General features: G+C 71.2%; 185 protein-coding genes, 2 rRNA genes, 8 pseudogenes and 1 riboswitch (2 of these 196 only partly in view). Of the genes and pseudogenes, 108 read left to right on the top strand and 87 right to left on the bottom strand.

The features are described from left to right. From OG519_RS02980 to OG519_RS02925, 12 genes are all read left to right on the top strand, one after another. A 23S ribosomal RNA gene (locus OG519_RS02980) occupies positions 1–723 on the top strand; it begins 2,406 nt to the left of the window's first position. Between the two features lie 92 nt (positions 724–815). After that, positions 816–932: ribosomal RNA gene (gene rrf, locus OG519_RS02975) — 5S ribosomal RNA — on the top strand. 124 nt (positions 933–1,056) lie between these two features. Further along, the gene (locus OG519_RS02970; RefSeq protein WP_405578226.1) at positions 1,057–1,665 is read left to right on the top strand and encodes a CDP-alcohol phosphatidyltransferase family protein; all 609 of its coding nucleotides are present in this window, start codon (positions 1,057–1,059) and stop codon (positions 1,663–1,665) included. Positions 1,666–1,688: 23 nt separating this feature from the next. Continuing rightward, entirely contained in the window at positions 1,689–4,184 is a 2,496-nt protein-coding gene (locus tag OG519_RS02965; RefSeq protein WP_405578223.1) for a sugar phosphate nucleotidyltransferase, read from the top strand. Positions 4,185–4,291: 107 nt separating this feature from the next. Next, positions 4,292–5,242, top strand: coding sequence for a DUF881 domain-containing protein (locus OG519_RS02960; RefSeq protein WP_405578220.1), 951 nt, complete (start codon positions 4,292–4,294; stop codon positions 5,240–5,242). Next, the gene (locus OG519_RS02955) at positions 5,239–5,571 is read left to right on the top strand and encodes a small basic family protein (RefSeq protein ID WP_405578218.1); all 333 of its coding nucleotides are present in this window, start codon (positions 5,239–5,241) and stop codon (positions 5,569–5,571) included. Before OG519_RS02960 ends, OG519_RS02955 begins: the two co-directional genes overlap by 4 nt. Positions 5,572–5,578: 7 nt before the next feature. Then, a complete protein-coding gene (locus OG519_RS02950) occupies positions 5,579–6,358 on the top strand; it encodes a DUF881 domain-containing protein (protein WP_405578216.1) in 780 nt (259 codons plus the stop codon). Between the two features lie 106 nt (positions 6,359–6,464). Next, positions 6,465–7,265: an FHA domain-containing protein gene (locus OG519_RS02945; RefSeq protein WP_405578213.1), complete on the top strand. Its 801-nt coding sequence runs from the start codon at positions 6,465–6,467 to the stop codon at positions 7,263–7,265. Between the two features lie 45 nt (positions 7,266–7,310). Then, the gene (locus OG519_RS02940) at positions 7,311–8,045 is read left to right on the top strand and encodes a MerR family transcriptional regulator (RefSeq protein ID WP_405578210.1); all 735 of its coding nucleotides are present in this window, start codon (positions 7,311–7,313) and stop codon (positions 8,043–8,045) included. Between the two features lie 104 nt (positions 8,046–8,149). Further along, on the top strand, positions 8,150–8,623 hold the full coding sequence (locus tag OG519_RS02935; protein ID WP_031518684.1) for a bifunctional nuclease family protein: 474 nt from the start codon (positions 8,150–8,152) through the stop codon (positions 8,621–8,623). A gap of 274 nt (positions 8,624–8,897) precedes the next feature. Further along, the gene (locus OG519_RS02930) at positions 8,898–9,443 is read left to right on the top strand and encodes a MerR family transcriptional regulator (RefSeq protein WP_405592426.1); all 546 of its coding nucleotides are present in this window, start codon (positions 8,898–8,900) and stop codon (positions 9,441–9,443) included. A gap of 60 nt (positions 9,444–9,503) precedes the next feature. Next, a complete protein-coding gene (locus tag OG519_RS02925) occupies positions 9,504–10,832 on the top strand; it encodes a DNA polymerase IV (protein WP_405578207.1) in 1,329 nt (442 codons plus the stop codon). Positions 10,833–10,844: 12 nt separating this feature from the next. Here the strand turns inward: OG519_RS02925 and OG519_RS02920 are convergent, their stop codons facing one another. Next, on the bottom strand, positions 10,845–11,255 hold the full coding sequence (locus OG519_RS02920) for a PRC-barrel domain-containing protein (RefSeq protein WP_405578204.1): 411 nt from the start codon (positions 11,253–11,255) through the stop codon (positions 10,845–10,847). 191 nt (positions 11,256–11,446) lie between these two features. Beyond that, positions 11,447–11,555, top strand: a riboswitch (glycine riboswitch). A gap of 178 nt (positions 11,556–11,733) precedes the next feature. Here OG519_RS02920 and gcvP point away from each other — a divergent pair. Next, positions 11,734–14,715: an aminomethyl-transferring glycine dehydrogenase gene (gcvP, locus tag OG519_RS02915; RefSeq protein ID WP_405578202.1), complete on the top strand. Its 2,982-nt coding sequence runs from the start codon at positions 11,734–11,736 to the stop codon at positions 14,713–14,715. A gap of 214 nt (positions 14,716–14,929) precedes the next feature. Here gcvP and OG519_RS02910 read toward each other — a convergent pair whose 3' ends face one another. Both OG519_RS02910 and OG519_RS02905 read right to left on the bottom strand, forming a co-directional pair. Then, positions 14,930–15,136, bottom strand: coding sequence for a DUF5999 family protein (locus OG519_RS02910; protein ID WP_405592424.1), 207 nt, complete (start codon positions 15,134–15,136; stop codon positions 14,930–14,932). 279 nt (positions 15,137–15,415) lie between these two features. Further along, positions 15,416–16,003 (bottom strand): hypothetical protein, encoded by a 588-nt coding sequence (locus tag OG519_RS02905; RefSeq protein WP_405578199.1) that lies wholly within the window; start codon positions 16,001–16,003, stop codon positions 15,416–15,418. 476 nt (positions 16,004–16,479) lie between these two features. Here OG519_RS02905 and OG519_RS02900 point away from each other — a divergent pair, with 476 nt between their 5' ends. Both OG519_RS02900 and OG519_RS02895 read left to right on the top strand, forming a co-directional pair. After that, positions 16,480–17,970 carry a glutamate--cysteine ligase gene (locus OG519_RS02900; RefSeq protein WP_405578196.1) on the top strand — a complete coding sequence of 497 codons (1,491 nt, stop codon included), beginning with the start codon at positions 16,480–16,482 and terminating at the stop codon, positions 17,968–17,970. A 212-nt stretch (positions 17,971–18,182) separates the two neighbouring features. Continuing rightward, on the top strand, positions 18,183–18,980 hold the full coding sequence (locus OG519_RS02895; protein ID WP_405578193.1) for a CPBP family intramembrane glutamic endopeptidase: 798 nt from the start codon (positions 18,183–18,185) through the stop codon (positions 18,978–18,980). 4 nt (positions 18,981–18,984) lie between these two features. Here the strand turns inward: OG519_RS02895 and OG519_RS02890 are convergent, their stop codons facing one another. After that, positions 18,985–19,806: a PhzF family phenazine biosynthesis protein gene (locus OG519_RS02890; protein WP_405578190.1), complete on the bottom strand. Its 822-nt coding sequence runs from the start codon at positions 19,804–19,806 to the stop codon at positions 18,985–18,987. Between the two features lie 59 nt (positions 19,807–19,865). Further along, positions 19,866–20,555 carry a formylglycine-generating enzyme family protein gene (locus tag OG519_RS02885; protein WP_405578188.1) on the bottom strand — a complete coding sequence of 230 codons (690 nt, stop codon included), beginning with the start codon at positions 20,553–20,555 and terminating at the stop codon, positions 19,866–19,868. Between the two features lie 172 nt (positions 20,556–20,727). Between OG519_RS02885 and OG519_RS02880 the strand changes: the two genes are divergently transcribed. Beyond that, positions 20,728–21,393, top strand: coding sequence for a PadR family transcriptional regulator (locus OG519_RS02880; protein ID WP_405578185.1), 666 nt, complete (start codon positions 20,728–20,730; stop codon positions 21,391–21,393). A 168-nt stretch (positions 21,394–21,561) separates the two neighbouring features. On the opposite strand, the gene OG519_RS02875 is transcribed toward OG519_RS02880, so the two are convergent. Continuing rightward, positions 21,562–22,635, bottom strand: a complete 1,074-nt coding sequence (locus tag OG519_RS02875) for a LacI family DNA-binding transcriptional regulator (protein WP_405578182.1) — start codon at positions 22,633–22,635, stop codon at positions 21,562–21,564. Positions 22,636–22,798: 163 nt separating this feature from the next. Here OG519_RS02875 and OG519_RS02870 point away from each other — a divergent pair, with 163 nt between their 5' ends. From OG519_RS02870 to OG519_RS02860, 3 genes are all read left to right on the top strand, one after another. Continuing rightward, positions 22,799–25,132, top strand: a complete 2,334-nt coding sequence (locus OG519_RS02870) for a glycoside hydrolase family 3 N-terminal domain-containing protein (protein ID WP_405578179.1) — start codon at positions 22,799–22,801, stop codon at positions 25,130–25,132. Positions 25,133–25,358: 226 nt separating this feature from the next. Continuing rightward, positions 25,359–26,066, top strand: a complete 708-nt coding sequence (locus tag OG519_RS02865) for a pyridoxal 5'-phosphate synthase (protein ID WP_405578176.1) — start codon at positions 25,359–25,361, stop codon at positions 26,064–26,066. A gap of 100 nt (positions 26,067–26,166) precedes the next feature. After that, positions 26,167–27,228, top strand: coding sequence for an EamA family transporter (locus OG519_RS02860; RefSeq protein WP_405578167.1), 1,062 nt, complete (start codon positions 26,167–26,169; stop codon positions 27,226–27,228). Here OG519_RS02860 and OG519_RS02855 read toward each other — a convergent pair. After that, positions 27,199–27,927 carry a pyridoxamine 5'-phosphate oxidase family protein gene (locus OG519_RS02855; RefSeq protein ID WP_405578164.1) on the bottom strand — a complete coding sequence of 243 codons (729 nt, stop codon included), beginning with the start codon at positions 27,925–27,927 and terminating at the stop codon, positions 27,199–27,201. The two genes, OG519_RS02860 and OG519_RS02855, sit on opposite strands and share 30 nt — an antisense overlap. 35 nt (positions 27,928–27,962) lie before the next feature. On the opposite strand from OG519_RS02855, the gene OG519_RS02850 reads away from it, so the two are divergent. After that, entirely contained in the window at positions 27,963–29,294 is a 1,332-nt protein-coding gene (locus OG519_RS02850) for an aminotransferase class I/II-fold pyridoxal phosphate-dependent enzyme (protein ID WP_405578161.1), read from the top strand. 79 nt (positions 29,295–29,373) lie between these two features. Here OG519_RS02850 and OG519_RS02845 read toward each other — a convergent pair whose 3' ends face one another. Next, positions 29,374–30,372: a DMT family transporter gene (locus OG519_RS02845; RefSeq protein WP_405578159.1), complete on the bottom strand. Its 999-nt coding sequence runs from the start codon at positions 30,370–30,372 to the stop codon at positions 29,374–29,376. Positions 30,373–30,444: 72 nt separating this feature from the next. Here OG519_RS02845 and OG519_RS02840 point away from each other — a divergent pair, with 72 nt between their 5' ends. Beyond that, positions 30,445–31,350 carry a LysR family transcriptional regulator gene (locus OG519_RS02840; protein WP_405578156.1) on the top strand — a complete coding sequence of 302 codons (906 nt, stop codon included), beginning with the start codon at positions 30,445–30,447 and terminating at the stop codon, positions 31,348–31,350. A gap of 98 nt (positions 31,351–31,448) precedes the next feature. Here the strand turns inward: OG519_RS02840 and OG519_RS02835 are convergent, their stop codons facing one another. Beyond that, positions 31,449–31,934 carry a Rieske (2Fe-2S) protein gene (locus OG519_RS02835; protein WP_405578154.1) on the bottom strand — a complete coding sequence of 162 codons (486 nt, stop codon included), beginning with the start codon at positions 31,932–31,934 and terminating at the stop codon, positions 31,449–31,451. 78 nt (positions 31,935–32,012) lie between these two features. Beyond that, complete coding sequence (locus tag OG519_RS02830; protein WP_405578151.1) at positions 32,013–34,250, bottom strand: prolyl oligopeptidase family serine peptidase; 2,238 nt, start codon at positions 34,248–34,250, stop codon at positions 32,013–32,015. Between the two features lie 31 nt (positions 34,251–34,281). Between OG519_RS02830 and OG519_RS02825 the strand changes: the two genes are divergently transcribed. From OG519_RS02825 to OG519_RS02805, 5 genes are all read left to right on the top strand, one after another. Continuing rightward, entirely contained in the window at positions 34,282–35,100 is an 819-nt protein-coding gene (locus tag OG519_RS02825) for a HipA family kinase (protein WP_405578148.1), read from the top strand. Beyond that, complete coding sequence (locus tag OG519_RS02820; protein ID WP_405578146.1) at positions 35,097–35,480, top strand: DUF3037 domain-containing protein; 384 nt, start codon at positions 35,097–35,099, stop codon at positions 35,478–35,480. Before OG519_RS02825 ends, OG519_RS02820 begins: the two co-directional genes overlap by 4 nt. A 198-nt stretch (positions 35,481–35,678) precedes the next feature. Further along, positions 35,679–36,440, top strand: coding sequence for a 3-oxoacyl-ACP reductase FabG (gene fabG / locus OG519_RS02815; protein WP_405578143.1), 762 nt, complete (start codon positions 35,679–35,681; stop codon positions 36,438–36,440). A gap of 23 nt (positions 36,441–36,463) precedes the next feature. Then, on the top strand, positions 36,464–37,222 hold the full coding sequence (locus tag OG519_RS02810) for an SDR family oxidoreductase (RefSeq protein ID WP_405578141.1): 759 nt from the start codon (positions 36,464–36,466) through the stop codon (positions 37,220–37,222). Positions 37,223–37,297: 75 nt separating this feature from the next. Next, a complete protein-coding gene (locus tag OG519_RS02805) occupies positions 37,298–37,975 on the top strand; it encodes a uracil-DNA glycosylase (protein ID WP_405578138.1) in 678 nt (225 codons plus the stop codon). Between the two features lie 133 nt (positions 37,976–38,108). Here OG519_RS02805 and OG519_RS02800 read toward each other — a convergent pair whose 3' ends face one another. Together OG519_RS02800 and OG519_RS02795 are read right to left on the bottom strand one after the other, a co-directional pair. Beyond that, entirely contained in the window at positions 38,109–38,561 is a 453-nt protein-coding gene (locus OG519_RS02800; RefSeq protein ID WP_405578135.1) for a VOC family protein, read from the bottom strand. Between the two features lie 141 nt (positions 38,562–38,702). Continuing rightward, positions 38,703–38,825, bottom strand: a complete 123-nt coding sequence (locus OG519_RS02795; protein WP_405578133.1) for a hypothetical protein — start codon at positions 38,823–38,825, stop codon at positions 38,703–38,705. A gap of 646 nt (positions 38,826–39,471) precedes the next feature. Between OG519_RS02795 and OG519_RS02790 the strand changes: the two genes are divergently transcribed. Further along, a complete protein-coding gene (locus tag OG519_RS02790; protein ID WP_405592422.1) occupies positions 39,472–40,362 on the top strand; it encodes a Gfo/Idh/MocA family protein in 891 nt (296 codons plus the stop codon). Between the two features lie 7 nt (positions 40,363–40,369). On the opposite strand, the gene lnt is transcribed toward OG519_RS02790, so the two are convergent. Next, positions 40,370–41,914, bottom strand: coding sequence for an apolipoprotein N-acyltransferase (lnt, locus tag OG519_RS02785; protein WP_405578130.1), 1,545 nt, complete (start codon positions 41,912–41,914; stop codon positions 40,370–40,372). A 497-nt stretch (positions 41,915–42,411) separates the two neighbouring features. Beyond that, the gene (locus OG519_RS02780) at positions 42,412–43,008 is read right to left on the bottom strand and encodes a histidine phosphatase family protein (protein ID WP_405578127.1); all 597 of its coding nucleotides are present in this window, start codon (positions 43,006–43,008) and stop codon (positions 42,412–42,414) included. Between the two features lie 331 nt (positions 43,009–43,339). On the opposite strand from OG519_RS02780, the gene OG519_RS02775 reads away from it, so the two are divergent. Further along, entirely contained in the window at positions 43,340–44,770 is a 1,431-nt protein-coding gene (locus OG519_RS02775; protein ID WP_405578124.1) for a dihydrolipoyl dehydrogenase family protein, read from the top strand. Between the two features lie 27 nt (positions 44,771–44,797). On the opposite strand, the gene OG519_RS02770 is transcribed toward OG519_RS02775, so the two are convergent. The 5 genes from OG519_RS02770 to OG519_RS02750 all read right to left on the bottom strand — a co-directional run bounded on the left by OG519_RS02770 (position 44,798) and on the right by OG519_RS02750 (position 50,113). Beyond that, the gene (locus OG519_RS02770) at positions 44,798–46,042 is read right to left on the bottom strand and encodes an LLM class flavin-dependent oxidoreductase (RefSeq protein ID WP_405578122.1); all 1,245 of its coding nucleotides are present in this window, start codon (positions 46,040–46,042) and stop codon (positions 44,798–44,800) included. After that, on the bottom strand, positions 46,039–47,460 hold the full coding sequence (locus OG519_RS02765) for an NtaA/DmoA family FMN-dependent monooxygenase (RefSeq protein ID WP_405578119.1): 1,422 nt from the start codon (positions 47,458–47,460) through the stop codon (positions 46,039–46,041). The genes OG519_RS02770 and OG519_RS02765 overlap by 4 nt, the downstream gene beginning before the upstream one ends. Positions 47,461–47,701: 241 nt before the next feature. Further along, positions 47,702–47,878 carry a putative leader peptide gene (locus OG519_RS02760; protein ID WP_405578116.1) on the bottom strand — a complete coding sequence of 59 codons (177 nt, stop codon included), beginning with the start codon at positions 47,876–47,878 and terminating at the stop codon, positions 47,702–47,704. Positions 47,879–48,058: 180 nt separating this feature from the next. Next, positions 48,059–48,877, bottom strand: coding sequence for a GNAT family N-acetyltransferase (locus OG519_RS02755; RefSeq protein WP_405578113.1), 819 nt, complete (start codon positions 48,875–48,877; stop codon positions 48,059–48,061). A gap of 171 nt (positions 48,878–49,048) precedes the next feature. Further along, positions 49,049–50,113, bottom strand: a complete 1,065-nt coding sequence (locus tag OG519_RS02750) for a Ku protein (protein WP_405578110.1) — start codon at positions 50,111–50,113, stop codon at positions 49,049–49,051. 38 nt (positions 50,114–50,151) lie between these two features. Between OG519_RS02750 and ligD the strand changes: the two genes are divergently transcribed. After that, complete coding sequence (gene ligD, locus OG519_RS02745; RefSeq protein WP_405578107.1) at positions 50,152–51,039, top strand: non-homologous end-joining DNA ligase; 888 nt, start codon at positions 50,152–50,154, stop codon at positions 51,037–51,039. A 40-nt stretch (positions 51,040–51,079) separates the two neighbouring features. On the opposite strand, the gene OG519_RS02740 is transcribed toward ligD, so the two are convergent. Further along, positions 51,080–51,526, bottom strand: a complete 447-nt coding sequence (locus tag OG519_RS02740) for a DUF779 domain-containing protein (RefSeq protein WP_405578104.1) — start codon at positions 51,524–51,526, stop codon at positions 51,080–51,082. A gap of 252 nt (positions 51,527–51,778) precedes the next feature. Between OG519_RS02740 and OG519_RS02735 the strand changes: the two genes are divergently transcribed. The 3 genes from OG519_RS02735 (at position 51,779) to OG519_RS02725 (ending at position 54,430) form a co-directional block, all read left to right on the top strand. Beyond that, positions 51,779–51,937, top strand: coding sequence for a hypothetical protein (locus tag OG519_RS02735; protein WP_405578102.1), 159 nt, complete (start codon positions 51,779–51,781; stop codon positions 51,935–51,937). A 158-nt stretch (positions 51,938–52,095) separates the two neighbouring features. Next, positions 52,096–53,592, top strand: a complete 1,497-nt coding sequence (locus OG519_RS02730) for a dihydrolipoyl dehydrogenase family protein (protein WP_405578099.1) — start codon at positions 52,096–52,098, stop codon at positions 53,590–53,592. Between the two features lie 160 nt (positions 53,593–53,752). Then, a complete protein-coding gene (locus OG519_RS02725) occupies positions 53,753–54,430 on the top strand; it encodes a hypothetical protein (RefSeq protein WP_405578096.1) in 678 nt (225 codons plus the stop codon). A gap of 107 nt (positions 54,431–54,537) precedes the next feature. On the opposite strand, the gene OG519_RS02720 is transcribed toward OG519_RS02725, so the two are convergent. Then, positions 54,538–55,017, bottom strand: a complete 480-nt coding sequence (locus OG519_RS02720; protein WP_405578093.1) for an NUDIX domain-containing protein — start codon at positions 55,015–55,017, stop codon at positions 54,538–54,540. Between the two features lie 315 nt (positions 55,018–55,332). On the opposite strand from OG519_RS02720, the gene OG519_RS02715 reads away from it, so the two are divergent. Next, positions 55,333–56,487, top strand: coding sequence for an ROK family protein (locus tag OG519_RS02715; RefSeq protein ID WP_405578090.1), 1,155 nt, complete (start codon positions 55,333–55,335; stop codon positions 56,485–56,487). A gap of 168 nt (positions 56,488–56,655) precedes the next feature. Here the strand turns inward: OG519_RS02715 and OG519_RS02710 are convergent, their stop codons facing one another. Next, positions 56,656–58,125 (bottom strand): aldehyde dehydrogenase family protein, encoded by a 1,470-nt coding sequence (locus OG519_RS02710; protein WP_405578087.1) that lies wholly within the window; start codon positions 58,123–58,125, stop codon positions 56,656–56,658. A 537-nt stretch (positions 58,126–58,662) separates the two neighbouring features. Next, positions 58,663–59,451: a LysR family transcriptional regulator substrate-binding protein gene (locus OG519_RS02705; RefSeq protein WP_405578084.1), complete on the bottom strand. Its 789-nt coding sequence runs from the start codon at positions 59,449–59,451 to the stop codon at positions 58,663–58,665. A 58-nt stretch (positions 59,452–59,509) separates the two neighbouring features. Between OG519_RS02705 and OG519_RS02700 the strand changes: the two genes are divergently transcribed. The 4 genes from OG519_RS02700 to OG519_RS02685 all read left to right on the top strand — a co-directional run bounded on the left by OG519_RS02700 (position 59,510) and on the right by OG519_RS02685 (position 63,197). Continuing rightward, on the top strand, positions 59,510–59,902 hold the full coding sequence (locus tag OG519_RS02700; RefSeq protein ID WP_405578082.1) for a DUF5997 family protein: 393 nt from the start codon (positions 59,510–59,512) through the stop codon (positions 59,900–59,902). A gap of 369 nt (positions 59,903–60,271) precedes the next feature. Continuing rightward, positions 60,272–61,807: a hopanoid C-3 methylase HpnR gene (hpnR, locus tag OG519_RS02695; protein ID WP_405592420.1), complete on the top strand. Its 1,536-nt coding sequence runs from the start codon at positions 60,272–60,274 to the stop codon at positions 61,805–61,807. A gap of 123 nt (positions 61,808–61,930) precedes the next feature. Continuing rightward, positions 61,931–62,644 carry an SDR family oxidoreductase gene (locus OG519_RS02690; protein ID WP_405578080.1) on the top strand — a complete coding sequence of 238 codons (714 nt, stop codon included), beginning with the start codon at positions 61,931–61,933 and terminating at the stop codon, positions 62,642–62,644. A gap of 46 nt (positions 62,645–62,690) precedes the next feature. Continuing rightward, on the top strand, positions 62,691–63,197 hold the full coding sequence (locus OG519_RS02685) for a DUF6233 domain-containing protein (RefSeq protein ID WP_405578078.1): 507 nt from the start codon (positions 62,691–62,693) through the stop codon (positions 63,195–63,197). Positions 63,198–63,577: 380 nt separating this feature from the next. On the opposite strand, the gene OG519_RS02680 is transcribed toward OG519_RS02685, so the two are convergent. Together OG519_RS02680 and OG519_RS02675 are read right to left on the bottom strand one after the other, a co-directional pair. After that, entirely contained in the window at positions 63,578–65,296 is a 1,719-nt protein-coding gene (locus tag OG519_RS02680) for a SpoIIE family protein phosphatase (RefSeq protein ID WP_405578076.1), read from the bottom strand. Positions 65,297–65,465: 169 nt separating this feature from the next. Beyond that, the gene (locus OG519_RS02675; protein ID WP_405578074.1) at positions 65,466–66,380 is read right to left on the bottom strand and encodes an oxidoreductase; all 915 of its coding nucleotides are present in this window, start codon (positions 66,378–66,380) and stop codon (positions 65,466–65,468) included. Positions 66,381–66,580: 200 nt separating this feature from the next. Here OG519_RS02675 and OG519_RS02670 point away from each other — a divergent pair, with 200 nt between their 5' ends. Beyond that, positions 66,581–67,162 (top strand): TetR family transcriptional regulator, encoded by a 582-nt coding sequence (locus tag OG519_RS02670; RefSeq protein WP_405578072.1) that lies wholly within the window; start codon positions 66,581–66,583, stop codon positions 67,160–67,162. 67 nt (positions 67,163–67,229) lie between these two features. On the opposite strand, the gene OG519_RS02665 is transcribed toward OG519_RS02670, so the two are convergent. Together OG519_RS02665 and OG519_RS02660 are read right to left on the bottom strand one after the other, a co-directional pair. Continuing rightward, the gene (locus tag OG519_RS02665; RefSeq protein WP_405578070.1) at positions 67,230–69,263 is read right to left on the bottom strand and encodes a M13 family metallopeptidase; all 2,034 of its coding nucleotides are present in this window, start codon (positions 69,261–69,263) and stop codon (positions 67,230–67,232) included. A 44-nt stretch (positions 69,264–69,307) separates the two neighbouring features. Beyond that, positions 69,308–69,973 (bottom strand): TMEM175 family protein, encoded by a 666-nt coding sequence (locus OG519_RS02660; RefSeq protein ID WP_405578068.1) that lies wholly within the window; start codon positions 69,971–69,973, stop codon positions 69,308–69,310. Between the two features lie 249 nt (positions 69,974–70,222). Between OG519_RS02660 and OG519_RS02655 the strand changes: the two genes are divergently transcribed. Further along, positions 70,223–72,046, top strand: a complete 1,824-nt coding sequence (locus tag OG519_RS02655; RefSeq protein ID WP_405592418.1) for an adenylyl cyclase — start codon at positions 70,223–70,225, stop codon at positions 72,044–72,046. 312 nt (positions 72,047–72,358) lie between these two features. Here the strand turns inward: OG519_RS02655 and OG519_RS02650 are convergent, their stop codons facing one another. After that, a complete protein-coding gene (locus tag OG519_RS02650) occupies positions 72,359–72,697 on the bottom strand; it encodes a YciI family protein (protein ID WP_405578066.1) in 339 nt (112 codons plus the stop codon). Positions 72,698–74,054: 1,357 nt separating this feature from the next. On the opposite strand from OG519_RS02650, the gene OG519_RS02645 reads away from it, so the two are divergent. The 8 genes and pseudogenes from OG519_RS02645 (at position 74,055) to OG519_RS02610 (ending at position 82,838) form a co-directional block, all read left to right on the top strand. Beyond that, positions 74,055–74,387, top strand: a complete 333-nt coding sequence (locus OG519_RS02645) for a MerR family transcriptional regulator (RefSeq protein ID WP_405578064.1) — start codon at positions 74,055–74,057, stop codon at positions 74,385–74,387. A 61-nt stretch (positions 74,388–74,448) separates the two neighbouring features. After that, positions 74,449–74,913: pseudogene (locus OG519_RS02640) on the top strand (hemolysin III family protein); the annotation flags it as partial. Between the two features lie 200 nt (positions 74,914–75,113). Then, positions 75,114–76,352: a PP2C family protein-serine/threonine phosphatase gene (locus OG519_RS02635; RefSeq protein WP_405592416.1), complete on the top strand. Its 1,239-nt coding sequence runs from the start codon at positions 75,114–75,116 to the stop codon at positions 76,350–76,352. A 531-nt stretch (positions 76,353–76,883) separates the two neighbouring features. Continuing rightward, positions 76,884–77,942 (top strand): LacI family DNA-binding transcriptional regulator, encoded by a 1,059-nt coding sequence (locus OG519_RS02630; protein WP_405578061.1) that lies wholly within the window; start codon positions 76,884–76,886, stop codon positions 77,940–77,942. A gap of 249 nt (positions 77,943–78,191) precedes the next feature. Then, entirely contained in the window at positions 78,192–79,448 is a 1,257-nt protein-coding gene (locus tag OG519_RS02625) for an ABC transporter substrate-binding protein (RefSeq protein ID WP_405578058.1), read from the top strand. A 157-nt stretch (positions 79,449–79,605) separates the two neighbouring features. Continuing rightward, positions 79,606–80,448, top strand: coding sequence for a carbohydrate ABC transporter permease (locus OG519_RS02620; protein WP_405578055.1), 843 nt, complete (start codon positions 79,606–79,608; stop codon positions 80,446–80,448). Next, entirely contained in the window at positions 80,445–81,323 is an 879-nt protein-coding gene (locus OG519_RS02615) for a carbohydrate ABC transporter permease (protein WP_405578052.1), read from the top strand. The genes OG519_RS02620 and OG519_RS02615 overlap by 4 nt, the downstream gene beginning before the upstream one ends. A gap of 45 nt (positions 81,324–81,368) precedes the next feature. Next, a complete protein-coding gene (locus OG519_RS02610) occupies positions 81,369–82,838 on the top strand; it encodes a glycoside hydrolase family 32 protein (protein ID WP_405578049.1) in 1,470 nt (489 codons plus the stop codon). A 472-nt stretch (positions 82,839–83,310) separates the two neighbouring features. On the opposite strand, the gene OG519_RS02605 is transcribed toward OG519_RS02610, so the two are convergent. The 4 genes from OG519_RS02605 to OG519_RS02590 all read right to left on the bottom strand — a co-directional run bounded on the left by OG519_RS02605 (position 83,311) and on the right by OG519_RS02590 (position 87,443). After that, entirely contained in the window at positions 83,311–84,324 is a 1,014-nt protein-coding gene (locus OG519_RS02605; protein WP_405578047.1) for a LacI family DNA-binding transcriptional regulator, read from the bottom strand. Between the two features lie 70 nt (positions 84,325–84,394). After that, a complete protein-coding gene (locus OG519_RS02600; protein WP_405578044.1) occupies positions 84,395–85,189 on the bottom strand; it encodes an ATP-binding cassette domain-containing protein in 795 nt (264 codons plus the stop codon). Positions 85,190–85,287: 98 nt separating this feature from the next. Next, the gene (locus OG519_RS02595) at positions 85,288–86,283 is read right to left on the bottom strand and encodes an ABC transporter permease (protein ID WP_405578041.1); all 996 of its coding nucleotides are present in this window, start codon (positions 86,281–86,283) and stop codon (positions 85,288–85,290) included. Positions 86,284–86,408: 125 nt separating this feature from the next. Beyond that, positions 86,409–87,443 carry a sugar ABC transporter substrate-binding protein gene (locus OG519_RS02590; RefSeq protein WP_405578039.1) on the bottom strand — a complete coding sequence of 345 codons (1,035 nt, stop codon included), beginning with the start codon at positions 87,441–87,443 and terminating at the stop codon, positions 86,409–86,411. 264 nt (positions 87,444–87,707) lie between these two features. On the opposite strand from OG519_RS02590, the gene OG519_RS02585 reads away from it, so the two are divergent. The 3 genes from OG519_RS02585 (at position 87,708) to OG519_RS02575 (ending at position 91,427) form a co-directional block, all read left to right on the top strand. Beyond that, positions 87,708–88,673 carry a carbohydrate kinase gene (locus OG519_RS02585; protein ID WP_405578037.1) on the top strand — a complete coding sequence of 322 codons (966 nt, stop codon included), beginning with the start codon at positions 87,708–87,710 and terminating at the stop codon, positions 88,671–88,673. Positions 88,674–88,801: 128 nt separating this feature from the next. Next, positions 88,802–89,935, top strand: coding sequence for a LacI family DNA-binding transcriptional regulator (locus tag OG519_RS02580; RefSeq protein ID WP_405578034.1), 1,134 nt, complete (start codon positions 88,802–88,804; stop codon positions 89,933–89,935). A gap of 445 nt (positions 89,936–90,380) precedes the next feature. Then, the gene (locus OG519_RS02575) at positions 90,381–91,427 is read left to right on the top strand and encodes a LacI family DNA-binding transcriptional regulator (protein ID WP_405578031.1); all 1,047 of its coding nucleotides are present in this window, start codon (positions 90,381–90,383) and stop codon (positions 91,425–91,427) included. Here OG519_RS02575 and OG519_RS02570 read toward each other — a convergent pair. The 3 genes and pseudogenes from OG519_RS02570 to OG519_RS02560 all read right to left on the bottom strand — a co-directional run bounded on the left by OG519_RS02570 (position 91,420) and on the right by OG519_RS02560 (position 97,274). Then, positions 91,420–93,954, bottom strand: coding sequence for a GH32 C-terminal domain-containing protein (locus tag OG519_RS02570; protein WP_405578028.1), 2,535 nt, complete (start codon positions 93,952–93,954; stop codon positions 91,420–91,422). The genes OG519_RS02575 and OG519_RS02570 overlap by 8 nt on opposite strands. A gap of 646 nt (positions 93,955–94,600) precedes the next feature. Next, positions 94,601–95,415: pseudogene (locus OG519_RS02565) on the bottom strand (IS5 family transposase). 221 nt (positions 95,416–95,636) lie between these two features. After that, positions 95,637–97,274 carry a hypothetical protein gene (locus OG519_RS02560; protein ID WP_405578025.1) on the bottom strand — a complete coding sequence of 546 codons (1,638 nt, stop codon included), beginning with the start codon at positions 97,272–97,274 and terminating at the stop codon, positions 95,637–95,639. Between the two features lie 538 nt (positions 97,275–97,812). Between OG519_RS02560 and OG519_RS02555 the strand changes: the two are divergent. Next, positions 97,813–97,987 (top strand): annotated as a pseudogene (locus OG519_RS02555) (IS5/IS1182 family transposase); the annotation flags it as partial. Between the two features lie 494 nt (positions 97,988–98,481). Here the strand turns inward: OG519_RS02555 and OG519_RS02550 are convergent. From OG519_RS02550 to OG519_RS02540, 3 genes are all read right to left on the bottom strand, one after another. Beyond that, the gene (locus tag OG519_RS02550; protein WP_405578023.1) at positions 98,482–99,213 is read right to left on the bottom strand and encodes a hypothetical protein; all 732 of its coding nucleotides are present in this window, start codon (positions 99,211–99,213) and stop codon (positions 98,482–98,484) included. 460 nt (positions 99,214–99,673) lie between these two features. Next, positions 99,674–100,123 carry a hypothetical protein gene (locus tag OG519_RS02545; protein ID WP_405578020.1) on the bottom strand — a complete coding sequence of 150 codons (450 nt, stop codon included), beginning with the start codon at positions 100,121–100,123 and terminating at the stop codon, positions 99,674–99,676. A 582-nt stretch (positions 100,124–100,705) separates the two neighbouring features. After that, the gene (locus tag OG519_RS02540) at positions 100,706–101,056 is read right to left on the bottom strand and encodes a peptidoglycan-binding protein (RefSeq protein WP_405578017.1); all 351 of its coding nucleotides are present in this window, start codon (positions 101,054–101,056) and stop codon (positions 100,706–100,708) included. A gap of 565 nt (positions 101,057–101,621) precedes the next feature. Between OG519_RS02540 and OG519_RS02535 the strand changes: the two genes are divergently transcribed. Both OG519_RS02535 and OG519_RS02530 read left to right on the top strand, forming a co-directional pair. Then, the gene (locus OG519_RS02535) at positions 101,622–102,455 is read left to right on the top strand and encodes an enoyl-CoA hydratase/isomerase family protein (protein WP_405578015.1); all 834 of its coding nucleotides are present in this window, start codon (positions 101,622–101,624) and stop codon (positions 102,453–102,455) included. A gap of 108 nt (positions 102,456–102,563) precedes the next feature. Further along, a pseudogene (locus OG519_RS02530) lies at positions 102,564–102,677 on the top strand (IS5/IS1182 family transposase); the annotation flags it as partial. Between the two features lie 68 nt (positions 102,678–102,745). On the opposite strand, the gene OG519_RS02525 reads toward OG519_RS02530, so the two are convergent. The 4 genes from OG519_RS02525 to nirB all read right to left on the bottom strand — a co-directional run bounded on the left by OG519_RS02525 (position 102,746) and on the right by nirB (position 108,211). Further along, positions 102,746–103,180 carry a VOC family protein gene (locus tag OG519_RS02525; RefSeq protein ID WP_405578012.1) on the bottom strand — a complete coding sequence of 145 codons (435 nt, stop codon included), beginning with the start codon at positions 103,178–103,180 and terminating at the stop codon, positions 102,746–102,748. Positions 103,181–103,716: 536 nt separating this feature from the next. Continuing rightward, on the bottom strand, positions 103,717–105,066 hold the full coding sequence (locus OG519_RS02520) for an MFS transporter (protein ID WP_405578009.1): 1,350 nt from the start codon (positions 105,064–105,066) through the stop codon (positions 103,717–103,719). Between the two features lie 92 nt (positions 105,067–105,158). Continuing rightward, the gene (gene nirD / locus OG519_RS02515; protein WP_405578007.1) at positions 105,159–105,695 is read right to left on the bottom strand and encodes a nitrite reductase small subunit NirD; all 537 of its coding nucleotides are present in this window, start codon (positions 105,693–105,695) and stop codon (positions 105,159–105,161) included. Then, on the bottom strand, positions 105,692–108,211 hold the full coding sequence (nirB, locus tag OG519_RS02510) for a nitrite reductase large subunit NirB (RefSeq protein WP_405592414.1): 2,520 nt from the start codon (positions 108,209–108,211) through the stop codon (positions 105,692–105,694). The genes nirD and nirB overlap by 4 nt, the downstream gene beginning before the upstream one ends. 252 nt (positions 108,212–108,463) lie before the next feature. Here nirB and OG519_RS02505 point away from each other — a divergent pair, with 252 nt between their 5' ends. Both OG519_RS02505 and OG519_RS02500 read left to right on the top strand, forming a co-directional pair. After that, positions 108,464–109,666 carry a uroporphyrinogen-III synthase gene (locus OG519_RS02505; protein WP_405578004.1) on the top strand — a complete coding sequence of 401 codons (1,203 nt, stop codon included), beginning with the start codon at positions 108,464–108,466 and terminating at the stop codon, positions 109,664–109,666. After that, complete coding sequence (locus OG519_RS02500) at positions 109,663–110,475, top strand: sirohydrochlorin chelatase (RefSeq protein ID WP_405578002.1); 813 nt, start codon at positions 109,663–109,665, stop codon at positions 110,473–110,475. Before OG519_RS02505 ends, OG519_RS02500 begins: the two co-directional genes overlap by 4 nt. Here OG519_RS02500 and OG519_RS02495 read toward each other — a convergent pair. Together OG519_RS02495 and OG519_RS02490 are read right to left on the bottom strand one after the other, a co-directional pair. Continuing rightward, positions 110,454–114,734, bottom strand: a complete 4,281-nt coding sequence (locus tag OG519_RS02495) for a molybdopterin-dependent oxidoreductase (RefSeq protein WP_405577999.1) — start codon at positions 114,732–114,734, stop codon at positions 110,454–110,456. The two genes, OG519_RS02500 and OG519_RS02495, sit on opposite strands and share 22 nt — an antisense overlap. A gap of 745 nt (positions 114,735–115,479) precedes the next feature. Next, a complete protein-coding gene (locus tag OG519_RS02490; protein WP_405577996.1) occupies positions 115,480–115,941 on the bottom strand; it encodes a VOC family protein in 462 nt (153 codons plus the stop codon). Between the two features lie 61 nt (positions 115,942–116,002). Between OG519_RS02490 and OG519_RS02485 the strand changes: the two genes are divergently transcribed. Both OG519_RS02485 and OG519_RS02480 read left to right on the top strand, forming a co-directional pair. Continuing rightward, complete coding sequence (locus OG519_RS02485; RefSeq protein WP_405577993.1) at positions 116,003–117,013, top strand: helix-turn-helix transcriptional regulator; 1,011 nt, start codon at positions 116,003–116,005, stop codon at positions 117,011–117,013. Between the two features lie 40 nt (positions 117,014–117,053). Continuing rightward, positions 117,054–117,212 (top strand): annotated as a pseudogene (locus tag OG519_RS02480) (IS5/IS1182 family transposase); the annotation flags it as partial. A gap of 501 nt (positions 117,213–117,713) precedes the next feature. Here OG519_RS02480 and OG519_RS02475 read toward each other — a convergent pair. Genes OG519_RS02475 through OG519_RS02460 form a run of 4 tightly spaced genes read right to left on the bottom strand, consistent with a single transcriptional unit; the run spans position 117,714 to position 120,926 of the window. Then, positions 117,714–117,995 (bottom strand): hypothetical protein, encoded by a 282-nt coding sequence (locus OG519_RS02475; RefSeq protein ID WP_405577991.1) that lies wholly within the window; start codon positions 117,993–117,995, stop codon positions 117,714–117,716. A 10-nt stretch (positions 117,996–118,005) separates the two neighbouring features. Next, positions 118,006–119,082, bottom strand: coding sequence for a hypothetical protein (locus tag OG519_RS02470; RefSeq protein ID WP_405577990.1), 1,077 nt, complete (start codon positions 119,080–119,082; stop codon positions 118,006–118,008). Further along, positions 119,079–119,927: an NAD(P)H-binding protein gene (locus OG519_RS02465; protein WP_405577988.1), complete on the bottom strand. Its 849-nt coding sequence runs from the start codon at positions 119,925–119,927 to the stop codon at positions 119,079–119,081. Before OG519_RS02465 ends, OG519_RS02470 begins: the two co-directional genes overlap by 4 nt. 3 nt (positions 119,928–119,930) lie before the next feature. Next, positions 119,931–120,926, bottom strand: a complete 996-nt coding sequence (locus tag OG519_RS02460; protein WP_405577986.1) for a zinc-binding dehydrogenase — start codon at positions 120,924–120,926, stop codon at positions 119,931–119,933. 117 nt (positions 120,927–121,043) lie between these two features. Between OG519_RS02460 and OG519_RS02455 the strand changes: the two genes are divergently transcribed. After that, positions 121,044–121,955, top strand: a complete 912-nt coding sequence (locus OG519_RS02455) for a LysR family transcriptional regulator (RefSeq protein WP_405577984.1) — start codon at positions 121,044–121,046, stop codon at positions 121,953–121,955. A gap of 285 nt (positions 121,956–122,240) precedes the next feature. Here OG519_RS02455 and OG519_RS02450 read toward each other — a convergent pair whose 3' ends face one another. The 6 genes from OG519_RS02450 to OG519_RS02425 form a co-directional block, all read right to left on the bottom strand. Continuing rightward, the gene (locus tag OG519_RS02450) at positions 122,241–123,371 is read right to left on the bottom strand and encodes a 3-oxoacyl-ACP synthase III family protein (RefSeq protein ID WP_405577982.1); all 1,131 of its coding nucleotides are present in this window, start codon (positions 123,369–123,371) and stop codon (positions 122,241–122,243) included. After that, on the bottom strand, positions 123,371–124,165 hold the full coding sequence (locus tag OG519_RS02445) for an HAD family hydrolase (RefSeq protein WP_405577980.1): 795 nt from the start codon (positions 124,163–124,165) through the stop codon (positions 123,371–123,373). Before OG519_RS02445 ends, OG519_RS02450 begins: the two co-directional genes overlap by 1 nt. Further along, on the bottom strand, positions 124,162–125,247 hold the full coding sequence (locus OG519_RS02440) for a ScbA/BarX family gamma-butyrolactone biosynthesis protein (RefSeq protein WP_405577978.1): 1,086 nt from the start codon (positions 125,245–125,247) through the stop codon (positions 124,162–124,164). Before OG519_RS02440 ends, OG519_RS02445 begins: the two co-directional genes overlap by 4 nt. A 137-nt stretch (positions 125,248–125,384) precedes the next feature. Next, positions 125,385–126,482, bottom strand: coding sequence for a ketoacyl-ACP synthase III family protein (locus tag OG519_RS02435; RefSeq protein ID WP_405577976.1), 1,098 nt, complete (start codon positions 126,480–126,482; stop codon positions 125,385–125,387). Further along, positions 126,479–128,110, bottom strand: coding sequence for an FAD-dependent monooxygenase (locus tag OG519_RS02430; RefSeq protein ID WP_405577974.1), 1,632 nt, complete (start codon positions 128,108–128,110; stop codon positions 126,479–126,481). Before OG519_RS02430 ends, OG519_RS02435 begins: the two co-directional genes overlap by 4 nt. A 209-nt stretch (positions 128,111–128,319) precedes the next feature. Then, complete coding sequence (locus OG519_RS02425) at positions 128,320–129,870, bottom strand: MFS transporter (RefSeq protein WP_405577972.1); 1,551 nt, start codon at positions 129,868–129,870, stop codon at positions 128,320–128,322. A 218-nt stretch (positions 129,871–130,088) separates the two neighbouring features. Here OG519_RS02425 and OG519_RS02420 point away from each other — a divergent pair, with 218 nt between their 5' ends. Together OG519_RS02420 and OG519_RS02415 are read left to right on the top strand one after the other, a co-directional pair. Then, positions 130,089–130,469: a nuclear transport factor 2 family protein gene (locus OG519_RS02420; protein ID WP_405577970.1), complete on the top strand. Its 381-nt coding sequence runs from the start codon at positions 130,089–130,091 to the stop codon at positions 130,467–130,469. Between the two features lie 53 nt (positions 130,470–130,522). Beyond that, positions 130,523–132,994, top strand: a complete 2,472-nt coding sequence (locus tag OG519_RS02415) for an alpha/beta fold hydrolase (protein ID WP_405577968.1) — start codon at positions 130,523–130,525, stop codon at positions 132,992–132,994. Positions 132,995–133,222: 228 nt separating this feature from the next. Here OG519_RS02415 and OG519_RS02410 read toward each other — a convergent pair whose 3' ends face one another. Further along, positions 133,223–134,080, bottom strand: coding sequence for a helix-turn-helix domain-containing protein (locus OG519_RS02410; RefSeq protein WP_405577966.1), 858 nt, complete (start codon positions 134,078–134,080; stop codon positions 133,223–133,225). Between the two features lie 422 nt (positions 134,081–134,502). Here OG519_RS02410 and OG519_RS02405 point away from each other — a divergent pair, with 422 nt between their 5' ends. Continuing rightward, the gene (locus OG519_RS02405) at positions 134,503–134,835 is read left to right on the top strand and encodes a hypothetical protein (protein ID WP_405577964.1); all 333 of its coding nucleotides are present in this window, start codon (positions 134,503–134,505) and stop codon (positions 134,833–134,835) included. Beyond that, positions 134,750–135,205: pseudogene (locus tag OG519_RS02400) on the top strand (hypothetical protein); the annotation flags it as partial. The gene OG519_RS02405 and the pseudogene OG519_RS02400, both read left to right, overlap by 86 nt. A 318-nt stretch (positions 135,206–135,523) precedes the next feature. Here the strand turns inward: OG519_RS02400 and OG519_RS02395 are convergent. After that, positions 135,524–135,775, bottom strand: a complete 252-nt coding sequence (locus tag OG519_RS02395; protein ID WP_405577962.1) for a hypothetical protein — start codon at positions 135,773–135,775, stop codon at positions 135,524–135,526. A 307-nt stretch (positions 135,776–136,082) separates the two neighbouring features. Here OG519_RS02395 and OG519_RS02390 point away from each other — a divergent pair. The 7 genes and pseudogenes from OG519_RS02390 to rfbB form a co-directional block, all read left to right on the top strand. Then, positions 136,083–136,869: pseudogene (locus OG519_RS02390) on the top strand (ISL3 family transposase); the annotation flags it as partial. Between the two features lie 88 nt (positions 136,870–136,957). Beyond that, positions 136,958–137,919, top strand: a pseudogene (locus OG519_RS02385) (integrase). Further along, positions 137,916–138,425, top strand: a complete 510-nt coding sequence (locus OG519_RS02380; RefSeq protein ID WP_405577959.1) for a hypothetical protein — start codon at positions 137,916–137,918, stop codon at positions 138,423–138,425. Before OG519_RS02385 ends, OG519_RS02380 begins: the two are co-directional and overlap by 4 nt. Positions 138,426–140,122: 1,697 nt before the next feature. Then, positions 140,123–140,944 (top strand): BTAD domain-containing putative transcriptional regulator, encoded by an 822-nt coding sequence (locus OG519_RS02375; protein ID WP_405577957.1) that lies wholly within the window; start codon positions 140,123–140,125, stop codon positions 140,942–140,944. A gap of 296 nt (positions 140,945–141,240) precedes the next feature. Then, the gene (locus tag OG519_RS02370; RefSeq protein WP_405577955.1) at positions 141,241–141,987 is read left to right on the top strand and encodes a thioesterase II family protein; all 747 of its coding nucleotides are present in this window, start codon (positions 141,241–141,243) and stop codon (positions 141,985–141,987) included. Positions 141,988–142,055: 68 nt separating this feature from the next. Continuing rightward, the gene (locus tag OG519_RS02365) at positions 142,056–143,129 is read left to right on the top strand and encodes a glucose-1-phosphate thymidylyltransferase (RefSeq protein WP_405577953.1); all 1,074 of its coding nucleotides are present in this window, start codon (positions 142,056–142,058) and stop codon (positions 143,127–143,129) included. Further along, positions 143,126–144,124: a dTDP-glucose 4,6-dehydratase gene (rfbB, locus tag OG519_RS02360; RefSeq protein WP_405577951.1), complete on the top strand. Its 999-nt coding sequence runs from the start codon at positions 143,126–143,128 to the stop codon at positions 144,122–144,124. Before OG519_RS02365 ends, rfbB begins: the two co-directional genes overlap by 4 nt. On the opposite strand, the gene OG519_RS02355 is transcribed toward rfbB, so the two are convergent. After that, positions 144,090–145,076: a Gfo/Idh/MocA family protein gene (locus OG519_RS02355; RefSeq protein ID WP_405577949.1), complete on the bottom strand. Its 987-nt coding sequence runs from the start codon at positions 145,074–145,076 to the stop codon at positions 144,090–144,092. The two genes, rfbB and OG519_RS02355, sit on opposite strands and share 35 nt — an antisense overlap. 221 nt (positions 145,077–145,297) lie before the next feature. Here OG519_RS02355 and OG519_RS02350 point away from each other — a divergent pair, with 221 nt between their 5' ends. Next, entirely contained in the window at positions 145,298–146,692 is a 1,395-nt protein-coding gene (locus OG519_RS02350; RefSeq protein WP_405577946.1) for an NDP-hexose 2,3-dehydratase family protein, read from the top strand. Between the two features lie 44 nt (positions 146,693–146,736). Here OG519_RS02350 and OG519_RS02345 read toward each other — a convergent pair whose 3' ends face one another. The 3 genes from OG519_RS02345 to OG519_RS02335 are packed head-to-tail and all read right to left on the bottom strand — an operon-like array spanning position 146,737 to position 149,578. Beyond that, positions 146,737–147,699, bottom strand: a complete 963-nt coding sequence (locus OG519_RS02345; protein ID WP_405577944.1) for an NAD-dependent epimerase/dehydratase family protein — start codon at positions 147,697–147,699, stop codon at positions 146,737–146,739. Beyond that, positions 147,696–148,328: a dTDP-4-dehydrorhamnose 3,5-epimerase family protein gene (locus OG519_RS02340; RefSeq protein ID WP_405577943.1), complete on the bottom strand. Its 633-nt coding sequence runs from the start codon at positions 148,326–148,328 to the stop codon at positions 147,696–147,698. The genes OG519_RS02345 and OG519_RS02340 overlap by 4 nt, the downstream gene beginning before the upstream one ends. A 5-nt stretch (positions 148,329–148,333) precedes the next feature. Beyond that, positions 148,334–149,578, bottom strand: coding sequence for a class I SAM-dependent methyltransferase (locus OG519_RS02335; protein WP_405577941.1), 1,245 nt, complete (start codon positions 149,576–149,578; stop codon positions 148,334–148,336). A 166-nt stretch (positions 149,579–149,744) separates the two neighbouring features. Between OG519_RS02335 and OG519_RS02330 the strand changes: the two genes are divergently transcribed. Both OG519_RS02330 and hsaA read left to right on the top strand, forming a co-directional pair. Further along, the gene (locus OG519_RS02330; protein ID WP_405577939.1) at positions 149,745–150,074 is read left to right on the top strand and encodes a DUF6059 family protein; all 330 of its coding nucleotides are present in this window, start codon (positions 149,745–149,747) and stop codon (positions 150,072–150,074) included. Positions 150,075–150,162: 88 nt separating this feature from the next. Further along, positions 150,163–151,353 (top strand): 3-hydroxy-9,10-secoandrosta-1,3,5(10)-triene-9,17-dione monooxygenase oxygenase subunit, encoded by a 1,191-nt coding sequence (gene hsaA / locus OG519_RS02325; RefSeq protein ID WP_405577937.1) that lies wholly within the window; start codon positions 150,163–150,165, stop codon positions 151,351–151,353. A 74-nt stretch (positions 151,354–151,427) separates the two neighbouring features. Here the strand turns inward: hsaA and mca are convergent, their stop codons facing one another. Both mca and OG519_RS02315 read right to left on the bottom strand, forming a co-directional pair. Then, positions 151,428–152,315 (bottom strand): mycothiol conjugate amidase Mca, encoded by an 888-nt coding sequence (gene mca, locus OG519_RS02320; protein WP_405577935.1) that lies wholly within the window; start codon positions 152,313–152,315, stop codon positions 151,428–151,430. Positions 152,316–152,361: 46 nt separating this feature from the next. Beyond that, positions 152,362–153,786 (bottom strand): MDR family MFS transporter, encoded by a 1,425-nt coding sequence (locus OG519_RS02315; RefSeq protein ID WP_405577933.1) that lies wholly within the window; start codon positions 153,784–153,786, stop codon positions 152,362–152,364. 109 nt (positions 153,787–153,895) lie between these two features. Here OG519_RS02315 and OG519_RS02310 point away from each other — a divergent pair, with 109 nt between their 5' ends. Next, a complete protein-coding gene (locus tag OG519_RS02310) occupies positions 153,896–154,540 on the top strand; it encodes a TetR/AcrR family transcriptional regulator (protein ID WP_405577931.1) in 645 nt (214 codons plus the stop codon). On the opposite strand, the gene OG519_RS02305 is transcribed toward OG519_RS02310, so the two are convergent. Continuing rightward, entirely contained in the window at positions 154,519–155,361 is an 843-nt protein-coding gene (locus OG519_RS02305; RefSeq protein WP_405577929.1) for an aromatase/cyclase, read from the bottom strand. The genes OG519_RS02310 and OG519_RS02305 overlap by 22 nt on opposite strands. A 142-nt stretch (positions 155,362–155,503) precedes the next feature. Here OG519_RS02305 and OG519_RS02300 point away from each other — a divergent pair, with 142 nt between their 5' ends. The 3 genes from OG519_RS02300 to OG519_RS02290 all read left to right on the top strand — a co-directional run bounded on the left by OG519_RS02300 (position 155,504) and on the right by OG519_RS02290 (position 159,336). Then, complete coding sequence (locus OG519_RS02300; RefSeq protein ID WP_405577927.1) at positions 155,504–156,556, top strand: methyltransferase domain-containing protein; 1,053 nt, start codon at positions 155,504–155,506, stop codon at positions 156,554–156,556. A 99-nt stretch (positions 156,557–156,655) separates the two neighbouring features. After that, positions 156,656–157,681, top strand: coding sequence for an aldo/keto reductase family protein (locus tag OG519_RS02295; RefSeq protein WP_405577925.1), 1,026 nt, complete (start codon positions 156,656–156,658; stop codon positions 157,679–157,681). A gap of 53 nt (positions 157,682–157,734) precedes the next feature. Further along, a complete protein-coding gene (locus OG519_RS02290; RefSeq protein ID WP_405577923.1) occupies positions 157,735–159,336 on the top strand; it encodes an FAD-dependent monooxygenase in 1,602 nt (533 codons plus the stop codon). A gap of 77 nt (positions 159,337–159,413) precedes the next feature. Here the strand turns inward: OG519_RS02290 and OG519_RS02285 are convergent, their stop codons facing one another. From OG519_RS02285 to OG519_RS02255, 7 genes are all read right to left on the bottom strand, one after another. Next, positions 159,414–160,097 carry a hemerythrin domain-containing protein gene (locus tag OG519_RS02285; protein ID WP_405577921.1) on the bottom strand — a complete coding sequence of 228 codons (684 nt, stop codon included), beginning with the start codon at positions 160,095–160,097 and terminating at the stop codon, positions 159,414–159,416. A 55-nt stretch (positions 160,098–160,152) separates the two neighbouring features. After that, entirely contained in the window at positions 160,153–160,839 is a 687-nt protein-coding gene (locus OG519_RS02280) for a class I SAM-dependent methyltransferase (protein WP_405577919.1), read from the bottom strand. 25 nt (positions 160,840–160,864) lie between these two features. After that, a complete protein-coding gene (locus tag OG519_RS02275; RefSeq protein ID WP_405577917.1) occupies positions 160,865–161,626 on the bottom strand; it encodes an SDR family NAD(P)-dependent oxidoreductase in 762 nt (253 codons plus the stop codon). A gap of 19 nt (positions 161,627–161,645) precedes the next feature. Further along, positions 161,646–163,286, bottom strand: a complete 1,641-nt coding sequence (locus tag OG519_RS02270) for an FAD-dependent oxidoreductase (RefSeq protein WP_405577915.1) — start codon at positions 163,284–163,286, stop codon at positions 161,646–161,648. After that, positions 163,279–163,578, bottom strand: a complete 300-nt coding sequence (locus tag OG519_RS02265) for an antibiotic biosynthesis monooxygenase family protein (RefSeq protein ID WP_405577913.1) — start codon at positions 163,576–163,578, stop codon at positions 163,279–163,281. Before OG519_RS02265 ends, OG519_RS02270 begins: the two co-directional genes overlap by 8 nt. A 123-nt stretch (positions 163,579–163,701) precedes the next feature. Continuing rightward, positions 163,702–165,279 (bottom strand): class I adenylate-forming enzyme family protein, encoded by a 1,578-nt coding sequence (locus OG519_RS02260; RefSeq protein WP_405592412.1) that lies wholly within the window; start codon positions 165,277–165,279, stop codon positions 163,702–163,704. A 1-nt stretch (position 165,280) separates the two neighbouring features. After that, entirely contained in the window at positions 165,281–166,228 is a 948-nt protein-coding gene (locus OG519_RS02255; protein WP_405577911.1) for an aromatase/cyclase, read from the bottom strand. Positions 166,229–166,451: 223 nt separating this feature from the next. Between OG519_RS02255 and OG519_RS02250 the strand changes: the two genes are divergently transcribed. The 15 genes from OG519_RS02250 (at position 166,452) to OG519_RS02180 (ending at position 183,006) form a co-directional block, all read left to right on the top strand. Beyond that, a complete protein-coding gene (locus OG519_RS02250) occupies positions 166,452–166,904 on the top strand; it encodes a nuclear transport factor 2 family protein (protein WP_405577909.1) in 453 nt (150 codons plus the stop codon). Between the two features lie 98 nt (positions 166,905–167,002). Next, a complete protein-coding gene (locus OG519_RS02245) occupies positions 167,003–167,782 on the top strand; it encodes an SDR family NAD(P)-dependent oxidoreductase (protein WP_405577907.1) in 780 nt (259 codons plus the stop codon). 62 nt (positions 167,783–167,844) lie between these two features. Continuing rightward, positions 167,845–169,089, top strand: coding sequence for an acyltransferase family protein (locus OG519_RS02240; protein ID WP_405577905.1), 1,245 nt, complete (start codon positions 167,845–167,847; stop codon positions 169,087–169,089). Between the two features lie 267 nt (positions 169,090–169,356). Continuing rightward, positions 169,357–171,015, top strand: coding sequence for a ribosomal protection-like ABC-F family protein (gene abc-f, locus OG519_RS02235; RefSeq protein WP_405592410.1), 1,659 nt, complete (start codon positions 169,357–169,359; stop codon positions 171,013–171,015). A gap of 144 nt (positions 171,016–171,159) precedes the next feature. After that, on the top strand, positions 171,160–172,137 hold the full coding sequence (locus tag OG519_RS02230; protein WP_405577903.1) for a zinc-binding alcohol dehydrogenase family protein: 978 nt from the start codon (positions 171,160–171,162) through the stop codon (positions 172,135–172,137). A 27-nt stretch (positions 172,138–172,164) separates the two neighbouring features. Then, on the top strand, positions 172,165–173,577 hold the full coding sequence (locus OG519_RS02225) for an MDR family MFS transporter (RefSeq protein ID WP_405577901.1): 1,413 nt from the start codon (positions 172,165–172,167) through the stop codon (positions 173,575–173,577). A 52-nt stretch (positions 173,578–173,629) separates the two neighbouring features. Then, positions 173,630–174,811, top strand: a complete 1,182-nt coding sequence (locus tag OG519_RS02220; protein ID WP_405577899.1) for a nucleotide disphospho-sugar-binding domain-containing protein — start codon at positions 173,630–173,632, stop codon at positions 174,809–174,811. Between the two features lie 67 nt (positions 174,812–174,878). Then, on the top strand, positions 174,879–175,796 hold the full coding sequence (locus OG519_RS02215; RefSeq protein ID WP_405577897.1) for an SAM-dependent methyltransferase: 918 nt from the start codon (positions 174,879–174,881) through the stop codon (positions 175,794–175,796). Between the two features lie 299 nt (positions 175,797–176,095). Continuing rightward, positions 176,096–177,364, top strand: coding sequence for a beta-ketoacyl-[acyl-carrier-protein] synthase family protein (locus OG519_RS02210; protein WP_405577895.1), 1,269 nt, complete (start codon positions 176,096–176,098; stop codon positions 177,362–177,364). Continuing rightward, positions 177,361–178,620, top strand: coding sequence for a ketosynthase chain-length factor (locus OG519_RS02205; RefSeq protein ID WP_405577893.1), 1,260 nt, complete (start codon positions 177,361–177,363; stop codon positions 178,618–178,620). The genes OG519_RS02210 and OG519_RS02205 overlap by 4 nt, the downstream gene beginning before the upstream one ends. Before the next feature lie 41 nt (positions 178,621–178,661). Beyond that, entirely contained in the window at positions 178,662–178,931 is a 270-nt protein-coding gene (locus tag OG519_RS02200) for an acyl carrier protein (protein WP_405577891.1), read from the top strand. Next, positions 178,928–179,719 (top strand): SDR family oxidoreductase, encoded by a 792-nt coding sequence (locus OG519_RS02195; protein ID WP_405577889.1) that lies wholly within the window; start codon positions 178,928–178,930, stop codon positions 179,717–179,719. The genes OG519_RS02200 and OG519_RS02195 overlap by 4 nt, the downstream gene beginning before the upstream one ends. Positions 179,720–179,729: 10 nt before the next feature. Further along, on the top strand, positions 179,730–181,073 hold the full coding sequence (locus OG519_RS02190; protein ID WP_405577887.1) for an FAD-dependent oxidoreductase: 1,344 nt from the start codon (positions 179,730–179,732) through the stop codon (positions 181,071–181,073). 5 nt (positions 181,074–181,078) lie between these two features. Then, positions 181,079–181,852: a cyclase family protein gene (locus tag OG519_RS02185; RefSeq protein ID WP_405577885.1), complete on the top strand. Its 774-nt coding sequence runs from the start codon at positions 181,079–181,081 to the stop codon at positions 181,850–181,852. A gap of 455 nt (positions 181,853–182,307) precedes the next feature. Then, entirely contained in the window at positions 182,308–183,006 is a 699-nt protein-coding gene (locus OG519_RS02180) for a hypothetical protein (RefSeq protein WP_405577883.1), read from the top strand. A 158-nt stretch (positions 183,007–183,164) separates the two neighbouring features. Here the strand turns inward: OG519_RS02180 and OG519_RS02175 are convergent. Further along, positions 183,165–184,045 (bottom strand): IS5 family transposase gene (locus tag OG519_RS02175; protein ID WP_405577881.1). Its coding sequence is split into 2 segments (ribosomal slippage): positions 183,165–183,685 and positions 183,685–184,045, totalling 882 coding nucleotides; the frame shifts between segments, so codons are not numbered across the junction. 245 nt (positions 184,046–184,290) lie between these two features. Between OG519_RS02175 and OG519_RS02170 the strand changes: the two genes are divergently transcribed. Together OG519_RS02170 and OG519_RS02165 are read left to right on the top strand one after the other, a co-directional pair. Beyond that, the gene (locus tag OG519_RS02170; RefSeq protein ID WP_405592408.1) at positions 184,291–184,482 is read left to right on the top strand and encodes a helix-turn-helix transcriptional regulator; all 192 of its coding nucleotides are present in this window, start codon (positions 184,291–184,293) and stop codon (positions 184,480–184,482) included. Continuing rightward, positions 184,482–185,813, top strand: coding sequence for a tyrosine-type recombinase/integrase (locus OG519_RS02165; protein WP_405577879.1), 1,332 nt, complete (start codon positions 184,482–184,484; stop codon positions 185,811–185,813). Before OG519_RS02170 ends, OG519_RS02165 begins: the two co-directional genes overlap by 1 nt. A gap of 216 nt (positions 185,814–186,029) precedes the next feature. Here OG519_RS02165 and adh read toward each other — a convergent pair whose 3' ends face one another. Together adh and OG519_RS02155 are read right to left on the bottom strand one after the other, a co-directional pair. Further along, positions 186,030–187,547 carry an aldehyde dehydrogenase gene (gene adh, locus OG519_RS02160; protein ID WP_405577877.1) on the bottom strand — a complete coding sequence of 506 codons (1,518 nt, stop codon included), beginning with the start codon at positions 187,545–187,547 and terminating at the stop codon, positions 186,030–186,032. 102 nt (positions 187,548–187,649) lie between these two features. Continuing rightward, positions 187,650–188,885: a GAF domain-containing protein gene (locus OG519_RS02155; protein WP_405577875.1), complete on the bottom strand. Its 1,236-nt coding sequence runs from the start codon at positions 188,883–188,885 to the stop codon at positions 187,650–187,652. A 367-nt stretch (positions 188,886–189,252) separates the two neighbouring features. On the opposite strand from OG519_RS02155, the gene kdpF reads away from it, so the two are divergent. Genes kdpF through kdpC form a run of 4 tightly spaced genes read left to right on the top strand, consistent with a single transcriptional unit; the run spans position 189,253 to position 193,806 of the window. Next, entirely contained in the window at positions 189,253–189,342 is a 90-nt protein-coding gene (gene kdpF, locus OG519_RS02150; protein ID WP_386437515.1) for a K(+)-transporting ATPase subunit F, read from the top strand. Further along, a complete protein-coding gene (gene kdpA / locus OG519_RS02145; protein WP_405577872.1) occupies positions 189,342–191,006 on the top strand; it encodes a potassium-transporting ATPase subunit KdpA in 1,665 nt (554 codons plus the stop codon). The genes kdpF and kdpA overlap by 1 nt, the downstream gene beginning before the upstream one ends. After that, entirely contained in the window at positions 191,006–193,147 is a 2,142-nt protein-coding gene (gene kdpB, locus OG519_RS02140; RefSeq protein WP_405577870.1) for a potassium-transporting ATPase subunit KdpB, read from the top strand. Before kdpA ends, kdpB begins: the two co-directional genes overlap by 1 nt. Before the next feature lie 32 nt (positions 193,148–193,179). Further along, positions 193,180–193,806 carry a potassium-transporting ATPase subunit KdpC gene (gene kdpC / locus OG519_RS02135; RefSeq protein ID WP_405577868.1) on the top strand — a complete coding sequence of 209 codons (627 nt, stop codon included), beginning with the start codon at positions 193,180–193,182 and terminating at the stop codon, positions 193,804–193,806. A gap of 129 nt (positions 193,807–193,935) precedes the next feature. Here kdpC and OG519_RS02130 read toward each other — a convergent pair whose 3' ends face one another. After that, positions 193,936–195,090, bottom strand: coding sequence for an ROK family protein (locus OG519_RS02130; RefSeq protein ID WP_405577866.1), 1,155 nt, complete (start codon positions 195,088–195,090; stop codon positions 193,936–193,938). A gap of 380 nt (positions 195,091–195,470) precedes the next feature. Between OG519_RS02130 and OG519_RS02125 the strand changes: the two genes are divergently transcribed. The 4 genes from OG519_RS02125 (at position 195,471) to OG519_RS02110 (ending at position 201,586) form a co-directional block, all read left to right on the top strand. Next, the gene (locus OG519_RS02125) at positions 195,471–197,660 is read left to right on the top strand and encodes a fibronectin type III domain-containing protein (protein WP_405577864.1); all 2,190 of its coding nucleotides are present in this window, start codon (positions 195,471–195,473) and stop codon (positions 197,658–197,660) included. A 261-nt stretch (positions 197,661–197,921) separates the two neighbouring features. Further along, the gene (locus OG519_RS02120) at positions 197,922–200,123 is read left to right on the top strand and encodes an alpha-galactosidase (RefSeq protein WP_405577862.1); all 2,202 of its coding nucleotides are present in this window, start codon (positions 197,922–197,924) and stop codon (positions 200,121–200,123) included. Positions 200,124–200,339: 216 nt separating this feature from the next. Then, on the top strand, positions 200,340–200,576 hold the full coding sequence (locus OG519_RS02115; RefSeq protein WP_405577860.1) for a DUF397 domain-containing protein: 237 nt from the start codon (positions 200,340–200,342) through the stop codon (positions 200,574–200,576). Positions 200,577–200,755: 179 nt separating this feature from the next. Beyond that, positions 200,756–201,586, top strand: coding sequence for a helix-turn-helix domain-containing protein (locus OG519_RS02110; RefSeq protein WP_405577858.1), 831 nt, complete (start codon positions 200,756–200,758; stop codon positions 201,584–201,586). Between the two features lie 95 nt (positions 201,587–201,681). Here the strand turns inward: OG519_RS02110 and OG519_RS02105 are convergent, their stop codons facing one another. The 3 genes from OG519_RS02105 to OG519_RS02095 form a co-directional block, all read right to left on the bottom strand. After that, entirely contained in the window at positions 201,682–202,497 is an 816-nt protein-coding gene (locus OG519_RS02105) for an SAM-dependent methyltransferase (RefSeq protein ID WP_405577856.1), read from the bottom strand. 160 nt (positions 202,498–202,657) lie between these two features. Beyond that, positions 202,658–204,565 (bottom strand): coagulation factor 5/8 type domain-containing protein, encoded by a 1,908-nt coding sequence (locus OG519_RS02100; RefSeq protein ID WP_405577854.1) that lies wholly within the window; start codon positions 204,563–204,565, stop codon positions 202,658–202,660. A gap of 312 nt (positions 204,566–204,877) precedes the next feature. Further along, positions 204,878–205,357, bottom strand: a complete 480-nt coding sequence (locus OG519_RS02095; RefSeq protein WP_405577852.1) for a MarR family winged helix-turn-helix transcriptional regulator — start codon at positions 205,355–205,357, stop codon at positions 204,878–204,880. A gap of 90 nt (positions 205,358–205,447) precedes the next feature. Between OG519_RS02095 and OG519_RS02090 the strand changes: the two genes are divergently transcribed. Next, on the top strand, positions 205,448–206,107 hold the full coding sequence (locus OG519_RS02090) for an NADPH-dependent FMN reductase (protein ID WP_405577850.1): 660 nt from the start codon (positions 205,448–205,450) through the stop codon (positions 206,105–206,107). 84 nt (positions 206,108–206,191) lie between these two features. Here OG519_RS02090 and OG519_RS02085 read toward each other — a convergent pair whose 3' ends face one another. Both OG519_RS02085 and pip read right to left on the bottom strand, forming a co-directional pair. Beyond that, positions 206,192–206,470, bottom strand: a complete 279-nt coding sequence (locus OG519_RS02085; RefSeq protein WP_405577848.1) for a hypothetical protein — start codon at positions 206,468–206,470, stop codon at positions 206,192–206,194. Positions 206,471–206,713: 243 nt separating this feature from the next. Beyond that, positions 206,714–207,673 (bottom strand): prolyl aminopeptidase, encoded by a 960-nt coding sequence (pip, locus tag OG519_RS02080; protein ID WP_405577846.1) that lies wholly within the window; start codon positions 207,671–207,673, stop codon positions 206,714–206,716. A gap of 190 nt (positions 207,674–207,863) precedes the next feature. Here pip and OG519_RS02075 point away from each other — a divergent pair, with 190 nt between their 5' ends. Beyond that, a complete protein-coding gene (locus OG519_RS02075; RefSeq protein ID WP_405577844.1) occupies positions 207,864–208,454 on the top strand; it encodes an NADPH-dependent FMN reductase in 591 nt (196 codons plus the stop codon). Between the two features lie 28 nt (positions 208,455–208,482). Beyond that, a complete protein-coding gene (locus OG519_RS02070; RefSeq protein ID WP_405577842.1) occupies positions 208,483–208,845 on the top strand; it encodes a winged helix-turn-helix transcriptional regulator in 363 nt (120 codons plus the stop codon). A 97-nt stretch (positions 208,846–208,942) separates the two neighbouring features. Here the strand turns inward: OG519_RS02070 and OG519_RS02065 are convergent, their stop codons facing one another. From OG519_RS02065 to OG519_RS02045, 5 genes are all read right to left on the bottom strand, one after another. Then, on the bottom strand, positions 208,943–211,114 hold the full coding sequence (locus OG519_RS02065; protein WP_405577840.1) for an MMPL family transporter: 2,172 nt from the start codon (positions 211,112–211,114) through the stop codon (positions 208,943–208,945). A 217-nt stretch (positions 211,115–211,331) separates the two neighbouring features. Next, a complete protein-coding gene (pntB, locus tag OG519_RS02060; protein ID WP_405577838.1) occupies positions 211,332–212,807 on the bottom strand; it encodes a Re/Si-specific NAD(P)(+) transhydrogenase subunit beta in 1,476 nt (491 codons plus the stop codon). A 9-nt stretch (positions 212,808–212,816) separates the two neighbouring features. Further along, positions 212,817–214,358 carry a Re/Si-specific NAD(P)(+) transhydrogenase subunit alpha gene (locus OG519_RS02055; protein ID WP_405577836.1) on the bottom strand — a complete coding sequence of 514 codons (1,542 nt, stop codon included), beginning with the start codon at positions 214,356–214,358 and terminating at the stop codon, positions 212,817–212,819. Between the two features lie 185 nt (positions 214,359–214,543). Next, complete coding sequence (locus OG519_RS02050; protein WP_405577834.1) at positions 214,544–216,922, bottom strand: phosphoketolase; 2,379 nt, start codon at positions 216,920–216,922, stop codon at positions 214,544–214,546. Positions 216,923–217,091: 169 nt separating this feature from the next. Continuing rightward, positions 217,092–217,901, bottom strand: a complete 810-nt coding sequence (locus tag OG519_RS02045; protein WP_405577832.1) for a DeoR/GlpR family DNA-binding transcription regulator — start codon at positions 217,899–217,901, stop codon at positions 217,092–217,094. 308 nt (positions 217,902–218,209) lie between these two features. Here OG519_RS02045 and OG519_RS02040 point away from each other — a divergent pair, with 308 nt between their 5' ends. Then, complete coding sequence (locus OG519_RS02040; RefSeq protein WP_405577830.1) at positions 218,210–218,782, top strand: hemerythrin domain-containing protein; 573 nt, start codon at positions 218,210–218,212, stop codon at positions 218,780–218,782. A gap of 140 nt (positions 218,783–218,922) precedes the next feature. Here the strand turns inward: OG519_RS02040 and OG519_RS02035 are convergent, their stop codons facing one another. Genes OG519_RS02035 through OG519_RS02025 form a run of 3 tightly spaced genes read right to left on the bottom strand, consistent with a single transcriptional unit; the run spans position 218,923 to position 222,484 of the window. Next, positions 218,923–219,273 (bottom strand): UBP-type zinc finger domain-containing protein, encoded by a 351-nt coding sequence (locus OG519_RS02035; protein WP_405577828.1) that lies wholly within the window; start codon positions 219,271–219,273, stop codon positions 218,923–218,925. Next, the gene (locus OG519_RS02030) at positions 219,270–220,805 is read right to left on the bottom strand and encodes an ATP-binding protein (RefSeq protein ID WP_405577826.1); all 1,536 of its coding nucleotides are present in this window, start codon (positions 220,803–220,805) and stop codon (positions 219,270–219,272) included. Before OG519_RS02030 ends, OG519_RS02035 begins: the two co-directional genes overlap by 4 nt. Then, complete coding sequence (locus OG519_RS02025) at positions 220,802–222,484, bottom strand: FAD-dependent oxidoreductase (RefSeq protein ID WP_405577824.1); 1,683 nt, start codon at positions 222,482–222,484, stop codon at positions 220,802–220,804. Before OG519_RS02025 ends, OG519_RS02030 begins: the two co-directional genes overlap by 4 nt. Before the next feature lie 210 nt (positions 222,485–222,694). On the opposite strand from OG519_RS02025, the gene OG519_RS02020 reads away from it, so the two are divergent. The 3 genes from OG519_RS02020 to OG519_RS02010 form a co-directional block, all read left to right on the top strand. Further along, entirely contained in the window at positions 222,695–223,750 is a 1,056-nt protein-coding gene (locus OG519_RS02020) for a chitinase (protein WP_405577822.1), read from the top strand. 353 nt (positions 223,751–224,103) lie between these two features. Next, positions 224,104–226,101, top strand: coding sequence for a discoidin domain-containing protein (locus tag OG519_RS02015; protein WP_405577820.1), 1,998 nt, complete (start codon positions 224,104–224,106; stop codon positions 226,099–226,101). Between the two features lie 226 nt (positions 226,102–226,327). Next, a protein-coding gene (locus OG519_RS02010) for an aldo/keto reductase (protein ID WP_405592406.1) crosses the window boundary here: on the top strand, positions 226,328–226,562 show its beginning. 698 nt of this gene lie beyond the right edge of the window; the window shows 235 of its 933 coding nt (coding positions 1–235); the start codon lies at positions 226,328–226,330; the stop codon falls past the right edge of the window.

Below are 226,562 nucleotides of genomic sequence, written 5' to 3'. Positions count from 1 at the left end.
TCTGGTCGTGCTGGATGTCTAACCTCGGTCCGTGATCCGGATCAGGGACAGTGTCTGGTGGGTAGTTTAACTGGGGCGGTTGCCTCCTAAAGGGTAACGGAGGCGCCCAAAGGTTCCCTCAGCCTGGTTGGCAATCAGGTGTTGAGTGTAAGTGCACAAGGGAGCTTGACTGTGAGACTGACGGGTCGAGCAGGTACGAAAGTAGGGACTAGTGATCCGGCGGTGGCTTGTGGAAGCGCCGTCGCTCAACGGATAAAAGGTACCCCGGGGATAACAGGCTGATCTTCCCCAAGAGTCCATATCGACGGGATGGTTTGGCACCTCGATGTCGGCTCGTCGCATCCTGGGGCTGGAGTCGGTCCCAAGGGTTGGGCTGTTCGCCCATTAAAGCGGTACGCGAGCTGGGTTTAGAACGTCGTGAGACAGTTCGGTCCCTATCCGCTGCGCGCGTTGGAGTCTTGAGAAGGGCTGTCCCTAGTACGAGAGGACCGGGACGGACGGACCTCTGGTGTGCCAGTTGTTCTGCCAAGGGCATGGCTGGTTGGCTACGTTCGGGAGGGATAACCGCTGAAAGCATCTAAGCGGGAAGCCTGCTTCGAGATGAGGACTCCCACCCACTTGATGGGGTAAGGCTCCCAGTAGACGACTGGGTTGATAGGCCGGATGTGGAAGCCCAGTAATGGGTGGAGCTGACCGGTACTAATAGGCCGAGGGCTTGTCCATGTTTGCTCGCGTCCACTGTGTGGTTCTGAAACAATCAGCCACCACCCCCCTGTGAGGGATTCTCTCCGGGGTTGGTGTGTGTTTCATGGTGTTTCGGTGGTCATAGCGTTAGGGAAACGCCCGGTTACATTCCGAACCCGGAAGCTAAGCCTTTCAGCGCCGATGGTACTGCAGGGGGGACCCTGTGGGAGAGTAGGACACCGCCGAACAATTATTAGAGGCCCGGCCTCGGATCCGAACTCGGATCCGGCGCCGGGCCTTTTTTGTGCCTGCTGTAGAGTCGGCGCGCAACGTCCGCACGTAGATCACGTAGATACCGCAGGAGGGGACCCGGTGGAGGTCCAGGAGACACGGGTGCAAACGGATCGGATCTTCACGATCCCCAACATCCTGAGTATGGCGCGCCTGGTCGGCGTTCCCGTGTTCCTGTGGCTGATTCTGTGGCCGGAGTTCGGCGGCCCCAAGGTCGACGGCTGGGCCCTGCTCGTCCTGGCGTTCAGTGGCATCAGCGACTACCTCGACGGCAAGCTGGCCCGGCGCTGGAATCAGATCAGCAGTCTGGGCCGGCTCCTCGACCCCGCCGCGGACCGGCTGTTTGTCCTGTCCACGCTGGTCGGGCTCACCTGGCGGGACATCATCCCGCTGTGGCTGACGCTGCTGCTGCTGGCCCGTGAGGCGATGATGGCGGTGATGCTGCTGATTCTGCGGAGGCACCACTACGGCCCACCCCAGGTGAACTTCATCGGGAAAGCGGCTACCTTCAACCTCATGTACGCCTTTCCGCTGCTGCTGCTCAGCGACGGAAGTGGATGGCTTGCGACCGCGGCGGCTATTTTCGGCTGGGCGTTCGCAGGTTGGGGTACAACCCTGTACTGGTGGGCAGGGATCCTCTATGTGGTGCAGGTCCGGGGACTTGTCCGGGCGGACGCCATCGCTGACTGAGTCACGAGGAGGATGTTTCCGACATGAAGGCGGTTGTAATGGCCGGCGGGGAAGGTACCCGCCTGCGCCCCATGACCTCGAGCATGCCCAAACCTCTGCTGCCTGTGGTGAATCGACCGATCATGCAGCACGTTCTGACGCTGCTCAAGCGCCATGGCCTCACTGAGACGGTGGTCACAGTCCAGTTCCTGGCGTCCCTGGTGAAGAACTACTTCGGGGACGGCGAAGAGCTTGGAATGGAACTCACCTACGCCCACGAGGAAAAGCCGCTGGGGACGGCCGGAAGCGTCAAGAACGCCGAAGAGGCACTGAAAGACGATTCCTTCCTGGTGATTTCCGGCGATGCCCTCACAGATTTCGATCTGACCGAGCTGATCGAGTTTCACAAGGAAAAGGGCGCCCTCGTCACGGTGTGCCTGACCCGGGTCCCGAACCCGCTGGAATTCGGTATCACGATCGTCGACGACGAGGGTCGGGTCGAGCGCTTCCTGGAGAAACCCACCTGGGGCCAGGTGTTCTCCGACACGGTGAACACCGGTATCTATGTGATGGAACCCGAGGTGTTCAACTACGTCGAATCCGATGTGTCCGTCGACTGGTCGGGCGATGTCTTCCCGCAACTGATGAAGGAAGGCAAGCCGATCTACGGCTTCATCGCCGAAGGCTACTGGGAGGATGTCGGCACCCACGAGAGCTACGTCAAGGCCCAGGCGGACGTCCTGGAGGGCAAGGTCGACGTCGACATCGACGGTTTCGAGATCTCGCCCGGCGTATGGGTGGCGGAAGGCGCCGAAGTACACCCGGACGCCGTACTGCGCGGACCGCTCTACATCGGTGACTACGCGAAGGTCGAGGCCGGCGCCGAGATCCGCGAGCACAGCGTCATCGGCTCGAATGTCGTGGTGAAGACCGGTGCGTTCCTGCACCGAGCGGTCATCGCCGACAATGTGTACATCGGGCAGCACACCAATCTGCGCGGCTGCGTCATCGGCAAGAACACCGATGTCATGCGGGCGGCGCGGATCGACGAGGGCGCTGTCATCGGTGACGAGTGCCTGATCGGCGAGGAATCCATCATCTCCGGAAATGTGCGGGTGTACCCGTTCAAGACCGTTGAGGCCGGTGCCTTCGTCAACACCTCGGTCATCTGGGAATCACGCGGACAGGCGCATCTCTTCGGTGCCCGCGGTGTCTCCGGCATTCTGAACGTCGAGATCACCCCGGAGCTCGCGGTACGCCTGGCCGGCGCGTATGCGACCACGCTGAAGAAGGGCGCGACCGTCACCACGGCCCGCGACCACTCCCGTGGTGCGCGTGCGCTCAAGCGGGCGGTGATCTCCGCGCTCCAGGCCAGCGCCATCGACGTCCGCGACCTGGAGAACGTGCCGATGCCGGTGGCACGTCAGCAGACCGCGCGCGGCAGCGCCGGCGGCATCATGATCCGGACGACGCCGGGGCGGCCGGACTCGCTGGACATCATGTTCTTCGACGAACGGGGAGCCGACCTGTCGGCGGCCGGTCAGCGCAAGCTGGACCGGGTCTTCGCCCGCCAGGAGTACCGCCGGGCGTTCCCCGGCGAGATCGGCGACCTGAACTTCCCGGCCACCGTCTTCGACTCCTACACCGGCGCCCTGCTGCGGGCCGTGGACACCTCGGGCATCGCCGAGTCCGGGCTCAAGGTGGTGGTGGACGCCGCCAACGGCAGCGCCGGCCTGGTGCTGCCGAGCCTGCTCGGCCGGCTCGGGGTGGACGCGCTCACCGTCAACCCCGGTCTGGACGAGGCACGTCCGACCGAGACCGAGGAGAGCCGCAGGGCCGGACTGGTGCGGCTGGGCGAGATGGTCTCCTCGTCCCGTGCCGCTTTCGGGGTGCGCTTCGACCCGGTCGGCGAGCGGATGTCGCTGGTGGACGAGCGGGGCCGGATCGTCGAGGACGACCGGGCGCTGCTGGTGCTGCTCGACCTGGTGGCCGCGGAGCGACGCAGCGGCCGGGTCGCGCTGCCGGTGACCACCACCAGGATCGGCGAGCAGGTGGCGGCGTATCACGGCACCCAGGTCACCTGGACGATGACCTCGCCCGACGACCTGACCCGGGTGACCCGGGAGGAGGGCACGATCTTCGGCGGCGACGGCCGTGGCGGTTTCATCGTGCCGGAGTTCAGCAGCGTCTTCGACGGTTCGGCCGCGTTCGTCCGGCTGATCGGGCTGGTGGCGCGTACTCAGCTCACCCTCAGCCAGATCGACGCCCGTATCCCGCGCGCCCATGTCCTCAAGCGGGACGTGCCGACCCCGTGGGCGGTCAAGGGCTCGGTGATGCGCCGGGTGGTGGAGCAGGCCGGGGACCGGTCGGTGGACACCACCGACGGCGTACGGGTGGTCGAGTCCGACGGCCGCTGGGTGATGGTGCTGCCCGACCCCGCCGAGGCCGTCACCCACCTGTGGGCCGAAGGCCCGGACGACGCGTCCGCGCAGGCCCTGCTCGACGAGTGGTCGGAGGTCGTGGAGAGCGCCGGGCGTTAGTCAAGCGCCCCGGCGACCGCCGCGGCACCAATGCGGCACACCGCGCAAAGCAGGCCCCCGACGGGGCCGTTCGAGGGTGGGCGCTCCGACATGCGACGATGTCCGGCATGCCGCAGCACCCACCCGATCGGAGCAGCCCCGCGCCCGGGGCTGCTCCACGGCGTCCGGACGCCTCCATGTCGCTGCTCACCAACGTCATGGAGCACAGCCTGGACGACGGGTACGCGGAGGCGGCCGCCCGGCGCGGCGAGGTCGGCTCGTCCCGGCTGCCCGGGGCCCTCGGCGGCCGGCTGTGGCTGGCCGGCGGTCTGGTGCTCGCGGCGATCGTGGTCACCCTCGGGGCGGCCCAGGCGCAGGTGTCGGCGCCCACCGAGGCCAAGGAGCGGCAGAAGCTCATCGACCGGATCCAGAGCGAGACCGCGAGCGCCGACCGGCTTCAGCGGGACGTGGACACGCTGCGGGACAGTGTCTCCGCCGAGCAGCGGGCCGCGCTCGACCAGCACGGCGGCGACGGCAACGCGCTCCTCGAGCTGGTGGCCGCGGCGACCCCCGCGCGGGGTCCCGGGGTGCGGCTGGTCGTCGACGACGCCAGGGAGGCGTCGGTGGCGGACAGCGGCGGCCAGCGGTTGAGCAGCGGTTTCACCGACACCGGCCGGGTCCGTGACCGCGACTTGCAGCGGGTGGTGAACGGTCTGTGGGCGGTCGGCGCCGAGGCGATCTCCGTCAACGGGCAGCGCCTCACCGCCCTGTCGGCGATCCGCGCCGCGGGTGAGGCCATACTGGTCGACAACAAGCCGCTGGCACCGCCGTACACGGTGCTGGCGATCGGGGACGGGGAGCGGTTGAGCCAGGCATTCCAGGGGAGCGCGGACGGCCGGTATCTGCGGTCGCTGCGGGACAACTACGGTATCCGCACCAGCGTCTCCATCGAGGACAAGGTACGACTGGCGGCCGCGCCCAGCCTGATCGTGCGGTACGCCTCGCCGGTCCCCGCGCGGCCGGTGTCCGACGGCGGGCGTCAGGCGGGCGGGGCCGGGAGCGGAAAGGGTTCGAAGTGATCGCCGTACTGGGCCTCATAGCCGGGGTCGTGGTCGGACTGGTGCTGCGTCCCGTGGTGCCTTCCGGGGTCGAGCCCTATCTGCCGATCGCCGTGGTGGCCGCGCTCGACGCCGTCTTCGGCGGTCTGCGGGCCATGCTGGACGGGATCTTCGACGACAAGGTCTTCGTCGTTTCCTTCCTGTCGAACGTGGTCGTGGCCGCCCTGATCGTCTTCCTCGGCGACAAACTCGGCGTGGGCTCGCAGCTTTCCACCGGTGTCGTGGTGGTTCTCGGCATCCGGATCTTCTCCAACGCGGCCGCCATCCGCCGCCATGTCTTCCGGGCGTGACGCGGGTATGAGCGAGGAGAGGGACCTGCCGGAGCCCGGGGAGCGGCCCGCGGACACCGTGCCGGGGATCACCGGCCGGCAGCGGCTGGTGGCCGGGCTGTGGCCGCCGCGGCTGTCGCGGGCCCAACTGATCGTCGCGCTGCTGCTGTTCGTGCTGGGGCTCGGTCTGGCCATCCAGGTCCGCTCCACCAGTGACAGCGGTGGCGCGCTGCGCGGCGCGCGCCAGGAGGACCTGGTCCGTATCCTCACCGAACTGGACAACCGCGGCCAGCGGTTGCAGGACGAGAAGCGTGGTCTGGAGAGCCAGCGCGGTGAGTTGGAGACCAGTTCCGACCAGGCCGCGGAAGCGCTCAAGCAGACGCGCCAGAAGGCACAGCAGCTCGGCGTGCTGGCCGGTACGGTGCCGGCCCAGGGGCCGGGGATCACCTTGACCGTCACCGACCCGCATGGCGGGGTGGAGGCGGACTCGCTGCTCGATACGCTCCAGGAGTTGCGGGCGGCGGGCGCCGAGGCGATCCAGATCAACAACGTCCGTGTCGTCGCCGACACTTACTTCACGGACGGCACGAACGGAGTACAGATCGACGGGCATAAGGTGTCGCAGCCGTACGAGTTCAAGGTCATCGGCAATCCGCAGGATCTGGAACCGGCGCTGAACATCCCCGGTGGGGTGGTTCAGACGCTGGAGAAGGAGCAGGCCACAGCGGATGTCGGCAGGTCGCAGAAGATCGTCGTGAATGCCTTGCGGCCGTCGAAGCAGCCTGACTACGCTCGGTCATCCCAGTGAGGCCGGGGGTCGGGGCATCGGTGGGGTGCGGTGTAAGGGAAACTGTGTGCAGCGAGGGTTCGTCCTGCCCCACGGGCGGGTCTGCTTCTTTCAAGGGGAATCGCCCGTGAAGTTGTTTGGGAAGTTGTTCGGCAAGAGCGCGCGCCAGTCGGGTGACCCGGCGACGGCGCGTCACCGTGCGCCACGGCACCTGTCCGAGGAGGGCCAGGACCAGGATCGCCAGCTCTTCAGGGATGAGCCGCACGGCCCGGCGGGAGGCTATTCCGGTGGGCCCGGTGCTCCCGGCGTGGCGTCTGTTGACCCCGCTTCCGCCGCGCGCATAGGTTTCGGGGAACCATCGGCCTCAGCCCCGGGTGGAGGTTCCGGATTGCCGGTATGCGGTAGGTGCGGTCACACCAACGCGGAGGCGAGCCGCTTCTGCAACTACTGCGGCGCGCCGCTGCGCGGTGCGGGCGCTGGTCCGGGTTACGAGCGGGAGTCGGAGACCACCTCCACCATCTCGATCTCCGGTATCGAGGCGTACGAGGCGGAGGCCACCGGGCAGACGATCATGCCGTCGCTGTCCCAGGAGGCGCAGGCCGCCGTCGACGCCCTGCCGATCGGCTCGGCGCTGCTGGTGGTGCGCCGCGGTCCCAACTCGGGCAGCCGCTTCCTGCTGGACAACGAGCTGACCACGGCCGGCCGCCACCCGCAGAGCGACATCTTCCTGGACGACGTCACGGTCTCCCGCCGCCATGTGGAGTTCCGGCGCGGCCAGGACGGCGGGTTCACGGTCTCCGACGTGGGCAGCCTCAACGGCACCTACGTCAACCGTGAGCGGATCGACGCGGTGCCGCTGTCCAACGGGGACGAGGTGCAGATCGGCAAGTACCGGCTGGTCTTCTACGCGAGCCAGCGGGGCGTCTGACTCTTCCCCAGACTCCGTCCGGGGTGATCACCACGGAAGGTGCGCATGCCGATGATGTCGGGCGGTGCCGGAGACGGCACCGCCACCGCGGACGCCGCCGCGCTGAGCATCGGCGCGGTCCTCAGCCGGCTGCGGGACGAGTTTCCCGAGGTGACCATCTCCAAGATCCGCTTCCTGGAGGCGGAGGGGCTGGTCGAGCCGCGGCGCACCCCGGCCGGCTATCGGAAGTTCGGGCCCGCGGACGTGGAGCGGCTCGCCTACGTGCTGCGGGCGCAGCGTGATCACTATCTGCCGCTGCGGGTGATCAGGGAACAGCTCGCCGCCCTGGACCGGGGTGAGCGGCCGGCCCCGCCCCGGCCGGGGGAGCCGGGAGAGCCCCTGGCGGGGGCTGAGGAGCCCGGGCGGCGTCCGGCGCCGCGGATCGGCCGGGCGGAACTGCTGGCCGCCACCGGGGCGGGTGCGGACGAGCTGGCGCAGTGGGAGTCGTTCGGGCTGGTGGAGGCGGGCCGGGACGGCGGCTACGACGCCGAGGCGGTCACGGTGGGACGGCTCATCGCGGAGCTGGGCCGATTCGGCCTGGAACCGCGCCATCTGCGGGCCGTGAAGGCCGCCGCGGACCGGGAGGCGGGCCTGGTGGAGCAGCTGGTGGCGCCGCTGCGGCGGCACCGGAATCCGCAGACCAGGGCACACGCCGAGGCCACCGCCCAGGAGCTGGCCGCGCTCTCCGTACGGCTGCATGCCGCGATGGTGCGCTCCGCGCTTCGGGTACTTCCGCGCTGACCGGGTGTTTCCGGCCGCCGCGGGACCATCCGGAAGGGTTCGGGCGGCGGCGTGGCGGGGTCCCCGACTACCCAAACCCGGCGAGCACGGCCTAGGGTTGCTGTGTGAACGAGCTCGACGTTGTGGGTGTCCGGGTCGAAATGCCCTCCAACCAACCGATCGTGCTCCTGCGTGAAGTGGGAGGCGACCGGTACCTGCCCATCTGGATCGGGCCGGGGGAGGCGACGGCCATCGCTTTCGCGCAGCAGGGCATGACGCCTGCGCGACCGCTGACCCATGACCTCTTCAAGGACGTGCTGGAGGCGGTCGGCCAGACGCTCACCGAGGTGCGCATCACCGACCTGCGCGAGGGTGTCTTCTACGCGGAGCTGGTGTTCGCCAGCGGGGTCGAGGTCAGTGCCCGCCCGTCCGACGCCATAGCGCTCGCCCTGCGGACCGGGACGCCGATCTACGGCAGCGACGGGGTGCTGGACGACGCCGGTATCGCCATCCCGGACGAGCAGGAGGACGAGGTGGAGAAGTTCCGCGAGTTCCTCGACCAGATCTCTCCCGAGGACTTCGGTACCAGCAACCAGTGACCAGGCGCAGCACGGCCGGCGGCAAGGTTGCCGCCGGCGGGCCATTCGAGCGACCGTTCCCGGTTCGCGATCACGCCAAACCACTCCTGGGGCGAATATCACTCGGCGTGCCGAGTGTGGCGATCGTTGACGCACCCCGGGTGACTCCCTACCGTCGGTGGAGAAAGTCCGGTGGCACGTGCGCGCGGCCACAGGACGTGAAGGGACGGAGGGCGGCGTGAGAAGTACCGGCGACGGTCTGGCGACCGGCGGCCCATATCCGCCCAGGGGGGCATTGGCACGCGCCGCGGCCGAGGTGGACGGCGGGCCCGCACCGGACACAGAGGCGGAGCAGGTCGGCTATCGCGGGCCGACGGCCTGCGCGGCGACCGGCATCACCTACCGGCAACTCGACTACTGGGCGCGCACCGGCCTGGTCGAGCCGAGCGTGCGGCCCGCCTACGGGTCGGGCACGCAGCGGCTCTACAGCTTCCGCGACGTGGTGGTGCTGAAGATCGTCAAGAGACTGCTGGACACGGGGGTCTCGCTCCAGAACATCCGCACCGCCGTGCAGCACCTGCGGTCGGTCGGACCGGCCGAACTCGCCAGGATGACCCTGATGAGCGATGGCGCCACCGTCTACGAGTGCACCTCGCCCGACGAGGTGGTGGAGCTTCTCCAGGGCGGCCAGGGCGTCTTCGGTATCGCGGTGGGCGTGGTCTGGCGGGATGTGGAGAGCGCGCTGTCCACCATGCACGGTGAGCGGGTCGACACCGGCGAGACCCTGGTCGGCCACAATCCCGCCGACGAGCTCGCCAAGCGGCGCAACCGGGCGGTCTGAGCGGCGCCGCGCCGTACATGTGTACGGTGCCTGTCGGTGGTGTGCGGCACGATCGACGGTGTGAGAAGTACGCCGACGATCCTGCATCTGGACATGGACGCGTTCTTCGCCGCGGTCGAGCAGGCCTCCAAGCCGAGCCTGCGGGGCAAGCCGGTGGTGGTCGGCGGTCTCGGACCCCGCGGCGTCGTGTCGACCGCGTCCTACGAGGCACGGGTGCACGGCGTCCACTCCGCGATGGCGATGGCCCACGCCCGCCGGCTCAGCCCCAACGCCGCCTATCTCTATCCCCGCTTCCCCCTCTACCGGCGGATCAGTGAGACGGTCATGGCGCTGCTCGCCGAGGAGTCGCCGCTGATAGAGCCGCTCAGTCTCGACGAGGCGTTTCTCGACCTGCTCGCCGCCGAGCGGGACGACGACCCGCGGGAGGTCGCGGTCCGGCTGCGGGCCCGGATCCACGCGGCGACCGGCCTGACCGCCTCGGTCGGTCTGGCCGGCTCCAAGCTGCTGGCGAAGATCGCCTCGGAGCGGGCCAAGCCGGACGGCCTGCTGGTGGTCGAGCCCGGCACCGAGCGCGCCCTGCTCGACCCGCTGCCGGTCCGTACGCTGTGGGGCGTCGGACCGGCCACCGCCGAGCATCTGCGGAGGGCGGGCATCGCGACCGTCGCCGAGATCGCGCAGTCGGGTGAGGCGGAGCTGGTCCGGCTGCTCGGCAAGGCACACGGCGCCTCGCTCTACGCCATGGCGGCCGGCCTCGACAACCGGCCGGTGGTCGCCGACCGGGATGTGAAGTCGATCTCCGTCGAGGACACCTTCGACACCGACCTCACCGACCGCGCCCAGGTGCGGTCGCAGATCGACCGGCTCGCCGACCGCTGCGTCCAGCGGCTGCGCGGCGCCGGCCGTTCCGGCCGGACCGTCGTGGTCAAGGTCCGGCGGTACGACTTCTCCACCCTCACCCGGTCCGAGACGCTGCGCGCCCCCACCGACGATCCGGTGGTCGTACGGGAGACGGCGCGCCGGCTGATCGAGACGGTGGACACCACCGGCGGCGTACGGCTGCTCGGGGTCGGCGTGGCCGGCCTCGCCGACTTCACCCAGGAGGACCTCTTCGCGCAGCACGCCGGGAGCCGGCCGACCGAGGACGACACGCCCGAGGCGACACCCGCACGGCCGGCGCCCTCACCCGAACAGCCCAACCGCTGGCTGCCCGGTCAGGATGTCACCCATGTGGAGTACGGCGCCGGGTGGGTGCAGGGCAGCGGGGTCGGCCGGGTGACGGTCCGTTTCGAGGTGCCCGCCGACACCGCGCCCGGCCGGGTGCGCACCTTCGCGGTGGACGACCCGGCGCTCGCGCACAGCGAGGCGCTTCCACTGGTCGTCACTCCGTAGCCGCTGAGCCGCTCAACTGCGGCCCGACGCCGGTCCGGAGCCCTCCTCGCCGTCGGACAGGCCGCCGCCGAAGTCACGTTCCGGGGGCGGCTGCGGCTCCTCGTCCGACCGGGGCACGTCCATGCCGTAGTGGTGGTAGAGCTGCAACTCCTGCTCGGGCGACAGGTGCCGGCCCACGCCGAAGTCCGGTGCGTCCCTGATCAGCGACTTCTTGAACGGCACCCGCAGTTCCTCGTTCACCAGCTCACTCGGCTCCAGCGGCACGAAGGCGTCCCGGGTGAAGAGCCCGGTGCGCACCGCCGCCCACTCCGGCACTCCCGTCGCGTCGTCGAGATACACCTCGTCCACGGTGCCGATCTTCGAACCGTCACGGTCCAAAGCACGGCGGCCGATCAGGCTGCGCGGATCGATGTCCGTCTGCACGGTCCCTCCAACCAACAACCAACCCAAGAACCAAACAGCGGCCAACCGGTGACCCGCTGACGACGCATGTTGCTGGGTACCACGAAAAGCCACATCGGAGGCGGTGTCGACTCGGGCGCCGGCGTGATGTGCGTCGCGCCGGCGGGCACGGACGCCGGGAAAGGCTCGCTGGTAGGCTGGAGACCGACTGCCGACCCCCTGCGGGAGAGTCTTCCGACCGTACGGTGATGTACGGGACGGAGGCGCCGAAGGAGCAAATCCTCCCCGGAATCTCTCAGGCATCCGTACCGCGTGGGCGAGGTCACTCTGGAAAGCAGGTACGCCCCCGGAACCTCGGGAACGTGTCCTCACCGACGGTGCAAGCCGCTCTCGACCCGGCGGTGAAGCTCTCAGGTTCCGATGACAGAGGGGGAGGCCGTAAGGGTGTCCGCGCCGCGGCACCCCCGAAGGTCGTTGTGACCAAGGAGGGCCTCCGCAGATGACCGATCAGCGTACTCATCGCGATCACCGCGAAACCGGCGATCCCCGCCGCCCGCGCGACCCGCGCGCCGGCCGGGCCTCCCTCGCCGAGTTGGAAGCCGGCACCCCCTTCGCCCAGCGCCACATCGGCCCCGACGCCGGCGCCGAGGCCAAGATGCTCGCCCAGGTGGGGTACGGCTCGCTCGACGAGCTGACCGACGCCGCCGTACCGGACAGCATCAAGAGCTCCGAGGCGCTCCGGCTGCCGCCCGCGCGCACCGAGGCGGAGGTCGTCGCCGAACTGCGCGCGCTGGCCGACCGCAACCAGGTGCTGGCCCCGATGATCGGCCTCGGCTACTACGGCACCTTCACGCCGCCGGTCATCCTGCGCAATGTGATGGAAAACCCCGCCTGGTACACGGCCTACACCCCGTACCAGCCGGAGATCTCGCAGGGCCGTCTCGAGGCGCTGCTCAACTTCCAGACCGTCGTCGCCGACCTCACCGGGCTGCCCACCTCCGGCGCGTCGCTGCTCGACGAGAGCACCGCCGCGGCCGAGGCGATGGCGCTGTCCCGCCGGGTCGGCAAGGTGAAGCAGGGCGTCTTCCTGGTCGACGCCGACACCTTTCCGCAGACGCTCGCGGTGATCAGGACCCGCGCGGAACCCACCGGTGTCGAGGTGGTCACCGCCGACCTCAGCGGCGGGATACCCGCGGACATCGCCGAGCGCGGTGTGTTCGGCGTGCTGCTCCAGTACCCCGGTGCCTCCGGCGCGGTACGGGACCCGCGGCCGGTGATCGAGCGGGCGCACGAGCTGGGCGCGGTCGTCACCGTGGCCGCCGACCTGCTGGCCCTCACCCTGCTCACCTCGCCCGGCGAGCTGGGCGCGGACATCGCGGTCGGCACCACCCAGCGGTTCGGTGTGCCGATGGGCTTCGGCGGCCCGCACGCCGGCTACATAGCGGTCCGCGACAGCTACGCCCGCAACCTGCCGGGCCGGCTCGTCGGCGTCTCGGTCGACGCCGACGGCGACACCGCCTACCGGCTGGCCCTCCAGACGCGCGAGCAGCACATCCGCCGGGAGAAGGCCACCAGCAACATCTGCACCGCCCAGGTGCTGCTCGCCGTGATGGCGGGCATGTACGCGGTCTACCACGGCCCCGAGGGCCTCGCCGCGATCGCCCGCCGCACCCACCGCTACGCGACCGTGCTGGCGGCCGGTCTGCGCGCGGCCGGTGTCACCGTCGAGCACGCCGGCTACTTCGACACCCTGACCGCGCACGTCCCCGGCCGGGCCGCCCAGGTGGTGGCCGCGGCCCGCGACGCGGGGGTCAACCTGCGGCTCACCGACGCCGACCGGGTCGGCATCGCCTGTGACGAGACCACCGACCGGGCCCGGCTGACCGCCGTACTGGCCGCCTTCGGGGCCGACGGCGGCAACGGCGGCGGCACCGGGGAGGACGCCGGGGACCTCGACGCGCTGGACGCCGCCACCGACGACGCGCTGCCCGCGGCCCTGCTGCGCACCGAGCCGTATCTGACCCATCCCGTCTTCCACCAGCACCGCAGCGAGACCGCCATGCTGCGCTACCTGCGGCGCCTGGCCGACCGCGACTACGCGCTGGACCGCGGCATGATCCCGCTCGGCTCGTGCACCATGAAGCTCAACGCCACCACCGAGATGGAGCCGGTCACCTGGCCGGAGTTCGGCGCCCTGCACCCCTTCGCGCCGGCCGAGCAGGCCGAGGGCTACCTCGAGCTGATCCACGGTCTCGAGGACCAGCTCGCCGAGGTGACCGGATACGACAAGGTCAGCCTGCAGCCCAACGCCGGGTCGCAGGGCGAGTTCGCGGGCCTGCTCGCGGTGCGCGCCTACCACCGCGCCAACGGCGACACCGGCCGTACCGTCTGCCTGATCCCGTCCTCCGCGCACGGCACCAACGCGGCCAGCGCGGTGATGGCCGGCCTGCGCGTCGTCGTGGTGAAGACCGGGGAGAACGGCGATGTGGACGTCGCCGATCTGCACGCCAAGATCGAGCAGCACCGCGACCAGCTCGCGGTGCTGATGGTCACCTACCCGTCCACGCACGGCGTCTTCGAGGACAACATCACCGACATCTGCGCGGCCGTGCACGACGCCGGCGGCCAGGTCTACGTGGACGGCGCCAACCTCAACGCCCTGGTGGGCCTGGCCAGGCCCGGCCGGTTCGGCGCGGACGTGTCGCACCTCAACCTGCACAAGACCTTCTGCATCCCGCACGGCGGCGGCGGCCCGGGCATCGGCCCGGTCGCGGTCCGGGCGCACCTCGCGCCCTATCTGCCCAACCATCCGCTCCAGCCCGCCGCGGGCCCGGAGACCGGGGTGGGCCCGGTGTCGGCGGCGCCGTGGGGTTCGGCGGGCATCCTGCCGATCTCCTGGACCTATGTCCGGCTGATGGGCGCCGAGGGCCTCAAGCGCGCCACCCAGATGGCCGTACTCAGCGCCAACTACGTCGCCAAGCGGCTCGAACCGCACTACCCGGTGCTCTACACCGGGCCCGGCGGCCTGGTCGCCCACGAGTGCATCATCGATCTGCGCCCGCTGACCAAGGAGACCGGCGTCAGCGTCGACGACATCGCCAAGCGGCTGATCGACTACGGCTTCCACGCACCGACGATGTCCTTCCCGGTGGCCGGCACGCTGATGATCGAGCCCACCGAGAGCGAGGACCTGGCGGAGCTCGACCGTTTCTGCGACGCGATGATCGCGATCCGCGGCGAGGCCGACCGGGTGACGGCCGGCGAGTGGCCCGCCGACGACAACCCGCTGCGCGGCGCCCCGCACACCGCGGCCGCGCTCGGCGGCGACTGGACGCACGCCTACAGCCGTGCGGAGGCGGTCTTCCCGAGCGGGGTGTCGGCCGCCGACAAGTACTGGCCGCCGGTGCGCCGGATCGACGGCGCGTTCGGCGACCGCAACCTGGTCTGCTCCTGCCCGCCGCTCTCGGAGTACGACCACTGAGCCCGGCCTGACGCCTTCGGGCCGACGTGCCGACCTGCCGACGTGCTCCGACGTGCTCCGACGTACGGTCGCCGACATGGCGAAGCCGGTCCTGCTCCTGACAGCGGGACCGGCTGTGTACGGAATCCCGTCCGGAATCCGGTACGGAGTGTCGTACGGAACGGCGGCGGGCGGCGGGAGGGGACGTGACGAGCCGCCGGGTGTGCCGCGGCGGTCAGGCCGCGGTGGTGATCTGCCCGGCCCCCAGCGGCCGGTGCGGCGCGATGATCTGCCCGTCGGGCAGGATCTCGCCGGTGTCCTCGAAGAGCAGTACCCCGTTGCACAGGAGGCTCCAGCCCTGCTCCGGGTGGTGGGCCACGGTATAGGCGGCGTCACGGTCGGGACCTTCTGCGGTCGGGCATTGCGGCTGGTGCTGGCACATGGTGGCTGCTGTCTTTCGCTGCGAGAAGTGGGCGGCGCTGGTGGCGGTTCCTGCCTCGTGCATGTCGGTCGTCCCCCCGTTCACGGTGCGGGCCGTCCCAGTGTTGCTCTCCCCGGCCCGGTTCCGCAGCCCTTTGGGGCAGGCGGTACGCAATGTGGGAGACGTGTCACTCTCCCGGGCGGTTGCCGTAACGGCGTGTTCATCAGTGCGGACGGAAAGCGGATGAGGTCCCCCCGCCCGGCGGGCGAGGGGACCTCATGGGCGGGTGTCCGGCCGCGTTCAGGCCGGTGTGCCGAGCAGCGGCGGCGGCGCCAGTCGGCGGCGGAGCGCCGGCACCAGGTCCACCAGTCGGTGGACGCGGTGCGAGGTGATGCCGGGCGGGGCCGGCGCCAGCGGGATGAGCAGGTCCGACGGGTCGGGCTGGGCGGTGGCCGCGTCCGCCCGCGGGTCGCTGTGCAGCCACAGCGCCATCATGTACAGGCCGGGGACCGACAGCAGATGCGGCTGGTACGTGGCCGGCAGCGTCTCCGCCTGCCGCAGGGCCCGCTCCGTGGAGACCAGGTAGGGGCCCTCGGAGAAGCGGGAGAACACCCAGCCGTCCGGTGTCGCCACGGTCTCGCCGGCCGCGGCCACCTCAGCGCCCGCCCGGATATGGAACCGCCAGCCGATCAGCCGGGCCTGCGGGAGACCGCCGGGCACCGGCGCCGGCTCGAACACATGGACAGGGAGCGGGTGTTCGGCGTCCAGCGGCCCTTTGGCGTTGCGCAGTGCCGGAGTCCTGGTCTCCAGGACCGCGGTGGGCGAACTGAGCGCGGCCAGCACGCTCATCAGGGCGGGGGCGGGTGCTGGGGGCACAAGCAGCGGCATGGTGTCGCCTCTCACTGGGAGACAAACAGTGGTGCGCGGGCGGGTCCGGACGGCGCAGTCGATGCAGGGCAGGCTCCTGCTCGGGACGTCCGGGGAAGGCAGACTAAGCCTTGGAAGCGAAGTTTATACGACGCGTGTTCACTCCGTGTTTCATCTAGTCGCTGCCCGTATTACGTGCAAGTCCATATTTTGCCGTGTTCCGCGGGGGGCCGCCGCCTCATTCCCGCTGCGTGCGGCGCGCTGGGCGGCTATTCAGGGCCGCCATGGTCGGCCGGAAATCGCCGGTCCCATTCACACGATTTAACCGAATCATACCCGCGATCCCCGGCACTTGAATGTGCCACCGGAACGTGCGGCCTTCACCCTACCGCTAGCCTAGCGTGCCGAACGGGTGGCGTGCTGAGTTATGGATCATTTGGCTGGGCATCCTCTGGTGAGGGCCGGAGCCGGTGCCGTGTGGACGAAGGGATACTTCCATGGGGGAGAAGGTCGTTGCCAGCGAGTTCGACCTGGCCGACCGCCGGCTGTACCGGCGCAAACTTCAGCAGTGCCTGGTGGGGCTCGAGCGGCTGCTGGACGAGAAGCGATTCGACCGGCCGCGTAATCTCATGGGCCTGGAGATCGAATTGAATCTCGCGGATTCCGGCGGACTGCCCCGCATGATGAACGAAGAGGTGCTCGAACGGATCGCCAGCCGGGATTTCCAGACGGAGCTCGCACAGTTCAATATCGAGGTGAACATCGCGCCGCACCAGCTTTCCGGCCGGGTGCTCGACCAGCTGTCCGAGGAACTGCGCAGCGGCCTCGGCTACGCCGACCGGATGGCGTCCGAAGTCGGCGCCCGCATCATCATGGTGGGAATTCTGCCCACCCTGGAGGCGCAGGACATGGTCTCCGCCAACCTGTCCAGGGCCGATCGCTACCAGCTCCTCAACGATCGGATCCTGGCGATGCGCGGGGAGGACATCACCCTGGACATCGAGGGGACGGAGCATCTCGTATACACCTCCGCCTCCATCGCGCCCGAGGCCGCCTGCACGTCCACCCAGATGCACCTGCAGGTGACCCCCGGCCGGTTCGCCGACGTCTGGAACGCGGCGCAGGCGATCTCGGGAGCGCAGGTGGCCGTCGGCGCCAACGCGCCGTTCCTCTTCGGCCGTGAACTGTGGCGCGAGACCCGGCCGATCCTCTTCCAGCAGGCCACCGACACCCGGCCGCAGGAGTTGCGGGTCCAGGGGGTGCGGCCGCTGACCTGGTTCGGCGAACGCTGGATCGACTCGGTCACCGACCTCTTCGCGGAGAACGTGCGGTACTTCCCGCCGCTCCTGCCGATCTGCGACGACGAGGATCCGCTGGCGGTGCTCGACGAGGGGGGAGTGCCGCGGCTGCGCGAGCTGACGCTGCACAACGGCACCATCTACCGCTGGAACCGGCCGGTGTACGAGGTGGTGGACGGCGTACCGCATCTGCGGGTGGAGAACCGGGTGATGCCCGCCGGGCCCACCGTCGAAGACGTGCTGGCCAACGCCGCCTTCTACTACGGCCTGGTGCGGGGGCTGGCGGACGCGCCGCACCCGGTGTGGCAGCGGATGCCGTTCGAGGTCGCCGCCGCCAACTTCGACGTGTCCTGCCGGTACGGCATCGGCGCGACCATGCGGTGGCCGCGCGGCCGGGGCGGGACGCTCGTCGAGATCCCGGCGACCGAGCTGATCCTGGACGAGCTGCTGCCGGCCGCCGCCACCGGTCTCGACGCCTGGGGCATCGACCCGGTCGACCGCGACCACTACCTCGGCATCATCGAAGCGCGCTGCCGACGCCGTACCAACGGCGCGGAATGGCAGGTCGCGGTCTTCCACCGGATGCTGGAGCGCGGTCTCGACCGGCGCGCCGCGCTCGCCGCGATGACCCAGCGGTATCGCGAGTACATGGGGGAGGGCGAGCCGGCGCACACCTGGCCGGTGGACTGAGCGGCACCCGCTCCCCGCTCCGGCTCCGGGTGCGGCTCGGCCACCGGGATACGGCCGCCGGGATACTCGGTCATATGGGGGTGGCTCCTCGGTCCGGCGCCCGATCTCCGTATCTTTTCCCGGAGACACGCTTTTACGGGAGTCCTGGACGTACCGGGAGGCCCTGATCGCGCGGACGGCGCCGGAGCGGGATGACCATATGGGAGGGCCGCGTGCACACACAGTCGACCGAGCAGCCGTACGAGGTGAAGGCGCGCCAGGAACCCCGCGAGCTGCGCAGCGAGACGCTGATCGTACTGGCCCTCTCGCTCGGTGCCAGCGGAGTCTCCGCGCTGATCAGCTTCATCGGCTCGGTCACCCGGCCGGGAGCGCTGAAGAACCAGGCGGCCACCCTGGTCGGCTCGCAGGCTCCCGGCCGCCCCTGGCTCGACCTGGCCTGGCAGCTCTTCGGCATCGCCACCGCGCTCGCCCCGGTGGCGCTGGTGGCGCATCTGCTGGCCAGGGAGCGGGTCGGCATGCCGGCCATCGGCTTCGACCTCACCCGGCCGCGCCGCGATCTGGCCTGGGGCGCCCTGGTGGCCGCGGCCATCGGCGGCACCGGGCTGGCCTTCTACCTCGGTGTCCGGGCGGCCGGATTCAACCTCACGGTGGTGCCGGAGTCGCTGCCCGACGTGTGGTGGAAGATCCCGGTACTGATCGCCGCCGCGGCGCAGAACGCCGTGCTGGAAGAGGTGATCGTGGTCGGCTATCTGCTGCGCCGGCTCGGCCAGCTGGGCTGGTCGCCGAACGCCGCGCTGGCCGCCAGCGCGCTGCTGCGCGGCTCCTACCACCTCTACCAGGGCGTCGGCGGTTTCGTCGGCAACATGGCGATGGGCGTGGTCTTCGTACTGCTCTACCGCCGCTGGGGGCGGGTGGGCCCGCTGGTGGCGGCGCACGCGCTCATCGACACCGTGGCCTTCGTCGGCTACGCGATCCTGGCCGGCAAGGTCGGCTGGCTGCCCACCGGCTGAGCGGTTACGGGACGGCGTGCAGCTCGCCGTCGATGACGGTGACCGCGGCGCCGGTGAGCAGCACGCGGTCGCCGCTCAGCCGGGTGGCGACCAGGCCGGTACGGGCCGAGGCCTGGAGCCCGGTCAGCCGGTCGCGGCCCAGCCGGGCCGACCAGAACGGGGCGAGCGCGGTGTGCGCGCTGCCCGTCACCGGGTCCTCGTCGATTCCCACGGCGGGGAAGAAGCCGCGCGAGACGAAGTCGTAGCCCTGCGCGGGATCGGCGGCCGGGGCGGTGGCGACGATCCCGCGGTCCGCGAGCCGGGCCAGCGCGGCGAAGTCGGGGACCAGCGCGCGCACGGTCGCCTCGTCGGCGACCTCGACCAGCAGATCCCCGCAGTCCGGGCCGGTGTCCAGCACGGTCAGCGGCTGCGCGCCCAGCGCCCGGGCGAGGCCGGCGGGCGCCTCGACCGGGGTCAGCGGCGCCGCCGGGAAGTCCAGGGTGATCGTCCCGTCGCCCTGGGAGGTGGTCGACACCGCCCCGGCCCGGGTCCGGAACCAGACCGTGCCGTGGGCCGCGCCGGTGGTCCGCATCACATGGGCGGTGGCCAGCGTGGCGTGGCCGCACAGGGCCGCCTCGGTGACCGGGGTGAACCAGCGAAGCGCCCAGTCGGCGTCCGGGGCGCCCACCAGCGGGTGCGCGAAAGCGGTCTCGGAGAGGTTCAGTTCCGCCGCCACCCGCTGCATCCAGCCGTCGTCGGGAAACCCGTCCGACCCCAGCAGCACCACCCCCGCGGGGTTGCCGGCGAACGGGCGGTCGGTGAAGGCGTCGACGATTCGGATGCGCATGCGGTGAGACTAGGGGACGCCCGCCTCCCAGGCTCCACCGACGGGGGTCCGGCCGGCCGTCACAGGAGAGAACGCGCGACGCGGAATCCTACGTCGTCGACCTGGAAGGTCGGGTGGCTGCGGCGCCGGGCGGAGGCCCGGCAGCTCCAGTGCTCGTCGAACCAGCCGCCGCCACGGAGCACCCGGTAGGTGCCGTAGACCTCCGCGTCGTAGACGTCCCAGCACCAGTCCCAGACATTGCCGAGCATGTCGTGGAGCCCCCACGCGTTCGGGCGTTTGCCGCCGACGTCGTGGACGCGCTCGTGCGAATTGCCGCGGTACCAGGCGATCTCGTCCAGTTCCCCGTACCGCGGTCCCTCGCTACCGGCACGGCAGGCGTGCTCCCATTCGGCTTCGGTCGGCAGCCGGTATCCGTCGGCGGACGCGTCCCACTCGATCCGCTCGCCCTCGCCCTCGCCCTCGCCTTCGGCACTGACGTCGTACGCGGCGCTGAGTCCGTCGCGCCGGGACAGGGCGTTGCAGAAGCGCGCGGCGTCCCACCAGGAGACGGACTCGACGGGCAACCGGTCACCGAGGGCGGTACTCGGCCGCCGCCCGGTGAGCTGTGCGTACAACGCCTGGGTGACCGGGAATGCCCCGAGCGCGTACGGCGCGACCTCCACCGACCACCTGCGCCGCGTCCGCCGGTCCGACAGCGTCACCCGCCCGGGAGGGACAGCGACCATCTCGTTCCCCGTCATCACGTCCATGCTCCGGAGATCCTAACGAGCCCTTGCAGCGGCCTTGCGGAAACCGCGGCAAGCCGTCAGCGCGGCGCCAGGGGGCGTCAGGAGGGCGCCAGGAGGAAGGGCCTTGCTTTGCGACTACTTCCGATATATCGTTGAAGTGTCGCGAACGATCAACGATGGAAGGAGCGACATCATGCGTTCCCAAGGAAACGAACAAGGACACGGCCACGGGCACTGCGGGCCCGGCCATCGCGGATGGGGCGAGCGGGAGAGCCTGCGGGCCGCCTTCGGGCAGTTCGGCCCGCCCTTCGGTGGGCCCGGCGGGCCTTTCGGACCGAGTGGCCCCTTCGGCCCCGGCGGACCCTTCGGGGGCGGCGGCGGACGCGGGCGCGGTGGACCGCGCGGCCGGGCGCGGCGCGGCGATGTCCGCGCGTCGATCCTGGCGCTGCTCAAGGACCGTCCGATGCACGGCTACGAAATGATCCAGGAGATCGCCGACCGCAGCGGCGGCGCGTGGCGCCCGAGCCCCGGCTCGGTCTACCCCACGCTCCAGCTTCTGGAGGACGAGGGTCTGATCACCAGCGCGAGCGAGGGCGGCAAGAACCTGTTCACGCTGACCGACGCGGGCCGCGCCGAAGCCGACGCGGGCCCCGAGGCCCCGTGGGAGGAGGCCGGCCGCGGCGTCGACTGGGATTCCCTCAACGAGATCAGGAAGGCGGGCGGCGGACTCGTCGAAGCCTTCCGCCAGGTGTGGGCCACCGGCACCCCCGAGCAGCGCGACAAGGCGCTGGTCGTGATAAACGAGGCCCGCAAGAAGCTCTACCTGATCCTCGCCGACGAGGACTCCGACGAGGAGTGAACGTCAGCTATCGGGCACTGACGGGATCAGGCCGGTACATATCGGCACTGACCGGCACTGACCGGCACTGACCGGCACTGACCGGCACTGACCGGCACTGACTGGCACTGAGCCCATCCGCACCGTGCTGAGCAGCACCGCGCGGGCCGGACGAGCCGGTCCGGGACATCACGTCCTGGGCCGGCTCGATCCGCGTATCAGCAACCGGGTCGGTACGATCCGCGGCTCCCCGGTCAGCGCGGGCATCGGGGTCAGCGCGGTCTTCGGGGTGCCCGCGTCCAGCAGGTCGCGCAGCGCCGCCACCGCCGCCTCGCCCAGCGCCCGCTGGTCCTGGGCGACCGTGGTCAGCGCCGGGCGCACCAGCGCCGCCGCGTCGATGTCGTCGAAGCCGACCACGGCCATGTCGCGCGGCACCGTGAGCCCCGCGTCCGCCGCCGCGTGCATCGCGCCGATCGCCATCTGGTCGCCCGCCGCGAAGATCGCGGTCGGCGGCTCCGCGAGCCCCAGCAGCCTGCGCCCCGCCGCCTCCCCGCTGGCCAGGAAGAAGTCACCCTCGGTCACATACTCCGGCGGCACCGCGAGCCCCAGCCGCTCGCAGGCCCGTCGGTAGCCGGCCAGCCGCTCGGCGGCCGGCGGCAGGTGCAGCGGCCCGGTGACGGTGGCGATCCTGCGGTGTCCGAGCGCGTAGAGGTGCTCGACCGCCGCCTCCGCGCCGGCCGCGTTGTCCGAACTGACCCTGACCGTACGGGGACCGGTGAAGCCGGTGTCGATGCCGGCGCACGGCACGGCGGACGCGGCCAGCACCCGCAGACAGCGGTCGTCCGGCGGCGTGGTCAGTACGATCACGCCCTCCAGGTTGTGCCGCCGCACCGCCTGGAGATAGCTGCCGTCGGGATCCTCGGCGGCCGGTGTGGTCAGCAGCATCAGGTGGTATTCGGCCTCCGACAACGCGGTGCGGACCGCGCTCAACAGGCCGAGCAGAAAGGGGTTGTGCAACCCCCTGGCCTCCTGCCCGCTGTCCCAGATCAGCCCGATGGTGTCCGAGCGGCGCCGCACGAGCGTGCGGGCCGGCTCATTGGGCGCGTACCCCAACTCGCTGGCCAGCCGCCTGATCCGCTCGCGGGTGGCGTCGCTCACCTCGGCCCGGTCGTTGAGCGCCCGTGACACGGTGGCGGTCGAAACCCCGCTTCGGCGGGCCAGTTCACGGATGTTCACGAAGTACCCGATCTGCGCGGGGGACATGGCCGACTTGGGTTGACACCTGGTGAACAGGGTCCGGCAAAACGCCTCCTGCGTACAGTCTTGACGATCCGTTGGACCGGACGACAGACTCCCGCCGATCGAAAACGTTTACGGCACCCGGTCCCGATGGCGGGACCCCGAACAGGAACGGGACTCCTGAACGATGCCAGAAAACGAACGACGACGGCGCTTCGCGCGCCCGCCCATCGCCGCACTGATCGCAGCGCCCCGCCTGAGCCGCAAAGGGGTTCTCACCCTGGTCACCGCCGCTGCCTGCGTCGCGGCCGTCGCCTCGGTCCCGGCCCAGGCCGGTGACAATCCGACGTACACCAATCCGAGGGCTCCGATCGATCTGCGGGTCAACGATCTGCTCAAGAGGATGACACTCGCCGAGAAGATCGGCCAGATGGACCAGATATCCGTGGTCAACATGCAGGGCGACTGCCAGTGGAGCGGTGGCGAATTCACCGAATCCTGTCTGAAGAACGTTCTCGTCGACAATGCCGCGGGTTCTGTGCTCTCCGGCGGCGGCGCGGGACCGACGGTCAACACGCCCGAGAACTGGGCGAAGATGGTCAACACCGTGCAGAAGTACGCGGTCGACCACTCCCGGCTGCACATCCCCGTCATCTACGGTGTCGACGCCGTGCACGGCCACAACAACGTCCTGGGCGCCACGATCTTCCCGCAGGAGATCGGGATGGGCTCCTCCTGGGACCCGGCGCTGGTCAAGGACGCCGGGACCGCCACCGCCAAGGCGGTCGCCGCCACCGGCATCGACTGGAACTTCGCGCCGGTCACCGACATCGCCCGCGACCAGCGCTGGGGCCGCTACTACGAGACCTTCGGCGAGGACCCGCTGCTGGCCGGCACGCTGGCCGCCTCCGCGGTCAAGGGCATCCAGGACGCCGGCGGCGCCAAGGACGTGGCCGCCACCGTCAAGCACTTCGGCGGCTACGGCGAACCCGGCAACGGCCACGACCGGGTCCCCGGCGATGTCTCGATCCGCTACCTCCAGGACACCCTGCTGCCCTCGTACAAGCAGGCGGTGGACGCCGGAGCCCAGTCGGTGATGGTCAACTCCGGTGCCATCAACGGCATCCCGGCCACCGCCTCGCACTATCTGCTGACCGATGTGCTGCGCGAGCAGTGGGGCTTCAAGGGCGTCGAGGTGAGCGACTGGCAGGACGTACGGGCGCTCCAGACCTCGTACCACATCGCCGCCGACTACCCCGAGGCCATCGCCAAGGCGGTCAACGCGGGCCTGGACATGGCCATGGAGCCCTACGACGCCCAGGGCTGGAGCGACGGACTGAAGACCGCGGTCCAGCGCGGACTGGTCTCCGAGAAGCGCGTCGACCAGTCGGTCTCCCGCATCCTGCGGATGAAGTTCGAACTCGGCCTGTTCGAACACCCCTATGTGGACGCGTCGAAGGCCGACAGCAGGGTGCTCGGGGCCGACACCGACCTCGCCCGCCGGGCGGCCGACGAATCGCAGGTGCTGCTGCGCAACGACGGCGGTGTGCTGCCGATCTCCGCCGCCGCCAAGAAGATCGTCGTGGCCGGCTCCTACGCCGATGACATCAACGACCAGGTCGGCGGCTGGACGGTGGGCTGGCAGGGGGTGCCCGCCGGGGTGACGCTGCCCGGCACCACGGTCCTCCAGGGCATCCGGAAGGCGGCGCCCGCCGGTACCCAGGTCGTCCAGGCGACGACTCCGGACGACGCGGTGGCCCAGGCCCAGAGCGCCGATCTGACCGTGGTGGTGGTCGGGGAGAAGGCCGCGGCAGAGGGCGCGGCCGACAGTCCGCAGCCGCAACTGAGCGCCGATCAGGTGGCCTTGGTCAAGTCGCTGAAGGCGACCGGCAAGCCGGTGGTCACCGTGGTGCTCGCCGGCCGTCCGCTGGTGCTCGGCGACGCCGACGGCACCCAGGGCCTGCTGATGTCCTGGCTGCCCGGCGGCGAGGGCGGCAACGCGGTCGCCGACGTGCTCTTCGGCAAGGTGAACCCGAGCGGCCGGCTCAACGCCTCCTGGCCCAAGGACGTCGGCAACGAGCCGCTGTACTACCAGCAGTTGCCGGGCACCAACTCCGGCCCCGGCTCCTTCTACGACGCCGCCTACCCCTTCGGGGCCGGCCTGTCGTACACCACGTACTCCGTCGACTCGGTCAAGGCCGGCTCGGCCACCGCGCGCACCAAGGACACCGTCCACCTGAAGGTCGGCGTCTCCAACACCGGTGACCGCGCGGGCGATCTGGTGGTGCCGGTCTACGTGTCGCAGCCCAGCAGCGACGTGCTGTCGCCGTCGAGGAAGCTGGTCGCCTTCACCCGGGTGCACCTCGGCGCCGGGCAGTCCCGCACGGTGGCGCTCGATGTGCCGCCGAGCCGCCTCGCGGTGACCCCGGGCGACATCGACGGCGCCGGCAAGCAGCAGGTCGAGCGCGGGGAGCACGTCTTCACCGCCGGCTCGCAGACGGCGACGGTGACCGTGCGCTGAGCCTGACCGCCCCGGACCGGCCGCGGCGCCGGCCCGCGGCCGGCCGTACGGTTCGCCCGGTACACCACCGGGGCGTGGGCGGGTCCTCCCGTCCGCGCCCCGGCCGGTGCGCTCTGATGGACCCCGACACGATCGGACGGAGACGGGCGGCGACATGGGCGCGGGCACAGGCGGCGGTATGGGAAGCGACGGTACGGGGAGGAGCGGTACGCGAAGGGCGGGCGCGGTGGATTCCGGGCGGGCGGGCGCGGCGGACGACGAGGCACCGGCGGACGACGAGGCGCTGCTGGCCAGGCTGCGCGGCGCGCCCGTACTGGCCGGACCACTGCCGGGGTTCGACCCCGGCGAGGCACCGGAAGCGCCGGGGCCGCTCTTCGCCCGGTGGCTGGACCTGGCGCTCACCGACGGCGTACCCGAACCGCAGATCATGACCCTCAGCACGGCGGGCGCCGACGGCGCGCCGGCCGCCCGGGTGCTGGTGCTGCGCGGTCTGGACACCGCCGACTGCGCCTTCCGCTTCGCGTCGGACTCCCGCAGCCCCAAGGGCCACGACCTCGCGGCCAATCCGCGGGCCGCCCTCACCTGGTACTGGCCCACGCACGGCCGGCAGATCCGGATGGCGGGACCGGTGACCGTACTCGGCGAAGAGGCGACCCGGCAGGACTTCACCGGCCGCGGGAAGACCGCGCGGGCCGCTGGATTCACCGGGGTGATGAGCGCGCCGCTGACCGGCCCCGAGGAGTACGAACAGGCCGGGGAGGCGGCCGGGCGGCTGGTCGCCGCCGAACCCGGCCGGGTACCCGCCACCCACACCGTCTACCAACTGCGGGCGATGGAGGCCGAGTTCTGGCAGGCCGACCCGGCCCGCTTCCATCTGCGGCTCCGCTACGACCGCACCGGGGACGGCTGGACCCGGGGCCTGCTGTGGCCCTGACCCGCTCACCCGGCGCGTTCGGCCGGGGACGGGGGCCGGCCGGCGTGACGTCAGTGGTCAACGGGGTGACGGTCATGTCGTGAGCTGACATCATGACCGGATGCACCCAACTCGGCGCGGAAACGGGGGACTGGGGCTCGCCCTGCTGTCCGCGGTCGCGTTCGGCGGCTCGGGGGTGGCGGCCAAGCCGCTGATCGAGGCGGGCTTCGACCCGCTGCACGTGGTGTGGATGCGGATCGCGGGCGCCGCGCTCGTGCTGCTGCCGGTCGCGCTCGGCCACCGCGGGCTGCCGCGGCGGCGGCCCGGGCTGCTGTTCGGCTTCGGCGTGCTCGGCGTCGTGGGCTGCCAGGCGCTGTACTTCCTGGCCATCTCGCGGATCCCGGTGGGCGTCGCCATCCTGGTCGAGTACCTCGGCCCGGCGATGCTGCTCTGCTGGGTGCGGTTCGTGCAGCGGCGGCCGGTCCGCCGGGCCGCCGTGGCCGGTGTGGTGCTCGCGGTGGGCGGGATGACGTGCGTGGTGGAGGTCTGGTCCGGGCTCGCCTTCGACGCGCTCGGCCTGCTCTGCGCCTTCGGCGCCGCCTGCTGCCAGGTCGCCTACTTCGTGCTCGCCGACCAGGGCGCCCACCAGGACGACGCGCCCGACCCGGTCGCCGTCATCGCCTGGGGCCTGCTGATCGGCACCCTGGTGCTGACCGTCTTCGCCCGGCCCTGGGACATCACCTTCACCGCGCTCGCGCACCAGGCCGCGCTCGGTGACCGCGAGGTGCCCTCCATCCTGCTGCTCGGCTGGATCGTGCTGGTCGCCACGGTCGTCGCCTACCTGGCCGGGGTGCTGGCGGTCCGCCGGCTCAGCCCGCAGGTGGCCGGCGTGGTGGCCTGCGTCGAGGCGGTCGTCGGCACCGTACTGGCGTGGATCCTGCTCGACGAACACCTCGGCGCCGCGCAGGTCGTGGGCGGCACGCTGGTGCTGGTCGGGGCGTTCGTGGCGCAGACCGCGGCGGCCGGCGCGGCCGGCGCTTCTCCGCTGACCCCCGCGGACGCGGATGCCGCTGCGGACCCGGGGACGGCCGGACCGGCGTCGGGCGGGATGAAGGACGGCGGGAGCACCGACGGCGAAGCGGCGCCCGGCCGGTCAGGCGGCGCCGCGCGGGCCGGACGCTGAGAGATAGCCGGGCAGCGCTATCGAGGGATCGAGATCCCCGGCGGGGACCGGGATCCCGTAGCTCCTGGCCACCGGGACCACGCCGGTCCAGTAGGGGAGCGTGAGGTCCTCGGGGTCGTCGTTCGGGCCGCCGCCGCGGACCTTGGCCGAGACCTCGTCGAGGTCGAGCCGGATCACCGCGGTGGCGGCGAGTTCCCTGGGGTTGGCCGGGCGGGAGTCGGCGGCCCGGCCGGGCACCGCCTGGTCCACGATCGTGTCCAGCGCCAGGGCCCGCTCGGCGGCGTCCGTGACCTGGTGCGCGACGCCGTGCACCACCACCGAGCGGTAGTTGATCGAGTGGTGGAAGGCGGACCGGGCGAGCACCAGACCGTCCACATGGGTGACGGTCAGACAGACCGGCAGCCCGGCGCCGGCGCCGCGCAGCGGTCGTGAACCCGTCGAGCCGTGCACGTACAACCGCTCGCCGTGCCGGGCGTAGAGGGTCGGCAGCACCACGGGGGCGCCGTCCCGGACGAATCCGAGATGGCACACGTAACCCTCGTCGAGGATGGCGTGCACCAAGGCCCGGTCGTAGGAGGCCCGTTCGCGCAGCCGGGTCGGGGTGGCGCGCTCGGTGACCGGGTAGGCCGCCCCGAGCGGCTGGGCGTCAGCGAGCGGGTGGTCCGGGTGGTCCGGGATCTCGGCCGGTGCGGAATCCATCGCGGCATCCTTTGCACTAGTGCATACTAGGGTTTGTGCTAGGAGAGTATCGAATCACCGGCAAGGGCGCATCGGGAATCGCCGCCGACATCGAGGGGGCGGTCGGCGCGGGGGCGCTCCACCCCGGCGACAGCCTGCCGCCGCTGCGCGAACTCGCCCGTGAACTGGACGTCAACCCCAACACGGTCGCCGCCGCCTACCGGTTGCTGCGCGACCGCGGCGTGATCGAGACCGGCGGCCGGCGCGGCAGCCGGATCCGCGCCCGCCCCGCGACCGCCCCCCGTGACCAGATCCGGATCGACGTACCGGACGGCGTACGCGACATCTCCACCGGGAACCCCGACACGGCGCTGCTCCCCTCGCTGACCGCCGCCCTCGCCGCCGCCGCCCGTCACCACGCCGGTGCTCCCGCCCTCTACGGCGGCCCGCCGGTCGACGCCGACCTGGCGAGGCTGGCGCGCGCCGGACTCGACACCGACGGCGTGCCCGGCGGCCCGATCGGTGTCACCTCCGGGTCGCTGGACGCCATCGAGCGGGTGCTCGCCGCCCATCTGCGCCCCGGCGACGCGGTCGCGGTCGAGGACCCGGGCTGGGGGAGCCTGCTCGACCTCGTCCCGGCGCTCGGCCTGCGTCCGGTGCCGGTCGCGGTGGACGACGAGGGGCCGGTCGCCGCCGAGGTGGCCCGCGCCCTCCGCGGCGGTGCCCGGGCCCTCGTCGTGACCGATCGCGGCCAGAACCCCACCGGCGCCGCCCTCTCGGCGGCCCGCGCCCGCCAACTGCGGGACCTGCTCGCCGCCCACCGCCAGGTGCTGGTCATCGACGACGACCATGTGCACGGTCTGGTCGACCTGCCGCTGCACTGCCTGTCCGGTGTCACCGACCACTGGGCGCTGGTCCGCTCCACCGCCAAGGCGTACGGCCCCGACCTCCGGCTGGCCGTCTGCACCGGCGACACGGTGACCGTCGACCGGGTGCGCGGCCGGCACCGCCTCGGCGCCGGCTGGGTGAGCCACCTGCTGCAACGGACCGTCGTCCACCTCTGGCAGCACGACGCGGTGGACCCGGTGGCCACCGCCCGCTCCTACGGTGAGCGGCGCGACGCGCTGCTCCTGGCCCTCGCCGAGCGCGGCGTGCCGGCCCACGGGCGCACCGGTATGAACGTCTGGGTCCCCGTTCCCGACGAGACCGGCGCGGTGACCGGGCTGCTGCACCGCGGCTGGGCGGTCTCGCCGGGCGCCCGCTTCCGGGTGCGATCGGCCTCCGGGGTGCGGCTCACCGTCTCCCCGCTCACCCTCGCCGACATCGGACCGCTCGCCGACGCGGTGGCGGCCGTGCTCCACGGCGCCGGAACGGGCCGCTACGGCTGACGGCCCCGACCGCGCCGATCACCCCGAAGTCGCTCGGGAGTCAGTCAGGAGTCGCTCGGAAGGCCGCCCCGGCGGCCACTCAGACGGTCGCCTCCGCGGACCGCGCCGGTCGCTCCGGCGCGGGCGCCGCCGGCCGGGGCCGCCGCTGCGTCAGCGCGGCGCCGGCCAGTATGACCGCCGCGCCCACCGGTTCGTTCCAGCTCAGCGACTCACCGAGCAGCAGCGCCCCGGCCGCGGTGGCCACGATGGGGATCAGATAGGTGACCATCGACCCGATCGTGGGACCCTTCTCGGCCACCAGACCGTACTGGATCAGGAAGGCGAACCCGGTGCCCAGCGCGCCGAGCGCCAGCACGGAGAGCACCGACCTCGCCGGATACCCCTGCGGCATCGAGGTGAAGAACGGGGTGACCAGGAGGAGTTGCCCGGTGCCCAGCGTCAACTGGGCGGCCGACATGGACAGGTGGGAGGCCTCCGGGTGCGGCATCGTCCGCCGTACGTACGCCCAGCCCGCCGCGTAGCTGAACGCGGCCGTCAGCGCCAGCAGGGTGCCCCTGGGATCCTGGCCGGAGAAGCCCTGCCACGCGCCCAGCACGGTGAGGACTCCCGCGAATCCGAGGCCGACCCCGGCGAACCGCTGCCGCGACGGCCGGTCCTCGGAGAGGGCGACCAGCGAGACCAGCATCGAGAAGAGCGGTGTCGCCGCGTTGCAGATCCCGGCGAGCATCGACGGGATCGTCTGCTCGGCGGTGGCGAAGAGCGAGAACGGCAGCGCGTTCAGCAGGAAGGCGGCGACCCCGAGGTGCAGCCAGGTGCGTCCGCCCCGGGGGAGCCGCTCGCGCCGGACCGCCAGCGCCCCGGCGAGCACCGCCGTGCCGAACACCATCCGGCCGAGCGTCACTTGGAGCGGGGCGAACGCCTCATTGCCGACCTTCATGAACATGAAGCTGAAGCCCCAGACCAGGCCGAGCGCGGCGAAGCGGATCCGCCAGTCGAGCAGCCGGCGCACGGCCGGCGCCGGCCGGGTGCGATCCATGGTCACGGCGGACGTCGGGCGGCTCTCGGCGGGTGCGGTCATGGCTCTACGATGGCCCGCCGGACTTCGTAGAACAAGCGAGATTTCGTACAGCGACGACGTAGCATCGCTTACATGTTGAGTCTCGAACGTCTCCGCGTCCTGCACGCGATCGACGCCTACGGTTCGGTGAGCGCCGCAGCCGACGTGCTGGGCGTGACCACGTCCGCCGTGTCGCAGCAGATGGCCAAGCTGGAGCGGGAGACCAACCAGACACTGCTGGCCAAGAGCGGGCGCGGGGTGCGGCTCACCGACGCCGGGCGGCTGCTGTGCGGGCACGCCGGCCGGATACTCTCCCTGGTCGAGCTGGCGCACGCCGATCTGGAGGCCCACCGCGGCGCCGCCGTCGGCGAGTTGCGCGCGGCCGCCTTCCCCACCGCGGTCCGCGGCCTGTTCCCGGCCGCGCTGGGCGCGCTGCGCCGCGACCACCCCGGGCTTCGGACCGTCGTCCACGAACTGGAGCCGAGCGAGTCGCTGGCCCGCCTCACCCGCGGCGACATCGACCTGGCGGTGGCCCTCGACTGGTACAACAAACCGCTGTCACTGCCCGGCGGACTCGCCAAGGCGCCGCTGATCGACGACATCGCCGACGTGGCCCTCCCCGCCGGGCACCGGCTGGAGGACCGGCCCGAGATCGAGCTGGACGAGCTGGCGGACGACGCGTGGATCGCCTGGCCGGACGGCGGCTTCTGCCACGAGTGGCTGCTCTTCACCCTGCGCGGCAAGGGTATCGAGCCGCGGATCGCCCACCACGTCGAGGAGCACGCCACCGTGCTCGCCCTGGTCGCCGCCGGACTCGGGGTGGCGGTGATGCCCCGGCTCGGGCGCGACCCGATGCCGCCGGGCGTCCGCATCATCCCGGTGCGGCACACCATGCGACGGCATGTGTACGCGGTCTGGCGGGAGGACGCCGACCGCCGGCCGGCCATCCGCGTCGCGGTCGAGGCGCTGCGCCGGTCGGCCGGCCACACGGGCGGCTGACCGGTCGGCGGCGTATCCGGTCGGCCGCGTATCCGGCCGGCCGGACCGCCGGATCCATCCGTCCCGGGCCGGAGGGTGTGCCGTGCCCCGGGGCGCGTTCAGGCCAGGGTGACCTCGTCGCCGGAGACGGTGACCTGCTTGGCCGGCAGCGCCTGGGTGGCCGGGCCGTTGGCCACGCTGCCGTCCGCCACGTGGAACTTGCTGCCGTGACAGGGGCAGTTGATGGTGCCGTCGGACACGCTGCTGACCGTGCAGCCCATGTGGGTGCAGACCGCGGAGAAGCACTTGAACTGCCCGGCGGCCGGCTGGGTGACGACGACCTTCTGGTCGGCGAAGATCTTGCCGCCGCCGACCGGGATGTCCGAGGTCTTGGCGAGCGGAGTGCCGCCGCCGGCCGAGCCCGAGCCGCCGGAGGACGGCGCCGCCGAGGGCGTCGCGGCGTCCGACGAGGGGGCGGCGCTGTCCGAGCCGGAGTCCGAGTCCGAACCGCAGGCGGCCAGGACGGCGGCCAGGCCGACGCCGCCCGCCGCGGCGACGACACCCCGACGGGTGGGGGAGACGGTGAATCCGGAGGTTTCGGGCATAAGGTGCATCCTGTCCGCTCGTGAAAGCCGGGCGGCGGCAACATCGCCGCCCGGCAGCGTGCTTTCACGCGTGTCCGTCTATACGGGCGGTCGCGGCGGAACGTTCAATGACCTGCGCAGGAAGTTCACCTGGTGGCGCAGCAGCCCCTCCACCACCGCCGCGTCGGTCGGCGCGTGCGTGGTGTTCGACAGCGGGAGCACCTCGTGCGGGCGCTGGGCCGCGAGCAGCGCCGCCGAGAGCCGCAGGGTGTGGGCGGCCACCACGTTGTCGTCGGCCAGCCCGTGCACCAGCAGCAGCGGCCGGCGCAGCGCCGCCGCCTGGCCGATCGGCGAGCAGCGCTCGTACGCCTCGGGCGCGAGGTCCGGGTGGCCGAGGAAACGCTCGCGCCAGTGGGTGTCGTACAGCCGCTGATCGCTCGGCCCGGCCCCCGAGACCGCCGCGTGGAAGACATCGGGGCGGCGCAGCACCGCGGCCACGGCGAGGGCGCCGCCGAAGGACCAGCCGCGGATGGCGACCCGGCCGAGGTCCAGGTCCCGGCAGTGCGCGGCCGCCGCGTGCAGGGCGGTCACCTGGTCCTCGACCGGCGCGCTCAGCGTGTCCCCGTGCACCGTCTTCTCCCACCGGGGGCCGCGCCCGGGGGTGCCGCGGCCGTCGGCGAGCACCACCGCGAAGCCCTCGTCGGCGAACCACTGCGCCTCGGCCATCGCCCAGCCGTGCGCCCGGGTCACCAACTGCGCGGCGGGGCCGCCGTACGGGGCCATCAGCACCGGCAGCGGTTCGCCGCCCGGCTCGTACCAGGAGGGCAGCAGCAGGGCGGTACGGATCTCCAGCGCGCCCGCCCGCAGCCAGGTCACCCGCGGCGGGGTCACCGGGTCCGCGGCGAGCGAGGCGATGGGGAGGGTGGTGGGCGCGGTGATGGGCCCGGAGGTGGGCGCGGACGTGGGCCCGGACGTGGGCGCGGCGCTCGCCGGGGCGCCGGGTGTGGTGCCGGGCGGGGTCCGGTCGGAGAGCAGCGTGAACTCCCGGCGTCCCTCGCGGTGGGAGGCGAGCAGCAGCGCGCCGCCGGCCCGCTGCCCGGTGTGCGCTCCGGCGCCCGAGCTGAGCCGCCGCAGACCGCCGCGCGGATCGTACGACCAGAGGTGCGGCTCGGTCGGCTCGTCGCTCGCCACGAACAGCACCGACTCGCCGTCGACGGACACGACTTCCCGCAGTTGCAGACCCTCGGGGGTGACCGGTTCGCCGCCGACCGTCAGCCGGCGGGTGGTGCCGGGGGAGTCGGGGCCGCCGCTGTCGGCGTCCGAGCCGTCCGTGAGGTGCACCAGCGTGCCCGCCGCTGTCCTGGCGGGCGCGCCCGGGATCAGTTGGACCCAGGCCGGGTCGCGCTGCTCGTGGAGCAGCCGGGTGGCGCCCGACTCCGGGTCCGCGGCCAGCACGCGCAGCGTCCGCTGGTCGCGGCTCTGCACGCTCAGCAGCGGCCCGTGCGGGTCCCAGGCGACGGTGGCCAGATACTCGTAGGCGGCCCGGTCCCAGCGCACTTCGGTCCGGCTCCCGTCCAGGCCGAGGACGTACAGCGACACGTCGGCGTTGGCGGTGCCGGCGGCCGGATAGCGGATCGGGCGCGGCGCCCTGGCCGGGTCGGCGGGGTCGCCGATCCACCAGCGGAGCACCCCGGCGGTGTCCACCCGGGTGGCGAGCAGCCGCTCGCCGTCGGGGGCCCACCAGTGCCCGCGGTGGCGGTGCATCGACTCGGCCGCCACGTGTTCGGCCAGTCCGTAGCCGATCTCGGCGTTTTCCGGCGCGGCCAGGCACAGGTCGGCGCCGTCCAGCGCCACCACGTGCAGCGCGCCGCCGGTGACGTAGGCGACGCGGCGCCCGGTGGGGTCGAGCCGGGGGTCGACGACCGGTCCCGCGGTGGGGACGGGCCGGGCGGGGCGCCCGTCGTGCGCGTCGACCACCCACAGGGCGCCGTCGAGCGCGAAGGCGACGGTCCGTACGGCGGCGTCCGTGCTGTAGGCGACGACCCCGACCGAGCGTTCCCTGGCCCGCTCCCGGCGGACGAGTTCGGCCTCGGGTACGGGGCCGGAGGCGCCTGCGGAGCCGGCTGAGCCGCTGGAGCTGCCCAGATCCGCCGGGTCGGCCAGCAGCCGCTCACCGGCCGCGTCCCGCAGCCACAGGCAACTGGTGCGGTCCTCCGGGCCCCGGGTGCGCAGGAAGAGCGCGCCGCTCCCGTCGGGCAGCAGCGTGAAGGAGCGGGGGAGACCGAGGGTGAAGCGCTGGGTGCGGGCGAGTTGGCGGGGGAAAGTGATCGTGTCCATAACGGCAGTCTCACCCGTCTAACCTGGGGGGATGTTGAGAGAAGTGACGGGCATCCGCTACGTGACACCGCTGCGTGAGGGCGGCTCGGTGCCCGGTGTGGTCGAGGCGGACGACCTCGGAACCTACGTCGTGAAGTTCGCCGGCGCGGCCCAGGGCCGCAAGGCGCTGATCGCCGAGGTGATCGCGGGCGAGCTGGGCCGGCGTCTGGACTTGCGCGTGCCCGAACTGGTGCGCTTCGACTTCGATCCGGTGATCGCGCTCGGTGAGCCCGACGAGGAGATCCAGGACCTGCTCAAGGCGAGCGGCGGGCTCAACCTGGGGATGGACTTCCTGCCCGGCGCGCTGGGGTTCGATCCCCTGGTCTTCGCGATGGACCCCGAAGAGGCGAGCCGTGTCGTCTGGTTCGACGCGTTGATCGGCAACGTCGACCGGTCCTGGCGTAACCCTAACATGCTGGTCTGGCACCGGAAGGTGTGGCTGATCGACCACGGCGCCTCGCTGATCTGGCACCACAACTGGCGCTCGGCGCAGGCCGCTTCGGCCAAGCCCTACGACGCGTCCGATCACGCGCTGACCCGTTTCTCCCCGGAACCGGGCGCGGTGGCGGCCGAGTTGGCGGCGAAGGTGACCGACGAACTGCTCACCGAGGTGACCGGACTGGTGCCGGACGAGTGGCTGGTGGACGAGCCCGGCTTCGACACGCCCGACGACGTACGCCGGGCCTATCGCGAACTGCTGGGCGCCCGCGCGCTGGACGTCCATGAGCGGATCACCACCGGGCAGCGGCAGGAGAAGCAGGCGCCGCCGGAGTGGCTGCGCCCCTGGGTCGAGGGGAAGAACGCCACGTGAGCGAGCGCGATGTGTTCGAGTACGCGCTGGTGCGCGTGGTGCCGCGGATCGAGCGCGGCGAGCTGATCAACGCGGGTGTGCTGGTCTACTGCCGGGCGCAGAGCTATGTGGGCGCGCGGGTGCACCTGGACGAGCAGAAGCTGCGCTGCCTCGATCCGGAGGTGGACGTGGACGGGGTGCGGGCCGCGCTCCGCGGCTATCAGGCCGTCTGCGACGGCGGTCCTGGGGCCGGCCAGGCCGCGCCGGACGACCCCGGCCGCCGCTTCCGCTGGCTCACCGCGCCGCGCAGCACCATCGTGCAGCCGGGGCCGATCCACACCGGGCTCACCGCCGACGCGGACAAGGAGGCGGACCGGCTGCTGGGGCTGCTCGTCCGCTGAGCGTCCACCGGTCGCCGCCCGGCCGCGACCGGTTCGGGGCGGGCGGCGACCGCGGCGGGGTCCGCTCCCCGGCCGGATCACCGGGGGTTGGCGTTGACACTGGGTCACGGCCCTCCTACGGTTTCGGCTACGGACCTACTAAGCGGTCGCTCATACGTAGGACGTGTGTCGGGCGACCCCCGGGCTGAGGAGACAAAGATGTCCACCACCGAGCAGCGCGTCGCGATCGTCACCGGCGCCGCCCGCGGAATCGGCGCCGCCACGGCGGTGCGGCTGGCCGCCGAGGGCCGCGCGGTCGCCGTACTCGACCTCGACGAGGGCGCCTGCAAGGACACCGTGGAGGCCATCACCGCGGTCGGCGGCAAGGCCCTCGCGGTGGGCGCCGACGTCTCCGACGAGGCGCAGGTCGAGGCCGCCGTCGCCAGGGTCGCCGAGGAACTCGGCGCCCCCACCGTGCTGGTGAACAACGCCGGCGTCCTCCGCGACAACCTGCTGTTCAAGATGAGCACGACCGACTGGGACACCGTCCTCGGAGTGCACCTGCGCGGTGCCTTCCTGATGACCCGCGCCACCCAGAAGCACATGGTGGACGCGATGTTCGGCCGGATCGTCAACCTCTCCTCGTCCTCCGCGCTCGGCAACCGGGGCCAGGTCAACTACGCGGCCGCCAAGGCGGGTCTGCAGGGCTTCACCAAGACCCTCGCCATCGAACTCGGCAAGTTCGGCGTCACCGCCAACGCGGTCGCGCCCGGCTTCATCGTCACCGACATGACCGCCGCCACCGCGGCCCGGGTCGGCATGGGCTTCGAGGACTTCCAGGCCGCCGCCGCCACCCAGATCCCGGTCCAGCGGGTCGGCAGGCCCGAGGACGTCGCCAACGCCATCGCGTTCTTCGCCGGCGACGCCGCCGGATTCATCTCGGGCCAGGTCATGTACGTGGCCGGCGGCCCGCTCAACTGACAAGCGCGAAGGCCTATCCCGACATGACTCAGCTCCCCCAGGAAAGCGGCCGCGCGGCTCTCATCACCGGCGCCAGCCGCGGCATCGGCTACGGCATAGCGGAGGCGCTCGTCGCCCGCGGCGACCGTGTCTGCATCACCGGACGCAACGAGGAGGCCCTGAAGGCGGCCGTCGAGAAACTCGGCGCCGACCGGGTGATCGGCGTAGCCGGCAAGGCCCACGACGAGGCCCACCAGGCGATCGCCGTCGAGCGCGCCATGGAGGCGTTCGGCCGGATCGACTACCTCGCCAACAACGCCGGCACCAACCCCGTCTACGGCCTGCTCGCCGACATCGACCTCGGTGTGGTCCGCAAGGTCTACGAGACCAATGTGATCTCCGCGCTCGGCTTCGCCCAGCAGACCTGGAAGGCCTGGCAGAAGGAGAACGGCGGCGCGATCGTCAATATCGCCTCCGTCACCGGGCTCGCCCCGTCCCCCTTCATCGCCGCCTACGGCATGAGCAAGGCCGCGATGGTGAACCTCACCGTGCAGCTCGCCGCCGAGATGGCGCCCTCGGTACGGGTCAACTCCATCGCCCCCGCCGTGGTCAAGACGAAGTTCGCCGCGGCGCTCTACGAAGGGCGCGAGGAGGAGGCCGCCGCGGCCTATCCGATGGGCCGGCTGGGGATACCCGAGGACATCGGCGCCGCCGCCGCGTTCCTGTTGTCCGAGCAGGCGGGCTGGATCACCGGCCAGAACCTGGTCATCGACGGGGGACTCTTCCTGAAGGCGGGGGGCTGAGGGTCCGGGCCGCGTTGTCAGTGGGGCGCGGTACGTTCTGGGGCAGTAACGGATCGCTTACCGGAGGTTCCTGACGTGCCCAGCATGCTGCCCGACTCCTGGGAGACCGCGCTCGGTGAGGAGTTGGACAAGCCCTACTTCAAGCAGCTCACCGACTTCGTCGAGGAGGAGCGGCGGGAGCACCGGGTCTTCCCGCCGCGGGACGAGGTGTTCGCCGCCCTGGCGGCGACCCCGTTCGACCGGGTGAAGGTGCTGATCCTCGGCCAGGATCCTTACCACGGCGAGGGCCAGGGGCATGGCCTGTGCTTCTCGGTGCGGCCCGGGGTGAAGACCCCGCCGAGCCTGCGGAACATCTTCAAGGAGCTGCGGGACGAACTGGGATACCCGATCCCCGACAACGGCTATCTGATGCCGTGGGCCGAGCAGGGCGTGCTGCTGCTCAACGCGGTGCTCACCGTCCGCGAGGGCGAGGCCAACTCGCACAAGGGCAAGGGCTGGGAGAAGTTCACCGACGCGGTGATCAAGGCGGTCTCCGACCGCCCGGACCCGGCGGTGTTCGTCCTGTGGGGGAACTACGCCAAGAAGAAGGTGCCGCTGATCGACACCGCCCGGCACACCGTCATCCAGGGCGCCCACCCCTCGCCGCTCTCGGCGAAGCTCTTCCTCGGCAGCCGCCCCTTCGGCCAGATCGACGAGGCGGTCAAGCACCAGGGCCACGACCCGATCGACTGGCGCATCCCCGACCTCGGCTGACCGCCCCCTGGCACGGAGTGGGGCGTCCGCGCCGCGTCGCGGGCACCCCACCCGGCCACGGTGCTCGCGGGACACCGTCCGGGCGGACGACGCGATGTCCGCGCCGTCCGGAACACGCCTGGCGTCGCGCGGATCAGTTCGCGCAGAACTCGTTGCCCTCCGGGTCCCGCATCAGCCACCAGTGCCCGGCCGGGCCCTCGTCCACCTCGCGGACCCGGGTGGCACCCAGGGCTTCCAGCCGGTCCACCAGCGCGTCGCGGCCACCCGGCTCGCTGTGCAGGTCCAGGTGCAGACGGTTCTTGACCGTCTTTTCCTCCGGCACCTCCTGGAAGAGCAGCCGTCGGCCGCGGCCGACCCCGCTGACCTCGTCGAACGGATCGTCCGGGTGCCGGACCGCGGCATACCCGCGCAGATTCCGCCGCCCCCGGTGCTCGACCACGGCGTCCGCGCCGATCTGCCCGGCGGCCAGCAGCCGACCGACGAGGACACTCGCGTCCTCCACCTCGTACTCCAGCGCGGCGGCCCAGAAGTCCGCGAGCGCGGCCGCGTTCCTGCTGTCGATGACCAGCTTCCAGTGCAGTGCCATGCCGCCGGTTATATACCGTGGGCCGCGGCGGAGCGGCCGGCGGCCGGGTCGGTGGGGTGTCGGGTCGCGGGTGTCGGGGTGTCGGGGTGTCGGGGCGGCGAGGTACTGGGCTGCCGAGGTGCCGGGGCGCCCGGAAACGCGCTATCCGTAGGCCCGGTGGCAGAGGGTGGCCGCGCTGCTGCCCGTCGACCAGCCGCCGAAGGTCCTGCCCAGCTCGCAGACCGAGCCGCCGCCGGGCCGGGGGAAGCGGGGAACCAGGGGCACGGAGCCGTTGGGCACGCGGGGGACCCGGGCCGAGCCGTGCGGGGACTGGGGACGGGCCGGGCCGTGGGAGGCCGGAGGTGGGAGCGCGGCCGGAGGCGGGGGTGAGGGTGCGGCGTGCCGGGTGGGCCGCGGCACGGTGCCGGCCGGCGCCAGCAACCTGTGGGCCGGCCGCGGCAGCACCGTGACGTCTTCGGGGCCGTGACCCGACACGGCGGCGGACGGCCCCGGGACCGACACGGGCGCCATCGGGGGAGCGGACACAGTGGTGCACCCGGCCGCGGCGCAAGCCGTCAGCAGGAGCAAGGTGATTGAGGCACGAGGCACCTGCGCAATCTTGCCGCAGCACCGGCCGCTCCGGAACTCCCCGCACGAGTGAACGCTCGTTCCGCAAACCATCACGGCTCACTCGTACGGGGAGCGTCGGCGCGACCGGCGACCGGCGACCGTGGCCACGGTGCGAGGGCAAGGACCGTGCGGGCCGGGGAGGCCCGTATGCTGCGGTGACACCGTGCGGCGATCCCGGCCCCGGACGGAACGGGACCACGCCGGAGCATCGGGCCGGACCGGGACCTCGGCGGCGCCGGGCGGATCCGAGGCCGCCGGGTCGAGACGACGAGGAGCACTCATGGCACCGGGCAGCGCACCCCTGAAGATCGGCGTCATCGGTCTCGGTGACATCGCGCGGAAGGCGTACCTCCCGGTCCTCACCGCTCAGCCCGGTATCGAACTGCACCTGCACACCCGCACGCCGGCGACGCTGGAACGGATCGGGGACGCCTTCCGGCTGCCGCACCGGCACACCTCGCTGGACGCGCTGCTCGACCAGGGCCTCGACGCCGCCTTCGTGCACGCGCCCACCGAGCACCATGAGGAGATCGGCGCCCGCCTCATCGAGGCCGGCATCCCGGCCTATGTCGACAAGCCGTTCGGCTACGACCTGGCCGCCGCCCGCCGGCTGGTGGAACTCGCCGCCGAGCGCCGGGTCTCCCTGATGGCCGGCTTCAACCGCCGCTACGCGCCCGGCTACGCCCAATGCCTGGACCACCCGCGCGATCTGATCCTGATGCAGAAGAACCGGATCGGCCTCGCCGACGAGCCGCGCGCGGTGGTCTTCGACGACTTCATCCACGTCGTCGACACCCTGCGGTTCCTGGTCCCGGGCCCGGTGGAACCGGTCCGGGTGTCGGCCCGGGTGCGCGGCGGACTGCTCGAACACGTGGTGCTCCAGTTGGGCGGCGACGGTTTCACCGCCATCGGCTCGATGAACCGGATGAGCGGCTCGACCGAGGAGAGTCTGGACGTCAGCGGCGCCGACACCCGCCGCCAGGTGCTCAACCTCGCCGAGATCGTGGACCACAAGGGCCAGCCGAGCGTGCGGCGGCGCGGCGACTGGGTGCCGGTGGCCCGGCAGCGCGGCATCGAGCAGATCACCCTGGCGTTCCTGGACGCGGTGCGGAGCGGCGAACTGCTCGACGCCCGGGACGCGTTGCGCACCCACGAACTGTGCGAGCGGATCGTCCGGGAGATCACCGGCTGAGCCACCCTCACTTCGCCTGCGCCACACTCCCGGGAAGTGCGGGCGCGGGCCGCCGCACCCGGCTGGTGACCTCGTACGCGACCGCGGACAGCACCAGCAGCAGCGCCAGCCGGGGCACCCAGTCGCCGAACCGTACATAGGGGCTGACCCCGCTCGCCAGCGGCACCTGGAAGACCTCCGTGGTGCTGCCGCTGGTGCCGATCCGGTGGCCGACCTGACGGCCGTCCGCGTCGTAGACCGCGCTGATCCCGGTGAGGGTGGCGTGCACCATCGGCCGCCAGTCCTCGGCGGCCCGCAGCGCCGCCAACGAGGCGTGCTGGGCCGGCGCCCAGCTCCGCTGGAAGGTCGAGGTGGACGACTGGGCGATCAGCAACTGGGCTCCGTCGCCCGCCAGATGTCGGCTCATGTCGGGAAACGCGGACTCGAAGCAGACCAGCGGACCGAACCGCACCTTGCCGGTGTCCATCACCACCTGCCGGGTGCCCGGCATCCGGTCCTCGCCGGCCGCCCGGCCGACCGAGGTGGCCCAGCCGAGCACCGAGCGCAGCGGGATGTACTCGCCGAAGGGCACCAGCCGCATCTTGTCGTACGTCGGCCCGGTGGGGCCGTCCGGGCCGATCAGCATCGAGGTCTTGGAGATACCGGTGTGGTCGGCCCGTTCGGCGTCCACATTGATCAGCAGATCGGCGCCGACCTCACGGGAGAGTTCGGCCAGCCGCGCGGCGGTCTTCGGATGGTCGGTCAGGTCGACGCTGACGCTGCTCTCACCCCACACCACCAGGTCGGGGTGGCTGCCCACGAGCGTGCGGGTGAGCGCCACCTCACGGGCGAACCGGCTGTCACCGGTCGGCAGCACACCGGACTGCACCACGGCGATCCGCGCCGAGCCCGACTGCTGGGCGCGCGGCGCCCACAGCCACACGGCGGTGGTCAGCACACCGGTGACGAGCAGCGCGCTGATCGCGGGCCGGCGCAGCGCGGGCACCGTGATCAGCGCCACCAGGCAGGTGTTGACCAGCACCACCAGAAAGCTGACCAGCCACACTCCGCCGATCGAGGCGAGCCGCAGGGCCGGCGGGACCTGCCACTGGCTGGCCCCGAGCAGCCCCCAGGGGCCGCCCAGATACTGCCAGGAGCGCGCCAGCTCCACCATCAGCCAGGCGGACGGCACCAGCACGGTCGCCACCGCGCTCCGGCCGGGCCCGGCGTCGGGACCCAGCAGCCGGCGTACCGCCCAGCCCCAGGGCGCCCACAGCGCGCCGAGCAGCAGCGCGATCGCCACGATGAACACGCTCAGGCTCGGCAGCAGCCAGTGGTGGACGGCCAGCATGAAGCCCGCGCCGCCGAGCCATCCGTCGACCGCGGCCCGCCGCCCGGTGGGCGCCGACCTCACCAGCAGCATCCACGGCACGAGGGAGACGTAGGCGAGCCACCACAGGGACGGCGCGGGGAACGCCAGCGCGGGCACGGCTCCGGCCAGGGCCACCAGGGCGCCCCGCGACCAGGGCGACGACAACCGTGCCGTGCTGTGCCTCTCGGCCGTCACCGTCATAAGCCGCTCCCTCAAGAGTCCCCGCGTGTCTCCCGGGGCGACCAGTTTCCTGGCTCCGGCCTACCCGCCACCGCGCGCGGCACACTCGGCGTGTCGCGTGGCGGTACCGCCACACCCGATCGTGGCGGACAGCAGTCCCCGCAGTCCCCGTGAAGTCCCCGCGCATTCGCCTCGCGTCGGTGGGCGTGAGCGGGCGTCAGGGCCGACATGCGGCGATCCGACGCCGGCTCAGCTCTTGGCCGTCGGCTCGGTCGTGCGGAGCCCGCGTCTCGGCCGCGGACGACCATGGTGGAGACCGCGGCGCAGAGGTACGAGGGCGGGGCCGCGAGGACGGCGACGGCGTGGCCGTCCAGCCAGTCTCAGAGCCTCCCGGCCCCGCTCGCCCGACCTGGACGGCCGACCGGGTGAACGGCCCGCGGCTCCGGCCCGCCGAGTCACGCCGACCCGGGGCCCGCCACCCCGCCGGCCGCGGGATCACGCCCCAGCAGCCCGCGGGCTCAGGGCATCCGGTTCCAGGCGGTCAGCACGTGCCGTCCGTGTTCCTTGCCGAGCCCGCCGATCGTCCCGGTCTCCAGCAGGAAGAGCGCCCCGTCGGTGGCCGGCAGGCCCAGCCGGCGGGCGGTGAGGATCCGCAGGAAATGCGCGTGCGCGATCAGCACCACATCACCCCCGGCGCCGCTGGCGAAAGCCGCGTCCACCCGGGCCAGTGCCCGGTCCGCCCGCTCGCCGACCTGCTGGACGGTCTCACCCGGATGCCCCTCGGGGCCGGGGATCACCCCGTCGGTCCACAGGTTCCAGCCAGGACGGATCCGGTGGATCTCCTCGGTGGTGATCCCCTCGTAGCCGCCGTAGTCCCACTCCTGGAGGTCCGGGTCGATCCGGGTCTGCTTCAGGCCGGCGAGTTCGGCGGTCTGCCGGGCCCGCTGCCGCGGACTGGTGATCACCGAGGTGATGTCGCGGCCGGCCAGCAGCGGGGTCAGCGAACGGGCCTGTTCCTCGCCGTTTCCGGTGAGGGGCAGGTCGGTGTAGCTGGTGTGCTGCCCGGACACGGTCCACGCCGTCTCACCGTGGCGGATCAGGACAAGTTCACCCATCGAGCACACCTCCCGTGACGCCCCGTGGCGTCGCGATCTTGATCACTTGATCATACGTCGCGTTTTCCGGCACACCACCCGGAGCGCGTGGCCGCTGCCTGTCAACTCCCTTACGCGAGGGGAACGGTAAGGCGTGGGAAAGACTTCCCGCCGGGGCGCCTCGTTACGATGGCGCGGGGTGGCCCCGGTTACGGCATCGGCGTGATCTCGGTGCGATCGTGGGCACGTACCGGGCCGCCACGGGGTGCGTCCCGGATCCGTATCCCGGGACCCAGCTTGCCAGAAGCCCCGCCACCCCGCCCGACAGCGACGCAGCAATACAGGAGCCGGTATGAACGAAGCGCCCCGTACCTACGACGTGGTGGTCATCGGAGCGGGCCCGGTCGGCGAGAACGTGGCCGACCGCACCCAGGCCGCCGGGCTCAGTACGGTGATCGTGGAGAGCGAGCTGGTCGGCGGCGAGTGCTCCTACTGGGCGTGCATGCCGAGCAAGACCCTGCTGCGTCCGGTGCTGGCACGGGCCGACGCCCGGGCGCTGCCCGGTCTGAGCGACGCTGTGGCCGGACCTCTGGACGCGCCCCTGGTGCTGGCGCGCCGGGACGAGTTCACCTCCCACTGGAAGGACGACGGGCAGGTCGGCTGGCTGGACTCGGTCAACGTGGAACTGGTGCGGGGCCACGGCCGGCTCGACGGCCCCCGCAAGGTGACGGTGACCACCCCGGACGGCTCCACCGTCACCCTGCTCGCCCGGCACGCCGTCGCCGTCTGCACCGGTACCACGGCGGCGCTCCCGCCGCTGCCGGGCCTTGAGGACGTCCACCCGTGGACCAGCCGGGAGGCCACCAGCGCCAAGGAGGTCCCGGGGCGGCTCGTCGTGGTCGGCGGCGGGGTGGTGGCGACCGAGATGGCCACCGCCTGGCAGGGACTCGGCTCCCAGGTCACCCTCCTGGTGCGCGGCAGCGGCCTGTTGCCGACCATGGAGCCGTTCGCCGGCGAGCTGGTCACCGACGCCCTGCGCGAGGCCGAGGCCGAGGTGCGGTTCGGCGTGTCCGTGGTGTCGGCGATCCGCGAGGGCGACCAGGTGCGCGTCGGCCTGGACGACGGCGGTGAGCTCACCGCGGACGAGATCCTCTTCGCCACCGGCCGCCGGCCGCACACCGACGACCTGGGCCTCGACACCGTGGGCCTGACCCCGGGCGACTGGCTGACGGTCGACGACACCTGCCGGGTGGCCGATGTCGCCGACGGCTGGCTCTACGCCGTCGGGGACGTCAACCACCGCGCCCTGCTGACCCATCAGGGCAAGTACCAGGCCCGGATGTCCGGCGCCGCGATCGCCGCCCGCGCCAAGGGCGAACCGGTCGACGACACGCCGTGGGGCGCGCATGTCGCGACCGCCGACGCGGCCGCCGTCCCGCAGGTCGTCTTCACCGACCCCGAGGTGGCCGCCGTCGGCCTGACCGCGAAGGAGGCCGAGCGCGTGGGCCGCCGCACCAAGGTGGTGGACTACGAGATCGGCAACGTCTCCGGCGCCGCCGTCTACCGGGAGGGGTACCGCGGCACCGCCCGGATGGTCGTGGACCTCGACCGCGGCCACCTGATCGGCGTCACCTTCGCGGGCCCCGGGGTGAGCGAGCTGCTGCACTCGGCGACCGTCGCGGTCGTGGGCGAGGTCCCGATCGAGCGGCTGTGGCACGCGGTGCCCTCCTACCCCACGATCAGCGAGATCTGGCTGCGCCTGCTGGAGACCTACCGGGGCTGACCCGTCCGCATCGCCCCGCCCGGCCGGCTACGACCACCACGCCTCCGCGAGGAGGTCAAGGGAGCGCACCCGGTCCCGGTGGTCGTGCGTGATGGTGGTGACGAGCAGTTCGTCGGCCCCGGTGGCCTGGCGCAGCACTCTGAGTTTTTCCACCACGGTCCGCGGTGAGCCGGCGAACTGGGTGCGTACCCGGTCGTCGACGAGCGCCCGCTCTTCCGGCGTCCAGACATGGGCGGCGGCCTCGTCGGGCGACGGGAAGGGGATCGCCCCGTTCCCGGAGCGGATGCTGTGCACCCACAGGCCGTAGGGCGAGGCCAGGTGCCGGGCGGCCGCGTCGGTCTCGGCCACCACCACGTCGGCGGAGACCAGGACATGGGGCTTGCTGAGCGTCGGTGAGGGAACGAACGCCTTCCGGTACGCCGCCACCGCCTCCAGGATCGCGGCCGGGCTGACGTGGTAGTTCGCGCCGAAGGGCAGCCCCAGGGCGCCGGCCGTCTCGGCGCTCACCCCGCCGCTGCTGCCGAGGATCCAGAGCTGGAGGTCGGCGCCCTCGCCGGGCAGCGCGCGGGCCGCCAGCCCCTCCGGGGTCCGGTGGTCGCCGCGGATCAGCGCCTGGATCTGCGCCACCTGCTCGCGGTAGTCCGGCAGGTCCGCGCCCGGGAACTGCACCAGGCGGACGTACCGGGTCAGCAGCGGTGAACCGGCCAGCGCGCCGAGGTCGAAGGGCGCGGGGATCAGCAGCCCTTCCGGTGTGACGCGCTCGCCGCCCCTGGGGGCCGGCGGGCGGCTCGGGGCGGCGGCCTCCGCACCGGCCGCGGGCCGCTCGGCCGGGGTTTGCCCGCCCGCGGGTTTCTCATCTGCCGGCCCGTCAGCCGCCGGGCCCGCGCAGGTCGGCGGTTTCGGGAGCCGGAAGCCGGACCGGCCGAGGCCCAGGTCGATCCGGCCGGGAAAGAGCGCGTCGAGCAGCCCGAACTCCTCGACCACCGACAGGGCCGTGCGGTGTCCGAGCTGCACCGCGCCCGCGCCCACCCGGATCCGTTCGGTGGCCGCCGCCACGAGCTGGATCACCAGCGCGGGCGAGACCCCCGCCACACCGGTGGCGAGATGGTGCTCGGCCAGCCAGTACCGGCTGTAGCCGGCCGCCTCGGCCCGCTGGGCGAGGTCCACGGTGTTGCGCAGCGCCTGCGCCGGGGTGGAACCGGAGGAGATCGGCGACAGGTCGAGGATCGACAGCGGTACGGCGGCGGAGCCCGAGGGTGCTGGGGCGCTCATATGACGCCGCCTTCCTGGTGCGTTGGGTCCGCGGTCACGGCTTCGGGCCTCGGTGTCCGCCCGACCGGGCCGGCCGGGCGCGGGGTCCGCAGGCCGAGGTGGTCGCGGAGGGTGGTGCCCTCGTACTCACCGCGGAAGACGCCGCGCTCCTGGAGCAGCGGCACCACCGTGTCGGCGAAGGCGTCGAGACCGCCGGGGGTGATGTGCGGCACCAGGATGAACCCGTCGGCCGCCTCGCTCTGCACGAAGGAGTCGATGGTGTCCGCGACGGTCCGCGGTGAACCGACGAAGGTCTGCGGGGCGCCGGTCCTGATCGCCAGGTCCCGGATCGACAGCCCCTCGGCCTCGGCCAGCTCCCGCCACTCCCGTACGGTGGCCGCCGGATCGCGGTACATCCGTACGCTCGCCCGCCCCTGGGCCAGGGTGTGCTCGCCCGGATCGGGGTCGATGTCCGGCAGCGGACCGTCCGGGTCGTACGCCGACAGGTCCCGGTTCCACACCTGTTCGAGCAGCTTGATCGCGGTCTGCCCGCTGACCTGGCCGCGCCGTACCTCGTGGGCGTTCTCCTGGGCCTCTTTGTCGGTGTCGCCGAGGACGAAGGTGGCGGCGGGCAGGATCAGCAGGTCGTCGCGGGCCCGGCCGTACTTCGCCAGCCGGCCCTTGACGTCCCGGTAGAAGGCCTGGCCCGCCTCCCGTTCGGCGTGCCGGCTGAAGATGGCGTCGGCGGCGGACGCGGCGAACTCCCGGCCCTCCTCGGAGTCGCCGGCCTGGAAGATCACCGGGCGGCCCTGCGGCGAGCGCGGCACATTGAACCGGCCGGCGATGTCGAAGTGCTCGTCCTTGTGCCGGAAGGCGCCGGCCGCCGGATCGGCCAGGAAGCGGCCCGACTCCTGGTCCGCGACGATCTCGTCCCCGCGCCAGGAGTCGAAGAGTTCGCCCGCCGTCTCCAGGAACCGCTGGGCCCGCGTGTAGCGGTCCTCACTGGCCAGGAAGCCGCCGCGGCGGAAGTTCTCGCCGGTGAAGGCGTCCCAGGAGGTGACGACGTTCCAGGCGGCCCGGCCGCCGGACAGGTGGTCGAGGGAGGCGAACTGCCGGGCCACCTCGTAGGGCTCGTTGAAGGTGGAGTTGATGGTGCCCGCCAGCCCGATCCGTTCGGTGACCGCGGCGAGCGCGGCGAGCACGGTGAAGGTGTCCGGCCGGCCCACCACGTCCAAGTCGTAGATTTGACCGCCCTGTTCACGCAGCCGCAGGCCCTCGGCGAGGAAGAGGAAGTCGAACTTCGCGCGTTCCGCGGTGCGGGCGAAGTGGGCGAACGAGCTGAACTCGATATGGCTGCCCGCGGCCGGGTCGCTCCAGACGGTGGTGTTGTTGACGCCGGGGAAGTGGGCGGCGAGATGGATCTGCTTGGGCGTGCTCATGGCGGTGAACGGTCCCTCCGGCTCAGGCACGGGTGGTGGCACGGCGGTTGGCGGGCCTCGGCGGCCCGAGCGGCCCGAGGGGGCCGCTCGGCGTCGGCCGGGCGGACGCGACCGGGCCAGGACCCTGTACGTGCCGGGCGCCGCCCCCGTGGGGTCGCTCGTGGACCGAGAGCCCGCGGGCGGGGAGACGTACGTCGCGGAGGGCGGCGGAAAGGGCCGATCGCGTCGAGGAGTTGACGGATCAGCGGCGACAGAGCGCGCCGGCCACCCGCAGCAGATCGATGTGCTGACGTCCGTAGAGCCGGATCACCGGCCCGCCGGGCAGCAGGACGCGCACGGCGGCGGGCGGAAAGGCGTCGGACCCGGCGGCCAGGGCGTGGCGGGGGGTGCGGACGGTCCGATGGGGCTGGGTCCGCAACTGCCGTCACCTCCTGCCAGGACCGGGGTCCATTGACGCTAACCCCCTCGCGCTCCCGCGCGCAATCCCCTCCGGTCCCGCGCCGTCCCCGCGACCTCCCCGCTCAGGTCCCGTGCCGACCCCGCTCAGGTCCCGCTCAGGTCCCGCTCACATCTCGCCGGGGAAGGGCGGCAGCACACCTCAGCGGCCGGTCAGCGCGTGCTCCGGGACCCGCAGGAAGTGGAAGACGACGGTGCGGCGGAGCGAGAAGCCCAGCGACTCGTAGAGCCGGATGGCACCGGTGTTGACCGCCGCCGCGTGCAGGAAGGGTGTCTCGCCGCGCTCCTGGATGCCCGCCGCGGTGTGGCGGATCAGCCGGCTCGCCAGACCCTGGCCGCGGTACCGCTCATCGGTGCAGACCGCGCTGATCTCGGTCCCGCCGGGCACCCGCAGCCGCTCGCCGGCCATCGCGGCCAGCACGCCCTCCCGGCGGATGCCGTAGTACGCGCCCAGTTCGATGGTGCGCGGCATGAAGGGCCCCGGCTTGGTCCGGCCCACCAGGTCGAGCATCTCGGGCACGTCGGAGGCGCCGAGCCGTACCGCTTCCTCGTCGGCCTCGCCGCGCAGCGAGTCCGCCACCAACTGCACACCCGTCCCTGACTGCCCGATGTCCCAGCCCTCCGGCAGCTTGGGCACCGATGCCAGCGCGAAGGCGTTCCCCGGACCGATCAGGGTGGCCAGGTCGGTCCACTGGCGCGGGTCGTCGCAGTCCGCGAGCGCGGCGAAGGGCGACACGGCCTCGGGGTAGCGGGCGGCGGAACCCTCGGTCTCGGCGAGATGCCGGTGCGGTCCGCTCAAAGCGGTCCAGACGGGATTGTCCAGGAGGGACGCGAAGGGCGGGGCCGACGCATCGGCTACGGCCGGTGTGGCGGACGCGGTGGCATCGGACCCGGACCCGGACTCGGAGCCGGAGCCGTCCGGCGGCACCTGCTCGTGCGACGGCTGAAGACTGGTTGACATCGGTGCCGTTCTCTCCGTTCCGGTGGGGTGCGGCGGAGGCCGCCGGTCACGTATCCCCAACCCGGTCCCCGCACGGAGCATTCCATCCTGCCCGGTATGAATCATTCCACCCCGTTTCACCCGGTGGGCAGCGGGGGTGGCCCGGGGTCCGGTGACCGGCTCCCGTTGGCCTTATCCCGTACGGCGGCGGGGCGCGGCCTTCTTGGCCGGCGCCTTTTTGGCGGCGCTCTTCTTGGCCGCCGTCTTCTTCGAGGCCGCCGCCTTGGAGCCGCTCGTCTTGGCACCCTCCGAGGCGCCGCCGCCCCTCTTCTTCGCGGGTGCCTTCTTGGCCGGGGCCTTCTTCCGTCCGGAGGACTTCAGCTCGTGCACGGTCGCGTCCGCGGACTCCTCTTCCTCTGCGTCTCCGCCGTACGCTTCGTCTCCCTCGCCGCCATCGCCCCCTTCGCCCCTTCCCCTGCCGCCACCGCGCTCACCCCCGCGCGCCTGGTCCACCGACGCCTGGAGCGCCGCCATCAGGTCGACGACCTGGCCGCCGCCCTCGCGCCGCGCGGTGGGCGGTTCCGCGCCCTCCAGCTTCGCGGCGACCAGCGCCTCCACCGCCTGCGCGTACTCGTCGTGGTACTCCTCCAGATCCGCCTCGCCCAGCGCCTCGATCAAGGTGTCGGCCAGCCGCAGCTCGGAGTCGGTGATCTTCACATTGCCCCGGGGCGCGGCCTCGGCGGGGGAGTTCAGCTCGTCCGGCCAGCGCAGCGTCTGGAGCAGCAGGACGTCGTCCCGGGCGAGGACCAGCGCGAGATGCTCGGAGTTGCGCATGGCGAACTTGCCGACGGCCGCCTTCCCGGTCCGCGCCAGCGCGTCGCGCATCAGCACGTACGGCTTGTTGGCGGCGGGCGAGGCCGGTGCGAGGAAGTAGGGCGCGTCGAACTGCATGGTGTCGACCGAACTCAGTTCGAGGAAGCCGCTGACCTCGATGGTCTTCGCGGTGGGCAGCGGCAGTGACTGGAGTTCGGCGTCGGTGACCTCGACCAGTTGGTCGGGGGTCTCGAAGGCGCGGCCGATGTCGGAGGTCGAGAGCACCTGGCCGTCCAGTTCACATGTCTTCTGATAGCGGACCCGGCCGCTGTCGGTGAGATGGATCTGCCGGAAACCGATCTTGTGGCTCGACACCGCTGACCCGAGTTTCACCGGGATGGACACCAGGCCGAAGGCCAGGTTCCCCGACCAGACGCTGCGCATAGCCTGTCCTTTTTGTCGGCATATGGAATCTTTATCGTATGCCGATCACCGAGGTCGAGGGCCGCCGTCTCACGCTCAGCAACCTCGACCGGGTGCTCTGGCCGCGGACCGGCACCACCAAGGGTGAGCTGCTGCACTACTACGCGACCGTCGCCGACGTCCTGCTGCCGTATGTCCGGGGCCGGGCGGCCAGCTTCGTGCGTACCCCAGACGGCGTCGAGGGCCAGCGCTTCTTCCAGAAACGGCCGCCGGCCGGTACGCCCGACTGGGTGACCGTGGCCGAGGAGCTCCGGCACAGCGGTGAGCCGATGGAACAGGTGCAGGTCAACGACCTGGCCACGCTCATCTGGGCCGGCAACCTCGCCTGTGTCGAGATCCATGTCCACCAGTGGCCCGCCGGGGCCCCGGAGCGCGCCGACCGGCTGGTGCTCGACCTCGACCCGGGCGAGGGCCGTACCGTGGTCGACTGCTGCGAGGTCGCCCTCCGGCTGCGGGAGCGGCTGGCCGAGGACGGCATCGAGGTCTGGGCCAAGACCAGCGGCGCCAAGGGCCTGCATCTGCTTGCCGCGGTCCGCCGGGCGACCCCGAAGTCCACCAGCGCCTACGCCAAGCGGGTGGCCCAGGAACTCCAGGCGCGCCACCCCGGCCAGGTCGTGTCGACCATGGCCAAGGCCCACCGGGCGGGCCGCGTCTTCATCGACTGGTCGCAGAACGCGCAGCGCAAGACGACCGCCGCGCCCTACACCGTACGGGCCCAGTCGGCGCCCGGGGTGTCGGCGCCGATCTCCTGGGACGAGGTGGCCGCCGCCCGGGACCCGGCGGAGCTGGCGTTCACCATCCGGGACGTGCCGACGCGCATCGCCGAGCGGGGCGATCTGCTGGCCGGCCTGCTCGACCCCGACCGGGCCGCGACCCTGCCGGGCTGAGGCGCACCGGTCCGGGGCCGCGCGCACGCCGCCGCTCGGGTCAGCGCGTCTCCTGGTGGTCCGCACCGGTCGGCGGGGCCGGCTCCGCTTCGAGAAGGATCAGCTCCTCATCGGTGAGCAGCCGCGACCTGAGCAGGAAGCGCACCCCTTCCGGGGCCTCCAGCGAGAATCCGCTGCCCCGCCCCTTCACCACGTCCACCGTCAGATGGGTGTGCCGCCAGTGCACGTACTGGTTGGCACTCATCCAGAAGGGGGTGTCGCCGGCGACCCGGCCGAGCAGCACATCCGCGCCGCCCACCCGGAACTCGCCGCGCGGATAGCACATTGGTGAGCTGCCGTCGCAGCAGCCGCCGGACTGGTGGAACATCAGTGGGCCGTTGCGCTCGGCGAGTTGCCGGAGCAGCGCCTCGGCGGCCGGGGTCAGCTCCACCCGCCGCAGCGGGCGAACCGCGCTCTCCTGCCCGGCCTGGCTGTCATGTCGGTACACGTGCGGCTCCCTCGTCGCGACCGCCGGAGTCCCCCGTTCAGTGCAGCACGCCCGGACCCCGCTCCGCCACGCTCCGGACGGCAAAGAAGCGGCGGTGCGGGCACGGCGGCGGGGCCGGGGCCGGGGACTCCGGCGTCGCGGGCGCCGGTTCAAGGACTCGTCACCTCGGCGGAAGGGAGCGTATCCTGCCAAATATGGGCATTATGGTCTGTATGGACATATAACGACGTCGCTTTCGGGTTGGAGACCGCTATGACAGAACCCGCTGAGACATGGGCCAAGCAGCTACAGGACCTCACCGGAGACTCCGACGAGAAGAGCGCCGCCGAGTTCGTGCGCGACCTGTACGAGTGCGCCCAGAACGATCTCGACGACCAGCGAGCCCAGGCGGAGTACGAGCGCGAGGAGTAGGCGCGCGCCGCTGCCGAGCGAGGGGCACCGCGGACCCACCCGATCCTTGACGGGATCAGGCGGGCCCGCGCTGGTATGGGCGGCTCCTGGGTCTGTTCCCGTGGTCTTTCGATGTTTGAGTGGTCTTCCGACGCAATCCGACGACGAGGACGTGGCTGATGGCAGCGACAGTGGACCCGGACCGCTCCACCTGGGACGTCATCGTCCTGGGCGCCGCCGCGGCGGGTGAGAACGCGGCGCAGTACTCGACGCAGTTCTCCGGCCTGGACGCCGTGATGGTCGAGGCCGAACTGGTCGGCGGCGAGTGCTCCTACTGGGCCTGCATGCCCAGCAAGTCGCTGCTGCGCCCGGCCGAGGTGATGGACACCGCTCGCCACCTGCCGGGGATGTCCTCCCTGGTCAGCGGCAAGGAGCTGGACGTGTCCGCGGTGCTGGCCCGGCGCGACGTGGTGATCAACAACCTGGACGACACCTCCCAGGTCCGCTGGGCGCTCGACACCGGCATCGATGTCGTCCGGGGGTACGGCCGGCTCGACGGCGAACGCACGGTGCGGGTGGAGATGGCGGCCGGCGGCACCCGTACGCTCACCGCGCGGCACGCGGTGGTGGTCGACACCGGCTCCCGCCCGGCGGTACCGCCGATCCCGGGGATGAGCGAGGCCCTGCCGTGGGTCTCCAGAGACGTCACCCATCTTCAGGAGGTACCGCGCCGGGTCATCATCCTGGGCGGAGGCGTGGTCGCCGCCGAGTCGATGACCTGGCTGAAGGCACTGGGCGTGGCGGAACTGACCGTCGTCAACCGCGACGCGCACCTGCTGCCGCGGGCCGAGCCCTTCGTCGGGCCGATGATCGAGGAGCGGCTGCGCGACGCCGGAGTGCGGCTCCTCCCCGGCCGGTCGATCACCGCCGTACGGCGTGAGGCCCCGCGCGACACCGGCTTCGGCCGCCCGCACGGCGGCGAGGTCACCGTCCGACTGGACGACGGCACCGAACTCACCGCGGACGAGCTGGTCGTCGCCACCGGCCGCACCCCGAACACCGAGGACATCGGGCTGCCGACGGTGGGCCTGCCCGCCGGCGGTTTTCTGGACGTCGACGACGAGCAGGCCGTACGCGCGGTGAGCGGCCACTGGCTCTACGCGGTCGGGGACGTCTGCGGCCGCGCGCTCCTGACCCACATGGGCAAGTACCAGGCGCGGGTGGCCGGCGAGGTGATCGCCGCGCGGGCCACCGGCCGGCCACCGGTCGGCGTCCAGTCCGGCGCGCTGAGCTCCGCCGACGGGCACCGCGGCAACCCCCAGGTGACCTTCACCGACCCCGAGGTCGGCTCCGTCGGCATGACCGAGCAGCAGGCCAGGGCAGCCGGGATCGACGTCGAGACGGTCGAGTACGACATGGCGGGACTCGCCGGCACGTATGTCCTGCGCGAGGACTACGTGGGCCGGGCGAAGCTGGTGGTCGACCGGGTCAGCGACACGGTGGTCGGGGCGACCTTCGTCGGCCTCGGCATCGCCGAACTCGTCCACTCGGCGACCACCGCCGTGGTGGCCCGGATCCCGCTCTCCGTGCTGTGGCACGTGGTGCCCAGCTACCCCACGGCCAGTGAGGTGTGGCTGCGCCTGCTGGAGGGGCTGCGGGCCCAGCGGCGCGGCTGAGCCGGCGGCGCGGCCGCGCGACGAGGGCTGTTCCGGAGCCACGGCTCCGGGGCAGCCCGCTGTTTGGTGTGACCGGTCAGGGGCGGGCGGGGCCGGTCGGTTGACCGCCAGGTCCGGTCAGTGCTGGTGGGAGCCGGTCAGCGCTGGTGGGGGCCGGAGAGTGCTGGTCGGCGCTGGTCGGGGCCGGACCCGAGGTGAGGAGGGTGAGCAGCACCCTGGTCTCCTGATCGGCACCTACAGCCTGCTGGACTTCGACACCTCGACCGGCGCCGTCTACCTGGCCAAGGGCGCTCCGGCCTTCATCTGTCTCGGCGGGGTCACCGTGGCACGGGTCGACCTGGCCGCCCGCACGGTCACCGGCGCCGGCTCCTCCTCCGGATGCAGCCACGGCTTCGCCTCCGACGGCGCCGGCACGCTCTACAACCTGTCGGCCACCGCGATCAGCACGAAGATCGTGCCCAACAGCGTACTGACCGGCTTCGACGAGAAGACCGGCGAGCAGGGCGACCCGATCGGCATCCGGCAGGGCGTGCCGAGCGCCTTGGCGGTCGACGGCACCCACAAGCTCGCGGTCGTCGCGTACGCCTCCCCGGCCGGCACCGCCTACTTCGGCTCCCAGCAGGGTGTGGTGCTCGACAACAACGCGACCGGGCAGCTGGTGCTGATCGACCTCACCTCGGGCACCGTGGTGCGCACGCTGAACGGATTCGCCATCGACGCGCACGGCGGTCCGCTGGTGCACGGCGGACTGATGAACTCCCTCCACCTCGACCCGTCGACCCGCACGGGCTGGACCTACGCGGCGTACGACGGCCAGATCCAGCAGTTCTCCTACTGACCGGCGCACCGTCGGCCGCCTTGCCCCGGGCGGGGCAAGGCGGCGGATGAAGCCGAGGGTGGCCGGGGCGCGTACCCCGGCCACCCCCGGCTGCCGGCCCGCATCCCTCAGGCGGTGACGTCGAGTTCGGCCAGCCGGTCGAGGAACACAAGCTGGCCGGTGAGGATCTTCTCCCGGGCCCGGCGGAGGTCGAGCCAGGCCACCTGGTCGATCTCCGGGAACTCCACCAGTTTCCCCGACCCCTTCGGCCACTCCATCTCGAAGGTGCCGGGGACGACCTGACCGGGATCGAGGTCACCCCGCAGCGCCCACACGGTCACCACCTTGCCGCCGGACAGCCGGGTCTCACCGAGCGGAAGCAGCTCGCCGCCCGGCACCGGCAGGCCGAGTTCCTCCCTGAACTCCCGCCGGGCCGCGTCTTGCGGCGGCTCGTCGGGTCCGTACTCCCCCTTGATGACACTCCAGGCCCCCGCGTCCCGTCGCGCCCAGAACGGCCCACCCATATGGCCGAGGAGCACTTCGAGCGCTCCGTCCACCCCATGACCGCGACGGAAGAGAAGAATCCCCGCACTGCGTTTGTTCGCCACAAGCCCCATTTTGCCCGAATACGGCGGGGGAATCCCGCAGGGGCTTGGCTTCGGGGTGCGGAGCGCTGCGGGTCGGGCGGATCGTGCCCCGTCAGGGGCGCGAGGAACTGCGCGCTCAGCCACGATGGCGCTTTAGACGAGGCACGGACAGGACCCCGCGGGCCCCGGAGACGCCGATGTTCGGCAACCTACCGAACACACGGCGGCCCACCAAGGGCAGATCCGGTAACTTTACTCATCGCGCATCCGGCGCGGCGGGATCCGGAACCGCCGGATCGCTCCCGCCCTGCCGGAGCCCGCCTCACGAGGGACACGATGGACACGACCGTCGGCATCGACCGCTTCGAGCTGCCCGCCAGCGCGCGATCCGTGCTGCGCGCCCTGGCCGTCGACGGCCCGGCGACCCGCCCGCAGCTCAGCACGGTGCTCGCGCTCTCCCGGCCCACGATGTCGGTGGCCATGGCGGAACTCTCCCGGCTTGGCCTGGTGGCCGGCCGGGGCAGTTCGCGGGGGGCCACCGGACGCAGCGCGGTGCTCTATTCGCTCGCCCCCACGGCCGGCCACGTCCTGGGCGTGGAGATCGGCGCGACCGGCGTACGGGCCGCCGCGTTCAGCCTCGACGGCCAGGAGATCGGCGCCGCCGAGGAGCGGCTGCCGGCCGGCCACCCCACCGTCACCCCCGAGGCCGCGACCGCCGCCGCGGGCGTGGTCCGCAGGGTGCGCGACGAGGTCGCGGGACACCACGGCCCGCTGCGCGAGGTGGTGGTGGCCGCCCCGACCCTTCCCAGCACCGAACGCGGCGGCGGTCTGCGGCCGGACGGCACGGTCAGGATCGGCGACACCCTGCCGGTGCCCGACGGTGTGCCGGTGACCGTGGAGAACAACGTCAACTGCGCGGCCGTCGCCGAGCACCGGTTCGGCGTGGCCCGCGACCGGCAGATGTTCGCGTACATCCAGGTGGGCGTGAAGATCGGTGTGGGCATCGTGCTCGACGGCCGGCTGATGCGTGGTGCCAGTGGCGCGGCGGGGGAGGCGGCGATGCTGCCGTTCCCGTGGTCGGCCGCCCAGCGGCCGAGCCGGGCCGGGCTCGAACAGTTCCTCGGCTCGGACGCGTTGATGGAACGCTGCGCGGGCGCCTGGCCGGCCTCGGGGGCCGGGCCGCTGCCGCGCGACGCCAAAGCCCTGTTCGAGGCGGCGGCGGACGGGCACGCCGTCGCCCGCCGGGTGGTGGACCAGCACGCGGCGGACATCGGCCGGCTGGTGGCCGCGGTGGTCGCCCTGGTCGACCCGGGCCTGGTCGTACTGGGCGGCGGGGTGGGCCAGAACCAGCTCGTACTGCCCGAGGTCCGCCGTACGGTCCAGGCGCTGACCTGGGACACCGAGGTGACCGTCGGCGGTCTCGGCGACCGCGCCACCCTGCTCGGCGCGGTGCATCTCGCCGTCACCCGGGCGCTCGACTCGATGGCGTGAGCGGCGGGTTCGTACGCCCTCCATCCGACGACGACGCCGGTGCGGGCGGGACACTCGCGTACGGGGGCGATGGGAACGGCGGTCGGGCGCGGCCCGGAGCCCGCTCGGGCCACCGGACCACCGCCCCACCGGACCGCGCCGGCCGCTCGACCGCCCGCGCCGCGGCCCTCAGTACGGGTACGCCACCGGCTCGTGCTGGACCGTCAGCCACCGCAGCTCGGTGAATTCGTGCAGGTTGGACTCGCCGCCCGAGCGCCCGCCGAGACCTGACGCGCCCCGGCCGCCGAACGGCGCCCGCGCCTCGTCCAGGCAGGTCGTGTCGTTGACGTGCACCATGGCCGAGCCCAGGCGCCGGGCCAGCCGGCGGCCCCGCTCCGGATCGCCGGTCAGGACGGCGTCGACCAGGCCGTACGAGGTCTCGTTGGCCACGGCCAGCGCCTCCTCCTCGCTGTCGACCGCCAGCACCGGCGCGATCGGGGCGAAGATCTCCTCGGTCCACAGGGCCATGTCGCGGGTGACCCCGGTGACCACGGTCGGCCGGTGGAAGAGGCCGTCACCGTCGCCGCCCTCGACGACCGTCGCACCCGCCTCGACCGCTCGCGCCAGCAGGTCCCGGGCCCGTTCGCGCTGCTCGGTGCTGATCATCGGGCCGAGGCCGACCGCGTCCCGCGCCGGGTCGCCGACGGTGATGCGGGCGGCCCGCTCGGCGAGGTCGGCGACATAGCGGTCGAAGACCGGGCGGAGCACGATGTGCCGCCCGGCGGTGATGCAGGTCTGGCCCTGGTAGTGGAAGGCGGACCAGGCGCCGATCTGCCCGGCCTGCGCCAGGTCGGCGTCGTCCAGCACGATCAGGGCGTTGTTGCCGCCCAGTTCGAGCGAGACCTTCTTCAGCCGGCCGCCGGCCTCCCGGGCGATGGTGCGACCGACCGCGCTCGACCCGGTGAAGTGGACCATCGCTATGTCCGGGTGGGCGGTGAGCGCCTCGCCGGTGTCCTGCCCGCCCGGCACCACCTGGAGCACGCCCGCCGGAAGCCCGGCGGCGGCGAAGAGGTCGGCGAGCAGCAGCCCACCGCTCAGCGGGGTGTGCGGCGAGGGCTTGAGCACCACGGCGTTGCCCACCGCGAGCGCCGGGGCCAGCACGCGCATCGCCAGCACCAGCGGGAAGTTCCACGGGGTGATCACCCCGATGACGCCGAGCGGGACCCGCTCGGCGACGCTCTCCCGGCCGGGGGCGCGCGAGGGCAGCGTCTCGGCGCGGACCGAGCCCGCGAGCTCGGCGGCCTGATAGAGCTCGTCGATGGCGCCGGCCACCTCGTACGCGGCCTTGCCCGGGATCGAGCCGGTCTCGCGCACGATGAGGTCGCCGAACTCGGCGGAGCGGGCGCGGAGTCGCTCGGCGACGTCACGCAGCAGGTCCGCCCGGGTGCCGAAGTCGGTCCCGGCCCAGGCCCTTCCGGCGACCGCGGCCTCCCGCGCCGCCCGGTCGAGGTCGCCGGGCGAGGCCCAGCCGGCCGTGCCGAGCGGTTCCTGCCGCGCCTTGTCCAGGACGGCCGAGGTGCGGCCGTCCTCGGCGGGGACGAATTCTCCGCCGATGAAGAGCGCGCCGTCCCAGGGGGACGGCGTGGATGGGGTCGGCATACGGGCCTCCGTTGTGGGCTGGCTGGCTGGCGATGCGGTGTGAGCGCGGGGCGGACCCCGAGCGGGCGCCCGGCCCGCGCTTCCATTGGTTCCGCTCGGCTCGCTCCGAGTTTGTTAACCTTCCGAACTCCGAACATAGCAGCGCGGCCCGTCTTGAGGAACGCCCCTCCCCACCGGGGGTGCGGTGACTGTCTGCCGGTGCGTGCGTGGCTGTGCGCGCAGTTCCCCGCGCCCCTGGGGGTTCTGGCGCGTTTGCTTGGCCGGCGGGCCCGGTCGTGCCTGGCGGGGGCTGGTGGTTGTCTACGGGTGGGTGTGTGGTTGCGCGCGCAGTTCCCCGCGCCCCTTGGGGTTCCGCACGCGCCTCTTTGGGCCGGCGTGCCCCGCTCGGCAGGCACCCGGGGCCTGCGGCGCGGCGCGGCAACCAAGGGGGCGCGGGGAACTGCGCGCTCGGCCACCGCGCGACCGGTGGGTGGTCGCGGTGCTGACGGGGCGGGTGCGGGCCCGGGAGGGCGAGGAAACGCGTCGGGGAGAAGGTCGTCAGGACCGGCGGCGGGGCTTGCCGCGTTTGGCGGGCTTGGGGGAGCCGGCCGCGCTCCGCGCGTTCTTGCCGCCGCCCGACTTTCCCGGCGCCGGCTTGCGCCGTGCCTCGCCGGACCCGCCGCGCTTGTCCTTCGCCGGAGCCTCGGCCGGCGGCTGGGCGGGTGCCGGGCGGCCCCGGGTGCTGTTCACCGTCCGCCCGCGCACGATGCCGATGAACTGCTCGACCAGGTCGGTGGTTTCGTCCTGCGGCCAGGACAGGGCCACGTGCGACTCGGGAGACTCGGCGGACTTGACCAGCGGCCGATAGGTGAGATCCCTGCGGTGGTGCAGCCGGGCGAGCGACTGCGGGACGACGAGCAGCCCCACCCCCGCCGCCACCAGCTCGAATGCGTCGGCCGTCGTAGCCGGCCGCTCCTTGGCGGGCTGTCCCGGCGGCCGCACCCACTCAAGGGTGTCGTCCAGGGGACGCAGCACGATCTCGTCCGCGAGATCCTCGGTGGCCACCTCCTCGACCGCCGCCACCACGTGATCCTTCGGCACCACGACCACGGTGGTCTCGGTGTAGAGGGGGATCGCGCTGAACTCCGTCCGGTCGACCGGCAGCCGCAGCAGCGCCGCGTCGGCGTCGCCGTCCCGCAGCGACTGCGCCACCTCGGCGGCGGGCACGGCGACAAGGGTCAGCGGGACCGCGGGCAACCGCTCCTGCCAGATCCGCACCCACTTGGCCGGCGTCACGCCGGGGACGTACGCGAGCCGGAACGAAGGGGGTACTTCCGCGCCTGTCACTCCGGCAGATTACCGGTCGTGGTCGGCGGCATCGCACAGGGTCGATACCCTGGTCGTCATGACGCCCTCGCAGACCGCCCAGACGATGAAGCCCGCCACGGCGGCGAAGAAGCTGGGCGTATACCTCCAGGCCACCCCCGCCGAGTTCCAGGAGGGCGTGGTCTCGCGTGACGAACTGACCGCGCTGCGGACCGACCCGCCGCAGTGGCTGACCGAGCTGCGGCGCAACGGCCCGCACCCCCGGCCGGTGGTCGCGGCGAAGCTGGGCGTCTCCATCGCGGGGCTGGCCCGTGGCGGCGTCACCGAGGCACTCACCACCGAGCAGATCGAGGCGCTGAAGCGTGATCTCCCGGAGTGGCTGGTGAAGGAACGCGCCACCCAGGCCGACGTGCGCAAGGAGGAGGCCCGCATCAAGGAGAAGCAGCAGGCTCGGGAAGACGCCGCCCGCTGAGCTGCCCTCAGCTCTCGGGCCCGACGACCGGCTGACCCGATGGGCCGCTGACCCGTCGTACCCGCTGGGCCCGCCGGCCCGCACACCGCAACGCGCTCATCGCCTCACCACGTCGCCCTCACGTCCGCCGGGTGAGCACACCCCGGCGGCGGGACGCCCGCGCCGACCCCTGGGGCCCGCCATCAGGCCGCCGCCCCGATCGGCGCGTCCACCGCACCCAGCCGAGTCGGTTCCCGTGTCGCGCCCGCGCGCCCCGCCGCGCTTCGCGGCACAAACGCCACAATGACGGAATAGCTGGATTTATCTCCCATTGTGGCCGTTTCGGGCGCGTGCCCAACGGTGGCCGCTCCGCCGATCGTCGAGGTGACCATGCGTCTGCTGCTCGTCCACCCGAGTGCCCTGATGTACTCGGAGATCTTCCTGCGGCTGGAGCCGCTCGGTCTGGAACGGGTGGCCGGCGCGGCCCGCGACGCCGGGCACGAGGTACGGGTGGTGGACCTCCAGGTGTCGCCGCGGGCCGCACTCGACGCGGAGCTGACCTCCTTCCGTCCCGAGGCTCTCGGCATCTCGCTGAACTACCTGGCCAACATCCCGGAAGCCATCGACATCGCCCGGGAGGCCAAGGTCTCCGTCCCCGGCTGCTTTGTCTTCTTCGGCGGCCACAGCGTCTCCTTCGTGGCCGACGACGTCCTGGAGCAGGCGGAGGGAGCGGTCGACGCGGTGGTCCGCGGCGAGGGCGAACCGGCCGTCGCCCCGCTGCTGGAAGCGGTACGTGACGGCGGCATCGACGGGGTGCCCGGCCTGGTGACCCTGACCGGCCGCGGCCCTGAGCCGCGCATGCTGCACAGCATCGACTCCCCGCTCCCGGCCCGCGATCTCATGCGCAACCGGCGCCGCTACTTCATCGGTGAACTCGACCCGTGCGCGTCGATCGAGTTCACCCGCGGCTGCCCCTGGGACTGCTCCTTCTGCTCCGCCTGGACCTTCTACGGCCGCAGCTACCGCAAGGCGTCCCCGCAGGCGGCGGGCGAGGAGATGGCGAGCATCAGGGAACCCAACGTCTTCATCGTGGACGACGTGGCCTTCATCCGCCCCGAGCACGGCCATGGCATCGCCGCCGAGCTGGAACGCCGGAAGATCCGCAAGCGCTACTACCTGGAGACCCGCAGCGATGTGCTGTTGCGCAACGAGGAGGTCTTCCAGCGCTGGGCGAAGCTGGGCCTGAGCTACATGTTCCTCGGCATGGAGGCCATCGACGCCGAGGGCCTGGACCTCTACCGCAAGCGGGTCAGCCCCGACGACAACTTCCGCGCGCTCGAAGCCGCCCGGAAGCTCGGCATCACGGTGGCGATCAACCTCATCGTGGACCCGGCCTGGGACGAGGAGCGCTTCCGGGTGGTGCGCGAGTTCGCCCTGTCGGTACCGGAAATCGTCCATCTCACCGTGATGACGCCCTACCCGGGAACGGAGATCTGGCACACCGAGGCGCGGCGGCTCACCACCCGGGACTACCGGTTGTTCGACATCCAGCACGCGGTCGTACCGACGGCCCTGCCACTCGACGTCTTCTACCGGGAACTGGTGCGCACCCAGGCGGTGATCAACCGCAAGCACCTGGGACTGCGGACGGCGCTCGGCGCGATGCGGGTGCTCAGCGGCAACCTGCTCCGCGGCCAGACCAACTTCGCCAGGATGCTCTGGAAGTTCAACAGCGTCTACAACCCGGCGCGCCAACTCGCCGACCATCAGCGGCCGGTGCGGTACGAGCTGCCGCTGCCCCACCAGATCGACATCGGCGACCGCCGCCAGCTCTACGTCCACGGCGGCGCCCCGGCGACCGAGCGGGGCAGGAAGCAGAAGCCGGGAAAGGGACCGGAGCCGGTGAAGGAGCCCGAGGCGCCGTAATGATCCGGCCGGTCGGGGGCCGACCCCGCCACCCGACCAAAGTCGCTCCGTAGCGGCACATCATCCCAAAGTGGGTGAAAATGGGCTGACGGATTCGAGCACTGGCGGAGCGGGGAAGCAGACGTGAAAAGCAAGCGCGTTGTCATCATCGGCGGAACCTCGGGCCTTGGGTTCGCCGTGGCCCGGGCGGCGGCCGCCGAAGGGGCGTCGGTCGTGGTGGCCTCCCGTACCCCGGCCGGGGTGCGGCAAGCGGTCTCCGAACTGGGCGCGGACGCCGGCGGCGAGTCGGTGGACGTCGCCGACGAGGCGGACGTGCGCGGCTTCTTCGAGCGGGTCGGCGCCTTCGACCACCTCGTCTACACTGCGGGCGAGCCACTGATCAACGGGTCGCTGGCCGCCACCGACATCGCGGCGGCCCGCCGGTTCTTCGAGATCCGCTACTTCGGCGCCCTGGCGGCGGCCAAGTACGGCGCGCCGCGGATCCGGCCCGGCGGGTCGATCGTGCTGACCAGTGGTATCGCCTCCAACCGGCCGCAGGGCCGTACGGTCGTCGTCTCCAGTGTGCTCAGCGCCATCGAGGGGCTGACCCGCGCGCTCGCGGCCGACCTCGCTCCCATCCGGGTCAACGCGGTGGTCCCGGCGATCATCCGCACCGAGATGTGGCGCGGGCTGGCGGACGCCGCCAGGGAGAGCCTGTACGAGTCGGTGGCGAAGGGCGGCCTGCTCGACCGGGTCGGCGAGCCGGCCGATGTCGCCGAGGCGTTCCTCTACCTCATGCGTAACAAGCACACCACTGGTTCCTCGCTCACCATCGACGCGGGGACCCTGCTGAAGTGAGGTCCGCTGTCGCCGCCCGGGGGAAATTCGAACTAATATCCGAAGTATGACCGGGAACGACAACGCCGACGACCGCCGCCGGGTCCCTGACCTGCCGCGGGCCGACGGACCCCTGGTGCGCGTACGGCTGCCCGACGGCCAGCGCCTCTACGCCGTGGTCAAGGGGCGCCGCAAGGAGGCCGACGGCACCTGGTGGTACGACCTCCAGATCCATCTGCCGGGACAGAGCAGCGAGCCCGGCCGGATCCTGGCCCTGCCCGCCGCCGTCGACTTCCGGGCACCCGCCCAGGTCTGTGAACCGGTGGACGGACAGGAGTACGACGCGGTGCCGACCGTCCGGCACGGCGTCGAAGCGCGGTGGCGGATCGAGGAACCCGTCTACTTCCGGACCGAGAAGGGCCCGGCCCGTATCGTCCACCGCGGCGACTGCCGCGCCGTCCGCGATGTCTCCCGCCCGGTCACCAGCGAGGAGGCGCGGGCGGCGCTGGAGCGGACCGAGGTCGCCCCCTGCCCGGTCTGCCGGCCCGACCGGCCCCTGAGCAGCGCCGCCTAGGGCGTGTTTTAGAAGTCCCTCCCCCAGCTACCGCTGGGAGGTGCCCCCAGTCTCACGGCGCCTGGCACGCACTCCCCCAGCTAACGCTGGGAGGTACCCCCAGCTGCGTTGTCGGGCTCGTCCGAGTAGGCCCACTACGAGGACGACCTCCCCCAGCTACCGCTGGGGGTGCCCCCACCGCCCTTGCGATCTGGGGGTACCCCCGGACGAAGTCTGGGGGAGCACCAGACGCCGTGAGCCCCGCCCTGCGGGCGGACAACGCTACTTCTAAAACACGTCCCAGCACCACGCTCGGGGAGCGTCCGGGGCGATCCGGCCGCGGGACCATCCTCCGGGAGCGTTCCTGGGACCATTCCCCGGGACCGCTCCCCGCGACCCGGTCAGCCCGCCGGACCGTCCTCGGCCGGGGTGCGCAGCGCGAGCAGCGCCACGTCGTCGTCGTTGCCGGTCGGCCGCGCGCGCTCCAGCAGCAGATCGGTGAAGGCGGTCAGCGGGCGGTGGGCCAGTGAGGCGGCGTGCTTGCGCAGCCGCTCCAGACCGTCGTCGATCGGGTGGTCGCGGCTCTCCACCAGACCGTCGGTGTAGAGGACCAGCGTCGAGCGCGGCGGGAGGGTGATGGACGCGTCGCCGCGTACGGAGGTGAGGCCGGTGCTCAGCAGGATTCCGTGCCCCTCGATCAGATAGCGGGCCTGCCCGTCGTGGGTGACCAGCAGCGGCGGCGGATGGCCGGCGTTGGTCCAGGTCAGCGTCCAGGAGCGGTCGGGAGCCCGGGCCACGACGCCGAAGACCAGCGTTGCCATGGGCACCCCCGCGACATGGGTGACCGACTCCTCCAACTGGCGCATGATCACGCTGGGCGGCTCCCGGTTCGCCCAGGCGTAGGCGCGGAGCATGCTGCGGACCTGTGCCATCCCCGCCGCCGCGTCCAGGTCGTGGCCGACCACGTCGCCGATCACCAGTGCCGTCGTGCCGTCGGCCAGGGTGAAGGCGTCGTACCAGTCGCCGCCGACCTGCGAATCGTCCGGCGAGGGCACGTACCGCGCGGTCATCTGGAGCCCCGGCACCGACGGGAGCTGCGGCAGCAGATGGCGCTGCATCGTCTCGGCCACCTTGCGCTGCCGCTGGTAGAGCCGGGCGTTGTCCAGGGCGAGCCCGGTACGGCGGGTGATGTCCTCCAGCAGCGACAGGTCCGCCGGGGTCATCGGGTCGGGGTGTTTGGAGCGGCCCAGCGTCAGCGCGCCCAGCACGTCCCGTACCCCCCGGATCGGGGCGATCGCCGCCGAGTGCATGCCCGTCGCCTCGAAGAGGCGCCGCTGCTCGATGGCGATGCCGGAGTCCGGCGGCCCCTGGTACGTCATGGGCGTCACCAGGGTGGACGCCGCGCCGCGCAGCGCCCGCGACAGCGGCATCGGCGACTCGGCCGGCACCGGCGGCATCGGCCCCTGGAGGTCCTCCCGATGGACGAACACGCCGTCCTCGTGGTGCACCACGATGGTCCGCTCCACCTCGTCGACCTCGGTGATCAGGTCGACCACCGCCCAGTCCGCGAGCCGGGGTATCACCAGGCGGACCAGCCGGCGCAGCGCCTCGTCGCTGTCGAGGGTCGAGGTCAGCTGGGTGGTGGTCTCGGCGAGCAGCGCCAGCCGCTCCAGCTCCGGCAGGGTCGACCTGTCGCCGCGCGGCGGCGGATCGACGGTCCGGGCCAGCGGGTCACCCTCGTAGAAGATCACCGCGGTGTCCTCGCCGGCGCTCATCGCCGAGCACGGCGTGACCAGCCAGCAGAGCTCGGCCAGCGACCCGTCGCCGCGGGCGAACCAGCCGCTGCCGGCCCCCGTGCGGCGGGCCAGGAACGCCTCCACCAGTCGGGACTGCGCCCTGGCCAGCGGCTGGCCGTGCCGGTCGCGGTGCAGCAGGTCATGCGGGTCCCGGCCGACGAGATCGGCGGCGGCCCGCCGGAACAGCCGCTCGGCTTGCGCGTTCACCGCGCTGATGACGCCCCGCTCATCGACCACGCACACCGCCGCCGCGAGCAGATCAGGCAGTCCGATCGGCGAAGACGTGCCGGGCGCGGGTACGTCTCCGACCTCATTGACGGTCATGACCTCAGCACGCCTCCTCCGGACCGGCTCTCTCGTAACGTCAGCCTCTCACGATCGCTGCGGCCTGAGTCAGGTCCGTCGGTCACTGCGCCGAGGCGTCTCGGGTGGTGGACCACGGGCGGCCCGCCTCCTCGGCGTGGCCACGGTCCGACCGGTCCCGCCAGGGGGCTCAGCGGAAGGCGTAGGTGACGTGGGTGAGACGTTCTGACAGCTCCCACAGGGCGCTGCCGACGCTCTCGTCCGCCGCCGTGCGGGGCAGCTTCACCGGGCCCGGTGTGCCGCGGGTCTCCATCCGGCGGGTGGGGGCGATGAACGCGGCGGCCGGGACACCGGGCTTCGTGGCGGCGTAGAGCGTCGGCAGGGCCGCCTGATCGGGGCGCTGCCCGATGACGCGTTCCATGGCCACGCCGACCACGGCCCTGAGCGCCCCGGGCAGGTGGCGCTGGATGCCGGTGCTCGCGGTCCCGGGGTGGACGGCTATGGCGGTGGGGCCCTTGTCGCCGGCCCGGCGGGCGAATTCCTGGGTGAAGACGATGTTGGCGTACTTCGAGAGGGCGTAGGCGCCCATGGGGGTGTAGTGACGCTCGCCGGCGATGTCGTCGAAGGTCAGGCCGCGGCGCCGGGCGATCAGGGCGCTCACCGCGACGACGCGGGGGGCGTCGGCGCGCAGCAGCGCGGGGAGGAGACGGCCGGTGAGGGCGAAGTGGCCGAGGTGGTTGGTGCCGAAGGTCAGCTCGAAGCCGTCCTTCGTGGTGCGGCGCTCGGGGACCGCCATGACCCCGGCGTTGTTCACCAGCAGGTCCAGCGGGCGGTCCAGGGCCAGCACGGCGGCCGCGGCCTCCTCGACCGACGACAGGTCGGCCAGATCGAGCCGGACCGGTACGAGGTCGGTGCCGGGCACCTCGCGGCCGATGGCGGCCTCGGCCTCCTTGAGCGCGGCCGGCGAGCGGCCGAGCAGCGCCACGGTGGCGCCCGCCCGGGCCAGTTCGAGCGCGGTCCAGTAGCCGAGACCGGCGTTGGCGCCGGTGACCAGGGCGAGCCTGCCGCGCTGGGAGGGGATGTCGGCCGTGGTCCACGTGCTCATGGGAACTCCTGGGTGAGGGGCTTGGGACATGCGCTGACTAACCGGTTGGTCAAAGTGAAGTCGAGTTCGGGCCGAGTGTCAACCGTCTGGTTAGTCGAGAGCTGTGAGCTGCCGGTTTCATCGCGACTATCCGGTTAGTCGAAAGCCCGATGAGGTGCCCGCCATGCGTCAACTTTTCGGTTGGTTGATACCCTGGCGGCATGGCAGGAGACGCACAGGCGACCAGGGACCGGCTGATGAAGGCCGCGGCGCAGGAGTTCGCCGAGTACGGGATCGCCGGCGGCCGGGTGGACCGGATCGCCCGGTCCGCCCGGTCCAACAAGGCGCAGATCTATCACTACTTCGGTAGCAAGGAGGCCCTCTTCGACGCGCTGATCGACAGCCTCGTCGTCCGGACCACCACCGAGATCGCGATGGACCCGCTGGATCTGCCGGGCTACGCGGGCCGCCTCTTCGACGGCTACGAGGACCACCCGGAGGTGGCGCGGCTGGCCACCTGGTACCGGCTGGAGCGGGCCGAGCGGCACGATCCCATCCAGTCGATCGTCGACTCCAGCCGCGAGAAGATCGCCGCGATCGACCAGGCCCAGCGGGACGGGTCGGTCCCCGACCACTTCTCGGCGACCGATCTGCTGACGCTGGTGCTCACCCTCGCCGGGCTCTGGACCGCGCAGACGCCCGAGTACCACTCACTGGCCCGCAAGAGCAGCAGGGCCGCCCGGCGGCAGCTGGTCACCGACGCGGTGAAGGCCGTACTGAACCCGCCGCCGGACCAGCAGTAGCGGGATCAGGTGACCGGCCCGAAGGCACGGGCCAGTCAGCTGATCCCCGCGCGCCCGGTCGGGCGGATCACCAGATCCGTACCCGCTCCGCCGGGTCGAGCCACAGCCCGTCGTCCTTGCTCGTGCCGAATGCCTCGTGGAACTCGTCCAGATTGCGCACGATGTTCGCCCGGAACTCGGCCGGCGAGTGCGGGTCGATGGTGAGGAAACGCTGCTGCTCCTCGACGCGGCGCTTGGACCGCCAGCAGTGGGCCCAGTTCATGAAGAGCGTCCGCGCGCCGCTCGGGCCGTCCGCCGCCGAGCCCGCCGGGGCGTCCGCGCCGCCGATCGCGATGAGATAAGCCTTGTACGCGATGGTCAGGCCGCCGAGGTCGCCGATGTTCTCGCCCAGCGTCAGCGCCCCGTTGACGAACTGGCCGGGCAGGTCACGCGGCGAGAAGGCGTTGTACTGCGCGACCAGCGCCTTCGCCTTGACCTCGAAGGCCTCCTTGTCGGCGGCCGCCCACCAGTCGTTGAGGTTGCCCGCGCCGTCGTACTGCGAGCCCTGGTCGTCGAAGCCGTGCCCGATCTCATGGCCGATCACCGCGCCGATGCCGCCGTAGTTCTCCGCGAGGCTTCCCTCGGGGGAGAAGAGGGGCTCCTGGAGGATGCCGGCCGGGAAGCAGATCTCGTTGGTCCCCGGGTTGTAGTACGCGTTCACGGTCTGCGGCAGCATGAACCACTCGTCGCGGTCGACGGGGGAGCCGATCTTGCCCAGCTCCCGGTCCGTCACGAAGGCGGCGGCCGCGCGGGCGTTGCCGAGCAGGTCGTCGGGGCTCACCCGCAGCGCCGAGTAGTCGCGGAAGCGGTCCGGGTAGCCGATCTTGGTACGGAAGGTGGCGAGCTTCTCGTAGGCCCGCTCCTTGGTGGCGTCCGTCATCCAGTCCAGCCGCGAGATCGACTCGCGGTAGGCGGTCAGCAGGTTGCCGACCAGCTCGTCCATCATCGCCTTGGACGCCGGCGGGAAGTGGCGCGCGACGTACTCCCTGCCGATCGCCTCGCCCATCGCGTCCTGCACGAAGGCGACGGCCCGCTTCCAGCGGTCCCGCTGCTCCGGGGTGCCGTTGAGGGTGCGGTCGTAGAACTCGAAGCCGGTACGGACGAAGTCCTCCGGCAGGTACGGCGTGGCCGCGCGCAGCACCCGGGCCGCGGCCCAGTCCCGCCACTGCTCGATCGGCACCTCGGCGAGCCGCGTCGACAGGTGCGCCAGGTAGGACGGCTGCCGGACGAGGGTCTCCGCGATCGTCGCGTCCGTGCCGCCCAGCGCGGCGACATAGCCGTCCCAGTCGAACTCCGGGGCGAGCGTGCGGAGTTCGTCGCGGGGCACGAGGTTGTACGTCTTCTGCACATCGCGGGTCTCGGCCCGCTCCCAGTGGCCGGCGGCCAGCGCGGTCTCGATGCCGAGCACGGTGCGGGCGGCGGCGGCCGGGTCCTTGTGCTCGGCGAGGCCGAACAACTCGGTGAGGTGCGCGACGTACTTCGTCCGTACCTCGGCGAACTTCTCGTCCCGGTAGTACGACTCGTCCGGCAGCCCGAGCCCGCCCTGCACGATGTTGACGAGATAGCGGTCGGCGTCGCGGTCGTCGGTGTTGACGTAGAGCCCGAAGAGCCCTGAGCCGCCGGTGCGTTCGAACCCGCCGAGGAACGCGGCCAGTTCGCGGGTGTCCCGCAGCTCGGCGACGGCGCGCAGTTGCCCCCGTACGGGGTCGAGTCCGCGTTCGGCCACCGCGGACTCGTCCATGAAGGAGGCGTAGAGCGCGGCGACCTTTCGCGCGTCCTCGGCGCCGTCCGCCTGGTCGGTGCGGTCGCCTGGGGCGTCGAGGCCGGTGGTGGCGGGATCGCCGTCTGCCGACACCGCGGGCACACCCGCCGCGAGGTCCTGGATGATCGCCCTGACCTGCTCCTCCGCGGTCTCCACGAGCTGGACGAAGTGTCCCCAGCTCGACCGGTCGGCCGGGATCTCCGCGGTACGGAGCCATCCGTCGTTGACGTGGCCGAACAGGTCGTCCTGCGGTCGGATCCCGGGGTTCATGCCCGCGCGGGCGCTATCGAGAATGCTCACCCGACCAGACTACTGAGGCGGCACTCGGGATGGGGGCGGGGAGCTCAGCCGGCGGCGGCGTCCCGCCCGCCGGGCAGCCCCTCGCTGGTGACGAAGTAGAAGGCCGGCAGCACGAGGAAGCCGACCAGGGCGATCAGCGGGGTGACCAGGTAGCCCACCACCCCGAGCACGGCGTAGACCAGCATGCCGACGCGGGACCTGATCAGCCCGTGCCGTACGTAGTCGGGCTCCACGGAGTCGTCCACGAGTTCGGGGTGCCGGCCGAGGTGGTGGTAGAGCATGGTCCAGCTCAGGCACATCGCCGCCGCGATGCCCGAGTAGAGGGCGACGGCGATCCGGGCGTCGCCGCCGAAGACATCGGCCTTCAGCGCCTCGGCCACCACCGCGGTGGGGAACGGGAGCGCCGCCGTGGTGAACAGCAGGAAGAGATTGGCCGCGTGCAGTCCCCGGTCCATGCTCCGGATCCGTACGAAGGCCTGGTGGTGGTTGAGCCAGATCACCGCGATGTAGCTGAAGGAGGCCACGTAGCCGAGGTAGGAGGGCCACTGCCGGGCGAGCGCGCGCCCGAGGTCGCCCGTCTGATGGGCGGGAGTGGCGAGACCGAGCACCAGGATGGTGACCGCGATCGCGAAGACGCCGTCGCTGAAGGCCTCCGCGCGGGCCGTCTCCGAGCGGGAGAACCGCGGCACGGGCACCCGGGGGTGGGACATCAAGGGCTCCTCACATCGGTGAACACCACCCGCCCAGGATCCCCCCGATCACCCGCCGCGCCCTCCAACGGAGGCGTGCGCCCGGGGGGTGGGATGCCCCGTTGTTGCCGCCGCACTCTTATTGACGCTGTATACCCGCAGTGATTCACTTCGTGCCTGAGAGCGCTCTCTCGCGGCGAGGACAAGCCGCGGTCCCCACATCCACCACGTCCAGGGAGAGCCGTGTCCGTGATTCCCACTCGCCGCACCATGCTCCGCGGGGCGGCCGTCGCCGCCGCGGGGCCGCTGGTCGGCGGCATCGCCGCAGGTTCAGCCGCCGCGTCGTCGGCCCCGAACGCCGCAACAGGTCCGTTCGGTTCGTCCGGTTCATTCGGCTCGTCCGGCCACTGCCACGACACCGCCGGGCTCGGTCCGAACGTCCTCGTCTTCGACCCGTCCATGGCCGACGCCGCGATCCAGGCCCAGGTCGACGCCGTCTTCGCCACCCAGCAGTCCAACCAGTTCGGCACCGAGCGCTTCGCGCTGGCCTTCAAGCCCGGCACCTACACCGTCGACATCAACGTCGGCTTCTACACCCACGTCCTCGGCCTCGGCGACAGCCCCGACGACGTCGTGATCAACGGTCATGTCACGGTCGACGCCCAGTGGCTGGAAGGCAATGGCACGCAGAACTTCTGGCGGGCCGCCGAGAACCTGAGCATCGTCCCGCCGGACGGCCTGGAGCGCTGGGCGGTCGCCCAGGCCGGGCCGATGCGCCGCGTGCACGTCAAGGGCAATATGACCCTGTGGCCGAGCCCGCCCGGCAACCAGTGGTCCAGCGGCGGATTCCTGGCCGACAGTGTGGTGGACGGCCAGGTGGAGTCCGGCTCGCAGCAGCAGTGGCTGTCGCGCAACGACACCTTCGGCAGTTGGACCGGCGCCAACTGGAACATGGTCTTCCTCGGTGTCCAGGGCGCCCCCGCCCAGTCCTTCCCCACGCCCCCGTACACCACGGTCGACCAGACCCCGGTGGTGCGGGAGAAGCCGTTCCTGACCGTGGACCGGCACGGCGCCCAGCATGTCTTCGTGCCCGCGGTCCGCCGGAACAGCACCGGCACCACCTGGGCCCACGGGCGGGCCAAGGGGCAGAGCATCCCGCTCACCTCGTTCCATGTGGCCCGGCCCGGCGACTCGGCCGCGACCCTCAACCAGGCCCTGGCCCGCGGCAAGCACCTCCTGTTCACCCCCGGCATCTACGCCATCTCCTCGCCGCTGCGGGTCGACCGCCCCGGCACCGTCGTGCTCGGCCTCGGCCTGGCCACACTGCAGTCCACCCACGGCAACACCGTCATCGAGGTCGCCGACGTCGACGGCGTCACCATCGCCGGCGTGCTCCTGGAGGCCGCCTCGGCCCACACCCCGGTGCTGCTCCGCGTCGGCCACGGCACCAGCCGGCGCCGGCACTCGGCCGACCCCACCGCGCTCTTCGACGTCTACGCCCGGATCGGCGGCGCGCTGGCCGGCGGCGCGGGCATCAGCGTCCAGGTCGACAGCAACGACGTGATCCTCGACAACCTCTGGCTCTGGCGCGCCGACCACGGCCTGGACAACACCGTCGGCTGGTCGGTCAACCCGGCCGACACCGGCATCCTCGTCAACGGCGACCACGTCACCGCGTACGCGCTGGCCGTCGAGCATTACCAGAAGTACGAGGTGCTGTGGCAGGGCAACCACGGCAGCACGTACTTCTTCCAGAACGAGCACCCCTATGACGTGCCCACCCAGTCCGCCTGGGTGCACGGTGCCACCAAGGGCTACGCCGCCTACAAGGTCGCCGACCGCGTCACCGAGCACCATGCCTGGGGCCTGGGCAGCTACTGCTTCTTCAACCTCAACGCGGACATCTACACCGACCGTGCCTACGAGGTGCCCGACACCCCCGGCGTGGTCTTCACCGACCTGATGACCGTCTGCCTCAACGGCGCGGGCGGCGGCGGCATCCTGCACTGCATCAACAACACCGGCGACCCGGTCCAGAACGGCTTCGGCACCTTCAACATGAAGTCCTACGCCAACGGCGCCGGCACCGTCTGATCGCTTCGGCTGATTTCCGCTTCGCACCGCGATCGGGCCGGGCGGGTTCCTCGGAACCCGCCCGGCCCGATCGGCATTCCGATCTTTGCCGGCGGAGATTCGCGTCCACTCCGGCCCGCCTTTTCACAGATTCACCTGCCGCCACGCGTTTTTACCACCGGGACCGCGAGCGCCGCGGCCGATCTCCGCATATCCCGTACGGCCGCGTCGGTGAACCCGCCCCACGCGTCGAGCGACTGGGGCACCGCGTCAGCTCGTCAGTCGGCTGCGAGAACGGACAGGTGATGGAGCCGGCCAACGGCCCGCGCGCTCTCAGACGGCCGGATCGGGCATGATCTCTCGGACCTCCTGCGCACAGCGGCACGCGGCGGCGAACTTGGCGGCCCACTCCAGCGCGTCCGCCCGCGAGGGCGCATCGATGATCGAGAACCCGCCGAGCACCGCCTTGGTCTCCGGGTACGGGCCGTCGGTGACGGTCCCGTCGACGGCCACGACGCTCGCCCGCTGGCTCTCCAGCCCGCCGCCGAAGACCCACGCACCCGCGTCCTGCGCCTCGCGCACCACCTGGTGCGCGGCCTCGGCCACCTCGGGCAAATCCTCCTCGGAGATGGTCATCGCGCCGTCGTCGAACGAGATCAGGTACCGCGCCATACGCCACTCCCCGGGTCGTGGCCTCCGTCGGCCGCCCCCACCCTATGGCCGACGACCCGGCACCTTCGACGAAGGCGGCGAAGGTGCGCAGGGTGCGTATCTGGTGTCCGGCGGTTCCGGGCATGCACGGCAGGCTGTTCTTGGTGTTCGGGGTCACGACTGCTGCGGAGATGTTGCCGGCCCCGCACAGGAGCACTCGCCGCTGGTCGGGTTCGATGCGGGCCACGGCCACTGCGGCGCCCCGGGTTGCGGGCAGGGCGTGGTCCGGCCACCACGGATTCCGGCAGATCACGGCCAGTCGGGAGGCGGCCAGCCGGGCGCCGGTGAGGTGGTCACGTAAGCAGGCCGCGTCCTCGCTCTCCAGCAGCACAGGGGTCATGGCGTGCGCCTGGTGGCGCATGCCGGGACCGCAGGTCGGTTCGTCGGTACTGCTGCCTTCCATGGCAACCCCCGTGGTGGAACGTTGTGGCGGCGCAGCTCCCGTCGGCGCTGCTGGCGGCAGTCTGCCCCCGACGGGAACCGTCATCGCACGCCGGAGGGAGCGTGCCTCCGGCGACCGGCGACGGTTACCTCTTCCCCGAGCGCTGAAAAATCTGTGATGGCCAGAGTAGACATTGGGCCGCGGTGTGGTTATGGTTTCTCTTGTAGCCGAGATCAGCGAGGCCCGGCAGAGACGAACTGCCGGGCAGCAGTACCCGCAGGTTGCAGTACGCAGGACGGTGCGGTGGTGGAGTTCCGAAGCCAGAGCGGTTGCCTGACGGCGACGGGGCTGACGACCGGACCGGGTGGCCCGCAGTGATCAGGGGCTGCCAGGAGCAGGACCGCAGTTGATGCGGTGGCAGTAAGCAGTAAGTGCAATCGCGGTACCCAGCAGTGGAGTCAGTGAGCAGTACCTCGGTAAAGGCGTCGGCTGCGGGCGCGCGTACCGGGAGGTTCGGCAGTGGGGTTCCAAGCCAGAGCGGACGCAGGACGGGCGACGGGGCTGGCTGCCGAAGAGTGGCGCTGTCGCAGGCCACCAGCAGTTCGCGTCACCGGCAGTAGCAGCAGTACGCAACACGAGCAGCACGCAGTTCACGTTCGGCAGGTAGCTGATCCAGAGGGAAGAACGGAGGAGCCCAAGCGCCATCGGGATCGCCCGGGTGGAATGAACTGGACCCGGGTACCGCAGGACATCGTTAGTGAGGTGGTCTCCGGTCAAGCAACCGCGATCCCCGCACACGCCGGTACCCCCTTCGGCGGTGCGGACACAGTAGGCCGGCGCAGTCTCAGGGCCGGCAGATGGTGTAGCAGTTCCTTCGGGGCCCTGGTGCCACACGGCACCAGGGCCCCTCACACGCGTGTTCCACAGAGAGGTGAGATGACAGCAGACGACTCGTACAACCGGATCGATGACGACGACTACCCCGCCTACACCATGGGCCGGGCCGCCGAACTGCTCGGCACCACCCAGAACTTCCTGCGCGCCATCGGCGAAGCCCGCCTGATCACCCCGCTGCGCTCGGCCGGCGGACACCGCCGCTACTCCCGCTACCAGCTGCGCATAGCCGCCCGCGCCCGCGAACTCGTCGACCGGGGCACGTCGATCGAGGCGGCCTGCCGCATCGTCATCCTCGAAGACCAGCTCGAGGAAGCCCAGCGCATCAATGAGGAACTGCGCGGCTCCGCATCCCACGACCGCGCCACCGCCTGATCCCGGCCCTTCTGCCCTGTCCAGTTGCTAGGGCATGTGCAGTTTTTCATACTATGTACGCATGATCGCCGAAGACGCCCAGCCGCCGGTCCGGGGGCGGGCGCCCCAGTACCGCTCCGCCACCGCGCCCGACGCCTCCCGCGCCCCGGCTGGTGATCCGCCGGCCGGCGCGACCGGTAAGCCGGTCCCCGACCAGGCCGCCACCGGCCCGGAAAGCGGGGCGGCGCGGGCGGTGGCCGTGGTGAAGCCAGGATTGCGCTGCTGGCTGCATGCCGGGATGTTCCCCCTCGCGCTGGCCGGCGGCCTCCTCCTGATCGCGCTTTCGCGTTCGGCGGCGGCGGTCGCGGCCTGTTCGGTGTACGCGGCCTCGGCCTGTCTGCTGTTCGGTACGAGCGCGGTGTCCCACCGCCGCACCTGGGGCCCGCGGGGGGAGGCGGTCCTGCGCCGCCTGGACCATGCGGACATCTTCCTGATCATCGCCGGCACGTACACGCTCCTGGCGACAATGCTGTTGAGCGGCCGCCAGCACGGGCCTTCTCAAGCACTGGGCCCGGATACGGGCCGACGCCTGCGGTACATCATGATGTCCGGCAGCATGACCGGCACAGTGTCGGGGCCCTGAGCATCAACGAGCAGTGGGGAGTCGTCGTGACCGCAGAGGTGCCGAACGAGGACGGCGCGGGGGCCACCCGTCCCGGCGGCCACGGAATACGCCTGGACTCGGCGTTGTCGCTGGCGAGGGTCCTGGGAGCGGCGGAGGCATCGGCGCCGGTGGAGTCCCTCGACGTGGTCGCGCGGATACTCAAGGAGCATCTCGGGGCGGCGTCGGTGTCGTTCCTGATCACCGATTTCACCGGGAGTTCGGTGGTGCGGCTGGGGGCTGCGGGCACTATCGAGACAGGTGAGCCGGCCCGGCGCATCACGCTGCGGGGCACCGTGTACGACGACGTGATCCGCACCCAGAAACCGGCCATCGAGGACAGCAGCCGGGGGACATACACACGCGTCGTGGCCCCGGTGACCAACCGCGGGGACGCCATCGGGCTCCTGGAGCTGTTCCTGCCCGCGGCGCCGGATGCGGAGGTGATGCGGGAGATCGGTGTGAGCGCGCACGCGCTGGCCTACATCGTCATCGCGAACCGGTCCTTCACCGACGTCTACCAGTGGGGCCGGCGCACCAGCCCACTGAGCCTGGCCGCGGAGATCCAGCACCGGCTGCTTCCGGCGTCGCTGGCGTGCGAGGCCGCGCAGTTCGCGGTCGCCGGGGCGCTGGAGCCCGCCGAACTCGTCGGGGGCGACACCTTCGACTACGTCATCGACCGCGACGCCGTCCAACTGTCCGTCACCGACGCCATGGGCCACGACGTCCAGGCATCGCTCCTGGCCACCCTCGTCGTGGGTGCGTTGCGCCGGGCCCGGCGCGCGGGCGGAAGCCTTCTTGAGCAGGCCCGCGAAGCCGACCAGGCGATGCGGGACCACGGCCGCGAAGGCTACGTCACCGGGCAACTGCTCCGCATCAGCCTCCTCGACGGCAGAGCCGAGTTCGTCAACGCCGGGCACCCCTGGCCGCTGCTGCTCCGGGACGGCCAGGTGCGGCAGATCATCCCGGAGGTCGACCTGCCCTTCGGCGTGCAGCCCCCGCATACCTACCGGGTACAGCCGCTGGACCTGCGACCGGGGGACCGACTGGTCATGCTCACGGACGGCATGCTGGAACGCAACGCCAGGAACCTTGGCCTGCCTGAGCTGATCGCCGAAACCCGCGCGCTGCACCCCCGTGAAGCCGCCCGCGCCCTCATCGGGGCGATCGTCAACGCCAGCGGCGGCCACCTGGAGGATGATGCGACCGTCATGTGTCTGGACTGGCACGGCACCGGCCACTCCCAGCGGGACGCCGCCACCGGCGCCGACCTCACCGACGCCTCACAGCCCCTGGACAGAGGGCGGACCGCTCCCGGGCAATGACCCGAGGCCCGCAAGCCAAAGGCGCGTGGGAGCGCGGGCGGTGCGGCCCGACCGCTGAGCGTCCAGACGCACTGGCATGCGGCCAAGATTCTCGAACGGATGAGCCTGGCACGGGCCCTCGCTGCTGAGCCGAGCCCGCCTCGACGAGCCTGCGGACGCGGTGGCAGCACCCAAGAACTTCGACGTCCAGCCGAAATGATCAAAGCCGTGTGCAGGCCCCAGTCCGTGGACCGCGGACGGCGTCCCGACCGCGCGGTGTCTCATCGGCCATCAAACACACCCCGATGGGACAAACATACTTTGTGTCAGGACGGGATGCGCGTTCTAGCGGACTCCTTGGTGTGCGGCTGCACGGGAGGCGCGGCGGCCGTGGCGGCACGTTGATCGTCGGGGCTGACCGGAGGTGACGGGTCATGCCGGCGCCACGAGTTCGTAACGAGCCATTGACAGGAACTTTGGTCAGAGGCAGTCTCTGTGCAAGCAAGTGGCTAAACGATTAGCCAACCTGGTTTCCACCATTTTGGGTAGGTCATGGCGCGACGGATCGGGATCAAGGACGTGGCCGCTGCAGCCGGCGTGTCGGTGGCGACGGTGTCGAACATCCTGAACCGCGTGGAGGGCAAGCGAGCCAGCCAGGAGACCCGCGAGCGTGTCCTGCGGGTGGCCGAGGAACTCGGGTACGCCCCGAACGGTCTGGCCCGGGGGCTCAGGACCCAGCGGTCACACACCATAGGCTTCATCAGCGACGAGATCGCCACCACCCCGAACGCGAGCCGGATGGTTCTCGGCGCTCAGGAGACCGCAGCCGCCCATGGAGTGGTCCTCCTTCTGGTGAATACCGGCGGCGACGAGCGGCTGGAGCGTCGCAGCATCGAGATGCTGCTTCAGCGCCAGGTCGACGGGGTGCTGTACGCCACCATGTACCACCAGGTCGTACGCCTTCCCGCGAGCCTGCGCTCCACGCCTTCGGTACTCCTGGACGCCAGCTGCGACGATCCCGCGGTCGGTTTCGTGGTGCCGGACGAGGTGCAGGGCGGGTACACAGCGGTGCGCGAACTGATCGATCACGGACACCGCCGGATCGGCATGACCACGGGAACCGCGGACATCCCCGCCCTTCACGGTCGCATCGCGGGTTATCGCAAGGCGTTGGCCGAGGCCGGTGCCCCCTACGATCCCGCCCTGATCGCCTCCGAGGAAGTGGCGCACCTGGGTTCGGTAGCCGACGACGTGGCCGCCGGATACCGGGCCGCGCGAAGGCTGCTGACAACCGGGCAGCGCCCGACGGCACTGTTCTGTTTCAACGACCGCATGGCGGCCGGCGCCTACCGGGCCGCCGCCGAGCTTGGGCTTTCCATTCCCGGGGATCTGTCGGTGATCGGGTTCGACAACCAGGAACTGGTCGCTGAGGCGCTTTACCCGGCGCTGAGCACTGTCCAGCTCCCCCACTACGAGATGGGGGAACGAGCGGTCACCCAGCTGCTCGCGCTCACCGGAACGGCGGGCGGCCCACCGGCCCCCGTCATGCAAGAGATGCTGCATTGCCCGCTGGTGGGGCGGGCATCGGTCACTTCGCCGCCCCGGTCTTGACCCCGGGACGGCGAAGCACTTCACACGATGACAGGCGACCGCTGCGATCGGTCGTCACTCCTGTCGGTACTTCGAACACAGTGAGGGTACACAACCATGTCCTCTGAACTCTTCCGGTCGTCGATGAGCCGTCGTGGCCTGCTGAGAGCCGGAGCCGCGACCGCCGCTGTGGCGGGCGTTGGCGGTCTGGCGTCCGCATGCTCTTCCGGGTCTTCCAGCTCCTCCGGATCGAAGGTACTCAAGGTCTCGGTGTTCGCGGACCAGTCGTCCGCGGACAAGCTGAGCAAGGCGGCCGCGACGTTCGAGGCGGCGCACCCGGGCGTGAAGGTGAAGTTCACCGGCACCTCGGGGACCGACTGGAACGACTTCTTCAGCAAGCTGCTCACCCAGATCGCCGCAGGCAACGCCCCCGACATCGCCTCGGTCGCGACCGAGGGCCTCCAGCTCTTCGCGGCCAAGGGACTGGCGGAACCGCTGGACGACTACGTCAAGCGGGACGCCTCCGAGCTCAAGTCGTACTTCGCCGACGTCCACCCGGCTCTGGTCGAGGCGATGATGTACCAGGGCCACCTGTACGAACTGCCGACGGACTTCAACGCGGGCAACATGTTCTACAGCACGTCCCTGCTAGAAAGCGCCGGCGTCGGCCAGCCTGCCGCCGACTGGAACAAGGACGACTTCTACAACATCGCCAAGAAGGTTTCCGCCGGGGGCGGCAACACGGTGGGTTACGACTGGGTCGTCCGGCTCTGGGGCAGTTGGACGTCCTGGATGTACGCCAACGGCGGCAACCTTCTCACGGAGGGCAAGTGGGACGGCGGCGACTGGCTGTGGAACACCTTCTACCCGAACGACCCCGCCGCGGCCCACCGCAAGGGCGGCTGGCGCTGGGGTGACCCCACTGCCAACTCCGCTCCAGTCATCGAGTCCCTGGACTACATGATCCAGCTGCAAAAGGAAGGCCTGTCGCCCAAGCCCGACATCGGCGGCGGCAACACTCTCCAGGGGCTGTTCGCCAGCAACAAGATCGGCACGGCCATCGGCGGCGGATTCTGGGCGGGCGGACTCCACAACGCCGGCATGGCGCAGGGCTCCTTCGACGTCCAGTACTTCCCCAAGTGGCGGACTCAGCGACACCTGTTCGGGGCGGGTGGTTACGGCATCTTCAAGTCCTCCAAGAACAAGGACCTTGCCTGGGAGTTCGTGAAGACCCTGGTGTCCGCGAAGAACCTCGACCTGCTGTTCCCCGGCAACGTCACCACGTTCCCGCGCAGGTCGATGATGACGGCCGAGAGGTATGCCGCCAACGGACCGAAGAACTGGCACGTCTTCTACGACACGCTCACCCAGTTCGACAACACCGCCCCGATCCCTGCCCCGCCGTACTACAACGCGATGGCGATCGCGTTGAACAAGCGCACCACCGAGGCCATGTCGTCGGGCAACGCCAAATCGGCCCTCGACGGTCTCCAGAGCGATCTCGAAACCGCCGCGAAGACGGGATGACGCCCCGATGTCGAACCCTGTCCGAATCGTCAGCCGTGCCTCCGCCCCGCCGGGCGAGCAGCCCAGCAGCCCCACGCGGCCACCGGCAGACGCCGACATCCTGCGACGGCGTTCGCAAAACCGCCGTGCACGCCGCGAAACCTTCTTCGGCTACGTCATGGTGGCGCCAGCCCTGGTCGTGGTCGTCGTCTTCACCATCGCCCCGATCCTCGCCTCGTTCGTCCTAGGCCTGTTCAAGTGGGACGCCATCTCCAGCCCTCAGTTCGTGGGCCTGGACAATTTCGACGCGCTCCTGCATGACAAAGCGGTCACCCACTCGCTGCTGGTCACCTCGGGCCTCGCTGTGATGATCGTCGTCCTCCAGGTCGCCCTCGGCCTGGGCCTGGCACTGCTCGTCGCGCAGCGGGCGTCGAAGATCGTGCAGAACCTCTTCCGCGCTGCGTACTTCCTGCCCATGCTGGCCTCGGCGGCGTCCATTTCCATCGTGATGTCGTACATGTTCAACGATCAGTTCGGCGTCATCAACTACTACCTGGACCTGCTGCATCTGCCACAGGTGTCATGGCTGAGCTCCACAGGGGGAGCAACCGCCACCATCGTGTTGGTCGCGGTATGGCAGCAACTGGGCTTCACGTTCATCCTGTTCGTCGCCGCCCTCGGCTCGCTACCAGTCGACGTGCTGGAGGCCGCCCAGATGGACGGTGCCACTTCCGCCCGCATGTTCTGGCGGATCAAGCTTCCCCTGATCAGCCCGACCCTGCTGTTCGCCTCCACCGTGGGCCTGATCAACACGATGCAGCTGTTCGACCAGCCGTACGTGATGACCAAGGGCGGCCCAGGCGACTCGACGTACACCACGGTGCTGCTCGTCTACCAGACCGCCTTCCAAAACCTCCAGTTCGGCTACGCCTCGGCGATCTCCGTGGTGCTGTTCGTCGTCCTGCTGGTCATCACAGCCGTGCAGTTCACGGTGAGCCGAAAGTGGGTGTTCTACTCGTGACCGCCATCCTCGGCAAGCGGACCTCGCCGACTGCCCGTACGTCCCGCCCCCGTCACCGTCCCAAGGTCGGACGTCTGCTGTCGATCACCGTGCTGACCGTGACAGCCCTCCTGGTGGTGGCCCCGCTCGTGTGGGCCGTGGCCACCTCGCTGCGCACACCGGCTACGTCCTTCGATCAACCGCCGCAATGGATTCCCACCCACCCGATCTGGTCGAACTTCAGGGCAGTCTTCGACCAGGTGCCGCTGACGTCGTTCTTCCTCAACAGCGTCGTCGTCACCGGACTCATCGTGATCGGCCAGCTCATCACCTCCACGATGAGCGGCTATGCCTTCGCCATGGTCCGCTTCCGCGGCAACAAAGCCCTCTTCGGCATCATCCTGGCCACCATGATGGTCCCCATCCAGACCACCATCATCCCCGTCTTCCTGATCATCAAATACCTCGGCCTGACCGACAGCCGCATGGCGCTGATCCTGCCTGTCATCGGAGGTGCCTTCGGCACTTTCCTGATGCGGCAGTACTTTCTGCAGATGCCCCGTGAGCTCGGCGAGGCCGCACGGGTCGACGGCGCCTCGCACTTCCAGGTCTTCGCCCGCATCTACGCCCCCATGGCGCGCGCCCCGATGGCGACCCTGGCGGTCCTCACCTTCTCCGCCTACTGGAACGAGTTCTTCCGGCCGCTGATCTTCCTGCAGTCCACCGACAACTTCACCATGCCGCTGGGCCTGGTGACCCTGCAAGGAACCCTGGGCACCGGCAGCATCTCCATCGTGCTGGCCGGCGTGATCATCGCTCTCATCCCCAGCCTGCTCATCTTCCTCGCCGCCCAGCGGTACTTCGTCGAGGGAATCGTGGCCGGCTCCTTCCGCTGAGCCGCCCCCGTCCTCGCGCTCGCCCACACCTCGAAAGGCACGCGTGTGTCCAACGCGCCCTTTGACCGGCATCGGCCCGTCGCGCACCTGCGACCGCCCCGAAACTGGATCAACGACCCCAACGGCCTGGTTCACCACGACGGCCAGTACCACGTCTGCTACCAGTACAACCCGTACGGAACCGATCACGCGAACATGCACTGGGGCCACTTCCGCAGCGCCGACCTGCTGAACTGGCACATACTGCCCGTCGCCCTCACCCCCACTCCCGGCGGTGAGGACGCCGACGGCTGCTACTCCGGCAACGCCGTGTCCGACGGAGACAGGATCGTCGCCTTCTACTCCGCCTACCGTCGCGACCGCCAACACCAGCCGGTCACAACCGCCATCTCCCACGACGGGGGCCTGACGTTCCGACCACGCGGCGACCTTCTCATACCGGAACCGCCCGACGGCACCACCATGTACCGCGACCCCTACGTATGGCGGCACGGCGGCGGCTGGCGGATGCTGGTAGGCGCCGCCCTCGCCGACGGCCGCGCCGCTGTCCTGCTCTACGACTCTCCCGATCTGGAGGACTGGACCTACCTGGGCCCCTTCCACGCCGGCGCTCCGCAGCCCGTCGGTGACGCCGGAGCAGCCACCGGTGACGGCTGGGAGTGCCCCCAGTACCTCCCGGCAGCCGACGATGTGGGGCGGGGCATCCTCATTCTCAGCGCTTGGAGCGCCGAGGACGGACCTGGCGGCGTCCTGGCACTGACCGGCGAGGACCGCAACGACGTTTTCGAGGCGGACCCACCCCAACTCCTCGACCATGGGCCCGACTTCTATGCTCCTGCCGTGATGCGTGCCCCTGGCGGCAGATGGCTGCTGTGGGGCTGGGCCTGGGAAGCCCGCGACCGGGTGTGGACCCGAACTGGCGGCTGGGCCGGGACCCTCACGGTTCCTCGTGAGATCAAGCTCACCGAGGGCGGCCGGGTGCATCAGCAACCCGCCGCCGAACTGGCCGCCCTCCGCGGGGAACGTGTGGTCCACGCGGCGGGATCGGCCGTAGGCGACAACCCGGTGGAACTGGGCGAACCGGGCCGCAGTTTCGACCTCGCGGCCCGGCTGGATCCCTCCGGCGGAGCCGGCCTGCGCCTGGTCACCTCCGCGGACGGCTCCGAGTACCTCGACATACGCCTCGACCCGTTCGGTGGCTTGTTGGTGGTCGATCGCGAGAATGCCTCACTCGATCCGAAAGCGAGCCGCGGCACGTTTTCGATGCCGTACCCCGTTGGCGAGCCTGTCGATCTGCGGCTGATCGTCGACCACTCCATCGCCGAGGTCTTCCTGTCCACCGGGCAGGCACTCACCGTGCGTTTCTACCCGGTCGGCGATGGCCCCTGGCGCCTGCAGGCGCATGCCACTTCGGATGCGCAGCTCCGCTACTCAGTCGATGCGTGGCAGATTCGACCGCTCACCATCAGGGAGCCCGCCGCCGAGGCAGCAACGCGGGAAGGTTCTCTGGCCTGAGCGCGCCTGTCCGGCCGGGCAAGGGGGTAGGCCGACCTCGCCTGGCCGGACGGACGGGCCACCCCCACCGCGGCCTCGTGCACGTCCAACCGACGCGCGGTGGGCAGCCTGCCTTCCTCCACCCAGCAACACCTTGGCTACCGCCCCGGCCCGTCGCCCGTGGTCCGCGCCGAAGCCGTAAGGCGGTGATCAGCCCGGCCACACATGAGAACGCCCTTTCTTCCTTTGCGGAAGGGCTCCTGAGGGTGCGCCAGGGAACCGCCTGGGAGAGTGAGCACCGCGTTCTGACCATCGACTCCGGCTGCTATCCCGGACGAGCGTGCCGGAGCCGGTCGGCGACCAGTCTGCTGGTGGAGCGGTCGCCGCACTTGGCCGTGATCGGTGGTCAGGGCGACATCGCCTGCGCCGAGGGGCTATGGAGGACTCCTGGAGGCGTTGCGGGACCGAGCACATAACCCTTCCCCGGCCCGACTCATCGGGGAGGCAGTTCGCCGGAACCGCGCAGGACAAGCCTGGTAGGGACGACCTCGGCCCGAGGGCGAGTGCGGTCGCCGTCGAGACGGGCGAGTACCGTCCGGGCCGCGGCGGCGCCCAGGGCGGCGGGGTCCTGGGCGATGACCGTCAGGGGTGGTTCGAGGATCTCGGCGAGTGGCAGGTCGTCGAAGGCAACGAGAGCGATGTCCTTGCGGCGTCGTCTGGCCAGGGCCGTCACCGCGCCCATGGCCGTGAAGTTGTTCCCGGCGAGCAGCGCCGTGGGCGGCTCGGCGAGGTCCAGAAGGCGTTCGGTAGCGGCGGCCGAAGCGTCCTGGTCGTGGCCGCTGGCGACGAGGTGCCTGTCGTAGGGGACGCCGGCAATGACCAAAGCGGCGCGGTAGCCGGCCAGGCGCTCGCGGCGGGTGTAGAGGCCCGCCGGGAGGTCTCCGATGAATCCGATCCGCCGGTGCCCGACCGCCAGCAGGTGCGCCGTGCCTTCCTGGGCGCCGGCCCGGTTGGAACTCACTACTCTGTCGGTGGCCAGCCCGATGCCGGGCCGGTCCAGGAAGACCACGGGCGGCCCGGAGGAGCCCCCGCCGAGGTAGTCGTGATGCGCGCCGACCGAGGGAACGACGACGAGTGCGCTGACCCGGCGGCTGAGGAAGGTCTCGATGAGGGCGCGTTCCTGGGCCGGGTCCTCGGCCGATGAGCCCATCAGCAGTGTCAGGCCCCGCTCGCGGACCGCGTCCTCGATCCCCCCGGCCACCGTGCCGAAGAAGGGGTTGCCCATGTCCGGGACGACCAGGCCGATGGTGCTGTCGGGACTGCCCCGCCGCATATTGCGGGCCATGAGATTGGGCTGGAAGCCGAGCCGGGTGACCACTTCCATGACCTTCTCGCGGGTCTTGGCCGAGGTCGGGCCGTCACCGTTGAGAACCCGGGAGACCGTCTTCGCGCTGACGCCGACCTCATGGGCCACATCACTGAGCGTCGGCCGCCGATCCCCGCTCATATGCCACCGTTCTCCGCTGTTGCCCCTGCCCGGCCGGCCCTGGTCACCGGCCGACGGGGCATCCTATAGGTCACGTGGTGGGGAGCCCGGCGGCCCTGGCGGCATCCGCGTCGGCGACGGTGGTTTTCCCGCCGTCACTTCCCACCGTCAGCGCCCCGGTCATGATCGCCACGACCTCGGCCATCGAGTAGTCGGACGGCTTGATGAGCGCCTCCCGCTTCCCCATGCGATGGACGTGGATACGGTCGGCGATCTCGAAGACGTGCGGCATGTTGTGGCTGATGAGGACGACCGGCAGCCCCTTGTCCTTCACGCGGCGTATCAGGTCGAGCACCTGGCCGGACTCCTTGACGCCCAGGGCCGCGGTCGGTTCGTCCATGACGACGACGCTACTGGCCCAGGCGACCGCGCGGGCCACGGCAACCGCCTGGCGCTGTCCGCCCGACAGGGTTTCGACAGTCTGGGTCAGCGACCGCAGGCCGATCTTGAGCTCGGCCATGTGGGCGGCGGCCTCCTGGCGCATCCGCTTCTTGTCCAGCATGCGTAGCGCGCTGCCGAACAGGCCGGGCCGGCGCAGTTCTCTGCCGAGGAACATGTTGGAGGCGATATCCATGGACGCAGCGACGGCAAGGTCTTGATAGACGGTCTCGATTCCGTGCTCCCTGGCCTGCTGGGGGCCACTGAAGCGGATGACCTCTCCGTTCAGCCGGATCTCGCCGCTGTCCGGAACGAGGGCGCCGGTGAGAGCCTTGATCAGGCTGGACTTTCCGGCGCCGTTGTCGCCGATGACGGCGAGTACCTCGCCGGGCATCAAGTCGAAATCAGCGCCGTCGATAGCGGTGACGTGACCGTAGCGCTTGACCACCCCACGAGCCTGGAGCACGGGGGTGGGGCGGGTCGGCTTCGCCACGGGCGTCGAGGACGTACCGGGCGCGTCGGGGGATGTGGGGGTCTTCGGCGTCATCAGCGGATCCTCTTTCGGGAGAGCTGGTCGACGGTCACCGCGAGGATGACGAGGATGCCGGTGATCAGCGTCTGGTAGATGGAGGCGACACCCATCAACTGCAGGCCGTTGCGGAATACACCGACGATGAGCGCGCCGATCAGGGAGCCCAGGACAGTACCGCGGCCGCCGAAGAGGCTGGTGCCGCCGAGGACGACGGCGGTGATGCTGTCGAGATTCTCGGTCTGCCCGGCCTGGGGGTCGCCGACGCCGGTGCGGGAGACCAGCAGCAGTGCGGCGATGCCGTAGACCAGGCCGGCCACGGCGTAGACACCGATGGTCAGCCGGCCGGTGCGCACGCCGTTGAGCCGGGCGGCCTCGGGGCTGTTGCCGAGCGCGTAGACGTGCCGTCCCCAGGAGGTGTTGCTCAGCGCGTAGGCGAAGGCGAGGAAGAGCGCGATGGTCAGCACCGAGCCGTAGGTGACGTCGGTGTGCCCCAGGGGAAAGGTCTCGCCGAGAAAGGTCAGCGTCCGCGGCAGTCCGGTGATGGTCTGCTCGTTGGAGTAGACGTGGGTCAGGGCAAAGGCGATGTTCAGCATGCCGAGCGTGACGATGAACGGCGGCAGCGGCACCAGGCGCACCAGTAGGCCGTTGACCAGACCGAACCCGGCGCACACGCCCAGGCCCAGTGCGATCGCCACCAGCGGCGGGACGCTGCCCGCTGCCGCGGTCTTGGCGATCATGATGGAGCCGAACGCCATCACCGCCCCGCAGGACAGGTCGATTCCGGCTGTCAGGATGATCAGGGTCTGGCCGATGGCAAGCGCGCCCACCACCATGACCTGCTGGATGATCAGGGAGAAGTTGCCGCCTGACAGGAATTGGTCGGTCGTCAACGAGAAGAAGGCACAGGCCAGAGCGAGCGCTGCCAATGGGCCGGTGGTGGGCGCGGCGGTCAGCCGGCGCAGCCGGGTCGGCTCCTTCAATGTGGAGTAAGGGGGGGCTGCGGTGGTCATAGGGGTCCTTGCGGTGTGAGAGTCGAAAGCGGCCCGGCCCTGGTCAGGGCGTCACGGGCCGGGCCGCCGTTCTGTGGCTGCGGCGGAGGGCCGCCCGATCGTGGGGGCCGCGCGCAGGTCAGGCATCATCCCCAGCAGTTGGCCAGGCCGTAGGTGGTGTCCTTGGCGTCGACGCCGGTCTGTGGCTTGTCTGTGATCAGCGTGACCCCGGTGTCGGTGTAACCGGCGGCCTTGGCACCGCCCTTGGCGTAGTCGGCGACCGCCTTGATGCCGTCCTCGGCCATCTTCAGCGGGTACTGCTGGGAGGTGGCGGCGATCTTGCCGTCCTTGACCGCCTGCGTTCCGGTGCAGCCGCCGTCGACCGAGACGATCAGCACGTCCTTCTCGCGGCCCTTCGCCTTCAGCGCGGTGTACGCGCCCAGCGCCGCGGGCTCGTTGATGGTGTAGACGACATTGAGGTCGGATGCCTTCTGCAGGCAGTTCTCCATCGCGGTCTGGCCCTTGGCCTGGTCACCGCCGGTGTCCTGGGAACAGACGATCGACTTGTCGCCGGCGCTGATACCGAAGCCCTTGAGGAAGCCGTCGTGCCGCTGCTGCCCGACCGCGACGCCCGGCGCCAGGTCCAGCGTGGCGATCTTCGCCCGCTTCCCGGCCATCGCGGCCTTGGCGTAGGCGCCGATCAGTTCGCCGGCCTTGAGATTGTCGGTGGCGAACAGGGCGTCGGTGGCGGACTGGGGGTCGGTGGGGCTGTCCAGAGCGATGACCATGACGCCCTTGGCGCGGGCCTTGGCGATCGCGGGCACGATGGCCTTGGAGTCGCTCGGGGTGATCAGGATGCCCTTGACACCGGCGGCGGTCATGTTCTCGATCGCGGTGATCTGACTGGCGTTGTCGCCGTCGAACTTGCCGGCGGCCGTCACCAGGTCGACGTTGTTGGCCGTGGCGGCCTTCTGCGCGCCGTCCTTCATCTTCACGAAGAAGGGATTGGTGTCGGTCTTCGTGATCAGACCGACCTTGATCTTGTCGTTCGAGCCGGACCCTGCGGTGGACGACGATCCCTTGGAGCCCGATCCGCAGGCGGTCAGCGCGAGCGCCGCGACCGTGAGCCCGACGGCGGCTCTGACGGCAGTTCGGGCGGCGGCGCGGGTGAGACGGTACATGGTGAGCTCCTAGGCGGTACGGAAGTGCGGCGCCGACGGCGATCGCAAAATGTCATCGTTGACACTGTCATCGTTGACATTGGCTTGCTGAGGATGATGGGCTCCGCATCGTCGAAACGTCAATGCCCCTTGGCCATAACAAGTCAGCAACACCGCCGTCACCCCCTGGCGCCGACCCAACGAAGCCACGGCCCGAGCAGCGAGTTCCCGGCGCACAGCGCGGCTTCCGGGCACAGCCGTCATCTCACGAAAAGAGAACCATCGATGCAGGGACCCCAGATCACCGTGATCGGCGAGTGCGTCGCCGACGCCCTCCTCGAGAGCAGCACCGCCCCGACGGGCGAACTGGCGCTGCGCGTCCTGCCCGGCGGCGGGCCGGCCAACACCGCCGTCGCGCTGGGCCGGCTGGGCACAGCGGTCCGCTTCCTCGGCCGGCTGTCCGACGACACCTTCGGCCGCCTGTTCCGGGCGCGGCTGACGGAGTCGCAGGTGGATGTGCGCGACTGCCCCCTGGCGGCCGAGCCCAGCACCCTGGCAGTGGCCGAACTGGACGGGCGCGGCTCCGCCACCTGGTCTTTCCACGCCGAGGGCGCGGCCGACTGGCAGTGGACAGCCGCAGAACTGGACGCGGTGGACCTCGCCGGCACCGCCTGCTTGCACGCCGGCTCGCTCACGCTGATACGGGCGCCGGGCGCCGCAGTGGTCGAGGACTTCCTGGTGCGCGCGGCTACCGGCGCCACTGTGTCGCTGGACCCGAACGTGCGCCCGCAACTCGTGCCGCCGGCCGACTACCGGGCACGGCTGACCCGTTGGTGCGAGGCCGCCGACATCCTGCGGGTCAGCGAGGAAGATCTGGAGGTGCTGCGCCCAGGAACGCCCCCGGAGCGTGCCTGCGACGAGTGGCACGCCGCCGGGGCCCGCCTGGTGGTCGTCACCCGAGGGGAAAGGGGCGCGCTGGTGTCACTGGACGGCGAACGGGCGGAGCTGCCGGGCGTGCCGGTGCGAGTGGCGGACACCGTTGCCGCCGGCGACGCCTTCACCGCGGGCCTGCTCCACCACCTTGGGGCGCGCGGCCTGCTCGGGGGGCGACTGACTGATCTGACGCTCGCCGACGCCGTGGCCGCAGCCGAGCTCGGCACCCGGGTGGCGGCCCTGACCTGCTCAGTTCCCGGGCCCAACCCGCCGTGGGCTCATCAGCTCGGTGGCCTGGCGACGACACCCGTACTCTGAGGCCCGGCCTGGCGCTGGCCAGCGTGGGCCGCTGCCTGGACTTGCCATGGGTCTGCACCCGGGGCGGCCCCAGTCGGGAGCCTCCGTTCCCTCCGCACGGGACACGAAGGCCATGACGAACCGTTGACATGCAGGGCAACGCGCATGAGCCTCATCGCAACCGACAAGCCCAAACCTTCTGGCAGGTTCTCATGAAACGCATTGGGCTCAAGGATGTGGCCGCTGCTGCCGGGGTTTCGGTCACCACGGTTTCCCATGTACTGAACGACGTGCAGGGCAAACGCATCAACGCCGCGACCCGGCGGACGGTGCTGGATGCAGCCGAGCGAATGGGGTACCTGCCCAACGGCCTGGCTCGCGGGCTGCGCCTGAGCCGGTCGAACACGGTGGGCTTCGTCTCCGACGAGATTGCCACCACGCCCCATGCGGGTCAGATCATCCGGGGTGCGCAGGAGGCTGCGGCCAAGCGCGGTCTGATGCTGCTGATGCTGAACACCGGTGGCGACCAGGAGCTGGAGGACAAGGAGATCACGCTGCTGCTCCAGCACCGCGTGGACGGCGTGCTCTACGCCGCGATGTACCACCGGGTGGTACAGGTGCCCACGTTGCTGCGTTCGGTTCCCACTGTCCTTCTGGACGCACGCAGTGACGATCCCGGCATCGCCTCTGTCGTACCGGACGAGGAGCAGGGGGGTCGGACAGCGACCCGTGAGCTGGTGGCCCGCGGTCACCGGCGGATCGGCTTCGTCAACCACATCGAGGACATCCCCGCTGCGCGGGGCCGGCTGGCGGGCTACAAGGCGGAGCTGGCAGGAGCGGGGATCGCCTTCGACCCTGACTTGGTGGTCGCCCACAACGCGGTTGGCGCGGGCGGCTACCAGGGAGCCCGGACCCTGCTCGGCCAGGAGGACCCTCCGACCGCGCTGTTCTGCTTCAACGACCGTATGGCGATGGGTGCCTACCGCGCGGCGGCGGAAGCCGGGCTCGCCATTCCGGCGGACCTTTCGGTGATCGGGTTCGACAACCAGGAGCTGATCAGCGAGAACCTCTTCCCACCTCTGACCACTGTGGCACTTCCGCACTACGAGATGGGCGCGCGGGCGATCGTGCACCTCCAGCAGGCGATCGACGCCGCGGCTGGCGCTGCTCCCGAGGCCGCAGCCGTGCATGAATACCTGCGTTGTCCGCTGATCTTGCGGGACTCGGTCGGTCCGCCGCCCGGCCGTGATGCCGGACAGCCAAGACCCACACCTATGGGGTGAACGCCGAGGACGGCCGCTTTGCCGCCCTAGTCGTTTGGTCGTTGTCCCGGAGCGGCGAGGTCTCCCAGGCGTCCGTTCTGGTGCCCGCCACCATTCGTCCGCGGACCTGGCAGGTTGGTTGGAAGCCGGGCGGCGGATCCGAGCGGCGATGCGCTGCGGACCCGCCTTACACCCTCAGAGGCCCAGCCTCCATGCGGTCAGTTGTGTGACGTGGGCCGTCCCTGCGAGGGCGAACCCGCTGATCCCGGTGTCGCCGAGGCCAGGGCAGTACGCGCAGCCAGGGATGGCCGCGATGAGGGATCCGCATGACTTCTCTCCGAAAGGAAGGCGGAGGATCGAGGAAACGTTTCCTGAAGAGCCCGCTAGCATGTGTCAAGAGGTGCGCACTGTCCATGGGTCGGGACCCACGCCCAGGGCGGTGAGGTCTGCGCGGGAGGAGACGGCGATGACCGCAGGTGGAGCGCGGCCGAGCCGCAAGCGCGTGACGATGCGCGACGTCGCGACGTTCGCCGGGGTGGGCCTTACCACAGTCTCCCGGGTGGTCAACGGCGTGCTGGTCGATCCAGTACTGACTGCCCAGGTCCGCGACGCGGTCGAGCAGCTCGGCTATCGTCACGACGCCACCGCCAGCAATCTGCGCCGCACCGACCGCCGCACGGACACCGTCGGACTCGTCCTCGAAGACGTCGCCAACCCGTTCTCTTCTTCGCTGCACCGGGCGGTTGAGGATGTCGTCGCTGAACGGGGCCTTCTCCTCCTTACCGGCAGCAGCGACGAGGATCCGGCTCGGGAACGCAGTCTGCTCACCTCCCTCCTGACCCGTCGGGTAGACGGCCTGGTGGTCCTCCCCACGGGCGAGGTCGGCGCGGAGCTGGCCTCGGCGCGGCAGTTCGGAACTCCGGTGGTGTGCGTCGACCGGATGTTGGCGCTCGACGGCGTCGACACCGTGACCGTCGACAATGCCGGCGGCATCGCGGAGGCGGTGCAGCGACTCACCTCGCTGGGACATCGCAAGATCGCCTTCCTGGGAGACCGAACATCCCTGTGGACCGCGCAGCAGCGCTGGGATGGTTTCGTAGCGGCGATGACCCAGGCCCGGTGCGCGGTGCGCACCTCCTGGGCGCGCCGGGATATCCACGACGCCGCCGCGGCCGAAAGCGCCACGACCGAGATCTTCACCGGCCGGAACTCGCCGACCGCACTGATCACCGCCCAGAACCTGCTGACGATCGGTGCGCGACGCGTGCTGCAGAAGCTGCAGCTGCATCACTCCGTCGCGCACGTAGGGTTCGACGACTTCGAGATGGCGGATCTGCTCGATCCGCCGTTGTCCGTCGTCGCACAGGATCCAGCAGAAATAGGCAGAACGGCGGCGACGATGCTGCTGGCCCGGCTGGACGGGGATTCAAGCCCAGCACGCCATGTCGTTCTCCCCACCCGGTATCTCGCACGCGGCTCCGGCGAGATACCGGGCGATCTCGAAATTAGCTGATGGTGGCGTTCTGGGCGGTCATCGACCCGTTCCAGACGTTGAGGCCGAGGCGGCCGCTGCTGTAGGTGGTGTCAGTCACGTCGATGACCGGGGTGGTGGCGTTGTTGAAGAACACCTTGATCCTGGATCCTGCCGCTACGATCTTCAGATGATAGACCGTTCCGGGAGAGATCGATGTGTTGTAGACACCGAGCGTCACCCAGGGACGCCACAGCTTGATCTGGCCGGCGGTATTCACGTTGACCGTGTAATGACCGTTCGCAGAATCGTTGGAGCGGAAAGTCAGGCCCGCGGCGGCGCCGGCGGTGTCGGGGCGGAGGTCGGCGTCGTAGGTGAAGTCCGACGCGGTCTGCGAAGACAGGAGGTAGCCGTCGCCGCCGAACGTGCCCGCCTCCCCGGCCGTGGTGTCCGACCACGAGCCTGCCACGCTCGTCCATGGGCCCGACAGGTTCGTCTTGAACCCAGAACTCGGGCCGGGGCCGGAGTCGGGGGACGCGACCTCCGCGTTACGGATCGTGCCGCCGCCGTTGTAGACGTTGATGCCGAAGAGGCCGCTGGTGTAGGTGCTGTCGGTGGCATCGATGACGGGTGCGGCACTGTTGTCGAGATGGACCTGGATGCGGGGACCGACGGCCACGACCTTCACGTGGTAGTCGCGTCCGCGAACTATCGGGGTATTGAACGTGCCCACGGTGGCCCCGGGCCGCCAGAGCTTGACCTGGCCGCCGCCGTCGGCATTGATGTTGACCGTGTAGTGCTTGGCCAGGTCATTCGACGCCCGGAACGTGATCCCCGCGGCATTCGCGGTATCGAGCCGCAAATCGGCCGCATAGGAGAAATCCGAACCCGACTGCGCCGAGATATAGAACCCGTCGCCCGGCGCAGTCCCCGTCTTCCCGTCCGGGAGAGACGTCCATGACCCACCCGCCGCGCGCCACGGACCAGTCAGATTACTCCCGGGATTGTTTCCGTCATCGGCCTTCGTCGTGCTGTAGATATCCTTGAATTCACGGATCACCACATTGGAGAACTGCGCCGGTCCGCCGACACTGTACAGCGAGATCCCCTTGTCCTCGGGGGCTGGAAAAATCTCGCTGGAGTGGACGTACTTACCGTCGTCAACGAAGACCTCCAGAGTGGTGCGATCGACCAGGATACGCAGATGGACGTTCTTCTTGCTGAGCGGCGACCGACTCTCCACATATCGGCCGGACCCATCCGGGTTGCCGGTCTGAGAGCGGTTGACGTACACGTTGCCACCGGAAACGCCGACATCGGCGTGGTGGGTGCCGTCGGCCGACTTGCGCAACTGGAGTCCGATGTTGGTCGCGGTGTCCCAGCTCACGTCCGCGCTCAGCTCGTAGGTGCTGCCGCTGTACGACAGCGGCACCTGCCCGTTGACCGGGATCGTGCCCAGGTCGACGGTGCGGTTGACAATGCTGTCCAGGGCGCTGTTGGGCTGGGAGACCAGGCTGTAGAGGGCTCCGTCTTGCTTCTTGAGACGGATCTCTCTCACGATCGAGTCCGTGCCGTTGAAGCCGTCGTTGGACCAGGTCGGAGTGGTGTCGGGATAGTCCCAGTTGTTCATCCAGCCCATCGCGTACCGGACGGCCGGGTCGGGCGAGCCGCCGACCATCTTGTCCCAGGTGACCGCGCCGTACCAGTCCCAGCCGTAGTCAAGCCACTGCGGGGCGGCCTGGTCCGCCTGGAACCCTGTCCCGCTGAAGGTTCCGGTCCAGTAGGCGTAGGTGTTGGGCAGCCCGGACGCCTTGCCGTTGGCCCCCGCGCCGAGGACCCACTTCGTGGTGCCGTCGTCGGCTTGGATGGAGAACAGGTCCGGGCACTCGATGGTACCGATTCCGCTGGTGCCGAAGTTGCTCTGGAACTGCCAGTGCTTCAAGTCGGACGAGGTATAGAACCCGATGCTGTTGCCCTCGGCGAGAGCCATCACCCAGCGGTTGTGGGCGGCGTCCCGGACGATCTTCGGGTCGCGGAAGTCGGCTTTTCCTGGGTTGGGGAGCACGGGGGTGTCGCTGTAGTGCGAGAACGTCTTTCCCCCGTCGGTGGAGTACCAGAGGAACTGTGCCTGCGCTCCGCTGCTGCTGTCACGCTGGGTCATGATGGAGACAACGGCATTCGCTCCGAAGCCGGCTGTGTTCGAGCCGTCGACGACCGCGGACCCTGACCATACGTCGCCGTTGGGTTGGGTGTTCTTCGGGATCGCGACGCCTTGGTCCTGGAACGCCAGGTTGTCCGTGGTGGTGCTCCTGCGCCACGCGGTCCCCACGCTGTGCGTGTAGTCGGCGTTGTACAGGTAGTAGTACTGGTACTTGCCGTCGATGAAGATCGGCCGTTGCGGGTCGTTCATCCAGTTGTCGGGCACGGTGAAGTGGTAGGCCGCCCGGTATACGGGCGCTTGGTCGGCCTGCGCGTGCTGCGGGGTCAGAGCCGCCTGGGCGGCCGCGATCAGCAGCGCGAGCGCCACGATCACGCGGCTGAACAGGGCTGATGGGCGTCGAACGTTCACAATTCCTCCGGTTGCGGAAGACATACGACAGCTACGGAGTGGCGACACCTTCCGGTCGCGAAGCGGTGACGGGGGGATTGCCGGGACGTTGAGGAAACGTATCCTCGGCGGCTGCCCGACAGCATCGGGCCGTCCGGGGGACGTGTCAACAGTTCCGACTCGGCGTTCGAAGCCGCCCGTCTCGCGCCCGCAACAAGGATGTCCGAGGGGATTGACAGGTCCGCCGGACGGGTGCAGATTCGCTGGCAATACCTGGGGCCAAAACGATTGGGCACCCGACAGTGAGGTGCTGCCGGAGCAAGGGCGCGTCACCTCCCTAAGGCGGCGCCTCCGCGTCTCAATGAGAGCTGGTGTCGCGCATCTTCCATCCCGCGACGTTGCAGAGCTGAGTGTGAGGAGGAAACGTTTCCTGGAAGTGCGGCTACTCTCCGCATGCCAGTTGCCGTGGCGCGGCTGCGCTGGAGGGCCGGACTGCCGGCGGAGCAGACGCGTTGAAGCAGGGCGGCCTCTTGTCGGGGTGCTGCGCTGTGCGGAGGTGCTTCGCATCGATCGGGAGGATGCCCAAGAGTCGAACGAAGTGGACGGGGTCGGCGCTGTGGCGAGCCTCCGCCAAGTGGCGGCGGTAGCTATCGATCAGCCGGCCGGTTCAGGCGATGGTGACTATGGCTGTGTAGTGGGTGGCGAGTTTGTTCGTAGCGGGTGGCCAGGGCTTTGCTCTGCTTGAGGCGGTTGAAGCAGCGTTCGACGACGTTGCGGCGGCGGTAGAGGTGCCGGGAGAAGGTGCAGGGCTTCTCGCCGCGGCGTTTGCGGCCGGCGATCTGGTCGGTGCGTTCGGGGATGGTGCGGGCGATGCCGCGTGAGCGCGGGTAGGCCCGGATGCTGCGGGAGGAGTAGCCCTTGTCGGCCAGGAACCGGTCGGGCCGGGTGCGGGGCCGGCCCGGCCCCGGCCGCGGGATGCGGACGGCGTTCATGACCTGCGTGAGCTGGGTGCAGTCGTTGACGTTGCCGCCGGTGACGGTGAACGCCAGTGGCACCCCGCGGCCGTCGACGACCAGGTGGATCTTGGTCTCAGCCCGCCCCGGGAGCGGCCGAGTGCCTGGCCGGCGTGTGGGGCACCCCCTTTTTACGGGCGCCCGCGGCGTGCTGGTGCGCCCGCACGATGGTGGAGTCCACACAGGCCACCGACCAGTCCACGGCACCGACCGCGTCCGAACGCTGCTGCACCCGGGCCGGCAAGCGGTCCCAGGTCCTGTCCGCCGACCAGCGGCGGAACCGTTCGTAGGCGGTCTTCCACGGCCCGTACCGTTCAGGCAGATCCCGCCAGGCCGCACCCGTGGACAGCTTCCACAAGATCGCGTTGATGATCTCCCGCCGGTCCCGCACCGGACGCCCTATCAGCGACACCGGCAGCAACGGCTCGATCCGCTCCCACGCCTGATCAGTCAACTCATGACGACGCACCACACACCAACAACGCCCACACCCACTTTGCGGACACGCCCTTGGACGCCGGCGACCCCGAAGGCGCCGATCGGCGCGGCGTTGCGGCAATGGAGTACGTAAAGCGCCATGCGGGCGACAACGTCAGCTCGTCTCCGGTGCCCTGTCCGGCCGGCAGACAGGCATGGTCGTGGCCGGCGGAACCCTCCACCTCACCTGCTCAAACCGAGGTCGGAAAAGGCTCAGTGTGTGGTGAAGGCGCGGTAGACGGTGGTCACGGTTCGGTCGTCGCCGGAGTCGGTGACCCGGGCGCTCAGCGAGAGTTCGGCGCCGGCGCGCTGGGCGGGCAGCGCGGCCTGCCAGCCGGCCGCGCTGTGGGTGACGGCCAGCGCGTGCCAGCCGCGGCCGCCGTCGGTGGAGGCGAAGACGTCCACGGCCTTCGCGGTGGCAGGCCACATGGGGACGCCCGCCTGGGTGCTCGTGCGGTCCAGGGTCAGCGCGATCGTGGCGGGGTGCCCGGCGGATAGGCGGTTGTACACGTCCAGGCCGGTGGGCAGGAAGCGGGTCAGGAAGGTGGGCGGCACCGCGTCGGAGCTGGGGCCCGCGTGGAAGGAGAAGGCGACGTCGGTGGCGGTCGACAGCATGCCCGCGGGCGGGGAGGCATTGCTGACGAAGCGGTGGCCGTGCACCTTCAGCGTGTAGGCGCCGGGTGCGGTCAGGGGGGCCCAGAACGTTTTGGGGCCCGGCGTGGAGGGGGAGTCGCCCAGCCCGGTCCGGGTGACGATCTTCGTGCCGTCGCGGTAGAGCGTCGCGTCGGCGACGATGGTGCTCTCGACGCCGCTGAGCAGGGGATCGGCGACCATTCCTGTGGTGTAGAAGCCCAGTTCACCGTCGTGGACCCAGGGCAGGTAGCGGGCCGGGCCCCACACCGCCCTGCCGAGGTCCACGCGGGCCAGGCTGCCGGCGGTGACGGTCGCGTTGCCGTACCAGGAGTAGCGGCGGAAACTCCAATCGCCCGGGGTCAGGCGGAACGTGCGCTCGGAGGGCGCGGCTGCCGACGGGACGTCCGATCCCAGGTACAGGTCGTGCTGACAGCCCTGGCTCGTCACCGTTGGGACGAGGTCCTGTGCGTCCTCGCCGTCGGTGTCGTACAGCGGTCCGACCCGGATGGAGGTCCGCACCGTGCCGGTCGAGGCCAGGGGCACGGTGACCGGGTCGCCGGTCGGCCGGACGGTCCCGGCAGCCGCGTAGGCGTTCCCTGAGGTCGCGGACTCCCATTGCGCGCCGTATCCCAGCGAGATCCGCGGGTCACCCTGGGGGATGACGAACAGCTCGGCCGACGACTCGACCGGTCCCAGGCCGCTGCTGCCGCTGCCCCCTCCCCGCACGCACAACCGCGCGCTCATGAACTGCTGGTACTCCGTGCCCGGGCCGCCGCTGTCCCAGCCGATCCGCAGGGCCCGGCCCTGCCGCGCGTCCACGGTCACGTCGGTCGTGGTGTCCGCGGTGAGGTCCACCGGCCGGGCGTCCAGCGTGACCGACGTCGGGTCATCGTCATCCATGATCGTGGACACGATCGCGTAGTGCCCGGCAGGCAGCGAGTACGTCCCGTCGCTCCACACAGCCGTGGACCAGCCGTCGGGCGACCCCAGCGTCATCACGCCGACCTGGGTCGGCCTCGGCCTGCCGTGGCGATCGAGCGTGTGGACCACCAGACCCCCCTTGGCCGCTTCCGCCCCGGCCTGCGCCGCCGCGCCCGTCACACCCCAGGGAGCCACCAGCGCGACGACAGCCAGCGCCGCCGTCGCCGCCGCGGCCCGCCGCCTCCTCGCGCCGAGCCCCGCGCGTCCGTTGCCGTACCTGTTGGTCAGGGCTGCCATGACGCCGCCTCTTCCTCCCGCACCGGTGATAGACCGTTAGACCTTCCTGTCGGACGCGGGGTTGTACGGCGGGGCAGGCACGCAGGGACGGCGATCGCGGAACCGGGCGGTGGAGTTCCCGCGCTCGCGGGTCATGAGCGCGAGCAGGCGGCGGACGGGTCCGCATCCGGTGCGGACCGCACGTCAGACGCCCGGCGGGGTCGGTCCGGGCGCCGCATCCACGGGGGTGCGCGAGGCTTGGCGGTGGCCGGTCACGGTGGTACCGCGTCGGGCGGAGAGTGCGAGGAGGGACAGGGGCCCGCTCAACGCCGTGCGTCATGTCGGTACTCCTGGAGGATGCCTCCGAGTCCGTCGCGTCTTCGGCTGTCGAGGAGCCGATTGGCTCACCCTTTGCATGCTGAGGCCGCTTTGGGCGGTTTGCTGTCGCGTGATGGTGTGGCGGTGGAGTGGAATCTGCCGGTCCGCGGTTGTTGATCTGGTGATGTGTCTCGGTGAGTGAACGCGAGCCGTACCCGAGCGACTGACCGGACGAGCAGTGGTCGTCGTCCTCGCCGCGAACACCCACGACAACGGCGCGGGCATCCTTCCTGCTGGACCAGGTCGCCGGGCACGCCGGCGGAAGCGTCCGCAAGGCCCTGGTCGACCAGGGCTTCAAGAACCAGGTCGTGAGGCACGGCGCCGGCCTGGGCATTGACGTGGAGACCGTCGCACGCGAGCTGTCTGATGCTGCATCATGTGATCGGCGTGGGAGGGCGGCGTGGGCGTGTGGAGGACCGGAGAGACTCGGATTCTCACCGGGCGGAGGAAGTGGCCCTTCTATGTCTTCACACGTGTCACGGATCCGGCTGCGCGGAAGGCTCTCCACAACCACCTGCGCGAGGCTCGTGCACGGACACGAGCCACCTCCAGCAGATGATGCCGCGGGCCGGGACCGGCAGGAACGGTTCGGTCACAGCCCTCTCGTCGTCGCAGGTGTCGAAGCGACAGCAGCGACGGCAGGACAACGCCCCCTCAGTCACGAACTGGGCCCGGGCCGGCCGCGACCGCGGCCGGCCAGGTTGGGTGGGCGTCGAGGTGGTCGGCGCTGACGTCGCGGGTGGACTCCACAGAGGTGAGCTGGTTGTTCAGTTGCTTGACGCACCTGCCCTTCGTCGCGTTGGTGAAGGACCTCCGAGGCCCGACTGGTCGGTGAACCGCGTACTTCCGGTCAGTGCCGCATCACCGAGCGGGTACGGTGCTCGCCGCTCATGACGAGCCCGGGAGCGTCGTCGTCGTACGCCCCGCACGCCGTTGCCGACCAGGGCGAGAACTGCTGCGGCACCATGTAGTACGGCACCAGCACGGGAACGGTCCGCCGGAAGGAAACCCGCACCCGGATCAACGCCGGTAGCACGTCGGGCTGCTGGCCGGCGAGCAGGGCCCGGTAGCACGATGCGCAGGCCGGGCGGCGGTCGGCCGCGGCCCGGCGGGCGGACACCCGCCCACGGGCGCGCCTGCCGCCGGGCTCGGGCGGGCGGCGGGCAGCCGGATGCAGCGGGTTGTAGAAGCACCGTTCCGGTACGGCCCCGGGCCGGTGGCCCGCGCCGCGCGCCCGGGCCACCGCGAGGCGCTCCACCGCACGCTCCGCGAGCACCACCACCGCGGCCAGGTCCGGCAGGTCCACCGCCTCGTCCAGCAGCTTGCCGGCGGCCTGGTACGCCTCCAGCGCCCAGGAGTAGTCCCGTGCCCCCGGGTTGCCCTGGGGAAGGTCGAGTTCACCGGCCCGGAGCGCGTCGCCCGCGTCGGCCAGCCGGGCCGAGGCATGGCGCCGCAGACGTTCCCGCAGCACCGCCCACTCCCGTAACACCAGCTCCTGCTGCTCCTTCGGCATCGGCCGCAACCGGCGGGCCCGCCGCCGCCCGACCACGCGGGGCGGCGTACCCGATCCCAGGGTGTCCACCCACCACCAACGGCCCACAGCCACCATCCCCCTCGCCGCGAAGGCTCTGATTTTCCCACGGACAACCGGCTCCGGCGGTCGTGCTGCCCGGGCGGGTCTGTGAGTGCAGCCACGGCCGCCCGCCGGCGGTCCGGCAACGGCCGGGACCGGTCGCGCGCGCCGCGCGCAAGGGCCAGCTGGTGCCCGATCGACCGGCACCCGTAGCTCCCAGGCGGACCGGGCCGGACGCAGAGCTTTCAGCCCGACTGTTTCACTACCGTCATGGACTGCCCGATCTGGGCTGAACTGCCCGCCGCAGTCGGCTTCCGCGCCCCGGCCACCCTGTGCGGGCCGGTCGACGGACAGCCCTACGACCAGGAGTCCGCCGAGCGGCCCGGAGCCACCCCGGCCTGGACAGTGGAAACGCCGGGACAGTGGAAACGCCGGTGCAGTTCGCCGGCCACACCGGGCCGGCCCACAGCTAAGCGCGGTCGCCGGCCTCGCGGCGAAGCGCCGCCCGACGTGCGCGGTCGCGCGCCGCCCGCACATCGGCCGCCCATCGCCGCAGTGCGGCCGGGCCGCCCCACACAATGCCCGTCAGCACCAGGACGCCGAAGACGATCAGGACCAGAGGCGTCACCAGCGCAAAAATATCGGTGGCGGAGTAGTCGTGGCCGGACATGTGGCGGACGTCGATCGTGTGCCCCTGCTCGTTCCTGGACGGCTTCACCCGGGCATGCTGGTCGACGGCGCTCCCGTCCCCGGAGCGGTAGGTGCCTGAGCACACCCATGACGGAGAGTCGGAACCGCCTTCGTCGTGACATGAGGTGACGCGGATCGTTCCGGCGGTTCCGGCCCAGCCCGCCGCGTATGCCAACTTCTGGGCCCCCAGGCCGACCAGCCACAGCCCCAGGAGCGTCAGCACGGCCATCACCACGGCCTTGCCCGCCAGGCGACGCAGACTCGGCGGGCGCGCCGCACCGCCTCGACGGCGCGGTGCGGCCTTCGCGGACCCGCCGGCCTTCGTAAGCTTCACGGGTTTGGAGCGGCCGGGTGCGGGCGTGGAGCCTCGGGGAACTGGCTTCGCGGTCCTGGCCACGTGGCGCCTCCGTGCTGGCCGTCGACCGGGGCGGTCGGCAGGTGGATGGGTCGCCCCATCCTGATTGCGCCCCGGATGGCTGGCAACTCCGCGTCCGCAACGGGTTCCGGTCCATCTCCCCTGCGCCTGGCCGCGCTTGTCCGCCGCCCGAATCCGCACGATCTCCGCCCTCGCCCGCGCGATCACCTCGACCGCCGCCGCCGCCAGCAGCACCCCGCGCTGTGGAGGCTCTCCATGGTCGCCCGAGCCGCTGACAGGCGACGGACGCCCAACTACCGGCCGACGCACCAGCGGAGGCCACCCGGCGCGGCAGGGCCGTTCCGCAGCCATGCGCTTCACAGTGCTCCGCGGCGACGTCACGCGGACAGGATCGGATGTTTCCCCGAGGCCCGGCACCGACCCTCTTGCGCGGGTTCAGCAGGCTGCGCCATGCCCCGCGACGTAGTACGCGTCAAGCCAGCTCCACGTCTGCGGCCCGATGATGCCGTCAGCCGTGGTGCCCGCGCAGGCCTGGAACGCTGCGGTGGCGTTCAGAGTGTCGTTACCGAAGATGCCGTCCACGGTGATGTAGATGCCCCTGTATGCCAGGCCCGAATTCAGCTCGCACTGCGCGCGCTTGACCGCAGGCCCGGCGTTGCCGTAGCCGATGGTCGGTTCCTTGCCTGAGTAGTTCAGGCAGTTGGCTGCCGACGCGGGAGTCGCAGTGACCACGCCCCCGAGAACAAGACTCGCACCGAGCATCGTGGAGCCCGAGACCAGCGCCACACGAGAACGCATCCTCAACATTGTGGTCCCTTCAGCGGTTCGGCGATGGCCAGCCTCACGGAGGAGCCTCGCCATCCAGGTGCCACCAGGCTCCGCCCCCTGCCGGCAATCCGCGCTGCTCCCGGACCCGATGACACATGTGTGGGACATCGGCATCCCTGACCTGAGGGAACACAAGTGATGAGGATTCCGTAGGGGGACAGCGCCGCGCAGCCGCACACCGGACCCAACTCGGCCGCGAGCACCGGCTTCGGACGGACGCCCAAGCCGGGGCGGCGAACCACGCGGGGTCGCGCGTCGTGGACGCTGGTCCGGCGCGCTCATGCAGACGGCGGCCAGCTCCTCCCATGTCCGAACGGCTCTGTCCCACATCCGGTGGTGACTGCCGGTGTCCCTTGGTGGGCCGGCCGCCACCCTGGCCCGGTCTCCGGCTGCGTCTTTCGGCTCGCCGCCGTTCCCGGGCCGGGCCGCCGTTGTCCTGCGCCTCTCCGAGGTGAGGCGCGAGTGTCCTCGGTGCGCGCATGGCCCAGTTGCCAGTCCGGTATAACACATTTATGGTTATTTTATGGCTGACCGCAATGGGTACTTCACCGTGAGTGAGCCCGCGCCCGGGTACCTCAGGGCAACTATCGCCAACCCGCCGATCAATGTTTTCAATATGGGCATGTTCGATGCGCTGGAAGCATTCATCGATATGCTCGAAAACCGCGACGACATCAAGGTCGTCGTCTTCGACAGTGCCGATCCCGAGTTTTTCATCGCCCACTTCGACCTGCTCGGCGACACGTCTGCGATCACGGACAAGCGACCGAACGGCCTGTACCCGTGGCCGGATCTCACCACGCGTATCGCGGAGTTGCCGGTCCTTACCATTGCGGCCATCCGCGGCCGGGCCCGGGGTGTCGGATGCGAATTCGCGATGTCCCTGGACATCCGTTTCGCCAGCCGGGAAAAAGCAGTCCTGCAGCAGTTGGAGCTTGCCCTGGGTCTCGTTCCCGGCGGCGGCGCGATGGAACGCCTGCCGCGGCTGGTCGGGCGGAGCCGCGCTCTGGAGGTCGTACTGGGCGCCGAGGAGATCCGAGCCGACCGGGCCGAGCTGTACGGCCTGGTCAACCGCTCGATCCCGGATGCCGAGTTCGAGGCCACCGTCGACACCTTCGCGCGCCGTGTCGCGAGCTTCGACCGGCCGGTGCTCGCCCTGGCCAAGCGCACCATCAACGAACAGGCGGGGCTCGCGGACCCGCACGACCTCGGCGAGGGCCAGACGCGTTTCCTCGCCACCACCCAGTTCGCGCAGACCCAGCAGCGTGTGGGGCAGTGGGCGGCCGACGGTCTCCAGCAGCGTGGAGAGCTCGAACTGTCCATGGGCGACTACATCGCGGGACAGGTGCGGAAGTAGCGAGACCCCCGACGGACTTGCCTGTCCACGGCGACGTCCCGTTTCCGGAGGGCGGCCGGCTTGAAGCGCCCCGGGTTCGGTAGGCAACCGACCTGAAGCAGTCGGGCCTTCGCCCGTATGAAAACCTGGAAGACCCTGCGCGACTGCCGTCTGAGAGGCGACGGCGTGCGCCACGCGATGCTCGGCGCCGCCCGCCTGCACAACCTCGCTCTCACGGGATGACCGCGCCGCGCGCGGGATCTACGATGCCCACCGGAGACGGCTCCCCGCCTCGTAGTCTCGGCGGAGGCTCAGTCGAGGCAGAACTCGTTGCCCTCAAGGTCCTGCATCACAATGCAGGACTCGTTCTCGCCGTCTGCACGCATCGTTCGCACATGCACCGCGCCGAGCGCGACCAGTCGCGCGCACTCGGCCTCAAGTGTGTCAAGGCGCTCCTCGCCCACGAGCCCGACACCGGCCCGCACATCGAGATGCACCCGGTTTTTGACGACCTTGCCTTCGGGAACTCGCTGGAAGAGCAGGCGCGGACCCACTCCCGAGGGATCAGCGCACGCGAAGTAGATCACCTGGTCCGCGGGCGGCAGCGAGCGGTGGTACTCCTCCCACGTGGCAAAGCCCTCCGGGACCGCCGGTACGACGTACCCCAGCACCTCACACCAGAAAGCGGCGAGGCGCGCGGGTTCCGCGCAGTCGAAGGTCACTTGGAACCGCTTGATCGTTGACATCGGCGCACCCTACCAAGGGTGCCCCGCTGCCCCTTCCCGCACGGGGATCCCCATGCCATCGAGCTGCCGTCCCAGCCCCGCCGAAACCTGGTCCGGATCGGACGCCAGGTGATCAAAGCGAACAGCGCCACGAGAACGACGCAAGCCTCGTGCGTAGCTGCGTGCCGGAGATCAGTCGCGACGTGCGCGCCCACTTCAAGGTATAGGGGCTGGGACACCGGGCGGCCAGGACGGAAGAGCGTTCACACCGGATGCATGAGCGTGAGTGGTGATTGCGCGCGCGCAAGGGCGCAAGGTGGATCAACGGCATGACTGCGATCCTGGCGGCGAGCGGGTGGGCGATCTCGGTCGTCCGTATCGGATTCTGCCCGAGCCTGCGGGGCACCCGGGTCCGTGCCGCCCGTCGGTGCGGACGTCACCTTGGCCGGAGCACCCTCGCACCTGCAGCGGCAGCAGGAGAGTTCCGCGTCAGCTCATCAGCGGATGCCGGCCTCCGTGCGCAAGGGGGGGGTCCGCTCCCGCGGCGGTCCGGCCGGTCAGGTCCGGTCGCGGTAGAACGCCCACGTCAGGCCGAGGCAGAGCACGTAGTAGGCGAGGAAGGCCAGATAGGCGGCGTCGCCGTTGTGGGCGCCCAGGAAGGACTGGCGGAAGGCGATGTTGACGAGGACTCCGCCGAAGGCGCCGACCGCGCCGGCGATGCCGATGAGCGCGGACGAGCCGCGCCGGGCGGCTTGCTGCGCCCGGCGGGGGTCGGCGCCCGAATCGATCGCCGCCCGGGCCTGGTCGCCGAAGATCGCCGGGATCATCTTGTAGGTGGAGCCGTTGCCGAGGCCGCTGAGGAGGAAAAGGGTGATGAAGCCGCTGAGGAAGAGCGGCAGTGAGTGCTGCCGCGAGGCGAGCAGGACCAGGGAGGCGGCCGCCGCCATGGCGGCGAATGTCCACGCGGTCACCCGGGCGCCGCTGAGGCGGTCGGCCAGCAGGCCGCCGAGCGGCCGGGACAGCGAGCCGAGCAGTGGTCCCAGGAAGGTGAGGTACGCGGCCTTGACCGGGGTGTCGAACTGCTGGTGGAACTGCACCTGCAGGACCTGTCCGAAGGCGAAGCCGAAGCCGATGAACGAGCCGAAGGTGCCGATGTAGAGGGCGGACATCACCCAGGTGTGATGGTCCGCGACCGCGTCGCGCATGGCCCGGCGCTCGTTGCGGAGCACGGTGAGGTTGTCCATCCGCAGGGCCGCGCCCAGCGCCGCCAGCGCGATCAGCGGGATGTAGACCAGGACCAGCAGCCGGGGGTGGCCGGCCCCCGCGGTGGCCAGGACCAGCAGCGCGAGGAGCTGGACGGCGGGCACGCCCAGATTGCCGCCGCCCGCGTTGAGGCCGAGGGCCCAGCCTTTGAGGCGCTGCGGGTAGAAGGCGTTGATGTTGGCCATCGAGGAGGCGAAATTGCCGCCGCCGACGCCGGCCACCGACGCCGCGACCAGCAGCGTCGAGTAGTGGACACCGGGGTGCAGCACCACACCGGCGAACACGGTCGGGACCAGCAGGACAAGCGCGCTGAAGACCGTCCAGTTGCGGCCGCCGAAGCGGGCCACGGCGAAGGTGTACGGCAGTCGCAGCAGCGCCCCGCAGGCGGTGGGGACCGCGGTGAGCACGAACTTGCCCGCGGTGTCGATGTGGTAGCCGGGTCCGAGGAAGAGCACCAGCACCGACCACAGGCTCCATACCGAGAAGCCGATGTGCTCGGACAGGATGGAGAAGACCAGATTGCGCCGGGCGGTCCTGGCTCCGGTCCGCTGCCAGAACTCGGGGTCCTCGGGGCGCCATTCGCCGATGGCGCGGGACCGGGTCGGGGCGGCGGCTTCCTCGGGTATGCGTACGGTCGCGCTCATGATGGACCAGCCTGTCGTGTGGAGGGTCGGCCTTCTGCCGCCATGCTGGCCAGCGGCGGTTTCCGCGCGCTGTCGGTGTCGGAACCGGTGCGCTACGGCTTGTGCACGCCGCCTTCGCCGCCTTGTGAGGTGCCGGGGTGCGGGGTCTCGGGGTGCGGGCTCTCGGTGTGCGAGGTGCCGGCGTGCACGGTGCCGGGCCGCCGGCGGACCGGCCAGCGGCGCAGGGTGGTGCTGGTCCCGTCGGGCGCGGTGTCGTCGTCCAGGCAGCGGCCGCTGTCCAGCGCGAAGGCCTGTTTGAGCATGGGCGAGATCAGTACCCCGGTCGGACCGCGGCTGCCCAGCAGGCCACGGGAGAGCACATGGGCGCCGGTGAACGGGTCCCGGTTGTCGAGTGCGTACAGGCGGTCCGCCGGGTCGCGGAAGAGCGCCACCTGGGCGGCGCCGAGCAGGACGGCCACGCCCCGCCCCGGCAGGAGGTCGTCCAACTCGCAGACGGGGATCCACTCGTCCCCGTCGTGGATCTCCACCACGGCGCGGCCGGACGCCCCGGGCACCGAGCTCTCGGCGGGCGCATGGGGCACCCGGCCGGTCGGCGGATCGGTCAGCAGATCGGTCAGCAGATCGGTCATCGGGTCCGCACCTCCAGGCGGGAGCCGCCGATCAGGACGTGGCCTGCCTCGTCGGGGCCGGCCGGGCGGATCTGGTCGCGTTCGGCGACGAAGCGGACGGTGGGATCGGGCGTGCCGGGGGCGTTGACGAAGGAGACGAAGCGTCGCAGGCGCTGCGGATCGGCCAGGACGGCCGCCCATTCGTCCTGGTAGGCCTCGACATGGCGGGCCATCATCCGGTCCAGTTCGCCGGCGATGCCCAGCGAGTCCTCCAGGACCACCTCGCGCAGGTGGTCCAGGCCGCCTTCGAGCCGGTCCAGCCAGGGCGCGGTGCGCTCCAGCCGGTCCGCGGTGCGGATGTAGAACATCAGGAAGCGGTCGATGGCGCGGATCAGCGCCGGCCGGTCCAGGTCCACCGCGAGCAGGTCCGCGTGACGGGGCGTCATCCCGCCATTGCCGCCGACGTAGAGGTTCCAGCCCTCGGCGGTGGCGATCACCCCGAAGTCCTTGCTCTGCGCCTCGGCGCACTCGCGGGCGCAGCCGGACACCGCCGACTTGAGCTTGTGCGGGGCGCGCAGACCCCGGTAGCGCAGTTCCAGCTCGATCGCCAGGCCCACCGAATCCTGGACGCCGAAGCGGCACCAGGTCTGCCCCACACAGGACTTGACGGTGCGCAGGGCCTTTCCGTAGGCGTGTCCCGACTCGAATCCGGCGGCGACCAGGCGCGCCCAGACGGCGGGCAGTTGGTCGACACGAGCGCCGAACAGGTCGATGCGCTGCCCACCGGTGATCTTGGTGTAGAGGCCGAAGTCGCGGGCGATCTCGCCGATGGTGATCAGGCCCTGGGGGGTGATCTCACCGCCGGGGACCCGGGGGACCACCGAGTAGGAGCCGTTGCGCTGGAGATTGGCCAGGTGGTGGTCGTTGGTGTCCTGCAGGGCGCCCTGCTCGCCGTCCAGGATGTGGCCGTTGCCCAGGCTGGCGAGGATGGAGGCGACGGCCGGCTTGCAGATCTCGCAGCCGAGGCCGGCCCCGGTGCCGTGCTCGGCGAGCAGCGGGGAGAAGCCGGTGATGCGCTTGACGCGGACTATCTCGTAGAGTTCGGCGCGGGTGTGTGCGAAGTGCTCGCACAGTCCGCGGGCGACCTGCACCCCGGCCGCGGCCAGCGCCTCGCTGACGATGCCGCCCGCCAGCTTCAGGCAGCTACCGCAGCCGGTACCGGCCTTGGTGCACTTCTTGACCTCGGCCAGACCTCCGCAGCCCTGCTCGGCGACCGCCGCCCTGATCTGGCCCTTGCTGACGTTGTGGCAGGAGCACACCACCGCGTCGTCGGGCAGCACCAGCGGGCCGGCCGGGCCGCCTTCGGCAGCGGGCAGGATGAGCTGTTCGGCGGCTACCGGCAGTGGCGCGCCGCCGATGGCCAGCGGGCGCAGGGTGGCGAAGGCCTCGGCGTCGCCGACGAGGACCCCGCCGAGCAGCCGGCCGTCCGGGTGGATCACCAGCTTCTTGTAGACCCCGGCCCGGCTGTCGCTGTAGAGCACGTCCAGCGCGCCGGGGGTGGCGCCGAGCGCGTCGCCGAAGCTGGCCACGTCCACGCCCAGCAGCTTGAGCTTGGTGGAGGTGTCCGCGCCGGTGAAGGAGCCCTCGGCGCCGGTCAGTTCCCTGGCCGCCGCCTCGGCCATGGCGTAGCCGGGGGCGACCAGTCCGTAGACCCGGCCGTCGGCGGCCAGCGCGCATTCGCCGATCGCCCGGATCCGTGGGTCGGCGGTGCGGCACCGCTCGTCCACGACGATCCCGCCGCGCTCGCCGACGGGCAGCCCGCAGTCGCGGGCGAGCCGGTCGCGGGGGCGGACCCCGGCGGAGAACACCACCAGGTCCACGTCCAGGGTGGTGCCGTCGGAGAGCACCATGGACCGTACCGCGCCGTCGTCGCCGGTCTCGATGCCCGACGTGCCGGCGCCGGTGTGCACCACCACGCCCAGGTCCTCGATCGCGCGGCGCAGCACTCTGCCGCCGCCGTCGTCCACCTGCAGGGCCATCAGCCGCGGCGCGAACTCGACCACATGGGTGTCCAGGCCCATCGCGCGCAGCGCCCCGGCCGCCTCCAGGCCGAGCAGCCCGCCGCCGACCACCGCGCCGACCCGCGCGCGGGCGGCGCCGGCCTTGATGGCCTCCAGGTCCTCAATGGTGCGGTAGACATGGCAGCCCGTGGCGTCGGCGCCGGGGACGGGTGGCACGAACGGGTACGAGCCGGTGGCCAGCACCAGGGCGTCGTAGCCCAGGACCGCGCCGCCGCGCGTGGTGACGGTGCGGGCGGCGCGGTCGATCGACACCGCGGGATCGCCCAGGCGCAGATCGATGCCGTGGTCGTCGGCGAAACCGGGCGGGCACAGCGACAGTTCCGCCGCGGACACCCCGGAGAACCACGAGGTCAGGTGGACCCGGTCGTAGGCGGGGCGGGGTTCTTCGGCGAGTACGGTCACCTGCCAGTCGTGCGGCCGTTCGCCCAGGGCCTCCAGGAAGCGGTGGCCGACCATGCCGTGGCCGACCAGGACAAGACGCGGGGATGTCACAGGCGGGCTCCTCGGGTCGCGGTCATGGTCCGAGACTCGACGGGACCGGTTTCCGCACGGGGTCACCTGTGTTGCCCCGGCGATACACGTGGCTCACGCGGCGCCACCGCCAGTGTGACCGCGCCGACATGTGGGGTAACACCGGGGCCGCCGCGCTAACTGCCGTGTGACGGCCGCGCAACAGTGCCGAAACCGTGCTGCCGGAGCCTTCGGAGCATGGAGACTGGACCCGCTTCCGACGCCGGCCCGCCCGTGGCCGTCCCCCTTGACGCGGCGGCCGAGGACGATCCGGCGCAGCCCCGAGTCCCGCTGCTGGGATTCACGGTCGGGGTCACCGCGGCCCGGCGACGTGACGAACTCGTCGCCCTGCTCAAGCGCCGGGGCGCCCGCGTGGTGGAGGCACCGACCGTACGGATCGTGCCGCTCGGCGACGACACCGCGCTGCGGCAGGCCACCATGCGATGCCTGGCTGCGCCGCTGGACTATGTGGTCGCCACCACCGGCGTCGGCTGGCGTGGCTGGATGAGCGCGGCCGACGGCTGGGGCCTGGGCCGGCGGCTCAGCGAGGTGTGCGGCCAGGCCGTGGTCATCAGCCGCGGGCCCAAGGCGACCGGCGCGGTCCGGGCCAGCGGCCTCGACGAGTCCTTCTCGCCCCGCACCGAGGCCAACGATGAGCTGCTGACCTGGTTGCTCGCCCGTGACCTGCGCGGACGCCGCATCGCGGTCCAGGAGCACGGGGCGCCGCTGGACGCCGGCTTCATCGCCGCGCTGTCCGAACGCGGCGCCCAGGTGATCGCGGTCCCCGTCTACCGCTGGGGTCCGCCCGAGAACCCCGACGCCGTACGCCGGCTGATCGAGCAGACCGTGCGGCGCGAGGTCCAGGCCATTGCCTTCACCAGCGCTCCCGCCATCACCGGCCTCCTCGACACCGCCGAGAACCTCGGGCTGCGGGGCGAGGTGGTGGAATCCCTGCGCCAGGGCGCCGGACACGGCGTGCTGGCCGTCTGCGTCGGCCCGGTGTGCGCCCGCCCGCTGGAGGAAGCCGGGGTGCATCCGGTCTGTCCCGAGCGCGGCAGACTCGGTTCGCTGGTGCGCACCATCACCGAGAAGCTCCCGGAGGGGAACCGCGAACTGCTCTTCGGCGGGGAGCGGTTGGTGCTCCAGGGCAGCGCGGTCCTGATCGCCGGCGAGTGCGTATGGCTGTCCCCGATCCAGGCGGCGCTGCTGCGGGCGCTGGCCCAGCGCCCGGGCTGGGTGCTCAGCCGAGGCGAACTGCTGCGCCGGGTATGGGTCGGCGGCGGCGCCGACGAGCACGCCGTCGAGGCGGCCGTCGCCCGGCTGCGCGGCGCGCTGGGCGCCCACGCCGGACTGATCCGCACCGTACCCAGGCGCGGCTACCGACTGGCGGTCGCGGTGTGATTCCCGCACCGGCCGCGACGACTCTGCTGGCGGTCGCGCACGGCACCCGCGACCGGGAGGGCGTCGCCTCGTACAGCTCGCTCCTGGACCGGGTCCGCGCCATGCGGCCGGGTCTGCCGGTGCGGCTCGCCTTCCTCGACATCGCCATCCCGTCCTTGGACGAGACGCTGGCCGGGCTGCGCGGCGAGGCGGTCGTCGTCCCGCTCCTGCTGAGCGCCGGCTACCACGTGCGTATCGACATACCGGCCGCACTGGCCGCCGCACCCCAGATGGGGGCCAGGGTGGCGGCGGCGCTGGGCCCCGACCCGCTGCTGGCCGAGGCCCTGCACGACCGGCTGACGCAGGCCGGCTGGCACCGCGCGCCCGGGCGCCGGGGAGCCGCCGGGCAGGCCGTCGTGCTGGCGGCGGCGGGGTCGAGCGACCCGGCCGCCAACGCCGATACGGCGCGGACGGCGGAGCTGCTGCGGGAACGGCTCGGCGTCGATGTGGTCCCCGCCTATCTCAGCGCGAGTTCGCCGACCCCCGCCGACGCGGTGGCGCGGCTGCGGGCGGCGGGCCGCCAGGTCGCGGTCGCCAGCTACCTGGTGGCCCCGGGCTTCTTCGCCCGCGCCGCCGCCCGGGCCGCGGCCGTCGGGGGGATCGCCGCGAGGCCTACGGCGCCGATGAGTTCGGAACGCGGTACCGATGGCCTGGTGACCGGACCGGTCGGCACCCACCCCGCCGTCGCCCGCCTCGTCCTGCGCCGGTACGACCAGGCGGTCGCCCGTACGGCCGGCCGCCGCGGCCTTCAGTACACGTCGCGCGCGTAGCGCCCGTCGGCGGCGAGCTGCCGGACGTGCGCGGCCGCCGCCTCCGGTGCCAGGCGGCCGTGCAGGGCGACGATCTCCCTCAGGGTCCGGTCCACGTCCCTGGCCATCCGGCTCGCGTCGCCGCACACATACAGGTGGGCGCCGTCCTGGAGCCAGGACCACAGCTTCGCGCCGTGCTCGCGCATACGGTCCTGGACGTAGATCTTGGTCCGCTGGTCGCGGGAGAAGGCCGGATCGAGCCGGACCAGTGTGCCGTGCCGCTGGAAGTCGGCCAGTTCCTCGCGGTAGTAGAAGTCCCCGGCCCGGTGCTGGCCTCCGAAGAAGAGCCAGTTGCGGCCGTGGTGACCCAGCGCGCGACGCTCCTCAAGGAAGCCGAGGAAGGGTGCGACCCCGGTCCCGGCCCCGATCATCACCATGGGGGTGGCCGGGTCGGTGGGGGGCTGGAAGTGCGGCGAGCGCCGGACGAAGACCGACACCTCGCCGCCGGAGGCGCGGTCGGCGAGATACGTCGAAGCCACTCCCTTGCGCGGCCGGCCGTGCACCCCGTCGTAGCGCAGCACCGAGACGGTGATCCTGGGTTCGCCCGGGTGGGCCAGCGGACTGGAGGAGATGGAGTACAGCCGCGGCTGGAGGCCCTTGAGCAGGTCGGCGCAGTCCTGGGCGGTGAGGTCCGGGGACAGCGCGCCGATCAGATCGACGGCCTGCCTGCCCCAGGTCCACTTCGCCAGCTCACCCTTGTTGTCCGGCCGCAGCAGCCGCCGCAGCTCGCGGTCCTCGCCGCGATCGGCCACCCGGCGGAGCAGGGCGGGAGTGATCCGGGTGATGTCCAGGTGCCGCAGCAGGGCCTCGCCCAGCGGGACCGTCCCGTGATCGGCGAGCACCACCTCGGCGGCGGGGTCGAGCGCGGCCGCCTCCAGCCATTCGGCGACCAGATCGGGGCAGTTGAGCGGCCGGACACCGAGCGCGTCACCGGCCTCGTACGCCAGCGCGCCATCGGTGTCGAAGGTGAACATACGGACCTCCTTGGCGGCGCCCGGGAGGCTGAGCAGCCGATTGCCCGTCAGCCTCGCGAGGATGGGGGCCTGGGCGGAGGGAGGCCGAGCGGCGGCGGTCCCGGTCGCCGGAGCCGGGAGCGGTACGGATGAGGGTCCGGCGGCGGAGGTAGCGGAGGTAGCAGAGGCAGGGGCGGTCGGTCGGTCGGCGGCGGGACCCGACAGCAGGCCGAGAACCTGCTCGATCCACCGCTCGGCCTCCCGCTGGTAGGCGCCGGGTTCGCAGTCGAGGCGCGGCAGCAGCCGCCGCCCGCCGAGTTCCGCCAGGCGCCCGTCCAGGCGTCGGCCGTGGCCGCAGAAGTCGTCGTAGCTGGAATCGCCGAGGGCCAGGACTCCGTAGCGCACGCCCCGCAGCTTCGGGGGCTGGTCCCCGGTCAGCCGCTCCCAGAATTCGGCGCCGTTGTCGGGGGCGTCGCCGTCACCGAAGGTACTGGTGACGACCAGCAGATCGGCGCCGCTGGGCAGGTCTTCCGGGGCGGTGTCGGCCATGCTCCGCGACGACACCACCCGGCCGGCCCGGGCCAGCCGGTCGTGGACGTTGGCGGCGACTTCTTCGGCGTTCCCGGTCTGCGAGGCCCACAGGACGACGACCTCCCGATTGGTGGCCGGCGCGGGCTCCAGGGCGGGTTGAGAGGCGGGCTCCGAGGCGGGCGGAGCCACGCCGGGTGCCGGCACGCGCGAGAAGATCCCGGCCAGCACACCGTCGGCCCACGCGGCGTGACGGCGTTCCAGCGGTGCCGCGGCCGGCAGCACCGGGAGCGTGCCGACGGCGGGCGGCGACGACGCCAGTCCGGCGAGGAAGCCGCCGAGGTACTGGCGTTCCGCGTCCGCCAGGGCCGGGGGCGCGGTCCCGGCTCCCCACAGCCGCGCCAGTGCGGCCAGCGGCTCGGCCGCGAGTGCGGGCGCAGGGGGCCCGGGCTCGGCGTCGGGCTCGGGCCCGGGGTCGGGCTCGGGCCCGGGGTCGGGCTCGGGCCCGGGCGACTCCGCCCCGGGTATCCCGCTCCGGGGAGAAGCCGAGCCTGTGGCGGCGACCTTCGTCAGGCGCACGGCGCACACCTTGAACCCGGGCTGCAAGGAGATCGGGTCGACGGCGTCGCTGGTCACCGCGTTCACGCTGAGGTACTCGCCGAACAGGTCGTTCCAGTGGAAGGGCGCGAAGCAGTCGCCCGGCCCGACCCGGTCACTGATCCGCGCGGGCAGGACGGCGCGCCCGCGCCGCGAGGCCACCTCCACCCGGTCGCCCTCGCCGACCCCGAGCCGGGCGGCGTCTCGCGGATGCACTTCGAGGAAGGGGCCGGGGTTGAGCTTGTTGAGTTTGGCTACCTTGCCGGTCTTGGTCAGCGTGTGCCACTGGTGCTGTACGCGGCCGCTGTTGAGAAGGAAGGGGTAGTCGTCGTCGGGCAGTTCGGCGGCCGGCAGGTGCGGCCGGGCGAAGAAGACCGCGCGGCCGCTCGGGGTCGGGAAGGCCAGCCGGGGCCGGGTGCCGTCGGGATGGACCAGCGGGGCCTGGCTGATGCCGTCATTGAGGTAGCGGATGGGGTTGCGCTCGGGGCCTGCCGGGTCGGAGCTGGGCCACTGCACGGGTGTCCGGCGCAGCCGTTCGTGGCTCACTCCGCGCAGATCCCAGCCGGTCCTGGGGTTCCAGGCGCGTTTGAGCTCCTCGAAGACCTCCGCGGCGCTGCCGTGCTCGAAGCCCTCGGTGAAGCCCATCTCCCGGGCGACCCGTGCGATGATCCGCCAGTCGGCGAGTGCCTCACCCGGCGGGTCGACCACCTGCCGGCTCAGCGTCAGACCGCGCTCCGAATTGACCATCACGCCCTCGCTCTCGGCCCACAGCGCGGCCGGCAGCGTGATGTCGGCGTAGGCGTTGGTCTCGGTGTCGGCGAAGACGTCCTGGGTGATGACGAGTTCCGCCGCTTCCAGCCCCTCGATGACGGTGCCGCGATGAGCGACCGAGGCCACTGGGTTGGTGCAGATGATCCAGCAGGCCTTGACCTCCCCGGCGGCCATCCGCCCGAACAGCTCCACGGTGCCCTGGCCGGCCTCCGCGCGCAGGGTCCCGGCGGGCAAGCCCCACAGCTCTTCGGTGAACGCGCGGTCCTCGGCGTCCAGCGCGGACCGCTGGCCGGGCAGCCCGGGGCCCATGTAGCCCATCTCCCGGCCGCCCATGGCGTTGGGCTGGCCGGTCAGCGAGAAGGGACCGCTGCCGGGACGGCAGATCGCCCCGGTGGCCAGATGCAGGTTGACCAGCGCATTGGTGTTCCAGGTGCCGTGGGTGGACTGGTTCAGGCCCATGGTCCAGCAGCTCACCCACTCCCCGGCCGCACCGATCCAGCTCGCCGCCCGGCGGATGTCCGCCTCGGGGATGCCGGTGATCTCCGCGACCTTCGCCGGCGGATAGCCGGCCAGGAAGGCGGGCAGGTCCGCCCAGCCGTCGGTGTGCTCGGCGATGAACTCCTCGTCGATGTCGCCGTTCTCGACCAGGAGGTGCAACAACCCGTTGAGCAGGGCCAGGTCGGTGCCCGGCCTGATCCGGAGGAAGAGGTCCGCCTTGTCGGCGGTGGCGCTGCGCCGCGGGTCCACCACGATCAGCTTGGCGCCGGCCTTCCGGCGCTCCAGCAGCCGCAGGAAGAGGATCGGGTGGCAGTCGGCCATATTGGCCCCGATGACGAAGAACACATCCGCGCGGTCGAGGTCCTCGTACGAACCGGGCGGCCCGTCCGCGCCCAGCGACAGCTTGTAGCCACTGCCCGCGCTGGCCATGCACAGCCGGGAGTTGGACTCGATCCTGCTGGTCCGTATGAACCCCTTGGCCAGCTTGTTCGCCAGATACTGCGCCTCGAGCGACAGCTGCCCGGAGACGTAGAGGGCCACCGCGTCCGGGCCGTGCTCGTCCATCACCGCCCGCAGTCTCCGCCCGGCGTCGGCGACGGCCTCGTCCAGTGCCACCGGCTCCGGTTCGGCGCCCCGCTCGGTGCGCACCAGTGCCCGGGTCAGCCGTCCGGGAGCCGCCAGCATGTCGGCGCTGGTCGCGCCCTTGGTGCAGAGCCGACCGGCGTTCGCCGGATGCGTTCGGTCCCCGGAGACCCGCACGACACCGCGCCGTCCCCCGGCCCCGCGTTCGACGTCCAGTACGATGCCGCAGCCCACGCCGCAGTAAGAGCACACCGTACGGACCTGCTCGGTCGCCGCCTGCGACTCCGGCACGCGGGCCCCCTTCGTCGTCGCCGACGGGATCTCCCCGCCAGGGGCACGCTAGGAAGAGGGTGTTGCGCAACGGTCACGATCACGGCAGCGGCGCGGTTACGGCCCCCGCACGCGGGAGATACGGGCGGGTGAGATCGGTTCCGCCGCGCCCGCGGACCGGTCCGCATCCGGCGCGGACCACACGTCAGACGCCCGGCGGGTCGGTCCGGACGGCAGGGCCGCGTCACGGGCCGCAGTGCGGCCTGGACGCGGTTGGTCCTTTCCAGCGCGGCGAGTCTGCGACTGGCTCTTCGAACGGCCGGCTGACTGCCCCGCACGTTCGCGCCTGGTGGGGCGGCCCAGTGCCTACCCTTCAAGAGATCGAGCAGAGATACGGACCCAGGGTCGACAGGACCGAGCATCGGGTCAGCAGCGATCACCGCGTTCGCCACCGTCCTCTTCGACCCCTACCGCGACATCGCCGTGATCGTCTCCGTGCCCGAGAGAGACAACCGTGCATCCTGCCGGGCGCTGGAGAAGGCAGGGTTCAGCGTCGCCTACGAGGGGCAGCTCGACTCCACCGATTCCTCCGACAGCGGGTCAGCGCCGTCTACTCGCTCTCACGACCGGCCTTTCGGCCTTGACCGCAACGACGCCCCGGCCAATCGGCGCCGCAACGTCGTCACCCTCACCGCCTGCTCGCCAGGGCTGGACAGCCACGAGCCGCGACCTGGGCAGGTGACGCCGGCGAGGATGGCGCCTGCCGTTAAAGGACTTCTTGAGCGTTCAATGGCTTCGGTGTCCGATTGTGCTGAAGCTGCCACGCCTCAGGCGTGACAGGTGTGTAGAGGTTGACGAGAGATCCGTCGGGGTCGCGGATGAGAGCCGACACATTGCCCCACGGCATCATGGTCGGAGGCTGAACGACATCGAGCTGGTCGCCGAACTCGGCAACAAGCCCCTCGTACACAGCGCTGGTGTCCTCGACGAGGAACTCGACGATCGCACTGCTGTTTGCGCCCCCGCGGGGCGTGCCGGTGGTGATGAAAGCGACGCGGGCGGAGCCGCTGACCGCGAAGGTGGCAGAGGGTGTCACCAGTTCGACGAAGTCCTCGGTCAGGTACTGCGGGGTCGCGCCGGTGAGGACCTCATAGAAGTGGACGAGCCGTGGAATGTCCTCGGTGATGACGCGAATGGAGGCGAGCTGAACTCTGGTTGCGTTGGTCATGGGGCGACCCTAGAGTCAATACAGGTCACCTTCCGCCCGGAAATGTTGGACCATGACACGTATGGCCCGACCGACCGCACGCGTACTGGCCCTGCTGGAGTTGTTGCAGGCCGGAGGAACCCGCACCGTCGTCGACCTCGCCGAGCGACTCGGAGTCGATCAGCGCACCGTGCGTCGTTACGTTGAGCAGCTACGCGAAATGGACATCCCGGTGGACGGGGTCCGCGGCCGCTACGGCGGCTACCGTCTCGCCCGCCACTACCGCATGCCGCCGCTGATGCTGACCGACGAGGAAGGCCTTGCCGTGGTATGGGCTCTGCTGGTCAACCACCACGCGCGCAGTGGCCCGGCAACCCCGCTCGCGCTGGAGACGGCCACGGCCAAGGTGCGCCGAGTGCTGCCCGCCACGCTCGCACGGCGCATCGACGCGGTGCTCCAGACAGTGGACTTCACCGGCGGGCAACGCCCAGGCGTGGAAGACCACGACACCGGACCCCGCCACGGCGATGACAAAGGTGCCCAGACACTGCTCGGTCTGGCTGAGGCGGCACGAGATCAGCACCCGGTCGCTTTCGAATACCGGACCCGCCAGGGACATACGGCGACGCGGCACGTACAGCCGCACGGCGTCGTGGCACACCGAAACCTGCTCTACCTGACCGGCTTCGACGTTGACCGGCAGGCGCTGCGTACCTACCGCCTGGATCGGATGGCCGATCTACGGCCTCTGCCGGGCACCTTCGCCGCGCCTACGAACATCGACCCGGCAGCGCTGATTTTCGGGCCCCTGTCCGCGGCACCTTCACGCCACGACGTCTCATTCCTCATCCGCGCTGACCCAGCCCATGTAAGGCGCTGGATCCCGGAGACGCTTGCATCGGTGACGCCGGCGTCTGCTCCCGATTCCGCGGAGGGCCAGGACTGGCTGGAGGTGTTTCTGCGTGCTGAGCACCTCGAGTGGGTCGCCGGCACGCTGGCCATGCTGGACCGGCCCTTCATCATCCAACAGCCGGAAGCCCTCAAGGCGGTGGTTCTCGCACTCGGACGCCGACTGACTGAGAACTCCACCTGAGCGTTGTCACGTAAGTGCTGGCGGTTGGGATGATCTTGGTGTGGCTAGTGTGATCGCGGCGTCGGAGCCGTCCTGGATAGCCCCGTTCACGGATCTGAGCCCGCGGTTGTGCGGCCGGCTGGTGACCGCGTGGCGCCGTGGTGGTGCCGTTGCGGACGGCGTAGAGGGCGGCAACGTGGCGAAGCCCGACCTCGACGACCTCGTCGGCGATCGCGTCGGGCAGGAGGGACAGCAGTTGACGGTGTCTGAGCGCTCCGAGGCCCGGCGGGTGGTTCGTGCACGTGCGCCGCAGGCCCGCGCCATGCACTCTGGATGTGGATACGGTCGCTCCGCCGTACGTGGCAGACGAAGAGGAACGCGTGTCGAGTTGTTCCCCGGTCGCGGGACAGCCTGCGGCGGTTGACGATGTTGTAGAGGGTGGTGCGGGGGACAGCGCCAGCCGTGCCGCGGGACGGGTGTGACCTGCGGCATGCGGGAATCTCCTGCTGGCTCGCCTCAGGTGTTGACCCGGCCGGGTGGACGCGACGAGCCGGGCCGGGCAGCCAAGTCATGTTCAACTACTACGCCCGGTTCCTCGCGGGAGCGCAGGACTGTGCCAACGTTCGGATCGAGGAAATCATGCGCCGTTGGGCGGACAAGGTGGCCCCCGCCGACGGCCAACGTCAGGGAATCCGGCCCGGAAATGCCCCGGAACGCCTGGTCAGAGGTGGGACACCAGGGGGAGATATCGGGAGGATGCCGGGCGCCGCGCCGCGCCGACGTTGACCGGTCCGAGGTGGTGCCCGAGTTGGTGAAAGACCAGGTCGGGCACCACATCTCGGGTCTCTAGAAGAAGCCGAGCTTCTTCGGGGAGTACGAGACCAGCAGGTTTTTCGTCTGCTGTGGCGGCCGCGGCCGTCATCGCCGTGCGGACCACGCTCGCCGCCTCTTCCAGGTCGTCATCAACGGCGCCGCGGTCTTCGGGGTCGCCGCTGCCGAGCACCCGGCAGCCGTCATTCCGGCAGGTGCGGATAGGCCCGCCGCTGCCGGGGCGGTACGCCGAAGGTGGCCCGGGAGCGCACTTCGATGAAGGCGTTGATGCCGTTGCGGTGGCGCACCCCCACCGCCGGGTGGTGGCCGGGCGCGTCGGCGGCGTTCATCACCGCCCGGGTGACGTTGAAGTCCTCCATGGTCCGCTGGAGGGAGACGAAGTGGGTGCCCGGCGAACCCCCGTCGAGGGTCGCGAAGTCGCGGCGGTTGATCCGCGGCACGCCGTTCAGCCGGGCCCGGCCGGTGGCCTGGGCGTGCCCGACGAGACCGTGGGCGGCGGCCAGCGCGGGCAGGGCGTCGGCGTCGCTGCGCGCGTCGTCGACCAGCAACTCGGCGGCCCGCGCGTCCACGGTCGGCGCGAACATCTGCGCGCTGCGGCGGTCCGCGTCCTGCTCGTACCAACTGTCCACGTCCAGCCGCAGGTAACTGACGTGCATGGTGGTCCCCCCGGCCAGCGGCCCGGAGGCGATCGTCACCGCCTCCTCGGTGGCCTGGTTGCCCCGCAGGCCCGAGTGGAACCCGAGCATCAGCGGGGCCCGTTCGGGCAGTCCGGCGCCAGGCAGCCGCTCGGCCGGCAGCCCCCGGCCGACGAAGCCGGTCCTGGTCTCGCGCAGCCGCAGTCGCTCGCGTTGGTCCAGCGGTCCGGCGCCGAACAACTCGTCGGTGACCTCGGCGAGAAGGGCCTCGTCGTCGCTCGCCAGGTGCAGGCAGGCGTCGATGTCCTCCAGCACGGGGTTCTCCCACCGGGCCATCGGCAGCGGGCGCGCGACCGGCGACCGGCGCAGCGCCGTATGCCGTTCGAACCACCCGGGGCCCCACCCCAGACAGGTCAGCAGTCCGCTGGGACCGTAGGGCAGGCGCTCCTCCAGGTTCCGCAGCGCGCGCTCCAGGAACTCCGCGTCCGCCCGGCCGGGGCGGCCGGTGACTTCCAGCATCAGCAGCCGGTGGAAGCGCGGCGCGAGCGGCCGCCCCTGGGGGTCGTAGCGGAAGGTGCCCTCCCAGCCGTGCTGGGCGATGGGCAGCCGGGTCGTGGCCGTCATGCGAGGGTGCCTCCGGTGGGGGATGTGGGGGCCGGGCGGGGTACGGGACCGGGTGCACCGCCGACCCGCGGTTGGTCGCGGGGGCCGCTGTCCAGGGCGGTGTCCCGGCCGCGGCCGGCGGCGGGGCGGCCTTCACTGACAAGAGCGGTGGCCGGGTCCGCGGCGAAGCCCTCGGCAGGGCCCGCTTCGGGCCCTGCCTCCCGGCTCTCCGCGTCGTCTGCGTCGTCCGCGTCGTCCGCGTCGCGCCGTAGCGCCGCGAACGCCGCGGCCCACTCGGTCAGCGGCGGCCCCGGCTCGTTGTAGAGGGCGAACGTGGTCCCGCGGGCGGCCGGCTCCTCCGCCGCGGCGACCAGCGTGGCCGCGAGGTCGGCCCGCGCGATCATGCCGTCGGTGCGCGGGTCCTGAGTGAATGTCAGCGCGTGCGACCCCGCCGGGTCGTCGCTGAACCACACCGGCCGCACGATCGTGTACGGCAGTCGGCCCGAACGCGCCTCCCGCTCAGCGGCGGTCCGGCCGGGCAGCAGCGCCGGGTCGGTCCGGTTCAGCGGGTGCATCGGCCCGTGCCCGGTGGCGAAGGAACTCAGCAGCACCAGGTGCGGGGTGGCCCTGACCGCGGCGGCGGCCGCGGTCAGGGTGACCACCGCGCCGTGGGCGTGCTGCCAGGCGTTGCCGCGCCGTGGAACGAGGACCACCGCGTCGGCGCCGGCCAGCGCGGCCAGGACCCCCTCCCGGTCCCGTAGGTCGGTCAGTTCGGCCACCTCGTGACCGCGCTCGCGGGCCCTTGCGGCGACCAGCAGACCCAGCGAGCCGCGCAGGCCGGAGGCGGCGACCACCAGACGCGCCACGGCTCACGCACCTTCCCCCGCGGACGCGGTGCCGGAGTCCGAGCCGGCGCCTGTCTCCGCCGCGCCCGACCGCACCACCAGCGCCGCCTTCCCCGGCACCCGCCGCTCGCGCAGCGCCTCCATCGCCTCGGGCAGCCGCTCCCACGAACCGGTCCAGCCCACCACCGGCGTCATCCGGCCGCGCTCGATCAGTCGCAGCAGTTCGGCCAGGTCATCCGCGACGGGTTCGCCCGAGCCGAACACCCAGAAGGGATGCAGGGTCTGCCGGACGTGCGGCGCAAAGGACGAGAGGGTCAGCGTGGCCGGCTCGCGCGAGGAGGTGCCCAGCAGCACGAAGTGGCCCAGCGGGGAGAGCATCTTGAGCGTACGGGTGAGCACCGCACCGCCCACGGACTCCAGGACGAGGTCGAACGGGCCGCTGAGCGCGTCGAGTTCGGTGATCACCGAGGCCGCGCCCAGCGCACCGAGGTCCAGGGTGCGGTGGGAACCGGTGAGCGCGGTCACCTCGGCGCCGCCCGCCGCGGCGAGCTGGACGGCGAAGGAGCCAACGCCGCCGCTGGCCCCGGTGACCAGCACCCGCCGGCCCAGCAGGGGTCCGCCGCGGCGCAGGGCGCGCAGCGCCGTCAGTCCGGCCACGCCCAGGGTCGCCGCCCGCTCGGCGGGGACCCCCTCCGGTACGGTGGCGAGCCGGTCGACGGGCACGACCGCGTACTCGGCCCAGCCGCCGTAGTCGTTCATCGCGGCGATCCGCGTCCCGGCCGCCGGGCCGCCGCCCTCCGCGGCGGTCCGCACGACGGTCCCCGCCAGGTCCTGGCCAGGGCGCCAGCCCTCCGCGCGGCGGCTGAACAGGCCGAGTTCGCCGCGGTTGACGGAGAACGCCTCGACCCGCACCAGCACCTCGCCGGGGCCGGGCTCGGGCACGGGCACGTGGCGCAGATCTGGACCCTTGGGGGTGCCGACGTAGGCGCGCATGGTCGAAGGCAGGGCGGAAACGGTCATGCCCCGACGCTAGGTGCGCCGGCCGGCGCGGGGGAAAGACCGGTTCGCTCTCGATACCCGCCGGGGTGCTTATCAATAGCGGCCCGCCTGCGGCTTTTCCCGCCTATCGTGAGACGAATGACGCCCGAGGTGAAGCTGCTGCGGTCCTTCCTGATCGTAGCCGAGGAAGCGAACTTCACCCGGGCGGCGGTCCGGCTGCACATCGCGCAGCCCGCCCTCAGCACCCAGATCCAGCTGCTGGAACGGCAGTTGGGAGTCCGACTGCTGGACCGCACCACCCGCAGCGTCCGGCTGACCGAGGCCGGGCGGGCCGTACAGGAGCGGGGCCCGGCGGCTCTGGCCGGGCTGGACGACGTGTGGGAGGCGGCCCGCCGGGCCGCCCGAGGCGAACTGGGCGACCTGCGGCTGGCGTACGGCGCGAGCACGGGGTACGGCACGGTGCCGAGCCTCGTCGAGGCCGCGAGGGCCGGCCACCCCGGGCTGCGGATCGCGGCGGACCTGCTTCCGACGCCCGCGATCGCCGCCGCGGTGCGCGAGGCCCGCGCCGACGCGGGCATCGCCCGCGCCCCCGAGGCCGCGCCGGGCGTCCGGATGCTCCCCCTGCGCAGCGAGCGATACGGCGTCCTGATGGCGGCCACGCATCCGCTGGTGTCCCACGCGCCGGGCCCGGTACCGCTGGCGGCCGTCGCGGACCACCCGCTGGCGGTGCACCCGCGCGATGCCAACCCGGGCCACTACGACCAGCTCACCGGCATGTTCCGGCGGGTCGGCGCGACGCCCGCGCTGGTCGAGCGGTCGGTGTCCTTCGACCCCACACAGCGGTTGCTGCGCGACGCCCGTACGGTGGCGCTGGTCGGCGAGGGCGCCGCCGACGGCCTGGCGGACTGGCTGCGCTGGCTGCCCCTGCCGTCCGACCTCCCCGCGCTGGTCACCCGGCTCGTCCTCCCCTTGGAGCCCCGCACCAGCGCGGCCGGAACCCGCTTCGCCGCCCTCGCGCTCGACCACGCACGGGCGTACGGCTGGCTGTGATGACTGGGCGGATCGTCACCAGGCACCGGCGCCGAGTTCACGGCGTACCACGAACCGCGCACGTATCCCGGCCCTCGGAGGTACCCAGGCCGCGCGCGTGCCCCGCCCCGGTCCGGATGAACCCGGGCGCCCGCGCCAAAAGGAGCCGCCCGGCCGATCGCTGCGAGGGAGCGTAGGGCCGGGCGGGAGGCACCGCGGAACATGGGAGCAGTGCCCGGGTGAACGGAGCGGCGGCCGCCGCGAGGCGGCGCCGGTCCGGTCAGCGGGACCAGAAGTTCCCGCCGCCTATCCAGCCGACGGAACAGTCAGCGACGCCGGCGCGGGGTTCGGCGCGGACCTGCCGCGCGGGCCGCGTGCCTGGTGCGGGATCGCGGCGCCCGGGGTGCGCGCGTGGGCGGTGTGCGTCCAGTCCGCGAGTTGCGCGGCCACCGACATGCCGCCGCCGAACCCGGCCAGCAGCAAGCGGTCCCCGACCGCGAACCGGCCCAGCCGGTGTGCCTCGTCCAGCGTGACGGCCACCGACGCGGAACCGGTGTTGGCGTACTGGTCGACCGTCAGGTGCAGTTCGGCCGAGCCGAGGCCGAGCCGGGGCCAGACGTCGGCCAGCATCACACCGTTCGCCTGGTGCGGGACGAAGTGCCGGACGCTTGCGGAGTCCACCCCCGCCTCGGTGAGCAGACCGCCGATCGCCGCGGGCAGTTCGTCCTGGACGAAGCCGCGGACCCCGCCGCCGTCCATCGTGAAGTAGTGGGAGCCGTCGTGCACGGTGGCCGCGGACGCGGGCAGCCTGCTGCCGCCCGCCGGGACCTTGATCATTTCGTGCCGGTCACCCCAGGTCAGCAGCCGGGTGCCGAGGATGCCCCGGCCGGACGGCACCGGGCCGAGCACGGCGGCGCCGGCGCCGTCGCCGAACAGGACGGCGGTACGCCGGTCGGAGTGGTTGAGTATCCGCGAGTAGATGTCGGCGCCGATCACCAGGCCGTAGCCGGACCGGGCGGCGGTGCGCAGCAGCCCCTGGGTGACCGCGAGCGCGTAGACGAAGCCGCTGCACACCGAGTTGAGGTCGAAACAGGCCGCGTTGCGCGCGCCGAGCAGGTGCTGGACGATGCCCGCGGTGGCCGGCTGCGGGTGGTCCGGGGTGGACGTGGCCACCACGATGTACGCCAGGTCGGCGGGCGTGAGCCCGGCCTGCTCCATGGCCCGTCTGCCGGCCTCGGCGGCGAGGTCGGAGGTGGCCTCCTCCGGCGCGGCGCGTCGTCGGCGCCGTATGCCGGTTTTCCGCACGATCCACTCGTCGGTGACACCGGCGGCCCGCGCCACCTCGTCGTTCTCCACCACCGTGGCCGGCAGGTAGGAGCCGGTGCTCACGATGCCGATCCGGTCGCCGTCGTCGTTGGGGTGCTGCGGGGAAACCATCACGCCTCCAGGGAAACGGGAGCGGCCTGGGCGGGCACGTCGGCCACGGCCCCGGCCTCGTAACGTGCGGTGATTGCTGCCGCGGCGGGGAGTTCCCCGGTGAGCGGTTCCGCGCTGATGCGCTCCCAGCCGTCGCGGTTCACGTACTCTGCGAGCACCGGGTCGTCGCCCACCACGACCGGCCGCGCGACGCTGCGCAGCAGGTCCAGATCGCTGGAATGGTCGCCGTAGGCGGCGCAGACGGCCGGGTCGAGGCCGCCCACCGCCATCGCGGCCCGGGCCGCCCGGCCCTTGACCGGCCCGATCATCGGGGTCAGTACCTCGCCGGTGAGGTCGCCGCCGCGGATCAGTGGCCGGGTGCCGAGCGCCGCGTGCGCGCCCAGGTGGTCCGCGATCGGGTCCAGGCAGGCCGAGAAGGAACCCGACAGCAGCATCACGAAGTCGCCGCCGCGGACGTGGGCGGCCAGCCGCGCGGCCGGTTCCGCGGTGAACAGCCCGCCCGCAGCCAGCCGCCGCCCGAACCACTCGCGGCCCAGGCGGGCGAGCCCGGACGCGCTGTGCCCGGCATAGAAGCGGTAGTACTGCCGGTTGACCTCCCGGCGTGGCCGGCCGGCGGCGGCCATGGCGTGCAGTTCGGCGGCCAGTCGGCGGTACGTGGCCGGCGGTTCACCCCGGCGCTCCAGGTAGAACTCCAAGAAGTCGAACATGCTTTTGATACCGATGAGGGTCTCGTCCACGTCGAAGAAGGCGGCCCGTCCGCCGCAGCCCCCGGGCCCGGCGGCCGCGGCGGTCACGACCGCGCTCCCGCGGGCCCGAGCCGCAGCGAGAAGACGCACAGGTCGTCACCATCCTGCCCGCAGGTGCCGTGGACCAGCTGGCCCTCGGTGGTGTCGTCCGGGTCCAGCGGGCCGCCCTGGGTCCAGGCCACCCCGGCGGGCAGGGGGTCCCGCGGTACGTCGCAGCGCAGCTCGGTGGGCTTGTCCAACTCCCCGAACCTGTTGAAGACCACGGACAGCCCGGTCAGCGGGGTGCGGGACGGCGAGCTGCCGAGTGTCTCCAGTGCGGTCAGCAGCGCGAGCTGCCGGGCACCCTCGGCGATCACCATGCCGGGCAGGTGGTCCTGAGGGTGGTCGAACATGCTCGGGTGCCCGGCGGGGGTGAGCAACGCGGCCCGCCCGACACCGTTGGTCACCTCGCAGTCGGCCAGCACGACGTTGCCCTGGTTGGCCCGGCCCACCCGGTAAGGGTCGACAGTCGCGCCCTGGAAGCGGTCCACCAGGGCCGCGGAGGACGGCAGTGGCTTGCCGTCGCGGTTGCCGAGCCGCAGCCGCAGGTAGTCGTCGGGCGACTTGAAGCGCAGCCCCACCAAGGCCGAGCCGATCCGCATGCCCCGCACGTAGAGCCCGACCTCGTGGTCCAGGCCGGTGGTGCGGCCCTCGCGATGGCGGTACGCGGACACCCTGACCCGCAGTGAGAGCTGGCAGGGCGCGGCGCCGACCACCGCGCCCTCCGGGCGCACGAGGTTGATCCTCAGGTGGGTCAGGATGAACCTGTGGTCGCGCGGCACACCGTAGAACTCGTGTGCGCCGGCGAGGGTGGCCTGCCGGCACGTCTCCAGCAGCAGGACCGGGTCGTACGCGACGGGGCGCAGCAGGTGATCGCCGTAGTAGGCGTGCGAGCGGGGCAGCTGGGCTGCCGCGGCGTACGCCTCGCGGTGGTCGGCCGGTCCGGTGGGACCGGTGGCTTTCAGATCGGTGAGGAAGACCTCGCCGAGCGAGTCCCGGTGTACCAGGTCACGGTCGACGGTTCTCGCATAGCTCAGCTCGGTGTCGTCCTCCGGAAGAAGTCCGTCCGGGGAGACTGCCGCGGTAGTCATGATCGGAGCCTGCCTTCGTGAGGTGGTTGGCCGGTCCGGTGAGATCGCCACCGGCCGGTTGTGATCGGGCGGATGCCACTGATCGGCGTTGATCAGGACACTGGAGGTGGGGAACGGGGGTGGCCTGTTCCCGTTCCTCAGACGCGGGCCAAGAGCATTCCGGTCCAGCTGAACCCGGAGCCCGCCCCGAGCAGCAGGAGCCGGTCGCTTGGGGCGAACCCGCCGTCGGCCAGGTGGTCCAGGCCCGCGATCTGGTCGCCGCTGCCCAGGTGTCCCACGGTGCGGCCGAAGTCCCACAGCGAGGCGTCGGCGCCGCCGGGGAACTCGGGGAAGTAGTTCTCCTCCAGCAGCTTCAGGCCGAGGTTGGGGTAGATCACGCGGCGCGGCGCCGGGCCGGTGCCGGCCGGCAGCAGGGTCCGGCTGATCTCGCCGACCGCGGCCCTGGTCGCCTCGCGCAGCCGGTCCATGCCGTGCTCACCGAGGAAGCGGCGCTTGGCGCTGCGTACGTCGTGCTCGGCGTCGAGCAGCTCGGGCCGCTCGGGGGCGGGCCGGTCCGCCCGGTGCAGCCCTTCGAGGCCGGGGTCGGACACCGTGTGGGTGGCCAGCACCCGCCAGCCCGCCGCGCCGGGATCGGTGGTCAGCACCGCCGCGGCGGCGCCGTCGCCGTACACGATGCCGTAGTCGGCGGTGAACCGGTCGAACCCGGAGTCGGCGAACCGGTCGGTGGCCACCACCAGCGCGTGCCCGCCGCCGGCGCCGCCGAGGAAGCGGGCCGCGATGTCCAGCCCCAGCATCTGGGCGTTGCAGCCCTGGTTGACGGTGAGCGGCAGCGCCTGCGGACAGCCGAGCTGCGACTGGAGCCAGGATGCCGGCGACCACAGCCGCTTGTGGCCGTGCCGGTGGATACCGCTCACGAACAGCAGCCGCAGATCGGCCGGCTTGACGCCGGCAGCGGCCAGGGCGCGCTGGGCGGCGATCAGGGCCATGTCGGCGGGGTAGAGGGTCTCCTCCGCGGTCACGGTCGCGTAGCCGGTGGCCAGGATCCGGTCCCGGTCGGTGGGGTACCGGTCGGCGGCGTCGGTGACGTCGATCCGGGTGTCGGGCAGATAGCTGCCGGTGCCGGCCAGGGTCAGCACCTGGCCGCCGGGGGAGAAGGGGACCGGCGCGGCGAGCGGACCGGCCGACGGATGGGGGGACGGGCCGGGGTTCTGCCGGTCGAGGACGGGGGTGTTCATACGGCGACTCCTCCGCGGACGTCGGATGCGTGGGAGCGGGTGGCGCCCGCGGGCACGGCGCCGAGGCCGCGGGCACCTTCCCCGGGCTCGGTGCCGTCGGGGGCGAGCACGGCGGCGACGTGGCCGTCCGGGCGGACCAGAACGGCCGCGGGACGGTCGAGGAAGGCCGCCTGGCGCGTGGACTGGCGGGCGATCAGGGTGCCGGGCGGCAGGACCGCGCTGGCGCCCGGGCGGGCGGAGTGCACGGGGTCCGCGCCGTCCGGGCGGACCGGGTCCCCGGGCGGCAGGAGCAGGGTGAAGCGGTCCCGGTCCGGTGTGTGCAGGGGTACGCGGGCGCCGACGCGCAGCCGGTGGGTGTCGCGGTTGCCGAAGGCGGGCTGTTCCGCGCCACCGTCCGCGCCGGACCGGGGGTAGGTCACGTAGAGCTGGCTCCAGGTGTCGGCGAGCCGGGCCAGGCCGTCGCGGACCTGGTGTTCGGCGGCACCGGCCTGCGCCCGGATGTCGCCGGAGGTGCCGTCCGGTCCGTCACCCGCGGCCGACGCCACCCGCATCGCGTCCAGCAGCGGCAGCACACCGGTGCTGCGGGCCACCTCCGCCGCGGCGGCCCGGCGTTCGCGGGCGTAGTCGTCCAGCAGGGCCGGGTCGCCGCCCGCGGAGCCGCTCAGCCGGGCCAGCCGCCAGGCCAGGGCGGTGGCGTCGGCGAAGCCGGTGTTCATCGCCTGGCCGCCAGCGGGGGAGTTCAGGTGGGCCGCGTCGCCGACCAGCAGCGCGCGGCCGGCCCGGAACCTGTCGGCGAGCCGTTCATGCACCTGGTAGTGGGCCAGCCGGTCGGCCTTCGTCAGCCGCAGCCGGTCGCCGAAGCCGAGGGTGTCCACGGTCTCCTGGAACTCCGCGAACTCCAGGGTCGCGTCGCGTTCCATGAGCTCGCGAGCGACCGGTCCGGCCACCCGCACGGTGCCGTCCGGCATCGGCAGCAGCGACACCGCGCCGCGCGGGCCGATGTACATCGCCGACTCGTCGCGAGGCGGCTCGGTCAGCGGGTTTCCCTCGGCGAGCAGGTAACTCATGGGGTACGTGACGCCGTCGAAGCCGAGCCCGAGACCGGTCCGGACCGCCGACGAACTGCCGTCCGCGCCCACCAGCCAGCGGGCGGCCGTACGGACGTCGCCGGCCGCGGTGCCCAATCGGACGACCACCCGGCCGTCCTCCTCGTGGTGGCCTTCGTACAGCGCGCCGCGCAGCAGGCGGCCCCCCAGGTCGCGGTAGGCGGCGGCGAGCACCGCCTCGACCTCGGGCTGCGGCACGTTCAGGTAGTAGGGGAACGGCGTGTCCTGGTCGGTGAAGTCCAGCGCCCAGGAGCGGCTCAGGGTGTGGAAGCCGATCCGCAGCTGGGTGACGCCCCTTGCCTCCAGCGCCTCCCGCAGGCCCAGCGCCTCGAACCGCTCCAGTGAGGCCGCGTGGACCATCACCGCTCGGGTCCGCGGGTCGATCTCCGTTTCGCGTTCGACCAGCAGGCAGTCCACACCGCGGGCGCGCAGTTCGCAGCCGAGCATCAGACCGGCCGGCCCGGCGCCGACGACCAGCACCTCCGCCTCCGTGACCGGGTCTTCGCGCGTTGATCCGTGCATGTTGTCCCCCTTGTGAGCGTTATCTGTGTTATCTGTTTCTCTCGGCTCTGGCGGCAGGTGCGTCCGCGTGCCGCGGTGGTCGGGGAGGTCCCCGGGTCGTCGGGGTTGGTCCGGGTGGTCAGCCACGGCGCTGGTCAGGCCGCGCCGGTGGGTCCGAGGCGCCGGCCGGGGGTGGCCCCGCGAGGTCACCCCGGCCGGCGCCTGTGGACTCAGGCCGCCGCGGGCACCCGGCGCCGGCGTACGAGCATCAAGGCGACCACGAGACCGATCGCGGCCACCAGGAGGCCGTTGACGAGGATCGCCGAGTTGATGCCGCTGAGCGTGGCATCCCTGAACGAGTGGCCCGGCGACTGCGACCGGGTCCGGGCGGTGGCGATCGCGCTCATGATCGGGATGCCGATCGCGATCGCGACCTGCTGGGTGAGCGTGGTGATGCCGGTGGCCAGGCCCTGCTCCTCGTTGGGCAGCCCGGAGGTGGCCGTCACCAGGAACCCGACGATGGCCGCCACGTGCGCGTAGCTGCTGAGGAAGGCCAGCGCCAGCACCGGCACCAGCCAGCCGCGGCCGCCGCCGGCGAAGAACAGCATCCCGACCGTCAGGCCCTGCGCCACCAGCGCGCACACCAGCAGCGGGCGGCTGCCACGCAGCAACCCGATCCAGCGCGGGGCGGTCACTCCGCCGAGGAAGGCGCCGACGCCCAGCGCGCTGAAGGTGAAGCCGGTGGTCATCGCCGAGTAGCCGAGCACTTCCTGGAGGTACAGCGTGAGCAGGAAGATCATCGCGGTGAAGCCGATGAAGGTGGCCAGACCGCCGAGGTTGCCCCACTTGACCGAGCTGAGCCGCAGCACCCGCAGCGGCGCCAGCGGCTCCGCGACGCGCAGCTCGACCCAGCCGAACAGGGCCAGCAGCACGATCCCGACCGCGAGCCCGACCAGCGTCATGGTGTCGCCCCAGCCCTTGCGCCCCGCCTCGGAGACTCCGTAGACGAAGGCGATGAGGCCCAGGCTGACGGTGACCGCGCCGGGGATGTCCAGCTTCGCGCCGCGCCGGGCGCCGCCGCCCCGCAGCAGCAGGGGAGCCGCCACCACCAGCAGCGCGCCGATGGGGACGTTGATGAAGAAGCCCCAGCGCCAGCTCAGGCTGTCGGTCAGCAGGCCGCCCATGATGGCGCCGCAGGTGAAGCCGGCCGAGAGCATCGCGCCGTTCAGTCCGAGCGCCCGGTCGCGCAGCGGGCCCTCGGGGAAGGTGGTGGTCAGCAGTGCCAGGCCGGCCGGGGTCACCATCGCGGTGGCCAGGCCCTGGGCCACGCGGGCGACGATCAGCGGACCCGGCGACTCCGTCAGGCCGCCGAACAGCGAGGCCACGGTGAGCAGGACGAGCCCGCCGATGAAGATCCGCCGGGCGCCCACCATGTCCGCGATGCGGCCGAACAGCAGGCTCAGCCCAGCCGCCGCCAGCGCGAACGAGGTCGCGATCCACTGCAGGTTGTCGGTCGCGAAGTGCAGGTCGCGGCCGATTACCGGTACCGCGACGTTCATGATCGAGAAGTCCACGGCCAGCGTGAACTGCGCGCCCAGCAGCAGCACCAAGGTCAAGGTCTGGCGCCGCGTCATCCGGTCCTGCAAGGGGTCCGGCGGCAGCGCCGCGAGCCCGGGGTCCGCCGCGAAGGCCGGCTCCGCCGTGGTGCCGGTGACCGTGCCGGTCGGCCCGGACGGCACCGGTTGCGGGCGGACCTCGTCGGAATCGTCGATTGTCGACATGGGATGGATACCTTTCGCCTCCGGTCAAGGGTTTCGGCGACCAGCATCCGGAGGCGGCGATGGGCCGAGCCAGTACCCGCATTCTCATATGGCCCCGCTTCAGACCTCTGCCAGGGGTGGCCTCCCGGGTTCATACCCCTGGCAGGGTCTGTCTCCCGGCCCGGGCGGCGGAATACCGTCGTGGCATGTCGAACTCCACTCTCAGTACGACCCGTTCGGTGATCGAGGATTTCTTCCGGCTGCTGGGCGCCGGCGAAATCGAGAAGGCCATCGAAGAACTCGCGGAACCGCTCGACTGGTTCACCCCGGGCAGCACCGACCTGATTCCCTGGATGGGTCGGCGGACCACGCACGAGGAAGTCCGCGATTTCTTCCGTCAGGCCACCGGGAACATGACGACGGAAAAATTCGAAATCCATCGGATTCTGGTCGACGGCGAATTCGCCGTGGCCCTCGGCCACTTCCAGTACCGGATCGACGCGACCGGCCGGAGTTTCGCCTCCGACTTCGCCCTGGAACTGCGCGTGGTCGACGGCCTGATCACCCGCTACCACATGCACGAGGACAGCTACGCCATCGCCCTGGCATTCACCGGCTGAAGCCACGGGACGGCGAACGCGCCAGGGCCACGCGCATTCTCACAGGAGACCTCATGCCCACCGAGAACGACTGCGATGTACTCATCGTCGGGGCCGGACCCACCGGTCTGGCCTCGGCCTGTGAACTTCTTCGCCGCGGTGTACGGGTGCGGCTCGTCGACGCCGCCGCAGGCCCGAGCACGCATTCCAAGGCCATGCTGGTCTGGCCGCGCACCCTGGACATCCTGCAAGACCTGGGCCTGGACCGGCCGGTCGGCGACATCGCCGTGAAACTACGGCAGATGACGTATTACTCCGAGGGCCGCACCGTCACCCGCATGCGCATGGCGGACGAGCTCGCGCCGTACTGCCTGCCGCAGCGGCACACCGAGGAGATCCTCTACGACGGGCTCAAGGGTCTCGGCGGCGGTATAGAGCGCGGGGTGCGGCTGCTTGGGCTGCACAATCTCGACTTCAGCGGCGCGATCACCCCCGGACACCGGGTCACGGCGGTACTGGAACACCGCGACGGCAGTGTGGAGCGTTTCCAGGTGCCCTGGGTGATCGGCGCGGACGGTGCCGGCAGCGTGGTGCGCAACCAGCTCGGTATCGCCTACGAGGGCGCCACGTACGAGAACCGCTTCCTGATCACCGATGCCAGGATCGCCGACAATCCGCTGGACCCCGACGAGGTGCACTACTACCAGTCGCGCAACGGCGTGCTGGCCGTGGTGCCCCAGCCGGACGGGCTCTACCGGTTCTTCACCAACGCGCCCGCTGGCCTGGACGACGGCACCCTGGCCGACATGCAGCGCCTGGTCGACCAGCGCGGTCCCGGCGGTCTGCGTCTGATCGAGCCCGATTGGGTCACCACCTTCCGGGTGCACCGCCGCCGGGCCGCCACCTTCCAGCTCGGACCGGTGTTCATCGCCGGCGACGCCGCGCACGCGCACAGCCCCATGGGCGGCCAGGGCCTCAACACCGGTATCCAGGACGCGCAGAACCTCGCCTGGAAGCTGGCATCCGTCGTCCGCGGCGAGTCCCGCCCCGAACTGCTGGCCAGCTACACCCCCGAGCGGGCCGCCGTCGCCGACGCGGTGGTCCGCGACACCGACCTACAGACCCGCGCCGCCATGTGGACGGGGACCTCGCAGGTCGCCGTGCGCGACACGGTGATGCGGCTGCTGGACCGGACCCGGACCCTGGACCGCTTCTACGCCCCCGTGGCGGCCGGCCGCCGCTGGGTGTACGCGCCCTCCTCGGCGACCGCCGCGCGCCGCGGTCCGGCGCTGGCCGACTGGTGCGACGTCCGCTCGGTACTGCGCCGACAGGCCAAGCAGGGGGCGGCGCTGCCCCGTCCGATGGCAATCTCCCTGGGCCTGGCCGGTCCAGGCGCCGACCCGGTCCGCTACAGCGTGCTGGTCACGCCGGACGCCGGCGGCGACGACGGCGGGTTCGCCGAGGCGGTCCGCAACCTCGTGCGCCCCTGGTCCCGCCAGACCCGGGTGGTGGACGTCGGCGGCCGCCGGGTCGGCACCGGAGGCGGCTCGGCGCTGGTGCGCGAGGTGCACCGGCAACTTCGCTGCCGGCGCGCCGGATTCCACCTGATCCGCCCCGACGGGCACATAGTCCTGCACGGCCACCGGTCCGAACTCGACGCACTGCACGGCGAGTTGCGCCGGATCCTGATCGACCCACCGACCACCGCCCACGACTCCCTGAACCCCGGGGAACAGACGCCGGGCACCCTGACATCCGCCACGGAGGAGATCATGTCGGACACCAGCCGTTTCATCCCGCCGCACCAGATCGTGGGCGAAGGCCCACACAAGGTGATCGTCCTGCACTCCCTGTTCGCCGGGAAGTCGTCCTTCGGCGCCTGGGCGCCCTACCTGGACGGCAAGAACTTCACGTACGCCTTCCCCGACGCCCGCGGCTTCGGTGACGCCCGCGACGTGGCCGGCACGTACAGCACCGACGAGATCGCCTCGGACACCCTGGCACTCGCCGACAGCCTGGGCTGGGACGAATTCTCGCTGATCGGGCACTCGCTGGGCGGACAGCCCATCCAGCAGGTCTACCTCAAGTCCCCCGAGCGGGTCCGCAAGCTGATCGGGCTCAGCCCGGTGCCGGCCAGCGGCATGCCCATCCCCGACGAGGACTTCCCGCTGTTCGCCGACGCCGCCCACGAGATGGGCAACCGGCGGATCATCATCGACCTCACCACCGGCAACCAGCTCTCGCCGGCCTGGGTGGACAAGTGGGCGGAGCAGTCCATGCGGGAGGTCGGCGCGGTGGCCTTCCGCGGCTACCTCGACTCCTTTCGCACCACCGACTTCGCCGCCCGTGTCCAGGGCGCCACGGTGCCGGCCCTGGTCCTGGTCGGCGAGAACGACCCGGCGGTGACGGCCGACGCGATGAACGAGACCTGGATGAAGCACTACCCGGGCAGCGAACTGATCGTGCTGGGCAACTCCGGCCACTATCCGATGGTGGAAACGCCGATCGCGCTCGCGACGGCGCTGGAGCGGTTCTTGTCGGCCTAGGTTCGCGAGCCGTCGCCCGCGCACCCCGGACCCCGGTCCTGAACCCCGGTACCGAACCAGTGGCCCCTGTCACGGTGCCGGCTTTCCGCGGCCGGCCGAACGGCCCCGGCCCCGCCTTCTCCGGTCACGGCTGCCGGGGCCGTTCACTGCGCATCCCCGCACCGCGGTCCCCACGGTGTTGCCCGCGGTCCGCGCAAGCGGTCACCGCGGTTCCCGGGGGCGCGCGCCCTACGCGACGTCTGCCAGCAGGCTGTTCAGCGCCCTGCTGGACGGCGAGCCGAGTTCCGCCTGGTAAAGGACGATGACCTGGTCAGGGGCTTCCGGCAGCCGGAAGGTCTCATACCACAGCTCCAAGGCGCCGACCTTGGGATGATTCAGGTGGCGGATGCCGTGCGACTTGTCCCAGATGCGGTGCTCCGACCACAAGGTACGGAACTGCGCGTTCGTCGCGTTCAGCTCCGCGATCAGCCCGGTGAGCTGGGCGTCGGTGGGATAGCGGCCGGCCATCAGCCGCAGGTAGCCGACCAGGTCGGTGGCCTCCTCCATCCACTCCGAGTACAACTGGCGGGCGCCGGGCGCGCAGAACAGCAGCCTCGCCAGGCACGGCGGCTGCGGCTGGCCGTCGTCACCGGTGAGGTCGATGTAGCCGGTGAACAGGATGCTGGCCAGCCGGTTCCATGCCAGGACCTTGGTCTGCCGGTCCAGCAGTACCGCCGGTCCGCTCTCGAACGAGCCGATCATCCGGGCGAGGCTGGGACGTACCTGTTCGTTGGGACGTTCCATGCGGCCGACCCGGGGCGAGCGGGCGAGGTCGAGCAGATGCGCCCGTTCGTCCGGGCGCAGGTGCAGGGCCGAGGCCAGGGCGTCGAGCACTTCGGGAGAGGCGTTGCGGTTCTGGCCCTGCTCAAGCCGGGTGTAGTAGTTCACGCTCACCCCCGCGAGCAGGGCGACTTCCTCACGTCGGAGCCCGGCCACCCGGCGCCGTTTGCCGTGGGACTTGAGACCGACCTCTTCGGGTCTGAGACGACTGCGGACAGACTGGAGAAAATTCCCCAATTCGGTGCGTTCCCCCGTTAACCTCTGCAATGTGCTCTCCTCTCGGCCTGCGAATCGGAGCGGTAACGCGCCCCCATACGGCGGGGTGAGCCGCCTCCCGGGTCTGGCTGGAAGCAGCCGGACCCTCTCGCCGTCGCGGTGGGAGCGGTCTGGTGGGCAACCCGATATCCGCGACGACTGAGTGTACCGACCTGCGTGGAATCAGCCACCTGGCTTTAACAGTCTGGCATTCTTCCGGGTCGCCCGACGTTAAAACACGGGAAACTTTGGTCGCGATACCGGGCTCGTTGAATTATCAAATTTCGCGATGTGGGGTCCTGGGGATCTCCGGAGGATCAGTGGGACGCGTGGGGTTGGCGCGTCGTGCGGCACTCCGGGCCCGTCGGGGGCGGAACTCCTAGAAATATGCAAAAACTTGTCATGCCGGTGCCACGGTAAGGAGCACTTGACATATGGAGAGAACGGCTGGCCCAAACGAAAGCCCACGCTACGAAGAAACCCCTTGCGGTGAGGTCCCGCGGTATGGTTACCGTTCTCTGCTGCACGGCATGAAGGACACTCCCGCGGTCGTCCTGAGCCACCGCCGCGACGTTCTCCTGTGGAATCGCCTCGGATGTGCCCTGCTCGCCTGGCATCTGACCGGTCTGGCGGAACCGGCGCCATGCCCGTCCGCCGGGGGCCCGCCGTCGGGCGCCGGGGCGCCGGCCCGACTGCGCCCGGATGCTATTCCTCGACCCGAGGGCCAGGTGTCTGTATCCGCAGTGGGCGCACGAAACCGCCTTTGAGGCGGCGGTTTTGCGGCAGGCCAGCGAAAGCAACCCCGAAGACGCCGCGCTGGCCGCGCTCATCGGCGAACTCCGGGAATCCGACGATCACTTCGCCAGCCTGTGGCGGCAGGCGGCGGCACGGGTAAGCCCTTTCGGCGTCCGCCAGTTCCTGCATTCCGTGGCGGGCCCGCTGGAACTCGCCTACGAGTATCTCCAGCCGCCCGAGCCCGGCCCCTCCATCCTGGTCTTCAGCGCCGAACCCGGCTCCCCGTCCGAACGGGCCCTGCGCCGCCTGTCCGCCAAGGCCTCAGCCGTCCGATGTGAGATTCCCTGGAGTTTTCGGACAGTGCCCCCAACCACGAGTGGGGGCGTTGGAAGGAATAAGTAGTTTGCACGCGCTCAAAGGTGAGGGGCCGCGGTGGCTCCCGGTTCGGGACAACCGGACGCCACCAGTTGATCTCATGGGTTGACGTCAGCCGCCGCGCCGGGCAGAGGTGGAGGGCCGGTGTGGCTCAGCGGCTCGCCGTTGCCTTCGATGGATCTCCCGGCGGGGTACTCGGCCTCGCCTTCAAGGAGTTGATCAACATCGATGAGGCTGTCGATGGGACCTCGCAGACCCCTGGGAGCCGCGCCGCGCCGACGTTGACCGGTCCGACGTGGTGCCCGAGGTGCTGAAAGCCCAGGTCGGGCACCACATTTCGGGTCTCTAGAAGAAGCCGAGCTTCTTCGGGGAGTACGAGACCAGCAGGTTTTTCGTCTGCTGGTGGTACAGGCCGCAGCGGCCTGTGACCTGTGGGAACGCGTGTATTTCCGGGGCAGTTGGCGCTGTTGGCCCGCTTCTGGTCCGGATCTTGGAAGCCGCGAGGCCACGAGGCTGACCTGTCACCGAGTTGCGGGGGCCGGTGCGGCTCGTCGCAAAGTAGCCATCGGCGTACGGTCCCTTGATGTACTCCTCCATGAGCGGGTCTGTACGGTGACCGGCCCCGTCTCACATCCGGTGGTGACGTACCGCGACGATAGTGACGCGTAGCGATAAGCCCACTTCGGCTCGTCGCTCAGGACCCTGATGCTCCGGGTCTGTGGGAGGAGAGACGCCTGGCCCGGATGGAAATCCACTGCCTTGACCAGCTCATTCTTCAATGACTTACCGTCACCACCGGATGTGAGACAGAGCCCGGTGAGGCTCTGTTCCGTAGTCGGTGGTGACGGTGGGCGACAGGTGTCGTTGAACTTGTATGCGAGATGTCAACGCCCTGGTGGCGACGGTGTTTTCAGGGCTTTCAGGGCTGGTCATCGACGATGTGGTGGATGACGGCGAGGTGATCCGGGTAGCCGCTCGGACCCCGAATGTTCCCTTCCCCTGCCCGATGTGTGGGGTCCCGACGGACAAGGTGCACGGCTACCACGGCCGGACGGTTGCAGACGTGCCGGTCGACGGCCGGCAGGTCGTCATCGATGTCCAGGTGCGACGCATGGTCTGCCCGGTCCTTGGCTGTCGTCGGCAGACCTTCCGCGAGCAGGTGCCTGGGCTGCTGGAGCGTCTTCAGCGCCGCACCACGCGTCTGACCGGCCAGGTCTCGAAGGTGGTCGAGGAGTTATGCGGCCGGGCGGCTTCGCGCCTGGCGCGGTTCCTGGCCACGCCGGTGTGCCACCGCCTTGCGGCTGCTTCGAGGCATCCCGCCGCCGACAGCGCGAATCCCGAGGGTGATCGGGGTCGACGACTTCGCCCTGCGCCGCCGCCACCGCTATGCCACGATCATCATCGACGCCGAGACCGGGGAGCGCGTCGATGTCCTGCCCGACCGCGAGGCCGCCACGTTGGAGGCATGGCTCCGCGGGAAGAACGAGGTCGAGGCCGTGTGCCGGGACGGCTCGGCCACCTACGCCGAGGCGATCCGTCGGGCACTTCCGCATGCGGTGCAGGTCAGCGACCGATGGCACCTGTGGCGGAACCTGTGCGACAGGGTCCTGGCCGAGGTCCGCGCCCACGCCCCCTGCTGGGGCACCGTCAACCCTGCCCCTGCCGAGAACCTCGTCCGCCCTGGTGAGATCAGGTGGAGGAGGTGCCCATGGACTGTGTTCGCAGGCGTCCGGCTGGCGCTCTCGCACGGTTGGTAAGTGGCCGGCATGGTGATCAATTGTGTTGCTGCGACTGGCTTACCTGACCGTGACGAACGCCTTCGCGATGCTGCGCCTGCTGCCGATGACCGATCGGGACCGGGACGCGGAGCTCCTCGCGCTGCGCCATCAGATCATGGTCCTGGAACGCCAACTCGGCCAGGAAAGAGTGCGGTTCACCCCGAGTGATCGCGCGTTCCACGCGGCCGTGCTGCACCGGCTGCCGCGGAACCTGCTGCGCCGGGTACGACTGCTGGTACGCCCGGACACCGTACTGCGCCGGCACCGGGATCTGCTCACGCGCCGCCACGCGGCTCGTTCCCGCCCGAAGCGATCGGGACGCCCCCGGACCGTGCGTTCCATCCGGCTGCTGGTACGGCGGCTCGCGCGGGAGAACCCCGCCTGGGGCTACCGCCGCATCCACGGTGAACTCCTCGTCCTGGGAATGAAAGTGGCCGCCTCCACCGTGTGGGAGATCCTGAAGGACGCCGGCATCGATCCGGCGCCCGAGCGGGCCTCCAGCACGTGGGCGGACTTCCTCCGGTCCCAGGCCGATGCCCTGCTGGCCCGCGACTTCCTGGAGACCGCCACCCTGTCCGGGGCGCGGCTGTATGTCTTCGCGGTGATCGAGCACACCAGCCGGCGGATCCGCATCCTCGGCGCCACCCCCCATCCAACCGCAACCTGGGTCACGCAGACCGCGAGAAATCTCGTCTCCCGGCCGAAGGCTGGGGGCGGGTGCAGACCTGCCGGCGCGAACTCCTCGACCGCACCTTCATATGGAACAGCCGCCACCTGCTCCACGCCCTGCGGGAGTTCGAGCAGTTCTGCAACGGGCACCGGCCACACCAGGGCATCGCCAACACCCGCCCCCTACACCCGCTGCCGCCACCGATCACCGACCCGGAGCAGATTGCCCGCCTCGACATACGAAAACGCAACCGGCTCGGCGGCATCCTCCACGAGTACCAACATGTTGCGTGACCAGCACGGATGAAGTTTCAGGCAAGGGCAGGGTGACCGACATGGGGTTCACCGCCTACAACTGGTCAGACGGCAAGCAGGCGCGGTCCGTCACCGAGGAGTACGTCAACGCGGCCTCCGGAAAGATCTCCGCCGAAGGTATCGGCACCCTCCATCTGGAGCAGTCGGACGACGACGGCTATCTCGGCTTCAACGCGCTGCACGGCAGGGACGCGCCGCCCGGCTCTGACGGTGGCGCACCCGCCTTCCACGACCCCGACACTCCCCAGCTCCGGAAGCCCCGCCGACTGAGCGGGGCCGCCGCCGGGCACCGCGCTCTGGTCGAGGTCGTGGCGCAGGATCCGGACGCCGGCGAGGACATCGGCCACTTCACGGTCCCCATCTCCGCCTCCACCAACGCGGACAGCGGATACCGGCAGTTCGTCGTCCGCGGACCGAACGGCCTGATCGTCATCGTCCCGTTCAGCAACAACTACGGCTACGCCGTGGCCTACCGCACGAGCTGAGCGTGCGTACGGGCCGCCTCACCCCGGCTCCCCAGTGCCTCTGGCGTCGTGGACAGCGGGGGTGCTGCGCCCGGACTCGCTCTTGCTGCTGGTCAGGGGTGCTTTTCTGAGTGTACCGGGCTGATGTGACGTCAGGTGTGGGGAGTTCGTGATCTCTGGTGCGGTCATGGCAGCGGCGCGCGGTGGCCTGGTGGCGGCGTCGCCATCTGGACCAGCTCAGCGCGTGTAGTCCGCACGGCGGGCGCGTGCTAGGCGGTCAAGGACAGGACGCGGTCGAAGTCGTCGGTCAGGCCCGCGGGGGTCATCGATGCCCACGCACCACCGAAGGGCTTGTACGCCCTCGCCCCTACAAGGGGATCGGAGTGCGCCACATATGAGAGCAAGCGTCGGGCTTGGCGCAACCGCGAGCCGGGGCGCCGGTCTGGCCGAGAGAAACGCCGAACAAACCGAAGTCCGCCGGCACATGAGCCGCGAACCGCTCATCACAGCCCAAAGCTCCCGAACAGCTCAGGAGCCAGCAGGTCCGCCTTACCCGCCGAACCGCCGCATAATCTCGAATTCAAGATCACCGAGGAGCCAGCTACACGCCGCCTCCGGCGGCCCTGTATGGCGAGGATGGCCTGAACTCGGCGCTCCGGACCCGCGGCCACATCCCGGGCGGATTCCGCTCCCGCCGACCGGTCGCGAGCTCCGGCGACCTGTCTGCGGCTGCAGGAGGCATATGCGTCCGCCGGCGGATTCCGTCCGTTCCGGCGTCACTTCCCGGTTGTGGCTGAAAGATTTCCTTCAGTCACACCAGTCACTCGGTCATCAGCACGCACTAGTTGACAGAAACTGAACCATCGAGGGAGCCTAGTGGGATCGAAAATCCCGACTGAACCTCGGCCGGCCACACGGCCGACCTCGGGCTGCCTCCGGATAGTGAATTGGTGATATCGTGCGGAGCGTCCACTTTTTAACCACAGTTGTGCGAGTTCGGTCGCGTCGCCGGTCGAAATGCTGGCCGCGAATGCGGGATCCGCTTATCGGGGGACCTGTGCTCCGGAATTCACCCGGGCTGCGACGTCGCAATTCGATCCAGTGCCGGCCGCGGGCCGGAGCCCCGCCCCCAGTGCGCGGGCGAATCCGGCAGACCCGACGGACCCGACGGTGTTGGCGGCCTTCGCGGACAGCGGCATGCCGCATTGAACAGTGCCGCCGTGGCGGACCACCGCGGAAAACGTCCGGCCCTCTGGGCGCGGCGTGCGCCGACCGCAGACACGCCACCGGACGCTGACGAGCGCGCTGCCCGCGTGGGCACATGCCACGTATGGTCCAAGCCGCCGTGGTCCGGTTGCCGGCCCGCTCCGCCCAGCCCCGGTTCCGCGCCGGTCAATCCTGGTGGGAGGCGCGGCCACGGGTGATCAGACGGCGCGCGAGCAGCAATCCACTACGGCTGTCTGAGTTTTCCAGCCGGTGTGCCGCGCCTGCGGCAGAATGCGCCAGGTCCACTGGCTCGCCTCTTATCGGTCGCCCTTTGATGCCGTTTTTCTCATTAATTGGTCGTCCCTGGACCGACTTCGGCCCTCCTGCGCCGCAGTGGAGAACCACTAGAGCGTCACTGTAGGGGACGACATATCTGCAGTGCGTCCGTGTAGCGTGCAAAATCCCCGATGGTTGCGCCCTCGGGGGATGCTCGACGACAAACGGAGGAAACCATGGATATGCTCGTCCTAGGGCCGCTCTGTTCCACCGTGAATGGGGTGTCGATCGTTCCGACAGCGGGGAAGCCGCGACAGATTCTCGCCCTGTTGGGACTCTATCCGGGCCGGGTGATTCCTGTTCCGACACTGATGGAGGAGATCTGGGGCACCGAGCCGCCGCAGAGCGCGATGACCACACTCCAGACGTACATCCTGCAACTGCGGCGGCGCCTGGACACCGCGATGGGGCCGAACAGCCCGGGCACCGCGAAGAACATCCTGGCCACCCGCCACGGTGGCTACGTCCTGCAGATCCCGCCGGAGTCCGTGGACGTCCACGCCTACGAGCAACGGGTGGAGCAGGGCCAGAAGGCGTTCGCCGACGGCGACGACGAGCGGGCCGCGTGCAGTTTCCGGCAGGCCCTGGAGTTGTGGCAGGGGCCCGCGCTGGTGGACGTGGGGGTCGGCCCGATCTTGGAGATCGAGGTCATGCGCCTGGAAGCGTCCCGGCTGGTGACGGTGGCACGGCGGATCGACGCGGACCTGCGCCTTGGCCGGCACATCGAGTTGCTTCCGGAACTGACCGACCTGATCGCCCGGCACCCTCAGGACGAAGGGTTGCACTCCCAGGCGATGTTAGCGCTGTACCGGTCCGGGCGGCAGGCAGCGGCCCTGGACCTCTACCGCAGACTCCGCATGCGGCTGATAGACGAACTGGGTGTGGAGCCCTCCCCTCCGCTGCGGAGGCTCCACCAGGCCATGCTCAAGGTCGATCCGGCGCTCGACGTGGCAGCCGGGCCCCGGCGCGGTTCGACGTTCGACCGTTACGCGGCTTGAGGAGCGGCCCGGGACCGGCCCGGGATGGTTCGGCAGCGACCCGGAACGACCCCGGAGCGGTTCGGCCGGAACGCCCCGGGACGGCCCGGGTGAGCTGAGCGGGCCGTCGCCGACGGCTGCCGGGTCGGATCCGGGGCGAGGGCTTCTGGCGGTGCGGCGTTCCTTCCCCGCACCGCGCCGGCGGGGTCGGTGCTCCCGTGGCGGGCCGGCCGGGGTCCGTGCTTGAGCGCACCTCCAGGACGGGCGGCGACGCTGGAGGACCGCCTGCGGACGCGGCGCGGGGCGAGGAGGATCCCATGTCGGACGAGCAGCCGGTACGGCTCTACTGTTTCGCGCACGCCGGAGCGGGTGTCTCGGCGTTCGGCGGCTGGGAGGCGGCCGTCGGGCCCGGGGTACGGCCGGTACCCGTCCTGCTGCCGGGCCGTGACCGGCGGCGCCGGGAACCGCGGGTGACCACCCGTCAGGCGCTGTTGGACGACGTGCTGCCCCTGTTCACCGCGCCGCCGACCGGCCCGTACGTGCTCTACGGGCACAGCCTGGGCGCGCTGGTCGCCTACACGGTCACCCGTGCTCTGCACGAGGCCGGTCTGCCGACGCCGGCGCTGCTGGCCGTCGGTGCCTCTCCGCCACCGCACGCCGCCTCGGCGCTAGCCGACGCGCAGGACATGCCGGACGCCGACCTGCTGAACCTGATGGACCGGATCGGCGCCCTGCCGCCCGACACCGGGCCGGGGAGTTTCTGGTACCGCGCAGCGATGCCGGTGCTCCGCGACGACCTGGCGCTGGCCGGCGCGCTGCGCGCCGCAGCGCGCCGGCCGTCGCCAGCCGGCCGGATCAGCACGCCGCTGCTCGTCGTCGCCGCGGAGGACGACCCGCTGGCCCCGCCCGCGCTGGCCGCGCAGTGGCGCCGCTGGAGCGAGGGCCCCACCAGGTCGCGCACCGTCACCGGCGGCCACTTCTTCGTCCGCGGGCCCGAACTGCCCCGGCTGCTCGGACGGGCCTGCCACGCCCTGCGCCGGCCGGCCCGGGAGCAGGTGGGCTGAGGCCGCACCGCGGACAGATCGACCCGCTCCCCAGTGCGGCTTGAGAGCGCCCCCCTAGCGTCGCTGCCATGAAGGCTCTGGTCCTTTCCGGTGGTTCGGGCACGCGCCTGCGGCCCATCACCCACACCTCACCCAAGCAGCTGGTGCCGGTGGCGAACAAACCGGTCCTGTACTACGTCCTGGAGGACATCGCGCGGTCGGGGATCACCGAGGTCGGGATCGTGGTGGGAGTGGGCCACAGCGCCGACGAGATCCAGAACGCGGTCGGCGACGGCTTCGCGTTCGGCCTCCGGGTGACCTACCTGCCGCAGATGGCGCCGCTCGGACTGGCGCACGCCGTACTGATCGCGCGCGACTACCTCGGCGACGACGACTTCGTCATGTACCTCGGCGACAACTTCGTGCTCGGCGGGATCGCCGAGCCGGTGCGCGGATTCCGGGCCGACCGGCCCGACGCGCACATCCTGCTGACCCGGGTACCCGACCCGACCGCCTTCGGCGTGGCCGAACTGGACCGGCACGGACGGGTGGTGGGTCTGGAGGAGAAGCCGAAGCAGCCGAGGAGCGACATGGCACTGGTCGGCGTCTACCTGTTCACACCGGCCGTGCACGAGGCGGTCCGGGCCATCGAGCCGTCCTGGCGCGGCGAGCTGGAGATCACGCACGCCATCCAGTGGCTGATCGACAGCGGGCACGACGTGCGCTCCACCGTCATCACCGGCTACTGGAAGGACACCGGGAACGTGCCGGACATGCTGGAGTTGAACCGGTCCGTCCTCGAGGGCATCGAGCCACGCACTGAGGGCAGCGTGGACGCGGACAGCCAGGTGATCGGCCGGGTCAGGATCGAGGCCGATGCCGAGGTCCACGGCTCACGCATCGTCGGACCGGCGGTGATCGGCGTCGGCGCGGTTATCCGCGACTCCTACGTCGGCCCCTACACCTCCATCTCGGACAACTGCCGGATCGACGACACCGAGATCGAGTTCTCCATCGTGCTGCGCGACGCGCACCTGTACGGGTTGCGCCGGGTGAGGGACTCGCTCATCGGCCGCAGCGCGACGGTGACCTCCATGCCACGGATACCGTCAAGCAACCGGCTCGTCCTCGGCGACCACAGTGAGGTACAGATCTCGTCATGACGACGACCTCCATCCTGGTGACCGGCGGAGCCGGGTTCATCGGCTCGCACTACGTCCGCACGCTGCTCGGCCCGGACGGCGGCGACGGCGTGCGGATCACCGTCCTGGACAAGCTGACTTACGCGGGCAGGCTCAGCAACCTGGCCTCGGTGCGGCACAGCGACCGGCTGGTCTTCGTCCGCGGCGACATCTGCGACGCCCCCCTCGTGGACGAGCTGACGGCCGGACACGACCAGGTGGTGCACTTCGCCGCCGAGTCGCACGTGGACCGCTCCATCGCGGGCGCCGCCGACTTCGTGCGCACTGCCGCGACCGGCACCCAGACCCTCTTGGAGGCGGCGCTCAGAAACGGCGTCGGGACCTTCGTGCACATCTCCACCGACGAGGTGTACGGATCGATCGACGAGGGCTCCTGGCCGGAGTCGTCGCCGGTCAGCCCCAACTCCCCGTACGCCGCCGCCAAGGCGTCCGCGGACCTCATCGCGCTGGCCTACCATCGCACCCACGGCCTGGACGTCCGGGTCACCCGCTGCTCCAACAACTACGGGCCGCACCAGTTCCCCGAGAAGGTCATCCCGCTGTTCGTCACCAGCCTGCTCGACGGCGGGCGGGTGCCGCTGTACGGCGATGGCGGGAACATCCGCGACTGGCTACACGTGGACGACCACGTGCGGGCGATCGAACTCGTACGTAACGCCGGCCGGCCGGGGGAGGTCTACAACATCGGCGGCGGCACGGAGGTGTCCAACAGGGAGCTGACCGGGCTTCTGCTGGCCGCCTGCGGCGCCGGATGGGACAGCGTGGAGCGCGTCGCGGACCGCAAGGGTCACGACCGGCGGTACTCCGTCGACTGCACGAAGATCAGGCAGGAGCTGGGCTACCGGCCGGTCCGGGACTTCGGCGCCGCGCTGGCGCAGACAGTGGCCTGGTACCGCGACAACCGCTCTTGGTGGGAGCCGCTCAAAGCGGCGGCGTCGACCGCCGCACGGCGCTAAGCAGGTCGGCCTGGGCGAGCAGGTCCCGATGGTGGTCCGCGTCCTGCGGCCGGCCCGCCCGCCGCGCGCGGACCGCCGCGCCGAAGGTGGTGAGACAATTGGCCACCTGGTCGTCGGCGGCCAGCCGTAGGGTCCGCGTTCCCGAGGCACGCTCGATCGCGATGAGCGGGCGGTGGTCGGCGGCCGGGGTGAACGCCCGGTCCACGGTGATCCGCCCGGTGCTGCCGCACAGCTCGTACCTGCTCCGGTAGGCGTGGTCGATGCCGAAGTGCAGGCTGGCCGTCACCCCGTCGTCGCGGCGCAGCAGCGCGGCGCCCGCGACGTCCACGGCCCGCCCCGGCGCGGCGGACAGCACCGCGCCGGCCACCCGCAGACCGGGGCCGAGCAGGTGCACGGCCGCGCGCACCGGATAGGGGCCGACATCCCACAGCGCCCCGCCGCCCAGCGCCGGGTCGTGGCGGATGTCGCCCTCGGCGGGCGCGGGGACGGTGAACTCCGCATGACAGGAGTGCAGCCGGCCGATCGCGCCCCAGGCCACCAGCCTCCTGACCACCGTGTGCTGTCTGTGGTGCACGAACAGCACGTTCTCGCGCAGCACCAGGCCCCGGCGGTCGGCCAGCGCCAGCAGCTCCCGGGTCCGCCCGGGGTCGCAGGTCAGCGGCTTCTCGGCGAGTACGTGCTTGCCCGCCAGGAGTGCGGCCTCCACCCAGGTGGCGTGCAGCGCCGCGGGCAGCGGTACGTAGACCGCGTCCACCGCGCCGTCCGCGAGCAACGCCTCGTAACCGGTCACGGCGCGGCAGCCGTAGGGCGCCGCCATCCGTGCCGCCGTGGCCGCCGAACGGCTTGCGACGGCGGCCAGTTCGATGTCCCGGGCGGACGCCATAGCCGGCAGCATGCGGCGGCGCGCGATGTCGGCGCAGCCGAGGACACCGAAGCGCAGCGGACGTGTCACCGGATCCCTCCACTCGTTGTGCGGTGAGCAGGACGCCGACGGGGGCGGGTGCCGGCGTGCGCCACTGTGGCCGTGGCCGCTCGATTCGGGGCCGAGGCGGGATCGAGCCCGCCGGGGGACGGTGGTGCCGACCGCCGCCTCGACCGGCGGGCGTCCGCGCGATCCTCTCCCCGCGGTGTCCGGCCGGCGACGGGGAGGAAGAACCGACGGAGGAGACCGGCATGTTCCCCGATGTTTCCGCATTCCACAGGTGGTTCGCGCAGCGGCTCGACGCCGAGGCCTACCGGGTCGCCACCGTCCCCCTCCACCGGCTGGAGGGCTGGTCCACCGAGCCCGACTCGGGAGACCTGGTCCACCGCAGCGGACGGTTCTACTCCGTCCGGGGCCTTTCGGTGACGCAGTCGGGACGGCAGGTCGAGAACTGGCAGCAGCCCATCATCGTACAGCCCGAGCACGGCATCCTCGGCATCCTGGTGAAGGAGTTCCACGGGATACCGCACTGCCTGCTCCAGGCCAAGATGGAACCGGGCAACGTCAACCTGGTGCAGCTCTCGCCGACGGTCCAGGCCACGAAGAGCAACTACACCCGGGTGCACGGCGGCCGGGCGGTCCCGTACCTCGAGCACTTCATCGCCCCGCGCCGCGGGCAGGTACTCTTCGACGCCTTGCAGTCGGAGCAGGCGTCCTGGTTCCTGGCTAAGCGCAACCGCAACATGATCATACGGACCGACGAGGACATCCCCGTCCTGGACGGCTTCTGCTGGCTGACGTTCCAGCAGATCGGCGACCTGCTGCGGGTCGACGACCTGGTGAACATGGACACCCGCACGGTGCTGTCGGGAGCGGTCGCGCTGCGGCCCCCGGCCGGGCCCGCGTCGGACGACGGCTTCGCCGCAGCGCTCGCGGCCTCCTGGCAGCCGTCGGGGCGTCCGCTGCACAGCACCACCGAGTTGCTCAGCTGGTTCACCGAGATCAAGGCCGGTGCCACCCTCACCCGCCGTCTGATGCCGCTGTCCGAGGTGGCCGGCTGGTCGGCCGGGGACGGGGTGATCGCCCACGACGAGGGACGGCACTTCACCGTGCTCGGGGTGTCGGTCGAGGCCCCCGGCCGCGAGGTCGCCGGCTGGTCGCAGCCGATGTTCGCGCCCCGGAGCCAGGGGGTCATCGCCTTCCTGGCCCGGCGGGTGGCCGGGGTGCTGCACCTGCTGGTACAGGCGCGGACCGAGACCGGCGCGCTCGACCGGATCGAGATGGGGCCGACCGTGCAGTGCCAGCCGGCGGACTACGCGGCGTCGCAGCCGGGCCGGCCGGAGCTCCTCGATCAGGTCCTCACGGCGCGGCCCGACCAGATCCGCTTCGATGTGGTGCTCTCCGAGGAGGGCGGCCGGTTCCACCACGCGCGCAGCCGCTACACGCTGGTCGAGGTCGACGAGAGCGCCCCGCTCCGGGTGCCGCGGAATTTCGCCTGGGTGACGGTGCGCCAGCTGACCGACTTCGTCCGCTTCGGCAGCCACCTCAACGTGGAGGCGCGCAGTCTGCTGGCCCTGATCGGCTTCCTTCCCGACGACCAGGTGCCCGCACCGCCGTCCGGACGGCTCGTGGCCTCCGGGGGCTGAGCGGGGGGACCGGTCCGCCCGGCGCCGGGCGGGCGGGGCGCGGGTCAGGCGCCCGGCACCGGGGCACCCGAGCGGACGGAGTCCCACATGGCTCGGAGGGAGGCAGCGGTGTCGAGGCGGGGCCGCCACCCCAGCAGCCGCGCGGCCCGCGCGGGGTCGACCCTGATCCAGTCGGCGCCCTGGCTGTGGACGTTGCCCGGCCGGGTCCGCACGGTGTCACGGGGCAGCCCCGCCGCCGCGACCAGGCCGTCCACCAGGTCGCCGATGGGCAGCGCCTGGCCGCGCCCGATGTTGACGACCGGGCCGGGGGAGCCGAAGTCGCCCTGCCAGCGGCGGCTCGCCGCCCGGACGACCGCGTCCGCCGCGTCACGCACGTCGACGTAGTCGCGCCAGGCGTCAGCGAGGGTCAGCTCGAACCTTCCGCCGGGCGCGGTCCCGGCCAGGCGGACGGCCAGCGAGCCGAGGAAGCTCTCCAGGGCCGGGTGCGGACCGATCGTGTTGGCCATCCGCAGCACCACCGCGTCCAGGGTGCCCGACCGGGCGGCGTCCAGGACGAGCCGTGAGGCGACAAGCTTGGCTCGCGGGTAGTCCGCCTCCGGGGCCGGCTCGGTCCACTCGGTCAGCGAGCTGCCGGCCGGCGTGGGACCGTATTCGTGGACGGTGCCGAGCTGGACCAGGCGCGGTCGCCGCCCGGCGGGCAGCAGCGCCACGGATGCCAGCAGCCGCTCGACCAGCCCGACGTTCACCGGTCGGACGTCCGCGCCCCAGCCGAGCGTCGCGTTCACCACGGCGTCGGCCCGTTCCCGCGCCAGGACGTCCGCGAGGTCCCGGGCGGAGCAGGCGGCCGCGTCCAGGGCCAGGAAGGGCAGCGGCCCCAGGTGCGGCGCTGGCCGGCGGGCGACGGCCAGGACGTCGCTGCCCGCGGCGGTAAGGGCCGCGCACACGTGGCGGCCGACACAGCCGGTGGCTCCGAGCACCACCACCTTGGCCGGCGCCGTCCCGTTCACCGGGGCCCGCCGGGCTCCGCGCACTCGGTGTAGCGGGGCAGCATGCCGCGTGCCTCGGCCTCGGCCAGGCCGATCGCCGCGGTGTCGCGGGCGGAGAGGACGAAGTCCACGTCCCGCGGCCAGGGCAGGCCGAGCTGCGGATCGAACGGGTCGATGGCCTGTTCGAGGCCGGGCACGTACTCGGTGGACACCAGATAGGACATCACCGTGTCCTCCTCCAGCGCGAGGAAGGCGTGGCCGACGCCCTCGGCGAGGTACACCGAGCGCAGGTCCTCGCTGTCCAGCTCGACCGCCTCGTACGCGCCGAAGGTGGGCGAGCCGAGCCGGATGTCCACCACCACGTCCAGCGCCCTGCCCCGGGCGCAGTGGACGTACTTGGCCTGCCCTGGGGGCGTGGTGGTGAAGTGCACCCCGCGCAGCACCCCCCGGGCCGAACGGCTGTGGTTGGTCTGCGCCACCGGGAAGGGGTGGCCGACGGCGGATATGAAGGCCTCCTGCCGGAGCGGCGAGACGAACAGCCCCCGCTCGTCACGGTGGACCGGGGGGGTGAACAGGTGGCAGCCGGCGACCGCCAGCTCGCGCGTCCCGGCCAGCGCGGGGCCGGCCGTGCGCGGGGAATCCGTTGTCACGGCGCTCACCCCACGACGTCGAGGACGGGCAGCGGAAAGACCAGCTTGCCGCCGCTGGCCAGGAAGTCCTGCTCGCGCTGCACGAAGCCGTCGCGGTAGATCCAGGGCAGCACCAGCATCTGGTCGGGACGGCTGTCCTTCGCCTCCTCCTGGGAGACGATCGGGATGGACGTGCCGGGTGTGAACGCGCCGTGCTTCTCCTTGTTGACCTCGCCGATGCACGGCAGGTCCCGTTCAGTGAGACCGCAGAACTGGAGGATCACGTTGCCCTTGGTCGAGGCCCCGTAGCCGATCGTCCGCCGGCCGGCCCGGCGCGAGGCTGCGAGGAAGTCGAGCAGCCGGTCGCGATACTCGTCCACCCGGCCGGCGAATGCCGTGTACGGCGCGGGCGTGTCCAAGGCGAGCGCCGCCTCGCGGGCCCGCAGACGGGCCAGCGCCGGCTCGTCCACCGGATACGGGGAGTCCTGCCGGGCCAAAACGGCGCACAGGCTGCCGCCGTACACGGAGTTCAGCTCGGCCCTGACGACCTTGAGGCCCACCCGCTGGGCCATCCACTCGATCTGCCGGAGCGCGTAGTATTCCAGGTGCTCGTGGCACACCACGTCGTACGCCGTGGCCTCCAGCATGGCGGGCATGTAGCTCTGCTCCAACAGCCACACGCCGTCCCTGGTCAGGATATCGTGGACGTCCTGCATGAAGTCCATCGGCCGCGGCAGGTCGTAGAAGACGGCGACCGAGGTGACGACTTTGGCGCGCCGCTCGCCGTAGTGCTCGGTGAACAGGCGCCGGGAGAAGTAGTCGGGGATCAGGGCCGCGCCGTCCGGGTACAGGGCGCGGAACTTCTCGCCGCTCGGATCGATGCCGACCAGGTCGGGGCGCCCGGCCGGTCCGGTGGGGTAGCCGCGCAGCAGCGTCGCGTCGTTGCTGCCGATATCGACAACCAGGTCGCCCGCGCCCACTCCGGTCAGGGCGACCAGGTCGGTGACCATGCCGCGCAGATGGTTGATCATGAACTCGCCGAGTCCGGAGCGGTAGCCGTAGTGCTCCCCGTACATCAGGTCGAAGTCCGCCGTGTGCAGCAGCTGCACCAGACCGCACCCCTCCGGAGAGCACCTGACGAGTTCCAGCGGAACGCTGACCACCTCCGCGTCTCGGGTCCTGGGGAAGACGCTGGTCAGCCTCTGTTGCCCAAGGTCCAGCACGGGCTGCAGCGAGCGGTTGCCGCAGATGCGGCACACGTCGATCTTCATCTGACCTCCATCGATGGCCTGCCTGCTTCGGCGCCTGATTGTGGTGACCCGGGCTTGAGCAGCGGTGGACCGGGCGGCGGCCTGCGGTCCCCCGGGCCCTCGACCGGCGCGCGAGCACGCTCCGGCAGCCTCTGCCGTCATCCGTGACCAAAGGGGGAGGAACGACGTGAGACGGTGGCGGCGCGACGGCCGGCGGCTGGTCATCGACCGCTGCCTGCGGCCAGTCTGGAACAGCCTGATGACGCTGGGCATGATCCAGCTCGGCCCCCTGATCGACGGCGACCCGCGGCTCTCGGCCTGGCCGGAGGCCCTCACGCCGGCCGCCCGCCCCGGCCCGGCGGCCCGGTGGCCCTCCGTGCCCGGGGCCGGCGGTCCGGCCGCCGGCCATCCCGAACGCCTGTGCCCGGAGGTACCGCTGTCGAGGCCGGAGCAGCTCATCGCCCTCGACCTGTGGCCCGCCGGCCGGGTGGACCTGACCGGACCGCTGGAGGGTTGACCACGATTCGAGCGGACCGCGCCACGATGGCGGCGGGTGCCGCGCAGGCCGGCGCCCGCGACGGCTGGTGTCGAGGACGGAGTGAGCCGTGGAGTGTGACGAGATCGAGCAGGGCCCGCAGCGGGCGGTCCTGGAGGCCGTGCGTGACCTGGCGCCCGGGCTGCGCGCACGGGCCGAGGAGAGCGAGCGGACGTGCCGGCTGCCGAAGGTGTCGGTGAAGGAGCTGCGGGAGACCGGGTTCTTCCGGCTGCTGACGCCGCGCACGTACGGCGGGCTCGCCGCCGACCCCCGTGCGCACTTCACCGCGGTCACGTCGCTGGCCGCCGCGTGCGGCTCCACCGGCTGGGTGGCGTCGGTCTTCGGCGTACACCTGTGGCACGTGGCGCTGTTCGACCCGCGCGCCCAGCGCGAGGTCTGGGGAGACGACCCCGAGGCCCTGGTCTGCTCGTCTTACGCTCCCGCGGCGACCACCGCCGAGGCGCCTGGCGGGTACACCCTCAGCGGCCGGTGGAGCTTCTCCTCTGGCTCCGGCCACGCCTCCTGGGTGCTGCTCGGCGCTCTCGTGCCGGGCGGTGAGGGGGCGTCGCCCGGCATGCGAGCGCTACTGCTGCCGCGGTCCGACGTCCGGGTGGAAGAGCACTGGGAGACCGTGGGGCTGCGCGGCACGGGCAGCAACGACATCGTCGTGGAGGAGGTGTTCGTGCCGGCCCACCGCACCATCGAGGTGGGGGTGAGCGAGCGCTCCTTCCCGGGGTGGGAGGCGAATCCGGAGCCGCTGTACCGGATGCCGTTCCCGGCGATGTTCACCACTGCGGTCGCGGCGCCGTCCGTCGGCATCGCCGAGGCCGCCTACCGGGACCACTGCGACACGCTGCGCGGCCGTATCGCCGCCGGGCGGCCCCGCCGCGGCGACCTGGAGACCGCCGGGCAGCTGCGGATCGCCCGGGGCGCCAGCGACATCGACGCGTCCTGGCGCCAGCTCGTCGGGAACATCGGGGAGCTGTACGGGTGCGTCGTGCGGGGCGGGGTGCCCTCGCTCGCCTCGCGGGCCCGCGTCAGGCGCGACCAGGTGCTGGCCACCGTGCGGGCGATGGAGGCCGTGGACCTGCTGATGGCCCACGCCGGGGGCAACGCCATGCGGACCGGGTCCGGTCCGCTGCAACGGGCCTGGCGGGACATCCACACGGCGCGCGGCCACGCGGCCAACGATGTCGAGCGCGGCCTGCTGCCCAGTGCCCAGGAGAGCCTGGGCATCGAGGTCCGCGAGACGATGGTGTGATGCGGCGCCGCGGCGGGCCCGGCAGCCCGCCCGAGGGTGCCGGGCCCGCGGGCGAGCCGGTCCGGGCGACCGGTTCAGCCGGTGGCGGCCGCCAGCCCGGCGAACAGGTCGGTCTCGGGCAGGCCGGTCGGCACCCGCGACGAGACTAGGTGGTAGTCCTCGGTGGGCCAGACCGCGGCCTCCAGGTCCATCGGGCAGGACAGCTCGGGACCGTCCGGGTTCACCTGGGTCTCGTGGCTGAGCAGCGCCGCGCGCCGCACGGGGAAGTACTCCGCGCACCGGACACTGGTGGTGACCTCCCACGTCGGCCAGTTCTCGGGCCAGTCGGCCAACACCTCGCCGGCGGGTGAGTGCAGTCCGGCGCCCCGCATCGCGGCGTCAATCGCCTGGAAGTACGCCTTGTTGAACGCACAGGTGTAGTACAGCTTCAGCGGCTGCCAGGGATCGCCGGTGCCAGGGAAGCGGTCCGGGTCGCCCGCGGCGTGGAACGCCTCCACCGCGACCCTGTTGGTCATGATGTGGTCGGGATGCGGGTAGCCGCCGTTCTCGTCGTACGTGACGATCACCTCCGGCCGGAAGGCGCGCACCGCCGCGACCAGCGGCCGCGTCGCCTTCTCCAGCGGCTGGAGCGCGAAACAGCCCGACGGCAGTTCCTCGTCGTCCTTGGGCAGCCCCGAGTCGACGAAGCCGAGGAACCGCTGGTCGATCCCGAGGATCTGCCGGGCCCTGTCCATCTCCTTGCGGCGGCGTTCGGGCAGCTCGGCCCACACCTCCGGCCGGTCGAGCCGGGGGTTGAGCACGGCTCCGCGCTCGCCGCCGGTCATCGTGCACACCAGGACCTCGGCGCCCTCCCTGAGGTACTTGACGAGCGTGGCGGCGCCCTTGCTCGACTCGTCGTCCGGATGGGCGTGCACGGACATCAGGCGCCGCCCGGCGCGGGGCGGTCGTGGGGAGGCGGGCATGGATGGGACTCCTTCATAGGGGGTGGAGGCGGCGGGACGTGCCGGGTCAGTCCTGTCCGGGCGCGCGGCGAGGGTACATCGCGGCCGGCACGAGGGTCAGGGCGCCGAAGGCGAGCGACCACCAGAACGTGTGGACGTAGGCGTCCCCCACGCTTCCGCCGCCGTCGGCCAGGGCGCTCTGCAGGATGACGGCGAGCACGGCGGTCCCGATCGAGCCGCCGATGCGGTTGAGCACGGTACGGGCGCTGGTCGCGGCGGACACCTGGCTGCGCCGTACGGAGGTGTAGGTGGCGGCGACGTTCGGCGGGGTGATCGCGCCGAACCCTACGCCCCGCACGAACAGCGCCGCGACGAGTACCGCGAAGCCGCCGTGCGCGGTGGGCAGGACGAACGGCACGGTTCCGAGCAGCGTCAGCACGATCCCCACCACCACCACGGCCCGCGGCCCGTAGGTGTCGGTGAACCGGCCCGCCAGCGGGGTGACCACCGCGGTGCCGATCGCCTGCGGGGCGAGCATCAGCGCGGCCTGCAGGGTGCTGAGGCCGCGCACCTGGAGGAAGTAGAGCGGGATCAGCAGCATGGAGCTGTAGAGCGTGGCGCCGAGCAGAAAGGTGTTGATGCTCGCCAGCGTGAACCCCCGGCCGGCGAATAACCGCAGGTCGAGCAGCGGGGCGGTACGGATGCGCAGTGCGTGGACGACGTATCCGGCCAGCAGGGCGAACCCGGCGGCCAGCAGGAGGGCGTGGCGCAGGTCCAGGCCGTGGCCGCCGGCGTGGGAAAGCGCGTAGACCACCGCGGCCAGGCCCGGTGGCAGCAGGACGAGGCCGAGGACGTCGGGCTTGAGGGTCGTCTGCCGCTCGCCTCTGTCGTCGGGCACGATCCGGACCGCGAGGACCAGGGCGGCGATCCCCACCGGGACGTTGAGGTAGAACAGCCAGCGCCAGCCCGCCCCGTGCACCAGGATTCCGCCGAGGACCGGGCCGAGGATCGGCGCGAGCGCGACCGGCATGGTGATGACGCCGATCAGCCGGCCGATGCGCCGTGGCCCCGCGATCTTGGCGACGATGGCCTGCCCGATGGGTTCCATCAGGCCGCCGCCGACACCCTGGAGCATCCGGAAGGCGATCAGCGCGCTGGGCGACCAGGCCATCCCGCTGAGCGCGGACGCGGCCACGAACACCGCCACCGAGGCAAGCCACATCCGCTTGCCGCCGAACCGTTCGATCAGCCATCCGGCCAGCGGCGCGACGAGCGCGACGGTGAGCAGGTAGCCGGTACTCACCCACTGGATGACGGACAGCGTGGTGCTGAGCCCGCTGGCCATGGGCCCCACGCCGACGTTGACGATCGTGCCGTCGAGCGAGGCGAGCACGGCGGCGAGCACCAGAACCAGGCCGATGCGCACCAACTGGGGGTCGAGACGGTCCTCTTCGTCGGGCGGTACGGCGGACGGCGGAACGGTGTGTTTCACACGGGCCTCCTGGCGGGTGAGTGGGGCCGGAGACGCCAGAATTTATGTCGACTGCGGAATTATGTCAAATACTAAAATGGGTTCCGCCCAGCGGCGTACCATGAGTGCCATGCGGACACCGGCTCCCGGGCTGCGGGAGCGCAAGAAGCAGCAGACGCGGGAGCGCCTGGCGCATGTCGCGACCCTGCTCTTCATCGAGCGGGGATTCGAGAACGTGACGATCGCGGAGGTCGCCGCCGCCGCCGACGTCTCAAAGATGACGGTCACCAACTACTTCCCCCTCAAGGAGGACCTCGTCTTCGACGCGCACGGGCTGGTGGTCGCCTCCCTGGCGGAGGCCGTCCGCGGCCGGCCGGCCGGAAGCTCCGCGCTGCACGGCCTGCGCGCGGCGTACCTCCAAGCGCTCGGCGGCGGCTATCCGGTACTGACCGGGCACGCCTCGCCCGGCTTCGCCCGGCTCGTGCACGAGAGCCCGAGGCTGCGCTCGCGCGAGCGCGAGATCGACGAGCAGCGCGAGGCCGCGCTCGCCGCCCAGCTGGCCGCCGAGACCGAGGCCGCGCCAGGCGACCTCGCCTTCAGGCTCGCCGCCGCCCAGCTGGCCGCCGCCCACCGGGTGCTGGTCCGCCTCATGCGCTCCTGGCTGCGGGGCGGCGTCCCTCCAAAGGAGGCGGATCGGCGCGCGGCGGTGGCGGCGGCGCAGGCGTTCGGCGCGCTGGAGCCGGCTCTCGGCGATTACGCGGTGCGCGCGGGCTGACCCACCGCGACCAGGACGCGGGCCACCGCTCCCGGCAGCCAGCGTCCGAGCGCCGCCGGCGCCGGGCCGTCCTCGGCTGCGGTCACGGCCGCCGAGACCGTCACCTCGGCGCCGTCTCGGGTACCGGCCACATCGATCCGGGCGGTGGCCGCGTGCAGCCGGCCGCTGAGCGCGGTGACCCGCTTGAGGACGATCGCCCGGCCCACCGCCGGTGCCCACGCCCAGCCGGCGCCGTCGTGCTCGACCGCGTGCAGCGCGCGCTCGAAGGCGGATCCGGCGTCGGTGGCGGTCAGCTGGACGCTCGCCCGTGCGCGCACCGTGCGGGCCGTCAGCCGCGCATGGGACTCGGCGACCTCGCGCAGCTGGGCCAGTTGGGCCTGGCCGCCGAGGTCGACGCGGTCGAGCGCGGCTTGCCGCTCGCCCTCACCGGCGTCGTCGCCCCCGGTGAAGGTGAGGGCGTGCTCCAGACGCACCTCGGTGGTGCCTGGGCCGGTCTCGGTGAACGACCACTCGCCGCGTAGGGCGCACACTGGCGGCGTGTCGCCGATGTGTTCGAAGGTTATGGTGCGGGCCGCCGCGTCCACGGTGCGCCGCGCCGTCCAGGCGCGGATACCGTCGCCGGGCGCCAGCACCCAGCGCTGCACCGTCTCCTGACCACCGTCGACGGTCACCTCGGCGTGCAGATGGGATCCGAAGAACTGCGGAGCGCGCTCCACCTGCGCCACGAGGTCGAAACACAGGTCTGCGGGCGCCGCCACCGAGGAACGGTGCACGACGACCTGGCGGGCTGCCTCCGGCTTGTCGGTCATGGGCACTGACATGAGCTTTTCCTCTCGTTCGTCTGTCCCTTCCCGCCGAGTCTGCCGGGCCGCCCTCGATGGCCGATCGAGGCGGCTTCGAGCGGCAGGCCACACTCTGGCCAGGTCAACCCGGCATTCGGGAACGAGAGGAACGACGACAGGCATGCCCGCAGTCGCACCGCCCCCGGGGGCGATCACCCGGCAGACCATCCTGGAGACCCTGCTGGCCTTCAAAAGGACCAGCCTGCTGCGCACCGCCATCGAGCTCCGGCTCTTCGACGCACTCGCCGGCGGCCCGTACGGGGCCGCCAGGGTGGCCGAGACGGTCGGCGCGCCCGCGCGCGCGGTGCGCGTGCTGCTCACCGCGCTGGCCGCCGCCGGTCTCGTCACCGAACAAGGGGCGCCCGAGCACGAGGAGTTCGGGCTCGTGGAGGGCGCCGAGCGGCTGCTGGTGACCACCAGCCCCGAATACGCGGGCGGCGCCGCCGAGGTCGCGGCCTCGCAGCAGGAGTGGGAGTCGATGGGCGCCCTCACCGAGACCGTACTGGCCGGCGCGACCCTGCTGGACGAGGACGCGGACGCGGGCTCGCGCGACTTCCCCTACTGGCGCGCGTTCGCCGTCCACGGCACCTTCGCGACGCGTCCGGTGACCCGGGCCGTCACCGGGGCGCTCCGCCCGTGGGCCGCGGACCGCGATGAGATCCGGCTGCTCGACGTCGGCTGCGGACACGCCCTGTTCGGCCTGGCGCTGGCCCAGGAGTTCCACCAGGCCCGCATCGTCGGCGCCGACTGGGGGAGCGTCCTGCCGCGGGCCCGGGAGAACGCCGAGGCGATGGGACTGGCCGACCGCGCCTCCTGGATCGCCGGCGACGTCTTCACCGAGGACCTCAAGGGCCCCTACGATCTGGTGGTCCTCGCCAACTTCCTGCCGCAGTACCCGGAGGAGGAGGGCACCCGCCTCCTGCGGCGCCTGCGCGGCGTGCTGGCGCCCGGCGGGCGCGTGGTCGCCGCCGGGTTCACGGTCGGCGACTTCGGCCCCCTTCCGGAGTTCGGCGGCCGGATGCTCTCGCTGCTGCTGCTCGCCTGGACCCGGGGGGGTGAGGTCCCGGCCACTGCCGGCTACCTGCGGATGTTCCGCGATGCCGGATTCACCGAGCCGGAGGTGCACGACACCCCGGGGCTGCCCTCCCGGCTATTCGTCGCCGGTGCGCGCTGACCTCGCACCAGGCCGGCCCGCACCGGGACGGACCCGAGGCGGGGCAGCACGCACCGAGGCGGCCGCCGGCCTGATCCGGGAGCAACGGAGGAGGGAACCATGCAGTACGCACCGCTGGGCGACAGCGGCCTGATGGTCAGCCGGGTGGCGTTCGGCAACTCGCTGACCCACGGCAACCAGGTCTCCGACGACGTGGCCAGGGACTGCCTGCACGCCGCGCTGGACGCCGGAGTCACCACCTTCGACACCGCCGACGCGTACGCGGGCGGCCGCGCCGAGGAACTGCTCGGCGCGGCGCTGGCCGGCATGCGCCGCGCCGACCTGGTGCTGTGTACCAAGGTCGGCCGCTCGCCGCGGCCGGGTCCCAACGAGGGACGGCTGTCGCGCAAGCACATCCACGAGTCGGCCGAGGCGTCGCTGCGCCGCCTCGGCACCGACTACGTGGACCTCTACCAGGCGCACCGCTGGGACGACCGCACGCCGCTAGAGGAGACGATGTCGGCGTTCGCCGACCTGGTGCACGCCGGCAAGGCTCTCTACATCGGCGTCTCGGAGTGGACGGCCCCGCAGATCCGGGCCGGGGCGGCGCTGGCGTGCGGCCTGCGCGTCCCGCTGGTCTCCAACCAGGCCCAGTACTCACTGCTGTGGCGAGTCATCGAGGACGAGGTCGTGCCCGTCTGCACCGAGGCCGGTGTCGGCCAGATGGTCTGGTCGCCGCTGGCCGGAGGCGTGCTGACCGGCAAGTACCGGCCGGGCCGGGAGGTTCCCGGCGACAGCAGGGCGGCACGCACCGAGGGCGGCGCCCGGTCCATGAGGCGCTGGCACCACCTGGACGACGAGGTGCTGACGGCGGTCGAGGCCCTGGGTCCGCTCGCCGGTGAGGCTGGGCTCACCCTGCCGCAGCTCGCCCTGGCCTGGGTGCTGCGCAACCCGGCGGTGTCGTGCGCCGTCACCGGCGCCTCGCGCCCCGACCAGCTCACCGGCAACCTGCGGGCCTTGGAGGTGGAGCTCGACGAGGAACTCGTCAACCGGGTGACCGCCGTGCTGGCCCCGGTCGCGGTCACCGATCCGGCGATGGCCGGACGGGCGCCGGGTCCGGGGCAGCCGGCGCGCACCGATGGCTGAGACCGCCGAAGAGTCGAAGCGACAGCGAAGCGACCTCAGAAAAGGAGAACACGATGCCCGAGACGACCACCCAGGTCCTTGTCGTGGGAGGAGGGATCGTCGGGCTGTCCGCCGGCGTGTTCCTGCGGGACCACGGTGTGGACGTTGTCCTGGTCGAACGGCACCGGGACACGTCGGTACTGCCCAAGGGCCGCAACCTCAACGCCCGTACCATGGAGGTATACCTCTCCCACGGCGTCGAGGCCGACCTGCGCGCCGCTCCGCAGTCGGTCTTCGTGGAGTTCGACGAACGCTGCCGCGCGGTGACCCTGGCCGGCGAGGAGATCCTGCGCGAGGTGCGCCCCGCACCGGAGACGCTGAGCGGCCTGAGCCCGACCGAGGCGGCGCTGGTGGACCAGTCCGCCGTCGAGCCGGTGCTGCGCGAGCACGCGGTGCGGCGCGGCGCTGACGTGCGGTTCTTCACCGAGCTGATCAGTCATGAGGACACCGGCGACGGGATTGTCGCGGTGATCGCCGACCGCGCCACCGGCGAGCGGACCACCGTGCGCGCCGACTGGCTGATCGCGGCCGACGGCCACCGCTCCGGTGTCCGCGACGGCCTCGGCATCGGCCGTTCGCTGATCAGGGAGGCCACACCGGTGGTCAGCATCGTGTTCGAGGCCGACCTCACCGGGCCGCTGCGGGGACGCCGGGTGGCCCTGGCCTATCTGGACCATCCGGAGCCGGGGACGCTGCTCACCCCGCTGGACACGCTGGAGCGCTGGCTGCTCATCGTCCCGTACCACCCGGAACGCGGCGAGGGCCCCGACGACTTCACGCCCAAGCGCTGCGAGCGGCTGATGCGCGCCGCCGTCGGCGTGCCGGACCTGCCAACCCGGGCCATCCCGGCGATCCCCGGCTCCAGCCGGCTCGCCCACCCGTGGGAGATCACCGCGTGGGTGGCGGACCGCTACCGCGACGGGCGGGTCCTGCTGGCCGGCGACGCGGTGCACGTCATGCCGCCGACCGGCGGCCTGGGCGCCAACACCGGTATCCAGGACGCCCACAACCTGGCCTGGAAGCTTGCCGCGGTCCTGGCGGGCCGGGCCGGCGAAGCGCTCATCGACACGTACGGAAGCGAGCGCCGGCCGGTGGCCCTGCTGGCCGCGGGGTTCGCGACCGAGCGGCAGAACGACCGGTCCGCCGGGCGCAGCGACGGTCTCGGCGAGCTGGACATCCTGGCGGTCATGATGGGCTACCGCTACCGGTCGAAGGCCGTCCTCGGGGCCGGCCCGCCGGAGCCGGTCGCGCTGCACCCCAAGGAGCTGGACGGCGCACCGGGAACCCGTGCCCCGTACTACCCCGTGACCGACGGCGGGCGGCAGCTGTCGAGCACCGAGTTGTTCCGTGACCGATTCGTCCTGCTGACCGGGCCGGCCGGCGCGGGCTGGGCGCGGGCCGCCGAGGCGCTGGGCCCCGGGGAGGGGATCCGTACGGTGCCCCTGGGGGCGGACGCCGGCCCGTCGGGGTCCGGCCGGCCGGAAGCGTTCGGGGTGCGCGCGGACGGCGCGGTCCTGGTGCGGCCGGACGGGTTCGTGGCCTGGCGCACCGAGGCTGGCCAGGCACCGTCGGAACAGGCCCTGCGGCATGTCCTGGACCGCGTGCTGGCACGCTGAACGCGCCGCCGCATCGGAAGGCGCCCGTACCAGGACAACTGGTGCGGGCGCCTTCCGATGGGCCGCTTGTGCTCGCGTCACACCGGCCGGGTGCCGACCACCTCGCCCCCTGGCAGCGAGGCGACCAGCTCCTGGTACCGCGGTTCCCACTCGCTGACGAACCTGCGCCGCACCGGTTCGGGCATCCGCCCCAGCATCACCTCCCGCTGTGCGGCGCCCGCGTGCGCCACGACCATCGGCATCTCCGCAGCCACGCTCTCCGGCGAGTGGTCGCGGGCCAGCGCGGCACCCAGTTCGGCGAAGGCGTGCGCGGTGACCGCGTTCTCCAGCGCCGGCACCATCGCCCGCTCCTCCAGTAGCAGGTGCTCCTCGAGGGCCGCGGCGAAGTCGTCCACGGTCCGCCGCAGGCCCGCCGCCTCGGCGGGCCACCGGCCGGTGTCGGCGGCCTCCAGCGCCGCCAGGCCGGCGCCGATCCGCGCCAGGTGGGTGTCGAGCTCGGCGTGCTGGGCCTCGATCTCGGCGACGGCGTCGCCGAGCCCGGGCTCGGCGACGATCGCCACCGGCCACACCAGCCGGTCCTCGACCTCGTGGTGGCGGTCCAGGACGGTGGTGAACAGCTTCCACCAGCGTGCCAGCCGGGCCACCGCGTCCGCGTCCACAGGCTCGGTGGCCGCCAGCCGTCGCGACAGCTCCGGCACGGTGCGGCGGATCAGCTCGTGGGTGAGCAGGAAACCGGTCAGGTCGTTCGTGGCAGCGGGCACGGCTGCTCCTCTCTTCTTCTTAGCGGGGACGGTGTCTGCGGGAAAGGCGCCCGGCTCAGCGGACGGTGATGTCGAACAGCGCCATGGAGCCGCGGACCGCGATCCGGAAGTCCTCGAAGCGGCCGGCGATCTCTGCCTCCAGGTCGGCGAGTGAGTCGTCGAGGTTGTTCATCGGCCCCTTGGCGTCGTTGAGGTTCTTGAGGGCCTTGGGCGCCAGCCGGCCGTGCCGCACGCCCTCGGCGAGCACGGTAGACCCGAAGATCCGCCCGCCCGGCTCCACGTACGGCGTGACGTGGTCGAAAACGGTGGCCTTGTGCGCCATCGTGCCTGGCAGGCAGTGGATCAGCATGTTCATCGCCACGGAGTCGAAGCGGACCTTCTCACCGAGGTCGAGGGGGGCCAGCACGTCACGCCGGAACAGCCGGGGGCGCAGGTGCGCCACCCGGCCCCCCGCCTTCTGCAGCACGCCCTCGTTGAGGTCGACCAGGGCGAGTTCAGGGGTCAGGGTGGGAAACGCGGCACGCTCGAGAAACCACCCGGTGCCCGGGCCGAGGTCCAGGTGGCGGGCACCGACGGAGCGGTCGTACTGGCGCAGCATCTCGTCTCGCGGGCAGCCCCACACCATCGGGCAGACGACTCCCAGGACCCATGTGTCGTAGGTCGAGAGGATGCGGCTTGTGTACGGGGCGGCGCCAGCGAGTACTTCCTCGTGGGCGGGAGCGATCGGTTCGGTGGCGGTCATGGCTGTGCCTTTCATCGGGTTCGGATCACCGGCCGCCGGCCACGGTCACGACCTGGCCGGTGGTGTTGCCGTTGGCCGCCGAGCCCAGGAAGAGCGTGGCGGCGGCGATATCCTCGGGGCTGCTGAGCCGCCCGGTGGGCGTGAGCTCCGCCTCGCGCTGTCTGATCCCGGCAGGGAGCCCGTCCCGCACCCGGTCGGTGGTGGTCAGCCCCGGGCACACGACATTCACCAGGACACCGTCGGGACCGAGGTCCCAGGCCAGACTGCGCGCGAAACCGTGCAGCGCCGACTTCGCGGCGCCGTAGAACTCCTGGCCGCGGTGGCCGTCGAGAGCCACGTGCGAGGACATGAGCACGATCCGCCCCCAGGACCGCTCGCGCATGCCGACCACGGCCAATTGCACGGTCCGCAGGGTCGGTGCGAGGTTGTCGTCGAGGAACGCCCGCCAGTCGCCGGCCGCAACGTCCTCGATGTGCTCGCTGGGCGCCCGCCGGGGCGCCCAGCGCACCGCGTTGGCGACGAGCACGTCCACCGCGCCCCAGCGATCGGTGACCTCGGCGACCGCCGACTCCACGGTCTCCGGTTCGGCGAGCGAGTACCGCACTGCCATCGCCAGGTCCTGGCCGGCTCCGAGTTCGCGGGCCAGCCGCTGTCCGCCGTCGCGGTCGGCGCGGTAGGTCAGCGCGACCCTGGCACCCTCGGCCGAGTAGGCGCGTGCGATGGCCGCGCCTATTCCGGTGGACGCCCCGGTGACCAGAACCGTACGGCCCCTCAGGCCGGTGTCCATGTGTCTCCCATCCTCGCGCTCACCGGCCGGTCCACCGGGCGCGGCCCGTTACGGGTGCGCGGCTCGGTGCGGCTGCGACACCCCATTCAGCGGACAGCTGCGACGGGGCAAGCGCCGCCCGCAGCGCCGTGGCGGTCAGCTCCCGCCCGCGCGCGGCGACGTAGCCGTCCGGACGGACCAGCAGCCAGCCACCGGGCGCCAGTCCCAGCGCCGAGCGCAGTCGGCCGCTCGGGTCGGCGAGCGGGCCGGGGACCCCTGCGCCGGCGCCCAGGGTGCGGACCGACAGCCAGGGGCTGTCCGCCGGCACCTCGGCCGGCCGGCCGGCCGCCACCGCCAGCGTCCACCGGATGTCGCGCAGCTCGTCCGCCCAGGCCCGGCAGCCGGGGTCAGCCGGGTCCGCGCCCACTCCCACGGAGGCGCGTGTGCCGGGGCGCGGTCCCGGGGCGCCGGCCGCCGGGGTGGTCAGCGGGGAGTCGCGATAGCCGAGCTGGAGCCCGGAGATCCCGCCGAGCACCTGCCGCTGCACCTTCTTGCGCAGCGCGGTGACGTTGCGGATGACGCCGAAGACGACCGGCAGGGCGATCGGGGCGAAGGCGTTCTTCAGCTGCACCAGGAAGGTGGCCTTCCTGGTGGAACCGAGCAGCTTCTTGCCGACCGGCACCCGTTCGGCGCTGTAGCTGTCGAGCAGGCCACGGCCGGCGAAGCCCTGTTCGACCATGGCCAGCTTCCAGGACAGGTTGTACGCCTCCTGGATGCCCGTGTTCATGCCCTGCCCGGAGGCGGGGCTGTGCACGTGGGCGGCGTCGCCCGCCACGAAGACCCGGCCCTCGCCCATCCGCGGCACCATCCGCTGCTGGAAGGTGAAGACCGACGTCCAGGTGGGTGTCCTGACATCGACTGTCCGGCCGAGCCCGGGGCGCAGGCGGTCCGCGAACCGGGCGGCTATCTCCCGCGCCGGGGTGCCGGGGGCCGCGGTGGTGGTGTCCAGCAGCCGCCAGCGGCCACCGCGCCGGAACGGCACCATCATCAGTGCCTGGGAACCGGTGTGGATCCAGTAGATGCTGTCGCGCGGCAGGTCCACCTCGACCGTGGCGTCGGCGAGCATCCAGGTCTCGCTGGTCTCGCCGAACAGCGGCAGTCCGAGCGTCTTGCGCACGGTACTGTGCCCGCCGTCGCAGCCGACCAGCCAGCGGACGGCCAGCGACTCGGCGGTTCCGTCGGCGTGTTCCAGGCCGACGACCACCCGCTCGGCGTCCTGCTCGAACCCGGTCAGCCGGACCCCCCATTCGACCTTCGTGCCGAGCCGGGCCACGGCGGCGCGGAGCACCGCCTCGGTGTCCACCTGCTCGACGATCGCGGTGAACGGGTAGCGAGTGGGCATGGTGGAGTAGTCGGCGCCCAGCCGGACCAGCCGGCGGCCACCGCTGAACATGGTGAACGCGCTGATCCGCTGCGCCTGTTCGAGGATGTCCCCGATCACGCCCATCTGGTCGTACGTCTCCAGGGTGCGCGGATGGGTGGCCACTGCGCGGCTGGTCACGGCCGGGCCGGGCGCGGCGTCGACGAGCCGCACCCGCAGTCCGCGCCGGGCCAGTTCGTGCGCGGTGGTGAGGCCGGCCGGACCGGCCCCCGCCACCAGCACCTGGGGGCCGTCAGACACCGTCGGTCCCGTCCTCGGCGACCTCCTCGTAGAGGCCGGGCTCCACGGTGGCCAGCGAACCCAGGCCCTTGACCCGCGCCTGGAACTCCGGGTCGCGCACCGCGGCCTGGTGGGCGGCGGCGTCGTCCCAGTCGGCCAGCTCGATGAACACGTTGCGCTGGCCGACGTGCCGCAGCATCGAGGAACTCCGGTAGCCGGGCTGGACGGACATGAACTCGGTGAGCGACTGCTTGATCTTGAAGAACTCCTCGACATCGCCGTTGACGGTCAGTTTGTTGACGAACGTCACCACGGTGGCCTCCTGGTCGGATGCGGATGCGGATGCGGATGCGGATGCGGATGCGGGCAGGGACGGATGAGTGGCGCGGGGTGGGGCGGGAGTGCCGGCGGGGGACGGTTTCGCTACGGATCGGTCTCAGCCGGTGGCGCGCAGCCGCTCGCGCAACGGACGCCGCTCGACCTTGCCGTTCGGCGATCGGGGCAGGGTCGTGAACCGCTCGAAGCGGCGGATCCGCTGGTGGTCGGCGAGTTGGCTGTTGGCCCGTTCGACGACCGCTTCCATGTCCACCGGCCCGTCGCCCGCCGGGACGATGCCCGCCCACACCACCGCGCCGCTGAACCGGTCGGGATGATCCACCACGACGCAGTCGGCGACGTCGGCGTCGCGCAGCAGGATCCGTTCGATCTCCCCCGGTGACACCAGCTCGTTGTCGACCTTGAAGACGTCCTTGATCCGGTCGACCAGAAACAGCCAGCCGTCCTCGTCCTCGAAGCCGACGTCACCGGTGTGGAACCAGCCATCCGCGTCGACGGACCGGGCCGCCGGCAGCCCCAGGTAGCCGGCCATCAGCTGAGGGCCCCGCAGCAGGACCTCGCCCCGCTCACCGGGCTTGAGGTCCGCGCCGGTGTCCATCCCCACGATCCGGCACTGCGTACCCGGGACGACCGGGCCGACCGAGCCCGGCTTGTTCCGGCCGGGCAGGTCGTTGTGGCTGAGCGGGGACAACTCGGCCAGCCCGTACCCCTGGATGACCGGTACGCCGAGCTGCCCGCGCAGGGCGTCGGCGACGGCCGGGGCCAGGGCCGAGCCGCCGGAGGCGACCAGTTCCAGATCCGGACCCGCGGTGACCGTGTGGAACCGCTCGTCCGCCGCCAGTCTCGTCAGCCGCACCGGCAGCCCGAAGTAGTGGGTGGCCCCGGCGGCGGTGGCCGCCGCAAGGGAGTCCACCGGGTCCGGATGGTGGCACAGCACCTGAGTGGCGCCCGCGTACAACGCCGCGTTGAGGTGCATCATGTGGTAGAGCGGCAGGTGGTTCAGACACACCGAGTCGAGGCCGAGGCCCAGCACGTGGGCCGCCTGCGCCGCGTTGGTCACCAGGTTGTGGTGGGTGAGCTGGACGCCCTTGGGCGGCCCCGTGGTCCCGCTGGTGAACTGCACGCAGGCCACCGACCGCGGATCGCGTCCGGCCGGGTCGGGCAGGCCGGCCCGGTCGCCGGGACCGGCTGGGCCGGTCACGGACGGCTCGGCGTGCGCGAGGAGCTCGGCCAGCGGCCGGGACCCCTCGGGCAGCGCGCCCGCCCGGTCCGCATCGACCACGAACACCTCACGCAGGGAGGGAAGGCCGGCCCGCACCGCGGTGATCCGTCCGGCGGTGTCCGCGGACACCAGGGCGATCTCGACGTCCGCGGTCCTCAGCACGTGTTCCAGCGCCGCCTCGCGAACCAGTGGGTTGATCAGCACGATGCGGTTGTCGCTGCGGCTGACGCCGTGGAAGGCTGCGGCGAAGACCGGGTCGAGCACGCTCGCCACGCCGATGGCCGCTCCCCGGCCGCCGGCCAGCCGGAACAGGGCGCGGGCGAAGCGGTCAGCGTCCGCGTCAAGCTGGGCGAAGCTGACCGCCCCGTTCTCGTCGCGGACAGCCACCCGGTCGGGAAACCGCTCGGCGGCTCGGCGCAGCACACCGTCCACCGGGATCGCGGGGACGGACGCCATGTCAGACACCGGCGCGTTCCTCAGCGTACGCCTTGGCAAGCCGCAGGTTGCTGACACTGTTGGCGCTGAGCACCCGGCGCAGGTACCGGCGCGCGTCCTGCACGGTGGTGCCCTCGCCGAGGATGCCCAGCGCCGACGGCTTGATCGTCGCGGTGTGCCGGGCCTCGGCGATGATGCCCTCGGGGGTCTGGATGAACTTCCAGTGCCCGGTGTGCCCGTCGAGCAGCACCGGGAGCTCGGTCTGCTTGTAGACGATGAGACGCGGTTCCAGGGTGATGCGCACCGAGCGCGTGCGGTGCGAGGAGCCGTCCGGCGTCGAGGTGTCCATGTCGAAGAACTGGACGTCGGGCGCCGGCTGCTCAAGGTCCAGCTTGGCGATGTGCGGGATGCGCTCCTCCCACTTGTCCGCCTCCCACAAGTAGTCGTAGGCGTCCTTGATGTCGCCCGCGATGAACAGCTGGTCAGTGAAGGAGATGATCAGCTGGTCCAGTACCGCGCGGTTCTCGGCGCAGTGGCCGAGGACCTGGAGATAGTCCTGGTTCCCCTCGTGCAACCGGGCGGCGAGTTCCTCGCTGCTGGCCTCCTCGCCCTCGGCCGGCGTGAAGTCGTGGCTCAGCGTCACCCGGGTCTTGCCGCCGGTCTCCTGGAACGTCCACTCACCGCCGAGGCGGGCGAACGGCGCCTCGGCCGGCAGGTGCTCGAAGGAGACCCGGCTGCCGTCGGCGGCCTTGGCGCGGCGCACCTTCCAGGTGCGCACCGAGTGCCGGTCGGCGACCGCCCAGTGCTGGATCAGCTGCTCGCCACCGTGGTCCTCGAGTATCTCGGCGTGCACGGCGGGCTTGTGCAGCTGCGTCCAACCAACGACGTCGTCCACCAGCGAGCGGACCGTCTCGGCCGGGGCTGCGATGATCACCTCGTCCTGGACGCGGTACTGCTGGCTGTTCGTCACGGTGTCCTCCCGGTGGTCGAAACATCACCTGCGGTGCGTCCCGAGCAACGCTGCTCGCCGGTGCTTGAGGCGGGTCGGATTCCGCCTGGACCGGCGGTGGGCCCGGCGGGCATTGCATCCGGACTCGAACGCGGCTCGATCACGGCGGCCGACGATCGGCGGGCGGCACATCGGGGAGCACACCACGCACCGGCCGCGCACCCCACCACGAAACGGAGACACCGTGAGCGCACCGACCGAAAGCCAGACCCGCTCCGCCGCCGAGGCCGGCGGCCTCTACGCGGAGGTACAGCAGTTCTACGCCCGCCACATGCACCTGCTGGACGAGGGTGCCGCGGAGTTGTGGGCGGAGTCCTTCACACAGGACGCCTCCTTCTCGGTACCGACCCTGCCAGCGCCCGTGGTGGGCCGGGCGGGGCTGTCCGCCGCGGTGCGCCGTAGCGCGGCGGCGCTCGTCGAGGCCGGCGAGCAGCACCGTCATTGGCCCGGCGTGTTCGACGTCGTGCCGCAGCAGGACGGCTCAGTGATCGTCCACTCGTACACCACCGTCTTCGCCACTGTGCGGGGCGGCGAGTCCCGCGTGCACCGCGTCTGCACCTGCACCGACGTCCTGGTGAGGGAGGGCGGGTCGCTGCTGGTCCGGAGCCGTCGGGTGGACCGCGACGACCTGCGCTGACGTGCCGTCCATCGGTGCTCGGCCCGCCGCCGCCCTGGCGGCGGCGGATCGAGCCCGGCTCGAGATTCCCTCCGGACCGCCCTCGTACCGTCCCGGCCATGTCCAACACCGAACAGCTCAAGGGCAAGGTCGCATTGGTCACCGGCGCGAGCCGGGAGATCGGCGGCGCCATCGCGCACGAACTCGCCGCCCGGGGCGCGTCCGTCGCCGTCAACTACCATCGCTCGGCCGCCGCGGCCGCCGAGGTCGTGGCGTCCATCGAGGCGGCCGGCGGTCAAGCCGTCGCCGTTGGCGGCGACGTCACCGACGCCGGCCAGGTCGCCGAGGTCGTCGCGCGCACCGAGCAGCAGCTCGGCCCGATCGACATCCTGGTCCTCAACACCACCGGATTCTCCACCCACCTGCGTGGGGCGTTCCTCGACCTCGAGGTGGACGAACTGGTCGACAACATGTCGGCTCAGGCGCGGGCCGCGCTGCGCCCGATCGCGGCCGTCGCCCCCGGCATGGCGCAACGCGGCAGCGGGGCGATCGTTTTCATCTCCGACAGCTTCGCCCGCACCCAACTGGTGGGAACCATTGGCCACGGCCTGGCCAAGGCGCCGATGGAGTCGGCCATGAAGCACCTGGCGATGGAGCTCGGCCCGAAGGGAGTGCGCGTCAACACCGTCATCCCGGGGGCGACCCGCAGCGCCAATCTCGCCGTCTCCGCCAAGGGCCAGCACCACGGCACGCTGGACCCGGTCATTCAGAACACCCCGCTGCGCAAGATCGGCGAGCCCCGGGACGTCGCCAACGCGGTGGCCCTCCTTGTCGGCGACGAGACCTCGCACGTGACCGGGGCTTTCCTCCCGGTCAGCGGCGGCTACCTGCTCCTGTGACGCCGGCCGCAAGACGGTCCGCACAGCCATCGATCCTGAGCGACGGATTCGGAGTCAGCCCGATGCCAGACACGACCAGGGAGAGCGAGGCCGCAGCGGCCCCGTTTTCCGACCCGCAGGACGCGCCGGTGCCCGCCGTCGCCCCCGCCTCACCTCCCGCCAGACAGGCCCATGTGGCCGCGCTGGACTCGCTGCGCGCCCTCGCCGTACTGGCGGTGATTCTCTACCACACCGGTCAACTGCGGTGCGGCTGGCTGGGCGTACCCATGTTCTTCGCCCTGAGCGGCCACTTCATCACGCGCACGCTGCTCTCCCACCCCGAACTCAGCCGCGGGCAGCGGGCCAGGAACTTCTTCCGCAACCGCCTGCTGCGGCTGGCCCCGTTGTACTTCCTGTTCGTCGCCGCGCTGACCGTGTACTCGATAGCGGGCGGGGGGGACAGCACGCTCAGTCGCGACCTGCCCTACCTGTGGACCTGGACCTGGAACCTGTCCGCCCTGCTGCACGACTTCCACCCCACGTCCCTGGTGCTCTACGCCCAGGTGTGGTCGCTGGGCGTGGAGGTCCAGCTCTACGTGATCTGGGCGCTGCTGGCCCTGCTGCTGCCGCGCCGCTGGTTCGTGGGGACCTCGGTCGTCCTGGCCTTCGCGGGCCCGCTGCTGCGGTGGGCCGTCTGGCTGCTGGCGGACGCCACGAACTTCCCGATCAAGCCGTTGCAGGCGATGGTCGTTTATTGCAACCCGCTGTGCTACCTCGACGTGTTCGCCATCGGCGCGCTGACCGCCCTGCCCGAGGCGCGCAGGTACCTGCGCGGGTTCGCCGCGGCGGCGGTCGCCCTGTTCACGGTGGTCACCGCGACCATGATCATCCAGGGCTTCGCGGACGGTACGGGCTTCCGCAGCGACCTCGGCTATCCCGTGCTGCTGGCCACGCACGACGACTGGGTGTGGAAGTACTCGGTGGCCGGCCTCTTCTTCGGCGCGGTGATCTACTACACGACCAGGGAGGGCAGGCACCAGCAGGTGCTGTCCTGGCGCCCGCTGGTGCGCATCGGGATCATCTCGTACGGCATCTACCTGCTACACCTGGTGGTACTCGGCCGCATCTTCGATGTGCACCAGCCGACCGTGCACGGCTGGACCGGGGCGGACCTGGCCGTCGCCGCGATCGGCATTGCGGCCGCCTACCTGGTGGCCGAAGTGAGTTACCGGCTGATCGAACGGCCGTTCCTCAGACGCAAGAAGGGCTCGCTTGCGCAGGAGCTGGCCGCCGAGAACACACCGTCGTCCACCTCCGTCGCGGTCTGACCCGCCTTCCCGACGCGACCGTCCGTACCGGCGTGCGGCGCACCGTCCCCCACGGCGCGCCGCACGTCCCGCGTCTGCCCCCGGGCCCGCGTCCACCGGCAACCGGTTGGCACCGCCGTCCGGTCACCGGCTAGGCTGGTCGCATGGGTTCACTTCTCCGCTAGCTCCCGGGCCGGAGGCGCCGAGCGCCACCGGCGAGCACCGCATGCCGATCGGTTGCCGATCGGCCTCTTCGTGCTACCGAGAATCCGGGAGAATCCCATTACTCTGCGTAATCATCGCCCGTCCTCCGTCGGGCAGCTGGCGCTCAGCGACGTCACCAAGTGCTACGGCGACCGCGTCGTCCTCGATGGCGTGTCCTTCACCGTCCTACCCGGCGAGAAGATCGGTGTGGTCGGTGACAACGGATCAGGCAAGTCCACCCTGCTGCGACTCATCGCCGGGGCCGAACCGCCGGACAACGGTGAGTTGACCGTCGTCGCCCCCGGCGGTATGGCCCATCTGGCCCAGACACTCGACCTGCCCGAGGGCGCCACCGTCCGCGACGCCATCGACCACGCGCTGGCCGGCCTGCGCGCCCTGGAAGCCGAGATGCACAGGGCCGAGGCCGCCCTGGCCACCGCCTCGGCCGAGGAACTGACCGCCTACGGCGAGCTACAGGCCGAGTTCGAGGTGCGCGGCGGCTACGAGGCGGATGTACGGGTGGACGTCTCCCTACACGGCCTCGGTCTGCCCCGCCTCGACCGCGACCGGCGCATCGGTGAACTGTCCGGCGGCGAGAGGGCCCGGCTCGCCCTGGCCGCGACGCTCGCCTCGTCGGCGGAACTGCTGCTGCTGGACGAGCCCACCAACGACCTCGACGACGGGGCCCTGGCCTGGCTGGAGGAGCGGCTGCGCGGCCACTGGGGCACGGTGCTGGTGGCGACCCACGACCGGCTGCTGCTGGAGAACGTCACCCGCACCATCCTGGAAGTCGACGACGACACTCACACCGTGCACCGGTATGGCAACGGATACGCCGGCTACCTGGAGGCGAAGGCCGCCGCCCGCGCCCGCTGGGAGGAGAGCTACCAGGCGTGGTTGGAGGAGATCAGCCGGCAGCAGCGGCTGTCGGGCATCGCGGGCGCCCAGCTCGCCACGATCAGCAAGCGGGTGGCGCACAGCAACGGCGGGGCGGGCGCCGCCCGGTCCCGTGCCACGGCCACCGGCACCTCGCACAAGGTGCGCAACGCCAACGAGCGGCTGCGCCGCCTGCACGCCGACCCGGTGGCCCGTCCGCCGGACCCGCTGCACTTCAGCCGGACCCCGCGCACCTCGGGCGGTGCCCCCGAGAACGACCCCGCTCTCGTGCTGTCCGGCGTCGCGGTCGGCGACCGCCTGCTGCTGGAGCACCTCGAACTCAGGGCCGGCGAACGCCTGCTCGTCACCGGTCCGAACGGCGCGGGCAAATCGACACTGTTGCGGGTCGCCGCCGGCGAACTGCTCCCGGGCACCGGCTCGGTGGTACGCCGGGGAAGCGTCGGCCACCTGCGACAGGAGGGGACACCCGCACGCCCCCGCGACACCCTCCTGCAAGCGTTCGCGGCCAGGCGGCCCGGACTGCCCGAGGAGTACGAGCAGGAACTGCTGGCACTCGGCCTGTTCCGTCAGGAGGCGCTCGCCACACCGGTGGGCGCGCTGTCGGTCGGGCAGCGCAGGCGGCTGGAGCTGGCCCGACTGGTGGTGCGACCAGTGGACCTGCTGCTGCTCGACGAACCGACCAACCATCTGTCGCCGGTGCTGGTCGAGGAGTTGGAGCGGGCCCTGGCCGACTTCGCCGGCACCCTGGTCGTGGTCAGCCACGACCGACGGCTGCGCGCGTCCTTCCAGGGCGCGCGACGACTCGAACTGCGCGCGGGTCGGCCCGCGCCGCTGACGGCCGTCTGACCCGCTACGGCCAGGCCCCGTCCCGCTGCCCGCGGCGCTGTCGAGTGCTGCTCCACCTGCGCTCCGGCGGTTCCGGCCAGCGTGGGGTCTGCGCCAGGCCGGACGGTCGACCGTCCGTAGCGCGTCCGTGAGAAAGGGAGACCCATGCGCATCGTCCGCTATCACCGGTACGGCCCGCCCGGCGTCCTGCAAGTGCACGAGGCGGACCTGCCCGAGCCCGGCCGTGGCATGGTGCGCCTGCGCGCCGAGGCCATCGGAGTCAACTTCGCCGGCCTCCAGGAGCGGCAGGGCGTCTTCTACGCCCACCGCGCGGAGCCGCCCGCCTCGCCGGGCGGCGACGTCACCGGCTTCGTCGATGCGCTGGGTCCCGACGTCACCGGCGTCGAGCTCGGCGCCCGGGTGGCCAGCATCATCTTCAAGGACTCCTACGCCGACTACGTCCTCGCCCGGGCCCGGGACCTGGTCGCGGTGCCCGACGGGATGGACGCCGCGCAGGCCACCATGCTCTCCTCTCCCGGCCAGGTGGGCCTTGAGGTCGTCAAAGCGGCCCGGATCCAGCCCGGCGACACCGTCCTGGTGCACGCCGCGGCCGGCGCCATCGGACACCTGGTGGTGCAGATCGCCAAGGAGTTCGGCGCGGGCACCGTCGTCGCAGCCGCCAACTCACCGGCCAAGCTGAAGTTCGCCATGGAGCTCGGCGCCGACGCGGCCGTCGACTACAGCCGCGGGGACTGGGCGGACCGGGTCCGCGAGCTGACCGGTGGCCGCGGCATCGACGTCGTCCTGGACAGTGTCGGCGCGGACGTCACCACCCGGAGCATCGCTCTGCTCCGGCCCTACGGCCGGCTCGTCTTCTACGGCTCGGCATCCGGCGGCAGGCAACTGCCGACAGTCTCCATGGAGGAGATCGCCGGAGTGCGCTACGTCACCCACTTCACCATGGCCGCCCTCGACGGCAACCTGGCGGCCATCGAGGAGAGCGCCCGCACGTTCAGCGAACTGGTGCGCTCCGGACGGGTCCGCCCGGTCGTGCACACCCGGCTGCCGCTTACCGACGCCGTCGCGGCGCACCAACTGATGGAGGAGCGAAAGCAGCTCGGCCGCGTCGTACTCGTCCCCTGACCCACCGTCGGCCCTAGGAGGCAGGCCATGACGACCTCCGTGAGCGATGACCCGGCCCTCGACCGGGACGACCGCGTCGATCCCGCCCTGCTCCGGCTCGGCATCGTCCTCATCCTCGGAACCATCGTCGCCGTTCTCGACGCCACCATCGTCAGCGTCGCCATCGACTCCATCCGCCGGGACCTGGGCAGCCCGCTGTCCACCGTGCAGTGGGTCACCACCGGCTATCTGCTGTCCTTCGCCCTCGTCGTGCCGCTCAGCGGCTGGGCCGCCGAGCGCTTCGGCGCCAAACAGGTCTGGATGACATCCCTGGGCTTCTTCGTGTTCAGTTCCGCGCTGTGCGGCCTGGCCTGGTCGGCCGGCTCACTGATCGCCTTCCGGGTTCTGCAGGGGCTCGGCGGCGGGCTCATCCAGCCGCTCGGGCAGTCGATGATCGCCCGGGCGGCGGGGCCGCGACGGCTCGGCCGGGTGATGAGCATGCTGGTCATCCCGCTCACCTTCGCCCCGCTGCTCGGCCCGCTGCTCGGCGGGCTGGTCCTGGGCCACCTCAGCTGGCCCTGGATCTTCTACATCAACGTCCCCATCGGCGTGCTCACCCTCGCCCTGGCCGTGCGGATCCTGCCACCCACTCCGGCGCAGGTCGGCCGCCGCCTCGACGTCACCGGCCTCGTCCTGGCCTGCCCGAGTGTGGCGGCGCTGATCTACGGCCTCTCGGAGGCGGCCGGTGGGACCCCGGCCACCGCCGCGACCGTCGTGGTCCCGGTCGCCGCGGGCGCGACGCTGTTCGTCTGCTACGTCGTGCACGCGCTGCGCTACCCCCACGACCCGCTCCTGGACCTGCGGCTGTTCCGCGACCGCGCGTTCGCCGTCGCGGTGTCCACCTCGTTCCTGCTGGGCGCCGCGCTGTTCAGCTCCATGTTCATGCTGCCGCTGTACTACCAGCAGGCGCGCGGGCAGGATGCCCTGCACGCCGGGCTGCTGCTGATCCCGCAGGACCTCGGCGTCGCGGTATCCATGATGTTCGCGGGCCGCCTCGCCGACCGCATGGGCGGCCCCCGTCCCATCGTGCTGGCCGGCATCGCGCTCGCGCTGCTCGGCACCCTGCCCTACACCCAGGTCGGCGATCGTCCCGGCGAAGTACTGCTGGCGATGGGTCTGTTCGTCCGGGGTGCGGGCATCGGCGCCACCATGACCCCCGCCATGGCCGCGGTGTTCAAGAGCGTCAGGCCGGAGCAGATCCCGCGCGCGGCAGGACTGTCCAACGTGCTGTACCGCATCGGCGGATCGGTCGGCACGGCCGTCCTCGCCATGGTGCTCCAGCACGAGACGGCCACCCGGCCGGTGGCCTCCGCCTTCGGCGTGTCCTTCTGGTGGGCGTTCGGCATCAGCGCTCTGACCGTGCTGCCCGCCCTGCGGCTGGCCGGCCGGAAGCACACCTGACCACCCGTGCCCCGACACCCGTACGCCCACTCCCCTCCAGGCAGGTGAAATCGTGCGTGTCCTCTTCGTGGCCCATGGACCCGCCCACGTCCCGTGGATCGTGCCGCTCGCCTGGGCGGGCCAGCTCGCCGGGCACGACATACGTGTCGCGGCCCGCCCCCAGTCGGTGCCGCAGGTGACGGCCGCAGGACTGGTCGCCGTGCAGATCGGCACCCCGGAGGCCGGTGACGCCTTCATCCGGCGGGCCGCCCCCGCCTCGGGGGAGCGGCCGGCCCGGCTGCCGCCGGACTGGCCGAGCGGACCGCTCGGCTGGAGCGAGGAACGACGACTGCGCTGGAGCGATCAGGTGCTGGCCCTGGCGGACTCACTCGCCGACGACCTGGTGGAGTTCGCCCGCTACTGGCGGCCCGACCTGGTCGTCTACGACGTCGGATCGGTGGTCGGACTGGTGGCGGCGGCGGCCGTCGGCGTGCCCGCGCTCGCCCACACCTGGTGCCAGCCCGTCGGCCTGTACTTCCTGCACGAGGACGAGGTGCCGCCCGCCTACCTGCGCCTGTTCGAGCGGTTCGGCGCGCAACCGCGGATCGGCACCGATACCTGGATCGACTGCGCCCCGCCCGCCCTGCGCACCGCGCACCCGGTTCCCCGCATCCCCATGCGCTACGTCCCGTACAACGGTGCGGGCGAGGTGCCGCGCTGGCTGCGGCGAGAGCCCGATCGTCGGCGGATCTGCGTCACTGGCGGCATCACCACCTCCACCGTCGACGAGTTCGGTGCCCAATTGCTCCGGGAGGCCGCGGAGATCGACGCCGATATCGTGCTGGCGGTGGCCCGGCCCGAAGTGTTCCGGCAACAGAAGCTGCCGACCAACGTGCGGCTCACCGGCTGGGTGCCGCTCACCGCGCTGCTGCCCACCTGCCACGCGCTCGTCCAGCACGGCGGCGCGGGCACCTTGATGACGGCGCTGGCCCACGGCATCCCGCAACTCGTCGTCCCCGAGGGCACCGACACCTCGCAGAGCCTGTGCGGCGACCAGGTCGAGCAATGCGGCGCCGGCGTCCACCTGCGCGCCGGTCAGCGCACTCGCCCCGGCGCGCTGACCGCGGCTCTCGACGACCTGCTCGGGCAGGAGCACTACGCCCGGCGGGCCGGCGAGATCCGGGAGGAAATCGCCGCCATGCCGAGCCCGGCCGAGGTCGTCACCCAGGCAGAGGCACTGGCAGCCGCCGGCTGAGCGGCCGCGTGCCACGGCGCCCCACCCCCATTCGTCCATGACGCCAACCGTGAAAGGCGAATACCCCATGACTGACACCCCCACCCGGATCGACATGCCGGAAGTGAGCTGGACCGCGCTGGGCGCGGCGTGGATGCGCGCGCAGGAAGGGCGGCGGCCCGACGCGCTGTTCAGCGACCCCGTCGCCGCGCAATTCGTCGACGCCGTCGGCGGTGAGGCCCCCTACATCGCGGCCGGCGAGCAGGCACTGGCGGACGCCGGCGGCGACGTGCTGGCCAATCCCTTCACCGCGATGGGCGATTACGTCGCCATCCGCACCCGCTGGCTTGACGACCTGCTGCGCGCCGCCGCCGCCGACGGCATCCGCCAGGTCGTCCTGCTGGCAGCGGGCCTGGACACCCGTGCCCAGCGCCTGCCGTGGCCGGCCGGGCTGCGCCTGTTCGAACTGGACCTGCCCGGCCTGGTCGCGTTCAAGGAGCGCGTGCTGCGCGACGGCGGTGCCCCGCCCACCTGCGACCGCGTCACTGTCTCCTGCGACCTGCGCGGCGACTGGCCCGCCGCGCTGCGTGACGCGGGCTTCGACCCGGGCCGGCCCGCGGTCTGGCTCGCCGAGGGCCTGCTGCACTACCTCACGCCCGCCGTCAACCAGAGCATGCTCGACGGCGTCGCCGGGCTGTCCGCCCCCGGCAGCCTGCTGGCCGTTGACCACATAGAGGCGGCCATGATGGGCGGCAACAACGCCGAGACCGCCAACTCCACCGGCCTCGCGTACGACCAACTGGTCAAGGGCGGCCCCGGCGAGCACGTGGTGACCTGGCTGGAGCGGTCGGGCTGGCTGCCGACCGTCCACGAGGTCGCGGACTGCGCCCTCCGCTACGGCCGCCCGGTGCCGCCCCTGATCGACCCGGCCGTCCCCGGCAGCGTGCGCGACGGCGCGGTCTTCCTGCTCGCCCGCCGGAACGTGCCGTCGCCCGATTCGCGCTGATCAACGGCCCCACCGGTCGGAACGGTTCGCGTTCCTGCGCACTTCGAGTCGGTGTCAAGGATCGTCGCACAGGCTTGCAGACAGGCCGGCCGCCCGTTCCTCCGGCCCATGGACCGGCGGCGGCCGGTGACCGGCCCCGTGCACCGGACTTCCGCGGGTTCCGCGCGACGCGCCGCCCGGGAACCGGACCGATCCGGCACCGACCCGCACGGACAGCGCCGGGTGCGTGCCGGCGCACGCCCCAAGACCAGCAGCAGGAAGGGACTCATGAACATCGGGACAGTTGGCGGTGGGAACCGATGAACCGTCGCGTCGTCATCACAGGGATCGGGGTCGTGGCCCCGGGAGCGGTGGGCGCCAAGGCGTTCTGGGAGCAGCTCACGGCAGGCCGCACCGCCACCAGGACCATCAGCCTCTTCGATGCCTCCCCGTTCCGTTCCAGGATCGCCGCCGAGGTGGAGTTCCGTCCGCCGGAGCACGGATTCTCCGCCGCCGACGGCGAACGGCTCGACCGGGCCGTCCAGTTCGCGATCGTCAGCGCCCGTGAGGCCATGGGCGACAGCGGGCTTGACGGCGGGACCGACCCAGAGCGCACCGGTGTGGCCCTCGGCAGCGCCGTCGGCTGCACCATGGGACTCGACGCCCAGTACAACGTCGTCAGCGAGGGCGGCAGCAGTTGGCACGTGGACCACACGCTCGCCGTCGACCACCTCTTCGACTACTTCGTACCCAGCTCCATGGCCGCCGAAGTGGCCTGGCGCGCCGGCGCCCAGGGACCGGTGTCCGTGATCTCCACCGGCTGCACCTCCGGCCTCGACTCCATCGGCCACGCGGTCGAGCTGATCCGCGAGGGCAGCGCCGACGTGATGGTGGCGGGGGCCACCGAGGCACCCATCTCGCCGATCACCGTGGCCTGCTTCGACGCCATCAAAGCGACCTCGCCGCGCAACGAGGACCCAGCCACCGCGTCACGCCCGTTCGACCGCAGCCGCAACGGCTTCGTCCTGGGCGAGGGCAGCGCCATGCTGATCCTGGAGGACCTCCAGCGCGCGCGCCGCCGTGGCGCGCACATCTACGCAGAGGTCTCCGGTTTCGCCAGCCGCTGCAACGCCCACCACATGACCGGGCTGCGCCCTGACGGCAAGGAGATGGCCGAGGCCATCCGGATGGCCCTGGACGAGGCACGGCTGGACGGCACGGCCGTCGACTACATCAACGCCCACGGGTCGGGCACCAAGCAGAACGACCAGCATGAGACCGCCGCGTTCAAGCGCAGTCTCGGCGAACACGCCTACCGGACCCCTGTCAGCTCCATCAAGTCGATGATCGGCCACTCACTGGGCGCGATCGGCTCGCTGGAGATCGCCGCGAGCGCCCTGGCCATCAAGCACGGGACCGTCCCCCCGACCGCCAACCTGCACGACCCCGACCCGGCGTGCGACTTGGACTACACCCCTCTCACCGCCCGGGAACGGCAGATCGACACGGTACTGAGCGTGGGCAGCGGATTCGGCGGGTTCCAGAGCGCCATGGTCCTGACGAACCCCGATCTCCGGGCGACGGCGTGAGCGTCACGGCAGCCGCCGAGCGCACGGCTCGGGACACGGACGGAGCCGGGCAGGCCGTCACCGGCATCGGGGTCGCCGCCCCCAACGGGCTGTCCACACCGGCCTGGTGGGACGCCGTGCTGCGCGGCGAAAGCGGGATCCGCCGGATCAGCCGCTTCGACCCGGCCCGCTATCCGGCGCGGCTGGCAGGTGAGGTGCCCGGCTTCGTGGACGCCGACCACATCCCCGGCCGACTGCTGCCGCAGACCGACCGGATGACCCGGCTGGCGTTGGCCGCCGCGCAGGAGGCACTTGACGACGCGGGCGCCGACCCCGCGGATCTCGGGGACTACCGGGCCGGTGTGGTCACCGCCAGTTCGGCCGGCGGCTTCGAGTTCGGGCAGCGCGAGTTGCAGGCGCTATGGAGCAAGGGCGGCCGATACGTGAGCGCCTACCAGTCCTTCGCCTGGTTCTACGCCGTCAACACCGGCCAGATCTCGATCAGGCACGGGCTGCGCGGTCCCAGCGGTGTGCTGGTCACCGAGCAGGCCGGCGGCCTGGACGCCGTCGCCCAGGCGCGCCGCCAACTACGCCGCGGGGTACGGCTGATGATCGCCGGAGGTGTCGACTCGACGCTCTGCCCGTGGGGCTGGTCCGCTCATCTGGCCGGCGGCCGGCTCTCCACGGAGAACGACCCAGCCCGCGCCTACCTGCCGTTCTCGGATGACGCGAACGGCGAGGTCGTCGGGGAAGGCGGCGCCCTGCTCGTCCTGGAGGACGCCGCCGCGGCCCGCGAGCGCGGCGCCCGCATCTACGGATCATTCGCCGGATACGCGGCCACCTTCGACCCTGCCCCCGGAACGCCGGGCGCCCCGGGACTCGGCCGGGCGGCCGCACTCGCGCTGGCCGATGCCGGACTGACACCAGGCCAGATTGACGTCGTGTTCGCCGACGCCGCCGGCGACCGGGACGCCGACCGCGCCGAGGCCCGGGCGCTGGCGGAGCTGTTCGGCCCGCGCGGTGTCCCGGTCACCGCGCCCAAGACGATGACAGGGCGCCTCGCCGCCGGCGGCGCGTCCCTGGACCTGGCAGCCGCCCTGCTGGCCCTGCGTGACCAACTCGTGCCGCCAACGGTGCTCGCGACCGCGGTCGCCGACGACTGCCCGGTCGACCTGGTCGTCGGCCGGCCGCGGCCGGCCCCGCTGCGCGCCGCGCTGGTGCTGGCCAGGGGCCGCGGCGGGTTCAACGCCGCCGCGGTCGTCCGCGCCGGCAGCTGACGGCGCTCCCCCGCACGCACGTTCACGACAAGGAGAACCGCATGTCCCGTCAGTTGGAACTGGACGAACTCACCACGCTACTGCGTGAGTGCGCGGGTGAGGACGAGTCCGCCGATCTGGCCTCAGGTGTCCTCGACGTCCCCTTCACGGTCCTGGGCTACGACTCGCTGGCCATCCTGCAGACCACCGGACGCATCGAACGCGACTACCAGGTGATGCTCGACGAGAAGGCCGTCTTCGACGTGGCGACGCCGCGCGAGTACCTCGCCCTGGTGAACGACGCGCTGGCCGGACAGCCGGAGGTCTCATGAGCGGCTCCGGCCAGGGGTCCCAGGTGACGGCATACCGCTCCACCGCCCCCGACCTCAGCGGCCGCGTGGCCGTGGTGACAGGTTCCACCCGCGGGATCGGCCTCGCCATCGCCCACAAACTCGGTGCCGCGGGCGCCGACGTGCTGCTCAACTTCGCCCATGACGAGGCCGCGGCCGACCGGGCGCTGGCGTCGCTGGCGGACCTGCCGGGGCGGGCGGCCGTCTTCCGGACGGACGTCGCGGAGGGCGTCACCGCGCTGTGCGAGGAGGTGCGGCGCCGCTACGGCGGTCTGGACATCTTCGTGCACAACGCCTCCTCCTTACGTCCGGCGCCCGCGCTCGGCACCGATCCCGGCACGCTGGACCGATCGCTGGCCGTGGCGGTGCGTCCGCTGCTTGTCGGCGCGCCCCAACTGGCCGAACTGATGGCCGGCCGCCGCGGCCGGATCATCGCGGTGTCCAGTTCGGGCGCCCGCCGGGTGGTGCCCGGCTACGCCGCCGCCGGGATCGCCAAAGCGGCCATGGAGTCCCTCGTCCGCTACCTGGCGGCGGAACTCGCCGGGCAGGGCATCGCTGTCAACGCGGTCGCCGCGGCCAAGGTGGACAAGAGCGACGGCGCCATCGCGCCCGCGGTCGCCAAGGCGATCGCCGCCCGCACGCCCGGCGGCCGGCTCACCACCCCTCAGGACGTCGCCGACGTCGTGTCCCTGTTGTGCACCGACGAGGCCGCCTGGCTCCAGGGCCAGGTCGTGACCGCCGACGGCGGCCTCGGCCTGATGGCGGGATGAGGACGGACCCATGACCACCGATTCGACAGCGACCGCCGTCCGCGGGACGGCCGAGGACGTACGGACTGACGTCTGCGTGGTGGGCGGTGGGCCGGCCGGGCTCGCCCTAGCGCTGATGCTCCTGCGCTCCGGCGTGCGCGTGACGGTGCTGGAGAAGTCCACCGGGCTCGACCGCGCGTTCCGCGGTGAGATCCTCCAGCCCGGCGGCCAGCGCATCCTGGACAGGCTGGGAGTCCTGTCGGCGGCCCGCTCGGCGGGCTCCTGCGAGCTGGACGGCTTCCAGCTCGTCGACGGCGGCCGGGTACTGCTCGACATCGACTACCGCCGGCTGCCCGCCCCGTACGACCACCTCCTCGCCGTGCCACAACTCCACCTGCTGCGGGCTCTGCTGGCGGCCTGCCGGGCGCAGTCGGGCTTCCGCTTCCTCGACGGCCACCGGGTGAGCGCCCTGCTGGAGGAGGGCGGCCGGGTCACCGGCGCCGTCGCCGGCGGTCCCGGCGGCCGGCTGACGGTGCACGCCGAGGTGGTGGTAGGAGCGGACGGCAGGTTCTCCAAGACCCGTGCGCTGGCGGGGATCGGAGCGGGCCGCATCGAGGCATTCGCACACGACGTGCTGTGGTTCACGGTCGAAGCGCCGGGCCGGCAGACGCGCCGGGTGCGCATCCACCGCACCGCGGGCCGCCCCGTCCTGGTGCACGACTCCCATCCGGACCGGCTACAGATCGGCTGGACGCTACCGCACGGAAGTTGGCCGCAGGTCTCCGCCCGCGGGGTCGAGGCGGTCAAGCGCGACCTCACCGCCGCGCTGCCGCAGTACGCGGACCTCATCAGGGACTCGATCGGCGAGCTGTCCGACCTCAGCCTGCTCGACGTCTTCGCCGGAAAGGCCGACCGGTGGACCCGCGACGGGCTGATCCTGATCGGCGACAGCGCCCACACCCACAGCCCGTTGGGCGCGCAGGGCATCAACCTCGCGCTGCAGGACGCCGCCGCGCTGCATCCGGTCCTGCTGACGGCCCTTGAGGCCGGCAGCACCGACCACGGTCGATTCACGCCGTTCCTCGACGCCCGCGTCCCCGCGGTTGACGCCGTCATGAAGATGCAGGAGCTGCAGGCCAAGGGCATGTTCGGCGCCGGCGGCCCGGTCGCGGACCGGCTGCGCTCCCTGATCGCCGCGATGATCCGGCACAGCCCGCTCGGGGTGAAGATAACCGACCGGGTGGCGTTCGGCCATCCGCCGGTTGACGTGCGCACCGATCTGTTCACCACGGCCGCGGCCCCGACTACGGCCACGACCGCCGACCCCGCCAACCTTAGCGACTGTGCCGTCCATGCGGCGGACCCGAAGGGATGACCGGAATGCGCATCATCGACCTGTCCTGTCCGGTGGACGCCAGTGCCTGGGAACCCGACGCGGTGGTCCACAAGGTCCTCACCGCCGCCGAGGGCGCCCGGCACATGAGCCGGGAGATGAAGGCCCACTTCGGCATCGACTTTGACCCGGGCGACCTGCCCGGCGGAGAGCTGCTCTCCCTGGACACCTTCACACTCACCAGTCATACCGGCACCCACGTGGACGCGCCCTCCCACTACGGCTCGGAGGCCGAGTACGGCGAACCCCGCCACATCCACGAGATGCCGCTGGACTGGTTCCTCCGCCCCGCCATCCGTCTCGACCTGCGCGACCAGCCGGCCGGCGCGGTGGGAGCGGACGTCATCGATAAGGAGATCTCCCGGGTCGGCCGGAAGCCGCGGCCCTACGACATCGTGCTGCTGAACACCGGAGCCTCCGCCTACGCCGGCACCAAGCGGTACTTCACCGACTTCACCGGCCTGGACGGCGAAGCCACCGACTTCCTGCTCGACCTGGGGGTGAAGGTCATCGGCACAGACGCCTTCAGTCTCGACGCGCCTTTCGGCGACATGATCAGCCGCTTCCAACGCAGCGGCGACCGCTCGGTATTGTGGCCTGCGCACTTCGCTGGCCGCCGGCGCGAGTACTGCCAGATCGAACGCCTGCACAATCTGGACGCGCTGCCTGCGGACTTCGGTTACACGGTGTCCTGTCTGCCGGTGAAGCTCGTGGGTTCCGGCGCGGGCTGGGCCCGCGCCGTGGCACTGGTGGAAGAGTGATCACCAGGGCGCCGAGGCGTCCGAGGCTTGGCGCCCTCGCCGCCGTCGCCGGCCCACAGCCTGTCGCGGATTCCGTCGACCGGGCACGCCCGGCGAGCGGCACCGGCCGTCGCCGGCGATCTCGACATCGACCACCAGGTATCCGTAACCGCGACGCCATGATGTGGTGATCAAGCAGCTCAGACGGTCAGCGGCAGACCGCCGACATTTTTTCGTGAGGGCGGACATGGCTGCGTGGGACGATCAGGCATGGCCAGACGTACTCCTCCGCTGACCGCACTGCGTTCCCCGATCGGCCGCGCGTCGGCCGTGTCCGTCCTGGTCGCATTGCTGGACCGCTCGGTGGATGGAGTGCCCCGAAATTCCGACACCTGGGCACTGGATGATTGGTCATCCAGGGGAAGTGATCCAAGGCGGCAAAGCGGAAGAACTACCCCGAAGAGTTCAAGCGGGACGTGGTGGATCTGGTGCGCTCCTCGAAGGACCGGACCCTCACCGACATCGCCCGCAGCTTGGGTATCCATCTGGAGACCCTGCGCGAGTGGGTCCACGATGACAAAGTCCGGGTCCGAGCGGCGGATGGTGGGGGCGATGCCGACATGACCCCCGATGAGAAGGAAGAGCTCAAGCCTGCGGCGGGAGAACACCCGACTGAAGGAGGACAACGAGATCCTCCGGGAAGCCGCCCCGGCCCGCTTGAGGATGTCGACGTTCTCGCGCAGGCGGCGGTTTTCCCGCCGCGGCGCGGCCAGTTCCTCGCGTTCGCTGCTGGTCAGGCCGTCGCGCTCGCCCGCATCGACCGCAGCCTGCCTGACCCAGTCGCGCACCGCGGTCTCGGTACACGGCCATCCTCCTGGCGGTCACGTGACTGTTGTCCGGGGCAGGCTGAAGCGCAGGGCGCTCGCCAAACGCCCCTGCGCCCCTGGGCAACTCCGCGTGTCCACTTGGCTCGCAGCAGGCGCCGACCCCGCCAAACGGGCCGGCAACAGCGTCGAAGTCCTCCTCGGCCGCTGTTGCCGGGCCTGGCTTCGGCGGTTGCGTCCAGGCGGTCGCGGACGGCTTGGAGCAGGTGGCTGGGGGCGGCCGCTGTCGAGGCCCAACAACTCCTGCTGTGCCGATCCTTTTGCGGGGGGCGATCGATGGCGGGCTCGTAGCGCCCCTCGGATTTCGACGGCGCGTCAGGCCCGGTCGTGAGGGAGCGGCTGAACTCAGTAGTGGGTCCTCCACGCGCAGGAGGGGTTGGCGCTGATCACCTGACGAAGTTGTGGACGTGTCTGCCATCGAGATGGTGGCCTAGGCCGTGTCCGGCGGATCACTGGCGGAGCCAGAGTCGGATCGCTGCGGCGGTGACGGTGCCGTGGAAGACGTAGGCCCGCTTGTCGTAACGGGTCGCGACCGCCCGGGAGTTCTTGAGCCGGTTGATGGTCCGTTCGACCTCGTTGCGGCGCCGGTAGCGGTCGCGTTCGAAGCCCGTCGGCCTACCGCCTTCTCTGCCTTTGCGGCGGCGGTTGGCCCGCTGGTCCTTCGGTTCCGGGATCGTGTGCCGGATGTGGCGCCTTCGCAGGTAGCGGCGGTTTCGGCGGGAGCTGTAAGCCTTGTCGCCGCTGACGTGATCCGGCCGGGTCCGGGGCCTTCCGCCCAGCGGCCGGGGAACCCTGATCCGGTCCAGGACCTCGATCATCTGCGGGGCGTCGCCCCACTGCCCCGGCGTGAGCAGGAGGGCCATGGGGCGGCAGCCGCCTTCGCCGGCGAGGTGGATCTTGCAGGTCAGGCCGCCCCGTGACCGTCCGAGTCCCTCGTCGGGGCGGTGGTGCCGGGGCGTCGTCCTTTTTTCGGGATCCGCGGACGGGCTTTGCGGGCGCCGGCCGCGTGATGATGGGCCCGGCAGGATGTCGAGTCGACGCCGACCATCGACCAGTCGATCCGCCCTGCCAGGTCGGCGTCGGCCTGGACCCCTTGCAGGATCCGGTCCCAGGTACCGTCCGCCGACCAGCGGCGATGCCGTTCATAGACGGTCTTCCACGAGCCATAACGTTCCGGCAGGTCGCGCCACGGGACACCGGTCCGGACCTGGAACAGGATCCCGTTCACCACGATGCGGTGATCGTTCCACCGGCCACCCCGGCTACCCAGAGGTGGCAGATGCGGCTCCAGTAACGGCCACTCGCGGTTCGTCAGATCCCCCCGACCCATGCCCGAACCAACGAGCGACCGGTCAGAAGGTCACATGATCCGCCGGACACTCCCTAGTCGCCGGGTTCGTTCGGTCAGATACCTGAGCTATCACATGCTGAGCGGCGCTAGATAGCACGAAAAATACCGTCAGGCAAAACGTGTTTCTTCTGGATCATGGATGACGTCCCTGGTGTACTTCGCCCCTGGTCGAAGAGGAACGAAGCCCTCGCTAATTGCTGACTACCCGTAACATGAAGGGAAAAATGCCACGCCCTCCTGCGCTCAAACTAGCCGAAGTTCTGGCGGAGATTCGGATGAGTCCATCCGCTTTCTACCGTCTGCGTGCCCGCAACCAGGCACCGCGCATGATTAAACTCCCGAATGGTGAGCTCCGTTGTCGACGGTCCGACCTGGACGCCTGGTGGCAGGAATGTGAACGGATTACCTCGCGTTGATGATGAGCTACAATGTACGGTTCTGGGAAATTCGTGAACGCCCTGAGCGTCGCATGCCCTACCAAGTTCGTTGGACCGTTGACGGGCGTGAGAAGTCCGAATCCTTCGCCACGAAGGGGCTTGCGGAGAGCCGGCGTTCTAAGCTGATGACGGCTGCGCGCGACGGTGAGCCATTCGACCAGCAGACGGGCTTGCCAGCCTCCGAGATCCGTGCTGTCAGGCAGCGAACCACCTGGTACATCTTTGCTCGCGCGTACATGGACCAGCGGTGGGACCGTACTCCGGGCAATACGAGACGAACTCTGGCCGACGCACTGGCCACCATTACCCCTGCACTTGTGCAGATGAAGCCAGCCTACCCCGATGCTCGAGTGCTGAGGCGCGCGCTGTACTCGTGGGCGTTCAACAAAAATGCCTGGGCCGTCGATCCTCCCGATGAGTGGCAGGCAGCCCTGACGTGGATCGAGCGTGCTTCACTGCCGCTCAGCGAACTTGAGGACCCGGATGTGCTGAGAAGGGGGCTCGACGCCCTGACGCGCAAGGTGGACGGTCATCCTGCGGCGGCGAAGACCGTGAGGCGCAAAAAGGCTGCAGTGAACGAGGTTTTCAGGCTGGCCGTCCAGCGAGGTTGCTTCGCGCAGAGTCCGATGGGCGGCGTGAACTGGAGGGCACCCGAAACGGTAGACGAGATTGACCCCGATGGTGTCCCCAACCCGGACCAGGTCGCACGCCTGCTGGTCGCGGTCGGTTCCCAGAAGGGCAGGGGGCCACACTTGCAGGCATTCTTCGCCTGTATGTACTACGCGGCGATGCGTCCGGCTGAGGTGATCCACCTCCAGCGGTCGCAGTGCCGACTTCCGCTGAGTGGCTGGGGATTGCTCCACCTCAAGGGCGGCGTCGTCACAACCGGGAAGGGGTGGACCGACAACGGCGCTGTCCATGAAGTCCATCCGCTGAAACGCCGCGCCGCCGGAGCTACTCGACCCGTCCCGATACCGCCCACACTGGTGCAGATGCTTCGGGTCCATATCGAGAAGTTCGGTGTCGCATCAGACGGGCGTGTCTTCCGGAACGAGACGGGAGGCTACATCGATCCCCGTGCCTACGGCCTGACGTGGGCGAGAGCACGTGAGGCGGCCCTGGATCTTGACGAGCACGCCGTCCTTCTGGCGAAGCGCCCCTACGATCTCCGCCGGCCGGGATTTCGTTCTGGCTGGCTTCCGGTGTGGACCCTGCTGAATGCGCCCGTCGGGCGGGACAGGGAATCCAGGTCATGTTCCGCTACTACGCCAAGTTCATCACCGGGGCCCAAGATCACGCCAACAGTCTGATCGAGGATTCCATGGGTCGGTGGGACGCGCGGCTGGAAGCCGAGACGCCTCAGTCCAAGCCAGTTTGGACCGGGAATGGTCCGGAACAGATGGTCAGAGGTGGGATACCGGTGGGAGATATCGGGAGAACCAGTAGTAATCTGCCGCGACGGCGATGATCTTCCACATGGTCGCCTGACGTGGGATACGCCCAGGTCAGGCGACGATGGGAGGGGTTTAGAAGAAGCCCTGCTTCTTCGGGGAGTACGAGACCAGCAGGTTTTTCGTCTGCTGGTAGTGCTCCAGCATCATCTTGTGGTTCTCCCGGCCGATCCCGGAGTTCTTGTAGCCGCCGAAGGCCGCGTGGGCGGGGTAGGCGTGGTAGCAGTTGGTCCAGACGCGGCCGGCCTTGATCTCGCGGCCCATCCGGTACGCGGTGCTGCCGTCCCGGGTCCACAGGCCGGCGCCGAGGCCGTAGAGCGTGTCGTTGGCGAGCTTCAGCGCCTCGTCGACGGAGTCGAAGGTGGTCACCGACACCACCGGGCCGAAGATCTCCTCCTGGAAGATCCGCATGTCGTTGGTGCCGCGGAAGACGGTCGGCTCGATGTAGTAGCCGCCTTCCAGGCCCTCGACGGTGCGCCGGCCGCCGCCGGTGAGGATCTCCGCGCCCTCCTGCTTGCCGATGTCGATATACGAAAGGATCTTCTCGTACTGGTCGTTGCTGGCCTGCGCGCCCAGCATGGTCGCCGGGTCGAGCGGGTTGCCGCCCTTGATGGCCTTGGTGCGCTCCAGACAGCGGGCCATGAACTCGTCGTAGATGGAAGCCGCGATCAGCGCCCGGGACGGACAGGTGCAGACCTCGCCCTGGTTGAGGGCGAACATCACGAAGCCCTCGACCGCCTTGTCCAGGAAGTCGTCGTCGGCGGCGGCGACGTCGGAGAGGAAGATGTTGGGGCTCTTGCCGCCCAGTTCCAGTGTCACCGGGATGATGTTCTCGCTGGCGTACTGCATGATGAGCCGGCCCGTGGTGGTCTCCCCGGTGAACGCGACCTTCGCCACCCGCGCGCTGGACGCCAGCGGTTTGCCGGCCTCCACGCCGAAGCCGTTGACGACGTTCACCACGCCGGGCGGCAGCAGATCGGCGATCAGCTCGATCACCAGCAGCAGGCTCGCCGGGGTCTGCTCGGCCGGTTTGATGACGACGCAGTTGCCGGCCGCGAGCGCCGGCGCCAGCTTCCATGTGGCCATCAGGATGGGGAAGTTCCAGGGAATGATCTGGCCGACCACGCCCAACGGCTCGTGGAAGTGGTAGGCCACGGTGTCCGCGTCGAGCTCCGAGATGCTGCCCTCCTGGGCCCGCAGCGCCCCGGCGAAGTAGCGGAAGTGGTCGACGGCCAGCGGCAGATCGGCGGCGAGCGTCTCGCGTACCGGCTTGCCGTTCTCCCAGGTCTCGGCGACCGCCAGCCGTTCCAGGTTCTCCTCGATCCGGTCGGCGATCCGGTGGAGGGTCAGCGCCCGCTCGGCGGGCGAGGTGCGGCCCCATGGACCGGCGGCCGCGTGGGCGGCGTCCAGGGCGAGTTCGACGTCGGGGGCGGTGGAGCGGGCCACCTCGCAGAAGGTCTCCCCGGTCAGCGGGGACGGGTTGTCGAAGTACCGGCCCTCGGCGGGCGCGACCCAGTCACCGCCGATGAAATTGTCATAGCGTCGGGCGTAGTTGACGATGCTGCCTTCGGTGCCGGGCTGCGCGTAGACCATGGCGGCGCTCCTGAGACGCGAGGGTACGTTGCCCTCACTGTGGCCGCCGGAGGTTGGCGAAAGGTTGGCGCGCCCCGCCGCCTCCGCCTCACACCCCCCACCTCACACCCCCCGCGCCGCCCCCAGCCGCGCCGCGGCGATGCCCCGCCGTACGTCACCCGGCCCCAGCAGCAGCAGCGCGTGCTCGTGCACCTCCGCGTCATACGGTGCCCGCTCCCCATAGCGCAGCGCGTCCTGCGCGCTGGCCGAGGCCAGCACCGCCTCCCGTACCCCCACCTCCAGATGCCGGCGCCAGGCCAGCACCCTGGGGGCCTCCGAGAGCGGCAGCAGCGGGCCGCGGTAGCGCTCGACCGCGGTGGCGGTGTCACCCCGCTCCAGCGCCCGCAGGACCTCGGTGGCATCGCACCCGATCGGGGCGGTGAGCGTGTAGCGCCGGGTGGTGACGCCCCCGGCCAGCGCCCGCCGCAGATGCGAGACCTCGGCCTTGAAGGTGGAGGCGCTCACCGAGCGGTCGCCGTAGAGCGACTCGCGCAGCCGCTCGGGCGAGAAACCGTCCGGCTCCAGCGCGAGCAGCGCGAGGATCTCCAACTGGCGCGGCGGCAAGTGCAGTCGGGCTCCGCCACTGGTCACCCGGACCGCACCGAGACAGCTCAGCTCGACGCCGCAGGGGACGGCCCCCGGCCGCCCGTCGCGCGGCTCCGCCCGGCGCAGCCGCGCCTCGATCGCGGTGGCGAGGGTGCGGACCGTCGGCAGCGCCAGGGGGTGCGAGCGGTCCCAGGTGGTGGAGAGGTCGAGCACGCCCAGCACCCGGCCGTCCGCGCCGCGGATCGGCGCGCAATAGCAGACCCAGCCGTGCAGCGCGGCCACCAGGTGCTCGGCGGAGAAGACGGTGCTCGGCCGGCCGGTGCGCAGCGCGAGCGACAGCGCGTTGGTGCCCATGGCGGGCTCGTCCCAGCGACCGCCGGGCGCGAAATTGACCTGCTCGGCCTTGCGCCGCATCAGCCGGCCGCCGCAGGTCCACAAGATGGTGCCCGTAGCGTCCGTCACAGCGGCCACGAAACCGGCATCCTCGGCGATACACCGCAGCTCACCCGCCAGATCGGTGACCGGTCCATGGAGGGGTGAGGCCGCCCAGCGGGCGTCTCCCGCGGCCGGCGGCGCGCTCTCCAGCGCCGGGTCCACGGTGGGCAGCGAACGCACCCAGGACTCGGTGACCTCGGTCCGTAACGGCGGTCCGGCGATCGAGCGCCACCCGGCCGTCCGCAACTGCGGTACCCGCCGGGCCCATTCGTGCTCCAGTACCGTACGCCGCCGCCGCAGCCCTGCCTGCTCCGCCATCGTCTTCCCGACTTCTTCGTCGTTCGACCTGGGACCCCCGGGAGCTCCGGACCGCCCCGCACCCGTGATCCCCCCATTGAAGGCGCTGCCGAGGCCGTGCGTCGAGCCCCGTGCGCCCATCGTCAAGACTACGTCAACGTCGTCGGCGCGGGCGCAAGGGAAGCGTCAACAAACCTCGAAGCGGTACCGGGCAGGCGGTTTCTTGGAGAGGCCGGATTTCCCGGTGTGCTTTCCGTGCCTTCCGTGCTTTTGATGACCTGCCCATCCGACGATCCGGGGTTCAGCCCATGTCCGATCTCGTTTTCATCGCCGTGACGATCGCGGTGTTCGCCGTGCTCGCCCTTGTGGCCAAGGGGGTCGAGAAGCTGTGAGCGCCGAGAACATCGTCGGTCTCATCGTGGCCTGCGGCCTGCTCGGCTACCTCGTACTGGCCCTGATACACCCGGAGAAGTTCTAGTGAACGACACTCTTGCGGGCTGGCTCCAGATTCTCGCCCTCGTCGGGGCGCTGGCGCTGACCTACCGCCCGCTGGGCGACTACATGGCCCGCATCCTCACCACCGGCAAGCACCTGGCGGTCGAGAAGTGCATCTACAAGCTGGCCGGGGTGGACGGCGACGCCGACCAGCGCTGGCCGGTCTATCTGCGCAGCGTGCTGGCCTTCTCCGTGGTGTCGGTGCTCTTCCTCTACGGTTTCCAGCGGCTCCAGAACCATCTGCTGCTGTCCCTGGGCTTCCCGCCGGTCAAGGCCGACCAGGCGTTCAACACCGCCGCCTCCTTCGTCACCAACACCAACTGGCAGTCGTACTCCGGCGAAGTCACCATGGGCCACCTGGTCCAGATGATGGGCCTGGCGGTGCAGAACTTCGTCTCCGCGGCCGTCGGCATCGCAGTGGTCGCCACCCTGATCCGGGGCTTCACCCGCAGGCGTACCGACCGGGTGGGCAACTTCTGGGTCGACCTGACCCGGATCACGCTGCGGCTGCTGGTCCCGCTGTCGTTCGTCTTCGCGATCGTGCTGGTCGCGACCGGTGTGATCCAGAACTTCCACGGCATTCACGAGGTCACCACGCTGGTGGGCGACCGGCAGTCGATCACCGGTGGTCCGGCCGCCTCGCAGGAGGCCATCAAGGAACTGGGCACCAACGGCGGCGGCTTCTACAACGCCAACTCCGCCCACCCCTTCGAGAACCCCACCGGCTTCAGCAACCTGCTGGAGATCTACCTGATGCTGGTGATCTCCTTCTCGCTGCCGCGCACCTTCGGCAAGATGGTCGGCGACCACCGCCAGGGATACGCGATCCTCGCCGTGATGGGCCTGATCTGGGCCGCCTCGGTGGCGCTGATCACCGTCAACGAACTGCACAGCTACAGCAGCGCGGCCGGCCACGCGGCCGGCGGCATGCTGGAGGGCAAGGAACAGCGGTTCGGGATCTGGGCCTCGGCGCTCTTCGCCGCGTCCACCACCCTGACCTCGACCGGCGCGGTCAACTCCTTCCACGATTCCTTCTCGCCGGGCGGCGGCGGGATGACGATCTTCAACATGATGCTCGGCGAGGTCGCCCCCGGCGGCACCGGCTCCGGTCTCTACGGGATTCTTATCCTGGCGATCGTGGCGGTCTTCGTGGCCGGTCTGATGGTCGGCCGGACCCCGGAGTACCTCGGCAAGAAGCTCGGCGCCCGGGAGATGAAGTTCGCCTCGCTCTACATCCTCGCCACCCCGGCCGTGGTGCTGATCGGCACCGGCGCCGCGATGGCGCTGCCCGGCGAGCGGGCCTCGATGCTCAACTCGGGTCCGCACGGCTTCTCCGAAGTGCTCTACGCCTTCACCTCGGCGGCCAATAACAACGGCTCCGCCTTCGCCGGTATCGGCGTCAACACCCACTGGTACAACACGGCGCTGGGGCTTGCGATGCTCTTCGGCCGCTTCCTGCCGATGATCTTCGTACTGGCACTGGCCGGCTCGCTCGCCCGGCAGCAGCCCGTCCCGGTGACCGCGGGCACGCTGCCCACCCACCGGCCACAGTTCGTCGGCCTGGTCACGGCCGTGATCATCGTGGTCGTCGGCCTCACCTACTTCCCCGCACTCTCGCTGGGTCCGCTCGCGGAAGGTCTGCACTGATGTCCCTGACCACTGACCGGCCTCCGGTCCCGGCCGGCGGCGGCACCGCCCCAGCCCAGCCTCCCCACCGCATATCGGGCGGCCTGCTCGACCCCAAGCAGCTCCTCGTCTCACTGCCCGACGCGGCCAGGAAGCTCCACCCGCGCGTCATGGTGAAGAACCCCGTCATGTTCGTGGTCGAGGTCGGCTCCGTGCTGACCACCCTCTCCGCGATCAAGGACCCCAGCGTCTTCGCCTGGGTGATCACCGTCTGGCTCTGGCTCACCGTGCTCTTCGCCAACCTGGCCGAGGCCGTCGCCGAGGGCCGCGGCAAGGCGCAGGCGGAAACGCTGCGCCGGACCAAGACCGAGACGGTGGCCCGCCGGCTGACCGACTGGCGGCCCGCCGCCACCAGCCCGCGTGAGGAGTCGGCGCCCGCCGCCGACCTGCGGCTCGGCGACCATGTGGTGGTCGAGGCCGGGCAGATCATCCCCGGTGACGGCGATGTCGTCGAAGGCATCGCCTCGGTGGACGAGTCCGCCATCACCGGTGAGTCCGCGCCGGTCATCCGGGAGTCCGGCGGTGACCGCTCGGCGGTGACCGGCGGCACCCGGGTGCTGTCCGACCGGATCGTCGTCAAGATCACCTCCAAGCCCGGTGAGACCTTCATCGACCGGATGATCGCCCTGGTCGAGGGCGCCTCCCGGCAGAAGACGCCCAACGAGATCGCGCTGAACATCCTGCTCGCCTCGCTGACCATCGTCTTCCTGCTGGCCGTCGTCACCCTCCAGCCGATGGCGATCTACGCCCACGCCGAGCAGTCCATCGTGATCCTGGTCGCCCTGATGGTGGCGCTCATCCCGACCACCATCGGCGCGCTGCTCTCCGCGATCGGCATCGCCGGCATGGACCGGCTGGTGCAGCGCAACGTGCTGGCCATGTCCGGCCGCGCCGTGGAAGCGGCCGGCGACGTCAACACCCTGCTGCTGGACAAGACCGGCACCATCACCCTCGGCAACCGGCAGGCCGCCGAGTTCCTGCCGGTCACCGGGGTGAGCATGGCGGAACTGGCCGACGCGGCCCAGCTCTCCTCCCTGTCCGACGAGACCCCGGAGGGCCGCTCCATCGTGGTCCTCGCCAAGGAGCGCTACGGTCTGCGGGGCCGCGCCGAGGGCGAACTCGGGCACGCCGAGTTCGTACCCTTCACCGCGCAGACCCGGATGAGCGGCGTCGACCTCACCGAGGACGGCGACCACCGCGCTCTGCGCAAGGGGGCCGCGACCTCGGTCATGCACTGGATCCGGGAGAACGGCGGCCACCCCACCGAGGAGATCGGCCAGGCGGTCGACGCCATCTCCTCCAGCGGCGGCACCCCGCTGGTCGTCGGTGAGGTCGTCCGGCGCGGCGGCACGACGACCGCGAGCGTCCTCGGCGTCATCCACCTCAAGGACGTGGTCAAGGCCGGTATGCGCGAACGCTTCGACGAGCTGCGCCGGATGGGCATCCGCACCGTGATGATCACCGGCGACAACCCGATGACCGCCAAGGCGATCGCGGACGAGGCCGGCGTGGACGACTTCCTCGCCGAGGCCACGCCCGAGGACAAGATGGCGCTCATCAAGCGGGAGCAGGCGGGCGGCAAGCTGGTCGCGATGACCGGCGACGGCACCAACGACGCGCCCGCGCTGGCCCAGGCGGACGTGGGCGTGGCCATGAACACCGGCACCTCGGCCGCCAAGGAGGCCGGGAACATGGTCGACCTGGACTCCAACCCCACCAAGCTGATCGAGATCGTGGAGATCGGCAAGCAGCTCCTCATCACCCGGGGCGCGCTGACCACCTTCTCCATCGCCAACGACGTCGCCAAGTACTTCGCGATCATCCCCGCGATGTTCACCGTCGCCTATCCGGGCCTGGACAAGCTCAACATCATGGGCCTGCACAGCCCCCAGTCGGCGATCACGTCCGCGATCATCTTCAACGCGCTGATCATCGTGGTGCTGATCCCGCTCGCCCTGCGCGGCGTCCGCTACCGGCCGTCGTCGGCCGCGGCGCTGCTCAACCGCAACATCTGGGTGTACGGCGTCGGCGGTCTGGTGCTGCCGTTCGCCGGCATCAAGGCCATCGACCTGATCATCCAGTTCATACCCGGACTGAACTGACCGGCGGACCGAGCAGAAAGTAGGTGCATGACATGAACAACATTCCGACCGCGATCCGCCGGCACCTGTCGGCGCTGCGCATCCTCCTCCTGATGACGATCGTCTGCGGCCTGGTCTACCCGCTCGCGGTGACCGGCATCGCCCAGGCGGCCTTCCAGCACAAGGCGGACGGCTCTCTGGTCAAGCAGAACGGCAAGGTCGTCGGCTCCAGCCTCCTCGGCCAGAACTTCGACCTGCCGAAGAAGGACCCCGGCAACGCCGACGAGACGCCGAGACCCGACCCGAAGTACTTCCAGCCGCGGCCGTCGGCCGGGTCCTACGACCCGCTGGCGTCCGGTGCCTCCAACCTCGGGCCCAACGACCCGGACCTGGTCAAGGCGATCCAGCAGCGCCGTCACGACGTCGCCGCCTTCGACGGGGTGGACCCCGCCAAGGTGCCGCCGGACGCGCTGACCGCCTCCGGCTCGGGCCTCGACCCCGATATCTCGTCGGTCTACGCCTATGAGCAGGTCAACCGGGTCGCCAAGGCCCGCGGCCTGACCGCGGACGCGGTGCACAAGCTGGTCGCCGGCCATGTGGACGGCCGCAGCCTCGGCTTCCTGGGCGAGAGCCACGTCAATGTGCTGGAGCTCAACAAGGATCTGTCGAAGCTGTCCTGACCACGGCTCGAACAGACGCGGGGCCCGGATTCGCCGAGAGTCCGGGCCCCGCGGCACACCCCGGAGCGGCGTGCGGCGCCGGCAGGAAGCACGCCACCAAGTCGATGCCGGGCCGGTCGGTGGATACGCCTACCTCGCGGGGGCGAAGACCCGTTGGGCGGCGATCGCCGCGCCGCCGCGGGCCCACGCCTCGAACGGCAGCGGCCGGACGACGAGGTCGCAGTCGCCCGCGGCGCCGAACGCGTGGTCGGCGAAGGTCTGCCGGATCTGGTCGGCGAACAGGTCGTAGGAGGCGAGTCCCTCCCCGGAGATGATGATCCGCTCGGGACCGATCAGATTGGCCACCGACGCCATGGCGAGGCCCAGCGCGTGCCCGGCCCGCGCGAAGACCGCCCGTACGGCGTTGTCCCCGGCGTGCGCGAGCCGTATCGCCTGTTCCATCGTCAGCTCGGGGTCGCCGGTGGCCTGCCGCGCCTGCTCGGTGATGGCGTGCGTCGAGGCGACCGCCTCCACACAGCCGGTGTTGCCGCAGGTGCAGGTACGGTCGCCGCCGCCGACCGGCAGATGCCCGACCTCCCCTGACACCCCGTGCGCCCCGGACACCACCCGGCCGCCGATGGACAGCCCGCAGCCGATCCCGGCGCCGACCGTCACCAGGGCGAACGACGAGAGCCCGGCGCCCGCCCCGAACCACTGCTCGGCCACGGTCAGCGCCCGGACGTCGTTCTCGATCACCGTCGGGGTGCCGGTGGCGGCGGCCACCAGTTGGGCCAGCGGCACCCGCCGCCAGTTGAGGAACGGCGAGTACTGCACGGTGCCGGTGTGCCCGTCGACATCGCCGGAGATGGTGACACCGATGCTGTGCACCCCGCCCTCCTGCTCGGCGCCGGCCGCCTGGCGCAACCCGGTGACCAGCCGGGCGATGGCCAGCACCACGGTGCCGACATCGCGCGAGTCCAGGCCCACCCGGCGCGCCGCCAGCGGCTGCGCGGTCAGGTCCGCGAGGACGCCGATCAGTTCGTCCGCGGTGACCTTGACGCCGATGAAGCGGGCGCGTTCGCCGCGGACCGCGATCAGGGTGGCCGGCCTGCCGTTGGCCCGCCCGACCGCCGGCCGGCCCAGTTCGGTGATCCAGCCGTCGGCCAGCAGGGGAGTGGCCACCTTGGTGACCGCGCCCGGCGAAAGACCGGTGCGCCGCCCGGCCTCGGCGCGGGTGAGCGGGCCGTGGGCGAGCAAGGTCTGGAAGACCAGAGCGGCGGCGGGCGGCTGATCGGCGAGCGTCATGCGGCGAACCCTACATTTCCTGGGGAAAGTAAGGAAGTTCGGAGCTGAGGCCGGTCGGCCCCATCTTTGCGGCGGTCTTCGGTCCATACCTGCCCGTTTTTCCCCGTCGGCGCGGTTCCTGCGAGCGCCAGACATCGGGTTTTTCCTGGCGAGTATGTTGACGGTGGAAGGAAACCGTGGCTACATTCGCCGCACTTCCTCGCCCCCTCGATGGTGTTCCGGGACGACCGCCACCGGGGGAACGGTCCGAGGACGAGCGACCCCTGCCCACATCAACGTCCAGAGCGCCGTCCCGGCGGCCGGAGTACCCCGAGTACCCCGGAGCGCCAGGACCGTTCCGCTCTCCGCCGCACACCTCAGCGTCGAGATGGAGTAGATCCATGGCCCGTCCAGCAGCACCAGCAGAGACCTCCGCGTCCGCCGGACGCGGACGACGCCGGCCGCCGCCGCCCCGCCTCCGGGCAGGTCGCCGGGGCGGCCTCCCCCTGCCGCTGCTCGCGGTCGCCGCACTCGCGGCGGCCTTCGTGGTGCCCGCGGCCGCGTCCGCCAGTACGACCCCCGCCGCCCCGGCCGCAGCCCCGACGTCGGCGGCTCCGTCGGCCGCCCTGTCGTCCGCCCCGCACCCCGGCACCGCGGTGCTCGCGGACAAGTCGGTGCTCGCGGACAAGCCGTACATGGGCTGGAGCAGTTGGAGCCTTGAGTCCACCAACTTCCCCGGCTACGGCAATGAGAAGTACCTCACCGAGGCGCACATCCTGCAACAGGCGGACGTGCTGGCCAAGAAGCTCAAGGGCCACGGCTACACCTACGTCAACGTGGACGCCGGCTGGGTGGGCGGCTTCGACCAGTACGGCCGCCCGGTCCCGGACAAGACCGCCTTCCCCGACGGTTTCGGCTACCTCGGGGACCAACTGCACCGCAAGGGACTGAAGTTCGGCACCTACCTGGCGGTCGGCCTCTACTTCGACGCGTACAACGACGGCAAGACCCCCATCTACGACGCGCCCGGCTGCACCACCAAGGACATCGTCTACCCCGACCTGCGCAAGACCAGCGGCTGGGACAACGTCTCCTACCAGCTCGACTTCGACAGCCCCTGCACCACCAAGTACATCGACTCCATCGCCGACGAACTGGCCGGCTGGGGCGTGGACTTCCTCAAGGTGGACGGCGTCGGCCCCGGCTCCAACCAGGGCGACGCGGCCCACGACAACATCCCCGACGTCCGGGCCTGGCACAGCGCCCTCCAGGCCACCGGCCGGCCGATCCAGCTCACCTTGTCGTGGTCGCTCAGCCACAACCAGGCCGACGTATGGAAGCAGAACTCCAACGGCTGGCGGGTGGACACCGACGTCGAGTGCTACTGCGACACCCTGGTGACCTGGAACAGCTCGGTCAAGGAACGCTGGAACGATGTCGTGCCATGGATAGACGACGCCGCGCCCGGCCACTGGAACAACCTGGACTCCCTCGATGTCGGCGTCGGCCCGATGGACGGACTCACCGACGTCGAGCGGCAGAGCTACATGACCCTGTGGGCGATCGAGGCGGCGCCGCTCTACACCGGTGACGACCTCACCAAGCTCGACGACTACGGCCTCTCGCTGCTCACCAACGACGAGGTGATCGCCGTCGACCAGGCGGGCAACCCCGCCAGGCCGGTCAGCCAGGCCACCGACCAGCAGGTCTGGTACGCCCGCAACGCGGACGGCAGCTACACCGTGGCCCTGTTCAACCTCGGCGCCGGCTACCAGAACGTCACCGCGGACTTCGCCGACCTCGGGATCAGCGGCAAGGCGAACCTCCGCGACCTGTGGAGCCACCAGAACCTCGGCAGCGCCGGTGGCGCCTTCACCACCGAACTCCCGCCGCACGGCTCGCGGCTGCTGACCATCACGCCGAAGAACGCCGGCACCCCGGCCGTACCGCTCGCCGCGCACGGCACCGCCGCCACCGCGACCTCCGTCTCCCTGGCCTGGGAGGCGGTGCGGACCACCGGCTCCCCGGTCACCGGCTATGACATTTACGCCAACGGCAAGAAAGTCACCTCGACCACCGGCACGACCGCCACGGTCAGCGGACTGACCCCGGCCACCGACTACTCCTTCACCGTCACCGCCAAGGACGCCGCCGGCCACCGGTCCGCGGCCGGCCCGGCGGTCCCGGTCACCACACCGGCGGCGGGCGGCCCCGTCTCCTACGAGGCCGAGGCGCCCGCCAACACCGTCAGCGGCAGCGCGAGTGTCGCGGACTGCGCCGGCTGCTCCGGTGGGAAGAAGGTCGGCAACCTCGGCGGCGGCGGCAACTCGGTGGCCATCAACGACGTCACCGCCCCGAAGGACGGCACCTACCTGCTCAAGCTCGACTACGTGGACGGCTCCTCCGGCCGGACCGTCGTCGTCACCGCGGGCGGCGTCTCCTTCCAGCTCCCGCTGGCCGGCAGCAACGACAACAACTGGGGCGCCGCCCAATCGGTCACCGTGCCGGTCCGGTTGAAGGCCGGCCGCAACACGGTCACCTTCGGCAACCCGACCGACTACTCCTCCGACATCGACCGGATCACCGTCTGACCCCTCCCCACCCCTCCCCACCCCGGCCAACCCCGCATCCCCGGTCTACGGCAACGGCGCCGCCGTGCGGGACGCCGGCGGGAGCCGATCGCGGGAGAATGATCCCTGACGGCTGGTGCCACCAGCCGGTCCGCCGACGGCCCACCGCCGCCGGTACGAACGACCGCCGATCACAATCGGGCCCGGCCGCGCACCACGCGCCTGGCCGGGCCCGGTTCGCCGGAACCGTCCACAGCCGTGGACGCACGGAAAGGACTCTGTATGCCCGACACCACCGCGCGGATCGTCTCCCTGCGCGCGGCCGGCACCTGCTTGGTCGTGGAACTCACCGAGCCGGTGCCCAGAGTCCTGCACTGGGGGGCGGACCTCGGCGAGCTGTCCGCCGCGGACACCGCCGCCCTCGGCCTGACCGCCGACGCGGCCGTGCTCAACAACGCCCTCGACACCCCCCGCCGCTTCACCATCTGGCCGGGCGAGGCCGACGGCTGGTCCGGCACCCCGGCCCAGCAGGGCCACATCGCCGGCGCCGCGGCCGCCCCGCGACCGCGCACCCGCGCCACCGCGGTCCGCCAGGAGCCGAACGGCGGCGGTGAGCTGACCATCGAGCTGACCGACGACGCGGCCGGACTCGACGCCACCGTCCGCTACACCCTCGACCCCTCCGGCGTGCTGGCGGTCGCCACGGACATCACCCGCCGGGCCGACGCGGACCCGGCGCCGTACGACCTCGCGCAGGTCACCACCCTGCTGCCGCTGCCCCGCCGGGCCACCGAGATCCTCGACTTCACCGGCAAGTGGAGCCGCGAACGCTCCCCGCAGCGCCGCCCGATCGGATACGGCACGCACGCCCGCGAACTGCGCCGCGGCAAGCCAGGACTCGACTCGCCCTACGTGGTCACCGTCGGTGTGCCCGGATTCGGCTTCCGCCACGGCGAGGTGTGGGCCCTGCACATCGCCTGGAGCGGCGACCAGCGCTACCTCGTCGAACGCCACCCGGAGGGCGCCGGCACCCACGCCGCCGTGCTCGGCGGCGGCGAAATCCTGCGGGCCGGCGAGATCCGGCTCGCCCCCGGCGACAGCTACCAGGCCCCGGTCTGCCACTACGCCTGGTCCGGCGACGGCCTCGACGGCCTCGCCGAGCGCTTCCACACCCTGCTGCGCTCCCGGCCGCACCACCCCACCAGCCCGCGCCCGGTGATCCTCAACAGCTGGGAGGCGGTCTACTTCGACCACGACCTGGACCGGCTGCTGCGGCTGGCCGAGCGGGCCGCCGACGTCGGCGTCGAGCGCTTCGTGCTGGACGACGGCTGGTTCCGCGGCCGCCGCTCGGACAACGCCGGGCTCGGCGACTGGACCGTGGATCCGGGGGTCTGGCCGGACGGACTGACCCCGCTGGTCGACCATGTGCGCTCGCTCGGCATGGAGTTCGGCCTGTGGGTCGAGCCGGAGATGGTCAACCTCGACTCCGACCTGGCCCGCGAACACCCCGACTGGGTGCTCGGCCCGGCCCAGGGCGTCGGGCCGGCCGCCCGCCATCAGCACGTACTCGACCTCGCCCACCCCGATGTGTGGGACTACCTGCTGAGCTCGCTCGACGCGCTGGTCGAGAAGTACCCCATCGCGTATCTCAAGTGGGACCATAACCGGGAGGTGCACGAGGCCGTGCACGGCCCCGGTGACCGGCCCACCGCCCACGCCCAGGTGCTGGCGCTGTACCGGCTGATCGACGCGCTCAAGGAGCGCCACCCGGGGCTGGAGATCGAGAGCTGCGCCAGCGGCGGCGGCCGGATCGACCTGGGCATCCTGGCCAGGACCGACCGGGTGTGGGCCTCGGACTGCAACGACCCGGTGGAGCGGCAGTCCATCCAGCGCTGGACCGCCCAGCTGCTGCCCCCCGAGCTGTTCGGCAGCCATGTGGGCCCGGCGACCAGCCACACCACCGGCCGGATCAGCTCGGACACCTTCCGGATGGCGACCGCGCTCTTCGGCCACGCCGGCATCGAGCAGGACATCACCCTGTGCACCCCCGAGGAGGTGGCCAGGCTCACCGCCTGGACCGCCCTCTACCGGGAAATGCGGCCCCTGCTGCACAGCGGCCGGATCGTACGCGCCGACCTCGGGGACCTCGGCGACGCGGCCGCCGAAGCCGCACTGCTGCACGGTGTGGTCGCCCAGGACGGCGCCGGCGCCCTCTACTGCTGGGCCCGGGTCGCCACCTCGCCCGAGGCCCAGTGGGGCCGGGTCGCCTTCCCCGGCCTCGCCGCGGACACCCGCTACCAGGTGCGGATCCGCCACGACATCGGTCTGCCGTCCTTTCACCAGACCAGCGGACCGGCCTGGCTCACCGCCGCGCTCGACGGCTGGGTGACACTGCCGGGCGCCGTACTGGCGGTCGCGGGGGTGCCGATGCCCACCCTCAACCCCGGCCAGGCCCTCCTGATCGAGATCCGCGCGGCCAACTGACCCCCACCCGGGGCGGTTCCCCACCCGGAACCGCCCCGACCTGCCGCGCCGAACCGGGGGACCGGCAGCCGTAGGGGGCAAGGTTTGACCGGGCTCGTGCAATTGCATCGGGAATTGCATTTGGCCATGTCCCACGGGTACGGGTGTCTCTATGGTGGTCCCTGCGGCGAAATCAAACATGAGGGACCAGCCGAACCGACAAAGGAGTGATGCTCGGTGCAGCAGTTCGACAATGGCGTGCAGGCCAGCTCTCTGACCGGGGTTCAGTGGATCAAGAGCGGACGCAGCAACCAGAGCGGCAATTGCGTCGAGGTCGCCTCGCTGCCCGACGGCAGTGTGGCGGTGCGCAACTCGCGCTTCCCGGACGGGCCGGCCCTGGTCTACACCCGTGCGGAGCTCACCGCGTTCGTCGAAGGCGCCAGGGACGGCGACTTCGACGGCCTCACCGGCTGAGAGAGCCGGTCCCGGCCCCAAGTCGGTCGGCAAGCACCTCCGTTAGACGGTGGCCGCGGGCTCCCCAATGCAATACTGGCCTGTCCGGATACCCTTGGGGAGCCCGCATGCCCGCCTCGCCGCAGCTCGTTTCGCCGATACAACTCCTTGAACGCCGACCCGACATGGGCACCAGAGCCATGGCCCGTGTACTGGGAACATATCTGCGCGGCACGCGGGAGCAGGCCGGGCTGACCCCGGCGAGAGCCGGCGCGCACATCCGGGCGCACGCCTCCAAGATCAGCCGGATGGAGACCGCCCATGTCTCGCTGAAGGCCCGGGACGTCGAGGAATTGCTCGCGCTCTACGGCGTGGACGAGCAGGAGATCGCCCAGATCGCGGTCCTGGTCCGGCGCTCCGCCCAGCCCGACTGGTGGCAGCCGTACGGTGAGGTCGTCCCCGACTGGTTGCAGCAGCTCATCGGCCTGGAGCGGGACGCCCATGTGATCCGCACCTACGAGACGCAGTTCGTGCCCGGCCTGTTGCAGACGCCCGCCTACGCCCGCGCGGTGGTGTCCAGCGGTCACCGGTTCGCCGCCCCGGCCGAGGTCGAGCGCCGGGTCGCGCTCCGGCTCGAACGGCAGCGCCGGATGTGGGAGCCGGGCGCCCCCGTGCTGTGGGCGCTGATCGACGAAGGCGTACTGCACCGGCCGGTCGGCGGACCCAAGGTGATGTACGACCAGTTGACGTATCTGCTCGACGTCCTGCGACAGCCGGGCGTACGCCTCCAGATCGCCTCGTACGCCGCGAGCGCGGAGGCCACGCCGGGCACCGCCGTCACCTATCTCCGCTTCGCCCAGGGCTTTCTGCCGGACGTGGTGTATCTGGAGCACATGACGAGCGCGGTGTATCTGGACCGGCTCGAGGACCTGGACCGTTACCGTGCCGCGCTCGACGGGCTGAGCGCCCTGGCCGCGACGCCCGCCGCCAGCCGGGTGATGCTGGAAGAGGCCCTGAAGCGCTACCGCTGAGGGTCGCGCGACAGGGCCCCTGGCATCGCCGGTGGCCGGGCCCGATCCGGGCCCGATCCGCGTGCCGCGATCGGGCCGCCGTGGCCGGTCCGCCGTCAGCCCACGCGGGCGACGCCGCCGAACTCGATCCACTCCCTGCTGGGCTGCTTGGGGGCGAGGTCGTTGTCGGCGCGCCAGGTGGAGACCTCCACCAGGCCCGGCTCCAGGATCTCCAGGTCCGCCAGATACCCCTCGACATCCTTCGGGGTGCGCACCTCGCCCCAGCTGTCACCGGTGGACTCGGCCATGAACTCGGTGACCGAGCGCCGGGTCTCCGCGTCGTCGCTGACGAGCTGGCACACCACCAGATAGCTGCCGGGCGGCAGCTTCTCCCGGACCCGGCGGACCACGCCGGCCGGGTCGTCGGTGTCCTTGATGCAGTGCAGCACCGAGACGAAGAGCGCGGCGATCGGCTCGTCCAGCTTGATCAGCCGCTTGACCTCGTCGCTCTCCCAGATGGAGTCGATGTCCCGGAAGTCGGCCTGGAGGACGGCGGTGTTCTCGTTCTGTTCGAGCAGTGCCCGTCCGTGGGCCAGCACGATCGGGTCGATGTCGCTGTAGACCACGCGGGCGTCCGGGTGGATGGCCTGGGCAATCTCGTGGACGTTGTCCACGGAGGGCAGACCCGATCCGTGGTCCACGAACTGCTTGATGCCGTAGTCCTTGGCGAGCACCCGCACCACGCGGCGCAGGAAGTCGCGGTTGTTGAGCGCGAGCACCTTCATGCTCGGGACCTGCTGGAGCAATTGCTCGGTGGCCTCCCGGTCGGCCGGGTAGTTGTCCTTTCCGTCCAGAAGGTAGTCGTACATGCGAGCCACACTTGGCACCGTCACGTCGATCTTGTCGGTCAGCGGTGCGTCCCCGTGCTCCATAGGGCCCCTCATGGCATCTCGACTCTGAGTAATCCTGCGATCGCAGAAGCTGGCCCTCATCCTAGGCAGCCGTGATCCGCCGGTCGAGACGGTTCCGCGAACGGGGGCACGCGGTCTGTTCCCGCGGCGGCACCCCGGGCACGGCGTCGCGGACGGTGGGTCAACTCGCCGGGTACTCCACCGCGTTCACCGGCACGGTGGCGGTACCCTGCGCCGCGTCGCCGAAGTCGTTGATCACATGGTCGATCACGCCGTCCCCGTTGAGCGACACCGTCAGCAGATCGTGGAACCGCACACCGGGCCGTACCGGCGCCTCGAAGCTGTGCGCGTTGTGGATCGTCGGGTCCACGTTGAAGAAGCAGTACGAGCCCAGGCCCCACCCCTCGTGGTGCTTCACCGAGTCCGCCACCTTGTAGGCGGCCCAGCCGTCCACCCCGTGGTGCCGGTAGGCGGCCTGGTTCGGCGGGTCGTAGGGCAGCTCGTTCTGGAACATGATCGTCCGGCCCCGGTCGCCGTTCCAGATCACGTTGTACTTCTGGAAGTGCTCCACGAACAAGCCGGTGGCCAGCACGTTGTCGCCGTTGACGACGACCCCGGTCTCGGCGGTGTTCGCCGTCCAGCCGACCCCCCTGCCGTGGTCGGCCCGCCAGGCCCAGATGTGGTCGAGCAGCACGTTGTCGCTGTTGACGATCAGCGCGGTGGTGGTTTTGCCCGGGCCGGCGCCGCCGATCCGGAAGAACACGTCCTGCACCGACGCCGGGTCGCGCGGGTCGGTGCGGCCGCCGCGCCGGCCGCCGATCTCCAGCAGCACCCGGGAGTTGACCGGACCGGCGTCGAAGAGCACGCCCGCGATCCGTACGCCCCGGCCGTCGGCCACCGTCATCGGCACGACTCCGCCCACCGGCGTGAGCGTCGCGTACCCGAGGCCGAGCACCACCGTGCCCGCCCACTTGACCCGGATCGTGTCGGTCAGCCGGTAGATCCCGGGGGTGAGCAGCAGGTGCTTGCCCTGGGCGAGCGCCTTGTTGATGGTGCGCGCCGAGTCACCCGGCTTGGCGATGAAGAACCGGTCGATCGGTACGGACGAGCCCGGCGTCGTACCGCCGCTCCAGGTCGTGCCCACACCGTTCTGGCGCAGCGCCGGCAGGAACACCCGGTAGCCGCCGTTGTCGTCCACGTACAGGAACGGCTTCTCGCGGCTCAGCGGGCTGGTCGGCAGCGTGGTGTAGGGCGGGCTGGGGAAGGACTGGGCGGGCGCGCCCTGGACGCCGGCGAAGACCTGGTTCCACACGCCGTTGGACCAGCTTCCGATCGTGCTGTCCCGGGTCAGCCACTGCTGCTGCGAGGCGTTGAGCACCTGTTCGTCCACCAGCGAGTCGGCGATGTAGCCGCCGCTGGAGAAGCCGCCCATCTTGGGGAAGAGGAAGAGCTGGCCGCGGATGTGCACCCGGCGCAGCGGGGCGGCCTGGGAGACGGCCCACCAGTTGACACCGCCGGTGGGTACGACGGCGAGGTTCTCCGCCGACCGCCAGAAGTTGGTCAGCGCGCTGTCCCCGCCGCCCGGCTGCGGCTGGCCCTCGACCCGGACCGCGCCGTTGATCGTCACATCGTCCGGGAGCAGGCCGAGGCCGGCCAGCGAGGTGTAGTAGCCGAGCTGCGCGTCCACGTCGTACGTGCCGGGCTTGAAGAAGAAGGCGTAGCGGCTCGTGCCGAACTCCGCCGGGACCTGCTCGAGCGCCGCGGCGTCCAGCGCGGCCTGGATGTCGGCGGTCGGGGTGTCGGGGGAGAAGACGGTGACGTTCGGGCCGAAGTCCGGCTCGGCGGGGGCGTGCGGGTGGCCTTTCGCGCCGGGGCTCTGCGCGAGCGCGGGTGTCGCGGCGCCCGCCACGGGCACCGTGGTCGCGAGGGCCGCCGCGGCGACGAACGAACGGCGGCTCAGGCCGCCGCCCTCCGCCGGTCTCGTCCCGGATCCGCGGTTCCGCCGCGGGGGTCGGCTGTCTGCGGCACTGGCGCCGGCACTGGCGCTGCCGGTGATCGCGGCACTGTCTGCGGCCCGGAACGAGGACATGAGGTACGACCCACCTTTACGGATGGCCGGCGCGGGACGGCGCGGCGGCACGACGACGTTGCGGGAGCGGCCCCCCGATCTCTGAGAGCGCTCTCTCGCAGACGTACCCTGGAGGGCGCGGGAGCGGCTGTCAAGCAATTCAGAGAGCGCTCTCGATGAGGCGCCGCAATGGGGGGCGTGAGGTGGCGCTGGGGCGGGTGGGGTGGTCCCGCGGGCGATTTCGCGGCACGTTCCGGTGGCTCAGCGCCGCCGGGGCCGAGCACCGGTAGCGCCCGTGGTCGTGGCTGTCGGTGTGGTGCCGTCGCGCGGGCCTCAGTCGCAGTGCGGGGCCGGCTGCGACTCGGTCGCGGTGCACCCGGGACGATCGGCCCCGACCGCGCGGACCAGCAGTTCGTGCAGCGTTGTGCGCTCCTCGGGGGTGAGTGCGTGGAGGAGTTCGTCCTCGACTCGCGCCAGTCGCGCCTGGGCCGACGCCAGGGCGGCGTCGCCGTCCGGGGACAGCTCCACGATGTGGCGCCGGCGGTCGGCCGGGTCGCGGCGGCGGGTGGTCAGGCCGCGCTCTTCGAGATCGTTGAGGAGTCCGACGGCGCTGCTCGGATCGAGGCAGAGCACCTCCCCGAGCGCCTGCTGGCTCATCGCTCCGTTACCGCTCAGCAAGGTCAGTGCGATCAGGTGCCGGTGGCGCAGGCCGCCCGCCTCGGTCGAGGCGTCGGCTGCGCGGCGGCCCAGCCGCGCCAGATGGATGACCAGCGGCATGGACTGGCTCTCGACGGTCGTCCGCGTGCTCTCCATGCACTCACCGTACCCCGCTCCTCAATAATTGGTAATCTCCAACGATTGGTCTTACCGTAATGATCTGTTGAACGCGACGCGGAGGTACGCATGTCCAAACTGAAGATCATCGTGGGCACCACCCGCCCGACCAGGGCCGCGGACCGGGTGGCCCCCTGGGTGGCGTCCGTGGCCGCCGCCCACGGGGGCTTCGAGGTGGAGGTGCTGGACCTGAGGGACTGGCCGCTCCCCTTCTTCTCCGAGCACTTCGGCACCCTGGGCGACATCAACGACCCCACGTACTCCGAGCCGCTCGTCAAGGCGTGGAACAAGGTCATCAAGGACGCGGACGCGTACATCGTGGTGACCAGTGAGTACAACCACAGCATCCCGGGCGTCCTGAAGAACGCCATCGACTCCGTCTGGGCGTCCAACGCCTTCCGCAACAAGCCGGTCGCCGCCGTCGGCTACAGCGCCGGCATCAGCGGTGCGATCCGGGCGATCGAGCACCTCGCCCAGATCGTGGTGGAGGCAGAGGCCGTGCCGCTGCGCAACACGGTCGTGATCCCGTTCGCCAACGGCGCCTTCGACGACACCGGCCGTCCCACGAGCGCGGACACCAGCGCGGCCCTCGACGTCCTCCTTGATGATCTGGCGTGGTGGTCGGGGGCTCTCGAACAAGCGCGCACCGCGGGCGAACTGCTGCCGGGCCGGGTCCGACTGCGCGACGCGGTGCTCAAGGCCGAAGCGGCCAAGGCCCCGACGGCCTGACCTCGTCGTCATCGTCGCTCGAAGGACCGGCGGCCGCCGCCGGTCCTTCGAGCGACGTGAGACCGCCGGGTCGTGAGCCGGTCGCTAGGCGGGCCTCTCGATCCCGGCGGGTGGGGCGAGCGGGCGGGCGTCGAAGGGCTCCGTCCACGTCATCTCCTTGAGGGCCATCCGGGCGGCCGGCGCCGTACCGGGCAGCGTCGCCCAGAAGGGGTGGGCGGTGATGCGTACGGAGAGCCGGACGAGGCGGCGCCGCAGGACGGTGGTTCGCGTGCCGAGGGCTCCGGTTCCGGCCAGTTCGCGATAGGTGGCGTACCAGTCGCGCTGCGCCTGGACGAGCTCGTCGGGAAAGGCGTGGTGGGGCATGAGGGGATTCTGGCACATGTTCGAACGCATGTGCGATATTCGAGGCGCCGGCGATTCCGCTTCACCGCGCGAGCGGCCCGGATCGGCGCCGCCATCGCCGCACGGCTGGGCGCGCTGCCCTGGGACGGCGTCCGGCAGGGGTGGCGGGCGAGAAGCCCTTGCCGCGGCGGAGGTTGGCCGGGTGGTGGCCGGGTGGCGCGGGACCCGGTGGTCGGACGCGGGTGCCGCGCCGTGCCCGGCGGACTACCGGTGCTTGAATGCGTCGATGGCCGTGCGGACCGTCTCGCCGAAGGCCTCACTGCCGGCGTGTCCTGAGTCCTCGATGATGTGGAGCCGTGCGTCGGGCCAGGCCTTCGCCAGCTCCCACGCGGTCTGCACCGGGCTGCCCATGTCGTGCCGGCCGTGCACCAGTACCGCCGGGATACCGGCCAGCTTGTGGGCGTTCCGCAGCAGTTGGTCTTCGGTCAGCCACGCTCCGTTGCTGAAGAAGTGGGCGCAGATCCGGACGAAGGCGATCTGCGCGTCGACCTCCCGGTCGCTGTACATGCCGGGCACACCGTTGGGCTCGTTCGAGATGACCGCGTCCTCCCAGGCGAGCCAGTCGGCGGCGGCCTTCTCCCGGATCGCCCGGTCGGGGTTCTCCATCAGCCGCGCGTAGGCGGCGAGCAGGTCGCCGTCCCGCTCGTCCGGGGGAACGCCGTCGCGGAACCGGTCCCACGCCTCGGGGCAGAACCGCCCCGCGCCCCGGTAGAGCCAGTCGGTCTCGGAGCGGCGGGTGGTCGTCACCGCCGGGATGACCATCTCGGTGACGCGGTCCGGATGCTGTTGCGCGTAGGCCAGGGCGAGCGTCGCGCCCCAGGAGGCGCCGTTCAGCAACCACCTGTCGATGCCCAGGTGTTCGCGCAGCCGTTCCATGTCGTCGATCAGGTGCTGGGTGGTGTTCAGGCGCATGTCGGCCGCCGGGTCGCTGGCATGCGGGGCGCTGCGACCGCAGTTGCGCTGGTCGAAGCGGATGACGCGGTACGCCTCGGGGTCCCAGGCTCTCGTCGGCCGCCGCGGCGCGCCCGAGCCCGGACCGCCGTGCACGACCAGCGCGGGCTTGCCGCCGGGGTTGCCGAGCTGCTCGTAGTAGATGTGGTTGCCGTCTCCGGTGTCGAGGAATCCGGCGTCGTAGGGATCGGTCGGCGGGTGGAAATCAACCATGGCCGTCGACTGTAACGGGTGTGATCGTCGTCTGAGCTGGGCGTGTTGCATCGGCGTCGAGGGCCCGCCGCCACTGGACGGGTCCGGGCGGGGCGGCGGCGCTGTCGGCCGACCGTGGCAGAGATGACCTGGGGACTAAGGTATCTTTAGTTGAGTCTTCGCCGTCCAGGAACCTTTTGAGGAGCAAGCGATGTCAAAGCTGGGGATCATTGTGGCGAGCACCAGGCCAGGGCGGGTGGGGCTGCCCGTCGCCCAGTGGTTCGACGGGGAAGCGCGCGCGCACGCCGGTTTCGCCGAGGTCGAGCTGATCGACCTGGCCGAGGTGGCGCTGCCGTTCATGAACGAGCCCAACCACCCCAGGCTCCAGAGCTACACCCACCAGCACACCCGCGACTGGAGCGCCCTCGTCTCCGGTGTCGACGCCTTCGTCTTCGTGATGCCGGAGTACAACTACGGCTTCAACGCCGAGCTGAAGAACTGCATCGACTACCTGCACAACGAGTGGCGCTACAAGCCGGTCGGCTTCGTCAGCTACGGCGGAGTCTCGGCCGGCACCCGCGCCGTTCAGATGGTCAAGCAGGTCGTCACCACGGTGAAGATGACGCCGGTCAACGAAGCGGTCAACATCCCCTTCGTGCACCAGTTCATCGACGAGGAGGAGGGCCTGGTCGCCAATGAGATGCTGACCGCGTCCGCCAAGTCGATGCTCGACGAGCTGGTACGGGTCGAGGCGGTGCTCCGGCCGCTGCGGGCCCCGGCCGAGCCCGCGCCGAGCGCGTAACGAACGCGCGCAACCAACGGAGGTCATCGTGTCCGACGGGTCCGCGGTCGAAATACACCAGGTGTGCGTACGGTTCCATGCCGCGATCGAGCTGATCGGCGGCCGGTGGACCGGCGCCATCCTGCAGGCCGTCTTCACCGGGCACCACCGGTTCGCCCGGATCAGGGCGGCCGTGCCCGGGCTCAGCGACACCATGCTGGCGCAGCGGCTGCGGACCCTGGAGACGAACGGCCTCCTCGAACGCCGGGCCGGCCCGCCCGAATCGGCCGGCCCGGCTACGACCGAGTACCACCTCACCGCCAAGGGGCGGGAGTTGAGCCCGATTCTCGACGCGGTCATCGCCTGGTCGCACCGCTGGATCCCGCTCCCCGAGGAGTCCGCGCGGCGCTGAGCCGGGGCCGCCGGCACCGGGCGCCCGCCCGCACCGGGCCGCCCGCCCCGCCGCTAACCTGCACCGGGCCGCTTGCCCACCGCGATCCGGCCCGCCCTCAGCGCTCGCCGTCCGAGGGCCCCTCGAAGGACAAGTTGGGCACCACCCGCTCCAGCTTGCGCGGCATCGCCCAGTTGGCCGGCCCGAAGACGTGCATCAGCGCCGGCACCAGCAGCCCCCGGATGACCAGCGCGTCGACGAGAACGGCGAAGGCCAGCCCGAAACCGAACTCCTTCAGCACCCGCTGGTCGCCGATGAGGAAGGAACCGAAGACCAGGATCATGATGCCGGCGGCAGCCGCGATGATCCGCCCGCTCTTGGCCTGGCCGACGGTCACCGCCCGGTGGTTGTGCCGCACGGCCGCCGCTCGCCGGCCGGCCCGGTCGTCCGGCCGGCCGTGGTCCCGCCGCCGGTGCCACTCCTCCTGCATCCGGCTGACCAGGTACACCTCGTAGTCCATCGAGAGTCCGAAGAGCACCGAGAAGATCAGTACCGGGATGAAGGCGTCGACCGGACCCTTGCCCGACAGGCCGAAGGCCGAGTTGGCCCAGCCCCAGGTGAACACGGCGTTGAGCGCCCCCAGGGCGGCGCCGACGGACAGCAGGTTCATCACCGCCGCCACCAGGGGGATCAGCAGACTGCGGAAGACCGCCATCAGCAGCAGGAACGCCAGGATCACCACCACCGCGATGAACAGCGGCAGCTTGTCGGTGAGCACCCGGGAGAAGTCGATATTGCTCGGGGTGACGCCGCCGACGTGCACCACGAGGCTGTTGCCCGCTTCCACCGGGGGGATCAGGTCGTGGCGGATGGTGGAGACCAGGGTGACGGTCTGCTTGGCGCCCGGCGCGGTCGTCGGATAGAGGATCGCCAGCATGACCTGGCGGTTCGGTGACGTCACCGGGGCGGTGACCGACGCCACCCCCGGTGTGCGGGCGGCCCGGCCCAGCAGTTCGCGGAACGCCGTCACGTCGGCGGGCGAGGAGACCCGGCCGACGAGTTGGAAGGGGCCGTTGAACCCCGGGCCGAAGCCTCTGGCCAGGGCGTCGTACGCCTGCCGGGTGGTGGACGTGGCCGGGTCGTTGGCGGCGCCCGCGGAGCCCAGCCGGAGGCTGAAGGTGGGCAGCGCGATCACCACCACGATCGCCAGCGTGGTCACGGCGACGAACGCGTTGTGCGCCTCGATCGCCTTCGCCCACCGCAGCCAGAACCCGGCCGCGTCGGTGGAGATCGGCCCCTTGGCCGCGAGGGCGGCCCGTTCCCGCCGGGAGAGCACCTTGGGCCCGAGGAAGCCGAGCATGGCGGGCAGGAAGGTCAGCGCGGTGGCCATGGTCAGGGCGACGGTGAGGGCGGAGGACGCCGAGAGGCCGTACAGGAAGTTGACGCCGAGCGCGTACTGGCCGAGCAGCGCGATGCACACCGTGATGCCGGCGAAGAGCACGGTGCGCCCTGAGGTGTTGGCCGCCTCGGCGGCGGCCGCCCGGTAGGCCGTGCCGGCCCGCACCGCGCTGCGGTGCCTGCTGATGATGAACAGGCCGTAGTCGACCCCGACGCCGAGCCCGATCAGGACCGCGAGGTCGGTGGAGACGCTCGGGGTGTCCGTGGCGCGGGAGAGCAGGCTGATCACCGAGGTGCCGACGACCAGGGCGAGCGCCGCGGTGAGCACGGGCATCAGGGAGGAGAAGAGGGCGCCGCCGAAGACGATCAGCAGGATGATCAGGGCGGCGACCACGCCGACGGCGACCGAGGTGCCGGGACCCTTGCTCTCCTCGTTGGTGATCGACGCGCCGCCGAGCGAGACATGGACGTCGGGCCCGTCCGCGGTCTTCGCCGCCGCGATGAGCCGGCTCGCGTCGGCCTTGCTGACGTCGGCGGCCTTCTTCTTCCAGGTGACCCGGGCGAAGGCCACCGAGCCGTCGCGGCTGATCTGCGCCGCGCCCGGCTTGCTGTACGGGCTCACCACGGAGGCGACGCCCGGGACCGCGGCCACCTTGCCGAGGGCGGCGGTCACCGGCCGGCGGACGGCGGGGGAGCGGACGGTGGCGCCCCGCTCGGCCTCGAAGACCACCTGGTCGGGCTCGCCCGAGGCGGCGGGGAAATTGTCGGTGAGCAGCGTCACCGCCGCCTGCGAGTCGGTTCCCGGCAGGCTGACGCTCTCGTTGTAGTCGCTGCCGATCGCCCGGCTGAGTCCGAAGGTGACGATCAGGGCCAGCAGCCAGAACGCGACCACTCTGCGACGGTGATCGAAACACCAAAGGGCCAGTCGGGTCACCGGGTCTCCCTGCCGAGCGCACGCGTGCCGGAAGGGCACGGTGATGATCTACCCGCTGCGGGCCCACCGGTACGGGACATCACCCCAATGCCGATACGCCGATACGCCGATACGCCGAAACGCCGAAACGCCGAGGGCCCCGCCGCAGATCGGCGAGGCCCCGGTGCCCAGCCGCTCAATGGGCGGATGCCGCCTGCGCCGCAGGGGAGCGGGCGTCCGGCTCGGCGGTGCGGGACGGCCGCGGGGTCAGCGCGCGGAGGATGCTCTCCACGCTCTGCTTGGCGTCGCCGAAGAGCATCCCGGTGTTCTCCCGGAAGAAGAGCGGGTTCTGCACCCCCGCGTACCCGGAGGCCATCGAGCGCTTGAAGACGACCACCTGCCCGGCCTCCCACACCCGCAGCACCGGCATGCCGGCGATCGGGCTCGCCGGGTCCTCCATCGCCGCCGGGTTCACCGTGTCGTTGGCGCCGATGACCAGGACGACCGAGGTGTGGGCGAAGTCGTCGTTGATCTCGTCCATCTCCAGCACCACGTCGTACGGCACTCGGGCCTCGGCCAGCAGTACGTTCATATGGCCGGGCAGTCGGCCGGCCACCGGGTGCACCCCGAAGCGGACCTCGACGCCGCGCTCCCGCAGCGCCCGGGTCAGCTCCGCGACCGGATGCTGGGCCTGGGCCACCGCCATGCCGTAGCCCGGGGTGATGATCACCGAGGAGGCGCGCTCCAGCAGCGCCGCGGTCTCCTCGGCGGTGGTCTCCTGGTGCTCGCCCTGCTCCGCGTCGCCGGCCGACGGGGCCTCGATACCGAAACCGCCGGCGATGACCGAGAGGAACGACCGGTTCATCGCCTTGCACATGATGTACGAGAGATAGGCACCGGAGGAGCCGACCAGCGCGCCGGTGATGATGAGCAGATTGTTGTTGAGCAGGAAACCGGCCGCCGCGGCCGCCCAGCCCGAGTAGCTGTTCAGCATCGACACCACCACCGGCATGTCACCGCCGCCGATGGACGCGACGAGATGCAGGCCGAGCAGCAGCGCCAGCGCGGTGATCGCGATCATCAGACCCAGCTCGGGGCTGACCGCGAACCAGACCGTCAGCGCCGCGAACGCCACCAGGGCGCCCACATTGAGCAGGTTCTTGCCCGGCAGCGTCAGCGGTCGAGAGTTGATCCGGGCCGACAGTTTGAGGAAGGCGATCAGCGAACCGGTGAAGGTGACCGCGCCGATGAAGATGCCGATGAACACCTCGGCGTGGTGGATACGGAGCAGATCGGCGGCGACCGCGGTCTGCGCCGAGCCCCGGGCCTCCACCTCGTAGTAGCTGTTCCAGCCGACCAGCACCGCGGCCAGGCCGACGAAGCTGTGCAGGACCGCGATGAGTTCCGGCATCCCGGTCATCTCCACCGCGCGGGCCCGCCACAGGCCGAGCCCGGCGCCGATCGCCATGGCGACCGCGATCAGCGCCACCGCGGTGCCGGAGATGTCGCGGGAGGCGAAGACGATGGTGGCGATCACCGCGAGCGCCATGCCGCACGCGCCGAACACCACCCCGGAGCGTGAGGTGCGGTGCTGGGAGAGTCCGGCCAGGCTCAGGATGAAGAGCAGCGCGGCAACCACGTCCGCTGACTGTGTTGCTGTACTGGCAGTCATCACGGGGCCTCAGTCCTTGGAGAACATGCCGAGCATGCGGCGGGTGACGGCGAATCCGCCGAAGATGTTGACGCTGGTCAGCAGGATCGCCACGAACGCCAGTACGGTGACGGCCGTCCGGTCGTGGCCGATCTGCAACAGCGCCCCGATGACGACGATCCCGGAGATCGCGTTGGTCACCGACATCAGCGGTGTGTGCAGGGCGTGGTGCACCTTTCCGATGACGTAATAGCCGATGACCACGGCGAGCACGAACACCGTGAAGTTCTCCGCGAGTTGGGCGGGGGAGTAGGCGATGACCAGAAACAGCGCGACCATCCCGAGACCGACGAGGGCGAGCCGGGACGCCCGGTTCCGACCGGGCTTCTCCGGCGCGGCGGCGACCGGGACCCGCGGCGCCGGGGCGGCCGGGGCGGCGGACACCCGCACCGGCGGCGGGGGCCAGGTCTTGGCGCCGTCCCGCACCACCGTCATCGACCGCTGCACCACGTCCTCGAAGTCCAGCCGCACCCGCCCGTCCTTCTCCGGGGTGAGCAGCTTCAGCAGATTGACGAGGTTGGTGCCGTAGAGCTGCGAGGCCTGCGCGGGCAGCCGCCCGGCCAGGTCGGTGTAGCCGATGATCGTCACACCGTTGTCGGTGACGACCGCCTTGCCGGGGACGGTGCCGGCCACGTTGCCGCCCTGCGCCGCGGCCATGTCCACGATGACGCTGCCGGGCCGCATACTGGCCACGTCGTCCGCGGTGAGCAGCCGCGGCGCGGGCCGGCCCGGGATCAGCGCGGTGGTGATGACGACATCCACCTCGGCGGCCTGCTCGCGGTAGATCTCGGCGGCGCGCCGGTCGTACGCCTCCGAGGTGGCCCGGGCGTATCCGTCGCCGGCGGACTCCTGCGCCACCTCCACGGCGAGGAACTCACCGCCCAGCGAACGTACCTGTTCGGCCACCTCCGGGCGGGGGTCGGTGGCCCGCACCACCGCGCCCAGGCTGCTCGCCGCCCCGATCGCCGCCAGGCCCGCCACACCGGCGCCCGCCACCAGGACCTTCGCCGGCGGCACCTTGCCGGCCGCGGTGACCTGGCCGGTGAAGAAGCGCCCGAAGACATGCGCGGCCTCGATCACCGCCCGGTAGCCGGCGATATTGGCCATCGAACTGAGCACGTCCAGCGACTGGGCCCGGGAGATCCGGGGCACCGCGTCCATGGCCAGTACGGTGATCGGCCGCCGCGCCAGATCGTCCACGAGTTCGGGGTCGAGCCCGGGGGAGATCAGCCCCACCAGGGTCGCACCCTCCCGCAGCCGGCCGATCTCCTCACGTGAGGGGGCGTTCACCTTGAGGACGACATCGGCCCGCCACGCCTCCCCGATCCGCGCGCCGGCCTCCGCGTAGGCGTCGTCGGAGAAGCCCGAGGCCGTACCGGCCCCCGATTCGACGACCACGTGGTAGCCAAGGGCGAGGATCTGACGGACGCTCGCCGGGGTGGCCGCCACCCGGGTTTCCCCGGGGGTCGATTCGGCGGCGACCCCTACCTGCTGAGGAGCTGCATCTGACATCGTTATGCCTCTCACCTGACCATGGGTAGAAAGAACCGGGCGCGGGCAGCGTGCAGGACACACCCAGACGACACTGGAGGAGCCGGACCCGCCGCACAAGCCTTGGACACGGCGGATCTTCGTCCGACACCCTTCGGAATCGGTTGAGCGGACACGCCCCCGTCCGCCGCTGCCGCCGCCCCCGGTCAGCCCTCCCAGTTCCAGTCCGCCACCTCCGGCAGGTCGGTGCCGTGCTCACGGATCCACGCGTGGTGCCGCAACCGGATGTCCGCCATGAACTGCCGTACCGGCGCGGCGCGCACCGCGAGCCCCGGCACCCGGTCGATCACGTCCATGACCAGGCGATAGCGGTCGAGGTCGTTGCGGACCACCATGTCGAAGGGGGTGGTCGTGGTGCCGATCTCCCGGTAGCCGCGCACATGGAGGTGCCGGTGGCCGGTGCGGCGGTAGGCCAGCCGGTGGATGAGCCACGGATAGCCGTGGTAGGCGAAGATCACCGGCTTGTCGGCGGTGAAGAGCGCGTCGAAGTCCGCGGCCGACATCCCGTGCGGGTGTTCCTCCTGCGGGATCAGCCGGGCCAGGTCGACGACGTTCACCACCCGCACGGTCAGTTCGGGCAGGAACTGCCGGACCAGCTGGGCCGCCGCCAGTACCTCGAGGGTCGGCACATCACCCGAGCAGGCCAGCACCACATCCGGTTCGCGGCTGCCGTTCTCGGTGCCGGCCCACTCCCAGATACCTGCGCCCCGGGCACAGTGGGCGCGCGCCGACTCCAGGTCGAGCCAGTCGAAGCCGGGCTGCTTTCCGGCCACCACCACGTTCACATAACCCTTGGACAGCAGGATGTGCTCGGCGACCGCCAGCAGGGTGTTGGTGTCCGGCGGCAGATAGACCCGGACGACCTCGGGGGCCTTGTTGAGCACGTGGTCGATGAAGCCGGGGTCCTGGTGCGAGAAGCCGTTGTGGTCCTGGCGCCAGACGTGCGAGGTGAGCAGGTAGTTCAGTGACCCGATGGGCCGGCGCCACGGCAGGGTGCTGGTGGTGCGCAGCCATTTGATGTGCTGGTTGACCATCGAGTCCACGATGTGCACGAAGGCCTCGTAGCAGGAGAACAGGCCGTGCCTGCCGGTCAGCAGATAGCCCTCCAGCCAGCCCTGGCAGGTGTGTTCCGAGAGGATCTCCATCACCCGGCCGTGCGGGTCGAGATCCTCGTCGACCGCCAGGGTGCGGGCCTGCCACGCCTTGCCGCTGGCGGAGTAGACCTCGTCGAGCCGGTTGGAGGCGGTCTCGTCGGGGCCGACCAGGCGGAAGTCGCGGCGGCCCGCGGTGTCGGTCATGAGCTGCGCCAGCAGCGCACCCAGCACCCGGGTGGGTTCGTGCAGGGTCGTGCCGGGCTTGTTCACCGGCGCGGCGAAGCGCTCCAGCTCGGGGATGGGCAGGTCGCGCAGCAGCAGGCCGCCGTTGGTGTGCGGGTTGGCGCCGAGCCGGCGGTCGCCGGCCGGTACGTACTCCAGCACGCGGGGCAGCGGGCGGCCGTCGGCGTCGAAGAGCTCGTCGATCCGGTACGAGCGCAGCCACTCCTCCAGTTCCCGCAGGTGCTGCGGGTTGTCCCGGACCTTGTCCAGCGGGACCTGGTGGGCGCGCCAGGTGCCTTCGACCGGGAGGCCGTCGACCTTGGCGGGGCCGGTCCAGCCCTTGGGGGTGCGCAGCACGATCATCGGCCAGTTGGGTCGTGCGGTGGCCGCTTCGGCGCGGGCGGCGTGCTGGAAGGCGGCGATGCGGTCGAGGGCGGTGTCCATGGCGGCGGCGAGATCCCGGTGGACGGTGAGGGGGTCGTCGCCGGTGACGTGGATGGGGTCGTGGCCGTAGCCGCGCAGCAGGTCGTCGAGTTCGGTGTCGGGGATGCGGGCGAGCACGGTGGGGTTGGCGATCTTGTAGCCGTTGAGGTGCAGGATGGGGAGGACGGCGCCGTCGTGGACGGGGTCGAGGAATTTGTTGGAGTGCCAGGAGGCGGCGAGCGGGCCGGTCTCGGCTTCGCCGTCGCCGATGACGCAGGTGACCAGGAGGTCGGGGTTGTCGAAGGCGGCGCCGTAGGCGTGGGAGAGGCTGTAGCCGAGTTCGCCGCCCTCGTGGATGGAGCCGGGGGTCTCCGGGGCGACATGGCTGGGGATGCCGCCGGGGAAGGAGAACTGCTTGAAGAGCCGGGCCATGCCCGCGGTGTCCTGGGTGATGTCCGGATAGGTCTCGGTGTAGCTGCCGTCGAGCCAGGAGTTGGCGACCACCGCGGGGCCGCCGTGGCCGGGGCCCCAGACGCAGATGGCGTCGAGGCCGCGGGCTTTGATCACCCGGTTGAGGTGGGTGTGGACCAGGTTGAGTCCCGGTGAGGTGCCCCAGTGGCCGAGCAGTCGCGGTTTGACGTGCTCCGGGCGCAGCGGCTCGGTCAGCAGCGGGTTGGCCAGCAGATAGATCTGGCCGACCGCGAGATAGTTCGCGGCGCGCCAGTGGGCGTCCAGAGCCCGCAGTTCGTCGTCGCCGGGAGCCTCGGACACGGGGGCGTCGGGCATGTGGTCCTCCGTCGGATGGGACAGCGGATGAGGTACTGATGGGCGCGATGGGGGGAGATGCGCCCACTGTCCGATTCCCCGGATCGTCACCGGCGGCCCACGCGCCGGGCCATCCGGGTGGTTGCGGCGGCGCCGGACCGCCGGGCACCCGTCCCCGGGGGAGAAGCGGTCAGACCGTCGTGACGGTGACGCCCGCCTGCTCGAAGCCGGCCAGCGCCGCCGCGGAGATGTCCTGGTCGGTGACGAGCGTGTCGATCGCGCCGACCGCGCACACCTTGGCGAAGGCGCGCCTGCCGATCTTGGACGAGTCGGCGGCCACGATCACCCGGGTGGCCTGCTCGGCCAGCAGCCGGTTGACGCTCGCCTCGTCCTCGTCGTGCGCGAAGGCGCCCCTGACCGGATCGAGGGCCCCCACACCCAGCACCGCGAGGTCGAGCGTGATCTCCTCAAGCACCTTGCGGGCCAGCGGACCGGTCAGCTCGTACGACTGGGGCCGGGCGACGCCACCGGTCACCACGATCTTGATCTGCGGCCTGATCACCAGCTCATGGGCGATGTTCAGCGCGTTGGTCACCACGGTCAGGGTCGGCTGCCGGGACCCGGCTCCGGCCGGATCGGCGGCGCCCTCCCCGATGTCCCCCCGCAGCGCCAGCGCCCTGGCCACCTCGGTCGTCGTGGTACCCCCGGTCAGCCCCACCACGTCGCCCACCGCGACCAGCGCGGCGACCGCCTGCCCGATGCGCTGCTTCTGCGGCGCGTACCGAGCCGTCTTGTAACGCATCGGCAGTTCGTACGACACCCCGTTGGCCACCGCGCCGCCCCGGGTCCTGGTGAGCATCCGCCGCTCGGCCAACTGGTCGAGGTCCCGGCGGATGGTGGCCGCGGAGACGCCCAGCGCGACGGCCGCGTCGTCCACGTCGAGCCGGGCGTGTTCGGCGAGCAGATCGAGCAGCGCCGACCACCGGGCATCGCGGGACACGAGCGCCGCCTCCTCCTGCCTTCTTTTCTGTGGTTCCTCTGGTTCCTCTGAATCCGCCCGATCCTAAGCGTGCGCGCGCCTCACCGCGCACCGGGGGAGCGGGGAGGGCGGCCGACGCCCGGTGCACCCATCCGGGTGGCAATTCACCGGTCGCCGGTTTCCCGTCGCGGACTCGGGTCACGCGAACCGATGGAGAGACCTCCGCGAGCCCGAGAAACCGAAAGAACCCAGAGAACCCGAAGAGCCCAGAGAACCGAACGAACCGAACGAACCGAACGAACCGAACGAACCGAACGAAGGAGCCCATCATGAGTTCAGCCCAGGCCGAGCGGGACGCGGCGGCGATGCTGCCTGACGGTGACGTCGTGGCACTGCTGCTCGAGCAGCACGCGCAGATCAGGGGCTTGTTCGGGGAGATCGCCGAGTCGCAGGGCGAGGAGCGGAAGCAGGCGTTCGACGAGTTGCGTGCCCTGCTGGCCGTCCACGAGGCCGCCGAGGAGCTGATCCTCCGGCCGGTGGCCGAGAAGACGGCCGGCACGCGGGAGGCCGACGCCCGCAACGAGGAGGAGGCGGAAGCCACCAAGATCCTCAAGAAGCTGGAGGACATGGACGCCGGCAGCACCGAATTCGCCCTGCTGATCGCCGAGTTCGAGCAGGCGGTCAGCGCGCACGCGGAACACGAGGAGCAGGAGGAGTTCCCGGCGATCGTCGCCCGGTGCACCGTCACGCAGCGTCGCACGATGGGCGACCGGCTGCGCAAGGCAGAACACCTCGCGCCCACCCACCCGCACCCCAAGGTCGCGGGAAAGCCCAACGCCGTCCGGATGACCGGACCGTTCGCGGCGATGATGGACAAGGCCCGCGACGCCATCGGCCGTTGACCGCCGGCGGGTCTCTCGCGCTCGCGGGACGCCCGCACGGCACGACGGCGCGGTGGCACCGCGACACCGAGGGCGCCGCGACCCCAGGGGGATCGCGGCGCCCTCGGCGGCTGTCCGGGTCAGGGTCCGGGCGGTCGAGGTCAGTTCAGCCGGGAGGCCCAGTCCGGCGGCACCCGGTCGGCCGGTCCCGGCACCGTCTGGTCGTCCGGGTGGCTCATCGGCGGCGACAGCTCGGGGCCGTCCTCGACGTAGCTCTCGGTGACATAGTTCCAGTACCACGCCTCGCCCGGCTCGAAGCTGCGGACGATCGGGTGGCCGGTCTCGGCCGCGTGTCCGCTCGCGTGCTGGGACGGCGAACTGTCGCAGCAGCCGACGTGCCCGCACTCCGCGCACCGGCGCAGATGGAGCCACCAGCCGTCACCGGCCTCGCAGTCGGCGCAGCCGGGCCCGCTCGGCGGGACGGACGGGTCGATTCCTGGGGCTGTGGTCATGCCTGCTCCTCCTGTACTGCTTGGCTGGGCGGTGCCGCCGGTTCCGACCGCACCGGGGAGTCGGATTCAGCCGCCGGATCGGGCTCGGAATCCGATGCGGGAGCGGGCGAGCTGAGCGGAAGACGTACCCGCATCCGGGTGTCGCCCGGCGTGGAATCGCAGCGGATCGCCCCGTGGTGCTTGTTGACGATGATCCGCCAGGAGATGTCCAGGCCGAGACCGGTGCCCTCGCCCACCGGCTTGGTGGTGAAGAACGGCTCGAAGATCCGCTCCCTGATCTCCTCGGGCACACCGGCACCGGTGTCCCGGAACTCCACCAGCAGATAGTCGTTGTCGAGCGCGGTGCGCACGGTGAGGGTCCCGGTGCCCGCCATGGCGGACACCGCGTTGTCGATCAGATTCGTCCAGACCTGGTTCAACTCGCCCGGGTAGGCCGGGATCCGGGGCAGCGTACGGTCGTACTCCTTCACCACGGCGATCCGCGCGCCGATCTTCCCGGAGAGCATCTGCAAGGTGCTGTCCAGCAGTTCGTGCACGTCGACCACCTGGAAGGGCGCCCGGTCGAGCTGCGAGTACTGCCGGGCGGCGCCGACCAGCGCCGAGATCCGGGTGGTGGAGTCCTGGATCTCGTTCATCAACAGCTCGGTCTCCACGGTGTAGTTGAGCCACCGCAGCGCGCCGTCCAGGGTCTGGGGATCGGTCGCCTCCGCCACCCGGTCGAGCCAGTCGACGTCGAGGCTCGCCTGCACAAAGGTCGCGGCGAGGTCCCAACCGCCGGCCACCCCGTGGTCGTCGAGCCAGTCGGCGATCAGGTCCTCACGGTCCGAGGTCTCCACCGGGCTCAGCGGCGGCGCGTGGGTGGCCTTGGCGGCCTGCTCGACCGCCCGCTCCTGGAGTTCGACCAGTGCGGCGATGGCGGCCCGCCGGCTGGGGTCGCCCGCGATGGCGCCCAGCTTGTGCCGCATCCCCGCGACCCGCTCCCGCAAGGTGGCGGTGGCCCGCTGGGCCGCGGCCGCCGGGTTGTTCAGCTCATGGGTGAGTCCGGCCGAGAGCGAGCCCAGTGCCAGCAGCCGCTCCCGCTGGTCCACCACCTGCCGGGTCGTCCGGCTGCCGAAGAAGAGCCCCTCCAGCATGTGCACGGCCATCGGGAACCAGTCCCGCATCATCCCGGCGAACTTGTCGGCGGGCAGTACGTAGAACCGCGACGGCCCGGTGGTCCGCAGCGTGTTGTTGTAGACCTGCGGCACCCGGTCGCCCAGATACGACTGGAACGCCCCGGCGTAGACACCCGGTTGGGACGTACGGCTCACCTCGACGTCGTCCGCGCCGACCCGGCGCAGCATCACCACCGTGCCTTCGAGGAGTACGTAGAAGCAGGTCGCCTCGTCGCCCTCGACATAGAGCTCACCCGGTCCGACCGCCTCGACCCGGCCCTCCTCGCACAGCCACGCCAACTGCTCCTCGGACAGCTTCTCGAAGAGGAACAGCGACCGCAGGTCGTCCGGGGTGCACGGGGTCTGTTCGACAGTCACAGCCGCTCCAGATATCGGTGGACGAGCATGACCGCCATCGCGCCCTCGCCCACCGCCGAAGCGACACGTTTGGCGGATTCCGCGCGGGCGTCACCGGCCACGAACACTCCGGGGACACTGGTTTCCAGGTGGTAGGGCGGCCGGTCCAGCGGCCAGCCGTCCGGGCGCTGCCCGGCAGGCGCCAGATCGGGTCCCGCGATGACGAAGCCCCGTTCGTCGCGCCTGACCACGCCGTCCAGCCAGTTGGTGCGCGGCGCCGCGCCGATGAACACGAACAGGTACTGCGCGTCGACCAGTTCGGTGTCGCCGCTGGCGGTGTCGCGCAGGGTGATCTGCTCCAGGTGGTCGCTGCCGTGGGCCGCGACCACCTCGGTGGAGGTGCGGACCGACACGCCGGGGGTCGCCGAGATCTGCTCGATCAGATAGTGGGACATGGAGTCGGTCAGCGAGCTGCCGCGGACCAGGATGGTCACCGACTTGGCGCCCCTGGCCAGATAGACCGCCGCCTGCCCGGCGGAGTTGGCGCCGCCGACGATGTAGACGTCCTGGCCCTGGCAGCCGGCCGCCTCGGTGAGCGCGGAACCGTAGAAGACGCCGCGGCCGGTCAGATCCGCCACTCCGGGCGCGTCGAGCTGCCGGTAGGACACACCGGTGGCCAGGATCACCGTGTGCGCGGAGACCTCCAGGCCGTCGGAGAACCGTACGGTCCGCGAGGAGCCGTTGATCTCAAGACCGGTGACCTCGCAGGCGGTCAGCATCTCGGCGCCGAACCTGGTCGCCTGCCGGTGCGCTCTTTCGGTGAGCTGGACGCCGGAGACGCCGTCAGGGAAGCCGAGGTAGTTCTCGATCCGGGAGCTCTGCCCGGCCTGTCCGCCGGTCGCCGTCCGCTCCACCAGCACGGTGCGCAGCCCTTCCGAGGCGCCGTAGACCGCCGCGCCGAGGCCGGCCGGACCGCCCCCGATGACCACCAGGTCGTAGAACCGCGCCGAGGGGGTGGTGGACAGGCCCGCGCCACCGGCCAGGTCCTGGTCGGACGGCTGCACGAGCACCGAGCCGTCCGGGGTGATGACCAGCGGCAGCCGCAGTCCGTCCTGCTCGGCCGCGGCGAGCAGCCCGCGTCCCTCGTCCTCGTCGCTGTCGTACCACCGGTACGGCACCTGGTTGCGGGCCAGGAACTCCCTGACCTCCGACGAACGCGCCGACCAGCGGTGCCCGATGACCTTGGTCTCCGGCACCGGACGGCGGTCGCTGGTCAGCCACAGCTGGAGCAGGTCGTCCACCACCGGGTAGAGCTTCTCCTCCGGCGGGTCCCACGGCTTGAGCAGGTAGTGGTCCAGATCGACCACGTTGATCGCGTCGATGGCGGCGGTGGTGTCGGCGTAGGCCGTGAGCAGCACCCGACGGGCCCAGGGATAGATGTCCATCGCCTGTTCCAGGAATTCGATGCCGTTCATCGCCGGCATCCGGAAGTCGGCCATGATCACCGAGACCTGGTCGCCGCGCAGCCGCATCTCGCGCAGCGCGCCGAGCGCCGACTCGCCGGACTCCGCCCGTACGATCCGGTGCTCCCCGCCGTATCTGCGGCGCAGGTCACGCGCGACTGCCCGCGAAACGGCAGCGTCGTCGTCAACGGTCACGATCACATTCCGTGTCGTGCCGCCGGGATCTCTCCCCGGCATGCAAACCCCCATTTCGCGCGGTGTGTCCGTGCCGTCCCAAGCACGCCTCTTCCCATCGTAGGCACGCCGCGGCGTGCTCCGCAGTCCCGGCGGCCCCCGGGGTGGTTGGTCCAGACCTATTGACGAGTGGTCGAGACCACTTCTACGCTCCGGTCCGGCGGCTTCTACCAACTCGTGGCCTCAGGGCGCACGACGGGAAGGGAGCACAGCATGATCGGTCGGAGGACACGGTTGCTGGGCGTCGGCCTGGCCATGGCGTTCCTCGCCCAGATTCCGGTCGCGGCGGCGGTGCACGCCGCACCGAGCGCCGACACCTGCGCCACAAAATCCAGGCCCGCGGGCAAGGTGCTCCAGGGGTACTGGGAGAACTGGGACGGCGCGGCCAACGGGGTGCATCCAGGACTCGGCTGGATCCCCATCACCGACAGCCGGATCGCCGCGCACGGCTACAACGTGATCAACGCGGCCTTCCCGGTGATCCGCTCGGACGGCACCGCCCTGTGGCAGGACGGCATGGACACCAACGTCAAGGTGGCCACGCCCGCTGAGATGTGCCAGGCCAAGGCGGCCGGATCGACGATCCTGATGTCCATCGGCGGCGCCGCCGCGGGGATCGACCTCAGCTCCAGCGCTGTCGCGGACCGCTTCGTGGCGACGATCGTGCCGATCCTGAAGAAGTACAACTTCGACGGCATCGACATCGACATCGAGACCGGCCTCGTGGGCAGCGGCAGCATCGGCACGCTCTCCACCTCACAGGCCAACCTCATCCGCATCATCGAGGGGGTGCTCGCCCAGATGCCGGCCGGCTTCGGTCTGACCATGGCCCCCGAGACCGCCTACGTCACCGGGGGCAGCATCACCTACGGCTCCATCTGGGGCGCCTATCTGCCGATCGTCAAGAAGTACGCGGACAACGGCAAGCTCTGGTGGCTCAATATGCAGTACTACAACGGAAGCATGTACGGCTGCTCCGGCGACTCCTACCAGGCCGGCACGGTGGCCGGTTTCACCGCGCAGACCACGTGCCTCAACAACGGCCTCGTCGTCCAGGGCACCACCGTCAAGGTCCCCTACGACAAGCAGGTGCCGGGTCTGCCCGCCCAGTCGGGGGCCGGCGGCGGCTATATGTCGACCGGTCTGGTCGCCCAGGCGTGGAACGCCTTCCACGGCAGCCTCAAGGGCCTGATGACCTGGTCGCTGAACTGGGACGGCTCGAAGAACTGGACCTTCGGCACCAACGTCAAGGCGTTGCAGGGCCGTTGATCGCGAGCTGCCGTTCCTTCACCTGGACCGGCACCTCGACCGACCGGGTACACCTGACGCGGTGCCCGCCGGACCCCACCGGCGGGCACCGCTCGGCGAGCGCGAGCCCGTTGCCCGTGGCGGCGTCGTCGAGCCGCAGCGCCAGCCCCCGCCGCTCAGTCCGCCGGCCGCCCTACGAGGGACTGGCCCCGCTTTCTTGCGGCATCAGTGTCAATTATTTCGCCTGACGCGCCAACTATTGCGTCGAGGTAACCCGGTCATTACGCTCCCCCGCGCCAGACTTCCCATCCGCGGCTGAACCCCACGAGGTCGCGCGGTGGCGGGAGTTGACAGCCGATCGGAGGAGAGTCCAGATGGGTGTCACACGCCGGGTCTTCCTGCAAGCCGCCATCGCGGTGGGAGCCGCGGGATCGATCGGAGTCGCCGAGACCGCGACCGCCGGCCGCGCGAGCGCCGCGAGCGCCGTGGGCGACGTGGTCGGCAAGATCACCGTCGGCTACCAGGGCTGGTTCGCCTGTATCGGTGACGGCGCCCCCATCAACGGCTGGTGGCACTGGACCCAGAACTGGGGCCAGCCGCCGTCCCCGTCGAACACCGGCATCAAGTGCTGGCCCGACATGCGGGACTACACCCACGGCTACCAGACCTCGTACGCCAACCTCGGCAACGGCCAGCCCGCCACGCTCTTCTCCTCGTACGACCAGCAGACCGTGGACACCCACTTCCAGTGGATGAAGCAGTACGGCATCGACACCGCGGCGCTCCAGCGCTTCAACCCCACCGGCGGGGAGGGCCCGACGCGCGACGCCATGGCCGCCAAGGTGCGCAGCGCCGCCGAGTCGCACGGCGTCAAGTTCTACATCATGTACGACGTGTCCGGCTGGACCACCATGCAGTCCGAGATCAAGGCCGACTGGACCAACAAGATGAAGGCCCACACCGCCTCGTCGGCCTACGCCACCCAGAACGGCGAGCCGGTCGTCTGCATCTGGGGCTTCGGCTTCAACGACAACAACCACCCGTTCTCCACGGACGCGTGCCTGGACGTCATCAACTGGTTGAAATCCCAAGGCTGTTACGTCATCGGCGGAGTACCGCGCGAGTGGCGGGTCGGCGGCGCGGGCACGCGCACCGGCTACCTCGACGTCTACCACGCCTTCAACATGCTCTCGCCGTGGATGGTCGGCGCCATCGGCAACGCGGGCGACTCCGACAGCATCTACAACAGCATCAACGTCGGCGACCAGGCGGACTGCAACGCCCACGGCGTCGACTACCAGCCGTGCGTCCTGCCGGGTGACGTCTCCGGCCGGCAGCGCGTCCACGGCGACTTCATGTGGCGGCAGTTCTACAACATGGTCCGGGTCGGCGCCCAGGGCATCTACATCTCGATGTTCGACGAGTTCAACGAGGGCAACCAGATCGCCAAGACCGCCGAATCGCAGGCCTGGACGCCGACCAACTCCGGCTTCCTGGCCCTCGACGAGGACGGCACCGCCTGCTCGTCGGACTACTACCTGCGGCTGACCGGCGACGGCGGCAGGATGCTCAAGGGCCAGATCGCGCTGACCGCCACCCGCCCCACCCAGCCGGTCGTCTCCGGCGGCGGCGACACCAGCGCGCCCACCGCCCCCGGCAGTCTGCACGTCACCGGCCACACCAGCGGCTCGGTGTCGCTCGCCTGGACCGCCTCGACCGACAACGTGGGCGTCACCGGCTACCGGATCCGCCGGATATCCGGCTCCACCGCGACCGTCCTCGGCTCGGTCGGCGCGGGCACCACCGCCTACACGGCCACCGGGCTGGCCGCCGCCACCGCGTACACCTTCGACGTCCAGGCGCTCGACGCGGCGGGCAACGTCTCCGGGTCCTCCAACCAGGCCGCCGCCACCACCGACGCGGGCAGCGGCTCGTCCACCACCGACCTGGCGCTGAACCGCGCCACCTCCGAGAGCAGCCACACCCAGTCCTACGGTTCGGCGAACGCCACCGACGGCGACCCCAACAGCTACTGGGAGTCCGTCAACAGCGCCTTTCCGCAGTGGCTCCAGGTCGATCTGGGGTCCGCCGTCGGCGTGAAGCGGATCGTGCTGACCCTGCCGCCGGCCACCGCCTGGGCCACCCGTACCCAGACCCTCTCGGTCCAGGGATCGGTCCAGAGCGGCACCGACACCAGTACCTTCTCCCAACTCCTCGCCTCGGCCGGCTACACCTTCAACCCGGCCTCAGGCAACACCGTGACGCTGACCCTGTCCACCGCGGCCACCACCCGCTACCTCCGGCTGACCTTCACCGCCAACACCGGCTGGCCGGCCGGTCAGCTCTCCGGGCTCCAGGTCTACGGAGCCTGACCCCCGATCGCCGCCTCATGGACCGCCGGCGCGCGTGTGGTCCATGAGGCGGCCCCACCGCTCCGGCCTACGAGGCGGTCCGGGCCGGTGACGCGGCCCCGGTGACCGTGGCCGACCGGGCCGGCGGGTTACGGTGATCGCGCGGGCGCGTGAGTCCGTCACCTGTCCCGTCGAGCAGCGCAGGGAGCCCACCGTGCCCGCACCACCGATCGACTCGCCCGCACACATGGGGCTCGGCCTGGCCGCGGTCGGCCGGCCCGGCTACATCACGCTCGGCCGCGACCACGACCTGCCGCCGGAACGCGACGTCGAGGCGATGCGCCACCGGGTCCACGACCTGCTGGACCAGGCGTACGCCAACGGGGTCCGCCACATCGACACCGCGCGCTCCTACGGGCGGGCCGAGGAGTTCCTCGCCGGATGGCTGAACCGCGGCGAGGAGCGGCCGGGACTGGTCGTCT

It is taken from the genome of Streptomyces sp. NBC_01190 (genome assembly GCF_045039895.1).
GTDB lineage: Bacteria > Actinomycetota > Actinomycetes > Streptomycetales > Streptomycetaceae > Actinacidiphila.
Note: the sequence above shows the minus strand (reverse complement) of the source record. Positions and strands in the feature narration are given on the sequence as shown.

What these genes read in the sequence shown, in the direction of transcription:
- OG519_RS02965 (WP_405578223.1), top strand. Translation starts at nt 1,689, where the DNA reads ATGAAGGCGGTTGTAATGGCCGGCGGGGAAGGTACCCGCCTGCGCCCC.
- OG519_RS02960 (WP_405578220.1), top strand. Translation starts at nt 4,292, where the DNA reads ATGCCGCAGCACCCACCCGATCGGAGCAGCCCCGCGCCCGGGGCTGCT.
- OG519_RS02950 (WP_405578216.1), top strand. Translation starts at nt 5,579, where the DNA reads ATGAGCGAGGAGAGGGACCTGCCGGAGCCCGGGGAGCGGCCCGCGGAC.
- OG519_RS02940 (WP_405578210.1), top strand. Translation starts at nt 7,311, where the DNA reads ATGCCGATGATGTCGGGCGGTGCCGGAGACGGCACCGCCACCGCGGAC.
- gcvP (WP_405578202.1), top strand. Translation starts at nt 11,734, where the DNA reads ATGACCGATCAGCGTACTCATCGCGATCACCGCGAAACCGGCGATCCC.
- OG519_RS02910 (WP_405592424.1), bottom strand. Translation starts at nt 15,136, where the DNA reads ATGTGCCAGCACCAGCCGCAATGCCCGACCGCAGAAGGTCCCGACCGT.
- OG519_RS02905 (WP_405578199.1), bottom strand. Translation starts at nt 16,003, where the DNA reads ATGCCGCTGCTTGTGCCCCCAGCACCCGCCCCCGCCCTGATGAGCGTG.
- OG519_RS02900 (WP_405578196.1), top strand. Translation starts at nt 16,480, where the DNA reads ATGGGGGAGAAGGTCGTTGCCAGCGAGTTCGACCTGGCCGACCGCCGG.
- OG519_RS02890 (WP_405578190.1), bottom strand. Translation starts at nt 19,806, where the DNA reads ATGCGCATCCGAATCGTCGACGCCTTCACCGACCGCCCGTTCGCCGGC.
- OG519_RS02885 (WP_405578188.1), bottom strand. Translation starts at nt 20,555, where the DNA reads ATGGACGTGATGACGGGGAACGAGATGGTCGCTGTCCCTCCCGGGCGG.
- OG519_RS02880 (WP_405578185.1), top strand. Translation starts at nt 20,728, where the DNA reads ATGCGTTCCCAAGGAAACGAACAAGGACACGGCCACGGGCACTGCGGG.
- OG519_RS02875 (WP_405578182.1), bottom strand. Translation starts at nt 22,635, where the DNA reads ATGTCCCCCGCGCAGATCGGGTACTTCGTGAACATCCGTGAACTGGCC.
- OG519_RS02870 (WP_405578179.1), top strand. Translation starts at nt 22,799, where the DNA reads ATGCCAGAAAACGAACGACGACGGCGCTTCGCGCGCCCGCCCATCGCC.
- OG519_RS02860 (WP_405578167.1), top strand. Translation starts at nt 26,167, where the DNA reads ATGCACCCAACTCGGCGCGGAAACGGGGGACTGGGGCTCGCCCTGCTG.
- OG519_RS02855 (WP_405578164.1), bottom strand. Translation starts at nt 27,927, where the DNA reads ATGGATTCCGCACCGGCCGAGATCCCGGACCACCCGGACCACCCGCTC.
- OG519_RS02845 (WP_405578159.1), bottom strand. Translation starts at nt 30,372, where the DNA reads ATGACCGCACCCGCCGAGAGCCGCCCGACGTCCGCCGTGACCATGGAT.
- OG519_RS02840 (WP_405578156.1), top strand. Translation starts at nt 30,445, where the DNA reads ATGTTGAGTCTCGAACGTCTCCGCGTCCTGCACGCGATCGACGCCTAC.
- OG519_RS02835 (WP_405578154.1), bottom strand. Translation starts at nt 31,934, where the DNA reads ATGCCCGAAACCTCCGGATTCACCGTCTCCCCCACCCGTCGGGGTGTC.
- OG519_RS02830 (WP_405578151.1), bottom strand. Translation starts at nt 34,250, where the DNA reads ATGGACACGATCACTTTCCCCCGCCAACTCGCCCGCACCCAGCGCTTC.
- OG519_RS02825 (WP_405578148.1), top strand. Translation starts at nt 34,282, where the DNA reads ATGTTGAGAGAAGTGACGGGCATCCGCTACGTGACACCGCTGCGTGAG.
- fabG (WP_405578143.1), top strand. Translation starts at nt 35,679, where the DNA reads ATGTCCACCACCGAGCAGCGCGTCGCGATCGTCACCGGCGCCGCCCGC.
- OG519_RS02810 (WP_405578141.1), top strand. Translation starts at nt 36,464, where the DNA reads ATGACTCAGCTCCCCCAGGAAAGCGGCCGCGCGGCTCTCATCACCGGC.
- OG519_RS02800 (WP_405578135.1), bottom strand. Translation starts at nt 38,561, where the DNA reads ATGGCACTGCACTGGAAGCTGGTCATCGACAGCAGGAACGCGGCCGCG.
- lnt (WP_405578130.1), bottom strand. Translation starts at nt 41,914, where the DNA reads ATGACGGTGACGGCCGAGAGGCACAGCACGGCACGGTTGTCGTCGCCC.
- OG519_RS02780 (WP_405578127.1), bottom strand. Translation starts at nt 43,008, where the DNA reads ATGGGTGAACTTGTCCTGATCCGCCACGGTGAGACGGCGTGGACCGTG.
- OG519_RS02775 (WP_405578124.1), top strand. Translation starts at nt 43,340, where the DNA reads ATGAACGAAGCGCCCCGTACCTACGACGTGGTGGTCATCGGAGCGGGC.
- OG519_RS02770 (WP_405578122.1), bottom strand. Translation starts at nt 46,042, where the DNA reads ATGAGCGCCCCAGCACCCTCGGGCTCCGCCGCCGTACCGCTGTCGATC.
- OG519_RS02765 (WP_405578119.1), bottom strand. Translation starts at nt 47,460, where the DNA reads ATGAGCACGCCCAAGCAGATCCATCTCGCCGCCCACTTCCCCGGCGTC.
- OG519_RS02755 (WP_405578113.1), bottom strand. Translation starts at nt 48,877, where the DNA reads ATGTCAACCAGTCTTCAGCCGTCGCACGAGCAGGTGCCGCCGGACGGC.
- OG519_RS02750 (WP_405578110.1), bottom strand. Translation starts at nt 50,113, where the DNA reads ATGCGCAGCGTCTGGTCGGGGAACCTGGCCTTCGGCCTGGTGTCCATC.
- ligD (WP_405578107.1), top strand. Translation starts at nt 50,152, where the DNA reads ATGCCGATCACCGAGGTCGAGGGCCGCCGTCTCACGCTCAGCAACCTC.
- OG519_RS02735 (WP_405578102.1), top strand. Translation starts at nt 51,779, where the DNA reads ATGACAGAACCCGCTGAGACATGGGCCAAGCAGCTACAGGACCTCACC.
- OG519_RS02730 (WP_405578099.1), top strand. Translation starts at nt 52,096, where the DNA reads ATGGCAGCGACAGTGGACCCGGACCGCTCCACCTGGGACGTCATCGTC.
- OG519_RS02715 (WP_405578090.1), top strand. Translation starts at nt 55,333, where the DNA reads ATGGACACGACCGTCGGCATCGACCGCTTCGAGCTGCCCGCCAGCGCG.
- OG519_RS02710 (WP_405578087.1), bottom strand. Translation starts at nt 58,125, where the DNA reads ATGCCGACCCCATCCACGCCGTCCCCCTGGGACGGCGCGCTCTTCATC.
- OG519_RS02700 (WP_405578082.1), top strand. Translation starts at nt 59,510, where the DNA reads ATGACGCCCTCGCAGACCGCCCAGACGATGAAGCCCGCCACGGCGGCG.
- hpnR (WP_405592420.1), top strand. Translation starts at nt 60,272, where the DNA reads ATGCGTCTGCTGCTCGTCCACCCGAGTGCCCTGATGTACTCGGAGATC.
- OG519_RS02685 (WP_405578078.1), top strand. Translation starts at nt 62,691, where the DNA reads ATGACCGGGAACGACAACGCCGACGACCGCCGCCGGGTCCCTGACCTG.
- OG519_RS02680 (WP_405578076.1), bottom strand. Translation starts at nt 65,296, where the DNA reads ATGACCGTCAATGAGGTCGGAGACGTACCCGCGCCCGGCACGTCTTCG.
- OG519_RS02675 (WP_405578074.1), bottom strand. Translation starts at nt 66,380, where the DNA reads ATGAGCACGTGGACCACGGCCGACATCCCCTCCCAGCGCGGCAGGCTC.
- OG519_RS02670 (WP_405578072.1), top strand. Translation starts at nt 66,581, where the DNA reads ATGGCAGGAGACGCACAGGCGACCAGGGACCGGCTGATGAAGGCCGCG.
- OG519_RS02660 (WP_405578068.1), bottom strand. Translation starts at nt 69,973, where the DNA reads ATGTCCCACCCCCGGGTGCCCGTGCCGCGGTTCTCCCGCTCGGAGACG.
- OG519_RS02655 (WP_405592418.1), top strand. Translation starts at nt 70,223, where the DNA reads ATGCTCCGCGGGGCGGCCGTCGCCGCCGCGGGGCCGCTGGTCGGCGGC.
- OG519_RS02650 (WP_405578066.1), bottom strand. Translation starts at nt 72,697, where the DNA reads ATGGCGCGGTACCTGATCTCGTTCGACGACGGCGCGATGACCATCTCC.
- OG519_RS02645 (WP_405578064.1), top strand. Translation starts at nt 74,055, where the DNA reads ATGACAGCAGACGACTCGTACAACCGGATCGATGACGACGACTACCCC.
- OG519_RS02630 (WP_405578061.1), top strand. Translation starts at nt 76,884, where the DNA reads ATGGCGCGACGGATCGGGATCAAGGACGTGGCCGCTGCAGCCGGCGTG.
- OG519_RS02620 (WP_405578055.1), top strand. Translation starts at nt 79,606, where the DNA reads ATGGTGGCGCCAGCCCTGGTCGTGGTCGTCGTCTTCACCATCGCCCCG.
- OG519_RS02605 (WP_405578047.1), bottom strand. Translation starts at nt 84,324, where the DNA reads ATGAGCGGGGATCGGCGGCCGACGCTCAGTGATGTGGCCCATGAGGTC.
- OG519_RS02595 (WP_405578041.1), bottom strand. Translation starts at nt 86,283, where the DNA reads ATGACCACCGCAGCCCCCCCTTACTCCACATTGAAGGAGCCGACCCGG.
- OG519_RS02590 (WP_405578039.1), bottom strand. Translation starts at nt 87,443, where the DNA reads ATGTACCGTCTCACCCGCGCCGCCGCCCGAACTGCCGTCAGAGCCGCC.
- OG519_RS02585 (WP_405578037.1), top strand. Translation starts at nt 87,708, where the DNA reads ATGCAGGGACCCCAGATCACCGTGATCGGCGAGTGCGTCGCCGACGCC.
- OG519_RS02580 (WP_405578034.1), top strand. Translation starts at nt 88,802, where the DNA reads ATGCAGGGCAACGCGCATGAGCCTCATCGCAACCGACAAGCCCAAACC.
- OG519_RS02575 (WP_405578031.1), top strand. Translation starts at nt 90,381, where the DNA reads ATGACCGCAGGTGGAGCGCGGCCGAGCCGCAAGCGCGTGACGATGCGC.
- OG519_RS02560 (WP_405578025.1), bottom strand. Translation starts at nt 97,274, where the DNA reads ATGGCAGCCCTGACCAACAGGTACGGCAACGGACGCGCGGGGCTCGGC.
- OG519_RS02545 (WP_405578020.1), bottom strand. Translation starts at nt 100,123, where the DNA reads ATGGCCGTGCTGACGCTCCTGGGGCTGTGGCTGGTCGGCCTGGGGGCC.
- OG519_RS02535 (WP_405578015.1), top strand. Translation starts at nt 101,622, where the DNA reads ATGGCTGACCGCAATGGGTACTTCACCGTGAGTGAGCCCGCGCCCGGG.
- OG519_RS02525 (WP_405578012.1), bottom strand. Translation starts at nt 103,180, where the DNA reads ATGTCAACGATCAAGCGGTTCCAAGTGACCTTCGACTGCGCGGAACCC.
- OG519_RS02520 (WP_405578009.1), bottom strand. Translation starts at nt 105,066, where the DNA reads ATGAGCGCGACCGTACGCATACCCGAGGAAGCCGCCGCCCCGACCCGG.
- nirD (WP_405578007.1), bottom strand. Translation starts at nt 105,695, where the DNA reads ATGACCGATCTGCTGACCGATCTGCTGACCGATCCGCCGACCGGCCGG.
- nirB (WP_405592414.1), bottom strand. Translation starts at nt 108,211, where the DNA reads ATGGTCGGCCACCGCTTCCTGGAGGCCCTGGGCGAACGGCCGCACGAC.
- OG519_RS02505 (WP_405578004.1), top strand. Translation starts at nt 108,464, where the DNA reads ATGGAGACTGGACCCGCTTCCGACGCCGGCCCGCCCGTGGCCGTCCCC.
- OG519_RS02490 (WP_405577996.1), bottom strand. Translation starts at nt 115,941, where the DNA reads ATGACCAACGCAACCAGAGTTCAGCTCGCCTCCATTCGCGTCATCACC.
- OG519_RS02485 (WP_405577993.1), top strand. Translation starts at nt 116,003, where the DNA reads ATGGCCCGACCGACCGCACGCGTACTGGCCCTGCTGGAGTTGTTGCAG.
- OG519_RS02470 (WP_405577990.1), bottom strand. Translation starts at nt 119,082, where the DNA reads ATGACGGCCACGACCCGGCTGCCCATCGCCCAGCACGGCTGGGAGGGC.
- OG519_RS02460 (WP_405577986.1), bottom strand. Translation starts at nt 120,926, where the DNA reads ATGACCGTTTCCGCCCTGCCTTCGACCATGCGCGCCTACGTCGGCACC.
- OG519_RS02455 (WP_405577984.1), top strand. Translation starts at nt 121,044, where the DNA reads ATGACGCCCGAGGTGAAGCTGCTGCGGTCCTTCCTGATCGTAGCCGAG.
- OG519_RS02450 (WP_405577982.1), bottom strand. Translation starts at nt 123,371, where the DNA reads ATGGTTTCCCCGCAGCACCCCAACGACGACGGCGACCGGATCGGCATC.
- OG519_RS02440 (WP_405577978.1), bottom strand. Translation starts at nt 125,247, where the DNA reads ATGACTACCGCGGCAGTCTCCCCGGACGGACTTCTTCCGGAGGACGAC.
- OG519_RS02435 (WP_405577976.1), bottom strand. Translation starts at nt 126,482, where the DNA reads ATGAACACCCCCGTCCTCGACCGGCAGAACCCCGGCCCGTCCCCCCAT.
- OG519_RS02430 (WP_405577974.1), bottom strand. Translation starts at nt 128,110, where the DNA reads ATGCACGGATCAACGCGCGAAGACCCGGTCACGGAGGCGGAGGTGCTG.
- OG519_RS02425 (WP_405577972.1), bottom strand. Translation starts at nt 129,870, where the DNA reads ATGTCGACAATCGACGATTCCGACGAGGTCCGCCCGCAACCGGTGCCG.
- OG519_RS02415 (WP_405577968.1), top strand. Translation starts at nt 130,523, where the DNA reads ATGCCCACCGAGAACGACTGCGATGTACTCATCGTCGGGGCCGGACCC.
- OG519_RS02405 (WP_405577964.1), top strand. Translation starts at nt 134,503, where the DNA reads ATGGAGAGAACGGCTGGCCCAAACGAAAGCCCACGCTACGAAGAAACC.
- OG519_RS02395 (WP_405577962.1), bottom strand. Translation starts at nt 135,775, where the DNA reads ATGGAGGAGTACATCAAGGGACCGTACGCCGATGGCTACTTTGCGACG.
- OG519_RS02375 (WP_405577957.1), top strand. Translation starts at nt 140,123, where the DNA reads ATGGATATGCTCGTCCTAGGGCCGCTCTGTTCCACCGTGAATGGGGTG.
- OG519_RS02370 (WP_405577955.1), top strand. Translation starts at nt 141,241, where the DNA reads ATGTCGGACGAGCAGCCGGTACGGCTCTACTGTTTCGCGCACGCCGGA.
- OG519_RS02365 (WP_405577953.1), top strand. Translation starts at nt 142,056, where the DNA reads ATGAAGGCTCTGGTCCTTTCCGGTGGTTCGGGCACGCGCCTGCGGCCC.
- rfbB (WP_405577951.1), top strand. Translation starts at nt 143,126, where the DNA reads ATGACGACGACCTCCATCCTGGTGACCGGCGGAGCCGGGTTCATCGGC.
- OG519_RS02350 (WP_405577946.1), top strand. Translation starts at nt 145,298, where the DNA reads ATGTTCCCCGATGTTTCCGCATTCCACAGGTGGTTCGCGCAGCGGCTC.
- OG519_RS02335 (WP_405577941.1), bottom strand. Translation starts at nt 149,578, where the DNA reads ATGAAGATCGACGTGTGCCGCATCTGCGGCAACCGCTCGCTGCAGCCC.
- mca (WP_405577935.1), bottom strand. Translation starts at nt 152,315, where the DNA reads ATGCCCGCCTCCCCACGACCGCCCCGCGCCGGGCGGCGCCTGATGTCC.
- OG519_RS02310 (WP_405577931.1), top strand. Translation starts at nt 153,896, where the DNA reads ATGCGGACACCGGCTCCCGGGCTGCGGGAGCGCAAGAAGCAGCAGACG.
- OG519_RS02305 (WP_405577929.1), bottom strand. Translation starts at nt 155,361, where the DNA reads ATGTCAGTGCCCATGACCGACAAGCCGGAGGCAGCCCGCCAGGTCGTC.
- OG519_RS02300 (WP_405577927.1), top strand. Translation starts at nt 155,504, where the DNA reads ATGCCCGCAGTCGCACCGCCCCCGGGGGCGATCACCCGGCAGACCATC.
- OG519_RS02295 (WP_405577925.1), top strand. Translation starts at nt 156,656, where the DNA reads ATGCAGTACGCACCGCTGGGCGACAGCGGCCTGATGGTCAGCCGGGTG.
- OG519_RS02290 (WP_405577923.1), top strand. Translation starts at nt 157,735, where the DNA reads ATGCCCGAGACGACCACCCAGGTCCTTGTCGTGGGAGGAGGGATCGTC.
- OG519_RS02280 (WP_405577919.1), bottom strand. Translation starts at nt 160,839, where the DNA reads ATGACCGCCACCGAACCGATCGCTCCCGCCCACGAGGAAGTACTCGCT.
- OG519_RS02275 (WP_405577917.1), bottom strand. Translation starts at nt 161,626, where the DNA reads ATGGACACCGGCCTGAGGGGCCGTACGGTTCTGGTCACCGGGGCGTCC.
- OG519_RS02260 (WP_405592412.1), bottom strand. Translation starts at nt 165,279, where the DNA reads ATGGCGTCCGTCCCCGCGATCCCGGTGGACGGTGTGCTGCGCCGAGCC.
- OG519_RS02245 (WP_405577907.1), top strand. Translation starts at nt 167,003, where the DNA reads ATGTCCAACACCGAACAGCTCAAGGGCAAGGTCGCATTGGTCACCGGC.
- OG519_RS02240 (WP_405577905.1), top strand. Translation starts at nt 167,845, where the DNA reads ATGCCAGACACGACCAGGGAGAGCGAGGCCGCAGCGGCCCCGTTTTCC.
- OG519_RS02230 (WP_405577903.1), top strand. Translation starts at nt 171,160, where the DNA reads ATGCGCATCGTCCGCTATCACCGGTACGGCCCGCCCGGCGTCCTGCAA.
- OG519_RS02225 (WP_405577901.1), top strand. Translation starts at nt 172,165, where the DNA reads ATGACGACCTCCGTGAGCGATGACCCGGCCCTCGACCGGGACGACCGC.
- OG519_RS02215 (WP_405577897.1), top strand. Translation starts at nt 174,879, where the DNA reads ATGACTGACACCCCCACCCGGATCGACATGCCGGAAGTGAGCTGGACC.
- OG519_RS02210 (WP_405577895.1), top strand. Translation starts at nt 176,096, where the DNA reads ATGAACCGTCGCGTCGTCATCACAGGGATCGGGGTCGTGGCCCCGGGA.
- OG519_RS02200 (WP_405577891.1), top strand. Translation starts at nt 178,662, where the DNA reads ATGTCCCGTCAGTTGGAACTGGACGAACTCACCACGCTACTGCGTGAG.
- OG519_RS02195 (WP_405577889.1), top strand. Translation starts at nt 178,928, where the DNA reads ATGAGCGGCTCCGGCCAGGGGTCCCAGGTGACGGCATACCGCTCCACC.
- OG519_RS02190 (WP_405577887.1), top strand. Translation starts at nt 179,730, where the DNA reads ATGACCACCGATTCGACAGCGACCGCCGTCCGCGGGACGGCCGAGGAC.
- OG519_RS02185 (WP_405577885.1), top strand. Translation starts at nt 181,079, where the DNA reads ATGCGCATCATCGACCTGTCCTGTCCGGTGGACGCCAGTGCCTGGGAA.
- OG519_RS02170 (WP_405592408.1), top strand. Translation starts at nt 184,291, where the DNA reads ATGCCACGCCCTCCTGCGCTCAAACTAGCCGAAGTTCTGGCGGAGATT.
- OG519_RS02165 (WP_405577879.1), top strand. Translation starts at nt 184,482, where the DNA reads ATGATGAGCTACAATGTACGGTTCTGGGAAATTCGTGAACGCCCTGAG.
- adh (WP_405577877.1), bottom strand. Translation starts at nt 187,547, where the DNA reads ATGGTCTACGCGCAGCCCGGCACCGAAGGCAGCATCGTCAACTACGCC.
- OG519_RS02155 (WP_405577875.1), bottom strand. Translation starts at nt 188,885, where the DNA reads ATGGCGGAGCAGGCAGGGCTGCGGCGGCGGCGTACGGTACTGGAGCAC.
- kdpB (WP_405577870.1), top strand. Translation starts at nt 191,006, where the DNA reads ATGTCCCTGACCACTGACCGGCCTCCGGTCCCGGCCGGCGGCGGCACC.
- kdpC (WP_405577868.1), top strand. Translation starts at nt 193,180, where the DNA reads ATGAACAACATTCCGACCGCGATCCGCCGGCACCTGTCGGCGCTGCGC.
- OG519_RS02130 (WP_405577866.1), bottom strand. Translation starts at nt 195,090, where the DNA reads ATGACGCTCGCCGATCAGCCGCCCGCCGCCGCTCTGGTCTTCCAGACC.
- OG519_RS02125 (WP_405577864.1), top strand. Translation starts at nt 195,471, where the DNA reads ATGGCCCGTCCAGCAGCACCAGCAGAGACCTCCGCGTCCGCCGGACGC.
- OG519_RS02120 (WP_405577862.1), top strand. Translation starts at nt 197,922, where the DNA reads ATGCCCGACACCACCGCGCGGATCGTCTCCCTGCGCGCGGCCGGCACC.
- OG519_RS02110 (WP_405577858.1), top strand. Translation starts at nt 200,756, where the DNA reads ATGGCCCGTGTACTGGGAACATATCTGCGCGGCACGCGGGAGCAGGCC.
- OG519_RS02105 (WP_405577856.1), bottom strand. Translation starts at nt 202,497, where the DNA reads ATGGAGCACGGGGACGCACCGCTGACCGACAAGATCGACGTGACGGTG.
- OG519_RS02100 (WP_405577854.1), bottom strand. Translation starts at nt 204,565, where the DNA reads ATGTCCTCGTTCCGGGCCGCAGACAGTGCCGCGATCACCGGCAGCGCC.
- OG519_RS02095 (WP_405577852.1), bottom strand. Translation starts at nt 205,357, where the DNA reads ATGGAGAGCACGCGGACGACCGTCGAGAGCCAGTCCATGCCGCTGGTC.
- OG519_RS02090 (WP_405577850.1), top strand. Translation starts at nt 205,448, where the DNA reads ATGTCCAAACTGAAGATCATCGTGGGCACCACCCGCCCGACCAGGGCC.
- OG519_RS02085 (WP_405577848.1), bottom strand. Translation starts at nt 206,470, where the DNA reads ATGCCCCACCACGCCTTTCCCGACGAGCTCGTCCAGGCGCAGCGCGAC.
- pip (WP_405577846.1), bottom strand. Translation starts at nt 207,673, where the DNA reads ATGGTTGATTTCCACCCGCCGACCGATCCCTACGACGCCGGATTCCTC.
- OG519_RS02075 (WP_405577844.1), top strand. Translation starts at nt 207,864, where the DNA reads ATGTCAAAGCTGGGGATCATTGTGGCGAGCACCAGGCCAGGGCGGGTG.
- pntB (WP_405577838.1), bottom strand. Translation starts at nt 212,807, where the DNA reads ATGACTGCCAGTACAGCAACACAGTCAGCGGACGTGGTTGCCGCGCTG.
- OG519_RS02055 (WP_405577836.1), bottom strand. Translation starts at nt 214,358, where the DNA reads ATGTCAGATGCAGCTCCTCAGCAGGTAGGGGTCGCCGCCGAATCGACC.
- OG519_RS02050 (WP_405577834.1), bottom strand. Translation starts at nt 216,922, where the DNA reads ATGCCCGACGCCCCCGTGTCCGAGGCTCCCGGCGACGACGAACTGCGG.
- OG519_RS02040 (WP_405577830.1), top strand. Translation starts at nt 218,210, where the DNA reads ATGAGTTCAGCCCAGGCCGAGCGGGACGCGGCGGCGATGCTGCCTGAC.
- OG519_RS02035 (WP_405577828.1), bottom strand. Translation starts at nt 219,273, where the DNA reads ATGACCACAGCCCCAGGAATCGACCCGTCCGTCCCGCCGAGCGGGCCC.
- OG519_RS02025 (WP_405577824.1), bottom strand. Translation starts at nt 222,484, where the DNA reads ATGCCGGGGAGAGATCCCGGCGGCACGACACGGAATGTGATCGTGACC.
- OG519_RS02020 (WP_405577822.1), top strand. Translation starts at nt 222,695, where the DNA reads ATGATCGGTCGGAGGACACGGTTGCTGGGCGTCGGCCTGGCCATGGCG.
- OG519_RS02015 (WP_405577820.1), top strand. Translation starts at nt 224,104, where the DNA reads ATGGGTGTCACACGCCGGGTCTTCCTGCAAGCCGCCATCGCGGTGGGA.